This is a genomic window from Methanococcus mangrovi, from assembly GCF_054506835.1.
Map to the genome: position 1 here is coordinate 1433237 of NZ_CP197114.1, position 230686 is coordinate 1663922.

Below are 230686 nucleotides of genomic sequence, written 5' to 3' on the forward strand. Positions count from 1 at the left end.
GCAAATTCAGGTGCGATGTCCATTACAGAAGGAATTAAACTTGCAAACATTAGAATAATTCCAAATACAATCCCGCCTATCGAAATTATCTGGAAAACTCCCCCTACAAATATTTTTTTAGGGTCAGACCACGCGTACTGCAGTGGGTCTTTTATATACTTTTCAAAAAACATGGTTTTCAACACCCGCGATGTTATTATAATTTAATTTTGATATAATTGATTAAATTATTTTTCTTTTTGAATAACTATGTGTATTTACTAACTTATATTTTTGGAGGGGTAATTTGGTTGAAGAAGGGTATAGAAAAACCAAAATTTTAGTTACAGTAGGGCCGTCTCTTGATAACTACTTCAAAGATTGCCTTGATTTGGTCGATGGAATTCGTTTTAACATGTCCCACATGGATACGAGAAGTGTCAAAAAATACCTCGAAATATTAAACGAAAAAAATATTGCAAAACTCATGGATTTAAAAGGAAACAAAATCCGAATAATAAAGACGAATTTTTCAGAACTTGTTAAAAATCAGGTTGTATCGTTTGGAAAAGACATTTTAATTTCTTATATCCCAAAATGCATTGAAAAAGGACAGAACATCTTAATTAATGATGGAAAAATAAAATTAATTATCGAAAGCGTTGGAAAAGAAGTAACTGCCCGCGTCCTGATTGGCGGAACCGTAAAACCTGAAATGGGAGTAAACTTTCCTGACGGGTGTTTTCCCGATGATTTAACGGATGAAGATATAAAAAACGTGAAATTTGCAGTTGAAAACGAATTTGAGTATATTGCACTCTCTTTTGTTAGAAGCAAAAAAGATGTCCTGAATTTAAAAAATTTAATTAACAAAAATTCTGGAAATTGTTCAATTATTTCAAAAATCGAGACTAAAGAAGGATTGAAAAATATTGAAGAAATTTTAGACTATTCCGATGGAGTAATGATTGCGAGAGGGGACCTTGGAGTTGAAGTTGCCATTGAATATTTGCCGATAATTCAAAAAAACGTTATAAAACTTGCAAATGAAAAAGGAAAACTCGTAATTACTGCAACACAGATGCTCGACTCGATGGTAAATAATCCATATCCCACAAGAGCAGAAGTTACAGACGTTGCAAATGCAATATTTGATGGAACTGACTGTTTAATGCTTTCAAATGAAACCACAATAGGAAAATACCCTATTGATTCGATAAAAACTCTCGATAATATTGCAAGGGTTTCAGAAGGAGATATTTCAAAATATAAACAAGAAATAGAGTTTGAAGAGCATTCTATTTACTCAGGAATTGCTTATGCCGTTGAAGCACTCTGCAACAAACTAAATCCAAAAATAGTAATTACCCCAACAACTTCTGGAAAAACTCCGCTCAGAATTTCAAAATTCAGGTTCGACCCGCCGATTATTGCACTTGCCCCTGAAAATATAGTTTTTAGAAAATTAAGATTAGTTTGGGGAGTAATTCCGAAAAAAATTGATGAAATTGGCGATGTTGATGAAGTACTTGAAATTTCTAAAAAAATTGCAAAAAATATAATTGGTAGCGGGATTTACGTTGTAACGCTCGGACATCCGAAAGGCGAGAAAAAAACAAACGTTATAAAAGTTGAGAGCATATAATCAAATACAGCTTGAAAAAAGGAGATTTAAATGCACCCTACAAAAACACTTCACGGAGCAAAATCAAAATTACTGAATGGCAGAAAACTCGTTGTAGCAGTTACTTCATCGATTGCAGCAATTGAAGCACCAAAACTGATGAGAGAATTAATTAGGCACGGTGCTGAAGTTTACTGCATAATGACGGAAGAAACAAAAGATATTGTTGGAAAATATTCGCTTGAATTTGGATGCGGAAACGAAGTAATGGATAAAATTACTGGAAAAATTGAACACGTCGATTTGTACAATAAATGCGACGGAATGATAGTTTTTCCAGCAACTGCAAACATAATATCCAAAATTTCGCTAAATATTGCAGATAACATTGTAAACACGACTGCAATGATGTTTTTAGAAAAAAAACCAATTATAATTGCTCCATCAATGCACCAGAACATGCTCGATACAGTTAGGGACCATATAAAAAACCTTTCTGAAAAAAATAACGTCTTTGTAATGGGTTCAAAACTCGAAGAAGAAAAAGCAAAAGCAATTTCAATTGAAGAAGTTTCAAAGCTTGCAATTGAAGTGTTTTCTAACAGAACAAAAGAAGAAAAAAGAAAAGTGCTTATTTTGTCAGGAGGAACTGCTGAACCAATTGACAAAGTAAGGGTAATTACAAACCTTTCTTCTGGAAAAACTGGTGTTTCACTTGCAGAAGAATTTTGTAGGCAGAATTACAAGGTTAAAGTGATAAAAGGACTTGGAAAAGATGTTCCATACTACATAAAATCAGAAAATGTTATTACTTCAGAAGAAATGCTTGAAAAAGCGCTTGAACTTGGGGAATATGCAGATGTAATAATTTCGTGTGCTGCAATTTCAGATTATGCTCCTGAAACTAATTTTGAAGGAAAATTAAGTTCAGATATAGAAACACAAGTTATAAAATTAAAACAAACTCCAAAAGTTTTAGAAGAATTAAGAAAAAAATTCCCTAAAAAAATTATTGTAGGATATAAAGCCGAATATGGCATTAATACAAATGAATTAAAAGAAAAAGCGAAAATAAGACTTAAAAAATACGGATTAGATGTAATTATTGCAAACGACCTTTCAAAACATTATTTTGGCGATGATTCAAACGAAGTTTTGATTATCGATAAAGAAAAAATTTTAGAAGTTTCCGGAACTAAGGATGAAATATCTAAAAAAATTGTTGAAATTGTAAATAATCTCTAAAGGGATATTTTGGGATACAAAGATGAAATCGGGGTTATTGGAATTGATGACGCGCCATTTAACAGGTCTGACAAAGAAGCGCTGATTGTTGGAACTTACATGAGGGGAAATAAAATAGTCGATGAAATACTGTTTAAAAAAATAGAAAAGGACGGTTTTGATTCGACTGAAAAAATTTTGAAAATTGTAAAAGATAAGCATTTTACAAAAATAAATGCTATTTTTTTGGATGGCGTTACTTTTGGCGGTTTTAATATTGCAGATATTGTTAAAATTTACAATGAAACGAAAATTCCAGTAATTGCAATTATGGAAAAAGAACCAGATGTTTTAAAAATGAAATCTGCTTTAAAAAAATATTTTTTTGCGTTTCCAGAAAAAATTGAAATTTTGGAATCTTTTCCAAAACCAGAACCTTTTGAAAATATATTCATTCAGTACATTGGAATAAATTTTGAAGATGCTTGTAAATTAATTAAAAAAACAAGACTTCGAAGTAAAATTCCAGAATGCCTTAGGATTTCCCATATTGTTGGAAGGGGATTCTTGAATATGGAATAAAAGACTTTTTTATAATTGGGCAAAAAAGCACCTGAAGTATGTCCGGTATGTAAATATTCCCAAAGTTATTTTTAAGTAAAAAAAGAAAATTATTAAAATGTAAGAAAAGAAGGAGGCGTTTTTATGCCAGATTTTGGACATCCATTTGCAGGGGTTGCAAAAGACAGAAAATTAACTGATGAGGAATTAATTCGTTCTATACGTTTTATGATCGCAGCCGAATATGAAGCAATACAGCTCTATATGCAGTTAGCAGAATCAACTGATAACGAACTTGCTATTGAGGTCTTAAAGGATATAGCTGATGAGGAAAGAGTACATGCTGGAGAGTTCTTAAGACTTTTAAAAGAGCTTAGCCCGGATGAAGAAAAATTCTATGCCAAAGGTGCAGAAGAAGTTGAGGAAGAAATTGAAAAGATGAAAAGTAAATGAAGTAAATATTAATAGTAAATATCATTTAAAGAGCCCTTTTGGGCCCTTTAATATTGGTGTTTTATATGAAAAAATTTAAATTCTAAAATTAATTCCAAAATACATTAGAATTTCCCATATTGTTGGAAGGGGATTTTTGAATATTGACTAAAAGACTTTTTTATAAAAAATTGGGAATTATTAACGGTTATTTTCTTTTTAAAGGCCATTAATGCCCTTGGTTTCCAAAATCAAATAAAAAAATATTAATAATAGTTTTTTCATATTTTTTCTGTCTATATAAGAAGTACGGAGGAATAACATGGAACTAAACGGTGTAGTAATTGAAGATACATTCGCAGAAGGATTCCCTATCTGGGTTTCAAGAGTATTAATCACAGCAGCAACAGAAAGATTGGCAAAAGCTGCAGCAACTGAAGCAACAGGATTCGCATGCTCAGTTATCATGTGCCCAGCTGAAGCAGGTATCGAAAAATACGTATCCCCTGCAGAAACACCTGATGGAAGACCAGGATACATTATTGAAATCTGCCACCCTAAAAAAGCAGAAATCGAACACCAATTATTAGAAAGAATCGGACAGTGTGTATTAACGGCTCCAACAACAGCAGTATTCAACGCAATGGGCGAAGATGCTACAGAAGAATTAAAAGTTGGTTTCAAATTAAAATACTTCGGTGACGGATACGAGAAAAAAGTAACCTGCGAAGAATGCGGAAAAACACTTTACTCAGTTCCAATAATGGGGGGAGACTTCCTCATTGAAAGTAAACTTGGAATTAAAAAAGGAGTTGCAGGAGGTAACTTCTTCATTATGGCTGAAAACAACATGGCTGCATTAATGGCTGCAGAAGCTGCAGTTGATGCAATCAGCCAGGTTGAAAAAACAATTACTCCATTTACCGGCGGAATTGTGGCTTCAGGAAGTAAAGTAGGATACACAAACCCTAAATACAGCTTCATGGCTGCAACAACAAACGAAAAAATGTGCCCTACCTTAAAAGACACTGTTGAAGGAACTGAAATTCCCGCAGACGTTAACGGAGTTTACGAAATCGTTATCGACGGTATCGACGAAGCTTCAGTTGCTGCTGCTATGAAAGCAGGAATTAAAGCTGCTGTAACAATTCCAGGCGTTAAAAAAATCACTGCAGGAAACTACGGTGGAAAATTAGGTCCTTTCCAAATAAAATTACAAGGATTATTCTAATTCTTTTTAACTACTTTTATTTTTTATATACTTCCAATTTACACGACTATTTAATCAGGAGGTTTTATTTTGAAACCAAAAAAAGCTCTTTGTAAGGATACCCTTGCAGAATTTACGCTAAACAAATCATTTAATACGTACAGGGGAAAAATCGTAAAATGCGATTTTAACGGGTTAATTGAAGGGGTAGTGATGCTAAATAAAAAAAATCATCACTATTTTTATCCACTTAGTGCACTGCACATGATAAAACCACTAAAATGTGTTCCAACAAATATTTTACCAAAAACCTCGCTTCCAACGAATCCAAAGGAGATTCATTCCAAAGAAGCGCTTTCAAGAATTGTCGGCAGGACCTTAAAAGTATGTTATGATAACCCTAAAACTTCGTATTTAGGACGGCTTTTAGGATTTACAAGAGGAATTTTTTCATGGACTTTGGTTCTTGAAATATACGGGGAAGTATTTATTTTGATAAACCCAGATTATATCTCGTACTATGGAACAAAATGGAGATTACCTCGAAATAGCCCCCCATTTAAATCTCCCGCACTCATGAATCTTACAAAAACTACAATGTACCTTAAAAAATGTCTTTTAGAGGAAGTAACCCTCGAAATGGATTACCCGAGAATAAATATAGATAATAAGGCATTTGTATACCCTCAAGGTATAAAATCAGAAGATGAACACTTGAAAAGACAGGTTTCTGGATTTCTAAAAGAACAGGGTTTAAGATTTTAAAATAAAAAAATTAAAAAAATTATCCGATGTAACTTAAATCATCGTGATTTTGAGGAGCCTGCATTCCTTGCTCCTGCATCTGAACTTTTTCTATGAATTTTTCCATTTCTTTTGCTCTTTCGTCGAGTTTTTTCATGTCAATTTCAAACCCGATTGCTTTTGAAAGCATATTTAGCACATTTCCGGCAGATTTTGGGTCAACAAGGTAACCTGGAGTTTCACCCATTAAACATATGCCTTCGATTCCTTTTAATTTTGAAAATTTAAGCATTAAACCTGCTGCACCGATTATGCTTCCACCGTCAGTTCTAAATTCTGCACCAAGTTCCTTGTGCTGTTCTGAAATTTCTTTTGAAGTTGAAGCAACATACACTTTTAAATCGTCTGAAATTTTTCCAATTCCAAATCCGCCAAGTGTGTATGTTTTTGTAGCTCCGTATTTCATTGCAATATCTACAATTTTTTCTGAAAGGATATACTGGCCTTCAGGAGATAATGCTTGCGTGTTTCCAAGAACAATTACCATTGGAACCGGCTCTTTTACAAGATAAAATTCATTTTTCATGAATTCAATTGTTCCATCGTCATTTACAACGATTTGTGGTGGAAAATCATCGCAGTAAAGTTCGAGAACCTTTTCACCATTAAATTCTTCAACGATGTGTTCTGCAGCCACTCTTCCAACGTGCCCGATTCCGGGAAGTCCTTCTATCAAAACTGCATCTTTTAAAGGTTCTGCATCAATTAATTTATTTTCAATAATTTTTACCATTTTTATCGCCAGAAAATTATTAATCAGTTTAAATTAGTTTTAGTTTTTAAACAGCATTTTGTACTTTTTTGCATATTGTCTAAATAATACAATCTTTTCTTCTGAAAGGTTTAATAAATGCATTATTTTCTTTGATATATAGTTTTCCCCAAATAATAAAGACATTGCACTTGTAAAGTTTTTAGGGCTGTGTTCACGAGCTTTATCAAAATCTATAATATAAATTCCTTTTTCTGAAACTATAACGTGTTTTCCACCCTGAATTTCAGTGTGGTCGATTTTATGAATATCTAAACGCAAACACTGCCTTAATGTTTCTTCAATTACTAATAAAATCTCTTCAGGAGTCAGCTCATCGATACAGTCCTTTAGCATTTTTCCGTCAATATATTCCATTACCATGTGATTTTCAGAATACTCGTAAACTTTTGGGCCAACTCCAAATGAATTGGTTTTTTCAAGTATTTTCCCCTCGTTTGAAATCGTGATTTTTGGAGTATCGAGCCTTGGAATTTTTACTGCTAAAATAATATGATTTCCGTTTTCATCCACGTATTTATCGCTAAATGCTTTAAAAACTACCCCCCGGTGTCCTCGTCCAACATATTCTGTAAAAATGATATATTCTGAAAGTTTTTTCAAGAGTTTCCAGTCAAAAAGCGTTGAAGAAATAGCGTCAAGGCCCATAATATCCATTTCTAAATTTAAATTAGCCATATTTGCACCAAAACCGTTTTAAATGGTCTTTATATTTAGGTTCCTGCGATAAGGATTAATTAATAAATTATATATATCAAAATTAATATGTTAAATTTAAGGAGGGATACGATGGACAATACCGTGTACGTTGGAAACAAGGGCGTTATGAACTACGTCCTTGCAGTGATTACTCAATTTAACTCCGAAAATGCTCAAGAAGTTATTGTAAAAGCAAGAGGAAAAGCAATCAGCAGGGCAGTCGATGTCGAAGAAATGATTAGAAAAAGATTCATGCCCGAAATTAAGATTAAAGACATAAATTTAGGAACTGACCAAATACAAAGCGAAGATGGAAAATCCATAAACGTATCCACAATCGAAATAATACTTACGAAATAATTTTTTACTTTTTTAATAAAAATTAAATTAGATAGTTAAAATATCTTTTAATTCAATTAAAGACTGTTCTCCGGTTTCCATGTTTTTAAAAGCGACTTTTCCTTCCAAAATGTCATTTTCGCCGACAATCAGTACTTTTTTGATGCATTTTGTATTCGCATAGTTAAGTGCTTTATTTAATTTTCTGCCCATTAAATCTATTTCTACAGATTTTCCGGCTTCCCTTAATGTTTTTGCAATTTTCAAACATTCATTAAGAAGCATGTCGCTATTTTTAACCGGAACTACAAATATTGCTTCTTCTTCAACTTCGAAATCATCGATATTTAACATAATCCTGTCAAAGCCATATGCAAAACCAACAGCAGGGCTTGGTTCACCTTCGAAGAGCTCGATTAGATTATCGTACCTTCCACCACCACAAACCTGTCTTGCACCTTCTTTTTTACCGTAAACTTCAAAGACCATTCCTGTGTAGTAGTCAAGTCCCCTTGCAATTCCAAAGTTTATAATGTATTCGTGGGGTACAAATTCAAGGATACTGTCAAGATTTTCTAAAGCTTCCACTGAACTTTCAAATTCAGTTAATTTTTCCTTTAATTTAGAAATTACTTCTCTTCCGCCTTTTAAATCTAAAACTTCAAATACTTTTTCTGAAATTTCAATGTTTTTTTCGGATTCTATTCTGCTTAAAGCGGTTTTTAATCCTTCCATATCTTCTTTATCGATTAGACGTCTTATTTCAGTTCCTTCGTCGTCTGAAAGATTGTATTTTTCAAAAACACCTTTTAAAACACCGAGGTGTCCAATGTTTATTTCAAAATCCATATTAATTTCTTTTAAACCTTCTATTGCCATGTTTATAACTTCTGCATCGGCAATAGGCTTTTTACTTCCGATTAATTCAGAGCCCATCTGCCAGAATTCCCTGTACCTTCCAGCTTGCGGGTTTTCGTACCTGAAGCAGTTTGTAAAGTAGTAAAGTTTTGCGGGTTTTGGCGTGTTTTTAAATTCGTTTATGTAAAACCTTGCAACTGAAGACGTGAGTTCGGGCCGTAAACCCATTTCCCTATCTCCATGGTCTTTAAAAACAAAAAGCTGTGTTCTTATTTCGTCGCCTGTTTTTTTAGAAAGTAATTCAAAGCTTTCAAATGTAGGCGTGTTTATTTCAGAAAAATTATAACTGTCAAAAACTTTTCTAAGTTTTTTTTCGATTACTTTCCTTTTTTTCATTTCTTCGGGTAAAAAATCCCGTGTACCTTTGGGTTTTTGAAACATCAATCATCATCTCTAACAAATTTAAGTGCGTAAATTTTAAACTATATGTTTCTAAATGAAAAAAGTAAAAATTATTGTTTTTCGAGTGGTTCGTCGCTTAAGATTTTGTTTATGTCTTCTTCCATCATGTGTCCTTTAACTGTAACGTTAACTTTCTTAACGCCTTCGAGTTCTGCTACAACATGTTTTGCGCCGCCAGCCATGTGAATTACACTCATACATCCTGGGTTTGTAGGTGTTAGTGTAAATGAAACAGTTCCTTCGTCATCAGTTTCTAAGTCACTTATAAGTCCCATGTCAACGATGCTGATACCCATGTGCGGGTCTGCTATCTGTCTTAACGCGTTCAATACATCATCTTTAGAAACCATAATTTTCACCTTTTTTTAGAAAATAACATAAATTAAATTTCTTTTTATATAAATCTGTATTATTAGATTTAATAGAAAAAAAGCAAAGATTATGGTGTTAATCTCTGCCTGTCTCTTGGGAATAGCACACATTCTCTGATGTTGTCCTGTGCAGTTAAAACCATTGCAAACCTATCAGCACCAAGTCCCCATCCTGCGTGTGGAGGCATTCCGTATTTGAATGCTTCGAGGTACGTTTCGAATGAATCAGGATTCATGCCCATATTTGAAATATTTTGAACTAAAAGGTCGTATTTGTGAACCCTCTGAGCTCCAGAAGATATTTCGAGTTCTTTATACATTAAGTCAAATGCTTTACAGACCCTGTTATCGTGCCTGTGCGGGAGGGTGTAAAATGGTCTTGTCTGTGTTGGCCATTCTGTAATAAAGTAAAGGCCGCCCATTTCGTCACCAATAGCTCTTTCTGCTGCTCTTGATAAATCTTCTCCCCATTCAATTTCTACGCCTTTTGAAATTGCTACATCGATTGCTTCGCTGTAAGTTACTTTATCGAACGTTTTTTCAGGAACTTCCCAGTTTAATTCTAAAAGTTCAATTTCTTGTGGTCTGTTGTATTCAATATCCGCGTAGCAGTTGTAAACTACTTTTTCAAGCATTGCCATAGCATCTTTTTCATTTACAAATGACATTTCTGTATCGATTGAAACTGCTTCGTTTAAGTGTCTTCTCGTGTTGTGTTCTTCTGCCCTGAAAATCTGTGCAATTTCGAACACTTTATCAAATCCACCAGCCATCATCATCTGCTTGTAAAGCTGCGGGCTTTGACCTAAAAATGCCTCTTTTTCAAAGTAAGAAATTGGGAATAATTCAGTTCCACCTTCTGTTGCACTTGCAACTAATTTTGGAGTGTTTACTTCGATAAATCCTTCGTCTGCAAACGTTTTTCTAATTGACCTTAACATTTCAGACCTTATTTTAAATATTGCCTGAATTTTAGGTCTTCTAATGTCCAAAAATCTTCTGTCAAGTCTTGTATCGATTTCTGCAGGAACTTTTTCCGAAGGATCGAGTGGAAGTGGGGAATCGGCTTTGTTTAATACCCTTATTTCGATAGGGATTATTTCAAATCCTTTTGGAGCTTTTTCGTTTGCCACTACTTTTCCCCTGATTGCAACTATGTCTTCTTTTCCAAGTTTTTTTGCAATCTCAAATGTTTCTTCATCGACTTTCTGTTTTGGAACTACTGCTTGAATTGTTCCTTCCCTGTCTCTCAAGATTACAAATGCGAGTTTTCCTAAAGCCCTTATTGAGTGGACCCAGCCCATCAAAATAACTTCCTGACCGTCCATTTCAGGAATTACTTCTTCTGAGTAGTGTGTTCTTCTCCAATCTGCTATTAAATACACCATTTCACCTTACAATCTAGTTACTTCATCTGTGATTCATTCGTAAACATTAACAAAACTAATGATTATTATGATATTTATACTGTAATGTAGAGTAGAGCGCATATTATAAAATGTTTTTCAAGTTTTTCATTTGGATTAGAAGTTAAATCCAGAATTTTAAAAATATGCCAAATATCTAAAAAATATAAAAAAAGCTTGAAATTATTTGTTTGGATAAATTATCTCTTTTTCAGTAATTATTCCGGTAATTAATTCTGGAGGCGTGCAGTCAAACGCAAAATTGTACGCTGAAACTCCTTCTGCTACAATCCGTACATTGTCGATATGTGTTACTTCGGATTCGTCTCTTTCTTCAATAACAATATCTTCAACTTTACTTTCAAAATCAAAAGTCGAATACGGTGCTGCGACATAGAAAGGAATATTGTGGTATTTTGCAAGTATTGCAAGCGAATACGTTCCAATTTTATTAAATACGTGATAATCTGAAAGGATTCTATCAGCACCAACTATTATCTTGTCAACGAGTCCTTTACTCATCATAAATCCTGCAGTGTTGTCACATATCGCTTTTACAGGAATATTTTCATAATTAAGCTCGAAACATGTTAATTTTGCACCCTGTAATCTTGGCCTTGTTTCGTCTGAGATTACAGTAATTTTTTTTCCGTTGTAGTGTGCAAATCGAATTACACTTAATGCAGTCCCATAAGCAGATGTTGCGAGTGCTCCTGCATTGCAGTGCGTTAAAATGGTATCTCCATCTTCAAATAAAACTTCTCCAATCTCCCCGATTTTCCTGCAAAGTTCAATATCTTCTTCATGGATTAATTTAGCTTCTTCAAGAAGTGATTTTCCAGATTTTTTTGCATTCATAATTTTTTCAAGTGCCCAGAACAAATTTACCGCTGTTGGCCGTGTTTCTTTTAATTCAAGGTATGCTTTTTCAACATCATCGCCATTTAATTCAGCTAAAGCCATTCCATAAGCTGCAGCAACACCTATTGCTGGAGCACCTCTAACAACCATGTCTTTTATTGCAAAACATACATTTTTGTAATCTTTGCATTCAAAGTACACTAATTCATTTGGTAATTTTCTCTGATCGATTAATACAAGCTTTTTTTCCGAATCATTCCAAATTATAGGTCTTAAATCATTGTTCAAAATCTCACCATTATAAATAAGTCGAAGATAGTAAAAATAAGTAACCTCAAATGACTATTTAATTTATGCACTTTTGTTAAAACTTAAATTATTTAAGCATTATAGTTCAAAATTGGCCTGAATTGCTGGTGAACCCCATGAAATTTGTAAAAGAACTGATTAGTTACAGTACCGCTAAAAATAAGGTTTTTGAAAAATTTGAAGAAATATTGGACGATAAATTTGAAGAAATCGAAATAAATAAAGCATTTGGTAAAATCTGCTTTGAAGATATTTACGCCCCATGCAATATCCCGATGTTTAATCGCTCAGCAATGGATGGCTATGCAGTGATTGCAGAAGATACATTTGGAGCATCTCAAACAAACCCAATTATATTAAATTTAGTTGAAACTGATTCAATAAATGAAGAAGAAATTTACAGGCTTTCCACAGGCATGAAACTTCCGGAAAACTCGAATGCCGTTGTAATGAAGGAATATACCAAAGAATACGAGTCTTTTGTTGAGATATATACTGGGGTACACCCAAATGAAAATGTATCCCGAATTGGAGAAGACGTGAAAACTGGAGACCTTGTTATCAAAAAAGGGGAATTAATTACGCCTTACCACGTTGCTTTAATTTCATCGCTTGGAATAAAAAAAATAAAGTGTTATTCTTTAAAAATTGGAGTTATCGCAACAGGTGATGAATTACTCGATATTGAGGACCTTGAAAGTATCGAACAGCTTGAAAAAAGTGCGATGATTGTTAATTCAAACTCCATGATGGTTTCAGACCTCGTAAGGGAAACTGGATTAACCCCTAAAGCATACCGAAAAGTTCCAGATAATAGCGAAGAACTTGAAAAAGCAATTAAAAAAGCACTCGTGGAAAATGATGTCGTTATTACCACAGGGGGAACGTCTGTTGGAGACAGGGACTACACGATTGACATAATTAAAAAAATTGGAAATTTAATATTTCACGGAATTCAGATTCGGCCCGGTAGACCTGTTGGCTTTGCAGACGCGGAAATTGAAGGAAAAAAGAAATTATTATTCGTTCTTTCAGGATACCCTGTTGCATCAGCAGTACAGTTTGAACTTTTAATTGCAAATTATTTCAAACCTCGAAAATCAGTTAAACTCCAGATAAATCGAAATATCGCATCTTCCTTGGGTAGAACCGATATTGTAAGAGTAAAACTTGTAGAAAGTGATGGAAGTATCAAAATAGAACCTTTGAGAATAACTGGAAGCGGAGTTTTGTCATCAATGACAAAAGCTGATGGTTACATGATGATAAAAGAAAATATTGAAGGATATGAAAAAGATGAATTCGTTGAAGTTTATCTGTTCTAATAAAGATAAGATACCTGCTAATTTTTCCATTTTTTAAATTATGGCTTTAATAGCTTAACAATTGGTATGTTCTTAACTAAAAACCTGAAAAAAGTTAAAAAGTCATATGTAATTAAACTCCAAGAAGTGCCAAGAGTGCCCCAATAAGTCCAAGAACTGTTGCAAACAACGCAACAGGATATATTTGCCTGAATGTAAATACTGGTGTGTATGCGCTAACTACCGCGGAAATTATCGGGAATACCAGTGCTACTGCAAAGTTTATAACTATTGTAATCGGGTTTAAGATATCAGGTGCAATTCCAAGGTAAAGGGTTGCAAACAAGCTTCCAAGTGTTATCATCAAAAGCTCTTTTACGCTTAAGTAAATTGCCCGGTATTTTCCAGAGTATTCCATTGTAGGGCCTTCTATAACATCCGCTTTCGTGTGCATTATTGAAAATGGGTAGTCTTTTGTCATTATGATATACCCAATAATATATGCAAAAGCCCCAAATAACCCGCCTAAAGTGAATAAAAAATTACTTCCGATTAAATTGATTAAGAATATCGATTTATGAGGTATAAAAGGTAGTAATGTTGCCAAATAAAATGGGAATGATCCAACAGTAATCATTTTAAAGGCCCGTACTGCTGAAAGCTGTCCTAAGGTCATTTTTATAGTGTTTAAGTATCCACTACCTTTACATTCATCAATAAAAGGCATTCGAATTCCCATCACTGTTGAAGCAAGTGAACCCATTATTATGTAGCCCATTTCCTCGATTTTTAAAAGACCGATTATACCAATCTCGTTTGAAAGAATGTGAAAATGTACAACAGTAGTTAATGCTAAAACCATCCAGATAACGATGAAACTAAGTAAAGGCATGAATTTGTAAAGTTTTGGAAGTTCTGAAACTGGCTCTTTTGCTTCCTTGTATAAATATTTAAATATCGCCCAAAAACCTGGAGATGATATTGATGGGCCTTTTCTTTGCTGGATTCGTGCCTGGATTTTTCTTTGAATTCCCGGAATCCACGTAGAAATCACAAAAGCTATCAAAGGAATTCCAATCATTGAAAGGATAATCTCAAACGTTTCTAATGATAAAATATTTTCAAACATAGTTATCTCCTCATCCATTCAAGATTTTTGGCAGGGCTTTAACAATTCCTGTGATGACATCTTCAGGTCTTGGCGGGCATCCTGGAACCTTCATATCAACCGGAATAATATTTTCAACAGGACCGTCTACAAAGGTAGAAGTTCCCAAATCTGCACCAATGTTTTTATAAACTCCGCCCATCAATGCGCAGGCTCCTGCGGCAATCACTGCTTTTGGTTCAGGAATTTCATCGTATATTTTTTTAAGTGATGCAGAAACTGCTTTTGTAACACAGCCCGTTACCACTAAAATGTCCGCTTCTCTTGGATTCCACGTTAAAAATACGTTGTACTGTTCCGCATCATAAAATGGAGACAAAACACAGTTTACAACTTCAATATCGCAACCATTACATCCGCCAGTATAAACAAGCATGATGTGAATATTTTTCTTTCTTGAAAGCTCTTTTAACATGACTACACCTTACACTTTTGAGTTCGCTTTCTTTTCCCGCTTAACGATTCCTGAAATGTTAATCGAAAGGATTTTAGCAATCTTTGATAGCTGTTCTTCAGGAATTTCAATTGGTTTTTCAAGTAATTTTGAAAGGTCCACTAAAACGAGGTCTTCTCCAACATGTCTTGGGTGAATTGGAGATATTTCATTAAATAGGGCAAATACGGGACAGAAATCATGACAGTATAAACAGTATACACATTTATCATAGTCTATTTTTGGTATTGCTTCTTTAGAATAGGTTTCAGTAATTTTAACAGGTTCTACAGGTACCATTTCAATGGCCTTTGTAGGACATGCATTTTTACATCCTCCGCATCCGATACATATTTCAGAAAATACTGAACGTGGAAGTTCAATACCTTTTAAAATCTCTGCTGTCATCTCTTTTGAGGTGTATCTATCGCTTCCGAGAATTATTCTTTCTAAATTCTCGTAAAAACCAGAAATAAACACTTTTGTAAGTCCTTTTAACGTCATGATTATCCCTTTGCTTAAATTATTTAGTCTTTTCATTCCATGTTCTGTAGATTCTTATCGCTCTTGTAGGACAGATATTAACGCATGCTGAGCAGTATTCGCAACGTTCAGTGTTTATTTCGCCCTTATTTATCGCATCGTTTGGACAGATTATCGTACAAAGACCGCATTTTACGCAGTAGCTGTCATCCACCCTTATGTATGAATTTTCAGGGTCCACCACTTTTTTATATCCTGAGGTGTTTTCAATAACCTCTCTTGGACAGTGTATTGCACATTTTTCGCAGACTACACAGTTGTCATTAAAGATAACTTTTGAATGCACTTTGTTTCCGCTGAAATTCAAACTATCAATTACTACAGTGATTGCATCGTTTGGACAGACCATAGAACAGGTTCCACATGCAATACATTCTTCTTTATCAATTACCGTGAATTTTGACCTTTCTTTAATGGAGATTGCATCTTCTGGACATTTTTTAATACATACTTCACAAAGTACGCATCCGCCATCAACAAATTCTCCTTTATTTATTCTAACTCCTTGAGGACACTCTTTAACGCAGGTGTTACACAAAGTACAGGTTTTTGGGTCATAAAGTATTTTTCCGTTCTCAAATCTCAGAGCATTTGAAGGACATTTATCAACACAAAGACCGCAGTTTATACAGTGTTTTTCAGGTTTTGCTTTTACGTCTTCTTTTGTTTTTACAACTTTAAATTCAGAAATTTCGAGAACATCTTTAGGACATTTTGAAATACAGGTTCCGCAGAGTATGCAGTTTTCAGTAATTTCTCCGTATTCTATTGCATCAACAGGACATACTTCCTTACAGATATTACATCTTGTACATCCATCAACCGTTTCTGATTCGATAATCGTATTTTTAGGACATAAATAAATACATTTTCCGCATTCTACGCACTTTTCAGAATCTATTGAAATTGAATGCCTTACTTTCCTTTCAGCAGGTTTTACAATTTTTACGTGTTTTGGTTCAGGGAATTCGTAAGTTTTACCCATCATTTTAAAAATTGTGGAGTATCTTTCCATTAACATTTTATTTTTGGTATTTTTAAGGCTACTTGGATCAAAATAGAGTCTTGCGCCATACGGACATTCAGTAGTACAAAGTCCGCACATCACACAAATCCCCGTAGGATAAGATTTTCCAGTTGAATCTTCTTTTATATCAATTATATCAATTGGACACACGTTTTTACAGATTCCACATCCTGTACAGAGCTTCCTGTTAACGTAATATCCACCATATTCGTTTTTCTTGATTGCGCCAGTTGGACACTCTTTTGCACACGTTCCGCATGTGATACATGAAAATGCCTTGTCATTGAGCATTTTTATCGCATTTGTCGGGCAAACTTCCATGCATTTTGAAATTTCTTTATTTTTACACTTTTCACATTCTTCGTAAGCCCTGCATTTTTTGATATCTGTTACTATCATATTATCGCCTAAAAAGACCTTTAATTCCACTACCAATTAAAATTCCAACAATCCCTGAGAAAAATATGTGTGAAAAGGGTATTGCATTGTAATATGGAGTTGGGCCCATTAAATACGAAATAAATAACGCTCCAACCAACCATAATATTACATTATTTTTATTTTCTATTTTTAATCCCAAGAGAAGACCGACTAAAACGCCAATAATGGCCACAAAATTCAAATTTAAAGACATTATTTGATTGAGTGCAAAATTATACATTGTATCACCGACTATTCCTCAACAATATAGTCTTTAACCACTTTTTCACCAGTCAATAAGAAGGTAATTGTTGAAAGACCTGCTAAAACTTTTAAACCTACTGCAATATTTAAATAAGGAATAATTCCAGTATTTTCAAGCCCTGCAGGGGATAAAAATACAGGGTATCCAAATAAATCTCCAAAATTAAAGAGGTAGTATCCTGAAACAATTATTCCAAGAACACCTAAAAACATGAACAAAATCGCTCCAAAAGATTCTAACGACTCCAAAAAGTTGTGTTTGAATTTAATAGGAGTTTTTGAACCAAATGCAACGATGCTCAATATATACGCTGCTGCAATTAATGAACCGCCCTGGAATCCTCCACCGGGAGTTATGTGTCCGCCCAAAATTATGGAAATTCCTAAAGCCATTAATATAATACTGAAAGGCATCGCTAAAACTTTAATTATCGAAGTAAATCCAAGTCCCGTATCCTCTGTTTTAGAACCCGAATAAACTTCTTTTAAAAATTCTGTTTCGAATAATCCCCTTCCAAAAACCATTCCTGTAACTAAAACGGATGTTACAAGAATCATACATTCCCCGAGAGTATCAAAACCTCTCCAGTCAAACAGGACTGCGGTTATCAAGTTTGGAACGATGTAATTTTGAGTATAAATATAATTTACGCCTTCTACGACACTTATATTAAATAATGAATATAATATTGCCGATCCAAAGAATACAAATGACAGAAAAACTGCAATTTCTCTTTTTTGAGTCATTTTACCACCTTATCTGGCAAAGTAAATAACCATTGTCAGAATTCCTGAAAACATTGAAAGCCAGAAAAGCTGGTTATTTACATCGTTTGAATTTTCTTTTTGGAATTTGAATATTAAGGGCATCCAGGAGTACGCTAAACCGATGACCAAAAGACCGATAAGTACCAACAGGGGATTTCCATAAACTCTCAAAATTATATATAATGAAAGGATTAAAAATCCGTAAAGCGTAAATTCAGCCGTTAAAACTGCACCAACAGAAATTCCATCTCCGTGGTTTTGTTCGTCCATTTCTTTTTTGAAATCGCCGTAAGTCATTTTATCACCAAATCAGACTATAATGTCCATACCCGTCCAATTTCATTTGCAAATGGATAAATTATGTCTGTTGCAAGGTTTGGGAAGATACCTAAAAGTATGCACAAAAATGTCAAAACTGCAAGCGAAAATACCGCATATTTTGAAGGTTTTGCTTGTTTATATTCTTCAATCTGTTCCTGACTGCAAGGCTTTAAGTAAATTAAGTAAAATGCCTTCATCATGGATACAAACGTTCCAATGCTCACGATAATCATAATAATTGCAAGTTCAGGCATATTTACATTCATTGCAGCTTCTGCAAGCAGTAATTTACTTTGAAATCCGTTGAATGGTGGTACACCACTAATTGCAAGTTTTGCACATAAAACCATGAATGCAGTTGCCGGAATTACTGGAAGAAGGCCACCAAGTTTGTTTAAATTTCCTTCCTTTCTTCTTTCAACTAAATGAGCGCCCAAAAACAGGGCACTTTTATAAATAACGTGGTTTATCGCGTGAAATATTCCTGCAACAATTCCAAGAGGAGTTCCAAGTGCAATCCCCGCTGCAACATATCCACCTTGACTTATAGCGTGGTATGCAAGCAGTTTTTTATAATCAGTTTGTAATAATGCCATTACCACTCCGAAAACCATTCCTAAAACGGAAAGTGCAATCAGAACACCGTGTGCATTTGTAAAATACGAAAGTCCACCAAATAACTTGAGAATTACAAGTAACAACGCAACAAGCACGAATTTTGAGTAAGTTTGAAGCATTGCTGCAATAAACGGTTTTGCTCTTGCGTAAATATCTGCTTTTACCGTGTGGAATGGTGGAAGACCGCTACCATAACAAAGCCCGATAATAAGCATTACAAGTCCACCATAAATTGTTGGAGTTGCAGGATTGTTTAAAAGGAAATTGTGCATATCCGTGATGTTTAAAGTTCCAGTTGCTGCTAAAAGCATTGAAACTCCAAGAAGAAGAATTGAACCTGCAAAATTTCCGAGTATTAAATATCTAAAAGCAGACCTGTAAGCTTTTTCTGTACCTGACGCGATAACAAGCCCAGTTTGTGCAATCGCAGCTATCTCATAAAATACGTAGATGTTAAACAGGTCATCTGCTAAAATAACTGCTGAAACACTTGCTAAACCCATCAACATTAAAGCTACAGAAAGGCCGCTTGATTTTTTTTCATCGAGTCCTGTTATCAATACTAAAGAGCCGATTAACATTATAACGGTGATAATAAGCTGTTTCACGGGAGTATAAATGTAAGAGATTCCTGAAATAAGGCCGTTTTCTAAGCCATGGGCTCCAAAGTTGTAAATTCCGTAAGATCCAATAAATGGAAGTGTTAACAATACAATAGCCATTAAAAACGTCATTGGCCTGATTAATTTATCTTTCCCGTTAAGATAATTGAATATGATGGCCACGAACATAGGAAAAACTACAATCAGGGGAAGTAAGTTCATTGAGCTCACCGTTTGAAGTTAAATCGTTAGTCTTCTTTTAAGATTTCTGAAGATTTTAATGTTTTATATTTTTTGTAGAATACTATTGAAAGTCCGAGCATTATTGCGAGCATCGAAGCTTCGATAACGATATTTGTAAGAACCAGCGCTTGTGGAAGCGGATAACTTGCAAGAGTTGAAAACAGGGCAAATTCCATTTCCGGTGCCTTTATAGGAACTATTCCGCCAGTGTACCCTATCGCAATCAGTGTCAAATTTACGCCATTTCCAAGCGCAGAAAGTGCGATAATTTTTTTTAGAACGTTATCAACAAAGAAAGTCCCGTATAACCCGATAACAATTAAAATACCTGCAGTTATAAAGGAAGCAAGTTGTAAATCCATATTACCACCGTCAGGGACTGAAAAACTCGATTTAAAATGTTAAATTTAAAAATCCTCTTAATCTATCATTAATTATAATGATAAATACCTTTAAAAAACTAAATATATATAGGTTATGGTAAATGCAATCGACGCGATTTTAAATTCAAAATTGAATAAAATGGTTTAAAAAAGTCGGAATATAAACTATATTTTTTAAAACCTGTTAATTTCGAAAAAATAAAAAAATTAGTTATTTTTTGTGTTCTCCTTCTTTTTTCTTCATTTCTTCGCTTTTTCTCTGTTGGGATTGGCGTTCCTGCTTGGCCTGTTTCTGCCGTCCTTCTTGCTTTTTTTGTTCTGCCCGTCTTTTTTCATCAGGCATTACTATCACCCCGTTTTTTACGATTATAGATATTTTTGTAGATTTATTTATATATTATCAACTTAAAATCGGATTTTTTTAAATTAAACTTCTTAAACTGGATATTTATCAGAATTAATTTCAAAAAATGAGTTTAAAAAAGGGTATCTTTTGAAAAAATAATAACGACACTTTTATATTTTCGCAAGCAGTTAGTATTTATATTCAGATTCTTTAAAGATTATAAAAATACCCCTGCGTGATAATTATGGCCGTAAAAGTCGAGAATTTAACAAAAACATATGGAGAAAAGGTTGCTCTTGATAATATCAGTTTTGACGTTAAAAAAGGAGATATATTAGGCATTATCGGAAAATCCGGTGCTGGAAAAACGACTCTCATAAAGATACTTCGAGGAACTGAAAGTTTTGACGACGGAAAAATCGAAGTTTCTGGAAAAACGGAAAATTTAAGAGAAATTACTGCAATTCACCTTCAAAGAAATTTTGCTTTGTGGGCAGAACCTGCAATAAACAATATTATAAGAAAACTCTACGCAGTTAGAACCAATTCCGATGAAGGCCTTCCTGTAGAAGAAGAAATGGAAGAATATAGGAAAGATGCTACAGAAATTTTAAAATTAGTTGGATTGGAACATAAAAAGGACGCTTACTCAAACATTTTGAGTGGCGGAGAAAAACAAAGGCTCATTTTGGGAAGGCAGATTGCAAAAATTTACGCGAAAAACGGAGAGGGAGTACTTTTACTCGATGAACCTGCTACAATGGCCTGTCCTGCTTCAAAACAGATTTTATTAGATGTTTTAAAAAATATCAACGAAAAATTAGGAGTTACAATCATTGTAACTTCACACCTTCCAGAAATTCATAAATATTTATGTAAATCCTGCATTTTACTTGAAAACGGGAAAATAACAATGAGAGATACTCCGGAAAAAGTAATTGACGAATTTTTAAAAGATATGGTTGAAAAGTACGATAGAATATCTAAACCTACTGAAAAAACTATCGTAGAAGTTGAAAACGCATCTAAAAGATATTATGTTGTAAATGGTGGAGAAACACTAAATTTAAAAGATATTTCTTTTGAAGTTAAAGAAAAAGAAATTTTATCAATTCTTGGCCCAAGCGGAACAGGAAAATCCGTAATTTTAAGACTTCTTGCAGGACTTGAAGCGCCTGATAAGGGGGTAGTTAAACTTGAAGGAATCGATTTAAAAGATTTTGGATGGAACAGGATGAATTTAAGAAGAAAAATCGGGATTATGCATCAGGAATTTTCCCTTTCACATTATTTAACCGTAAACGAACTTTTAAAATATAGAATAGGGGTAAAAAGCATAGAAACAGTTGAAAGTGCAAAATTAAAAGCTGCTGAACTTGGAATTTCCCCGAAAATGGTTGATGGTCTCTACCAGCTGTTAGACCTTCCAGAAACTGAAATGAGAAACAAGCTTGACAAAATCGGAATTTCTGAAATGGTTGTAAGAAAGCTTTTCCCCGCAAAACCTGTTGAATACGATGCTAATGAACTTTTAGATGCGCTTGACTTGAATAGAGAAACTTTGAACAAAAAACCAACTGAATTGAGCGGTGGGGAAAAAGTAAGAGTTGCAATGGCGCTTCAACTTGCATTGGAACCCGAAATTTTACTTTTGGATGAACCTTTTGGAGACCTCGACCCTTTAACCTTACGAGAAGTTTCAAACTACCTCAAAAAGATAAATGATACCGTTGGAACCACGATTATACTAATAAGCCACCACGTTGAGTTAATAAAAGAGATAAGTGACCGTGCGATATTAATTGATGAAGGAAAACTCTTGATGGAAGGAAATCCAGAAGAAGTGTGTGAAAAATTCATTGAAAGAAGTAATTCAAAATTTATGAATCAATAAACTTATTTTATAATTTTTTCTGAAAATCTAATGAAAATGTATCCAAATACTATTCCAATAATCATTCCTCCAAGCACGTCGTGTGGGAAATGCACACCAACATAAACTCTGCTAAATGCAACCAAAAATGCCCATAAAAGTAACAGGATTATTTTAAATGACTTTTTTGAATCTAAATTGCTTGAATTTTTAATATTTCTCGTAAAAATTATCCAAAACCCAAATGCAAGTGTTGTGTGCCCGCTTGGAAAAGACGGCTGTGTTCCCATATATTTTAAAAGAATTACTCCTTCTAATATTTCGTAAGGACGTGGCTCACTTATTCCATATTTTATGGCAAATACAAGGAGGGATAAAAGAAACATTGCAAATAAAACTTGGATTAAAACTTTTTTATCATTTTTAAATAAAAAATAAGAAAGTAACAAAATCGAAATGTATACGGTGTCACTTATAAAAATGGTTAAAAAATCAAAAAAGGGGTTTTTAACCCCCGAATTTACTAAATAAAATAAATCAATATCCGTTTTTTGTAAGCTTTGTAGTAACATTAAAATTTCACCAAATTCTATAATGGTAAAATTACATTAAAAGGTTTCCAATCGCCATTACAATCAGCATTCCCATTAATGCGAGGTGGGACGAATATATCCCTGTAGTTTGGTACTGGGTCTTTATAATATTGCATATCGTTCCACAAACCGTTATCGGTGCTAAAATCTGGAATAAGATTGCTAAGTAGAATACTATCGTATTTGAAGTTACAAATGTTCCAATAGTAAGTATAAATGCCAAAATTAAAGCTATGAAGTGCGGCATTAACCTCATTCCACTCATTCTAAATGTTGCAAATCCGGAAAGCATTGAACCAAAAATTAAAGCTAATGATACAAGCATTGTTACGTCTGACATATTTTCACCTTAATTATAACCATACTGGCCTTGCATTTGGTTTTGAAAGAAATCTAAAGAATGTGGGTGCTCCGGCAATTTCGATTCCGTCTTCAAGTTTTTTATCAACGCCCCTGAATTCAGAGCTCATTTCACACACGTAGATTTTAACTCCTGCTTTTATTGCAGTTCTTAATTTATCGCCTAATTTTGGGAATGCAGGGTGTTTTACCTTGTCACATTCTCCTTTTAATGCTAAACTTGCTCCATCAAACATTAAAAAGATAGTTGGCTTCAATTTCATGTTCTGAGCTACGTCTGCCATCATGAAAGTTGCATATGCTTTTTCAGCATTTCCTGTTCCAGTCATGTTGATAATAAATACCTCATCGATATCAACTGAAACTCCGAGCTCTTTTTTCTTTTCTTCTTTTTTGATTAAAATCTTGTAATTTCCATCATCCGTCTTTTCTGCGGAAAGTATGTCATTTCCCATGCTTTTCAGTCCTTCTGTTAGATCAGTAAATGCATTTGGACCTGCAATTATTTCTAAAACTTCACCAACATTCATTCTTTCTAAAACTTCACCAACCATTAAAATCGGACCAGGACAGCTTGCTCCAACAACATTTATGGATTTTGAAGCTTCAATTTCTCCGATGCTTATCTTAACATTTGTTCCGTCAACTTCCATTTTGTATCCCATTTTTTTGATTAATTCGGAAATTTCATTGATTTGGGAATCTCCATCGGTTTCGATTATCAAAATTCCGCCGTCTGTTTTCTCGATTACTTTTTCTACAAGCATTGCAGGACTTCTGAGTGATTTTACGTTTATCTCTTTTATCATGATTACACCATAATTTGTAGATATGTCATTATTATGCACAACCATTCTTTATGTGTTTTCAACCTTTCCTGATTTTTAAAATTGAATTAAAATTAGATAAAATATATAAAATAGGTTATTTTTTAAGTTCTGCGATTAATGCATCTTTTGTTGGTGCGCCAACAAACTTAACTTCCCCATTTATTGCAACGGTTGGAACTGCCATGATTCCAAGTTCTGCTGCCTTTTCAGGATGTTCCATTACATTAATATGTACAACTTCAATTCCCCCAATTTCTTTTGCAACTTCATCAACCACTCTTTTAGCTGCTGGGCAGTGTGGACACATTGGTGATGTAAATACTTCAACTTTTACCATAAATTCACCCGATAGTTTTTTTTATTTGCTTAAATAAAGTATATGATTAGGACAATATATATTTGGCGATTCAAATGCGAAACGAAAAATCCATGGTGGCAGCAGTTGCCGCAATTTCATCATTTTTAACCCCTTTCATGGGCACTGCACTAAATCTTGCGCTTCCAAGTATTGGAACAGAATTTTCAGCCGATACTATTCTATTAGGGTGGCTTGTAACATCATTTCTGCTTGCAAGTTCTGCACTTCTGCTCCCAGTTGGAAGAATTGCAGATATTATAGGTAGAAAGCGAATTTTACTAAATGGATTGTTAATTTTTGGATTATCATCGTTAATGGGAATATTTTCAGGGTCGATTAATCATCTGATTATTGTGCGAGTGCTCCAGGGAATAGGTAGCGCCATGATATTTGGAACTGCTATTGCAATTTTAACTTCAGTTTATCCCCTAAACGAAAGAGGAAAAGCCCTCGGAATTAATATTGCCACAGTTTACATTGGCCTTAGTTTAGGGCCATTCCTTGGAGGAATTTTAACCCATTACTTTGGGTGGAGAAGTATATTTTTATTTTCAGGACTTATTGGAATTATAACGTACATTATTGCCAAAAAATACGTTTTAAACGAGTGGTGTGATGCAAAAGGCGAAACTTTTGATTATTTCGGCTCAATTACATACATGATTTCGCTCGTATTCTTGGTATATGGATTTATAACGTTCAGTTCAAATGGTTCAATCTTTATATTGGCATCCCTGCTTTTTGGTTCAATATTTGTCCATAGAGAATACACTACCAAAAATCCAATCTTAAATATCAAACTTATCACGGGAAACCTTGCATTTTCAATGTCAAATCTTGCTGCACTCTTAAATTACGGTGCAACTTATGCAGTGGGCTTTTTGATAAGTTTTTATCTTCAGAGTTTGAGAGGATTTTCTGCTCAAGATGCAGGATTAATTCTGCTATCACAGCCCCTTGTACAGGCGATATTTTCACCAGTTACCGGAAAATTATCCGATAAAATTGAACCAAGAATTTTAGCATCCCTTGGAATGGGAATTACCTGTGTTGGACTGGCATTATTTACATTTATCCGGTTAGATACAAGCATTTACCAGATAATTCTGAATTTAGTACTTCTTGGATTTGGATTTGCAGTATTTAGCTCCCCAAACACGAATGCAATAATGAGTTCGGTTGAAAGGAAATTTGCAGGAGTTGCTTCCGCAATGCTTGCAACTGTACGGATTTTAGGCCAGATGACCAGTATGGCAATAATAACTGTATTAATTGCACTTTATGTCGGAAATAATTCCATCTCTGGAGAATTCAGCCCGCTATTTCTTGAAGGAATAATTGCATCATTTAAAGTTTCTGCAATTCTTTGCGCAATTGGAATTTTTGCGTCACTTGCAAGAAAAAATATCAGAAATCAAAATTAATTAATTATTTTTTATTTAATTCCATTTTTCTTTGAAATATTCAAGTGCTGAAACTACATTTTCAAGGTCTGAAATAGGGAATGCAAATACGAGTTCGTCGTCTTTAATGTGCGCGTAAGCTCTTGAACCGTTGCATCCAAGTGTTGCGTTTGCTACACCCCTTGTTTTTACAGCGGCCACTGCATCAGCACATAAAGATTGAATTCCTGCAAAGTCGGCCTGGAACCTGCCGCCTGCTGCGTAATTAAGTGCTTGAGTAAGTCTTAAACCCTGTTTTGGAGTTACTAAAACTACAATGCTGTCAGGTTCAAAGTCTGTTTCATTTAATGGTGCGTAAACTCCTGCGTAAATTGCTTCCTTAACTCTTGGAATTGCCTGAACGGTTTTAATTGCTGCTTCTTCCGTTGGGAAGTTTCCTAAGTTGTGGTATAAAACACCTGTTTTTAATGGTTCAGGAGGGTTTTGTAAAATTCCAATTGCGTAAGCTCCCCCTTTGCATGCCTGTTTTTCAACTGTTGCGTAGAACTTCTTACCTTCGGTTCTTGCAGTTTGAATCATTTCACAGTGTCTTATTGGCTTTTCAATTTCAGAATAACCTTCTGGAATTTCTTCTTTTGATTTTGCAAGTTTAACTGCTGTTGCAGGTTTTTCAAGTGCTAAAATGTCTTGAAGTTTTTTTCCGAGTTCTTGAATTTTTTTAATTTCCATACTCTCACCATTCCGTTATATCTACTTGTGTATAATTTACACACAACTATAAACATCCGTAATATATAAATGTTTTCATTTGTGTTAAAACTATACACAACTACCATTTGTCTATATATCTTTATATTCAGTATAAATTTTAAGAATTGAAAAATAAATATCTTTCGAAATAATCTGGTGGTATTTTGAAAATAACGTTAAGAAATGAGATTTGTGACCGTTTGGAAAATATTGTAAGTGATTTAAAAGTTATAAGACACTGTATTGGTTGCGAAGGAATGGATCTAAAAAATGAAGACCCACACCACCACCCGACTATCGAAATAACACAAGAATGTAATCATAACTGTATATTCTGTTATTCCAATTTAACGAGTGTAAAATCCGGATTATACGGAGATTTAAGTAAATTTAAAGCAGTTACCATAAGCCAGTACGGCGAACCACTGATGTATCCTGAAAAAGTAAAAAATGCAATTAAATATGTAAAATCTAAAGGATTAAGATGCGATTTACAGACCAATGGGGCACTTTTAAATGAAGAACTTTTAAAAGACTTTAAAGAGCTCGGTTTAGACATGATAATGATCAGTTTAAGTGCATCGGACAAAAAAACGCATGAAAAACTTGTAAAAGAAGATACTTTTGAAAAAGTTTTTGAAAATATAAAACTCTCTTCAAAATATTTCCATACAATTGTAAGATCAGTTTATATCCCGGGTTTTAACGATGAAGAATTAGTAAAACTTGGTGAAATGTTAAATGAAATTGGAGTTTCTGAAATGATGGTTCACCAGCTTGTAATCCACCCAGAAAATTTAGATGAACTTGAAAAGGTGGGGAATCTTGAAAATGTTGGAAAAATAAAAGATTTATTACTTTTAGTTGAAAAAATCAAAAAAGTTGCTCCAAACGTAAATGTTACAATTAAAGGATGTTTACTTGTTTATTTAAAAACAATGGATGGATTTATACTAAATTCAATAAATAGCGACTGTGTTTCAGAAGTTCCAGTAATAAAAAGAGAATACACGCCAATTTTATTTTAGGTGGTTTTTATGAATATCTTGACAGTTGGAGGTTTTGACCCGACAGGCGGTGCAGGAATCGTTGCAGATGCAAAAACAATAAAAGAACTGAATAAAAATCCTCTTTCAATAATTACTTCGATTATCCCACAAAACAATAATAAAGTTTTTTTAAAAAGGGATTTACCAAAAGAAGAGATAAAAGCACAGTTTGATGCAATTTTTGAAGATTTTGATGTTGCTTGGGTTAAAACCGGAGTTTTGACTGATGATTCAATTGACATTCTTTTAGAATTTAAAAAAAAATATGGTTTTAACATAATTTGTGATCCTGTTTTAAAATCAACCACAAATTTCGAATTTTCGGATGATATGTTAATTAAAAAGTATTTGGAATTTTTTAAAGGGTGCTTTTTGATAACTCCAAATTTAAAAGAGTTTGAAATCATTGAAAAAATGTTTGAAACGTCTAAATTCAATTTAAATGATATTAATGTGCTTGTAACCGGAAAAACAGACATTTTAAAGATTAATAATAAAAAAATCAGCATAACTGGAAAATACGTAGAAAAAGAGGTCCATGGAACTGGCTGTACGTACGCATCTGCAATTACCTGTTTTTTATCCAATGGAATGACGATTGAAAATTCAATAAAATCGGCAAAAGAATTTGTACTCGGTTCTGTGGTTTACGCAGAAAAAACAAAATTTGGATACAATTCAAATCCAACATATATCAATAGAAACTCTGTTGAAAAAAATTTATCATACGCTTTAAATTTACTTAAAAACATGGAAAATTCAGGTTTTGAAAAATTAAATCTTGTTGAAAGTATTTTATTACCAAAAAACTATTCAGACATTGGTAAAATAACAAATGATGGAAAAATTAAATTTGGAATTTCAGATAACCTTTCAAAAATACTTTTAACTTTGAAAGAAGTTAATCCAAAAATAAGGGCTTGTGGAAAAATAAAATGCGGTGAATTATTAATTAATAAATTAAAAAATTCAGTGTTTTCAATGTGTTTAATCGATAATTTGGAAAAAAACAATATTATTTCAACTTTGACAAATTGTGCCAATTCTGATGAAAACTTTCCCGATATTTTGTATTTTGAAGGAAAAAAACCAGTATTGATAATTCTCGGGAATAATTCCGTGGAAATTGCTAAAAAGCTTCAAGAAATGGAAAAAATTGTTAAGAACCCATAAAATTAAAAAAATTCCATTTTTTATCGGAATTTTCATGTTATTTTACAAAAGGTAAGTTTAAATAATATTAATTCAATTATGGTTTTAGTATTTTTATCGAGAGTACCATAAATTTAAACGGTGATTTTATTGGCAAATATCGTTGTTAAAAGATTGGAAAGAACCCCAATTGATGAAACCCCTGTAGAAATCGTAGAAAGGAAGGGAATAGGCCACCCTGACAGTATTTGCGATGGTATTGCAGAAAGTGTAAGTGTTGCATTATGCAAAATGTACAAAGAAAAAATGGGCGTAGTTTTACACCACAACACAGACCAGGTTGAGCTTGTTGGAGGTTACGCATACCCCCAACTTGGCGGCGGATGCATGGTAAGCCCAATTTACATCTTGCTCTCAGGAAGAGCTACAATGGAAGTTTTAGACAAAGAAAGCGGAAAAATTATTAAATTACCGGTTAATACCACGGCAGTAAATGCTGCAAGAGACTACTTGAAAAAAGCTTTAAGAAACATAGACCTTGAAAAGGACGTTGTTGTTGACTGCAGAATCGGACAGGGTTCAGTAGACTTAGTTGAAGTATTCGACAGAAAAAGAAGCGAAATTCCACACGCAAACGACACTTCATTTGGTGTAGGCCACGCTCCATTAAGTACAACTGAAAAAATCGTTTTAGAAACTGAAAAATTATTAAACAGCGATGCTTTAAAAGCGGAAATCCCTGCAGTTGGGGAAGACATTAAAGTTATGGGACTTAGAGAAGGCAAAAAAATCACTTTAACAATTGCAATGGCTGCTGTCGATAAATACGTAAACTCATGCGCAGATTACGTGAAAGTTAAGGAACTTGCAAAGGCAAAAGTTGAAGAAAACGCTAAAAAATACTTAGATGGTCATGAATTAGAAGTATGCATCAACACTGCAGATGATGACGAAGAATGTATCTTCTTAACAGTTACTGGAACTTCCGCAGAAATGGGTGACGATGGTTCAGTAGGAAGAGGAAACAGGGCAAACGGACTTATCACGCCATTCAGACCAATGAGTATGGAAGCTACAAGCGGTAAAAACCCAATTAACCACATTGGAAAAATCTACAACATCTTATCAAACATTATTGCAGCAGATGTTGCTAAAATCGAAGGAGTAAAAGAATGCCAGATCAGGATTTTAAGCCAGATTGGAAAACCAATTACTGAACCAAAAATCCTTGACATTGAAATTATTCCTGAAAATGGATTTGAATTAGAAGAATTAAGCCCTAAAGCAAGCGAAATTGCACAAAAATGGCTCGATAACATTTCAGAAGTAACTGAAAGAATTGTAAGCGGAAACGTAACCACTTTCTAATTAAATTATTTTTTTTCATTTATGTAATTTTTAACGACATTAACTATTTCAGAAATATTTTCAATTTTTACTTGAGCAGCTTCGAGCGCTTTTTTCGATACATTTCCGTTTTGAAGGGTTATAACTGATAAATCACTTTCTTCCATTGCTAAAATATCGTTTGAAGCATCTCCAACCATTATAACATTATACCCATCCTGTTTTAAATTTAAAATAAGGTCTCTTTTCAATTTATGGTGGGCTTCAGGCATTAAACACTTATTTTCAACTCCGACAATATTTCCAAGCCGTTCTATGAATTTTCTACTGTCTCCTGAAGCGATAAAGACAGATGCGCCCATATTTTCAAGTGTTCGAATTGTTTTTGAAACTTCCGGGAATATACAACCTCCCGTTGCGACAGTATATTCTATTCTGCCGGTTATTGTATCTGCAATGATTGCTGAACCGTAGTCAGTTTCAATATCAAATCGTTTTAAAACTTTTAACGGGTCCTGAAGTTCTTTTAATTTTGTTTCACTATCCTTGAAAATTCCTGATTGGTCTATCGGCGGGTTACAGTACGAAATTCCCCAGTTTACACTATTTAAAAAACTTGAAATTAAAATATCAGGGTTTTCATTATCCAAAACTTCAAGAGGATTTTCTTTTAAAATTACGAGACTTCGTCCCTTTTTTTCATCAACAATATCCACGGTCTGGCAGTTACACAGAAACTTCTGAGTAACCACATTTTTGATAATTCTTCTTATGCTTACAAGAGTGCCCGATGCATCAAAAACTACTGCGAGTTTCATGTTATCCCTAAAAATTGTTATACATTAAATATTATGTATTATTATAATTTATAATTAACAAACTTTGGGATAAAACATGGAAGAACTTCAGTTTAAAATAGCACTTGTCGGCCCGGAAAATTCTGGAAAATCCTCTCTTGTAAACTCCATTTTTGGAAAGAACATTTCGGAAGTTTCGGAAGTTGGCGGAACCACCAAAATGCCTGTAAAAAAATTTTGGGGAAAAATCAAAATAGGAAAACAGAAAATTAATCCTGATTTTGCAAAAATTACCTTTGTAGACTTGGGTGGACTCTATGCAGGAGAAAATAGATCGGTTGTTATGGTCGGCAGCGTTCTTGAAAAAACTTATGAAGAAATTGATGACTCGGACTTAATAATACATATAATCGATGGAAGTACTGAATTATTCAAAAGTTTCGAAAAATTGCACCACTTATTGAAATTCCGATATCGAAAACCTATTATAGTAGTTATCAATAAATGTGATTTGATAGAAAATTCCAAACGAGAAGATCTGCGAAAGTATGTTGAGGGGAGATTAGAAAACAAGGTTTTTTTCACATCCTCAACCACATACGAAGGTATCGGGGAATTACTAAGTACAGTCATAGAAATATTAAGAAGGTGATATGTGTTGTTCAAAAAAATCAAAAAAATGATTTCAGGCGATTCATTAAAAACAAGCAGTCCAGTGCCTATTGAAGAATACGTGGAGCTCCCAGTAAAAGGCTACGAAGGACTTGAAACTGTAAAAATTAAAGTTTGCGATTTAGAAGACTTTAAAGATGCAACTGAAATAGCTGTTTTAACTGAAGCAGGCTATTTAGTTATTGCAAACACGATCAACCTTGAAAGAGACCTCGATGATGACTACGCAAAAATTTTATCCAGCTTAAAAGAAAAAGTTGGAAAAACTGGCGGAAAAATAGTAAGACTCTGTGAATCCAAAGTTTTAGCAGTTCCTTCAAACACCACAATCGAAAGAATGGTAAAAGAAGAATCCACTAAAGCTAAAGAATAATTAACTTAAGTTAAATGGTGACTCGATTGAATGAAGATATCCACATAATGGAAGTTCTCGGAAATGCGAAAGTTACCGTAAAAAATGGGAAAGTTGTCGATGTTAGCGATCCCATATTATCATTTTGTCCTCTTTTTGCAAAACATCGTGGAATTAAAGAAATTAACAAAGAATCAATCCAAAAAAACGTAGAATTTAGGATTGAAAGTTTTGGGCTATTTACAAAAAATAGGGTTGTTTTAGATGATGCTCCCTTTGTTGGTTTTGGAACTTCCGAAATTTTCATGAGTGCGTTAAATAAAGGATTTTTAGATGCAGTTGTTGTTGTAAGTGACTGTGCTGGAACTGTTGTTACAGATAATCCAAAACTCGTACAGGGTTTATGTGGAAGAATTTCTGGAATTGTCAAAACTACTCCGATAAAAGAAGTAATTGAAAAAATTGAAAAAGTTAAAGGAATAGTTTTATCAAAAGAAGATGCTTCAATTAATCAGATCAATGGCGTAAAACTTGCAATTGAACTCGGTTACAAAAAAATCGGAGTTTCTGTTTCCAATTTAAAAGATGCTTTTGAAATAAAAAAATTGGAAAAGAATGATGTAAAAATCATAACCTTTGGAGTTCATACTACGGGAATAAACCTTTCAGATTACGACGAATACTTACAGTATATCGATTTAATTTCAGCGTGTGCATCTAAAAATCTTTTAAAATCAAAATCACTCAATATAAAAGCTCAGGCTGGAAGCGGAGTTCCAATATTTGCACTTTCAAATTCTGGAAAAGAACTTTTATTTGAACGATTAAAAGAAATTGATAAGCCCATTTTGATAACTACAAATGAATCTTTACCTTACTTTACAGAACCTCCTCAATAATCTTTTTTATTGGTGTATATCCATGTTTGCAATCTTAAAACTAGGCGGGAGCATCCTCTGCGATAAAAATATCCCGTACTCGATAAACTGGGAAAATTTAGAAAATATCGCGATTGAAATAAAAGAAGCGATTGAATACTACAAATATAAAAATGAAGATTTTAAACTAATTATCGTTCACGGTGGGGGCTCTTTTGGCCACCCTGTTGCAAAAAAATATCTTAAAGACGGAAAATTTGAAGCCATGGGTAAAGGCTACTGGGAAATTCAAAAAGCAATGCGTAAATTCAATAACATTGTAATTGAAGAACTCCAAAACTTTGAAATTCCTGCAGTTTCAATTCAGGCTTCCTCGTTTATTACTTTTGATTGTGAATCAAATTTACATTTTGACACAAATGCAATTGAAAAAATGCTCGATAAGGGATTGATTCCAGTAATTCACGGCGATATTGTAATTGATGAAAAAACGGATAATTTCAAGATTTTTTCAGGAGATCACGCACTTCCATTCCTTTCAAAAAAATTGAATCCTGATTTAAGCCTTCACGCGTCAGATGTCGATGGAGTATGGGATTCAGAATTTAAAATAATCGAAAATATCAATTCAAAAAATATTGAAGATGTTTTAAAATCGTTGAAACCATCAAATAAAGAAGATGTAACCGGTGGAATGCATCTAAAAGTAATGGAATGTTATAACTTAGGCATTGAAACGATAATCTTCAATGGAAATAAAAAAAGAAATATATACAATGCCCTTTTAAAAAATGTAAAAGGAACATTGATAAATTAATTTTAAATTATTTTCTGTTTTTAACTTTAATGAAGTCTCCAAGTGTAAAATCACTTTCATTATTGCTTGCTTCGTAATTGTAGTCTCCTTCTTCGTAGAAAGAAATTCCGAGTTCTTTTTCGAGGATATTTACGTATTTTTCCTCTGGTTCGATTTCGTTTCTTTCTATTTTATGAATAAGAGATTCTTTAATTCCTACAGCTCTTGAAAGTTCCTCTAAAGTCATGTTTTTCTTTTCCCTTGCTTCTTTTACCAGAGAGCCGTAATCTTCGACCAGAGTTTTTAAATTATCAAACATGTCCTTTTTAGGTCTTTTAACTGGTTTTTCTTTTACTTCAGTTTTGAATACTGCCTTGGGTTTTCTTGAATATCCTTTAGGCGACATGCCAAACTTTGCACAAGCTTCGCAAACATTCATTTCTACGCCTTCTACTCTTGTTTTAATGATATTCTTAACCTCTTTTCCGCAGAGTTCGCATTGCATACCTACACCTTAATATATCAAATTTAGAGATAGTTTTAACCAATTTATCCTGATTACATAGCATTCAAATGGTAAATGCTTCATTAGAGAATATATTTTCAATTATTTAATAGTATCTATTTTTTGTATTTATATATTATATCCATAAATTTATATAGCTCAAATAAATTATAAACATATACCCTTATTGAAAAGTTATAAATGTTTTCGATTAGGTGTAAAAACTGTTTTGCGAGAAAGAAAATCAATGAGAAAGCGCTATATAGCACATTTTTATCATATTTATTATGGAGGTAAATCATGAGTTACCCAGATGATGATTATTCCACAGACATAGAAAAAAATAAACTGGATTTAAAAGAATTTAAAGAAAAAACTCAGATTGCAGAGTTAGAAAGCAAAGTTTTGAGATTGGAATTAAAAAATAAAGATATTAGTAGAGAGAATGTACAAATTAAAAAAGAAAATGAAATATTAAAGCGAGAACTTGATAAATTAAGAATTCCTCCATTAATACTTGGTACGATACTTGACAGGGTAAACGAAAGAAAAGCAGTTGTTAAAAGTTCTACAGGGCCAAATTTCCTTGTAAATCTTTCACAATTCGTAGACCCTGAAGATATTGTTCCAGGAGCAAGAGTTTGTCTAAACCAGCAGACACTTGCAATCGTTGAAGTACTTCCTAAAGAAAAAGACTACCGAGCTATGGCAATGGAAATAGAGGAGAAACCAGACATTTCCTTTGAAGATATCGGTGGTTTGAACAACCAGATAAGAGATATTAAAGAAGTAGTAGAACTCCCACTTAAAAACCCAGAATTATTCGAAAAAGTAGGTATTGTTCCACCAAAAGGAGTATTGCTCTACGGTCCGCCAGGAACTGGAAAAACACTCCTTGCAAAAGCTGTTGCATACGAAACCAACGCATCATTTGTTAGGGTTGTTGGTTCCGAACTTGTTAAAAAATTCATCGGTGAAGGTGCAAAACTTGTAAGGGATGTTTTCAAACTTGCAAAAGAAAAATCACCTTGTATCATATTTATTGATGAAATCGATGCAGTTGCAAGCAAAAGAACTGAATCACTAACTGGTGGAGACAGAGAAGTTCAGAGAACTTTAATGCAGCTTCTTGCAGAAATGGATGGTTTTGATTCAAGAGGCGATGTAAAAATCATCGCTGCAACGAACAGACCAGACATTTTAGACCCTGCAATACTCAGACCTGGAAGATTCGATAGAATCATTGAAATTTCAATGCCTGATGAAGATGGAAGACTCGAAATCTTGAAAATCCACACCGAAAAAATGAATCTTAAAGGCGTGGATTTAAGAGAAGTTGCAAAACTTGCAGAAAACATGGTTGGTGCTGACTTGAAAGCAGTATGTACCGAAGCAGGAATGTTTGCAATAAGAGAAGAAAGAGAATTCATCAAAATGGATGACTTCAAAGAAGCGATCTCAAAAGTTACTGGCAAAAAAGAAAAATGCAGCTACGACATGCCGCAATTAACCGTAATGTACGGATAATTACTACTATTTTTTCAAATTATTTTTATTTTAAATTTTTTAAGTGATTGTTATGAAAATTGGAATTATTGGAGCTGGCCTTGGGGGCCTATTAAGCGGTGCAATTTTATCAAAAGAACACTCAGTTACAATTTACGAAAAACTTCCATTTGTTGGAGGAAGATTTACAAATATTCCCTACAAAGGGTTTCAATTGACTACCGGAGCACTTCACATGATACCCCATGGAAATGACGGGTATTTAGCACAGACTCTTCGAAGAGCAGGAAGTTCTGTAAAAATAGTAAATTCCGTTCCTGACGGGTACTTCAGAATAAACGGAAAAAATCACGAATATAAAGACATTTTGGGACTTTTACCAACAAAGGAAAAATTAAAAGGAATAAAACTTGCAGCAAATTTAAAACTTGGAAAAATTGATAAAAATATGCCATTTGGTGAATTTTTAGAAGATATTCCCCTTGCTCTTGCTGTTGGAAATTCATTTAGCGGTTGGGCTTTAAGTTTAAATGCATATGACACCCCAATGTCAGAAATTATGGAAATAAGTAGATTATATCATAAGTTTGGGGGCCCCGGAATTCCTGTTGGCGGATGCAAAGGAGTTATTGATAGCCTCGTTGAAATAATCAATAAAAACGGCGGGAAAATCTATACAAATCATGCTGTAGAAAAAATCGAAGTTGAAGAAAGTAACGCATTTATCGATTTAGAGCATTTTGATATTGTAATAAGCAACGCCTCTCCAAAATTAACAGAAAATATGTCAAATATTAAATTCATTGAAAAAGAACCGGTTCCATCAAAAGGAATAAAAATAAACGTTGCAAGTAAATCAAGTCTCGTGGACGGTGCAAGCGTCATATTTACAACAGATTGCGAAAGAATTAACGGTTTAAACCAGCCTTCAAATGTTGACGGGAGTTTGGCAAAAGAAGACTACAATTTAATAATGCTTCACGCAACACAACTCAAAAACAACACTAAAGAAGAAATAAACCTTGCTTTAAATGACGTTGAATCATTATTTGGTGGAAAAGACTACGAAGTAATATCCATCCAAAGTTACGGTAATGGCTGGCCAGTAAACCATGCTTCAAATGGAACTGACCTAAATCCAATCGTTAGAGATAACTTACTTCTCGTTGGCGATGGTGTAAAAGGAATCGGTGGAATAGAAGTCGAAGGAGTCGCAATGAGTGTTATGACCGTTTTAGAGCATATTGAAAAATTGAAAAAATAAATTATTATCTTATTATTTTGACACCCGTTGCTTTAAACATTACACATAATGTTTTATTTTCTTCAATTTCCAAAGCTTCGAGAGAATTTGGTGTAACAAGCACTTTTAGATCAACACCACCAATATCCAAAGTTAACCAGACTAAATGGCCTCTTTTTTGAATTTCAGTAACTTTTCCATTAAATACGTTTTTTGCGGAGCTATCAAAACATTTTGAAGCAACGATTATATTTTCGGGCCTAATTGATAATTTTACATTCTCGCCGACTTCTGCAATATCTGAAGAATACATCTTTACTCCAAAAACATCCAAAACTGAAAGGCCCCCCTGTACTTCTTCCACTTTTGAATCGAGAATGTTTGTGCCCACGAAATCTGCAACAATTTCAGAAGCGGGACTTGAAAATACTTCTTCAGGGGTTCCGTACTGGTAAACTCTCCCGCCTTTCATGATCAAGACTTTATCTGCAAGACTCCAGATATCGTCAAAATCGTGAGTTACATGTAGTACCGTTGTTCCATATTTTTTTATTGCGGTTTTAACGAGTACCCTTATCTTTTCTTTTGTTTTAACATCTAATGCACTGAAGGGTTCATCCATAAAGAGTATTTTTGGCTTTATGATAAGTCCTCTTGCAATGGATGCTCTCTGCATTTCGCCGCCACTTAATGTTTCAGGTTTTCGGTTTAACAGATGATCGATTCCAAGTAATTTCGTTATTTGAAGAATTTCTTCTTTTATGACTTTTTTATCATTCAATTTCTTTTTAAGGCCGTATTCGATATTTTCATAAACTGTCATATGAGGAAACAGTGCATAATCTTGATAAATTATGCTTATATTCCTTTTTTCAGGGTCTAAACCTGTTATCTCTTTTTCTTCCAAAAATATCTTTCCAGTTTCGGGAGTATAAAATCCAAGCGCGGTTTCTAAAAGTATGGACTTTCCACTGCCTGTTGGTCCAATTATCGTTACGTAATCCCCTTTTTCAACGCTTAAATTAACGTTTTCTAATTTAAACTCGCCCAGATTGATATTTAAGTTTTCAATTTTAACGAAACTCAAAATTTCCCTCCTTCGTATTTCTCAAATATCAAAATCGCGATAAAGGATATCATTAGAAGTACAATTCCACTTGAAATCGCCATCCCAAGGTTCCCATATGACATGTTCAAGTACAACGTTATTGGAAGCGTTTCTGTGTACATGTACGTCCCGCCTGCAAGCATCAAAACTGTTCCAAACGTACCCATGCATCTTGCAAACGCGATTATCGATGAAGCAAAAATCCCGCTTCTTGCCATTGGAAGGGTAACATTTTTAAAAGTTTCAAACTCGCTGTATCCAAGGCTTCTTGAAACGAGTTCATATCTTGGGTTGATATCTTGAAAAGTAGAACATACAATCCTTATTGCATATGGAAGTGCTGTAAAAATCTGAGCTACAACTATTCCTAGTTTAGTAAATACTACTTTTATTCCAAAAAACTTTAAAATGTCTCCAATAAATGTCTGACCGAATAAAAGTAAAAGTGCAAGCCCCAACACGAGTTCTGGGAATGCTATTGGTAAATCAAGTATTGCTTTTACCATGCTTTTTCCGGGGAACGAATATCTTGATATTGCATACCCTGTAGGAATTGAAAACCCTAAAACAAATGCTGTCGAAATTAATGAAGAATATAGCGATACTTTAAGAGAATAGATCATTTCGGGATGAAATAACGCTGCAAAAACGTCTTCAAACTTGGGAACTAAAACAAGTGAACTTATCGATAAAAAAAGTAAAAATGTAAACAAAAATGTCAGAAAAATTGACATTTTTTTGAAATTAATTAGTTGCATGGATTAAAACCCCACTCCTGCCAGATTTCGAATGATTCATCAGAAACTACATAATCATTGAAAGCTTTTGCAAATTCAACGTCTTCTGCTAATGTAGTAACTGCAGTAGGGATTGTTTTTATGGTATTTTGTTCTTTTGGTATTTGAATAACTACAATTTTTCCTTCTGATTCTGCCCATGTAACCATGTCTTCCCATATAATGGTTGCATCTGCCTGTCCTGTTGCTTCATAGATTAAAAGCTGGTTTACAGTAGGCGTGAAAACTTCAACATTTGAATTTACGTCTTCCCATATTCCGTTCTTTTCACATATGCTTTTAGCAGTTTTTCCGATAGCACATGCTTGCGGGTCCCCTAAAACAACAGATAAATCTTCTCTTGTTAAATCTTCGAGACATGTTACATTTTTAGGATTTCCTTCAGGAACTGCAATAACTGGAACGTGGTAAACCACTTTTACAACAGTTTCATTTAATATATATCCGCCTTTCATTGCATCTTCAGTATATTTGTATGCGCCTGGAATAAATACGTCACATTCGCCGGTTGTAGTTAAAACACCGAATACTTCAGCACTTCCACCATAATGAACCTGAACTTTTGCTCCAGTTTCATTTTCAAAATTAGCGATTATTTCATTCATAGGTTTCATCAAACCTGCTCCACAGCATAATCTTAATGTTTTACCATCGTATATCTTTTCAGAACCTGCATCTGCCGAATTATCCGTACAGCCTGAAAAACACGTTAGAAGTAAAACTCCAACAATTCCTAGTACCAATATTCTTTTCAAAGTATCACCGGATTTATGGGGAATAATATTTTCGCACATATGCTCAAAAATAAAAAATGCGAAAAAAAATAAGGGATTTTAATTATCCCATTGTGACTAAGCCACTTAATTCTTCAGGAACAGTTCCAACAGCGATTGCTGGGCTGATTGCAGGTTGTCCTGAATTTTCGAACACTTCTGGGTGTTCTAAAACCATTTTCACGAAATTAACTCCTTCTTCGTAATCATCTGCATTTGAAGGTACAGTCATTCCGTAAACGATTGGTTTTGCAAGAATTGTGCTGTTTTGTCCTTCTAAGATTATGCTTGTTGTAGCGTAATCGTCTGCATTTGCATAGCTTCCAAGGTTAATTTCATTAGGAAGTTCGATATATGACAAGTTGTGCTGGTTTGCAACACTCTTGTAGATAAATAAGTAATCGTATGCACCAGTTTCTAAAGGACCTAAGAGGTCTACTTCTTTGCTCCTTAAGAATACTTTTTCTTCGTTAACTTCAATTGATGCAGGGCTTCTTACAAGGTAAGTTCCATCTGCATTTTCGTCAACTTCAAAGTTTGAATTTTTAAGCATTAAGTTGTCGTAGATAGTTGAATCGTTGTAAGCTGCTTCTGCAAGCTGAACAACCATCTGGGTTCTGTAACCACAGGGGTCGTCATTAGGGCTTGAGAAACCGTATTTTACACCGTCTCTTTGGAAAATTTCGTACCAGTTGTCTGAAGTAATTTCATCGTGATACTGGCTGTTATCAGTGTATGCAATAACAAGTTCGTTTTTTGAAACCATTACATACCAGTCTGCATAGTCTGGCATCATCATGTCAGGGATTAACGTGTAATCTGCAGAAGCAAGTATTTCTGCAGTTTTGTTTAACTCAGTAATTTTTCTAACACAAGCAACACTGCCTGCAGATTCTCTTTGAACATCCACATTAGGATATTCGTCTTCATATAATGTTTCATATTCCAAGAAAGGAACTGCAAGACTTCCTGCGTGGAATATTTTTAACACTTTTTCTTCTGGAGTTGCATCGTCTGAAGTTGAGTCAGAAGCACTCTGGTCTACGCATCCGCTGAACGCGAGCACGAGTAAAATCCCGAGTGTTGCAACGATATTTAATGATTTTTTCAAAATACCACCACCATTTATGGTTAACACCTATCTTATGTGCCTAAAAATTATATATACATTACTAAATAAATTAGGGCGTAATATACTATAATTAAAGATATTATATGATTAAAATGAGTTAACCAAAATTAATTACTCCATACATAAATAAAAAAACTTTTTTTAAAGATTTACAGATAGTACATGCTATTAACATGATTTTTTCAAAACAGAAAGCTAAACTCCAATTTATGGAAATATTGATATATGTAGGAAAATAGAAAAATACTAACGATAATTTCAACGCGGTATTTTTAATTTTATTCAGTCTTTTTTGGTGAGGCCCATGTATGCGGAAATTTCAGAAGAAGAATTATTAAAAAAGTTTGACGAATGTATTAACTCAGAAGATGTCAAAAAAAAGACAGAAGCACCTAAACTTTTAGGAAGACTTGGATTAAATGAAATTAAAAGCCGGATGGATGCCATTTTACAACTTGCTGCAGAAGAAAACATTTCAATAAGATTAAATTTAATAACTGCATTTTCAAATATCTTAAACAAATTTCCTGAAGTATTTAGCGAATTAATCAGTTATATATACTTTAATACGGAATTTTCGAATAATATTTTGTTAGAGCATGCCAAAAACGAAATAAAATCGTTTAAACCGGATGTAATAGAAAGACACGTTGAATATTTCAGGAACGGAATTTATTCAAAAAATACTGAAGAAAGGCTAAAATCAATCGTTGGACTTTCTTTAATTTCCAGATTCAGTCCTGAATATTTGGATAAAGCACTTTCTGAAATCGTAATGGTTTCAACATATGATAAATCCCAGTTAATACAGCTAATCGCACTTGGAACCCTCGATGATTTTTCAGAACTTGATAGAAACCTTTTAAGGTATTCATACATTGTTTTCAATGAAAAAACGGATATAAAACCATTGGATAATTCAAAAACCAATACTGAAATCTCTAAAGCACTGATAAACCTTGCAATTTCAAAAAAAATGAATGAAAACACGATAATTGAATTATTGCCTTATTTATCGAGTGAAAACGACTTTTATGCACTTCTTGCTGCAATAGCACTTCACAATAATATTTCTGAAGTTAAAACTACTTTTTCAAATTATACTCTGGTATTTTATACCCAAATTTCAAAATTTTACAAAAAACATATGAACAACCTACCGCAACTGGTTTCATACTATTTAATTCTTGATATAAGTCGTATTTTAAATTTAGAACTTAAAAGTGTGGATTTTGAAAAGGTATTTTACTATTTAAAAAAGAATATTTTTAGAAAAAACCACCTATCAAAATCATATTCTCTAAAAATTCTTTATACATTATACAAAACGGAAAAATTAGATTTAAACGGAAAAATCGATGAAATGTTTGATGATTACCCATTTAAAAATATTTTAAAGGAACATCCACTCTGTTACCATTTTGGAATGCCCCTTTTACTTGAAAAATATAATACTATCCCGGATGTTGAAGAAAGCCCATATTTAATTAATTCTCTTGAATTAAAACTGCAATACATGAGTGACGTGGAGATAAACAGACGTTTAAAATCTGCTGAAAAGAAATTTGAAAGCAGTTACTGGCTCGACCGCTACGAAAGTGCAAAAAAATTTGGAACCATTCTCCATTCTGATATTTCAAAGCATTTTATGAATTTTGACCTCGTAAGCCAGATTCACCACGATGAAGTATACCTCGTCAGAAACATTGGGATATGGATTCTTCGTATACTCGTAAAATATGATATAAAAATTCCTGAAAAAATTATTTTAGAGATAATTGACAGTTTAAACAGCCCATACTGGGAATTAAGATTCGAATATTATTTATTATTAACTGAATTATTCGAAAAAACAAAAATACTAAACAATAGCAATACTGCGTTAAATATCAAATCAGTACTCGAAAATCAGTTTGCAACTGAAAAACATAGCTCTTCAAAAATAGTTATAAAAAATCTTTTGGATAAAATATCTAAAAATTTAGAAAACAGTTCCCAGACGTTTTATGATGTCCCCGATAAGGACACGTATTTGGAATCATTCCTTGAAAGTTCAATTACGGATACGTTTTTAGAAAAATTAAAAATAAATTTAAACAGCTACATCCTGAAAAACGATGAAGAAAATATTTTAAAAATGTTAAAATTCCTTAAAATACGTGAATCAGAACTTGATTGCTCATATTTGCTTGAAGAGATTGTAAAATTAAAAAAATATGAAGATGCAAATTATCTCTTAAATAATATAAAACAAAGGTCCATATTAATTCCAAGTTCCATAGAAAACAAGATATTAAACAGCTTAAACAACCCGATTCCAGAATATAAAAAGGATGGATTGGAAGAAATTCTCGTGTATTTAAACGAAGGATTTGAGCTTGATAATGAAATTGGTATTAGTGTAAAAGAAACTTTAGTAATGTACAGGGATGAAAAATTAACCGATCTCTGCCTTAAGATATTAGAATTACAAAATGATATAGAAAGTGGCCGTCTTGTTCGTGAAAAAAAAGAATTTGATGCCTATTTAAACGATTTAAAAGAAATTAAAGAACAGTCTGATGAAACTATCAAATTGATGTCTCCAAAAGAACTATACGTGGTATTAAGCCACCAGTTGCATAAAAAATCAGGCTATAACTATAAATCAATTAATTTCAACGATATTTTATACTTTTTATTGGATTATTCAAAACGTCCATCAGTAATCCTGACTACAATGATATTAAAAATTCTAAAAAACGTTGTTAATGACCCAAATTCAAATATTTTAAACAGCAGCGATATCGATAATCCAAAAGTCATGGATAATTTATATTATTTAATTTTTTCAACGGATTACGAGATATTATCCAAGAACGCGCTTTTGTTAACCGCTGAAATCGTTAAAAATAAACCGGAGTGGCTTTTAAAAAATATAAGTGACAATTCTAAGAATAAAAACTGGTCTTTATTTTTAAATTTACTTTTAACTTATCCCGACGATAAAGTAATCAGCGAAACTCTAAGCGCAGTCGATTATTATTCCAAAAACTCAAAATTAGTAACTTTTTCTAAAGATTTTCCGGAAAAACTCGTTGCATTATTAAATACTTCAAACTGGACAAATTTTAAAAAAATCTTGAATATACTTGCAAACTACCCTATGAATGACGAAATGTTAAATTTTGCATCAAAACTAATGCTTGAAAAAATCGAAAATTCAAACGATGATTCCAAATTAATCTTGTTAAGATTCTTTAAAATTCAGGATATATCCAAATTAAACGAAGATTTAATAACAAGACTTTTAGGCCTTAAAAATTCCAAAAATTATGATATAAAAAGAGAAATTGAAGAAATCGAACTAAAAATTACACACTAACCCAGAAGGGATACATATGTACCAAAATCTACCGGAAAAAGACCTCGTAAAACTTTTTGATGAGTATATCGCATCTGAGGACTATAAAAAAAGAGTAGAAGCTGCAAAAATTCTTGGATTCCTCAGTGAAGATGAAATTGAAGAAAGAATACAGAAAATCGTTTTATTAAATTCAGACTTAAATATTGCAGTATTATTAAACTTACTCAGTTCAATAAAAAGTGTTATTTTAAAATACCCAAAAAAAACCGAAGAACTTTTAATACACGTATATATAAACACCGAATTTTCAAACCACCTCGTATCTGAGTTTTCAAGACAGATTATCGATTCAATAAACCCCAAAGTAATTGATAACATAGTAGTAAAGTACACCTCGAAATTATATTCAAAAAACAATTTTGAAGTTGCAAGGGCACTCCTCGTTTTAGGATTCGTTTCAATACATTCCCCAAAATACCTTAAAAATTCGCTTCCTGAACTCTCGATGATTTCGCTCCATTCAAACTCCGAACTCCTGAAAATTCTCGCTCAGGCGATACTTGATGGATTTGAAAACATCCCTAAATTGATTATAAAAGACCTTAAATTTTTAATAGAATCACCAGATATTGATGAAAACAGCTCTTTTGATGAAACAGACTTATTTAAAAAATTAGTAATCCTCAACCTAAAAAAAGAAATTAGTATCGATGAATTATTGTTTATTTCAAACTATGTAACTCACTCTGACCCTGAGATAGCACTTATTTCTTCGATAACTCTTAAAAAATATAAAAATTTGTTAAAATTAGATGAATCCAAAAAAGAAGATATTTCAAAAATTTATTCTTCAATTGGTATCGCTTTAGATAATATAAACGAGATTAATGCTTCAAATGCAATTCTAACTTCAATATACCTGGCCATTATTGTAAATCCAGACATGCCTGTTGAAACCTCGTTAAAACTCATTAAAAATTTGGTTACAAAATATGTAATACATGAAAATTATTTAATCAGTGCATGCGGGCTTGAAATGCTGAATTCGTTTGTTTTGTTACATGAAGATGAAATAAATTTAAATATTGAAAAAATTCTTGAAAACAATGATACTGGAAAGTTATTTAGAAAAAACAGCTTAAATTACTACGCCGGAATCAAATTACTGGTAAATTTAGGACGATATGATTTATTAATCCCTGAAAAAAACCCTCACTTTGACGAAAACCTTGTAGCTGAATACAATAATCTTTCAAAAAGCGCCATGTTTGAAAAAATAAAAACGCTTGAAAAAGATTTTGAAAATAAAGACTGGTTATACCGGTTTGAAATTGGAAAAAAAATCGGAAATTTGCTTTATGCATGTCCATACGAAATAAAGTACAGCGAAGATGTTATCAAATCGGCCCTTAACGACCCAGTCTACCTCGTAAGATCTGTTGGAATATGGGTTCTTCAAATTATTGCTGAAAAAGATTTTAAAATTAAAGAAAGCTTGGTAATAGAAGCTATTTCCGGCCTTGACGACCCAAATATGGAAATAAGACAGGATTGTGCAATTTTTTATAATAAATTGCTTAGAAAATATCCTGAAATCCTGAAAAATCAGGAAATAAAGTATGAATTACAAAGCGCCCTTATAACAAAGTATTTTACAGACCATTTTAAAATTGTTCAAACCATGTGTGAAGATACTTTAAAATTAATCCCTAACTCGGGAGAATTTATAGGTTATAAGTCTAAAAGTATGGATGAAAGGTTTGAAATACTTGAAAAAGTACTTGACACTCTTGAATTTAAAAAACCAGCAATAATCAGGATTAAAGTAAAATTAAGAAGTTATATCAGGTCCAAAGATGATAAAAATATATTAAAAATACTGAAATTCGTTGAAAAACAGGATTTAACCGAAGAATATTTTAATATAATCTATGAACTGTGTAAACTTAAAAACGACTTTGAAATTGCAAACAACCTGTTAAACCGTTTGAAAATAAAGTTTCCAGAAGTTCCAAAATCACGTGAAAACACTATTTATGAAAATTTAAGCGAACTAATTATTTCAAGAAGAATAGATTCCTTAAATGAAACTTTTGAATATATGTTGGAAGATTTTAAAATTAGTGAAAGAATCACGAATAAAATAAAAGAATTCGTGATATATCCGCAGGCAGACCTCGAAATTACAGAACTTTCCTTAAAAATACTCGAAAAAATGAATACTGCCGAATCTACTATAATAGTTAAAGAAAAACACGAACTTGAAAATTATTTATTGAATAATAAGCCGGTACCAGAAATGGTTAATATTAAAAACCAGAACTGGCAGGAGATATATCATTCGTTAACATTCCTGTTAACTAAAGATTATGAAACATTAAACTATGTACATCTTGAATATTCCGACCTCGTGAAATTTAGTATCTTGGAATCTGAAAAAAACTCTTTAATAATTTCGATAATACTTTTAGACACTTTGATAAATAATTTAAAATCAAATGACGTTAAATTATTAAACGAAATTGATGACTGCAAAAAATCAGTGCTTAAAAACCTCTCAAAAATCATCCTTAATGAAGAATACCCATTCCTATCCCACAAAGGCGTTTTATTATTAAAAACAATAATATCCAAAAAAACTTCGTGGTTTAAAGAAGCAGCACTGATGGCCGAAAATTTGGAAGAATATTTACCACTTGTTTCAAAACTTCTTGATGAAAATACGCCACAAATACAGGTTGAAAGCTTAGAAACACTTGCAAACATGGTAAAATTAAATGTTAAATGCACAGAGTACCCAGAAATTCATGAAAAAGTCCTCAAGTTAATAAGTAACGATAAAAAATGGATAATATTTAAAAAAGCTCTTGAAGTAATATACTCATGTAACTTTGAAGATGACGAAGAAATGCTTGAAAATGTTAGTAAACAAATCCTCAAATACCTTAAAACTTCAAATGATGACTCCAAACTATTCCTGATAAAATTCTTTAAAATAAAAGGAATAGATAAAATACCGGATTACTTGTTTGAAGAATTAAAAGAATTTAAAAACAGTCCAAATCCATATGTGAGCTCAGAAATAGCAGAATTAATTCAAAAAAGAAGAATGATTAAAATTCAATAATTAATCTTTTTCTACAAAATTTTTCAAAAAGTATTCGTATGCAATAATTCCATCGTCTGAGAGTTCCGGGTGGAAGGATATTGCCATTATATTTCCTTCTTTTACACCAACGATATTTCCGTCATCTTTTGAGATTATTTCTACATTATTTGAAAGAATTTCGCCAACTTGAGGGGCCCTGATAAATACCGCGTGTATATTTTTTCCACCCAAAATTATTTCTTTTTCAAAACTATCCTTTTGGCTACCGTATGCATTTCTTTTTATCGTTACATTCAACATTTCGAGTAATGGTTGCTCTTTTCCAGTTCCCTTTGATAAAAGAACCATTCCTGCACAGGTTCCAAGTATCGGGATTTTTAAATTTCTAATTTTATCGATAAATCCGTAACTTACCATCAATTTTCCAATAGTGGTACTCTCCCCACCAGGAATTATTAAAGCATCTATTCCGTCTAAATCGTCCAGAGTCCTTATCCTTTTAGGAATACAGTTTATTTTTCTAACTGCATCTTCATGTTCTTCGATATCTCCCTGAATACCGAGTATTCCCATTATTTTCATAAATTCACCGTTTTTTATAAATTGTACTTATTACGGAATAGTTTTGAATCATTATTTAAAAATTTGTATAATAAATTATATATCTAAATTAATAAATATATATTCCTAAAATAAAAAATGGGGCCGAGACCGGGAATCGAACCCGGGTCGAGGGATCCACAGTCCCTCAGGATAGCCACTACCCTACCACGGCCACAAAAATCATTCTTTTACGATTGATATAATGCAGGGGCAGGGATTTGAACCCTGGAACCACTACTGGACAGGATTCTAAGTCCTGCATCTTTGGCCAGGCTCGACAACCCCTGCACTTAAAAATAAAATGCTCCAGCCGGGATTTGAACCCGAGTCCCGGCCTCGAAAGGGCCGGATGATTGGCCGGACTACACCACTGGAGCTTGTTTCAGATTATATGGGCCCGATGGGATTTGAACCCATGACCACTCGGTTATGAGCCGAGCACTCTAACCAGCCTGAGCTACGGGCCCGTACCCGGTCTTGAGAGTGAATAATTTGTTAGAAAAAATGGCGCCTCCTGCAGGGCTCGAACCTGCGACCTACGGATTAACAGTCCGTCGCTGCTACCTACTGAGCTAAGGAGGCTCGCTGTCTTACTACTTGACCGCACAATAACAATCAACATTCTGCTATATAAACCTTATGTAGTAAGGTATTTATACTAAAAAAGATATGCTTAATTGTGGATTTAACTGGAAATTGCCAAGGTAGTTCAGCCTGGGAGAACGCTGGACTGAAGATCCAGTTGTCGGGTGTTCGAATCACCCCCTTGGCACGTTTTTATTTTGGGAGTATTAATTTATTAATTTAGATATACTGTTTTATGTGTTATTTTTTAATAATAAGATGCTATTATTTTATTGTAATATAAACTGGTGCAATAATGAAGATTATCGGAAGTATGGGTAAAAAAACGGAAAATTTAAAAATTGACGCTAAAAAATCATATTTAAAACGTATTGCAAAAAATGTAAAAGTTTCAGAAGGGGAACGGGCTGTTGAAGATATTTTAAGATGTATATATAGAAATCAGCCAATTTCAACAAAAAAAATAGGTCAGTATGTAAAACTGCCTCTTCCAATTGTATCTAAAGTTAGATCTATTCTTGAAAGAGAATCCCTCTTAAAAAGGGACGATAGAGGAGCAGTATTTTCCAAAGAAGGTGTCGACTTTGTTGAAAAAGAACTTGGACTTAAACTTAAATCTGATTTGAAATGTCCCGTGTGCAGTGGAAGAAATATCGTATTTGATGAAAAATTTGAAAAAATATTGAAAAAACACAAAAATTACGCTAAATTAAGACCCCAAGTAAACACGATGATTGACCAATCTTTTGCAACGCCTGAAACAGCCACTGCGAGAGCTGCAATGATGGCTGATCGGGGAGACTTGGAAGGAAAAAGAGTTTTATTTGTAGGGGACGATGATCTTACATCAATTCCAACTGCAATGACCGGACTATGCAGTGAAGTTGTTGTTTTGGATATCGATGATAGACTTTTAAAATTAATTTCAGAAGTATCTAAAAAAGAGAATTTAAACATTAGAACTGTAAAATGGGACTTTAAAAATGAACTTCCAAGTGAATTTGTAAACAAGTTTGACACAATATTTACCGACCCACCATATACACTAAACGGCGCAGTACTTTTCATGTCAAGAGGTATCGAAGCCCTTGGAAACGACGGAATATTGTATCTTGCATTCTCCCACAAGCCTGTAGAAGAATACATTGAACTTCAAAAATCAATCAACAATATGAACTTTTTAATTTACGAACTTATTCCAGGATTTAACTTCTATGAAGGAACAGAAATTATTGGAAACACCACATTTTTAGCAAGACTTGTTGGTAAAAACTTGAAAAAAATAGAAGTTAATTCTGAAAAAATATACACTGGAGAATTAAAACCAACCTTAAGATACTATCAGTGCATGAACTGTAAAAAAATCCATGAAGTTGGAAATGAAATAAAAAGAATCGAAGATTTAACCTGTGAATGTGGTGGAAAGAAATTTTCAATGGTTAAAAGAGCTAAAGTAAAAGAATAAAAACCAAATCATAACGATTATATATTATTCAATCGCCAATATTAAATACAAAGTATTAATCAGGGTGATTTATATTTTTGAAGGAGTGAATCCTATAGCAATATTTCCCTTAATTGGATTATATTATCGTCTTACGCATACCAATAATAATTTACTGCTTGAATTTATTTTTTACTGGCCCATATTTGTAATTAAGTTATTATATTGGGGGGCACTTACTTTTGCAATACTCATCAGCGGTGGATTGATATTGCTCATATGTTTTAATATATTCTTTGTAATAATTGGCACGATATTTGGGGGGCCGTTTTTAGAACTTGTAGATTGGGTTAATCAAGCACGGGGGGATAGCGTGGTTTATACAATATTTACAGTTTCTAAGATTCTTGGGGTAATTTTAGGTTCATACTCTGCTGCAATATACACAGATGACTAACAGACCCAAATAGAATAAAAAAAACTAAAAAAGAACTTTATTTTTTTAAAAAACTTTTTTAAATAAAAAAAGAGAATTATTCTGTTAATAAAACAGCGTTTACAACACCATCTTGACCAGGTCTTGAGGTAACTTTTGCTTTACCCATTTCTGTTTCGATGATTGCGCCTTTTGTCATAACGTTTCTTCTGATGTAGTGTTTGTTTGCTTTGTTGTCGAGAACTTTTGTTACAGCAACTTTTTTACAAACTTTGTTTGCTTGATCAAAGACGTTTGCGTAGTTTGTTTTTTCCAACTTAACTTTTAAGTTTGCGCCTCTGCATCTTACAATTTTTCTTTTGATTCTGTCTGAAACTTGTGTTTCTGCTGCAGGTCTTCCCATTTCTCTTTTATGTTTTTTTGAAGCTTTCCAGATTTTAGCTCCGGTTGAGAGTCTTCTGCTTGCTCCTTGCCAAATTGCCATGATTACACCTTGTTTGCGTTTATTTTTTAAAAAAATCGAAGTTTTTCCGTATATATAACAAATTTTTTGAGAGAGTATGCGAGTATAATATGTGATTGCCATGATAGTATAAAAAATTAACTGCATTTCAAAATAGGTTAAATAAGTATAATAGTTTGATTATTTTACCGAATCTTCAAATAAAAGCTTTAAAATCGCCATTCTGACAGGAACTCCATAAAATGACTGTTTAAAGTACCTTGCTTGTGGAAGAGTATCAACTTCAGAATCGATTTCATCAACTCTTGGAAGCGGGTGCATGATAACTACATTTTTGTTTCCAATGTGCTCTTTTGAAAGCCGATATATTCCTTTTACCTTGTAGTATTCATTAATATCAACAAATCTTTCCTTTTGAATCCTTGTCATGTAAACAACATCAACATCGTCAATTTCAACATTGCTCATTTCTAAAAGTTTTATTTTTCCACTAATGTCCTCAATTACTTCTCTTGGCATTTTAAGTTCTTCTGGAGAAATTAATTTTATTTCTACGCCCTTGAAGAGAGATAATGCCTGGCACAAAGAATGAACGGTTCTTCCGTACTTTAAATCACCAATAAATGCGATTTTTAAATTTTCAATGTGTCCAACTTCTCTTTTAATCGTGTATAAATCAAGAAGTGTCTGTGTAGGGTGCTGGTTTGACCCATCTCCAGCATTTATAACAGGAACTTTTGAATTTTCACTTGAAAGTCTTGCAGCCCCTTCTGAAGGGTGTCTTATTGCAATTAAATCACTGTAACCGCTGATTACTTTGATAGTATCTGTTAAAGATTCGCCCTTTGTTACAGAAGTGTTTGAAATATCCGTAAAACCGATAACGTTTCCACCAAGCCTTTTCATTGCAGTTTCAAAAGAAAGTCTTGTCCGAGTTGATGGTTCGTAAAAAAGTGTTGCAAGTATTCTCCCGTTTAAAAAATCACAGTGACCTTTTTCATTTAAAATAGCTTCCATTCTTTCGGATTCGTCCAAAATATTTAAAATTTCTTCCCGACCGATGTCCCTCATCGAAATTAAATGCCTCATCAAACCACCGACATTTTTCATTAGTTATAAATTAAATATATATAAAATTATGGTGCAACATATATATGCAGACGAGGTGTATTTATGGAACCTGTTCAGATTATCGGGATTATCGTTGGACTTATTGTTATTTTAAAAATTGCAGTACAGGCTAAAAAAAGCACAATTTCACCATTTACTGCATTGATGTGGATTTTAGGATGGATTTTTGTAATGATAATGGTAAGTTTTCCAGATTTCCTTGGAAAAATTGCACATATTCTTGGAATAGGTCGAGGTATTGACTTTTTGGTGTATTTTGGAATCATAATTCTGTTTTTCTTAGTTTATAAATCATATTTAAGGGCAGAACACCTTGAAAGAGAAATTACGACAATTGTTTCAGAAATTGCAATTAATGAAAGATACGATAAAAAAACAAAAGGTGAAAATGATGGAAAACAGTGAATTAGTTATGGAAACTGCGCCTTATGTTCAGAATATGGACTATTTAAGAGAATTAATTGAAGAATCCGAAAATATTGACGAATTAAAAATGAAATTAACAGAATTAATAGATAATGAACAAAACGTTGCAAAAAAGACCGATTTGAAAATTTTAATGGAAAAAATAGAAGAACTTGGGCTTTAATTTTTAGGTTTTCTAAATTCGTGTTCAAAATCTTTGTCGTAAAGTTTTGAATAATCATAACTATCAGGATTTGTCACATTCCCAACGATTATGAGTGCTGTTTTTGTAATTCCTTCGCCTTTTACTTTTTCAGAGATATCTTTTAGTGTTCCAGTGATTTTTTTCTCGTCAGGCCATGATGCATGGTAGACGACTGAAACTGCAGTATCTTCCGAGTATCCGCCTTCGATTAATTCACTGCATACTTTTTCAATCATTCCTGTTCCCAAATAAATTGCCATTGTAGCGTTGTGTTTTGCAAGCGCAATTAAGCTTTCTTTTGCAGGTTTTGGAGTTCTTCCTTCAGGTCTTGTAATTATTACTGTTTGTGAAACATCTGGAAGAGTTAATTCAGATTTCAAAGTTGCTGCTGCTGCAAAAAGGGAAGTTACTCCAGGAATTATTTCTACGTCGATATCGTATTTTTTCAATTCATCGATCTGTTCTTTTATCGCACCGTAAAGTGCAGGGTCTCCAGTATGAACCCTTACAACAGTTAATCCGTTTTTAATTCCGTTTACTGCAACGTCAATTACTTCATCAAGGGTCATCGTTGCACTGTTGTAGATTTTTGCATCCTTTTTATTGTAATCCAAAACTTCAGGATTTACTAACGAACCTGCATAAATTAAGATATCTGCACTTTCGATTGCATTTTTTCCTTTTATCGTGATTAATTCCTTGTCTCCAGGCCCTGCTCCAACAATAATCATTTTTTTCATTATTTCACCGATTTATTAAAATTATTCAGTTGCTTTTTTCAAAATTTCATAAGTTGTTCCATATATCACGTTGCTTTTGCAAAAACCCGGTAAATAGGTTGCAGCTTTTCCAGAATTCGTTGCAACGTTTTTGTATCCCATATCTTCGATTGGAGCTACGACCATGCATGTATCGACGACTACTTTTCCGCCAGCATCTTCAATAATTTTCGTGTATCCCATCCTGTCAGCAATCGATTTCATGTGAATTGAAGTACAAACCCAAACATCTGCATTGAATTTAGCGTTTTCAGCTTTTACAAATTCTGCAACTTCTTTGATTTCGTCAAGACTGCAGTGTGGACATCCGATACAGATTAAATCTGGTTTTTCTGAAGTTTTGAATGAATCATATTCTTTCTCAAAATCTTCTTTTCCAATAACGACTTTTTCAAGACCCTTGATTTCCAGTCCTTTTTTAGCTTCTGGAGTTATTCCTTCGACGTGGTATAATGCAACACCACCACTTGCTGCAAGTGCTGCTCCAAGTGCTTTTAAATAATCATTTTTAATTGATTCACAATTTTTAAATTTAAAGCATGGAATTCCGTTTTTTACAATTTTTCCAGTGATTCTTCCCAAAATTCCGTAAAATGAACTTGCATCTTCAAGGTCCATATCAACTTCAAATACTTGTGTTGGGAGCCGGTTTTCATCCAGATGGTAGCCGTAACATGGTGTTTTTCCAATTATTGCAGCTGCTAATGCAGAAGGCCCACCTTCCCTGTTTGTCCTTGCACCAATTACTGAATTTACATAAGCTACCGCAGAAGACTCTGCCCATGCAACGTGTGAACCAAAAACAGGTACGTTTCCAGTTAAATACGGCGTACATGTACAGCTTATTTCAATTTCCATTCTTTTAAAACAGTCAATTATTTCGAGCTGTTTTTTTGCAAAATCTTTTGGAAATTTAAGTTCATCGTATCTTATCAAATCCATTCCAGCAGGATTCAATGTAGTTGGAACAGATGCCTTTAAACCCTGATCTGCAAGGTCTTTTAAAAATTCTAAACCCTTTTCACCGATAGTTTTATACGAAACTCCAGACACTTGTGCAGAAGATATATCTACTAATTTTTCTGCTCCGTAAATATCGCCTAATGACACAAGTAAGTTCATGCAGGTTTCGAGGGCTTCCCCGTATTCGCCTGCATACAATTTTTCCTCTTCTCTCGTTAGATGCATAATTTTCACCTTTTACCTTACTAATTATAGAGTACCAAAATATAAAAATAATGGAGATAGTTTTAACTCGTGAAAAAATGGAAATAACTGCAACACCGATAAGAACCAGATATATTGATAGAAACGAAGACTTTGTATCAGAATCCATAAATTCTTTGAAAAAAGAAATAAAACAAGGATTTGAAATAAAAAACGGGGACTTTTTAGTAGTTAGCGAAAAATTCATAGCTACAAGCGAAGACAACTTTGTAGATGAAAGTTTGGCGGACCCTAAATTCTGGGCATATTTTACATATTATTTATCGAAATACGGTTGGGGATATGTTTTAGGCCCGCTTTTAGGAACTCGGGGCGACAGGGTTAAAAATTTAAGAAAAATGCCAAAAAAGGAAACACTAAAACACAAACAGATTGTAATCGAAAATGTAGGGTTAATATACGCACTAAAACCTGCATCAGAAGGTGGAATTGACTTAACAAACGTTCCAGGCACTTATGCTTCATTACTTCCAGAAAATCCTGAAAATTCTGCAAAAAAACTTCACAAAAAAATAAAAGAAGAACTAAATCTCGATTTAATCGTCATGGTAATCGACACAGATGCAACATACAGATTTTTTAACTGGTATGTTACAGCACTTCCGATCGCAATTGAGGGAATAACCTCAAAAATAGGTGTTTTTGGCTACATTTTAGGAAAATTTGGAAAAATATTAAATCAGGGCGGCCTTTGTGGCGCAACACCACTTGCAATTTATGGAAACGAAAATTACAAAAAATATCCCTTAAAAACGATTCTATACATTGCAAATCTGTCCGATACATCTCAGGTTCCATATACTAAATCAATTCATGATTTGATGAAAAAATACAACACTTTTGAGATAACCGTCGATGTTTTAAAAGAGATGGAACACAGCCCCTTAGTTATTGTAAAATGTGAATAATTTAAAAAAAATAAAAAAATTAAAAAAGTAAAAAATCCATGTTTGTAGCCTATTTAAACAGGGCACCGATTAAAAAAGCTATTAAAACTAAATTTGTTACTATTTTTATATTTCTTGAAGCATTTTTTGCCTCCATTTTTGATGGATTGATTACGAGCTTGTATATGCCAATCAAAAATAGCAGATCACAGAGAACTACAGAAATCATGTAGTAAATTCCAAAAAATCCAAATAAATACGGTAAAGGGCTCAAAAAAACTGCAAAAATTAGTAAAAATGCAGCAATGTATATCGACTTTTCACCACATTTTATAGGAATTGAAATTACCTTTTCTTTAATATCTCCTTCAATGTCCTCGTAATCTTTAATTATTTCACGGGACCACATCGCAAATAACGCACACAAAAAGAGCATTATTGTAACATCGATGTTTCCAACAGCAATTCCACCAAAAATAAATATTGAACCTGTTAAATAAGCTACAATCAAATTTCCAATGATTTTATTCTTTTTATACGTACTTGCATACTGTTGGAGTACTATCGAATTTAAAACTGCCATTATAAAACATATTATATTAAACATTGATACAAATAGGCCCATAAATACTAACAAATACGAAAATATCCTTGCTTCAGTTAATGAAATTCTTTTTGAAGGTATTGGTCGTTCTGGTTTGTTTATACGGTCTATTTTTAAATCATAAATATCATTTAAAGCATTTCCAAATCCGCAAACTAAAAAAACGACTATTGATGCAAGAATAAGGTTATCAACCATTGCAATGTTAAAATAAGATGCAATCATTCCCCCGATGAATGCTCCAAACGCTGCTGTCAAACAATTTTTTAACCTGATTAACTCGAAATATGCTTTTATATCCATGTCTTCACCTACATTAAAATATATAGCCATAAACTTAGATAAATAGGTTAATACTTCTAAATCATGTGATAAAATGTTGAAATTTGGAACCGCTGGAATCCCGATAAATGCTAAAAATACAGAAACTGCACTCGAATATCTAAAAAAAATCAATCTTGATGCAATGGAACTTGAATTTGTCCGCAGTGTGAATTTAAAAGCTGAAAAAGCAAATGAATTATCAAAAAATTTGAAAATTACCTTAAGCGCCCATGCCCCATATTATATCAATTTAAATGCAAAAGAACCGGAAAAAATTGAATCCAGCATTAGAAGAATCGTTGATTCTGCAAAAATCATTAGTATTTTTAATAAAAAAAATTCTGAAAATAAAAACGTGGTTTTTCATGTAGGTTTTTATTTAAAACAGGATGAAAATTTAGTTTATGAAAAAATTAAAACAAACCTTCAAAAAATACTTGAAATAATTGCTGAAAATAAAATAAATGCCATGTTAAGACCCGAAACTACTGGAAAAATCACCCAGTTTGGAAGCGTTGATGAATTAATCCAGTTATCAACTGAAATTGATATTATGCCCTGTATTGACTTTTCACATGTTTATGCGCGAAGCCTTGGAAAAATAAATGATTACAATTCATTTTCAAACATTTTATCAAAACTTGAAAATAACCTCGGAAAAAAGGGAATTAAAGATATGCACATCCACATTTCTGGAATTGATTTTGGAAAAGGTGGCGAAAAAAAGCATTTTCCAATTTTAAATTCCGAATTTAACTATATGGGCGTATTAAAAGCTTTGAAAGATTTTGAATGTTCTGGAACCGTTATTTGTGAGAGTCCAAGATTAGAGTATGATGCACTTATTTTAAAAAAGAATTATGAAGAATTGTAAAATTTACTGCTGAACTGGAACTATTGAAATTTTTTTAAGGGAAGTTCCTTTTTTACATTCTATTTTTTCAGGAAGTATGGATGCCACTTTATATTTTCCAGATACTCCTTCTGGATGGCATAATAAGTAATTTTCACAGCACACTCGATCGCACTGGACATCTGCATGAGTTAAAGTTACCCCTTCAAGAGCTTTTTTAGACTCTATTATTATTGTAAATTCCGCAGGAGTTACTTCTACCACCTTAACACCGTTTTCGTGGACTGTGCACGGGTGGTTTGCAGAACGAACACTTACAATTTTATATCTTGTTCCAACTTCCAAGTTGTTGTGGCATATCCGTTTAAATCTGCATGGTTCACACTCTTCAAGGGGTCCGAGATAAATAAACTCGTTTCCCGTTTTTGCAAGCTCGCTACCGATTAAAGTTATTTTTTTCATGAATAAATCACCGATAATAAGATTGAATAAATAGTACTAACTATAATAATCAAAATTATATTATATAAACAATGTCAAATAGCTTTCAGTCGAAAATTTAGGTGTTTTATATGTGCGGAATAATCGGGTATATCGGAAACGAAAGGGCTTCAAAGATACTGTTAAACGGTTTGAAAAGGTTAGAATACAGGGGATACGACAGTTGTGGAATTGCAACTATTGATGAATACATTATACTTAAGAAAAATACTGGAAAGGTTTTAGAAGTATCAAAAAAAGAAAATTTTGAAGATATGACTGGATTTATTGGAATAGGACACAGCAGGTGGGCAACACACGGCGGAATTACAAAAAATAATGCACACCCACACTACGACTGCAGCGAAAAAATTTGCATTGCTCACAATGGAATCATATCAAATTACAGAGAATTAAAAGAATTGTTAATTTCAAAAGGCCATTTTTTCAAATCTGAAACTGACACTGAAGTTATCCCGCACTTAATTGAAGAAGAACTGAAAAATTTTGAAGAATTGAATGAAAATAACTATATTGAAGCAATTAAAAATGCAATTGGAAAGCTTAAAGGAACTTATGCACTTTTAATTTTAAATCAGGCTTTTCCAAAAACTCTAATTGGTGTTAGGAATGAAAGTCCACTTATATTGGGAATAAAAAATGATGAATGTTTTATTGGAAGCGATATTTCAGCATTTTTAGAATACACCAAACTTGCAATGCCATTAAATGATAAAGATATCGTAATTTTAAAAAAAGAAAACGATAAAATAGATATTGAAGTATTAAACGATGGAAAAAAGGTTGAAAGAGATACTATCGAACTTCAGTGGGACATGGAAAGTGCTGAAAAAGAAGGATACGACCACTTCATGTTAAAGGAAATAATGGAAGAACCTGTAATTTTAAAAAATTCAATGAAAATTTCAAAACCTGAAATTGAAAATCTTGCAAAAGAAATTGAAAAATGTGATAAAATATACATCACCGCAATGGGCACATCGCTTCATGCCGCAATGGTTGCGGAATACTGGTTTTCAGGATTAAATAAATTGGTTATTCCAATCGATTCATCAGAATTTTTAACGAAAGGAATTGTTGATGAAAAAACATTAGTTATTGCAATAACCCAAAGCGGCGAAACATACGACACTATGAAAGCGCTCAAATACGCTAAAGAAAAAGGTGCAAAAACTGCAACTATCGTAAATGTACTTGGAAGTACTGCAACAAGGGAAGCAGACATCACAATAATGATGGGTTCAGGCCTTGAAATTGCAGTTTGTGCCACAAAAACATTCATGTCTCAGCTTGTTATTTTATACAGGTTGTTCATTGAATACGGCAAAATTATTGGAAAAAATATGGAAATTTTTGAAAAAGAGTTACTAAATATTCCATGTTACGTTTCAAAAGTTTTAGATGAAAAAGAAAATATCTCAAAAATTGCAAAAAGATTAACTGCTAAAAACTACCTCTTTATTTCAAAAGGAATTAATCTTGCAAACGCCCTTGAAGGAGCCTTAAAATTCAAAGAAATAACATATTTGCACGCTGAAGGGATGAGCAGCGGATTTTTAAAACACGGGACTATTTCATTAATTGATGAAAATATGGATACAGTTGCATTAATTCCTCCTTCAAAATCGAATCTTTTAAGTTCTGTTCTCTCAAACGTGGAAGAAATAAAAGCAAGAAACGGCAAAATTATTGGAATTTCACCAGTTAAAACTAATTTAAAATATTCGATAAATGTTCCAGACGTAATCGAAGAAGTAAGTCCTTTTGTTTACGCAACCGCTTGCCAGCTTTTAGCATATTACAAAGCCGTTGATTTAAAAAGAGATGTAGATAAGCCGCGAGGGCTTGCAAAAAGTGTTACAGTTGAGTAATTCTTTTTAATTTTTTCTTTTTTTCAATATCTACACCCATATTTTCTTCGAGCTCTACCATTTTTGGCGGAAGTTCATCCCATCTCCAAAAGCCCCTCAATACCTCGCTTTCAGGGAAATATTTTTTAAGATATTTAACCCATCTTTCGAAATAATCCGGATAAAGGTCTTTTACCCTTAAAAATTCACTGTTTAATGCTGAAGGGCATAAATAACAGCCGATTCTTTCAAATCCTTTATCATACATCGGGTTATACAAAATATCGTTTGAAAATATGTAACTCCAGATATCAAGCGAATTCCAGTCGAGAATTGGAAATACATTCGTCTGAAAGTCGATAAACCCGCTTCTTCTTTCGTAATCCAAATTTGCACGGGTGAAACTTTCGTATTTTCTTGAACCATCAATCGTGAGAACTTTTTTGTTTCCGTATTTCTTTTTTAAGTATCTTTTTAAAGGCATGAGTTTACACGCGCTGTTGCACCATCGATTGTCTTTTGTTGGAATGCCTTCTTTTTCAAGATTATCCCAGAAATTATCGCCATCTACGGTATCCAAATTTATATCGTATTTTTCTGCAAAATCTTTTACATAATTTAAAGTTTCAGGATATTCTAAGCCGGTATCAATAAATACAACGTCTAAATCAGGGATAACTTCTTTTGAAATTAAAGTGCACACTGCACTGTCCTTTCCACCGCTAAATGAAGCATTTATCGCGTATCCTTTTCTCTTGTATTTGTCAACAGCATCTTGAAGAATTTCTATTGAATTTTCAACCATTTCATCAAGATTTTCCTTGTTTTCTTTTAAATAATCTGCAATTTTTTGGAAATCAAGTTCTTTTCTTTTCGAAAGGTCTTTTAATTTTATCCTGTCATCCTTTCTAACGCCGACTCCTAAAAAATCCCCGATTTTAACCCCGATATACTCGAAATCATCTTTTAAAATTTCGTTTAATTCTTCAGGGTTTTCCAAAAGCTCTTCTTTAATGTATTTTCCCTTAAGCCTTTTTTTAGTATATTTTAATGAAATTTTTGGGTCTTCAATTACATAGTAAAGAGGAGATGGAATGAACTCCCATTTTAAATTCAAAAGGTCAAATTCAAGTGTTCCAATCTGGTCATTTGAAACATAAACCCGTTTTCTATAATCCATTCCAGAAAGCTTTTCTAAAAGGATTAAATCGTCTTCCTGAAAGTTTTTACCGGTTAATTCATTTAAAATTTTTATTTCATAAGGCGATGCAAATTTTGTGTCTTCATTGAACATAGATTTTACCTGCAAATCATTGATAATATTATATTTTTCATTGGTTTAAATTATAATTTTTCTTCGAGATATTTAACAAAATCCCCTATTTCTGGAATATACGCACCACATGCGAATTTGTGTCCTCCGCCACTTCCACCAACTTTTTTGGAAGCGTAGTTTATCGCAGTCGCAAGATTTATATCTTCTGCAAATGATAAAAGCTTTGGACATCTTGCTGAAACCTTGTAGCCGCCATCCGTTTCAGAAACTGCAAAAATTGGCTTTTTCCAGTCAACCTTTTCAAGGGAATAACTCATTCCAGCAACAATTCCGACAATATTTCCTTTTATCGCGTTTTTATCGACTTCAAAATACTGGAAATTTTCTTTCTGTACTATTTCAACATCATTTCTTAAAAAATCCATCGAACTTGCAAGATTTCTTTTATGCCTTTTAAGCATTTTAAGCATTTTCTGGTAATTTTTATCCCTATCTCCTTTTAAAACTTCGAGAGGAACATCGTATTCATCGTACCTTGAACACCCGTTTATACAGGTTGAAAATTCTTCAAGATTTTTCAGGTTTGATTTTTTTTCTTCAGTTGTTAACTCGTAGCTTTCCCCAAAAATAACTTTTGGAAGGTGTATCCGCCAGGCAGGAGGAATATATCTGCTGCATTTATGTAAAAACTCACTGCCCATGATTTTTTTCTGATCAAACGTGAGGTCGCACAGGTAATCTTTTGGAATTATATCGGTTCCGTGCTTTCTGTTTACATTGTTTATAAAGTTAATTATTCGAGAATCGTTATCGGTAAGATCGGTCCTTACATCTGTAAAATACTTAATCGAAGTAAAAAGCGGTCTTGTATGCTTTCCATAAAACTGTAAATCGGGGCTTACTGAAATATCTCCAGCATCAATCGCGTCTCTTAAAATAATATCCCTGTTCAATCCAATTAAATTTCCTTCAAGGCTTTGAACGTCTCCAACAGCACCTAAAACGGCATATTTTGCAAGGTCAGTAAATCGGGGGTCACATATTTTTGAAAAAAGGTAGCATACCCCTGCACCGCAGATTTCTCTTCCACCGTCAATTCCATCGTTGTGGGGGTTTACATTTATAATATTTTCCGGAATTTTTTCATTTGAAACTATGTGGTGGTCCAAAATAATTATTTTTGGCGTTTTTGATGTTTCTTTTAACTTCTCAGTTATTAAATCAATCTGACCGCTTCCAAGGTCTGCAAATATTATCAAATCATTATCAAACGGAATTGTATCAATTGTTCCGTAATCAATCTGTCTTAAAAATAGAAATTCCGCTTCAATATTTAATCTTTCGAGAACCTTTTCTAAAATAATTCTTGAGTTTATTCCATCTGTATCGATGTGAGTACAGACTAATATCTTTTTATCCCGATTTTTTCTAAGTAACTTAACTGCTTTCTTTAAATTAAATAAATATTCCATTATAGCACCGTTATCCAAAATACAATATAAATCATGGGATTAAACCCCAAAACTCATGAGAGTACTATTTATATATTATAAAATTAATATATTTGTACAATCGACCCTTAAAAACCATAGCAGGAATATTTATGGATTATCAGATATTACTCCTTGTACTAATTTCCGGTATAATAGGTTATGTATTCACGAAAATATCAAAGTCCATGACCGGATACTACTTGGTTCTTTTATTGATGTGCAGTATCAATGCTTATGTACTTTTAGAAATAGCGTTGAGAACGTTGAGTACAGACATTATTATCCCAGTTATAGGGTTTTCAATTGCTACAATGGTTGTATTTGAGATTTCAAGAGCATACTTTGATAACTCGCTAAGTATCGATGCTTCAAGTTTCCAAGGCCTTCAGGAATTTGGTCTTGAATATTATATCGCGATTGTTTTATTTTACTCTGCGCTGTTATTCGTATTTTTATTATATATCATACCATTAGGATACCTTAGCATGCTTTACGTGGCAGTGATTATGCTTATTACTTCATTTGAACTCATTGGAAGTAGCATTGTTCGTTACTGGGCATTTGAACTCTATATGGTACTATATTTAATTTTAATAGTTGGATTAATATTATTAAATTTAATAGAACTTGATTATTATACAACAATACTTGGCCCATACCTGTTTATTTTATTATATTATTCAGATATGAGGTCATTTATAAAAAAGAAGGCATCGGGAAGAATTTCCAGGAAAAGGAAATTTTAAGATAAGTTATAAATCATGTATCTCTAAATTTTTAGTTTTTGTATCATATATAAAAAATCCTGTTGAAGACGGATTTACAATCAAAGTATTTCCAATTTTATCGATACATCTGCTTTCATGAACATGACCGCAAACGCATAATATTGGCTTAAATTCTTCAACGATTTTTCTAACGGCAATACTTCCTACGTGACCAACATCGCACCTGTCTGCCATCGTATCTTTTGGCGGAACGTGCACCAATAATATAAAATTATTTTCGATATCTTTTTTTTCGTATTCATCTAAAATTTTGATAAACCTGTTGTAAAGTTCTTCCTCGGAATATTCGTTTGGACTACATATAGGTGTTTTATTCGAACCCCCAAGCCCGATAAAAATAGTATCGTTAAATTTAACGATTTTTTCATCGATATTCAAGCCAGAATTTTCCATTTTTTGTTTTACATCAGAATTTTCCCAGTTTCCAGGAACTAAAAAAACTTTCACGTGATTGTTTAAATTTTTTAAAAAATCAATAATCCTTGTATCCCCTTCACAAATTAAGTCTCCGGAAATCAAAAAAACATCAGGTTTGTATCTTAAAAGATTATCAAAATTAATTATGCGGTCATGTAGGTCAGTTAATCCAATAATTCTCATCAAATCACGAAAAAAGTGGTATTTAAAGTAACTATGACATATCTGACAATTTTGATGTAGCATTCGTTATCGCATCAGCAAGCGCCTGCGTGGTCTGGTTTGTTGAGTTTGTAATCTGTCTTCCCGTGTTGCTAACATTTGTTGCGTAGAAGTATGCTGCTACTGCTGCTACTGCTACTGCTGCTGCAACGAGGATACCGAGTTCCATTGATATTTGACCTTTTTTAGACGTTAATTTCCCTAAAAATTTCATGCTATCACGTTCAAATCCTTTTCTTTGAATAGTTATATAACTTCAACAATATATACGTTGTCTTTACCATACAATATTTTAAAATACGCTTTATCCTTAAAAAACTCACTGCAAAATTCACCAATTACTCCAGAAACGTAAATATACCGAATATTATTCATTTTACACACATTTGTGTAGTTATATGGATCGTTGCTGTCGATAAACTTTGCAAGTGCATATATCGTTGTATTTCCAATTGAAAAATCCCCACTTGAAAATTTTGAGTAATAAAAAACAGGTTTATTGCCTGTGTATATCGGTAAAAATTGTCCTGCATCTTCTCCAAAATTTAAAAACGTTTCATTTGAGATATTATTCAAATTAATCCATTCAAAAGCATTTAAATCAGCTTCTGAAACCACATACTGCTCTTTTAAATAATCTGGAATTATAGTATAGTTTGCATAGGCCGAAGAAAAAATAACAAGTGCAGTAAAAATAACAAATCCTGCCCGGTAAGTCCTTTTTTTAATACTTTTTACGATTGAATAAACTCCAAACCCGTAAAACATGGGCATAATTACCTGAATATTGTACATCATCCTGTTTGACGCGTACATCGTGTTAAAAAAAGGTATGTTGAGGTGGATAAATTCGCTATTTATCAAAATAAAAAGCAAAAATATCGGGTATACCAATAAATAGTAAACTTTATTTTTATAAAGTCCATAAATTCCAACTAAAAAAAGATATGTCAAACATAACGATATTAAAAATGTAAATCCATTGTCGAGTGCCACAGTATATACTGGGTGTTTCGTAAAGAGGTAAAATATTCCAAATCCTGCAAAAATGTTATGAATAATTATATTTAACGGTTCGGAAATGATATTTGAAGATTTACTGTATGAAACAATATCTTTTGACATATTTTTTGAAATTAACAGCAACGATGCTATTGCGGGAATACTTGAGAAAATAAAATAGTTTTTCAGAGTGTTATAGTTTTTATTTATCATTTCAAATATCGAAATTGATAAAATAAATAAAATCAGCATCAAAACGGGAATCGGGTGGGTATAAATCATAGAACTTAAAACAAAAGAAAAAACATATAGATATGTGCTGTCTCTTGAATTTAAATATTTAATTAATAAAAATACTGAAATTAAAAATAAAGAATAAGCAAGATAATTTGGATACAGTACATATATACTCCCGTAAAAAACACTTCCTGCGATAACAAAAGGTGCTGTAAAATACCCAAGTCCCGGTTTTAATGATTCCCCGACTAAATAAAACCCAATTACCATTAAAACTATCATAAAATATATTAAAAAATTAAATGCATCTGGAATGCCATTTACCTGATTTGAAATAAAATATACCAAAGAATGAAATCCTGATGGGTATTTAACGTAATTTACGTAAGGAATTTCAGTTGTTTTATAAAATAAACTCTTTTCTTCAATTATTGCTTTTAATTTATAGCTGTGGTACTGGGTATCACTTTTATTTAACGGATTTTCAGGAAATATCATGAAACCTTCAAAAACTGCCAGTATAGAAATTAAAATTATAAATAAAACTGAAATTTTATTTATTTTTATACTTTTAAAAGAAATTCTTTTTAAATTAAAAATTGTTAAGAAAATTAATGGAATAATGTAATAAATTTTAATTAATGGAATACTAAAAACAGACATTACATATGACAAAATAATAACATATGAAATTGATAAAAAAGGAGTTGTAAACAATTTTTCTTCATTTTTTAATGGATTTAGCAAGTGTATCAATATTAAAACTATTGATAAATAGAGTAAATCCAAAAAATCACCAAAAAAAGAATTAAAAAGAAATTATGTAAATGTAATGTCTCCTATTGCATCAGTTGCACTTGTTGCAATGCCTGTTAAGTTGCCTGTTGTTGATGCAGCTGCTGCTCCAGTATCAGCTTGAGCATTTTTAACGTTTGTTGCGTAGAAGTATGCTGCAATTGCTGCTACTGCTACTGCTGCTGCAACGAGGATACCAATTTCCATTGATACCTGACCTTTTTTTGATGTTAGTTTTTCTAAAAATTTCATTTAACCACCTGAACAGTGTTATAAGTTCAATTACTCATATATCTCATAGTATATATAAATTTATTTATTTAAGTCTGGGCATAATATAAAAATAAGAGTATATATGCACAAAAACAATGAATAATAGTATTAAAAAAAGTGGAAGTACTGGGATTTGAACCCAGGTCCAGGGATTTCTCCTGCATCGGGCTTTAGTCCACGCAACAAACATGTGTCTGTGCGCCTTAAAAATCCTTAGATTCCTAAGAAGGCCATATAGGCACTTGGAGTCCCCGATGATAGACCAGACTACACCATACTCCCAATGCACATTATAAGAATAAAAAAAGATATATATATAATTTACTGTTAAATTTGTATTTTTAAATAATGTCCTTTGTTTACGATTTTATTAATTAATACAACAGTTTGAAAATATGATCGATCTCGCTTTTGAAATAGTTCTCCCAATAGCATTTGGAATTATAATAGGTTATATACTTAAGAATGCATATAGTAACAACTGCTTTGTATTAATTGGATTTTTTACAGGAATTATTGTAACTGCATTCAGGCTCTACAAATTTATGAAAAAACACCAAAAACAATTGACCGAAAATAAAAAACGAAAATGAGCCCTAAGGTGAGACTTTGGAATTAATTGTAAAAGAAGAATCAAAAACGGATTATAATTATGGGTCAGACCCCTACAAGAGAGACATAAAAACACTCCTAAATACTGGGCTCGTTGTAATTGATAAACCATCCGGACCAACATCCCACGAAGTTGCCGCATGGGTTAGAAACATGCTAAATTTAGTTAAAGCTGGTCACGGTGGAACCCTTGACCCAAAAGTTACAGGAGCACTTCCAGTAGCTCTTGGAAACACGACAAAATGCGTTCCAATCTGGCACATCCCTCCAAAAGAATACGTGTGTTTGATGCATTTACACGATGATGCTAAGTTTTCAGATATTGAAAATATTTTTAAAGAATTTACTGGAAGAATTCATCAAAGGCCACCTTTAAAAGCCGCAGTTAAAAGAAGCCTAAGAATTAGAAAAATCTACGAAATTGAGATTTTAGAAATCGATGGACGAGACATTTTATTTAGAACAAAATGCCAGTCTGGAACGTATCTAAGAAAACTTGTAGATGATATGGGTGAAGCTCTTGGAACCTCTGCACACATGCAAGAACTTAGAAGAACCATTAGTGGACCATTTTATGAAAATGAAGCTGTTTATTTACAGGATTTACTTGATGCATATATATTCTGGAAGGAAGACGGAAACGAAGAAGAATTAAGAAAATTAGTAAAACCTCTTGAATATGGATTACAGCACCTTAAAAAAATAATTATAAAGGATAGCGCAGTTGATGCAGTATGCCACGGAGCTACACTTTATTCTTCAGGTGTTTCAAAAATTGAAAAGGGAATTGGAACTGATGAAGTTGTTTTAATTGAAACGCTAAAAGGAGAAGCTGTTGCAGTTGGAAAACCGCTCATGAATACAAAAGATATGTTAAAAACCGAAGAAGGCGAAGTTGTAGAAATAACGCGTGTTATAATGGAACCAGGAATTTATCCGAGAATCTGGAAAAAAAGAAATAAAAATGATAAAACTAAACCGGAATCAAAGAAGAACTAAATAACGGTGAATATTATGAAAATTATAATTGACGAAAATTACTGCAAAGGCTGCGATATCTGCATTGAAGTGTGCCCTAAAGACGTTTACAAAAAATCAGAAACACTTAATAAAAAAGGAATATATCCTCCAAACCCCATAAATCCAAAAGAATGCACAAACTGCCAGCTCTGCATATTACAGTGCCCGGACCAGGCAATTACGGTTGAAACTGAAGAATAAATGTGAAAAAATGCTTGCAATTGCAACAAAGCTGACTAAAATCAATTATGATTATGAAAAATTGCTTGAAATAAACAGAAATGTTTCAAAATCTTTTGATTATCACGTTATAGATGCTGAAACTACTTTGTTAGACGAAAGTATTCTTGAATATTTGAAAAAAGCAGTTTTAACTGTTCAAAGTAAACGAATGGATTCTTTTGAACTTTTAGAAAAATATGCTTCATATGATTTTGATATATGCGTTGTTCTTGGAAATCGCGCATATCTATCAGAAAAAGAAGCGAATTTCCAAAAAACAAGGATTATAGATATTTTAGAAAAGGCAGTAACTTATAAAAATAAAATTTGGGTTGGAACTGAAGGCGTTGAAAATATTGTGAAAAATTTTATCGAAAAAAACGATTTAATTTCTTACTATGTTTATGGCTGTGAAAATCCTGAAATTTCATCTAAAAAAGCAATTTATATACCATATGTTGAAAAAATGGATGAAAATATCTTAAATTCTATGAAAAACTATCTTGGAAGGCGTGAAAATTATCACGGAAACTGGCAAGATTTCATAGTTTCACTTGAAAATTTGAAAAATGAAGATTTGAATAAATTTAAAGACCGTATTATCGTTGGATATCCAATAAATCAGGACTATGAAAATATTTTAAACTTTAAAAATAAATTTTTGGGAAAATAACTTTTTTTATTTTTTTATCGCATTCATGAACCTGTGTTTTATTTCAGTTGGAACGAGATTTATGTTTGGAACGTTTTCGTTGTGAGGTCTTGCTTTTGCAACAATTACTTTTGTACCAGATTCATTTAATGCAAGTTTAACTGCATCCCTAAGCTGTTCTTCATTAAATACGCCAATTGAATCTATTCCACATGCTTTTGAAACTTGGTATAAATCGGTACAGGTTGAATGAGTTTCCTGATTTCCAGTTGATCCGTAAGCGCAGTTGTCAACAATTAACAGTAAAAAATCTTTTGGAGCGGTTTTTCCAATTGTTGCAAGAGAGCCCATGTTCATCAGTACTGAACCATCACCATCGATTGCAATTACCTTTTCATTCACCGAAAGTGCTAATCCATGTCCGATGGATGATGACAAACCCATCGATCCTAACATGTAGAAGTTTTTTTCCCTGTCGTTAATTTTAAAGAGTTCTTTACTTGGAATTCCGATGTTACAAACAACTATTTCATCGGTCACGTATTCCATTAAAATTTTAATAATTTCATATCTCGTAAGTTCCATACTATTCCCCGTACTTTTGAATTATTTTTTTTAAATCGAGTTTTCCATTGTGTATCGTAGTTCCAATCAAAACTCCAGAAATTCCAAGTTCCTTTGAAATTTTTAAATCATCCTCAGATTTAATTCCGCCGCCAATGTATATTGGATTATCGGTTCTTTCCAATATATTTTTTATTAATTCTACGTTAATTCCTTTTTGAGTTCCAACTGATGAAATATCTAATATTATTAAAGGCGTTTTTTTATCGATTTCACTTAAAATTTCATCTAAATCATAATTTAAAAGTTTTCCATTCTTAAAATCAAGACTTAAAATAATATTTTCTTCTTTTAAAATTGAAATATCGTTTAAAGTTTCAGTTCCCAATATGGCCATTTCAGAGTATTTTTTAGCGTTTTCTAAATCTTTTTTATCAGTAACTCCAAAATCAACAATTTTAAATATATTTAAACTTTTTACAATTTCAAAATTGTCCCCAGTACCCATTATCGAGTTTAAATCTGCAATATATACTTTTTTTGCCCCATTTTCTTTGTATTTTTTAATTACATCAATAGGATATGAAGACTCGCATAACACAGATTTTAGGGAGACGTATTCTTTTCTGTTTCCGCTTTTTCCAGAAACTGCTAAACCATTCATTAAATCAATAACCGGTATAATTTCCATAAAAACACCTGTAATATAAATAATAACTAAATCTAAAAATGAACTTTCAAACTTGTAAATTATATAATTTTTCTATGAGTTATAAATTAAAATAGATTTTTCAAAAACCGAACTAATTTTGAAATAAATAATTTAAAAAGAGATTTTTGTTGAAAGGTCCAAAAATGGTTTCCGTTCAACGAGTTATTTTCTTCAGTCGTAGGATACCGAAATTTAATTATTTCATTTCGTCGACCTTTTTGATCAACATTTTCATTATTTCTGCATCGGAAAGCATTCCTTCAGGAGCTTCGATGACTTTTCTTAGTTCGATTGGAACACCGTCCATTCTGTAAGCAGTTCCTGAAACTTCGAGTCCAGTTATTGCTGGAGGAAGTACAATATTAGAAATTACAGATGATGGAGTTTCGTGAGGATCGATACATACAAGCGGGATTTTTGCCATGTGCTGTACTGCTTTTTGAGGGAAGTGTGCACCTGCATCTGATGCAACATTGATCATCATGTCGGTGTCTCCTCTCTGCAATACATCGTTTGAAGCAGTTTCTCCAGGATTGTATCTTGGGTATCCTCTTGAGAAGTCTACACCGTATGGGTATCCTGTAACCCAGGTTGAAACCTGGTTGAATCCGTTAACGTTGTAGTGTCCTCTCATTGGAGTCAATACAAACTTAGTATATGCATTCATATCAATTACAAACTGAATAGCATTGTCAATAATTCTGTGTTTTCCCCTGCTCATCGTTACACCCATCGCAAAGAAGAGTGAACCGAACTGGGCATTTTTACAGATATCAACTGCTTCGTAGATGGTTTCCGTTGGAACACCAGCTACTTGTTCAGCTTCAATATTAAATCCTTTTGCTGCAGCTCTAAGAGCACTTACAAGCTCATAATCCTTATGAGGCTCCACTTGGAGGTGAATGTCAGCGAGTTTTGCAGTGTCCGTTTTTCTTGGATCTACTACAATCATCTGTCTGTCTTGTCTTCCCCTTTCCCTGAAGAATCCTCTTGGAAATACTGAGTACCTGCTCATGTGTCTTGGGTGAGCATGCATTGGGTTTGAACCCCAGAACAAGACAACGTCTGCTCTGTTTTTAGTTTCTCCTAATGTTGAAACAGGGTATCCTACATCCTGTACGGCTAAAAGCGAAGGCCCGTGTCAAACACTCGCGGTGTTATCCACAATAGCTTTCGTTTTTTCAGCCAATAATACACCTAATTGTTGTGCATGGCATTCTGCAGAACTCCACCCGTAAATGAGTGGTAACTTTGCTTCGACGAGTAACCTTGCGGTTTCTTCTGTCGCAGTCTCGTAGTCAACCTTTTTAAAGTCATCTTTCTTATTTTCCCTCATGAGAGGGGATTCATGTCTTACAGCGCCCTCGAAGTGCATAAATTTTGCATTTCCGATTCTGCATGCATTTCTGGTCCCAACTATATGGTTGTGTTCTACAAGAACTTCGATATCATCGCAAAGAGTTCCACAGAATGGACATACGACATTTTTAAACACTTCCACTTTTATCACCCAAAAAAATGGGAATGGTTATTTCAATGTTAATGCTTCTTTTTTGGTTTTGTTACATGCTTCGATACATTTCAAGCACATTACACAGTAACCTTTGAGAGGCATTTTGTCATCACCGGTAAGTTCCAGTGTTTTCTGTGGACATACGTCTACACATTCACCGCATTCATTACATAATGCAGGGCTGAATTCAACTCTCGTGTATTCCTTACCTTCGTGAACCACTTTGCCCATTTTTAAAGCGCCAGTTGGACACTTCATTGCACAAGCACCGCATCGAATGCACATTGCGAATTCGTTTGCTTTTTCGGTTTTTTTCTTTGAAGGTAATTCCAATCCTTTCGGATTAACTACTTTTATTGCACCTGTTGGACACTTCAATGCACAAGGTCCGCAGTATGCACATTTATCTTCCAACCAGACTAAACCTTCGTCAGTAACTGGTTTTGCGCTTGCATATTCAACTTCCAAGCTAATAACTTCAACTGGACAGCTTTCTACACAGAGTCCACATGCAGGACATGCAACTGGTAATTTAACACCTAAAGCTTCACCCTTGTACTCAATCATTGAACCAGGACATGCTTCAACACATTTTTCACAACCAATACATTCTTCCTCATTAACTGTGAAAGATTTGATTGTTTTTTGTCTTTTTTGAGGCAATTTTCCCGCTACAAAGATTGCGTTCCATGGACAGGTTTGTGAACATACAGTACAGTATATACACTTGTCTGTGTCAATTACTGCGATATCTTCAATGGATATTGCATCAACCGGACACTCTGGAACACATACGCCACAAGCTACACAGTCTTTTGTAACTGCGATTGGTTCTTGTGGAATGATTACTTCTTTTTTAGGCTTTTCAGCTTTTCCAGGAAGTGATATTATTTCAGCAGGGCAGATATCAACACATTTTTCACAGAGAACACAGTGTCCTTTGGAGTATGGGAATCTGTCATCTACTTTTTTGATTCCTTGAGGGCATGCTTTTGCACATGCTCCATCTAAATCACATTTACTTCCATTGAAAACTAATTTTCCATCTTTTACAACTAATGCCCCTGTAGGACATGCAGTAGCACAACTAAAGCACTGGATACACGTCTTGAAGGGGGCAATCTCTATTGCCTCTGTCGGGCATGCCTTTGCACAGGCATTACACACAAGGCAAGCATCCTCTTGAATAGATATTCCTGCCAAATGACAACCCCCGAAAAATTTTTAAAGGTATGGGGCCTTCTATTGAAGGTTTCTCTAGCCTCCCGTTTTGGGTTCGGTTAGAGAATTTTTATTCTTCTTTTTTGACTTCAAGGAGAACTTTTCCTTGTTCGTCTTTTACAATCATGTGCGCTGCACATGAATATCATGGATCGTATGCTCTTAGCACGATCTCGATCAAGTTTAATTTTGCCTCGTCTACCATCTTTACCACCGTTGCTTATTTGAAGACAACTTCTGCAGCTTGTTGGATAGCTTTTTCCATGGTAGGTACGTTATGTGTTGAAGCTACAATCATGTTTGCTTTAACAACGATTCCTTTATCATCTGTTTCATAATTGTGGAATAATGTACCTCTTGGAGCGTAAATCGCACCAACACCATTTCCTGCTTTTGGTTCAACTTCTGCTTTAATGTCTGTTGAAGTTATTTCTGAGTCTTCTAAAAGTTCTTTGACTCTTTCACATGAACCGAGTAATTCGATCAATCTTGCATGGTTGTATGCGAGTGATTGGTTTGCTGGTTTTCCGAAAGTGTCTGCGAAATCTTTTCTAGCTTCTTCGGCAAGAGGCGTAGGCATTGAGTCACATACGTTGAGCATTCCTAATGGGCCTACTCTGTATAATCCTTCGGGATATCCAACTTTTTTGTTGAATGGGTATTTAACGTAGTTGTGTTCTACAACGTGTTCACCGATGTTTTCAAGGTATTCTGAAGGTTTAAAGTCGGTTGTTTGTTTTCCATCAGGGGACATGAATCTTAAAGTGTCTCCGTAGAAGTTGTGTTTACCGTCTTTTACCATACCTAAATACCAGGTATCGATTACACCAAGAGATTTTACAACATCCATGTATTTTTCATTGAGTGATTTGATAAGAGCGATGCCTTCTTGGCCAAATTCAATCATTGCATCCATTTCTTTTAATAATTCATCTCTTTTTTCATCGCTCAATGCTTTAGCTACCCCACCAGGAACTCCCGTGACAGGGTGAATTGCTCTACCACCAATTGTTTCAACAATTGATTGGCCAACTCTTCTCATTGCAATTGCTTTTTTAGCTACTTCAGGAGCTGCGCCAATAACACCGATAATGTTTCTGGCTGCAGGATCTGAATCAGGACCGAGTACAAAGTCAGGAGCTGCCAAGTAATAGAAGTGTAGTGCGTGAGAATGCATCATATTTCCAAGGTGCATTAATTCTCTTAATTTTTCTGCAGTACTTGGTATTTTTGCATCCCATGCGGCATCTACTGCCTTAACACTTGCCAAGTGGTGTGGAGTCTGGCAAATTCCACAAATTCTTGGTACTATTCTTGGTACTTCCTCTGCAGGTCGTCCTACAACAAACTGTTCGAAACCTCTAAGGGCAGTAATATGTAATTTTACATCTGTTGGTTTTCCCGAATCGTCTAAGGTTATTGCAACCTTACCGTGCCCTTCTAAACGGGATAGAGGTTCGATTGTAACCTTACCCATAGAGTCACCATCCTAAATTATATTTTTTGAAATTGTTAGATTATTCTTTTTGGATTTTTTTGGATACCAGAGCAACAGGTAACGTGAATCTGTTTAGTGTTGCAACCTTATCTGGGATTTCAAGCGCTGCTGGACCTGCATTTGCATAAGTGTTTGCAGCTGCTGCCCCTTGATCCAAAGTTTCATCGGTTTTACCGTAGCATCCCCTGCAAGGCATGTTTGCTGATGGACACATTGCGCCACAGCCTGCTCTTGTAGCCATACCCATGCATGTGTATCCTTGTTCAAAGAGACATTTTTCAGGGTCAGGAGTTCCTTCAAAGGACCTCTTGAATTTTTCTGGGAATACATTCTCTTTTGTTCTTGGACAGTCATCACATACAATTTTTGTAGGTAATACTGGGTCTTTTCCATCTAATAATGCAACAATTGCTCCTGCGGTCAATGCTGGTTTTGGAGGACATCCTGGGATTACGTAATCTGCTTTAACTACTTCAGTTATAGGTTTTACTGTATCAAGTAACTCAGGAACCCCATCAGTTGGGATAACTCCCGGATTTTCTGTTGAAACAGTTGTATAAGCTGTTTTTTTGATTTGTTCTGGAGTATACAGATTACCAAGTCCTGGAATACCTCCGAAAGCTGCACAAGAACCCCATGCAATCACTACTTTTGATTTTTCCCTGATTTCATGAATTAAGTGTTCATCGTGTTCGCTTCTTACTCCGCCTTCGACTAAGAATACGTCCACATCAGGAATTTCCTTTACGTCGGCAATGATTGGAGCGTAAACAATTTCCAAAGCTGGAAGAACGTCCAAAAGGCCTTCGTGTAAATCAAGTAGTGATATATGGCATCCAGAGCATCCGCAGAGTTGTATAATGCCTACCTTAACTTTATCTGCCATTTAATCACCTTGTGATTGGTAAAAATTTCCCTAAACAGAGGGCAGTCCTTTTGTGAGTCCGTATGGTTCCCCACAAAATTCATTCTCTTTTTAATCGATCTTACGCTTTGATTGGGTTAGGTCCTAATTTTTTAACTCGTTCAGTCATTTCTTTAACTGCTTCGGTAAATTTACCTGCGTCAGCACCTGACATGAAGAACATTTCAAGTCTTTCGCCACCGATTCCGAGTTCTTCTAAGACCTGTTTTCCAAACTTAACCCTTTCTTCAGCTTTGAAGTTTCCAACATCGAATGCACATTCGTGTGGTTTACATCCTGCAACGAATACTGCGTCAGCACCTTTCTGGAATGCCCTTAATGCGTAGGTAATGTCAAATTTACCTGTACATGGCACTCTAATAAGTCTGACAGTTGCTGGATATTGCATTCTGCTTGTACCTGCCAAATCGGCTGCAGAATACCCTCACTGGTAGCATCCAAAGGCAATGATTACGGGTTCTGCCATAATGTATCCCTTTTTTAATTTTTTAATTAAATTTAACTCGTGACTCATCAGAACTCCCCTGGCATTTGCCTTCGGGTTGTTCATCATATGATATGAATTAACACCTTTCCTAACTTAATTTGCTGAGAATTTAATTTTGATAGATAATTAGTTTATTTAATAGTTCATTCCCTGTTCCTTGTGCTTAAATTATTTTTCTAATGCTTTTGCGGCTGCTAATATACCGTCAATTGCACTGATAACTTGTTCGTCCCTGTAGTACCTTAACTGCATTGCACCACTTGGACATGCTCCAGCACATGAACCACATCCTTTACATGCAACGTCATCAGTTATTGCTACGAGGTGACCGTCTTTTTCTTGGTAAGTAATTGCGTTATATGGGCACATTAAAGCACATACTTTACAGCCACCGCATACTTCTTCGTTAACTGTTGCCCTAATCATTTCGATCTTGAACTGACCTTGTGACATTGGAATTGCAACAGCACTTGCGGCACCTTTTGCCTGTGCTACTGTGTCTGGAATATCTTTTGGTCCCTGAGCGACCCCTGCGATTGCAACACCATCAACTTTCGTGTTAACTGGTGCCAATTTAGGGTGTAATTCTTTAAAGAATCCTTCTGGACCCCTATCGATACCGAGCATTTTAGCAAGTTCTCCGGCATCTTTTTTAGCTTCTAATCCTGCTGAAAGAACAACTAAATCAGCTTCGATCTCTAAAATTTCTCCCATGAGGGTGTCTTCTACTCTCACAGTCAAGTTTTTAGTTTCTGGATCTTCGAAAATGTTAGCTGGTCTTCCCCTAATGAATTTAACTCCGAACTGGTCCTGAGCTCTCTTGTAGTACTCTTCGTACCCTTTACCGAAAGCCCTGATATCCATGTAGCAGATGTAAACTTCTGCACTAGGGTCGTGCATTTTCATTAACTGTGCATTTTTCAATGCGAACATACAGCATACTCTTGAACAGTATGGGTTTCCAACTTTCTCGTCTCTTGAACCAACGCACTGTATAAATACAGATCTTTTTGGTGCTTTTCCGTCGCTTGGTCTGATTTCGTGCCCGTGGGTTGGACCAGCAGGGTTAATCATCCTTTCAACTTCGAGAGTTGTAATTACGTTGTCATAAACTCCGTATCCATACTCTTCTTTTCTGCTTGCATCGAACTCATCGTATCCTGTTGCGGTAATAATTGTACCAACATTGATTTTGAGTTCTTGAGGTTTCTGATCGTATCTTACTGCCTCTGCACAGCAAACTTTTGCACAAAGTCCACAATCAATACAGTGTTCTTTATCGATTGTGTAAAGTAATGGAACTGCTTGTGGGAATGGAACATAAATTGCTTTCCTTGTACCTAATCCTAAATCAAACTCATTAGGCACTTCTATTGGACATGCTGCTGCACATGCACCACATCCGGTACATATGTCTTCGTCAACATATCTTGGTTTTTTCTCGATTGTAACATCGAAGTTTCCGATGTAACCATCAATATTTTTAATCTCAGCAAATGTAATTAATTCAATGTTAGGGTGGTTAGCTGCTGACACCATTTTTGGTGCGAGAATTCACATTGCACAGTCATCTGTCGGGAAAGTCTTTGCAAGTTGCGCCATCCTTCCTCCGATTGACTCGTCTCTATCTACGAGGTAAACTTTGAAGCCTTGGTCACCAAGGTCAAGCGCAGATTGAATACCTGCAATACCTGCACCGATAACCATACAGCTTTTATCTACTTCTACGACTTTTTGAGGAACATCTTCTAATTTCTTAGCTCGTTCTACTCCACCAGCAATCATTTCACATGCTTTGTTTGTTGCTGCTTTTACATCGCCCATGTGGACAAATGCGTCATGTTCTCTAATATTTACAAACTCTAGGTAGTATGGGGATAAGCCCGCATCGTGTAGGCAACCTCTAAAGGTTGGCTCGTGGATCTTAGGCGTGCATGCTGCAACAACTATCCTGTCCAATCCGTGCTCTTTGATCGCGTCTTTAATAAGACCTTGACCGGGGTCAGCACACATGAACGGGTAGGTAGCTGCAACCACTACTCCGTCTAATTTAGAAGCAAAATCCTTAACAGCTTCACAATCCACTGCACCGTTGATGTTTGCACCACAGTAGCAGACGAATACACCCACTTTGGGGTCACTCATGGATTCACCTCCACATATAACAAGTAAGGTAATTGGTATACATTTATACTACACTCACCTGCTTATAAAAAGATACATTCTTGAAATTGCTAATGGGCCCCATTAATATTAGAAAAAATAATATGGGACTTTAAAAACAGTTAATTAATATGTAGCATAATGGCAGAATATATATTAGATTTTATAATATGGTACTTTTAAATTTTTAATCGCCCTAAAAAACGTCGGATTATTAAAAAATAATATCTAACATAAGCATTGGGTCAACGAGTATTACTATATGTTCAAATTTACTAACGAGACCGTTAGATTTATATATCTAAAGTTGAAATGTATAGATTGCACGGTGTGGGACAGTAGTGAGATTGTTATTTTAAACCCCCCTCATACCCCCACTTCACTACTGATAACACCGTGTAGGAGAGTTTATCTCCTAATCCCATTCCCACCCCTCACATAACTAAAAGACTCTTTTAACTACCCGTAATATACTCATAACAATTTACAAAACATAACCCCTCCCCGTTCTATTTTAATAACTATCGATACTTTACATAAACCACCCCCCTATTTCTTACCCCTCCAATTTTTTTATATTTTTGAAAAATAACTTGGCGACTTTTTTATAGAAGTAATCTTTAAATAGTGTACAAAAATAGTATGCTAAATGTCAATTTCATATATGCGAGGGATTTCATGGATTTACTTTTATTGTTATTTAGCGCCATATGGTATATTTTGCCTGCATATGTAGCTAATGCGGTTCCTTGTATTTTAGGCGGTGGAAGACCGGTTGATTTTGGAAAAACTTTTTTCGATGGAAATAGAATTATTGGAAATGGTGTAACGTACAGGGGCACTTTTTTTGGAATACTTTTTGGAATAATTACTGGAATTTTACAGCATTTTATTGTTATATTATATATGAATCCAGAGTCAGCTTTTAACTACGGGCTAACAGGCTACATTATTTTGAGCTTTTTACTTGCAACTGGCGCTCTCTTTGGAGATATGATTGGAAGCTTTATAAAAAGAAGATTTAAATTGAAACAAGGACAGTCTGCTCCAGTATTAGACCAGATAACGTTTATAATATTTGCATTGTTATTTGCATATTCACTTTATCCAGTGCCTACAAACATCGTGGTACTTTTACTTGTAATTTCCCCGATAATCCATTTTTCCTCGAATATAATCGCATATAAACTTCATTTAAAAAAAGTATGGTGGTAATTTCAACCAAATTTCTATTTTTTTAATCTAACAAATTCAATAATTTATATATACTAAAAATATTAAAGGGATTTTGTGGCAAAATTAAAGTTTAGTAAAGTCCGAAAGAGATCTTTATGAATCAGATATCCATTTTCAAAATAATCAAGTATGCTTTGTTTAAAAGTACAGAAAAACATTTTAGATTTGGGTATCTCGGTTTTGTTTTATTCCAGTATTGTTAACGTCAGTTTAACCAAAAATACTGCGTATATAGTTTATAAAAGTTTTATAACGTGTTTATATAGTCGATTACATCATATTGCACGACTATCCATTTTCAAGAGGTGTTTCATGTTAGGCATTTCAGACCCTTATGTATTAAGTGCATACGTGCTCTGCATTCTGAGTACGCTATTATGTGTGGTATACGGGGCATTAAATTGGAATAAAGGTTCAGAAACCGAAACTGATGAAATTGAAGAAGAAATAGAATGGGAAAAAGAAGAAGAAAAGATGGAAGATGAAATCGGGACGGTGGTCTAAATGGATATCATTCTTCTAAACGTGATTGTGTTAATCTATTTGTTAGTTGTTGGATACCTTGGATACAAAGGTTGGAAAGGAACATCCAGTGCTGAAGACTACATGGTTGGAGGTAGAAAAATCCACCCATTTGTAATGGCAATGAGCTACGGTGCTACATTTATCAGTACTGCTGCAATTGTAGGATTTGGTGGATTCGCAGGCCTATTTGGTATGAGTTTACTCTGGCTGACGTTTCTAAATATCTTCTTAGGTATCTTTATAGCATTTGTATTTTTCGGGAAAAGAACTAGGAAAATGGGTCATAACTTAAATGCGCTTACCTTTCCCGAACTTTTAGCAAAAAGATTTGAAAGTAAATTTATACAGTGGTTTTCCGGCCTTTTGATATTTTGTGCAATGCCAATTTATGCCGCAGCAGTTTTGATTGGTGCTGCAAGGTTTATAGAAACCACGCTTAATGTTTCATTTGACGTTGCACTGCTTGTATTTTCAGTAATTATTGCAGTATACGTTGTAATGGGCGGTTTAAAAGGTGTAATGTACACGGATGCATTTCAGGGAACAATCATGTTTTTTGGAATGTTGTTTTTGCTCTACATGACTTATGATATCCTTGGTGGAGTTACTACTGCTCACCAAGCAATTTCAAATATGTCAGGGTTAGTTCCGGCAAACCTTGCAAGTATCGGACATGCAGGGTGGACTTCGATGCCAACATTTGGTTCTCCAATGTGGTGGACGATTGTTTCGAGCATAATTTTAGGTGTTGGAATCGGAGTTTTAGCACAGCCTCAGCTTGTTGTCAGATTCATGACTGTAAAAAGCAACAGGGAATTAAATAGGGCTGTTTTAATTGGTGCAGTCTTCATTTTAATTGCGACAGGTACTGCATACGTTGTTGGAACCCTTTCAAATGTTTACTTCATGAATACCGAAGGAGTTCTCTCGATTGGTGCAACAGTTTCAGATGCATTCCCCACAGGAAACAGCGATAGTATAATGCCATTATATATCAACAAAGCGATGCCAGAATGGTTTATCTACATATTCTTGGTTTCATTACTTGCAGCTGCTATGTCCACTATCTCAAGCCAGTTCCACGCTCAAGGAACTTCAATTGGAAGGGACGTTTATGAAACACTCTGCGGTAAAAAAGGATTAGATTCTGTAATTATCACGAGATTTGGAATTATCGTAGCAATTATAATTGCAGTTATCCTTGGATACATACTTCCTGGTGGAATCGTTGCAAGAGGAACTGCATTATTCTTTGGACTTTGCAGTGCTGCGTTTTTACCGGCATATTCACTGGGACTTTTCTGGAAACGAACTACAAAAGAAGGTGCAATTGCAGGTATTTTAACGGGCACATTTGTAAGCCTTTTCTGTTTACTATTCATTCACGAAAAAGAATCAGCAGCGCTTGGAATCTCAAAACTGTTAATTGGAAGCGATGTTTTAATTTCTGCAATGCCCTGGCCTTATGTAGACCCGATGGTAATTTCCCTGCCGCTTGCATTTATTTTAACGGTAATAGTAAGTCTCCTAACAAAAGCACCTTCAGAAGAACACCTTAAAAAGTGCTTTAAAGGAATTTAACTTCGTTTATTTTTTTTATTTTTTATGTACGATGTTAACTAATCATTGAATCCATAATAGCGTTTTAAATTTAGTATTTTCATATTTCTACGGTATTTATGTAATGAATTAAAAAAAGCGAAAATAAAAAGTTGTTTTAATTCAATTTTGAAAAAAAATTATCTTTTTTGGAAGTTTCGTATATTATGGGTAGTATAATTATAATTGAATCGCTCATTTAAATTTTAAAAGTCAAAATACTCGAAATTAATGTTTAAAAATGGAAACCGGGTTTTTATTCTTTTTTATTTAAAAATATTTTTTAATAATTAACTTTTTTTAATCCTACGATTTGGTAGTATTCACTACAATTTTAATAAATACGTCGTAAAATATGGTAAACTATAAATTAAAAGCCATGCCGCAAAATCCAAATTTATCAACAGAATTTACAACTTTAAAATTAAAAGTTGAAGATGCATTCGCAGATGTAGTGGATAAAGAGAAGTACGAATTTCCAAAATACACCACCCAGATAATTAACATTGCAAATCAGAATTCACAGGGTACAAGACCTCCTGTTGTTGGCCAAATGTCAGAATTAATTAAAGAATGCCCTGAAAAATCATATACCTGTTGGGCAGAATGGTATTTGGCAGGGCACCCCGATGCAATAAAAAATGCATCTGATAAAATTGAAGACATGATTAAAAAAATGGAAAATGCGTTTTCAAAAATCGATAGAGAAATGATCGAAAGGTGGGTTGAAGATTTAGTAATTGTTAAAACCGCTGAAGGATTAATTATCCAAGAATCCGTATTTAATAAACTTTCAAAACAGTATAATAAAGAATATACTCCATCAAAGCCCGAAGATGAAAGTAAGGGTATTGATGGGTATATCGGAAATACCGCACTTCAGGTCAAATCAATTGAATATCTACATGAGAATCATTTGCCTGAAAAAATAACCGTTCCGATAATATATTACAAAAAAACAAATGATAATATTACGATATATATTCCAAATAATTTAGAAATAAAATAAATTATCTTTTAATGGAGTATATTCTACAGTATACTCCCCATTATCTATTTTTATGGATGTTGCAATCTCAAAAATAATGTCCATTTCCTGTTTTGTAATCACTTTGAAATCGTAGTTGTTGCATTTGTATTTTACTTCTTTTCCAGAGTTTTCTCGTTCAGATATAAACTTTACGTGGTCATTTATCCGTTTATATACCATTTCACGAGATACATCAGGCGTTTTTTTAAGATAGTCGTGAATGTATTCCTTAAAATTAGGTTCTATTTCATAACCAATACTGTTTCTCCCATTTATCATTGCAGAAAATGTTGTTGTACCGGTTCCTAAAAATGGGTCTAAAACCGTATCTCCCCTTAAAGAATACATGTTTATTAAACGGGATGCAAGTTCGAGAGGATAAGCTGCACTTCGGTTTCTCAGTTCTTTTTTGGATAAAATCTGTCGAGTACCTTTAAGATCAGTCCATACATCTGAAAACCAGTTGTTCCGTTCTTCCCAAAAGAACGCGCTGTTTCGACGATTTTCTGAATCGACTTTGGATTTAAAATCTCTTTTAGACCCTTTCCTGAATATCAGCACATGTTCGTGCTCCAACGTAACATATGCACCGGCTGGAAGCATTCCACTACCCATAAATTTATTGGGCGAATTGGTCTGTTTTCGCCAGATAATTCCCGGCAACATTTGAAAACCAATATCTCGGCAATGTTTTATAATTCTTGAATGATTCGGATAAATTTGAAAATCCTCGTTTATTTTTCTTGTTGCATCCCCGATATTTATACAGAGAAATCCACCGTCAGATAAAATACGGTATGATTCTTCCCACGTTTTATCTAATTCCTGATGCATTAATTCAAAAGCATCTTTACAGTTTCCCAAATCTATTAAACTTTTTATGCCGTGATTTAACATGCAAAAAAGTTCATCCCACATCTCTATCATTGGATAAGGAGGTGAAGTTACAACCAACTGTACCGAATTATCTTTAACCTCAGACATGCTCTTTGAATTTTTAAAATATATGTTATGCACTGTTTTCATTAATAATTACCTCAAATTTATCTTTCAATTCATTAACAATTCCGCAACCATTCTCAGAAAGACTTAAATAAACGTGTTTCCTATTTTCCACATATTTTATCTCATTTTCGACCATGCCCAACATTATAAGAAATTCAATATTTTTTAAAAGAGAATAATAATTGATACATCCCACCTTGTTATTTAACCTGTTATATGTAAGTTGGGTTGGGCTTTCATATAATACCAATAGAATCTTGATTTTTAGAATATCTGCTGATAATAAGTTCATCAGTACACCATAAATACTAAATTTTATACGACAGAATTCACGCGCTCCATTCACGTTTAATTGAACGCAAATTTTGGATAAAACAAGTTTTCCTCATTATCCATTGTTACATATAATTCATAATATATTATCATTTTGAGATATAAAAAAATACTTTTTGTGTTAATTCGTTTTTAATAAACTTTGAGATATACTCACCATATTTAAAAAATTAAAAAAAGATGATTAGAAATTTAATGTCAGCTGATATTTAATACGCGATATTTTAGTTTTTTTGCCCCCCGTATAACATAAATACTCATTAAAAATATAATTTAATGTGTCAACATTTGCGTTTATCTTGAATATTTTAGGTATATTAATTGTGGGGGCAGAACTTTGAGTAATACAGAAGAAAACTTTAAAAAATTACTTATAAATACTCTTTTCATTTTGAGTATCATTTTGGCAGTTCCAGTACTGCTCTGCATATTTGGAACGGGAAATCATGTAGAAGGAATCTTTTTTAGTGTGGTTATATCTTTTTTAATTTTAGTAGGGGTAATACGTAAAAGAAAGGATATGGTAGCATTTATTCGTAGAAATATTTATGAAAATGAACGCCATTTCCACATTAAAAAATTAAAAAAAGAAGGGGATGAAAAAGAAGATGAATAACCTAAAAATTAAGTTCTCTACTCTTTAATACCTATTTCGTAATTTTAAGGTATATATTCTTAGAAAATACAGAAATTCACTGAAACTATTGGCCCATAATTTCTTAGATTCTTTTTTGTAAATGTTATTTCTCCATCTTAAAAGTAAATTCTGCCCTGAGCAACCTTACCGCCGTCGCATAGTTTTAATATGCTTTGTTTATATATTATGGTAAACGTCAAAATCTACGATTTAACCCACAATAGTGATTATAATATACTTGTTTTGCATAACATGATTATGAATAGTATTTATGTTGTAGCCGAAATACTGACTGGTGAAAAAATGATATTTCTTGACCTGGAACTCAAGGATTCCCCAGGAGAGCTTTTAAAAGCTTTACAGCCGATTTCCTCTGCGGGAGCTAACATTTTTAGCGTTATCCATATGCGCGAAAATAAAACACGAGATGGAAGAGTCCCTGTAAAAGTCGTGATTGAAAAGTTAAACGATAATTTGTTAAATTCTATCGTAGAAAATCTTGAAAAATTAGATGTAATCGTTGCCAATATTAATGAAAAAAGGAAAAAAACGAACCTTGAAGTTGTAGTCGTTGGGCACATTGTTGACACGGATGTACTCGATACAATCGACAGGATTAATGAAATAGGCGTAGTTGTAGACTTAGATTTAACAATGCCTGACCCGATTGCGGAATCTTCTGCCAGAATGAGGATAACGATAGATAACGAAAAATTAAAAGAGCTTTACAACGAATTTGATAAAATAGCTAAAGAAAAAGGTTTGTTGTTTATTAAATCATGCTAAGGGGATAATTTATGAAGATAATACTTGTAGGATTTGGAATAATTGGTAAGGGTGTTTTAAAGGCCATTAATCTCAAATCAGAACATTTAAAGAAAAAATATGGAATGGAGTTAAAAGTTGCCGCAATTTGCGATAGTAGCGGTGCTGCAATTGATGAAGAAGGTCTCGATTTAGAATTAGCTTTAAAAGTTAAGGAAGAAACAAGAAAAATATCAAATTATCCTGAAAAAGGATGCAACATGGGTATTTTAGAAGTTATTGAATCTGTCAACGCGGATGTAGTTGTCGAAGTAAGCCCTACAAACATTGAAACTGGGGAACCTGCAAAATCATACATGTTAAAAGCATTTGAAACCAAAAAACACGTTGTTAGTGCAAATAAAGGACCTCTTGCAGTTTCGTTCAAAGAATTAGTAAAAGCTTCAAAAGAAAATAACGTATGTTTCAGGTATGAAGCCTCAGTCGGCGGCGCAATGCCAATAATCAATCTTGCAAAGGAAACACTCGCAGGAAACGACATAAAATTAATAAAAGGAATTTTAAACGGGACTACAAACTATATACTCACCAAAATGGAAAAAGAACAGCTTGATTTTGATACAGTATTAAAAGAAGCCCAAGAACTCGGAATTGCTGAAACAAACCCTCACCAGGATATCAGCGGACTCGATACTGCTGCAAAAATTGTAATTTTGGCAAATTCAATATTTGGAAGAGATGTTACTATTAAAGACGTAAATTTAGAAGGAATAACAAGAATTACTCCTGAAGCACTTGTAATGGCAAATAAAAGCGGCCACACGATAAAATTAATAGGCGAAGTTACTGACAAAAAACTCGAAGTATGTCCAAAACTCGTACCTATTGATAGCCCATTAAATGTTAAAGGAAGTTTAAACGTTGCGATGTTTGATACCGACCTTGCAAATGATATTGTTGTTGTTGGAACCGGTGCAGGAGACATTGAAACTGCTTCAGCAATATTAAGCGATTTAATAAATATTCACCAGACCCTTAAAAATTAATATATCTTTTTTTAAAACGTTTTTTAATAAACTTTAAAAGGAAAGTAAACAAAAAGGCTTATATATCTTTAAAATAGTTTATATCTTGGCTCGTGGCACGGGGTGCTTATCTTGGTAGATGAGGGCGGACTTCAGATCCGTCGAGTTCCGTCGGAATTCGGGGTTCGATTCCCCCCCTGCGCCGTTTTATATTTTTGGTGGGTTTTATGGAAAAAATGTACTCTAAAAAAGGAGGAATTCCTCAGTTAAAAGAGTTAATATCTATTTTGAACGATTTTACTGGAATTATCTCCCTTGATAATGCTAAACTCTATTATATAAACTCAAAACTTGTTTTTTCCTGCATTGACGATAAGGAAATGAATTTAAAAGATATTTTTGAAACTATCCCTGAAGAATTCCAGATAGATGCAGTCTGTACAAGTCCTACCCGTGTAAACAAATTAATCGACAAAATTTCTTTAAATTCTGATACTACTCTTTCAAAAGATATTTTTATCGATGTCTACGGGAATATCGAAAATCACGTGGGACACGGACTTTTTAAAGTTACATTAAACCCGAGAAAATACAAGGAAGAAACCGGAATTATTTTATACTCAAACATGGAAGAAATCGCCGCGATACATCAGAAGAAAGACAAAATTCTCGTTGGTTTAAAAGCGCTGAATAAAATAAAGACCATTTTTGCAGTGAGCGATGTAAAAATATGCCCTGAAAAAATATCAAAACAGGAATTAGATGAACTATTAAATGAAAATAGGGATGCATTGTTAAAAAACTTCGTGTCATTTGAAGAATTAATGGAAAAAATCAAAGAAAAAACTCCAAAAATCGTTGAAAATGATTCTTTGTATAATATACTTCCCAGAACCCCTTCAATGATAGAAGTTGTTGAAAAAAATGCAGTTATTGTTTCCAATGAAAAAACCCCGATTATGGCATTTTTAGATGATTACGATGGGGATAAATCCTTTAGAATGATTAAAAATTTCTGTATATTAAATAATACCGTCTTTAAAATCTATGAATTGACAGAAAATGAGTTTAAAAATATTAAAGAGTTCAGAAACGCGAAAATAAAAGATACTAATTAAATTTGTTTTTTTACAATTTCATATGCTTTTTTTAAGTCGCCTGTTTCCAAAATTGCTTTTTCTGCGTTTTCCCTTGAAATTCCCTTTTCTTCCAAAGCTTTAACGCCTTCTTCAAAGAATTTTGATTTCTTAATTATCTCTTCGGCGAGTTCTTTTTTAAGTTCCATGTATTCATCTTCGCCCATGTCTATTGCAAGCATTGCACTGTCCCTGAATGGGCAAGGTTTGGTAATCTTGCAGCACCAGACTAAACTTCCAAAACAGGTGTTTTTTCCAAGTCCAAGTCTTGTTCTACTTCCAAAATCCTGTTTCATTTTTGAAAATTCTTCTACCGGCATTTTAATGGATTCTAATGCTTTATGTAATGGACAGTATTTTACAGGCGGGCAACAGAATGCAAGTCCTCTTAAATCGCCGCCCCTGCAAATGTGTGAAGGGGAATTTTCCCACATATAAATCACCTAAATCATATCTCTAACAATTTCAACATAATTAGTAATTAAATCATTTAAAAGGGATTTTCCATGAGATTTATCTAAAAAAACACCATTTTTCTCTACAGATTTTGCTTCTAAATCGATAGCTTCGTTTTTTTCCCTTGCTTCTTTTAAGCCGACCATTCCAATTTCTTCGTAAATCTTAGGATTGTGATCTTTCATTTTATCTTCTGAAAGTATTCCAACTGCGTATCCTAAAGACACTTCTTCAGTTGATGCATGGGTTAAACAAACATTCTCCATTTTAATAAAACAGTCCTTAAAATTTAATTTTGAAAGTTCATCCTGTATTATGGTGTTTCCGCCGTGGCAATTTATAATCAGGAATTTAGTTATCCCGATTTTTCTGCCATTTTCGACCAGATATTTAATATATGTAATTACATCTTCAATGGAATCATGAATACCGTGTTTCACGTAAGAATATTCTGTTGAAGGGATAACTACGCCCAAAAATTTTGCTCCCGTAATAATTGAAACATTTAATGCGATATATGATGCAATTTTTGCATCCGTATCGATTGGAAGGGCAGAACCGTGATTTTCAAGAAATGACCCAAGAGCAATAATTCCTATCTCGTGGACCTTTTCATCAAGAATATTTCCGGAACCGTATCTCAAATCAACCATAAATTTCACATTTTGGCTTTTTTAAGTTCCCTTCTGTATTTTCCGTATTTATCAACTGGAGAAAATCTTGGAGGTTTTACCGTAACTGATTTTTCGTTGCATTCACTACAAAAATCTTTCAATGTGTATTTTCCACATTTAGGGCATTTTTTCATTCTCATAGTATCAATTACTCTTCAACTCTTACAAAGCTTCCAGTTCCGCCAGCGTGTTTTTTGATAAAATCGATTGCTTCTTCGGATACTTTTCTAAGAACGTCTTCTCCGCTTTTGTAATCCGGTGCAAGTACCTCTACACGGTATTTTGGAGCTCCAATGTACGTGATATTTACTTCCACATCTTCATACGGATTTGCTTTTAAAGCTTTTTTGATTCCGTTTTTAATAATTTTTACTCCTGCAGGGTCTGTTGTTGTAAGAGAAACCACTCCTGCCACCTTAACATTTGAAAGCTCGATGTTTTCACTTGCAACTTCGTAAATTACATCTACCCATTCTTGTGGAAGGGGTGTTTCAAGTTCATCTAAAACTTCTTTTCCTTCGATAACAATTGATTCAAAAGCATCGTATAATTCTCCGAATTCATCGATTAATGGGTAGCCAACAACATCCCATCCTTCTTCAATTGTTTTTCCAAGTTTTTCAGATGCAAACTGGAGTAATTTTTCAGCTCTCTGGAATCTCTTCCATTCCTGAACTTTTACTTTTTTCTGTTGGTCAGTTGCCCTTTTTAACGAAAGGTCAATCTGGTTTTTGTGAGGATTTACCCTCATTACCTTTGCAACGACTCTTTGACCCTTTTTAATGTGATCCCTTATGTTTTTAATCCATCCTGAGGACACTTCAGAAATGTGAACCATTCCTTCCTTTCCAGGATATTCTAAAAGTTCGATAAAGGCCCCGAAAGATTTAACGTCGATAACATTTCCGATTACAATGTCCCCTTCTTCAGGAAAATCCTTTCTCATGATTCCACCTTGATTAAATTATAATTAGTATGTATAGGACTGTTGTACCCAATAGTATTTAAACAATTATAAAATCGAACTGTTTTGGAAGACTTTTAAAAAAAGTAAAAAGAGTTATTGTAATACTTCTAAAATTTTTGCTTTGATTGCGCCTTTTGAAGCTTTTGGTTCAGCAATGATTTTACCGCATGCTGCACATTTAACTTCTGTTGAAGGGCATCCAAAGATAACCTGTTCGTTGTTGCAGTCTGTGCACTGAACTTTTAAGAATCTGCTTTTAGGTTTTGAGATTAATTGCATGTTTTCTCACCGTTTTTCTTAATTATTCTACTAATTCAAACATTCTTGCTCTAAAGCCGCCGTTGCTTCTTGTGTGCATTTTTCCGCATTCAGAACATTTGTATCTTAAATCCAATTTTTTAATTGGTTTAGCTCCTCCAGGTAAAGGTCTTGGGTAACCTCCGTATCCTGCGGTAACTCTTCTGAATTGTCTTTGACCCCATTTCAATTCGCTAGCTTTTCTTTTTTTAGCTCTTTCTACTGTGTGTGCAGTGTGCTTTTTACAGTATGGGCAATATCTGTTTATCTTTTTTTTCATCTTCATGGATGTTCACCCGTTTAATAATATTGTGTTTCTCTAAAATCTTTGAAAATTTCCTATCCAAAGAGATAACGTCATTTTTGTGTAAAACATACTGTAAATTCCCATCTGTAAAGCAGGGGAACTTAGTGATGACTCTTACAATATCAATATCACTTTCAGTATTTATATGTTTTGGTTTTTGGCACTCGACAGTTTTTTCTTCCGATTTATTTAAATCAACTGGAAATTTGTCTTTTTTTTTATCAGATTCGTCTATTTCTAAACCGTAATCTTCATTGCCTCTTCCATAGCATGTTTCTTCGATAAAAGATATAACTCGTTTTTCATCTTGAGTAAATTTATTCGGGCTTTCTTTTAAACAGTTTACCTTGTAAATTCTAAAACTTAAAAGATTACTTAAATAGAATTTTACCCGCTCGGATTTAATTTTATCATCGATTGTTTCGAGATAGTTTCGGGCATCTTTGTAAAAATTTTCTGGAAGGTCAGATAATCCTTCTTTAAAAAATTCATTGAAAAATGCATCCCTTATTTTTTTATACATGGTTTTTCACGTTGCTATAATAAAAAAATAAAATTTAGGACTCGATTCTTGGTGCAAGCAAGAACACGAGTTTTGAACCACTTACTTCGTACTCGATTTTGACAGGCATATCTGAACCGAGGTATATTTTTAAAAGGTCTTCTGCCGCAGTTGATTTTGTTAAGTCTTTTAAATAAGCTAAATTGAAAGTACTTCTTGAAGCTTCGCCTTTGTTGAATTCTGCAAGTGCACTATCGTCATCTTCAATACTATTATCAAATACAGTTTCACTCTGGTTTAAATCGCCTTTTGAATAAATTATGAATTTATCCTCATCGATTTTCAATGTTATGTGGTCATTTACAAGTTCAGCATCTTTTAAAGCTTCAACAAATGCTCCTGCTTTTATTGAAACGTTGTTTGGATATTCAATATCTGGAACTTTCAAATTGCTTGATGAAACATCGTATAACGCGATTGAAAACTTCCTTGTAACGTTGCTTTTAAAAGTAACATTTAATTTATTTTTATCTACGTCAAGTTCTAAAATTAATTTTTCGTCGCCCCTACCCCTTGCAATGATTTTTTTAAGCGCTTCTAAATCAATTCCAATATCGTGAATATCTCCAGTATATTCTTCAAAAACGTCTTTTGGCATTTCCATGCTCACTAAAGCCACGTGTGACGGGTCCATTGCACTTGCTTTAATCCCGTTTTCGTCCACTTCGAAACAAATTTCATCTACTAAATTGCTGGTTGCATTTATAACTTTTTTAAAATCTCTTGTATTACATGTAGCCCTGAACATTCACTCACCAGTGATTTTTAATTCATATGAATTATTGTACAAAAAATATATATGGTTTTTTAAGTGATTCAAAAATTACTTTCCTGAAACAAAGTCCCAGAATGACTTTATTGCACTTGGATTTCTTGGTTTTTTTCCTTTTACAAGATACATGTATCTTGTCAGGTCCAAATCTTCAATAGGGACTATTTTTAGCTGTCCTGCATCTGCCGCTTTTTTTGCAGGGATTTCTGAAATAATTGATATACCGTATCCTTCTGAAACTGCTGTAATTATCGAAGAATTACTTCCAAGGCTCATGATTGTATGTAAATCCATCATTGAATATCCTTTTTCCTGTAATGCATCTACAAATATTTCTCTGGTACCGGATCCTACTTCTCTATCGATATAATCTTCTTTTAATATATCTGAAAGTTTTGCAATTCCTTTTTTTGCAAGTTCGTGTTCTGGAGGAACCACAAGTACGAGTCTATCCTTTCCAATTACTTCGCTTTCGTATGATCCATCATAGATATTTCCAACCGCAATTATATCAACTGTCCTGTCTTCTAAAAGCTTGAAACATTTTTCAGAATCTGTAATTTGAATCTGAAATGATACATCTCGAAAAACTTTAGTATAATCTTTAATAATACTTGGGAGTAAATGTTCACCCGGCGTGGTACTTGCAGCAATTCGAATTAAACCTTCAGGATGCTCATGAAGAATTCTCATCTGTTGTTTTGCATTAGATATATTTTCGAGTAACTTTTCTGCATTTTCGTAGAGGATATTTCCTTCAGTAGTTAAATCAACCCCTTCTGGAGTTCTCAAAAAAAGCTGTGCATCAAAAAATTTCTCCAAAACAGATATATGGTTGCTTACAGTTCCCTGTGTAACGCCCAATTTTTTTGCAGCTTTAGAAAAGCTTTTAGTCTTTGCGGCAAATAAAAACGTTTGAAAATAACTAATTTTTGGGTCCATGGTATCACTATTATTATACATTTATCTTTATAGGTATATACTATTAGAAAAACTAATATATATAACATGTCATTATTCTCCTAAAAAGTAAATTACAGAAACTGAAACGAAAATATCTGGTGAACAGATGATTATCCCGCGCAGAAAACCTATTATTGAATCACAGATCAGGACTTCTGGAAATCTTGATGAATTAAAAATGATATTAAATGACCTTTTATTTTTTGAAAAAGAAATCCACACTCTTCCATCGGGAAATTCGGCAATCCATATCGCGTCAGAAATCGTATCAAAATTAAATCCAGATTCAAAAACATTAATTCCCGATATGGGTGGTTGGAAAGGTTTTGAAACATATTCCAAATTATCCGGATTAAACGTTGAAACCATACCTACAAACCTTGGTGTAGTAAACACTGAATCTCTCGAAGAGATAATTAAAAAAAGCGATGCAAAGTCCCTATTTTTAACCTCCCTTGCAGGATACCTTGCAGAACAGCCGCTAAAAGAAATTGCAAAAATATGCATCGAAAACGAAATTTTGTTCATTGAAGATGTTTCTGGAAAAATCGGTGGAAACTGCGGTTATGGAGATATTGTTGTCTGTTCGACAGGATCGCCAAAAATTATAAATTGTGAATATGGTGGTTTTTTAGGAATTTCTAAAGAAGTTAATGAAGATTTAAAAGACAAAAACTTAAAAGAAGATATTAAAAATCTTTTAAAAACATACAAAATGCCAGATATTTACGGGAAAATGATAGAAGAATCATTGATTTCAAAAAAATCTTATAATCTTTGCGTAAAATTCTCAAAAATTATTAAAGAAAATATGGAAAATGCATACTTTAAAGATTTTGAGGGGGTATCGGTATTTTTAGAATATGAAAATCCAAAAGAAATGGCCAAAAATATCGATAGATCAGTTAAACTTGATAATGGAAAATCTATTGTTACACTGTGCCCACTTTATGAAAGAATTTTAAGAAAAGGACTGGTTTTAGAGATAAAAAAAATGGATATTCATAAAATTAGCGATGATGAAATCTATGAAATACTGAATTTTTTTAAAAAATAAAAAAAGAGTGTGTATGAGTACAGTCGTGAGATTGAGTACCCCCACCACTGCTGAAAACATTTAAAATCCATATCCCCATAATAATAGGGATTTGAAAATATTTAAATGTTTTTATTACCTCATAATAGCAAATCTATATGGTACGTACAGAAAATTCATTTAAAATGCAGTTTTGATTTTTTCTGTCGCTTTTTTCATTGATATCCTGATTAAACCAAGGTTAACTTTTGAATCGGAGAGTACTACTAAAATACCTTCTCCTGCATCAGTCATTAACGTTTTACCAAATTCTGCTTCGACCATCATTTGTTCGAGCGTTCCTTGGCTGATTTCGGTTGCAGTCCTTTCTGCAGAACCAAATGCTGCAGAAGCCATTGCACCGATAAGCTCGCTATCAAGGTTTGATGGAATTTGGGATGCTATAACAAGCCCATCTTTTCCTACTACCATTGATCCTTTTATTCCTTCGGTTTTACCCAAATCTGCAAGAATTCTGTCAATCATAACTATTACCCCACTTAGATTATTTTCAGTATATCCATTATTTCTGACAGTCCTTCATTTCGATATAGTGATCCAGTAACAATTTCTGAATTTTTTGTCAATCCGTTCAAACTATTTATTATTTCATGTGCATTTGATTCATTGCACAGGTCCATTTTATTTATAAATATTGAAAATGGAATATTTTTATTAGATAATAACTTAATAATATCCAAATCAACAGTTCTCAATCCTACCGTAGCATCGAGAACCAATAGCGCATAATCTGCCCCCTCTATTGCAATTTCCCTCATGAATCCAAATCGCTCCTGACCCGGAGTTCCAAAGAAATGCAGTTTTTTATTATCTATTTCAATCCTACCGTAGTCTATTGCCACAGTAGTTCCGTTGTGTTCTACCTTACCAACATTTTTAATCAACGTTTCCATAAGTGTAGTTTTTCCAACGTCTTCTGATCCCATTACCACTACTTTAAGTTCTTTTACCATTATTACCCCACTATTGGAAGAGTTTTTTTGTACTTCTCTTAATAGCTCCCTTGGCTGCTGCACCACCGATTAAGGTTTCAAGTTCTTTTACCAAAGATTGTGCTGCTACAAGAGTTGTTGGTTTTATTTCTGCACCATTAGCTGCTTTCTGTAATTCGCCATCTAAATGAGTCAATATTTCAAGAGCTGCGTCTAAATCTTTTTGTTTATCAAGCAAATGCATTGAAGATGCTGTTTTGGTAAGCAATTCAGGATTTAGTGCTCTTAAAAGACCATCTACTCCGGATGATTCAACAAGCGATGCCATTGTCTGTAATGTCATTAAAATTTGCTGTTCTACCATCTTTTTTGGAGCTTTGATTATTTTTGTTCCAACTGAATAATAATCCAATACTCCTGCAAGGGTAACTGCAGTTAAAAGGGAACCCATATCTGATACCGTTGCAGAAACGTCTGCTGGAACAAGGTACGGGGTTTTTCCAATGCTTTCAGTAAGTTTAACACATTTTGCAATCTGTTCTTCTGAAGCGTATTGTGTTCCATTTGTTGCTTTTGAACTTATCACATAATGACCGTGCTGGGGAGTTCCAGGAACTGCTGCCGGGTGCATTGATGTAATTCCTATATCTTTTCTTTTAGTCCTTAATTCAACTTCCAACATTGTGTATAAAATAACAGGGGAAACAGTACACGTATTTGCAATGATTGCATTTTGTGGAAGATGCGGTAAAATATTTTTAGCAATTTCTACAGTTTTTTTACCAAATGGTGTAAAAAATATCGCAATTTCTGCCTCTTTTGCAGCTTCTGCGTCGTCTGTCAATACTTTAACTCCGGCTTCTTCAACGATTTTCCACTGATCGTCAGTTAAATTTGATTTATTAACTTCTGCTAAAATAACATCGTGACCAGCTTTGGCAAATTCAATAGCCATCCTGCTTCCGCCGTATGGGGGGACTCCACCGTAGGTTCCTGGCAAGTTCAACTGGTTAACGTACAGGCTTTGGTTTCCTGCACCGTATACCGTAACCTTCATTTAACCACCTTTTTTTAAAAAAATAAACGAGGAATAATAAGGTAGTTTAATTATTAAATCCTTTCGACTACGATTTCTTGTTTTTTTTAATTAATGTATATATGTAACTTTTTTGTTTTTCTAAAAAGCGCATGTTACAATAGAGTTATTTAACTTCGATTTAAGGCATATTTTAATTTTTTTGCGAATTTTTAAAATTTTAAATATAACACCTAATTAATATTAAATCAGCCATTTTATTAATGGTAAAAACCGATTTTAAAATAAATTTTTTAGAGTACTTGATTTTTTTATAAATTCAATTAGTGAAATTATATTAATGACTGCAGACATAATACGTAATTGTTATTAACAATACTGCGGTGATTTGATGAAGCTAAAATTTTTTGGCTTGATTATTGTGTCATTTATGTTATTGGGGGTCGTAAATGCAATACCCTACAAATGGGCTTCGACAGTACCAATCACTTATGTTGATATTTCAAACATACAAGATACAGAAAAGCTTGATTACTATTTGAATTCGGATTCTATTGTAGTAATATATACTGGAAAAGACTTTGCAATGACTCCGGAGACTGAATCGCTCTTAGAGTACATGGGACTTGTTAAATCAAGAAATATAGTCAGCACTATTCCAAATTTTGAAAATTCTACTTTTGTAAATTCTGATTCAGAGGTTGTTCCAACAAGCTATGTTTACAGGAACGAAAATGGTGCATACATTTATATTAATTCAGTTGATAGTGCCGAAAAAGATACAACTACAGTATATGAGGCAGCAATCAGTTCAAAAATAGTTGATGACGGTTACTATGAAATTAAACCTGGAAAATTATTTATTCCATACAATATAGACCTTGGAAATCAGGAAATTATTGATTTTGTTGGAAAATATGTTGCAAGCCAGGGTGAAACCTTTGGATACATTAATAAAGTTCCATCAAACTACGATTCTGTTGTAATTAACGGGGTTGTTGTACAAAATATCGTTCCTGACGAAACTGGGGAAAGTTCTATTTCTGTTGCAGATAGAAAAATAACCGTTGAAGTAAGAGATGAAAATACAATTAATAAAAGAATAGCAGGACTTAAAGCTGTTTCAGAACTTCTTGGAATTGGAACGACATATATTACAACAGGTTCTGAAAATATAGATATAATAAAAGATAGTTCACTATCAGAATATGAAAAAGACGACCTGTTAAACAGTTACTGGTTTAAAAAACATTATTCTGATTACTACACCCACATAAAATACAATGATAATGGAAACTATCCTGCAACTACAGATTTACTTGCAATGAGTTATTATCCTTTGATATATGTTGATAAAGCTCCAGAAACATTCCAAAATGACCCAACTGGCGGTTATTACCCTGAAACGATTTCATATTCTGGTTCGGAAGATACAGGCTACTGGAATGAGGGTGCAGGTTCTGAAAACAACTATTACCACTACGATGGAGAAGACTACTGGAACGATGATGAAACTGTTTCCAGGGATTACTGGTCTGTAGATGGTGAATTTGCAAGCATGAGCGAAGAAATAGACTTTAACGATAGATACGAATACTTTGAACACTGGTACGTTAAAAATTACGCTTATGCGATGACTAATGGTGCAAATGGACTTTTATTATTCTCAAGTGATGAAGATTTATTAGATGCTGTGTTTAATAACTACAACAAAAATATTTCATGGAAATTGAATATTGATGGAATCGATTATTTAGTAATTCCCGATTATATTGGATACGATAGAATAAACGGGGTTGCAGTAATTAAAATTCCTGGATTAAATAATAATGAAATAAATGGAATACATTTTATTGAAGAAATATATATCGAACCTCAAAACGAAGAATACGGGGTTTACGTTGCAGATGTTTACGAATACGATACAAATACAATATACGATTTAAATGATAACCACACATGGATTTGTTCATTTGATGAATATGCAAAATGGGCTGAAAACTACAAAACCAGCAGAATACTTATCAAAAATAATACCGTATATGTAAATGCAGATGATAATGCAAAAATAACCATTTATCAAGAAAATATAACTCGTGTAAAAGGTACCTCAACTGAATTATACGATGCAACAGGAAAACTGGTTATAGCAAAAGCACCAGATGTAATTTCACTCAATAACTAGGAAGTGGTAGTATGAGATTGGGATTTTACAATATACAAGGCGGAACTGGAAAAACGACAATTGCTGCAAATATTGGTTATTACCTAAGCGATAAAACAAAGACAGTCTATGTAGACTGTGACATTTATGCCGGTTGTGGTGCTCTGTTATTTGGATTTGAAGACAGTCCTCACACACTAAATTCCTATCTTTCAGGAACAAGTTCTTTAACAGATATTATCCACCAGTTTGATGACCTTTCGGTAATTGTAGCAGATTCAACACCTAATTCGTTTAATACAGAAATAAACCAGAAAAGAATGCTTGAATTAATCAGAGTTTTAAACGATAACTATGATATTGTTCTTTTAGACCTTCCCCCAAATATTACTGAAGGAAATTTATTATTTTCTTCATTGAATTTGGAAGAAAAAGTAGTAAATAAAATGATTGTTGTTGCAGAAGACAGCATTCCGGGAATTGCAAATACGATGAAAACAAAAGAACTTCTCTATGCCGTAGATATTGACTGTATTGGAGTTATCGTAAATAAATTCAAAGATACAGTAGACTTTGACGAAGCGCTTGATGATATTATTGCAATATTACCTTATGACAAAAAAGTGGAAAATCAGTGGATGGAAAACGTCCCAGCAGTTCAAATGAAGTCAAAATTCAGTAAAGAATTAAGTTATTTAGCAGAAGACCTTGCTGAAGTTTACATTAAAAAAGACCTTGCCGCAGTTAGGGCTTTAAAGGTAGCAAAAGAATTAAAAGACATGACTTCTAAAAAACAGAGTGATGCGGAAGAAGGCGAATTATAAAAATCAATTTATTACTTTTTTTGGTGAATTTTATGCTTACTAAAAGAATTATTCCTTGCCTCGATATTAAAGAGGGCAGAGTAGTTAAAGGAACAAATTTTGTAGAACTAAAAGATGCGGGAGACCCCGTTGAATTATCCAAAATTTACAATGCACAGGGCGCTGATGAGCTCGTATTTTTAGATATTACTGCCTCATTTGAAAAAAGGGATATTATTATTGATGTTGTGAAAAGAACCGCTGAACAGGTTTTTATACCATTAACTGTTGGCGGAGGAATAAAAACAGTTGAAGACTTTAGGAAGATATTAAGGGCTGGTGCTGATAAAATTTCCATAAATACTTCTGCGGTAAAAACTCCGGAATTGATAAAAGAAGCTTCTGAAATTTTTGGAACGCAGTGTGTTGTTGTTGCAATGGATGTTAAAAGAAAATATATAACAACTTCTCATGATGAAAATTTAAAAGATAAGAACGTCTTTGAAACAAAACTTGGTTCCTGCTGGTTTGAAGTCTATATCTATGGTGGAAGGGAAGGAACTGGAATTGATGCAATAGAATGGGCTAAAAAGGTTGAATATTTAGGTGCTGGAGAAATTCTTTTAACAAGTATGGATGCAGATGGTACAAAAGATGGTTACGATTTAATACTTACAAGAGCAATTTCTGAAAATGTAAAACTTCCAATTATTGCAAGTGGAGGTTGTGGTAATGCAAACCACGTTGTCGATGCATTTAAAGAAGGGAAAGCTGATGCTGCGTTGATGGCAAGTATTTTACACTACAGGGAATGCACCGTTGAAGATATTAAAAAAGAAGTTGAAAAACATGAGATTCCTGTGAGAATTTAATTTTTTATTTTTTTAAAAGTAAAATATATTATTTAATCCAAATATACAAATTAAAATGCCTAAAATAAAAAGTGACTAACGGCGTCACATTGTTCCCACCAGATGGCAGTACTTAATGAATCGCTGGAGGGCTTAATTTCCGAGATCGGGATGGGATCGGATGTAACACCTCCGCTGTGACCGTTATGTCAAAGTTAAATTAAAAGTGCATCTATTGCCCCCGTATCTTTAAGTGTCCAGATGCCTAATTTTATCTCTCGAACTGTTAGTACTAGCGGGCTGAACATCTCGGAAAACCTTGATGCGTACACCCCTAGCCTATCAAACCCGTCTTCTACGGGAGTTCTCGTTCCCGAAGGAAACGGCTGTCTATTTTCAGGATGAATTTCGAGCTTAGATGCTTTCAGCTCTTATCTCTTGGCGCGTGGCTGCTCGGCAATGCCTTGTCAGACAACCGATCGACTAGAGGCGCCGACGGCCCGTTCCTCTCGTACTAGAGCCACCTTTCCCTCAGACAGCCAACACATCCAGCAGATAGCAACCAACCTGTCTCACGACGGTCTAAACCCAGCTCATGATCCCCTTTAATGGGCGAACAGCCCCACCCTTGGGTCCTGCTGCAGACCCAGGATGGGAAAAACCGACATCGAGGTAGCAAGCCGCGGGGTCGATATGGGCTCTTGCCCGCGACAACTCTGTTATCCCCGGGGTAGCTTTTTTGTCATCCCTGGCCCCCATCAGTGAGGCACAGGGGTTCGTTAGGCCCGGCTTTCGCCTCTTCGTTGCGTTTTGTTGGCAACAAAGTCAGGCTGGCTTTTGCCCTTACACTCAACAGCGGAGTCCTGACCCGCTTGAGCCAACCTTTGGGCCCTCCTGATGCATTTTTAGGAGGGTACCGCCCCAGCCAAACTGCCCACCTACCGGTGTCCCCTAAAAGGGTAAGGAACATGGTCATGAGAGGGTGGTGTCCCAGGGTCGCCTCCACCTTTCCTGGCGAAAAGGTTTCGATGGCTCCCACCTACACTGTACACTCACAACCATGCCCCAACGACAGGCTGCAGTAAAGCTCCACGGGGTCTTCGCTTCCCACTGGAAGTCTCCGGCCTTTGCGCCGGAATGGTAGGTTCACCGGATTCTAGTCGGGGACAGTGGAGGTCTCGTTACGCCATTCATGCAGGTCGGAACTTGCCCGACAAGGAATTTCGCTACCTTAAGAGGGTTATAGTTACCCCCGCCGTTTACTGGCGCTTCGCCCGGTTGGAACCGGGGTTCACGTACCAGCACTGGGCAGGCGTCGGCCTTAGTACACACCTTTTCAGGCTCGCTAAGACCTATGTTTGTATTAAACAGTCGGACCTCCCTGGTCACTGCGACCAGCGATCCCATATATAAACAAGATCACTGGCACTCCTTCTCCCGAAGTTACGGAGCCAATTTGCCGACTTCCCTCGACTAGATTCATCCGCTACGCCTTAGGATACTCACCTAGGGGCACCAGTGTCGGTTCTGGGTACGGACATCTAAAATCCTTGTTAATTCCCTTTTCACGGGCTCCAGAGATCGGCCGAACCCTCCTAACGGAGAGCTCATCACTCTTTCATCCGGTTCTCGTTATTACAACTCTCCCCGGACTTATAAGCTTGAATGCCCAGACAAGAACACTCAGCCTACCCAGAAGCGTCGGAAACTAACCTTGTGTTGCCACGCGTATTTAGATGGCACAGGAATATTAACCTGTTTCCCTTTCCTCTCAAAGAAGTTAACTCGAGAGTTAGGACCGGCTTACCCACAGCTGACAAACATTGCTGTGGAACCCTTGCCCCTTCGGCGGTGGGGATTCTCACCCCACTTATGCTGTTACTACTACCGGGATCTTCATTTCTACGAGGTCCACTCGACTTCACAGCCGAACTTCTGCCCTCGCAGAACGCCCCCCTACAGGATCACCTTTCGGTGCCCTTGGGTCTCGGCGGCCGATTTAGCCCCGTCCATTTTCGGGGCCCTTGATCTCGACAGGTGAGCTGTTACGCACTCGTTAAAGGATGGCTGCTTCTAAGCCAACCTCCCTGCTGTCTTAGACCAAGGACGCCCTTCGTGTTCACACTTAATCGGCACTTAGGGGCCTTAACCCAAGTCTCGGCTATTCCCGTCTCGGACATACAGCTTACCCGTATGCCCTCACTCGGAGCATGCGACGACGACAAGTTCGGAGTTTGACAAAACAGCGAGGAATTTCTTCCCCTAACCACCTTATCAGTGCTCTACCTTGCCGACTATCTAAACTCCGGCTGACCTGAGAGTCACTTCGGAGGGAACCAGCTATCTCCGGGCTCGATTGGCCTTTCACCCCTAGACCGAGGTCAGAAGAGTGCTTCGAACGGCAACAACTCTGCAGGCCTCCATCCCTCAGTTGAGGGACTTCACCTTGCCCCGGCCTAGATCGCCCGGTTTCGGGTCATATTGCTGTGACTCCGGGCCCTTAAGACCCCGTCCCTCAAGATTTTGCGGACTTGTTGGTTTCCCTACGCCTACGATCGTGAAGATCTTAAGCTCGCCACAACAATATACTCCCCGGCCCGTTTTTCGAAACGGACGACACAACCCTGGCTCTATACTTCGTACAGCCGCCTTGCGACGGTTTCCTTCAGAACAGTTGCCTTTGGGGCCATGTCATACCATACCTATCTGGTTTCAGGCTCTTTTCACACCCGATTAAAGGTGCTTTTCAGCTTTCCCTCGCGGTACTAGTACACTATCGGTCTTGGAACGTATTTAGAGTTGGAAGTTGATGCCTCCCAAATTCCCGCGCGATATCCAACGCACGGTACTCAGGGACACTCCAAACCTGAATCGATTACGCTTACGGGACTTTCACCCTCTATAGTGTGACGTTCCAGTCAACTTCAGCTTTTCTCAACAGGCGAAAAGGAGGCCCTACAACACCACATCTCCCCGAAGGGATTCAGTTTGCTCTGATCCGCGTTCAATCGCCTCTAATAACGGAATCTCTATTGATTTCTCTTCCTGCGGGTACTAAGATGCTTCAATCCCCCGCGTTCCCAATCCTTAACGGATTACAAAGTAGGAAGTCCCATTCGGAAATCCCAGGTTCAATGACTGTATGCGTCTCGCCTGGGCTTATCGCAGCTTACCACGTCCTTCATCGGCGTTCCAAGCCAAGCCATTCCCCAGATAGGGTAATAGATAATATAGGCATCTGGATAACACCAGATACGGAGGCTTATGCACGACCTTCACTAAAAATCCGGTCCTCGGTCCATAATACCTGGTATTGTGGACTGAGCAACTAACAGCCTACAATCATTTAGTGCCTAGTAGCAACCATTGTTCTTTTTTTAGGAGGTGATCCAGCCGCAGGTTCCCCTACGGCTACCTTGTTACGACTTCACCCCCCTCGCTGAGCCCAAGTTCGACCCTAGCCAAAGGCCAAGGCCTCACTTCAACCCAACTCGGGTGGTGTGACGGGCGGTGTGTGCAAGGAGCAGGGACACATTCACCGCAGTATTATGAACTGCGATTACTACGGATTCCAGCTTCACGTGGGCGAGTTACAGCCCACGATCCGAACTACGACTAGGTTTAGGAGATTTGCGTCCCTTTTCAGGGTTGCGGCCCATTGTCCTAGCCATTGTAGCCCGCGTGTAGCCCAGGAGATTCGGGGCATGCGGACCTATCGTTGCCCGCTCCTTCCTCTGACTTAGCGCCAGCGGTCCCCTATGAGTGCCTTTCTCCCGGAGGAAAAAGTAGCAACATAGGGCACGGGTCTCGCTCGTTACCTGACTTAACAGGACGCCTCGCGGTACGAGCTGACGATGGCCATGCACCACCTCTCAGCGCTTCAGGCAAGGTCGTCAACCTGGCCGTCATCATGCTGTCGCTCCTGGTGAGATGCCCGGCGTTGAATCCAATTAAACCGCAGGCTCCACCCGTTGTGGTGCTCCCCCGCCAATTCCTTTAAGTTTCAGTCTTGCGACCGTACTCCCCAGGCGGCGAACTTAACGGCTTCCCTTCGGCACTAGATAGGCACGGGGCCTACCTAACACCTAGTTCGCAGAGTTTACGGCCAGGACTACCCGGGTATCTAATCCGGTTCGCGCCCCTGGCTTTCGTCCCTCACCGTCGGACCCGTTCCAGACAAGTGCCTTCGCCATAGGTGGTCCTTCAAGGATCAACACATTTCACCGCTACCCCTGAAGTACCCTTGTCCTCTCCCGGTCCCAAGTCCAGCAGTATCCCTGCCAGTCCTGCGGTTAAGCCGCAGGATTTAAACAGGGACTTACTGGACCGGCTACGGACGCTTTAGGCCCAATAAGAGTGGCCACCACTTGGGCCGTCGGTGTTACCGCGGCTGCTGGCACCGAACTTGCCCAGCCCTTATTCCTCAAGCTGTTTACACTTGATAAAAGCCCATGCTGTGCATGAGCACTTGGGATCCCCCCGTCGCACTTTCGTGCATTGCGGAGGTTTCGCGCCTGCTGCGCCCCGTAGGGCCTGGGGCCGTGTCTCAGTCCCCATCTCCGGGCTCCCTCTCTCAAGGCCCGTACCGATCGTAGGCTTGGTGGGCCATTACCCCACCAACTACCTAATCGAGCGCAGTCCCATCCTCAGGCGCATGTGCTTTCGAAAAAGAATCATTCCAGACTGCTTTTTCTATGGGGTATTATCCTCAGTTTCCCAAGGTTATGCCCCACCTGAGGGTAGGTTAACCACGTGTTAATGAGCCGTCCGCCATGGCCGAAACCATAGACTCGCATGGCTTAGTCGAATCCCAATAGCAGTGGCCTCCGGCGGGATCAACCGGAATTAGTAGCGTAAAAGTATTTTACGCCACCCTCTCGTGGAGTACGTCATTTTACATTAAAGGAAATGACATTTGGTTGCTATCTAGGTTTCACCTAGATTGTAGGCTTACATCGCACCTGAGTGTTTCAGTCAGGTGTTCACTTCAATTGCATAATATGCCAACAAGTTGGATAGTGCAATGTTTTTAGGTTTGAAACGATAGTATATATAAAAAAATAATTTGAAGAATAGTAATCATTATAAAATCGTTTAATCCAAATATACAAATTAAAATGCCTAAAATAAAAAGTGACTAACGGCGTCACATTGTTCCCACCAGATGGCAGTACTTAATGAATCGCTGGAGGGCTTAATTTCCGAGATCGGGATGGGATCGGATGTAACACCTCCGCTGTGACCGTTATGTCAAAGTTAAATTAAAAGTGCATCTATTGCCCCCGTATCTTTAAGTGTCCAGATGCCTAATTTTATCTCTCGAACTGTTAGTACTAGCGGGCTGAACATCTCGGAAAACCTTGATGCGTACACCCCTAGCCTATCAAACCCGTCTTCTACGGGAGTTCTCGTTCCCGAAGGAAACGGCTGTCTATTTTCAGGATGAATTTCGAGCTTAGATGCTTTCAGCTCTTATCTCTTGGCGCGTGGCTGCTCGGCAATGCCTTGTCAGACAACCGATCGACTAGAGGCGCCGACGGCCCGTTCCTCTCGTACTAGAGCCACCTTTCCCTCAGACAGCCAACACATCCAGCAGATAGCAACCAACCTGTCTCACGACGGTCTAAACCCAGCTCATGATCCCCTTTAATGGGCGAACAGCCCCACCCTTGGGTCCTGCTGCAGACCCAGGATGGGAAAAACCGACATCGAGGTAGCAAGCCGCGGGGTCGATATGGGCTCTTGCCCGCGACAACTCTGTTATCCCCGGGGTAGCTTTTTTGTCATCCCTGGCCCCCATCAGTGAGGCACAGGGGTTCGTTAGGCCCGGCTTTCGCCTCTTCGTTGCGTTTTGTTGGCAACAAAGTCAGGCTGGCTTTTGCCCTTACACTCAACAGCGGAGTCCTGACCCGCTTGAGCCAACCTTTGGGCCCTCCTGATGCATTTTTAGGAGGGTACCGCCCCAGCCAAACTGCCCACCTACCGGTGTCCCCTAAAAGGGTAAGGAACATGGTCATGAGAGGGTGGTGTCCCAGGGTCGCCTCCACCTTTCCTGGCGAAAAGGTTTCGATGGCTCCCACCTACACTGTACACTCACAACCATGCCCCAACGACAGGCTGCAGTAAAGCTCCACGGGGTCTTCGCTTCCCACTGGAAGTCTCCGGCCTTTGCGCCGGAATGGTAGGTTCACCGGATTCTAGTCGGGGACAGTGGAGGTCTCGTTACGCCATTCATGCAGGTCGGAACTTGCCCGACAAGGAATTTCGCTACCTTAAGAGGGTTATAGTTACCCCCGCCGTTTACTGGCGCTTCGCCCGGTTGGAACCGGGGTTCACGTACCAGCACTGGGCAGGCGTCGGCCTTAGTACACACCTTTTCAGGCTCGCTAAGACCTATGTTTGTATTAAACAGTCGGACCTCCCTGGTCACTGCGACCAGCGATCCCATATATAAACAAGATCACTGGCACTCCTTCTCCCGAAGTTACGGAGCCAATTTGCCGACTTCCCTCGACTAGATTCATCCGCTACGCCTTAGGATACTCACCTAGGGGCACCAGTGTCGGTTCTGGGTACGGACATCTAAAATCCTTGTTAATTCCCTTTTCACGGGCTCCAGAGATCGGCCGAACCCTCCTAACGGAGAGCTCATCACTCTTTCATCCGGTTCTCGTTATTACAACTCTCCCCGGACTTATAAGCTTGAATGCCCAGACAAGAACACTCAGCCTACCCAGAAGCGTCGGAAACTAACCTTGTGTTGCCACGCGTATTTAGATGGCACAGGAATATTAACCTGTTTCCCTTTCCTCTCAAAGAAGTTAACTCGAGAGTTAGGACCGGCTTACCCACAGCTGACAAACATTGCTGTGGAACCCTTGCCCCTTCGGCGGTGGGGATTCTCACCCCACTTATGCTGTTACTACTACCGGGATCTTCATTTCTACGAGGTCCACTCGACTTCACAGCCGAACTTCTGCCCTCGCAGAACGCCCCCCTACAGGATCACCTTTCGGTGCCCTTGGGTCTCGGCGGCCGATTTAGCCCCGTCCATTTTCGGGGCCCTTGATCTCGACAGGTGAGCTGTTACGCACTCGTTAAAGGATGGCTGCTTCTAAGCCAACCTCCCTGCTGTCTTAGACCAAGGACGCCCTTCGTGTTCACACTTAATCGGCACTTAGGGGCCTTAACCCAAGTCTCGGCTATTCCCGTCTCGGACATACAGCTTACCCGTATGCCCTCACTCGGAGCATGCGACGACGACAAGTTCGGAGTTTGACAAAACAGCGAGGAATTTCTTCCCCTAACCACCTTATCAGTGCTCTACCTTGCCGACTATCTAAACTCCGGCTGACCTGAGAGTCACTTCGGAGGGAACCAGCTATCTCCGGGCTCGATTGGCCTTTCACCCCTAGACCGAGGTCAGAAGAGTGCTTCGAACGGCAACAACTCTGCAGGCCTCCATCCCTCAGTTGAGGGACTTCACCTTGCCCCGGCCTAGATCGCCCGGTTTCGGGTCATATTGCTGTGACTCCGGGCCCTTAAGACCCCGTCCCTCAAGATTTTGCGGACTTGTTGGTTTCCCTACGCCTACGATCGTGAAGATCTTAAGCTCGCCACAACAATATACTCCCCGGCCCGTTTTTCGAAACGGACGACACAACCCTGGCTCTATACTTCGTACAGCCGCCTTGCGACGGTTTCCTTCAGAACAGTTGCCTTTGGGGCCATGTCATACCATACCTATCTGGTTTCAGGCTCTTTTCACACCCGATTAAAGGTGCTTTTCAGCTTTCCCTCGCGGTACTAGTACACTATCGGTCTTGGAACGTATTTAGAGTTGGAAGTTGATGCCTCCCAAATTCCCGCGCGATATCCAACGCACGGTACTCAGGGACACTCCAAACCTGAATCGATTACGCTTACGGGACTTTCACCCTCTATAGTGTGACGTTCCAGTCAACTTCAGCTTTTCTCAACAGGCGAAAAGGAGGCCCTACAACACCACATCTCCCCGAAGGGATTCAGTTTGCTCTGATCCGCGTTCAATCGCCTCTAATAACGGAATCTCTATTGATTTCTCTTCCTGCGGGTACTAAGATGCTTCAATCCCCCGCGTTCCCAATCCTTAACGGATTACAAAGTAGGAAGTCCCATTCGGAAATCCCAGGTTCAATGACTGTATGCGTCTCGCCTGGGCTTATCGCAGCTTACCACGTCCTTCATCGGCGTTCCAAGCCAAGCCATTCCCCAGATAGGGTAATAGATAATATAGGCATCTGGATAACACCAGATACGGAGGCTTATGCACGACCTTCACTAAAAATCCGGTCCTCGGTCCATAATACCTGGTATTGTGGACTGAGCAACTAACAGCCTACAATCATTTAGTGCCTAGTAGCAACCATTGTTCTTTTTTTAGGAGGTGATCCAGCCGCAGGTTCCCCTACGGCTACCTTGTTACGACTTCACCCCCCTCGCTGAGCCCAAGTTCGACCCTAGCCAAAGGCCAAGGCCTCACTTCAACCCAACTCGGGTGGTGTGACGGGCGGTGTGTGCAAGGAGCAGGGACACATTCACCGCAGTATTATGAACTGCGATTACTACGGATTCCAGCTTCACGTGGGCGAGTTACAGCCCACGATCCGAACTACGACTAGGTTTAGGAGATTTGCGTCCCTTTTCAGGGTTGCGGCCCATTGTCCTAGCCATTGTAGCCCGCGTGTAGCCCAGGAGATTCGGGGCATGCGGACCTATCGTTGCCCGCTCCTTCCTCTGACTTAGCGCCAGCGGTCCCCTATGAGTGCCTTTCTCCCGGAGGAAAAAGTAGCAACATAGGGCACGGGTCTCGCTCGTTACCTGACTTAACAGGACGCCTCGCGGTACGAGCTGACGATGGCCATGCACCACCTCTCAGCGCTTCAGGCAAGGTCGTCAACCTGGCCGTCATCATGCTGTCGCTCCTGGTGAGATGCCCGGCGTTGAATCCAATTAAACCGCAGGCTCCACCCGTTGTGGTGCTCCCCCGCCAATTCCTTTAAGTTTCAGTCTTGCGACCGTACTCCCCAGGCGGCGAACTTAACGGCTTCCCTTCGGCACTAGATAGGCACGGGGCCTACCTAACACCTAGTTCGCAGAGTTTACGGCCAGGACTACCCGGGTATCTAATCCGGTTCGCGCCCCTGGCTTTCGTCCCTCACCGTCGGACCCGTTCCAGACAAGTGCCTTCGCCATAGGTGGTCCTTCAAGGATCAACACATTTCACCGCTACCCCTGAAGTACCCTTGTCCTCTCCCGGTCCCAAGTCCAGCAGTATCCCTGCCAGTCCTGCGGTTAAGCCGCAGGATTTAAACAGGGACTTACTGGACCGGCTACGGACGCTTTAGGCCCAATAAGAGTGGCCACCACTTGGGCCGTCGGTGTTACCGCGGCTGCTGGCACCGAACTTGCCCAGCCCTTATTCCTCAAGCTGTTTACACTTGATAAAAGCCCATGCTGTGCATGAGCACTTGGGATCCCCCCGTCGCACTTTCGTGCATTGCGGAGGTTTCGCGCCTGCTGCGCCCCGTAGGGCCTGGGGCCGTGTCTCAGTCCCCATCTCCGGGCTCCCTCTCTCAAGGCCCGTACCGATCGTAGGCTTGGTGGGCCATTACCCCACCAACTACCTAATCGAGCGCAGTCCCATCCTCAGGCGCATGTGCTTTCGAAAAAGAATCATTCCAGACTGCTTTTTCTATGGGGTATTATCCTCAGTTTCCCAAGGTTATGCCCCACCTGAGGGTAGGTTAACCACGTGTTAATGAGCCGTCCGCCATGGCCGAAACCATAGACTCGCATGGCTTAGTCGAATCCCAATAGCAGTGGCCTCCGGCGGGATCAACCGGAATTAGTAGCGTAAAAGTATTTTACGCCACCCTCTCGTGGAGTACGTCATTTTACATTAAAGGAAATGACATTTGGTTGCTATCTAGGTTTCACCTAGATTGTAGGCTTACATCGCACCTGAGTGTTTCAGTCAGGTGTTCACTTCAATTGCATAGTATGCCAACGAGTTGGATAGTGCAATGTTTTTAGGTTTGAAACGATAGTATATATTTCACACGAATGAATATTAAAAATGAGGTGATTCTATGACTATCGACCGCAACGGCAAAATCATAGAAATCGGTTCCTATGTAAAATATATCAATACCGGAACGCACGGAACTGTCAAGTCAATTAAATCAGAAAACGGCGAAGAATGGGTTCTTTTAGAAAATGATATATTCTACAGGCCCGAACTTTTAGAAGTTACAGATCACAAAACAGTTGAAAAAAAAGAATCAGAAAAAGAATTAATCGAAAGAATAACCAATGAAAAAATAGACCTCGATGCTGCTGAAAACAGCTGTGGATGTTCTGGAGCAGGTTAATTACATAATTTCAATTATCAAGGTGCAGTTATGGACAGTCTTTTAGAATTAAACCGGGTAAATACAGCAAGAGAAATAATTAGAAGAAAAATACGAGATACTGGAAGAAACGGTATTTACGACTTAACTGGCCTTTGTGGCGGATTTGAAATCTGTGAAGAACACTTGAAATTAATTGAAACATATGTTGGGCCAGCAATATTTTCAGAAAAAATAAATAAAGCTGGATTAAGCCACTTATCGGGAAATTCTGAAATCCATAACGCAGTCTGTTTTAACAGAACTTCTTCAGCAATCTTGTCTACAATTATGACCCTATCAAAGTCTTTTGAAAAATTAGTTCATTATGTTCCAGAAAAACCTGCACATCCATCGATTCCGAGAAGTTGCGAAATATTTGGAATGAAATACTTTGAAAGTGATTCATTGGACGAAATCCTGTCAAAAATCGATGAAAATTCATTAACTGCAATAACTGGGGCTACGATGGATCACAAAATAGTTTCTGGGGAAATCGCAGGAAAAATAATATCTCATGCAAAATCTAAAAATTCCCCAGTATTTTTTGACGATGCATCGGGCGCTCGTCTTAGAAGGCTTTATAGAGAACTTCCTGCTCTTGAAATGGGTGCAGATTTAGTTGTAACCAGTATGGATAAATTAATGGAAGGCCCAAGAGCGGGACTTCTCGCAGGAAATAAAACTTTGGTTGACCAAATATATTCAGAAGGATTAAAATTCGGTCTCGAAGCACAGGCTCCAATAATGGCTGCAGTTGTAACTGCTCTTGAAAATTTCGATTTAAAAACGCTGAAAAATGCATTCGAACGTGCAGAAAAAGTTGATTTAACAGTATTTGAAGCTGAAAAACTTGATTATGAAAAAACACCTACCGGATTTATAGTAAAAAATTCATCAGAAGAAAAATTAATCAAAACTGCACTAAAATTACTTGAAAATTACGGAATAGTTACAATTACCGCAGCAGGAATGCCTGGTGCAAGTAAAAACATAAGAATAGATTTCTGTTCGAAAGATGCAGAAAGAATTTCTGATGAATATGTAATAAACGCGATTTTAAATTCCTTAAAATAAAATACTAAAAAATAAAATAACTTTTTTAAATTAATTCTTTTAATTCTTCAGGTCTATGGAGTTCTCCACCGATTTTTCCACAACCAACTACTTCACATTTTGCGTATTTCATAACTTCTCCTGAAATCTGCCCCAAATTCATTTCTGGAACGATAATTTTTGAGGCTTTCAATCCGCCTATCAATTTATCAGGGAATGGAAATACGGTTTTTAACCTGATGTATCCAACATCCTGTCCTTCTGCCCTCAAAGATTCAACGGTGTGTTTTACAGTTCTTGAAGGGGTCCCATAGCAGATAAACATTGTTTCGCTGTCCATGTACTTTCCTTCGTATAATACAATGTCTTCCTTATTTTCCAAAATTTTATTGCAGATTCTTCTAACCAATTTATCGTGTGTTTCTGCTGAAACGTCAGGGTATCCATTTTCACCGTGCGTTAAACCAGTTATGTGAACATTGTATCCTTCACCAAATGTTGGCATTGGAGGAACTTGCTTATCAAATGGATATGGTTTAGCACAAGGTTTTTCTTCTGGTTTTTCACGGTTTATTACTTCAATATCATCGTGTAAAATTACTTTTTCTCTCATGTGCCCTAAAATTTCATCTGCCATTACAAAAACAGGTATTCTGTATTTTTCTGCATAATTAAAAGCAATTATTGTAAAATCATACATTTCCTGAACGGATGATGGACATAGCGCAATAGGTTCATAATCCCCATGACTTCCCCATCTCACTTGCATCATGTCTCCCTGAGCTGCTGCGGTTGGCTGTCCTGTTGAAGGGCCACCTCTCTGGACATTTACCAAAACGCAAGGTGTTTCAGTCATATATGCATAGCCGATATTTTCAAGCATTAAGCTCATTCCTGGCCCACTTGTTGCAGTCATTGACTTTGCACCAGCCCAGCTTGCACCGATTATTGACGCAATACTTGCAATCTCATCTTCCATTTGTGAATAAAATCCGCCAATCTTTGGAAGTCTTTTTGCCATTCCTTCTGCAATCTCGGTTGAAGGGGTAATTGGATATCCTCCAAAAAACCTGCATCCTGCCTTTATCGCACCTTCAACGCATGCCATGTTTCCCTGCATGAAGTTAACTTTTGTCATGAAATCACCGAAATATCCGTAAATTATTGAAAAATCCATTAAACATTTTCGCTACTAATATCTCCAAGAACATAATTATATAATTTATCCACGTCTTTGTCGATTCCGTACTTTTTAAAGTACCTGAGCAGATTTTCAATATCTCTTTTTAAATAGTATTCTTCATCGTATTCCATTTCTTCAAACGGTAATTTGTCCAATTTTCCTTTTTTTCCAACTTCAATTGCCTGAGGCCAGTCAATAAGTACAAAATCGCCTTCTGAATCAATCAATATATTAAATTCACTTAAATCCCCGTGAATAATTCCAAGATTGTATGTTTTTTTAACTTCTGCCATTATTTTCCAGAAAAATTCTTCGGGGTTCACGTTTATTTCAAGGAGATTAACGCGCTTTAATTCTTCCCCGTGAAGTTTTCCCATTATTATTGCGTGCCTGTTCTGCTCGATTGGCTCAGGAACTTTTACAACTGGAAAGAGCATGCTTAAAACTTCAAATTCTCTTGCAGCAGTGAGCCTTGAAGCATAAAGCCAGCTGATATGCCTTTTATTTGCAAGGTATTCCCTGTATCGTTTTCCCATTGAAAAACAGGTTCTTCCAAGCTGGTGGAATTTTAAAACAGCTTCACGGTGATTCGTGAGCATTACATGATAAACGTCGCCTTCCTTTCCAACGCCGACTTTTCCACCAATTCCTGCAATTAATTCTTTTTTTATAAATGCATTCATTGCTAAAGCGTCATATCCCCAGTGAGAAAGTCTGTATCCATAATCAGACTTGTTAGTAAACTTAAATTTATTCAATCTTCCGAGCCTAAAAACTACTTCTTTTTCATGAAATCCAGTTTTTCGTCTTAAGTCCTGAATAGGTACCCATTCGTGATTTTTCATTGAAATTTCAATTATTTTTAAAAGTTTCCAGTCGTTATCTTCCATTTCCCTTATTGAACTTAGTACTTTTTCGATTTTTTCACACTTTTACTTTTTAATACTACTTTTCCATGGTGCTATAAAATTTTAATTATTATCTTATTTTAAAATTTTTTCTAACAATTGTTCCCTTAACTCATCTGCACATTTTATTTTTTCAGTATTATCAATATTTTCAATAATATCGTCCATTCCAAATATCTGTTTAAAATTATCCTTTGAAATATCCCATACTTCTGAAATATCTGATAATATCTTATCTATTGCTTTTTCATTTGTTTTTTCATACGTTGAATCCAAAATTATTCCGTAAATTTTCACAATTTCTTTTAGATATTCGTTTAAATTTTCATTTTCACCATTTATTTCAGAGATTAATTTTACGAAATTTTTCAGTGTTTCTGAAGTTTTAATTGTGATTTCTGATACAAATTCTGAATTTTCATTTGTTTTTATAAATTCGATTGCGGGCTTTGAAAAGCTGTTTATTGAATCCAAAATTAAAGTTCCAGCTACCTCATTTTGTAAGATTCCCCTCGAATTTAGTTTATTTACGATACGTTCAAAAATACTTAAAATTTCAGAAAACATCATAATTTTAAATGTTATCTGCTCTGGAATTACCTTTTCATTATTTTTAGGTTTTGATAACACGAATTTTACAATGTTTCCAAGTTTTTCAAATACTATATGGATTAATTCTTTTTCATCTGCTTTATCTATCTTTAATTCATATTCCTGTGCATACAAAAGTCCTATTTTGCTAATACCTTTTAAAGCCCTTAACGATAAATCATAGTGTCTGTTAAGTTCATATTTTGAAATTTTTTCAAGCGAGATTATTGCCTCTCTTGAAATAGAAAACGAAGTTCCGTAAGCGTTCAGTCCTAAATTTTTGAGATTATCGATATAACTTTCAAAGAATTTTTTATTTTTAAACTTGCCTTTTTTTGCTAAACCAGGGTAATTTGCTCCAAGAAGAATTATGCCGTTTCTTGCGGTCATGTAGTGGTCAGACTTTAAACTTTTTTCAATTATATAGTAGATTGTTCTCAGTGTGTTTTTTGGTATCTTTCTTGCAGACTTGTAGTCGCGGTTTTCCGAATCGAGTGAACGGTAATTTTTTATTTCCTCTTTTGAAATGGAATTTATTAAATCATTTATGACATTTTCCGGTTTTAATCCTTCAATCGTGTTTTTCATGTACGGCAAAAGTATCAAAAAGTCGTAATAGACGAAAAAGAACAGGATACCGATTAAAATATAATATGGTATCTCGTATCCGCCAATAATAACCGGAATTCTTGCTGTCGGAATGAAGCCGAGTATTAAAATTTCGTAACTCATTGAAACGATGTACGCTATTATAAAGCCCCAAAACGTCTTGTTTAATAAAAGATGCGTAATTCTCGTTGAATACTGCTGGCTTACCATCTGGATTGCGACAATTGAAATCGATGCGACAATTCCTACAATTGCGCCTTGCGTTTGCGGTAGAGTACTTAAAATATATCTTAAATTTTCATCAAAACCTGGCCCCCACGCAAAATAAAATAAGGAATAATATGCAAGCACTGCTGAAATTGTTGCAATTATCAGTATTTGAAACCATTCTCTTGATAATAAATAGTTCATAAGATACGAGCAGTTTTTACAAATTTTCGAGAGCATCTTGACCACGTAGCATTTTGTTTAATTAAATATGTTAATTTATTATAAATAAAAATATATAGATTAAATACATATCAATTAAAGAATCAATTCGGCATATTTGGTTCAAAATACAGGCATGGTGAATATATGAAATTTGGATGGATAAAAACAGCTGGAACTGATTCAGAAGAGAGACTGGACTCGGTAAAAGACGCTCTTGAAAGTTCAATTCCGGGAATCTTGATCGAAAAGGAAGAAATAAGCTCTGTAAGAGAACTTGGAAACATAAAAATTGTTTCAAACAGTCTCGATGCAGACGTTGTATTAATCAATAAAGGAGAAGATTTGGAGATTTTAAAATCTGCAAAACTCTCTGGAAAAGAAACTGGTGTTTACGTTGTAATAAACACTAAGGAAGATGAAGTATACGCTACAGAAGTAAGTAAACTTGATTTTGTCGATTACGTTGTTTTGGAAGGAAGCGACTGGACAATTATTCCTCTTGAAAACATTATCGCAGATTTATTCGGTGAAGAAATAAAAATCGTTTCAATTGTAACTAACGTGAAAGATGCGGAAGCTGCATACGAAATTTTAGAAAAAGGAGTTGATGGAGTAGTTTTACTTCCAAAAGACATTAACGAAGTAAAAGATTTCTCAAAATTAATCGAAAGAATGAATTCTGAAAGCGTAAAACTCGACTACGCGACAGTTACAAAAATTGAGCCCGTTGGAAGTGGTGACAGGGTCTGTATTGACACCTGTTCCATGATGGAAATGGGAGAAGGAATGTTAATTGGATCGTACTCAAGAGGAATGTTTTTAGTTCATTCAGAAACCGTTGAAAACCCGTATGTCGCTACACGACCGTTTAGGGTAAATGCTGGACCTGTTCATGCCTATATCTTGTGCCCGGAAAATAAAACAAAATATTTAAGCGATTTAAAAGCAGGAGATAAAGTTTTAGTCGTTAATAAAAATGGCGAAACGAGAGAAGCGATTATCGGACGCGTAAAAATCGAAAAAAGGCCTTTATTCCTTGTTGAAGCAGAATATAACGGGGAAAATTTAAGAACAATCCTCCAAAATGCAGAAACAATCCGTCTAATTGGAGAAGATGGAAAACCTGTTTCAGTTGTTGATTTAAAAGTTGGAACCAAAGTTTTAATAAAACCTGATGAAAACGCGCGACACTTTGGAATGGCAATCAAAGAAACGATTATAGAAAAATAAGTTTAATTTTTTACTTTTTTAATTTAAAAAATAATAAACAAGAAAATGATTGTTATCGATTTTTAGCTTTGTTTTAAAGTTTATTTAGTTTTTCATAAATCTTTTGAAGTAGATTTTGTAAGCTACATGCGACATCATAGCCAAAAATGCCGCGTAAGCTCCCAAAGTTACCATTATTATTTGTTCCATATTTTCACCGTATCTAACTATCCATTTCGTGGACTAATATGGTAATTCTTTTCGGGATATAAAGTTATTTGTGATAACTGCAATTGTTTATCATATTTAACTTACAAAATTTGCGTTATTCAAAAATATTTCCGATAATAATCCTTTTTTAAATAAAATCTCGAAAAATACCTGTCAAAAATATACCTAAATTAATAAATAACTGGAAAACCATAACGTCATAAAATCTCGTAAGAATTATTAGAGGGTCAATATGCAGATAAAAATTGGAAAAACTGAAACAAAAATAAATAAAATTATAGAAAAAGAGGGTGCAGCTTACTTCGTGCTTATCGACCCTGATGAAAAAAACTACCGGGAAATCGCAAATCACGTCAAAGATTACGCTGACGCGATAATTATCGGTGGAAGTATCGGAATAATTAACCTTGATGAAGTTACAAAGGAAATTAAAGAAATTACGGGACTTCCTGTAATTTTATTCCCTGGAAACGTTGACGGTGTCACAAAAGAAGCCGATGCGGTATTATTCATGAGTTTGATGAACTCGAAAAACACGTACTGGAACATGACTGCACCAACCCTTGGGGCCCTCACAATTAAAAAATACGGGCTTGAAACACTTCCAATGGCATACCTTGGAATTGAACCGATAAGCAAAACTGCAGTTGGATTTGTCGGTGAAGTAAATGAAATTCCGCAGAGAAAACCCGAAATTGCAGGCATTTACAGCCTCTCAGCGTCCTACTTTGGAATGAGATGGGTATACCTTGAAGCTGGAAGCGGTGCAGAATACCCCGTAAACAACGAAATGATTGGAATTTCCAAAAAATTGAGCGGAATAAATATTATCGTTGGTGGAGGAATCAGAACTCCAGAAGTAGCTTACGAAAAGGTCATGAGCGGTGCAGACGTAATTGTAACCGGAACTTTAACTGAAAAAGACCCAAAAGCAGTTGAAGAAATGAAAAAAGCCATTAAACAGGCAGGACTTGATAAATTAAAAATGCTGTCTAAAAAATAAAAGGATATATAATAATAAATAAAAGCTAAAAACTTAATTTATTTCAATTTTTCCCTGATTCCATTCAATCATGTGTTTTTCTGCTTTTGATAAATCCTGTATCGGTATAATTCCCGGTGTAGGCCTAATACCCATTCTTTTCTGGAAATCAGTTTGTTCCTGAAACGTACCGCTGTTTATCATCCTGACCCCGTGGTAATTATCGTAACCGTTGATGTGGATGTGCCCAGTGTGGAAAATATCTGGTTCTTTATGTATTGCAAGATAATCAACGTGTTCTGGAGCTATCGGGCACCTTCCACCGTATGTTGGACATAAATGTCTTCTTTTTAAAAGTTCTACCATGATTGATGGAGGATTTGTATACTGTGCTGATGAAATCTGTCCGATAATATCATCAAAGCTTCTACCGTGATATAATAATAAATCGAGGCCGTGCATATTTACAAAACCAGGATTTCCGACAAATGTAACATTTTCTTTTGGAAACAGGCTTGTTATCGATTCATCAAATGTAGGCTGCGGTTCCGCAGGTCTTAACGCGTCGTGGTTTCCCGGAGAAATTATGAATTTTATGTGCTCTGGAACCTGCTCTAAATAAGCTGCAACTTCTGCATACTGCGAAATTATGTCCACGTCATAGAGATCGTACTCCTGACCCGGATAAATTCCAACTCCATCCACCAAATCCCCTGCAATTGAAATATACTTCAATCTGCTTACTATTTTTTCTTCTAAACCGTTATTTACTTCCCCATTTAAAAATCGGATAAATTTTGCAAAAACCTTGTTTAAAAATTCGTGGCTTCCAACGTGAACATCTGATAAAAATGCAGTGTATATTTTTTCATCTGCTGTTTTCACCGGTTTATTAACTATATCTGGCCTAAATGCTTTGTCTACAAACATCAAGTCCCCTTTCTCGTTTACGGTTCCTTCAAAACCGATAACTTCGTCTAAAAGAATGTCTGATGGAAGTTCTCCTTTTTCCATTTTATCTTTCATCAAAAGAAGCCTGAAAGTTCCGTTTTCGTCCTCTAATTCAACCATTTTATGTCCATTTTTAGTCGAATTCACATCTGAAACTATTCCTGCAATAAACACATCATTTTCTTTTTTCCGCCTGAAAAGCTGGTTTAACGGGTACGCTTTCTTTTGAGTTTTTAATTCGATTATTTTTCTTAAAGTACTGCACCTATCTCTAAAATATTTTACAAAGTCGTCAAGCGTTCCCTCACATGTTGACTTTCCGGTAACGTCGTATTCATCGTAAACGTGAATTTCTGCTTCAATATCCTTTGCATAGTAGTTTATTTTATTGTTAACACTTTCTTTGATAGAACGTACTTCTGAAAACCTTATTTTTCGCTCTTCTTCTAATTTTTTATGTATCTCATCAATTTCCGGTTTTTCTTCAATATCCTCAAACTCTAAATCGTAAACTTTAGTTTCTCGTTTAATTTCTTTATTTTCAGCATTTCCTTCAGTTTCATTTATTTTTTTATTTTCATCGATTTCTTTAATTATCTCAAAATCATCAACATGTTCTGAAATTTCCGGTTTTTCAGATGCCACTTCATTTGACGTGTAGTACGCTAAAAAATCAAATTTTCCGTATTCTTCAAAAATATTCTTTAAATTATTTCCAAAAAATATGTCTAAAAAATGCGAATCAAGGAGTATAAAATCGTCCTTTTTACTTTTAAATTCTTTTATTTTATTAAATAAATCTGAAAAATCATCGCTGTCAAGTTTTTGAAGTCTTGAATAGCTTTCAGGGGCTAAAAGAACTTGAATGTTTAAAAAGTCGTTTATCATAATTTCACGGTTATTCTGATTTTTTTAGGTGTCTGTTAATGTTTTGGCACAGGTAATCGAGAGGATGAATTATATCTTTCCTTGAACAGGTGGAATCAGGCCTGCAATAGTATCCAAGACCTTTTCCGCCATCGTCCCGCCAGTTTTTGCAGTACTCGCAGTGCGTTATATGGTTTGCAACTTTGTACCCAATATTATGACTTATATAGTATTTAGTTTTTTCAACATCGAAATCTCCAACAGATTTAAAAATATTTATTATTTCATCTAAAAAGCGTTCAATCTGCTCTTCTGTTGCAATATCCCGTGCACTTTTATTTGTAAGGGTTCCATCCTCAATTGGCCTTAAATTAGGGTCAAATTGAGATACAAATCGATATACTACAAAACTACGCCTTGCATAGTGCGATGGAGAACCGCCTGACAAAATATCGTTTAGAATTTCCCTCATGCATGGAGGATGCCAGTCTTCAGGGATTTCTCCAAAATATTCTTTAGTACTTACCCGAATTCCGCTTTCGATATTGTAATCTATTTTAATTTTTGAAAAGGCTTCTTCTGATTTTTTTAAAAGTAAATCCTTTATTTCCGTTGGCATCTGTGCATTTCGAACTTTATCAACATAATCCTTGATTTTCAACCTTATTTTTTCAAAATTATATATTGACTGCCTTTTTTTATTTAGTAAAACAGTGTTCCCTTCGAGAAGCATTCTTTCGAGGTGTAAATCGTTATTCCTCGAATTTGCTGCAACGTCAATGAACTCCCATATATTTACCCGTGAATCGTCTTCTTCAAGAGGTATTTTTTCTGCATATTCTTCTGCAAGCTTTTTGATGTAAATGTTGTGATTTTTAGAATTTGCTGCAAGAATTAGTGTTAAATAATCTATTTTATCCGGAAATAACTCTGTATCCCCGACACCATATACCCTCAGCCTTTCCTGATAATTTCTTAAAGATTCTGTATACTCTTTTTCATCGTCTTCTTCTGAACTTTCAGGGTTTTTAGACCAGAATAAAAGTTCCAACCTATTTTTAATCAAAGTAAGGTTTGAACTACTGTTTATTTCATCAATCACATTCAAATCCCGGATACATTCCATGTTGTCCAAAAACACTAAAATCACAAATTAATAAATTATAATTTATTCGTTCATTTTGTAGAGGAAAATTGCAACTTCGCCGATTGCCCCGATATTATTCTCTAAAATATGCATTCCCTTTCCTTTTTCAAGTTCTTTTTTTGAAAAGCCTGATGAATTTCCTGAAAAAATGATTAAATCTCTTTTTCCAATTGAGTTGAAATCGATTTTTTCACTTGCAATTGCACTATCTGCTATTAATATTACCCGTTCAGGATTTAAAATCTCTACTGCATCGTCGATATCTTCGAGAAACATTAAATTTTTATTCAGTTTTATCGCCAGTTTCTGTGCGATTGGAATACCATTTTGAGCTGCTGAACCAGTTGCTCTTGTAAATATTACTGAATCGATTCCCATTCCAAAAACTGTCTTTGTAAATTCTTCTATCTGTTTTGAACTAAAAGTGTTGTGAAGTGCGATAAACATGAAAATCCCCTTTGTTATTTTTTTATTTCAGTTTTATTTTGTTTTTATCTGTTAAAATATTTTTTAACTTCTTTTGCAATTGCTAAAGATAGTGATGGAGGAACGCTTTCCCCGACCTGATTGTACTGAGCAGTAATTCCCCCTGCAAAAATATGAGTATCAGGATAACTCATGAGTCTTGCCTGTTCTCGAACTGTTAAAAGCCTATCTTCTTTCGGATGGATAAACCGCCTTTTTCCCATCACTGTTTCAGAGTTTCCTTCCAATGAAAGCCTTATGTAGTTATCCAAAACTCCACTGCAAGCTTTGAACTTAACTGCTGAATCACCGACATTTATTTTATGAATATCTTTCGCAATTTTTTCAGGAAGCGGATATTTTTCATTGTTCAGTGCATTTCTATCGATATTTGATAAAGCAGTTTTTACATCCATATTGTCGGTTTTTTCAAGATTTAGCGGAATATTTGAGATGATTACCCGTTTTCTAAGTGAGGGGTTCCCGTAATTTTCAGAATCGAATACATGAAAGTATAATTCATCGTATCCGACTCTTGAAAACTCTTTTTCGATATTTTCCCTTGTTTCGTAGTTTAAAATCCCTGGAACATTTTCCATTACAAAAACTTCTGGAGAAATATCTCCAACAATTCTAATATATTCTAAAACCAGTCTTCCAACTTCATCCCGATAAAGCCTGTTGAATGGGCTCTTTTCACGATTTGGATTTGCACCGGTGTACCCCTCACATGGCGGTCCACCTATAACCAAATCTATTTTTGAATCAAAATTATTTTTAATTATATTCGTTATGTATTTTGAATTTATTTCTCTTATATCCTCATTTATTACGACAGGATTTAAATTTTCATAATTATTTGATTTTTTAAAATCTTCGATATCACTTTGAATCAGAAAATCTTCAAGTTTAAAATAGACTTCTTTTTTCAGAATTTTATTTAATTTTTTTTCAAAAACCGTTCCATTGTAATTTAAAGCATAGGAATTTGCCGCGTTTTCATCTAATTCGATTGCCAAAAGAGGTTTAAATCCCATTTCAACAAATCCTCTCGAAAACCCGCCGCATCCACAGAATAAATCTATAAAATTCATTTTCCCACGTAAAAATAAGTGCTGATAACCATATAATTATGATTACCTATAAAAATACATGGTGCTTAAATGACTCGTTCAGATCGCTTGAAAAATTCAAATCATGGAAAAATTTTGAAAGATTTGGAGATTAAAGAACTCCTTAATTCTTCAAAAAATATTGCAGTAATTGGAATTTCAAAAAATACCGAAAAACCAAGTTATTTTGTTTCTAAATATCTGATAGATTTGGGATTTAATGTTTATTTTGTAAATCCAAACTATTTTAGAGAAAAAATACTGGATCACATGGTTTATTCAAATATTTCTGAAATAAAAGAAAAAATAGATATTGTATCGATATTTGTAAACCCGTCAAGGACATTGGAAATTGCTAAAGATGTTGTTAAAGTAGGATTTAAAGCGTTCTGGTTCCAGCTTGAAACTTCGAATGAAGAAACAGTTGATTATGTTCTGAAAAACGGTTTTGATGTTGTTTTGGAAAAGTGCATTATGGTGGAACATCAAAAATTTTTATAGTTTAAGGAAATAGTTAGTTTGATTTAAAAAAGGTGACTTTGATGAACATTTTAAGAAGGGGAAGACTTGGAAGCAACGTCAAGGAAGACGTGATGAAATTCACTACAAGCCTTGAATTCGATAAAGAAATCTTTGAAAGCGACATTTTGTGCGATATTGCGCATACCACAATGCTTGTCGAACAGAACGTGATTTCAGAAGAAAACGGTAAAAAAATAATTGCAGAACTTAAAAAAATAGCAGAAAGGGGCATGGAATCTCTTAATTTGGACCCATCTCTTGATGACATTCACATGGTTATTGAAAGTGAATTGATAAAAGAACTCGGGGAAGATGTTGCTGGAAGAATGCATACTGGAAGGAGCCGAAATGACGAAGTTGCAACTGATTTAAGGCTTTCTTTGAGGAAAAAAGTACTTGAAATAATTACTCATTTAATTACAATGGAAAAAAACATGCTCGCAGTTTCAAATGAACATAAAGAAACGTTAACTGTTGGATACACACATTTACAGCAAGCGCAGCCTGTAACTTTCGGACACCACATATTAAGCCACGTTTCAGCAATTGAAAGAGATATTTCAAGGTTTTTTGATACTTACAACAGGATTAATATCTCCCCCTTAGGATGCGGTGCGATGGCTACAACAGGATTTAACTTGAATAGAAAAAGAACTCAAGAACTTCTTGGATTTTACGGAATAATTGAAAATTCAATGGATGGTGTGTCTTCAAGAGATTTCATCGTTGAAACAATGGCAAATATCTCGATGCTTGGAACAAACCTCTCAAAAATATGTGAGGAACTCGTTGTGTTCTCAAGTGCGGAATTTAACACTATTGAAATTGCAAACGAATACACTTCAACATCTTCGATTATGCCTCAGAAAAAAAATCCTGATGTTGCAGAAATTACAAGGGCAAAACTTTCAAGCCTGAATGGTGAACTCATAACAGTTTTAACGATTATGAAAGCGCTTCCGAATACATACAACAGAGATTTACAGGAAATCAGCCCGCATCTTTGGAAAAGTGTCTACACCTTAATTGATAGTATCCAAATGGTTGACGGAATGATATCAACTGTTAAAGTAAATAAAGAAAGAATGAAAGAAAATGCAGAGAAAAACTACTCAACTGCGACAGAAGTTGCAGATACCCTTGTTAGAGAATGCGGAATTGCATTTAGAATGGCACACGGTATTGTTGGGGAACTCGTTAAAAGGTCTATCGAAGAAAAAGTTGAAATTAAAGAAATAATTTTTGAAGTTCTTGAAAAAAATAACCTTTCCTTAAGCCAGGAAAAAATTGATACTGCCCTCGATCCTTTCGAAAACGTGAAATTAAGAAATGTAATCGGTGGACCTGCACCAGAAGAAGTGGAAAGAGCAATATCCTCCTTTAATGAAAAAATTTCAGTGCATAAAGAAAAATTAGATGAAAAAATTGCTGAAATTAAAACAGCTGAAAAAAATCTCTTAGAATAAAAATTAAAAAAATTATAAAATACTAAAAACCCTTTTTAAAAGTATAGTTGCGTAGCTTCCTTTCTTTAAACTAAATTCTAAAGCTATTTTATATTTTTTTGGATTTAATTCGTCGGATTTGAACGTTCCAGTATTAAAGTCTTCAGGAATTGAAATAATCGGTCTTTTCGTGTATTTTAATTTTCCGAAGTCCAATTTCTCAAAATCTGAAAATTTAATCCTTTCTTTCTTTAAAATTGCATTTATTATCTTTTTTTCTGAATCTGTATATTCAACATCTGAAACTATCGTTGGAAAGTCCATTTCTTTTAATTTATCAAATAATTCCGCGTCAATGGTTTCATAAAACAAAAATGTTCCACATGAATAGTCAACGTATTTTCTACTGTCTTTTGGGATAAATTCTTTTAAAAACTCTTTTAAACATTCGTTCCAGAGGTAACTTTGGTATGCGGAGATAAAAAGTTCTTTCAATCGATTATCAACATATTTAAACGCTTTTTTGAAATCATTTTCGTATTTTAAGGAATTTACCATGTTTCTAAACATTTTACTTTTTATCTGTTTTTTATCGATATATTCTAAGCATTCGTCCCAGTTGCCCCAATTTTTAGAGATAAACCTTTTCAAATCCTTTAACTGCTTATTTTCACTTTTTGTATAGCTTGTTAAAAGTATTTTAACGACTTCTTCGTAATTACCTTTCAAAATTTCCTTTGCTATAAATTTACCGTTAAATACACTTCCAAATCTCTGGTCGTCGTAGTAATTCGGTGCACCAAAACTTAAAGCTCGTATATTGTCTGCAATCTTTAAAAATTCGTTTTTATCAATAGCCCTTGCTATGATTTCAAACCTGTTTCCATACAATCTTCCGATTTTTAAGGATTTTTCGATGTTTCCAATATATTCAAGCTTTAAATTATCTTCGTTGAGGGATAATTTACCATATTCTTCTGGAATAGAAACGTACTGCGTTGTAATTGCGTGCCTATCCTTTAAACCACAGTAACCAATTTCTTTTGTGGGAACTTCAAGATTTTTTGAAAGATAAGATATCGCTTTTAAATTCTCTATTCCGTTTTTTTGAAGTTTATATAAAAAATAATTTCCAGAATCACTCAATTCATAATTTAAAATCTCATTTACGATGAAATCTTCGTGTTTTTGTCTAAATTTCATGATACACCCATTAAATCGTGTTCATCTGATCTATTTCTTTCAAAATATCAGAATCGTTTCTTTTTACCGCGATTTCTCGAATTTTTTCGATTATTTTTAAATTTTTACCGCACAATTCCCGGTACTCCTTGCAGTATTCTAAAATATCCCTGTAACGGTCTTCGATTAGACTTTTATTGTACTTTGATAATTCGTATGCCGCGAGTCCTTTTAAAGTGGATTCTTTTGAAAATAAAAATACCGGGTGAAGCCAGAGCACTAATTTTTCGTCTTCGTGCTCCATTACATTTTCTATTTTTTCCAAATCCATGAATACGTCGATATATACCAAAACTTCGGACAGGTTTGAATTTTCCGAGATTTTCTGAACTATTGATTCCAATTTTACATCAAATTCTGAAATTTTAATATCTAATTCTTCGTCAGTTAATTCATTCCACAGTAATATTCTTTCCCTGTGTTCGTACGAAGCCGTTGAAAACGTCTTTAAAATAACTTCAAAAGTATTGTCTAATGAAAAACCGTATTCGTCCGATTTTCTCGAAGAAAGGTGTATTATCATAATTCCGTCATCCATGTACTTCAAATTCACTTTTCTGAGAATATACTTTCTTTTTGTTGCATCAAAACTCGGTAATTCATCGCAATCCATTAAATTTTTTATAGAATATCTTTTACCATTCTCATCCCAGAGATTAAATCCTTTGAATTCAACGTCAAGATTTTCCGCCGTTAAAAGGTCTCTTGAATAATCATCGATATTTCTTAAAATATCCTTTAAAATCATAGTTATAAGTTGTTTAGACTCCATTTTCAGTCACCAAAATTTATCCGCCGTATCTTAAATACCATCCGCGATCCATTATATTTTTGATTAATTTTCCGTCGTATTTTCCAATCCCAAGTAACTCTTTATTTTCGTTAAATACTGCGACTTTTCCGTCTCCGACTAATTCTACAATTGATGAATCAAAAACATCTCTTGAATAAAGAAACAACCCTTCTCCTTTTTCATTTATAACCGCATAATTTTTTTCAATATCTTTTGAAACCATATTTATACCTTCTAATGATGGCAAAAACTTTTCTTTTCCGGAGATTTCTTCAAGTTCACCGATATTTATTCCTACACTGTAAATATCCTTGTGATTTTTTAGAGATTTAAGAACCCGAGAACTTACGTAAACTACGTTTTTTGATTTTCCCCTTAAAACTAAAAAATTCTCAAAATCAAGTTCTTCGGCTTTTTTACCAATATATCTTGAAATCGCCGCTTTTAAGGCGCTAATTTCACTTTCTTCGAGTTTCCTGTGTTTCATGATATCCCTTAAACTAAATCTTTTATAAAACTATTTTTTGATGTATACATATATATAACGATTATAAGTGATGGCTGCAGTTCAAATCGAGTAAAAAATAACGTAAAATAACCAATAACTTAAAAAAGTCCTGTAATTTGGTTTGATAAAATCAGACCTTTTAAATTATTTTCTGGATTTTTTAATCGTTGTTTTAACGTAGCTTTCTATTTTTTTATCTATCTTATTTGAAATCCCGTTTACAAGTTCAAGATTTTTTTCAGAGATGTCTATTTTTTCGGAAACGTATTTTGTTTTTTCCAGAGTTCTTACTCCTTGTAATATATCTAAATCAGAAAATGTACCATATAATTCCCGTCCTGTTGATTTTATCTCATTTTCAACAGTTTTTCCTTCTTTCCTACCATAAATTGAAAACAGCGGGAATTTTGTAATAACATTTGACCCTGCCATTATGAGTGGACCAATATTTGTAAGTTTATCAACCCAAGTTCCCGTTATTATCTTTATTTTCGGGAAATTAAGTCTTACACTTGAAACCCAGTTCATGTATTCAAGGGTAGTTATGGATGTTTTTCCCTGAAAAATGGTTTCGTCCTGGGGATTCAATGAATAAAATGTAATTCTATCAAGATTTAACTCCTCAATTAAATTTAAGAGCAATTCTATATCGTTTTCGGTTTCCCCCATTCCTAAAATTATCGTAATTCCTGTTTTAAGCCCCACATCTTTGGCTTTTTTTAACATTTCTTTTGTATTATTTAGCGGCTTTCCAGGACACATCTCTCGGTGTAGTTTCGGATTTACGGTTTCTACTGCACCGACAACTCCTTCGACATTATTTAAATTTAAATTTTCAAAATCAATTATTCCAACGTTTAAATACTGTTTTGCCTGCTGAATATAGGAAACCATCTCGATAGTATCGTTTAATTCTTCGGTGTTGTATCCATATCCTCCAGAAATAAATTCAAGCTTCCAACCTATCCGTTTCATCAACGTGCTCTCTGCTAAAATAGATTCGGGTGTTCTTCTTGCTTTTACCGGGTCTTTTATTTTTTCTTTCTGTGTTGACATGAAACAGAACTTGCAAGGGTCATCTAAATTACAGTACCAGCCTAAAAAAAGGGCCCTTTCCAATGTAGTAATATTTCCATGGTGTTTTTCTGTTAATTTAAATGCTTTAATTGAATTTTCCAAAATCTCCGCGGAATTCATAATCTCTCCTGATAAATTTAAAATACATGAGTAAAAAGATAATATAGTACCACAAATTTAGGGGTTGTCCGTGAACAAATTATCTGAATCTGATTTAAGTGTGACCTTGAATATAAACTATAAAGGTAAACAGATTACAAAAACTCAAGTCGAAATACTAAAATTAGTTTCTGAAACAAAATCGCAGAACAAAGTTGCCGAAATTTTAGGAATTCCGCCATCAACAGTAAATATTCAGATAAAAAGACTTGAAAATAAGTTAAACCTAAAATTAATCCATTCTTCTCCAGGCGGAACTATGTTATCCTCAGATGCGGAACGTATTGTATCATTTTACAGTGCATACCTTGAAAGAACTTCAAAAGAAAAATTTATTGCATGCGGATTTATAAGTGGGGAAGTTGGGAGGCTTCTTTTTGACGATGTACTTGTTTCGTCATTTTCTAATGTGTTAAAACTTTACAAATCAAATTTAACGAGCATTGTTGGAATTGACGATCCCTACTGGAGCTACAGGCTTGGAGACCCAGTTCCAGTTGCATACGATCACTTTGTAATGGTTTCGAAAGGCGAATTTGACTTTAAAAATCTTCTTGGAGTTAACTACTCTGCACACAGGATAATCTGGAAAACCCTTAAACATGAAAAAATTGATTTTAAAGTATCAAAAGTTGTAAAAAACCCGTTTTATGCAATTGACCTTCTTGAAGAAGGATACAGCATGTTTTTAAATACCTGTCTTTTGAGGTACGTCAAAAAAGACTATTTAATCGAAACCCCGGATTATTACGATAAAACAAGACATACGGTAAACTTTATTTTAAATAATTCTATTCCTGATGACGAATTTGAAGAATTACTGTCCAAAAAAGAAAAAGAAATAAAATCTGCAGGATTTGAACCTATTATGTAATTACGTAAAATTATTTAATAATCATTTTTGAATTTATTTTTCCGACAATCGGCGAAACGAAGTATGCTGTCGGAAACGCTATTATATACGCGATTAAAAATACTTTTGGCCAAAATACTAAAACTTCTAAACTAAAACCGCGGTTTACCAGCGTCATTACAAAAGACATCACTAACGCCATCATACCGGACATCAGCAATGCAAACGTTACTCTTTCGTATTTTTTGGGGATTAACATGTATTCACCTGTTTTAAATTGCACTAAAACTTATAAAAAATGATAAAAATAATAAATGTTCAAAGTATAAAAAAAGTTAAAATAAAATCTGGTTTATTGGGGTATGTTTCCGCCAGGAACCATCACAGTTAGTTTTACCTGTTTTACGCCTTTTTGTGACGTAAGTTTGTCAGTTAACTCTTTAATGTCTGTTGCATCTCCTTTAACAAGAACTACTTCCATGCAGTGGTCGTGGTCAAGGTGCATGTGAATTGTTGCAACGATTAAATTCTCGTAATCGTGTTGTATTGTTGTTAATTTCTCCATCACATCAGTAGAATGGTGGTCATAAATAATACTGATTGTTCCAGCCCTCACTCCTTCGAGACTGTGAATCCATTTATGTTTTATCAAGTAATCCCTAATTGAATCTCGTATAGCCTCACTTCTGCTTGCATAACCTCTTTCTTCGATTATCTCGTCGAATTCCGAGAGCAAATTTGTCGGCAACGAGATACTTATCCTATCCATATCTACCATATTATGCCTCCACTTGGGTTCTCAACTGAAATCTACATGTACTTGGTAGTAACTTTGTAATAATTGATAATATCTTAAGAGTCCTATTTAAATATTATGTAATAATACGAATAACAAGGTGAAAAACTTTGAGTGTCATTATCGGATACTACGGAAAAAATGGAGCCGTTATTGCAGGTGACAAAAGAAATTTACTGATTAATGGAATTGAAAGTGATAGAGAAAAGCTTGAAGAGCTTTTATATTCTGGAAAAATTAAAACTGATGACGAACTACTCAAAAAAGCATCTGAATTCGGTGTTAACGTCCACATTAACGATTCACAAGAAAAAGTAAGAAAAATTGGAAATTTACTGTGCGGGGAAGTCAGGTCTATTGGTAAAGACTCTAAAAGAAGACGAATGTACCTTTCAAAAGAAAAATGTACGATAATAGACCTTGAAAATAACAACATAATCAATAAATCTACAAGAACTGGGTCGGGAATTGTCGTATTTGGAAATAAATACATAAAACATCTTGTTGAATCTGAAATTAAAAAACACGTTCAAAAACTTTTGAAAATGAATGCAGGAGAAATTAAAAGTTTATTTGAAAAAATCTTGAAAAATATCAAAAACGCAACATTAAGTGATAATTTCGAATATTATTTTATTGAAAATGATGAATCCAACTTTGAAAATACAATTAATGATGATTTGGAAAATCTCTTCAATTACAGAAATGAATTATCTGTAAAAATGGTTGAAATGCAGAGAGTAATGGCGATTGCTGAAAAAATAGCAAAAATTGGGGATGTCGGGGTAATTAAAAATGAAAATTTAGTTTTATACGATGAATTCCTTGCAATTGATAAGATATGCCCTGAACCTGTAATTTATTCGGAAATTATAATTACTGGCGAATTCATTGAAGGTGATATCGTAACAATCGACAATGAATCGTTAAAAGTAAAAAGAACTGGGAAGCCAGTAGTAGTTGAAAAAATAATCTGTAAAAGAGAATAAATTAATTAAATTTAACTTTTTTTCCAATTAATTCTTTATTTATTCCTGAAGTTTTCACTTCAAACATCCTGTTCGATTTTACTTTTGAATTAAAGGTTTTCCAAGGTATCAGGTTGCTTGCAACGTCTACAACGGTGTCATCTTTTAAAAAAATCACGTCTATTGGGTACTTCATAAAAAATGTGTGAATATGGAGTTTCCTGTTTCCATATTTGAAAAATAATCCTTCATTTTCTGAAATATCCCTAAACATGAGTCCAAATGCACGTTTTATAAAATTATCTGCAATTTTTACAGAATAAATTTTACCGTTTATTTCAATCGTTTTCTGGTTCATTTTTTTCCGCTCTTGTATGGTACTGGAACGTACTGTACAGATGGCCTCTGGTTTACAGGCTGCCGGTATAAATCAAATAACTCGTAAACAACTGCAGGTAAGTCGGTATTTACCTCAATTCCGAGTTCTTTTAATTTATTAATCGTTAAAGGATAGTCGTGAGTCCATTTTCCAGTTGAAAGGGTTTCTGAAAGATATTCTGCTTTTTCTTCACCCATCTTATCTTTCAAAAGTTCGTAAACAAACTCTTTAACCTGAGATATTGCTTTTCTCGAAATATCGCCCAATATTAATGTTTCGTCATCTAATTCATCAGTATATTTTGTATTTATCGCATTTATGATTGATGCTGCAGGATACTGTCCAATCTGCGGGTCTACGGGCCCCATTACAGCATTTTTATCAATTATGATTTCATCTGCTGCAAGAGCCACCAAGCTTCCACCGCTCATTGCATAGTGGGGTATTATAACTGTCGTTTTTGCCTTGTGTTCTTTTAGAGCTATTGCAATCTGCTCACTTGCAAGTACAAGTCCCCCGGGAGTATGGAGTATTAAATCTATCGGCATATCATCAGGCGTCATCCTGATTGCCCTTAAAATTTCTTCACTGTCTTCTATTGTAATATATTTATAAAGGGGAATTCCAAAAAGAGCTAATTGCTCTTGCCTGTGTATCATAACAATTGCACGGGTTTTTCTAACAGCTTCGAACTGTTTTATAAATTTATACCTTTGTAAAAGCCTGTACCTGAAAAGTACCTGCGGATAGAAGAATAATAATATAAAAAATATCCACATAAGCGATGTAGGATCCATTTTGACAGCCCCCGTGAAAATTGTCTTTTTGCTTCCTTAATGTCCTTAAATAACCTAAATATCTTATCGTATATATTCTTTTTATATTATGGTAACGTACTTACTTAACCTTATATAATATCTTACTATAATCAAATTATTCATCTAATCAAGAGGTGCACTGATGAGCAATATCAGTAACCTGAAACTCAAAAAAACTCTTCAAAAACCACCCGTAATTCCAGAAGAAGCCATGTGTTTAAAATACGTGATTTTGGAACCTGTTGGTTTTCCGATAAATGTTAATGGCGAGAATTTAAGGGTTAGTGTAGAAGACCATGCATTATTCAATTCATACGCTCGAGAACAGTGGGAAAACGAGATTGTAAAAGAAGGCGCATACTTATTTGACAGCACGATTATTCCAGAATACGCATTTAAAGTTGTTTCTCTCTATCCAAAAGATGGAGGAATTATTACAAAAGATACATTATTTAAATTAGAAAATAACCATAAAACGCAGAATTCTCCAAAATTCCAAGAAACTAGTTTTGAAGAAGTTATCGGGCAGACTGACGCGAAGAAAAAATGTAAAATTGTAATAAAATACCTTGAAAATCCCGAACTTTTCGGGGAATGGGCCCCAAAAAACATTTTATTCTACGGGCCGCCCGGAACTGGAAAAACAATGCTTGCAAGAGCACTTGCAACTGAAACCGATGTTCCACTTTATTTAATAAAAGCTACTGAACTTATTGGCGACCATGTCGGAGATGGCTCAAAACAGATTGAAAGCCTGTATGAAAGTGCATCAGAAAGTACGCCCTCGATAATTTTCATTGATGAACTCGATGCAATTGCATTAAGCAGGCAGTTTCAGTCATTAAGGGGAGATGTATCCGAAGTAGTAAATGCACTCCTTACAGAACTTGACGGTATAAAAAATAATTTGGGAGTTGTGACAATTGCTGCGACAAACAACCCGGAAATGCTTGATAATGCAGTTAGAAGCAGGTTTGAAGAAGAAATTGAATTTAAAATGCCTGATGATAGCGAAAGATTGAAAATTATCGAACTTTATGTAAAAAAAATGCCAATAACAGTAAATGCAAATCTCAAAAAATACGTTGAAAAAACCAAAGGAATGAATGGAAGAACCATTAAAGAAAAATTCTTAAAGCCTGCACTCCACAAAGCAATTTTAGAAGATAAAACTTCGATTGAAGAAAAAGACCTCGATGAAATAATCAAAAAACTCGTTAAAAACAGCACCCCGCTAAATTTATACGGTTAATCTCTTTTTTAAATTTTAAAAAAAATAAAAAATAAATTTAATTTTTGAATTTAACTGATGTTCCATAGTAGGTATATTCCACCATTTCTTCGCCAGTTTCTTCTGATTTATATGAAACTGAATCTAATTTTACGCTTATTATGGCATCTGCACCGTCTTCTTTTCCTTTTCTAAATAATCCATATAACGCTTTCTTTTTAGCTTCCACTTGTTCTTTTGTACCTGCTTTTGCAGCTAAAGAACCCATGACAAATCCAGAGTAACTTTCAATTTCTTTTCCTTCAATCCTGTCACTTGTTGTTACAATCATAAAATCACCTTTTTTTTCAAAATTAATATAGGGCGCAAATATATAATAATTTCTAAATAATTTCATTATTTAAAGAAATCTTCAATTTTAACCTGCTTTCTCTTGTCGTTTACAAACAAGCTGTCAATTCCCGACCTTATAATTTCAAGTCTTTGTTTTATGTAGTCGCTTGCATCGTATTTTTCAGCCATGGTTTGTGAAACATCCATGTACTTTTCAACAGCCCCCTTTGAAACCGTTAAAATCAGCCTGCTTCCGCATTTTCGACAGACTCCTTTTAAAGGCATCCTTCGGTATTTTGCACCGCATTTACACCTTACACCTTGTCTTGAAAAGGCCCTCAAATTTCCAATTAAATCCGGTACAAAGTGCGATTGGATAACTTTTTCTGCTACATCCCTTTCATCAGTTGCTCGAATCTTTTTTGCAACCGCAAGTTGAGCTGATGTCTTTTCCATCATCGAGCCTAATGTTTTATATGCGCAAACAAGCGGCCCTTCATCGATTTTCGAGGTTTCGTGAGTGTAACCAATCCCTTCATACTGGCTGTTTTTATTAAGGCGGTCTTCAACAGTTTCCATTATTTTTTTAATTTCTTTTGGAGGAACGCCTTCTAATGATTTTTCATAAAATTCAAGCGGGTATTCCCACATTGAATCCAGGTTGTGAACTTCACCATCTACTTCTTTAGGATCCAAAATGGTTGTAAGAACTAATGGCGCATCCATCTGGCCTCCTCTTTTATCTGGCAAAAATCTCTTTGAAAAATTCATAAACGCATCTAAAAGCAGGAAAAATGCATCTTCATCCCCATCACAGTTTCTTCTTTTTGAAGCGTGGAAATAAGGATGCGCATAGCCTACATTTGCATTGCTATATCCAATAATCCTTCCGACCATTCCTGCAGAGGTGTGGGGTGCCATACCAATTATTAAATGTCCTACAAGGTCTTCTCTTTTATTTACTTTGTAAAATCTATCTTTTTTATAATATTTTTCGAGTAGGTCGTCTATAAATTTTGAAACATTGAAGAAATAATCCATACAGGATTCAGGAACGATAACATCCTGAACTTTTAATTCAAGAACCTGATTTTCATTTTCAAGCGGATTTCCGTGAATATCTTTTAAATATCCAAGATATTTCAATTTTTCAATACCTACATGTATTTCTACGGGCTTAAAATGGGTTACCGGAACATCTGTACAGTCAAACCGGGTAGTTCCATCTTTAAATACATATACATCGTTTTTTGCTCGCAATATTGCTTTTTCGAGGGGTTCAATTATCTTATCTTTTGAAGTCATCCCCTTAATACATTTTACATCGCCGGGTTTGTTTATCTTTAAATTTTCAAGTGCTTTGTACCAGTATTCTTTTATTGGAAGTTTTATTCGTGAAGGTCCAGTTGGCTCAACGGAAGTTCCGCAAAACGGACACGTTCTATACAAACTTACATTTCCACACTTGCTGCATTTTACATTTGAAATTTCAATTTCATCAGTTTTTCCTTCTTCCACTGCCTTATTTATAAGCCTTACAAGAGCCCCTGCATTTCCAATTGGAAAAAGCCCGTTTACAGGGGGTTTCATTTTTCGAGAAGCTGCTTTTTCTGGCCTTCCCATTCTCGCTCCAATATAGATATACGTGTTTCTTCGAACTTCAAATGGTGCGATTGTATTTATAAAGTGCATACTGTTTTTCGTGTTTTGAAGCTTTTCGTCAATATTATCAACAGTATCTATGTTTTTATCAAAGTCATAACCGAGTGAATAGAGCAACGGATAATACTCAGAAACCTCTATTTTTTCCCCATTTACAGTATGTGGGCACCCGATAAGTTCAAGATACCTCTTTGCATTTGAAATTTCGTTGTCTTCTGGATTGTACGTTAATTCCCAAGAATCATTGTTTTCATTGTAGTTTCCATTAATAATCCACGTCCTAAGTGTATTTACATTTTCTTTTGAAATATCGTGCCAAAAATACGTGTATTTAGGATGTAGGGGTGTTTTTGTAAGTTTAGCATAATTTACTGCTTCTTTTTGGTCGGGATTTTCGATAAATTCTTTTGTGTATTCTAAATTTTCGGATTTTAAGATTTTTTCATACCATTCAGTGCACCAGCTACTTGGAAGTACAACGTGATTGTTTTCTAAGAAATCCCCATAATTTACTAAAATATCCCCTAAAAATAGAATTTCTTCAACTTCGTCCCTGTACTGTTTAGCTTTTTCAACAGTATCTATTTTAAGTACACTTTTATCTTTTAATTTAACTATCGGACACTCGATACTGTCAACTGGAACAACACATGTTGCTTTTCCGGGCCTTTCGGTTTTTAGCTGGGTTCCTACTGCCATGAAGTCATCAACTAAATACATTGTTGCAGGATGGAAGCCATCCGTTGCAAAACCGGTATTTCTACTTCTGCCATATCTAAGTCTAAATCCGCCTTTTTTAGAGGGGTGGGAAAATACAGGCCTTCCTGCAATAACTTCCCCAATAAACTTAGTTACAGCTTCTATTTCATAGTCTTCATATTGGGACAGGTCTTCTTCCTCTTCGTAGTTAAAATCATCTTTTTCTTCTTCGATTTCTTCAACTATTTCTTCTTTTTTACTTTTTAATTCTTTTAACCATTCCCATCCTTCAATACCTAATTTGTCAACGTGTCTTAAAATTTTAGGTGCTTTTAAAAGAACTCCTTCTACAAGTGCCAAAAGAGCACCGCCCCTAATCTGGTTTGTTTCTACTCTTGGTAAATCCCGGTGTCCACTAACTTCAACATCATCAGTTGCTTCCCCAGTAATTTCTACGGAAATATTTCTAACCGCAACCCTTATTTCTTCAGCTTTTGGCTGGTACTGAAAAGTGGTAACTTCAGACTGGTATAAATCAACTTCTTCACCGTAACGTTCAACTTCGTCTTCTGTTGGCTTAAATTTATCTAATCCCATGTTTTTCCTAACGTAATCCCCAACAAGTACTGCTAGTGCCTGAGCAGTTCCACCCGCACTTCTAATTGGGCCTGCAAAGTATATTGCAAGATATTCACTACTATCATTATTTTTCTTAATTTTAACATGTGCAATTCCTTCAAGAGGTGCAGCAACAATTCCTTCAGTAATAACTGCCAAAGCCGTTCTTACGGCTTGTTCTGCCCCTTCTTCTCGTCCAAACTCACCAAATTTTCCTTCGACAATCTCTTTTGCAATTTCAAGTGCTGCCGGTTCTTTTCCAAGTTCAGATACAAGTTCCCTGATACGTTCTGCAACATTTTTTGGACCAACAATTCCTTCTACCCTATCTGCCATATCTTTTGCCAGAGGTATCTCAACGTGGTCTGTTACATCGTATCCATTCTTTCTACAATCTTCTGCAAGATTATAGAGGTTAGATACATCGTCTAAAATATTTTTGAAATATTCAGTCATCTCTTTTGAAGCTGAAACATGGAGCATGATTATCACGATTAACGTTAGTAAAAGTAGCTATATGAGTTATGTCTTGAAAGCATATATAGTTTTAACACACTGTTTAGGCCAACATAAACACAAAATAACAGTTGACATTGCGAATATCTGAAATTTTAGTATGTAGGGTTAGATTAAATTATAGTTTAAATTGAGCTGTTTATGCATAACTTTGAATTTAGAATAAGAAACAAAAAAGTATGAAAAAATTTTGTAAATTTTTTTAAATGGCATCGGGGCTATAGCCTGCCTTCTGTAATTTCGGTGACATTCAGCTTAGCGCGTAATGCTTGCACCCGTGTAAAATAAGGTCGTTTCATCGATTTTCTAAGAATCCTCAATTTTGAAATATCATAGTCATATTTCTTAGAACCGTGTCGTTTCTATACCTTATTCATTCCTTCTCAGGACATCTACACAATTGGGTGGGCAGAGCTTCCTCCCAGATGGATAGTCACCAGCCCCCTTGCCATGAGTTTGGGCATATATCACCCGAAAACTCGAAAATGAAATGAATAAAAAAAGTGACTAACGGCGTCACATTGTTCCCACCAGATGGCAGTACTTAATGAATCGCTGGAGGGCTTAATTTCCGAGATCGGGATGGGATCGGATGTAACACCTCCGCTGTGACCGTTATGTCAAAGTTAAATTAAAAGTGCATCTATTGCCCCCGTATCTTTAAGTGTCCAGATGCCTAATTTTATCTCTCGAACTGTTAGTACTAGCGGGCTGAACATCTCGGAAAACCTTGATGCGTACACCCCTAGCCTATCAAACCCGTCTTCTACGGGAGTTCTCGTTCCCGAAGGAAACGGCTGTCTATTTTCAGGATGAATTTCGAGCTTAGATGCTTTCAGCTCTTATCTCTTGGCGCGTGGCTGCTCGGCAATGCCTTGTCAGACAACCGATCGACTAGAGGCGCCGACGGCCCGTTCCTCTCGTACTAGAGCCACCTTTCCCTCAGACAGCCAACACATCCAGCAGATAGCAACCAACCTGTCTCACGACGGTCTAAACCCAGCTCATGATCCCCTTTAATGGGCGAACAGCCCCACCCTTGGGTCCTGCTGCAGACCCAGGATGGGAAAAACCGACATCGAGGTAGCAAGCCGCGGGGTCGATATGGGCTCTTGCCCGCGACAACTCTGTTATCCCCGGGGTAGCTTTTTTGTCATCCCTGGCCCCCATCAGTGAGGCACAGGGGTTCGTTAGGCCCGGCTTTCGCCTCTTCGTTGCGTTTTGTTGGCAACAAAGTCAGGCTGGCTTTTGCCCTTACACTCAACAGCGGAGTCCTGACCCGCTTGAGCCAACCTTTGGGCCCTCCTGATGCATTTTTAGGAGGGTACCGCCCCAGCCAAACTGCCCACCTACCGGTGTCCCCTAAAAGGGTAAGGAACATGGTCATGAGAGGGTGGTGTCCCAGGGTCGCCTCCACCTTTCCTGGCGAAAAGGTTTCGATGGCTCCCACCTACACTGTACACTCACAACCATGCCCCAACGACAGGCTGCAGTAAAGCTCCACGGGGTCTTCGCTTCCCACTGGAAGTCTCCGGCCTTTGCGCCGGAATGGTAGGTTCACCGGATTCTAGTCGGGGACAGTGGAGGTCTCGTTACGCCATTCATGCAGGTCGGAACTTGCCCGACAAGGAATTTCGCTACCTTAAGAGGGTTATAGTTACCCCCGCCGTTTACTGGCGCTTCGCCCGGTTGGAACCGGGGTTCACGTACCAGCACTGGGCAGGCGTCGGCCTTAGTACACACCTTTTCAGGCTCGCTAAGACCTATGTTTGTATTAAACAGTCGGACCTCCCTGGTCACTGCGACCAGCGATCCCATATATAAACAAGATCACTGGCACTCCTTCTCCCGAAGTTACGGAGCCAATTTGCCGACTTCCCTCGACTAGATTCATCCGCTACGCCTTAGGATACTCACCTAGGGGCACCAGTGTCGGTTCTGGGTACGGACATCTAAAATCCTTGTTAATTCCCTTTTCACGGGCTCCAGAGATCGGCCGAACCCTCCTAACGGAGAGCTCATCACTCTTTCATCCGGTTCTCGTTATTACAACTCTCCCCGGACTTATAAGCTTGAATGCCCAGACAAGAACACTCAGCCTACCCAGAAGCGTCGGAAACTAACCTTGTGTTGCCACGCGTATTTAGATGGCACAGGAATATTAACCTGTTTCCCTTTCCTCTCAAAGAAGTTAACTCGAGAGTTAGGACCGGCTTACCCACAGCTGACAAACATTGCTGTGGAACCCTTGCCCCTTCGGCGGTGGGGATTCTCACCCCACTTATGCTGTTACTACTACCGGGATCTTCATTTCTACGAGGTCCACTCGACTTCACAGCCGAACTTCTGCCCTCGCAGAACGCCCCCCTACAGGATCACCTTTCGGTGCCCTTGGGTCTCGGCGGCCGATTTAGCCCCGTCCATTTTCGGGGCCCTTGATCTCGACAGGTGAGCTGTTACGCACTCGTTAAAGGATGGCTGCTTCTAAGCCAACCTCCCTGCTGTCTTAGACCAAGGACGCCCTTCGTGTTCACACTTAATCGGCACTTAGGGGCCTTAACCCAAGTCTCGGCTATTCCCGTCTCGGACATACAGCTTACCCGTATGCCCTCACTCGGAGCATGCGACGACGACAAGTTCGGAGTTTGACAAAACAGCGAGGAATTTCTTCCCCTAACCACCTTATCAGTGCTCTACCTTGCCGACTATCTAAACTCCGGCTGACCTGAGAGTCACTTCGGAGGGAACCAGCTATCTCCGGGCTCGATTGGCCTTTCACCCCTAGACCGAGGTCAGAAGAGTGCTTCGAACGGCAACAACTCTGCAGGCCTCCATCCCTCAGTTGAGGGACTTCACCTTGCCCCGGCCTAGATCGCCCGGTTTCGGGTCATATTGCTGTGACTCCGGGCCCTTAAGACCCCGTCCCTCAAGATTTTGCGGACTTGTTGGTTTCCCTACGCCTACGATCGTGAAGATCTTAAGCTCGCCACAACAATATACTCCCCGGCCCGTTTTTCGAAACGGACGACACAACCCTGGCTCTATACTTCGTACAGCCGCCTTGCGACGGTTTCCTTCAGAACAGTTGCCTTTGGGGCCATGTCATACCATACCTATCTGGTTTCAGGCTCTTTTCACACCCGATTAAAGGTGCTTTTCAGCTTTCCCTCGCGGTACTAGTACACTATCGGTCTTGGAACGTATTTAGAGTTGGAAGTTGATGCCTCCCAAATTCCCGCGCGATATCCAACGCACGGTACTCAGGGACACTCCAAACCTGAATCGATTACGCTTACGGGACTTTCACCCTCTATAGTGTGACGTTCCAGTCAACTTCAGCTTTTCTCAACAGGCGAAAAGGAGGCCCTACAACACCACATCTCCCCGAAGGGATTCAGTTTGCTCTGATCCGCGTTCAATCGCCTCTAATAACGGAATCTCTATTGATTTCTCTTCCTGCGGGTACTAAGATGCTTCAATCCCCCGCGTTCCCAATCCTTAACGGATTACAAAGTAGGAAGTCCCATTCGGAAATCCCAGGTTCAATGACTGTATGCGTCTCGCCTGGGCTTATCGCAGCTTACCACGTCCTTCATCGGCGTTCCAAGCCAAGCCATTCCCCAGATAGGGTAATAGATAATATAGGCATCTGGATAACACCAGATACGGAGGCTTATGCACGACCTTCACTAAAAATCCGGTCCTCGGTCCATAATACCTGGTATTGTGGACTGCTAATAAAGTGGACCCGGCGGGATTTGAACCCACGGCCTCCGCCTTGCAAGGGCGGCGCTCTCCCAACTGAGCTACGGGCCCATTCATTAAGCCTACAATCATTTAGTGCCTAGTAGCAACCATTGTTCTTTTTTTAGGAGGTGATCCAGCCGCAGGTTCCCCTACGGCTACCTTGTTACGACTTCACCCCCCTCGCTGAGCCCAAGTTCGACCCTAGCCAAAGGCCAAGGCCTCACTTCAACCCAACTCGGGTGGTGTGACGGGCGGTGTGTGCAAGGAGCAGGGACACATTCACCGCAGTATTATGAACTGCGATTACTACGGATTCCAGCTTCACGTGGGCGAGTTACAGCCCACGATCCGAACTACGACTAGGTTTAGGAGATTTGCGTCCCTTTTCAGGGTTGCGGCCCATTGTCCTAGCCATTGTAGCCCGCGTGTAGCCCAGGAGATTCGGGGCATGCGGACCTATCGTTGCCCGCTCCTTCCTCTGACTTAGCGCCAGCGGTCCCCTATGAGTGCCTTTCTCCCGGAGGAAAAAGTAGCAACATAGGGCACGGGTCTCGCTCGTTACCTGACTTAACAGGACGCCTCGCGGTACGAGCTGACGATGGCCATGCACCACCTCTCAGCGCTTCAGGCAAGGTCGTCAACCTGGCCGTCATCATGCTGTCGCTCCTGGTGAGATGCCCGGCGTTGAATCCAATTAAACCGCAGGCTCCACCCGTTGTGGTGCTCCCCCGCCAATTCCTTTAAGTTTCAGTCTTGCGACCGTACTCCCCAGGCGGCGAACTTAACGGCTTCCCTTCGGCACTAGATAGGCACGGGGCCTACCTAACACCTAGTTCGCAGAGTTTACGGCCAGGACTACCCGGGTATCTAATCCGGTTCGCGCCCCTGGCTTTCGTCCCTCACCGTCGGACCCGTTCCAGACAAGTGCCTTCGCCATAGGTGGTCCTTCAAGGATCAACACATTTCACCGCTACCCCTGAAGTACCCTTGTCCTCTCCCGGTCCCAAGTCCAGCAGTATCCCTGCCAGTCCTGCGGTTAAGCCGCAGGATTTAAACAGGGACTTACTGGACCGGCTACGGACGCTTTAGGCCCAATAAGAGTGGCCACCACTTGGGCCGTCGGTGTTACCGCGGCTGCTGGCACCGAACTTGCCCAGCCCTTATTCCTCAAGCTGTTTACACTTGATAAAAGCCCATGCTGTGCATGAGCACTTGGGATCCCCCCGTCGCACTTTCGTGCATTGCGGAGGTTTCGCGCCTGCTGCGCCCCGTAGGGCCTGGGGCCGTGTCTCAGTCCCCATCTCCGGGCTCCCTCTCTCAAGGCCCGTACCGATCGTAGGCTTGGTGGGCCATTACCCCACCAACTACCTAATCGAGCGCAGTCCCATCCTCAGGCGCATGTGCTTTCGAAAAAGAATCATTCCAGACTGCTTTTTCTATGGGGTATTATCCTCAGTTTCCCAAGGTTATGCCCCACCTGAGGGTAGGTTAACCACGTGTTAATGAGCCGTCCGCCATGGCCGAAACCATAGACTCGCATGGCTTAGTCGAATCCCAATAGCAGTGGCCTCCGGCGGGATCAACCGGAATTAGTAGCGTAAAAGTATTTTACGCCACCCTCTCGTGGAGTACGTCATTTTACATTAAAGGAAATGACATTTGGTTGCTATCTAGGTTTCACCTAGATTGTAGGCTTACATCGCACCTGAGTGTTTCAGTCAGGTGTTCACTTCAATTGCATAATATGCCAACAAGTTGGATAGTGCAATGTTTTTAGGTTTGAAACGATAGTATATATAAAAAAATAATTTGAAGGATTTTAAACCATGTTTTCAAGAGTATCTAACTGATTGCTGGTTCCAAAGGCATATATCTGATCATTATGTTCCAAAATAATGTCAGGTCCAGGATTTACAATTAAATCGTTTTCTTTCTTAATTCCGATTATGGTTGCTCCACTATTATATCGTATTTGAGATTCGGTCAAGGTTTTACCTGTGATTTTTGAATGTTTGCCCACCAATATTTTCCTAATTTCCAAATCTTCATCATATTCATATTTTGCAATAGACATGAATGTTGAAACGAAGTCCAAAATCCCCGGTTTCATTGCAAGTTCTGCAACCCTGAGACCTCCAATCATGTAAGGTGAAACAACCTTATCAGCACCTGCAATTAATAATTTATCCATTGCTACTTGCTCGTCTGCTTTTGAAACCACATATAAATTTGGATTGAGCCTTTTTGAAGATAGTGTAATGTATACATTGTCAGAATCGGTTGAAACCGTTGAAATAAGCGCTTTTGCACGGTCGATATGTGCTTGTGTTAAATACTCGTCATGAGTAGCATCACCAATAATATAATTAAAGTCAGGGTCTTTTTCAAATTCTGCTTTTAAAATCTCGGAATTGCTATCAATTGTAACATAATCAAGACCACTTTCCCTCAATCTATCAACTACAACTCTTCCAATTCTACCATAACCGCAGACAATATAATGGTTTTCTAACATGTCTATTCTTTTTTTCATTTTAACCATCCTGTTGTATCTTTTAAAATAACCGCCAATAAATGACTCTGCAAAAGCTCCTAAAGTATAGAGTCCTGTACTTACTCCAAAAATAATGAATAAAATTGTAAAAAACTGCCCCAACTCTGTTTTGGGGGAAAAATCTCCATAACCGACAGTTGAAATTGTAGCTACTGAAAAATAAATTGCCTGTAAAAGAGTCCAGCCTTCAATATACATGAATATCATGGAAAACGAGACTATCAATATAAGTAATACAAAAATTCCGATTTTGATTTTTTCAATTGCTTCCATAAAATACCCGAAACTAATTATAATTTCCCATATATCTTATAAAATATATATTTCATTCTAAAAGGGGAAAACTATGGAAATCGGATTAATTGATATTAAGGGAACACTACCTTGTTTCGAGGATTTTGGAAACCTCCCGACAAAAATTATTCAGGAAAATAATGTATCTGAAATAAAAGACCTTGAAATGCTGATAATACCTGGGGGAAGTATTGTTGAAAGCGGATCTTTTACTAATGATTTAAAAAAACAGCTTTTAAATTTTGATAATTATATTGTTGGAATATGTAGCGGATTTCAAATTCTCTCTGAAAAAATAGATATTGGAAGAAAAAGCACTATCCCAATTATAAAAGAAGGACTTGGTCTTTTAAATGTCGAATTTTCACCATTAATCTGTACTGATTTAGTAAAATTTAATTTTGAAAATGATAATTTATTTGGTAAAAAAAATAATTCTGGAAACGGTTTTCACTGCCACACTTATGGAAATATTGAAATTACAGATAATTCAACTGAAAAATTAACTGTTTCAGAAATTGAAAAATTAAACTACAAAATGGTTGGAAAACAGAACATTTTATCAGGCGTTTTTAAAAATAAAGTTTATGGAACGATGGTTCATGATTTACTCGATAACGGTTTTGTTGTTGAAAACTTTTTTAAAAACATGAAAATTAAAGATGATGAAAGGGAAGAAATATTTAAGAAAAACTTGATTTTAAAAGAAACACTAAAAAATAAGTCAAAAATTTCGAAAAATTTCGAAAAAATTGAATCTAATGATAAAAAAGGAATAATATTACTTGCAACAGGTTCTGAAAGTGGAAAAACTTTTCTATCAACAGGTATTGTTTCTAAATTACGTGGAAAAACATTTGTATCTAAAATCGGGCCTGATGTACGCGATATTGTACCTTCACTATATCTTTTAAGAGAACCCATGACCAAATTCAGCAGCATTAAAATTTCAGACCGGGGATGGTCTGAGCCGTCCGAATTTTTATATTTTGTTAAAAATTCAGATTATAATAACTATATTATCGAAGGTGTCATGGGGGCGTTTACCGGAGCTTTAAATAAGAAAAATTATAGTGGATCTGAAGTTTCTAAAATTTTAGGATTTCCAGTATATATTATATCATCCTGCAGCAAAACAGGAATTGAAGGCTCTTTTGTTGAATGTATGGCATATTACTCATTATTAAAAGAAATGGGTGTTAATGTCGCTGGAATTATATTAAACAGGGTTTATAATATAGAATTACTTGAAAAGGTTAAAAAGATTGCAAATAATTTAAATATTAATTTAATTGGTGTGAGTAAACTAAATATAGACGTTGATAATAAAAGAGGCCTAATTCCAGAAGTTGAAATCGATTACGAGGAATTCTGTAATGCCACGATGAAACTTGATTTTGAAATAGATATTCCAAAAATAGAAATTGGAGAAGTTAATGAAGATCCTAAAACTTTTGAAGAATATTTAAAAATCTGGTCTGAAAAACTTAAAAGTCTGAATTAAAATTTATTTTTGAAATTTTAAAAAAAGAAAATATTTATTTTTTTAATTAAACTGTTTCTCTAAGTTATTGGGTATAGATTTTACCTAAAATATAAGCATATGCCAAATAAAGGTAAAAACTCAAGAATAATGCAATTATTAATCCCAAAATTGGAATTATGGATGCTACAAATCCAACAATTGCGCTTGTAACAATTACAATTAAGTATAATATAATATAGTCTGAAAAATTAGCCTTTATTTTTTCAAATATTTCAGAAAACCTAAATGCTGCTCCAAATTCGCCATATGCAACATAATTTGCATAAGCCATTGGAATAATAAATCCAATTATAAGCATTATTAATAATACTACAAGCATTGTAATACCAAAACCAACAAGGCCGCCTGCAACTGCTGCATCGCTTCCATTAGCCATTGTCATGACTGATGAAAAACCAAATATAGCCATTATAATCATTGGAACTAACATATATATGAAACTAATAATGGCTGCAATTAGCCCTTTTATAAATTTACCGCCAAATCCAGACCATTCTGGAAGTTCCTCTTTTGAATCAATTATGTTTTTAAGAAGTTCCATAACATAACCAATTGAAATAAAACTGACTATCGGAATTATAGAGAATATCGCACCGATAATAACTTTTTTGATCCAATCTGGATCGTCCATTGGGAACTTTAGTGCCCTTTCAAAATCCATTATATCGCCTCCCACATTATCATATTAGATTTTCGAATATATAATCCTTACATATTACTAAAAAAGCTGAAATAAAGTTTTTTAAGGTTTTAAACTACGGTTTAGGGTTTTTTAATTTTAACCTGATAAATTTGACTTTTAAAAATTTTTCTTTAATTATATATAGATATGAAAACATAAACGAAAGGTACCAGAAAATTTGTGGAAAATTATGGATGATAAACGAATTCAAAATATTCGACCAAGACTTACAGAATGTTTAAAAACGCTGAATTTTCAAGATATTATCTCTGAAAAAAAGAAAGTAGCTGTTGATTTAGATAATATCTATAAACATGGTGTAATTGACTTTATAGAGTTCTTAGAAGAATTTCCAAAAGAAGGAATCGAACTTCTTGAAGATTGCTACAAGGACGCATATTACGCGATAAAAACGGAAAAACCAGAAATTGTAATTACTGTAAAAAATATACCTGAAGAATTTAATAAATCGGAAAAAAAGCAAGTTTACACCATTGAAGATGTTAAAAGCAGTACTATTGGAAAATTAATTGAATTTGAAGGAATAATTGTTATTGCAACGAAAATAAAATCGGCACTTAAAAAAGCTGTTTATATATGTACACAATGTGGTGAGAAAAAAATTCAAGAAGTTGAAAATCCTTTTGAAGCTTATTTCGAACCAGTGTGTCCAAAATGTGCACAAAATATGGCCTTAATTGAAGATGAATCAGAATATATCGATTTTCAAGAAATCAAAGTTCAACAGCCTCTTGATTCAATGGATGACCCTGAAGAACCTCCAAAATATATCACAGTATTTTTAGAACACAGCCCTGGAATTTACTGTGGGCGCGTGAAAGTTACGGGAATTCCAATAAAAAACCAGAAAAATAAAAATATCCCGATTTACGACATTTATGTTAAAGGAATTAATTGTGAAGTTTTGGAAGATAAAATTGAAGCAGATTTAACTGATGAAGATATTAAAAATATCGAAAAAGTTGGAAAAAATCCAAGAGTAATAGATATATTATCTGAAAGGCTTATCCCTGAAATTAAAGGTTATGAAATTATTAAAAAAGCTATATTTTTACAGCAAATTAAAGGGGTTAAAAAGGGAAACAAAAGGGCTGATAGCCATATTCTTTTAATTACTGATCCGGGGATTGGAAAATCAGTTATGCTTAGAAAAATTGCTGAAATTCCAGGAAATCTATACGGATCAGTTACTACTGCATCAGGTGTTGGTTTAACTGCCGCTGTTATTCGTGAAAAAACGGAAATAGGGGACGATACATGGGTTATTAAACCTGGGCTTTTAGTTAAAGCAAATAAAGGAACTGCGTGTATTGATGAGCTTACAGTTAATCGGGACCTTCAGACGTTCGTTTTAGAAGCAATGGAATCCCAAACAATACACATCAGTAAAGGTGGAATTAACGCAAAATTACCATCAGAATGTGCAATTATTGCAGCTTGTAACCCAAGGTGGGGTAGATTTGACCCAAATGTTTCAATTCCTGAACAGATTAATATTCCTGCACCGATGCTCAGCAGATTTGATTTAATATTTCCAATAAAAGATGAAGCAGACCGGTTAAAAGATAAAGAAATTGCAAAACATATTATTAACGTCCATAGGGCATATTTAAACAAAGAAATTTCAAATGATATGAAACTTGACCATATTATAGTCGATGACGTCCTGATCGATAGAGATTTTGTAATAAAATATATAGAATATGCAAAAACTAAATCGCCGATAATCTCAGAAAGTGCTGAAAACCTGCTTACTGAATTTTATCTAAACATGCGAAAAGGCTCAGTTCAAATTACTGCAAGACAGCTTGAAGCAGCAATTCGTATCGCAGAAGCACATGCGAAAGCAGAATTAAAAGATGTTGTTGATGAAGAAGATGCAAACGAAGCTATTTCAATAATTACTGAATCTTTAAAGGAAACTGCGTACGACCCTGAAACCGGACAGTTTGATGTTGATAAAATATCAGGAGTTGGAAGAAAAGATAGAAGTAAGATGATGGGCGTATATGATTTAATAAAAGCACTTGCTGAAAAGAACGATAACGACCTTGTAATAATTGATGATATTGTAGAAGCTGGGAAATCAAAAGGACTTGATGAAGAACATATCCTCCTTTCTATTAAAAAGCTTAAAAGTAACGGCGACATTGACGAACCTAAAACTGGAAAATTCAGGATAATTTAAAAATTTGTGAAAATTATGGAAATTATATACAATAAACCTGAAATTTATGCAACAAATGATATCTGGATTCAGCCTGTTAGCAGGAGCTCTGTTTTAGAGAGCAATGTTGTTGGAAATTGTAAGTTAATCCATAATATTCCTGTTTTAAGGGTTCTTGGAAGCCCTTCATTAAAAAAAACTGTTTTAAATATTTTGCATGTTTTAAAAGATAAAATGACACTATTTAACCCAAAAAATAGCGAAAACGATGGAAAAAGTAATGAAAAAATTGAAGGTATGAATAACATTTTCAAATATCTAAATGATACATACTTTGATAAGTCGGTTAACAATTATTACAGGGCAAAAAAAGCATGGTATAGAGTAATTGGGGATTTATTTGAGGATATTAACACCTGGAACTTTAATAAAGTAATGGGAAAATTGATAACTATTTTGAAAGTTTTAAACCCGATTTTAGTAATCGACCTTCACGATATCTCAAAATGGAATCATTTAAAAACGTTTCAGAGATTCGTACAATTTTTAAAAAATGAGGGAATAAATCTTGTTTTAAGGTGTCCTTTTGAAGCTTATTCATATTTAAAAAATAATTTTAAAGAATATAAAACAAACAGCGTTGCTGCAGTAATATATTATGCAAAAAAGAAAGGCTATTTAATTTCTGAAAAAGTCTCAGAAGAGCTTTTAAAATTAAGTTCTGGCAATTTAAAAGTAATCGATTTGATACTTGCTAATTCAAAAAGGGACCTTAAAAACATGAGAGATTTAAAAATAAACTGGAAAAAAATAATTCCTGATGTTTTGCCTAAAAAATATAAAAATATCGTCCAAAAAATATTTCTTTTAAAAAAATTCAACATTAAAGAAATATCTGATGTTTTAGAATACAGCTCGTCAACAGTTTATAATTACTTAAACGAGCTTGTCGAATTGAATATTATTAAAAAAAGAAAACTCAATAAAAATATCCTGTTTAAATTAGATATTGATAAAAAAACAGCTTTTGATATAGTTGCTTCAAATGTTGATTTTAAAAATATATTTTTTGAAATGAATAAATTAAATAATTTAGATGGGTTTATGAAAAACCGTACGGAAATCTTTAATGGATTTTTGATTTTTGGATAATTGTTATTTTTCATTTTATTAATCTATTAAAAAATCCATTGTTTAGAAAAACAGTCATTTTGATAACAATGTTAATTCTGAAATTCTACAGTATTTTTTAAAAAACTTATTATTGTTTTTTTAATTTTGTGATTTATTTTTAGTCTTTTTTGTTTAATGTTTTTCGGAGTTTCGAGTGTGATGTATATATGGAATTAGTTGTTTTGGTTTTTTACTTTTTAAAAATTTAATTTTATTTTTATTACTTTTTTATTTTACTTTTTTAATCTATATATGTATAATAATATAATAAATAAAATAAAATAATATATAATAAATAAAATAAAGTTATTTTTACAAAATAAAGTTAAAAAAATGTTTAATAATTAATAAAAACATTTAAAAATGTTATATTATTATAAAAACTGATATATTATAAAATAAATCCATAAAAACTATAAAAACCGGGTTAAATATATCAAAAAGCTGAAAATTTCAAAAATCAATTCATAAACTAAACTCTACCATATACATCACAATCGAAAACCCGAAATAAAAATGAACAACTAAAACATAAAAATGTAAAATTTAATTACACCAAAATAAACCAAAAGTCTACAAATCTAAAACTAAAAAACAAAAACTAAAAGATAGATACCAAAAAAATTTATTATCGATTAAATACGTTTTTTAGAAAATGCTTTTTTTAAATACAAAACATGCTCACATCCCCCACTCTGGCAGGCTACACACCAATAATTTTCTTCATTTGTTTTAAATATTTCAAAAGAAGAATCTTTATCGGTTAAAATAAACGTGGACCCCCCAAATCCATTGTCTATTTTTTTAACATCATAATTTTTTATGGTATTTTCAACGGAAAGGGTTGTTTGAAACTCATCTTTTTTTATATTCTGTTTTAAATTCTTCTTTTCTTCAGTTTTTCTATTTTCTGTGGCTACTACATTGTATATTTTCAAATAATTTTCAGGATTTATTGAATAGTATACTTTATGGCCTATTCTTTCCCTTCTGACAATATTTAATGAAGTACACAATTTTAAAAATCGTGGTGGAAGTCCTTTTGATATGTTTAAATCATGCGAAAGGTCTTCACAGCAGCAAGGTCCTTTTAAAAGTTTATCTAATATGGATTTTCTCTCAATGGTATTTACTAATTTTTTTAAAATAGCTTCCATAAAATCCCCTGTACTAACTAAATTATAATTTTATCTGTGTTTTATCTATTTATCATTTATAAATACTTTAAACGCGATTATTGTTTTATATTCACGATATATTATAGTACTAATTTAATTCGAGAAATATATTAATTATAAACCTACTTTTATTACATTATTTTATTTATTTGCATGTATTTTAAGCACTTTTTAACGATAATATTTATTTTTTACATTTAATTTGTAATTCAATTAATAATTATTGATTTTAATATATATTATTAATTATATTCACAATATTTTTTATTTTTAAAATTATATTCACGATTAATTATCTTAAAAATATGCTATTTTCCATAATTAAAATTTATTTTATAGCTATTGTGATATGTATATATAAAAAACTAATTTTATTAAATTAATTTTTAATTAATAATAACAATGAATTATACCTATATTAATAATATTGTACTATATTCACAATATTTTTTATTTTTAAAATTATATTCACGATTTACATATTTTCAATAATTTAAACTTTCGGTTTTTCGAAACATATAAAAAAGATAATTTATTATATCTTTTAGGACACTTTTTCGGACTGTTTTCATACTGGAGGATATTATCATGTTAGACCCAATCGAATTTATTCACAATGCATCATCAATATCAAAAAAATCAATGAATCGACTGAAATTAAAAACAAATCCGTTTTCAGAAAAACCCATAAGAGGAAACACCAAGTTCTTTGTTGGAAGAACTTCAGAACTTTCTGAAATTGCGGACATTTTAGGTGCAGCACAATATGGTAGTGTTGCAAATGCTGCAATAGTGGGCACGAAAGGGATTGGGAAAAGTTCGATACTAAATATATTGTATTATGCTTCAAAAAGGCACAATCACTGGGTTGTTGAGCTCGAAGCTTCACAAATCACCGCAAGACAGTTTTTAATACAACTGATGTATGGAATCATCAAAGATAACTTGTTTTCAGTTGATGGAACACTTTCTTCAGATTACATGAAACACTCCCAAAAAATAATCGAGATTTATAAAAGGCTCAGTAACTACAGCGATAAAACACCAGTCCATTACCCACGTGAAAAAATTGAACGGGACTTAAAATATCTATTAAATGAGGTAAAAGAGGAAAACAAACTCTGTGTTATATTAATTGACGAAGCAGATCAATTTGCAAAACGGAGCTGTCTTGGACTTTTACAGTTTTTCCACTCATTTTTGTATGAAGATGATATTTTAACTTTTTTAGCCGGACCTCCAACTATGGTTGAAGATTTGACAAAAATATCACCTGCAATTAGAGACAGGATTCCAAAAAGTATAAACATGCCTCCACTTTCAAAAGAAGAAGCTTACGACCTTATAAAAAGAAGGCTTGAAGATTCTCAAACAGCCGGTGCAAAAGGGTATGAACCATTTACAGATCAAAGTATCGAGAGAATAATTGAAGAGTGTGATGGAATTCCAAGAAGAATAATCATGACATGTTCTGAAGCAGTTTCACTTGCTCTTAAAAATGGTGTAGATGAAATAGATAATGATATTGTAAAAAATGCAATGAAAAATCTCGGAATAAGTGTGGGACACCAGATTTTAAACCACCTAACACCTGCTCAATCTAAGATAATAAAAGCAATGGCTGAACTTGGTGGAAGTTCTACAGTAACTGAACTTTCGGGAATTCTAAACAATTCAACTGGAACAATTGGAACACACCTATCAGATATTTATGAAATGGGGTATATTTATAAAGAAAGAGATGGATATAATGTATACTACACTTTATCAAAGGAATTAAAGGATGTTTTAATAACAAAAGAAAACATTTTGTAAATAGTTCAGGTGTTTTTTGATGCAATGCAATGACGTTCAGGCAACAGAACCTGATATTAAGGTTTCATTAACGAGAGTAGGAGTAACAAACCTAAAAAAACTCGTAAAATTAAAAAGAAACAATAAAAGAGACATCGTTCTCCTTCCAACTTTTGAAGTTTTTGTGGACCTTCCAAGTTCGCAAAAAGGGATTCACATGTCAAGAAGCCCTGAAGTAATCGAAGAGGTCGTCGAAAACATACTCCTTGAAAAGGAAATTTATGGTGTTGAAGATTTATCTGTTGAAATCGTCATGAAACTCTTTGAAAAACACGAATACGCAACAAGAGCAGAAGTAATGCTTTACAGCGATTACATGATGGAAGAAAAATCCCCTGTAACACAAAAAGATTCCCAGGAGATTGGAAAGATAATTGCAAGAGCTTATGCTGAAAAAGACGATTCTGGAAAAATACACATAAAAAAAATGGTTGGTGCAGAAGTCGTTGGAATTACAGCATGTCCATGCGCGCAAAATCTTTTAAAAGAAAATGCAGTAGCTAATTTAACTGAAAAGGGATTTTCAAGTGAAGACATTGAAAAAATCCTCGATTCAGTTACTATTGCAACACACAATCAAAGGGGAATTGGAACTATCATGATAGAAGTTCCAACCGGATATACTGTTGGAATTTCAAAAATAATTAAAATAATTAAAGATTCAATGAGTGGAGAAGTTTACGAGCTTTTAAAAAGAAGTGATGAAGCATTTGTTGTAGAGGCAGCTCATAAAAACCCTAAATTCGTTGAAGACTGTGCAAGGGAAATGATAAAAAGAGTAGTTGATGTTTTTGATTACCTTCCTGAAGATACACAAGTTCTTGTAAGGCAGGTAAATAAAGAGAGTATCCACAGACACGATGCTTTTGCAGAGAGAAATTCCACAATAAGAGAATTAAGAGACGAACTTAAAACTTTAACAAATTAATTTTGATTTATTTTTTTAGTGGTTTTATGAAAGCTCTCGTTGTTGGGGCAAATACCCGCCCTGTTGTAAATTCGTTAAAAAATCTAAAATTTGAAGTTTATTCAGTTTCCCACTACAATCAAGTGGATTTAAATGCAGATCATAAAAAATATACGGTAAATGACGACTTTCACGGACATTTTATTGAAAAATATTCTGAAAAAGAGTTATTGAATCTTTCAAAAGAATACGTGGATTTGGTGGACTATATCTTTGTATGTTCGGGAGTATTTGAGAGTAAAAACTCTAAAACGCCAAATTGGGACGTTGTTGGAAACTCACCCAAAAAGATTAAAAATATAAGTGACAAATATAAAACCGTAAAGAGATTGGAAAATTTAGGCTTTAACGTACCTACCACTTATTTGGTAAATAATAAATACCAGTTTGAAAAATGCTTAACAGAGTTAAAGTCTGTAGTTGTAAAACCTATTTCAGGTAGCGGCGGAATTGGTGTAACTAATATTGATTTTCAAAATATGGATAATTTGGATATAAACTATCCTGTACTGGTTCAGGAATGTATTAAATCTGAATCATATAGTGCCTCATTTATCGGTTCGAATTTTTTATGTTTTAACAAGCAATTGATAAATAACAACATCTATGTAGGAAACATATCCCCATATGTTCCAGAAGTGAAAAACGAAACAATTCAGAGTTTTAAAGAGATAATGGATTCGTTAGACCTTTTAGGCATGAATGGAATTGACTTCATGTTAAAGGATGGAATTCCTTATATTATCGAAGTAAATCCGAGAATTTTAGGAACTTATGAAACAATAGAATTATCTTCAAAATATAATCTTTCAAAAGCAATTCTCGAAAATAAATCTGTAAAACCAAAAGACTGTTTTTTCAAAAAAATAGTTTTTTCAAACAAAGGTTCGCCATACTTCATCGACAAAAATCCATTTATAAAGGATATTCCAAAGAATGGGGCTTATATCGAAGCTGGAGAACCAGTAGCTACTATAATCGGAAGAAACATGGCTGATGTAAGAGAAATGGAGAGCGGTATTTTAAGAGGTGTATGAAACATGAATTTATCAAAAGACGAGATATTTACAATGCTCGAAAACCCCCTGATACAACAAGTACTTTTCGAAATAATGGATGAAGATGTTGTCGGTTTTGATGTGTTATCTGTACTTATCAATACCAATGAGGTAACTGATGACGAAATTTCAAGACAGTTGGATGTTAAATTAAACAATATCAGAAGAATACTTTACAAATTATACGAAGCAAGGCTTGTAGACTACAACCGAGAAAAAGACGAAGAAACAAACTGGTATACATACACCTGGAAACCATCTCTTGAAAAAGTGCCTGCATTAGTCGCTAAAAAAATGAAAGCTGTATTAATTGATTTAAAAGAACAGCTTGAATTGGAAGAAACAAGTATGTTCTTTTTCTGTTCGGGCTGCGAAATTAAATTTACATTTGAAGACGCAATGGATAGTGGGTTTAGATGTCCACAATGTGGTGGAATACTTCGCGAATATGATAACAAAAAAGATATTGCGTTGTTAAAAGACCAGATTAAATATTTAGAGGACGAATTCAATAAAAATCCTCTTTTTTCCACATATTAAGGTGCGTTCATGAAAGCTGTTTTAAACGAGTTATTAGACGACACCATATTCTATGAAAAATTTTCTAATTTTAAAAAAATCCAAGAAATACCTTTTTTTAATGAATATTTAACTTTTTTAGCGGAAAAATGTGAAAAAAACGTAGTTTTACATAGCATTGCAGTGGCAGATTATGTTTACGAGTTTGGAATTAAGTTAATCGATAAAGGATATAATTTTGACATAAAAACAGCAGTTTTGGGTGCTATTTTACACGATATTGGGAGAAGTAAAAGTCATGGTATTGACCATGGAATAATTGGCTCTGAAATATTGTTAAAAAATAATTTTGATGAAAAATATGCTAAAATTGCTGAAAGACATATTGGCGCAGGAATTTCTAAAACAGAAGCAAAAGAGTTAAATTTACCCGAAAAGGATTACATTCCAAAAACTTTGGAAGAAAAAGTAATAGCAAATGCAGATAACTTAATTTCTGGAGATTTACGGGTTGATATTGATTTTGTAATTGATAAATTTAAAAAAAGAACTAATTTAAAAGTTGCAGACAGTGTTTATTCTCTTTATTTGGAAATAAATAAATTAATTAAATAATTAAAATTTATGCGAATAACAGTCCTGTGAGCTGTAATACCGCGTAAAATGTTCCAATTGCAAATGTCATACATACAGAACATGTAATTATCATTCTATTAATTTTTAAACCAAACAATGGGACTGCAAAAAACAGCCCAAATAATCCAGAACCCACCTGTATCGTTTCAATTGCTTTTGAAATTTGTGACGCATCAACTGAAGGCATTGTTGGAGCTAACTGGGATATTACCATTAAGTATCCCCCTATCAAACCAGCAGTTGCAGGAATTACACCACAAAGAATGATAAGACCAACTGCAAGACCGTTTGCAGTAACGCTTAAAAGTTGGGCTTTTAAATTTTGCAGTTCTTCAAGTGTTTTAGCAAGTTTTTTCAAAGTATCGGCAAGTTCCCCACCGTATTTTCTATTTTCGATAATTAATCTTCCAACCTGCCTGAATATCTTTGAATCGATAGAGTTTGAGACAATTATCATTGCGTCTTCAAAACTTAATTTCCTTTCAGTCATCAGGGTAACAACTTTTGAAAATATAACATCTACTTCAGGAATTCCACTTCTTATAACTTCATTTATCGCTTCAACAACAGAACGTCCAGAATCAAGAGATAGAACCATAACATAAAGGGCTTTGGGTATATTTTTCTCAAATTTATCCATTTTGGATTCATACATTATCGTGGGCAGTGAAAGAACGGATCCTAAATACACTAAAGTTAAAATCAACGTGGTTTTTAGGGTGAAACCTAAGAATATTTTTAACAATATTGGTAAAATGGTTATAATTACTAAAATACCAATAAAAACCCTTTCATCGAGTTTTTTACCTGTTTTTTTTAATATTCTAATATTTCGTATAATCAAAACGTGATATATATGATTCAGGTATTTTTTGACATCCATAATTTCACTCGATCTTCATTTTAATAAAGATGGTAAATATAACTGTTGACATTAACCCTATTTTACCCATTACAAGGTCGATAGCATTTATAATACCATCAAATCCTTGTTGAGCACCCAATGCTGATTGTATCATTCCAGAAAATGGAATAATTAAACCGATACCAAATATCAGGTTTCCTAAATTTGAAATCTGGAACTTTGAACTATCTATTTTCGATAAAGATTCCCTAACTATCTCATTATACAAATTTTCAAGTAAAAGTTGTGTTCCACCTTTATTTGCCGCGAGAATCAATTGATCGTAGAGCTGTCTCATTAAATATATTTTAGTTCTTATTCTGGCCCTTTCAAGAGCTTCTACGAAGTTATAACCGCCTTGATTAATATCTTTGATGATACTTCTAAATTCAAAAGACGTAATTCCGTATTCGGGATTATTTGCAATGTTTTTCAAAGCTTCCTGAACTGAAGCACCGGAATTTAACATTGAAATAAGGTGTAAAATACTCATCAACACCTGAATTTTAATTTCTCCCCTGAATAGTGTTAGTTTTAATTTTGGGTAGAATACCCCACCAACAATTATAATAACTGCTAAAATTACTCCATTAGACAGGCCAGAAACGATATCGCCCACCAAAACACCATAGATTATAAACAATACAACCGTAGTAATCGCGGTAATCATCATCTTTAAGAAATAAACTCTCTCATCTGCAATACCCGCATACTGGTAATCCCTTTTGGACGGTAAAAATGATGTGTTTGTAACCCAGTATGAAAATGATCTGGAATATCCCCCAAGTGCCCCGAAATTACCTTTTTCAAAAAGCAAGTCATCTAAATCAATACTTATATCTGGAGTTTCATCAATATATGGTTCGTAAAACTCTAAGATTTCATCTTCAGGACTTAAATCTTTCTTTTTTTCAAAGATTTTTTTTAAGTATTCTGATCTTCCAACTCTGGATATTTTATTTTTTTTAGGTGATTTATCTTTTTTAAATGCACTGGCGAGCTTGTCAAGAATACCTTGTTGTTTTTTTTCAGTTTCTACTTTCATTTAAACCACAATCATTCCAGTATATGTTTTAAGACATTTTCTGGATTTTCCTGATATTGTTTAATTACGTCGCCTACTTTTCTAATATCACTAATATTATTGTTCACCATATATTTTAGTACTTTCTTTCTATTAATTCTATCATCCATTAATTCATCTCGCGTGATACCGGCAATCTGACACACGTCCTCTTCCCACATACAAATACCTGTTTTTACAACGCTGTCGCTTATTCCATCGTATTTAAAGAGTTCAGTCTTGGTAATGTTTTCTCCACTTCCCCCGATTTCGACAACACCAAGTATCCTTCTGACTGTTTTTTTATTACGTTTAATACGCTGTTGGTTTATGATAAAATCAATTGAAGACATCATAACTTTTGGAACGTTCATAGGTGGGTTTATTAATCGGATAATTGCCTCATCTGCGCTGTTTGCGTGCAGGGTTCCAGAACATCCATCGTGCCCGGTGTTCATTGCAACAAGCAAAGAATGCGCTTCACTACCCCTAACTTCCCCTACAAAAATCCTGTCAGGCCTCATCCTTAAAGAGTTCTTAATTAAATCATCCATCGTAATTTCATAACCTTGAACTCCAGGTCTTCCAGGTCTTGTAATCATCTTTATAAGGTGTGTCAGTGGAACCTGTAACTCCGGAGTATCTTCAATAGTTACAATCCTATCTGTATACATTGAAAACATTGAAACTACGTTTAAAGTCGTAGTTTTACCCGAACCAGTTCCCCCTACGATAAGTGTGTTTGCAGGTTTTGAACCAAAGTATCCTTCGACAGCCTGCCAGAGAAATGCAGCAAGTTCTAAATCAAAAGTTCCAAAATTAATCAAATCGACAATGGTTAAAGGGTCTTCACTAAACTTACGGATTGTAATCGTGTTACCTAACAATGTAACATCGCCCATCGTAGCGTTAACCCTGCTTCCATCCGGTAAAAATGCATCAAGCATTGGAGTTCGTGAATCAATAGTTCTACCTGCAAGATAAGCAATACTTTCAACAACCCTTGTTGCTTCGTGCTTATCGAGTCGGATGTTTGATTCACACATCTGGTATTTTCTGTGAAATACGAAAGTAGGGGATTCAACTCCATTTACCATTACTTCTTCCAATCTGCTGTCATTTAATGGAATTTCTAAAAGTCCCAATTTTCCAATTATCAAGTAAAAATAATGGGACAGGTGAAGTATTTCAATATCTCGCAATTGTATTTTGTTTTTTTCAGAATAATTTTTAAGGTAACCTTGAATCTGCCCTAATTTTTGAATGGTGGACTCTGAAAGTTCGGATTTTATTGTTTTAATATCCATTTCTGAAAGTTTTGCAAGGGCGGCATACATCGGAGCAATTTCTGGAACTTTGTATATTGTAACCCCGTTTTCCTTTTCAATTATAACATCAAAATCAATTTCGTCAACTTTTACAAAATATTTATCAAGCACTGAGCCTGTTGAATCTACTTCAAAAGTCTCCACAGGCTGTTTCATTCGTTCACTTACTGCAAAACCAGCTTTTTCAGATTTTTCAGGCGTACCAAATAAGTTTGGGGGTTCAGATATACTTTCAGATGTGTTATTTTTTTTAACAGTAGGTTTGGAATCTTTAGTCTGTATTCTGTCAAAAAGCCCCATACAATCACCTTATAGTGTTACATCGATATCTAAATGTTCTGTTAGCTCTTTGTACCTGTTTCGTATCGTAACTTCAGTAACGCCTGCAACATCAGCAACTTCTCTCTGGGTTCTTCTCGTCCCCTGCAAAACACTTGCAATATAAATTGCAGCAGCAGCAACTCCTGTAGGGCCCCTACCGCTTGTAAGTCCTCTTTCCCCTGCTTTTTGCAATATTGAGATTGCTTTTGATTCAACTTCTCCTGGAAGTTTTAATTCCGAAGCAAATCTTGGAACGTAATCTATCGGGTTTGTTGGAGCAAGCCTGATATTTAATTCTCTTGAAATAAATCTGTAAGTTCTTCCAATTTCTTTTCTATCGACTCTTGAAACTTCTGCAATTTCATCAAGAGTTCTTGGAACTTTACATCTTCTACAAGCAGCGTAAAGTGCAGCAGCAGCAACTCCTTCGATACTTCTTCCCCTAATAAGTCCTTTTTCTACAGCACCCCTGTAAAGAACTGCAGCATTTTCCCTAACGTTTCTTGGAAGACCCAATTTTGATGCAATTCTATCAAGTTCAGAAAGAGCAAACGCTAAATTTCTTTCAGATGCGTCAGAAACCCTGATTCTTCTCTGCCATTTTCTCAATCTATATAATTGAGCTCTTTTATCTGCAGAAATATCTTTTCCGTAGCTATCCTTATTTCTCCAGTCGATAACTGTTGATAAACCTTTATCGTGGATTGTATATGTCATTGGAGCTCCAACCCTACTTCTTTTCACACGCTGTTCGTGATCGAAAGCTCTCCATTCAGGACCCACATCGAATAAATTTTGCTGTAAAACACATCCGCACATTTCACAGACGATTTCAGCCCTTTCATAATCTTTAATAATATTTTTGCTCCCACATACCGGGCAAATTAATTCTTCTTCCTGTTCTAAAATTACATTCTTATTTGAATAGTCTTCAGGCTTTGCAATGGCAAGTTTAATCTTTCTTTCAGACTTTTTTGAGTCTTCTTTTGTAACAGCTTCGACTTTCATGATAACACCGTCTTAAAGTTATTTTCTTCCTTTTTTACGGTTTTTGGATTGTTTTTTAGGTTCTTCATTCATAACAAAAACGTAACCGGATTCTAAAGTGTTTTCTGCGTCCTCTTCACTATATGGAATTATTTTTACATAGGGCTCTTCAACAGGTCCAAATATATCGTAAATTTTACCGATTTTCTTAATTCTATCTTTAATTTTTATTCCAACAGGCGAATTAAAACGGGGCTGTTTTTTAGTACGCCCGATTATTTTTCCTTTTGGAGTTCTGTGCAGTATTTCTATTTTTTCCAACGAGATTCCTCCAAATCGCGATTATAAAATCTATTTAAAATCATGAATATTTAACAATAAAATCGATTCATATATAGTTTTCATGCAATACTATTTATATATTTCGAAAAGTATATATATGATTTACGAAATAGAATCGCGATTCTAAGAACAAAATGGGACTGAAAAAGGGATAAATGAAGAAATAACCGATAGTTTTATATACTGTGTACAAAAACCTTAGCGTTTTGGCAATGGAATTCGCAAACTATCCAAAAGTATTTAAGAAATAAGATAAATTAAGTGCGCTACAAAATATGTTTTTTTATTCTATTACGCCACTTAAATTTAAAAACAGATTTAAATCTATTAATAATCTGAAAATTAAACTTAAAATTAAATCACAATTTTTTTGTTTTTTATCTGGAAAACCTTTTTATTATTTACCTGCCCTTGTTTTAATAACTGTAATTTTTCGGACTTTAGATAATAATATATAGGTGGTTATTCGTGAATAATAATAGCATTGAATATAGAAAGTTGGAACACCTTATTGTGTGCGACCACTGTGACGTGGAGTATCAAAAAGGGACCCTTCTTGAGGACGTTGAATTAATTCACAGCGGTATATCAAACTGCGATTTAGACGATATCGATACATCTATCGAAATTTTTGGAAAAAAATTAAATGCTCCGTTAATTGTAGCAGCAATAACTGGTGGGCATCCTAAAGCAAAGGAAGTCAATAAAAATATTGCTATTGCTGTTGAAGAACTGAATTTAGGTATGGGTGTTGGTTCACAGAGAGCCGCCATATCAAAAAGCTACCTCGAAGAAACTTATTCCGTCGTAAGGGATCACACTTCCTCACTAATTATCGGAAATCTCGGGGCAGTTAACTTTGTGGAAGATTCATGGGATGAAGAAATTATTTCAAAGTCCGTGGAAATGATTGATGCAGATGCAATGGCAATTCATTTCAATCCACTACAAGAAGCAATACAGCCAGAAGGCGATGTAAACTTCAAAGGACTTAATATTTTAAAAGAAATAATTTCAAATTACAATAAAATTCACGGAAAAATCCCATTTATCGCAAAGCAAGTTGGCGAAGGATTTTCAAAAAAAGATGCCATTTTTTTAAAAGAAATGGGCTTTGATGCGATAGATGTTGGCGGAAGCGGCGGAACTTCTTGGGCTGCTGTAGAGCTTTACAGAATAAAAGATGAAGAGCAGAAGAATTTTTCAAACCAGTATTTTAACTGGGGAATTCCAACTGCCGCATCTATTTTAGAAGTAAATTCAGTCTTTTCAGGACCGATAATTGCAACAGGCGGAATCAGGACTGGAATCGATATCGCAAAATCAATTTCAATCGGTGCAAACTGCTGTGGAACTGCTTTACCAATTTTAAAAGCAGCCTTAAAGTCTTCAGAAGCTGTTACAGCTGTGCTTGAAAGAATGATTAAAGAATTAAAGACTACAATGTTTTTAACAGGTAGTAATAATATAAACGAGCTAAAATCTGCCAGATATATTTTAAAAGGCGATTTAAAGAATTGGAAGGATCAGATTTAATAATTTAAATATTATCTATCGGAATTTTTTCAATCTTATTTATTCAGTTATTTAAAAAAGGAAGTGATAATTTGCAGTTAGAAGTAGTCGCAATAGGTGGATACGAAGAAGTCGGAAGAAACATGACTGCCGTAAATATCGACGGCGAGATCATAATTTTCGATATGGGTGTAAGACTCGACAGGATAATGATTCACGAGGATACAGACATCTCAAAAATGCACAGTTTAAACTTAATCGAGATGGGTGTAATTCCGGATGATACGGTAATGAAAAATATCGAAGGAGAGGTTAAGGCGATTGTTTTAACGCACGGACACCTCGACCACATTGGAGCAATTACAAAACTTGCGCACAGGTACAACGCTCCAATTATCGGAACTCCATACACTTTAGAACTCGTAAAAAGGGAAATTTTAAGCGAAAAGAAATTTGACGTTAGAAACCCTTTAATCACATTAGAAAACGGAAATAAATTAGATTTAACAGCAAATATTACTTTAGAATTCGTAAAAATCACGCACAGTATTCCAGATTCTGCAATGGCAGTTCTTCACACACCTTACGGTGCTGTAGTTTACGGAAACGACTTTAAATTTGATAATTTCCCGGTAGTTGGTGAAAAACCCGACTACAAAGCATTAAAAAGAATTGGAAAACAGGGCGTAATTGCAATGGTTTCAGAAAGTACAAGAGTTGACTACGAAGGAAAAACAGCATCAGAAGGAGTTGCTGCAAACCTTTTGAAAAACGACCTTCTTGGAACTGACAATGAAGACAATGCAGTAGTAATTACCACGTTTTCATCACACATTGCAAGAATCAAGTCAATTACAGATATTGCATCAAAAATGGGTAGAATTCCAGTACTTGTTGGAAGATCAATGGCAAAATACTGCGGAATTGCGGAAGATATTGGTTTAGTTAAATTCCCAAAAGAAACAAAAATTTGCTGGGACCCTTCATCAATCGACAAAACTTTCCACCAGATAATGAAAGATGGAAAAGAAAACTACCTCATGGTTGTTACAGGACATCAGGGTGAAGAAGGTGCGGTTTTATCAAGAATGGCAACTAATAAAACACCATTTAGATTTGAAAAATACGATCAGGTTGTATTTTCAGCAGACGTTATTCCAAACCCAATGAATGCGGCACAAAGGTATTTATTAGAGGCAAGGTTAAAATTGGCAGGAGTTAGGATATTTAAAGGGGCTCACGTATCTGGACACGCGGCAAAAGAAGACCACAGGGACATATTAAGGTGGTTACAACCAGAACACCTGATACCTTCCCACGGTGACTTTAATTTAACTTCTGCATATGCTAAATTAGCAGAGGAAGAAGGATTCAGACTCGGTGAAGATGTACACTTGCTCAGAAACGGTCAAAGTTTGAAATTCGAAAGAGTAATTTAATAGAGGTGCTATAATGGTGTTTGATAGGGAAATATTGTCAAAAATCGATTCTGAACTCAAAAAATACATGGAAAAAGACACTAAACTTTACAGTGCTTCAAAACACCTTTTACTTGCAGGCGGTAAAAGAGTAAGGCCTTATCTTTCAATTATAACATATCTCTTGAAAAAAGATGATATTACTGAAATACTGGCACCAGCACTTTCTGTTGAATTAATTCATAACTATACGTTAGTCCATGACGATATAATGGACAACGACGACCAGAGAAGAGGAATGCCAACAGTTCACACGATTTATGGTGAACCAATCGCAATTTTAGCTGGAGATTTATTGTATGCAAAAGCTTTCGAAGCTCTTTCAAATATTGAAGACAGCAAAAAGGCTCACGAAGTTTTAAAAGTATTATCTAAGGCATGCGTTGAAGTCTGCGAAGGACAGACTGAAGACATGGAATTTGAAGAAAGATTCCCTACTTTAGATGAGTATTTTGACATGATTTCCAAAAAAACAGGTGCTTTAATTGTGGCTCCCGTAGAAATCGGGGCAGTTATGGCAGACTGTACTCCTGAAGAAAGAGAAGCACTTTACAATTATGCAAAAAGAATTGGAATGACTTTCCAGATTCAAGATGATGTTTTAGATCTAATTGGGGATCAAAAAACAATTGGAAAACCTGTTGGAAGTGACATTGTCGAAGGTAAAAAGACAATGATGGTAATTCACGCGATAGAAAACCTTTCCAAAGATAAAAAAGAAAGATTATTACAGATTTTAGGAAACAAAGACGCAACTTCTGAGGAAGTTTCCGAAGCAATTGCAATTTTAGCAGATTCTATAGAATACGCGAAAAACACGATGAAAATAGCAACAGAAGAAGCAAAAGACTACTTAAAAATATTTGACGCGGAAAAAAGAAAGAATCTCGAAAGCATTGCTGATTTTATCATTGAAAGAATTCACTAATCATATTTAAATATCTATTTTAACTTTTTTTAAAATTTAAAGGTGTTTTAATGAAAATTCCTAAAATTTACGTTGAAGGAGAATTAAACGACGGCGACCGTGTTGCAATCGAAAAAGATGGAAATGCAATAATTTTTTTAGAAAAAGATGAAGAATATTCTGGAAACGGCAAACTTCTTTATCAGGTAGTTTATGATGATTTAGCCAAATATTTGAGTTTAGACAAACTAAAAAAAGATGTTTTAATCCAATATCCTGATAAACACACATTTACTTATCTTAAAGTAGGAACTGAGCTTGTTTCTGTGGTTGCAGAAGGTTACGAAGTTTATCCAATAATGGATTTTGGTTTCAGGGTTTTAAAAGGGTACAGACTCGCAACACTTAAAAGTAAAAAGGGGGACTTAAGATACGTTAATTCTCCTGTAAGCGGAACTGTAATATTCATGAACGAAATCCCTTCAGAAAGAGCAAATTATGTATTTTACATGCTTGAGGAATAATTTTCATTCAAAATTTTTCGAATACTGGTAGCCCCAAGAACCAGTAATCTGTCCTTTTTTTGCCATTTTTCCTAAAATATCAAGAGTTTCCTTTTCAAGAGGTTCTGGAGTACTATTTTCAAAGTAAGTTCCACAAAGCGGCATAAAATAGTGTGCATGGACTTTTCCATTCTTTTTTATAATGTATTTCATCAAATCAATACTTTCTTTTCTTTGAGTTTCTGTTTCCCTGGGAAAACCAAATATAAAATCAACTTTTGGAATCAAATCGTACTCTTTAGAAATTTCTACTGCATTTATAACATCTGAAACTGTGTGACCACGTCTTATATGTTTTAAAACTTCATCACTACCACTCTGCGCCCCAAAATGGATGTATCTATTATCACAGTATTTATTTACTAAATCAAGGGTTTCTAAATTTACAAATTCAGGCCTTACTTCTGAAGGGAATGTTCCAAAAAAGAGTCTTTTTTTAATTTCAAAGAGGCTTTTCATCAGTTTTTCAAGCTTTTCGATATCTGGTTTTGTTCCGGTTTTAGAGCCATATGAAAATGCATTCGGAGTTACAAACCGGATATCACCCATAGTCTTTACAATTTTTACGATACTTTCAATACTTCTGTGCCGTATATTTTTTCCAAATATCTGCGGAGTTTGGCAGAATCTACAGTTGTAGGGGCATCCCCTTGTAATTTCTATTGGTGCGAGGGGCCAGATTTTTTCATAATCATTAAAATTCTCAATTGGTATTCCTTTTATTATTTTTTCAGGGGTTTTTCCAGATTTTATGGAATTTATAAGACTCGGCAGTGAAATTTCTCCTTCACCAATTATAACATGATCAAACCCCATGTTTAACGTATCTTCTGGACAACCTGATGGGTGAGGGCCACCTGCAATCAGAATAATATCTTTTTTAAATTTTTTTAGTTCGTTTATTTCGTTTAAAACTTCCTTTTCTTGCATGCTCATAAATGAATATATCAAAATATCTAAAGAATTTAAATTCTCAATTATTTCACTAAATTCTTTGAATAAACTTCCGCCTACCAAAGGATATAATTTTGAGATGCTGTACTTGTTTTTCGAAGTCATTCTAAATCCAATCATAACTTTAAATAATTATGATTGGTATATAAAATTGACAGTAGTTTTAGAAGATACATTCTTTAAAAGACTAATTTTTATATTCTATATTTTTTAAATGCTTGGTGATTAAATGGCAAAAATTGCGAAGAACGCAGTTGTTATCGGGGATGTTAAACTCGGTGAAAACGTAAATATCTGGTACGGGGCAGTATTAAGGGCAGATATTAATAAAATAACTGTTGATAATGATTCAAATATACAGGATAACTGCACGGTTCACTGTTCAAAAGATTATCCTGTTTTTATCGGAAAAGGAGTTTCTGTGGGGCACGGTGCAGTAATTCATGGGTGCACGATTGAAGACAACGTTCTCGTGGGGATGAATTCAACCGTATTAAACGGCGCAAAAATCGGTAAAAACTCAATGATTGGAGCAAATGCTCTTGTATCACAAAATAAAGAAATTCCACCAAACAGCCTGGTTTTAGGGGTTCCCGGAAAAGTTGTGAGAACTTTAACGGAAGAAGAAATAAATTCAATAATGGAAAATGCAAAAAGGTATCTTGAATTATCAAAAAACTTATAATGTTTAAAAATCAATGTGACTATTATTGTAAATTAATCGGGTGAAAAAATGGTCAACTTAGGATTTGTTATCGCAGAATTCAACAGAGATTTAACATTTATGATGGAAAAATTGGCAGAAGAACATGCTGCATTCTTGGGCGCAAATGTTTCATGCAAAGTAATGGTTCCAGGATCATTTGACATGCCTCTTGCAATCAAAACACTCCTCCAAAAAGACGACATCGATGCGGTTGTTACAATCGGCTGCGTTATTGAAGGAGACACTGAACACGATGAAATTGTGGTTCAAAACGCGGCAAGAAAAATTGCAGATTTATCTCTTGAATTTGGAAAACCTGTTGCTCTTGGAATTGCGGGTCCAGGAATGACAAGAATGCAAGCTGAAGATAGAATTGATTACGGTAAAAGCGCAGTTGAAGCTGCTGTTAAAATGGTAAAAAGACTTAAAGAAATCCAATAATTTAAAATTAAATTTATAAATCTTTTTTTAGTGATTTTATGAATGTTTTAAAAGAAGTTTACTCGACAATCGAAAAAAGAATTGAAGAAAAACCTGAAGGTTCCTACGTTGCTAAATTAACAACCGATGATAAAAAAACAGCAGTAAACAAAATCTGTGAAAAAGTCGGTGAAGAAGCTGCAGAAGTTATTCTCGCAGCAAAAGACGGCGATAAATCGGAAATAATTTATGAAAGCGCGGATTTAATATTCCACACAATGGTTCTGCTCGCAAAATCAGGAATCACGTACGAAGAACTGAGTGAAGAATTTAAACGAAGAATGAGGTAACTTATTTCAAATAATTCCTGAGGATTTTTGGAAAAATTGTTCCTTCAATTAAATTCAGGATATCCGTTCTTGTAAGAATTCCAATCACATTTTCTTCATTATCTACTACAATTAACCTTCCAACGTTATTTTTTTCCATTAAAATCAATGCATCATATATTTTTTCATTTTTTGATACAGTATATATTTTTTCAGCCATCATTTTTGTTACAATTTCGTTTTCAAGGCCTTTTGATACTGCTTCTGCAACATCGTGGAGGCTCACAATTCCGAGAAGTTTTTTTCCATCCATAATCGGAATTCCGCTGATATTTGCATCTGAAAGTAGTTTTGCAGCATCTCGAATAGTTTTTTCAGGGGTAATGTAAATCAATTCCTCTTTTGTTCCAACATCCCCTACAAAAATGCCTGGAACGCTTGCAACACTTATTACATCCATTAAAAGGATATGATTGATGTCATCTCTTCCAACGACTCTTCCTAAAATTACGATTTTGTTGTGGTGTGTCGGTCCAACTTTTACGACGTCCCCTTCAGAAAATTTCCTTGTATCTCCATTAACGTAGATTTTTGAAGAACATGATTTTTCTCTTGTTACGGTATCAAACACGATTTTTGTGACGCTGACACCCTCAACGAGGTCTTCCCTTTTATAAATTGGAACAGTAATTTCTTCTTCGGTTTCAAGTCCAAGTGAGCGGTAAGTCAAGCTCGTTGGAATGTAACCACCTTTTGGTCCAGGAACCCCATCAACAAGATTCAACGCTCTTAACGCCTGCATCTGGTTTCTAATGGTTCCAGGGTTCCTGCTAAGTCGAACAGCAATTTCCGTTCCTTTAACCGCTTTATTTTTTTCCCGGTAGATTGAAATCAATTCCTGAAGTATTTCTTTTTGAACAATTGTTAATTCCATAATTTCACCATTAAAAATGATTATAAATAGTGATTATAAATAGTGATATATAACAATGGTTTTTATTTGTATAATAATTTAATGATTTAATTTAAGAGTGCAAAAATTCAAAAAAAAGGTTAAATTATAATTATTTAGTATTTAAAAGTCTAAAGATACGAGTTTACAGTGAGTATTCTTCTCTAAATATTTTAAAAATGATTTTAAACCATAAACTTCGGTTCCGTAGTGTGTTCCATCGATAACCGTTAGGTCTAATTCTTCCGCGATTATTTTTGAGTGGTGGGTTAAATCTCCTGAAATGTAAACATCTGCAATATTTGATACATATTTGACAGAATCCTGTGAAAGCCCGTATCCTGAAAGAACTGCTACTTTCAACTGTTTTTTATTATATATACTTTTAGAAACAACTGTTTTTGGAACAGTAAATATATTTTCCTTCGTAATTTTTAAAATATCTTCAAAATTCCCGTTAAAATTTCCAACTCGCCCAAGTCCATTTTCATATAAATTTTTAACATCTTTTAAGTTATATAGTTCTGTTAGACAGTCATTAAGTCCGTTTTTACAAATATCAAGGTTTGTATGGGCACTGTATAAGGGAATTTCATTATTAGTCAGTATTTTAAGTTTTTTATAAATTGGACCTGTAAAATTTTTTATTCCATCTTTTAAAATCGGGTGATGGGTAAATAAAAAGTCAACATCCTCATGTTCTGCTTTTTTTATAACTTCTAAGGAAGGATCGAGTGCAATTCCTATTTTTCCAACTTTCTTTTCGAGGTCCAGTCCAACCTGAAGCCCGATATTATCTCCCGGTATTGCAAGTTCTTTTGGAGCGAATTTTTCAATTATTTCTATAATTTCAAAAGCTTTCATTTTTTCCAACCTGTAATTACCTGTAATTCTTCAAATAAAAATTTTAAAGACCCTGTCTGTTGGGCAACAAATCCTAAATTTTCCATTTTTGCAATGGTTTTGTCCCCGCCTGTAAGGGATGATTGAAGTATTTGAACGATTCCCTTTTCATTTAAATAGTTAGATACTTCGTCTAAAAATTTATCCAAAACTTCTCTTCCGTCTTTTCCACCATCGAATGCGTAATTTAGGTATTTTTCTAATTTTTCTTCATCTGATGTTGGAAGGTATGGTGCATTGAATAAAATTACGTCAAATTTTCCTTCAATGTTCCTAAAAAGGTCGCTTGTTTTAAAAAATAGTTTTTTGGAATCGATTTTGTTTAATTCTGAGTTGATTTTCGCACATTCCACCGCGTAAGGGTTAATGTCGATCCCGATGACCTTTGAGGCACCCTGTTTTACTGCATTTATTGCCTGAATTCCGCTTCCAGTTCCAACATCAAGGACTGTTTTATTTTTTACATCAACTAAATTTTCGATTAAAAGTTCACTGTCTTCTGCAGGAACATATACTTTAGGGTGCGTTTTTATCTTTATTCCACTTATTTCAATGATTTCTATCATAACAATCTATTTTTTACATTTTCCAGATTTCATCGCCAATAAAATGAATGGTTTTAATTGCTTTTCCTTTTTTTTCTTCAACCATTGTTTTTCCATCCATCAAAGCTTCCCCAACAGATAGCGGCTTTTTGTGAGTTACATCAACTACAAAAACAATGTCTCCTTCTTTGATATTTTCGTCAGCTTCGACTATTCCTGGGGCCATGATGTCTGCACCGTTCGCGATGAATTTTACGGCACCCATGTCGACAGTAACTCTATTGTTTTCTATATCCATATTTAGAAGGAATTTGAGTGTTGGAAATATCCTCTCATTATCTACCATTGCAAGAGGAGTTCCATCTAAAAGGATTATTTCGCCTTCTTCTGTTACAGCTTTTTCAACGACTGCTTTTTTTGGAATTATTTTTTCAACGTCAAAAATATTTCCAAGTTCGTCTTTTAATTCTTTTAATTCCTTCTTTTTTAGCATGTATCTTCTTTTTATTTCCATAGTTTCACAAGTAACATTTTTTAAGATTTAAAAACAGTTTAAAATAATATTTTAAAGAATAAGTAAGTTTAGGTTAAAAAAATTAAATTAAAAAATATTTTATATTTATTCTATAATTTCGTAAGCAGTGTTTCGCTGTTTTGGAATTCTTCCAACTGCTAAAATCATGTCTTTTAATTTTTCCTCGCTCATGTAAGTTCCGTAACTTCCACCCGCTGCTTTTGAGATGTTTTCTTCCATCAATGTTCCGCCGATATCGTTTGCACCGCAATTCAGCGAAACTTGGCTTAATTTTGTTCCCAATTTTACCCACGATGTTTGTATATTTTTAATGTAGTCTTTAAAGAAAATTCTTGAAATTGCGTAAACTTTTAAATCGAGCATTCCAGAAGCTCCGCTTTTTACTTTTTCCATGTGGTAGAGTGGCGCATTTTCGTGTAAAAACGTTAATGGCACAAATTCTGTAAAACCGCCAGTTTCTTTTTGAATTTTTCTTAAAATTGATATATGTTCTGCAAGATGTTTATTTTCTTCGATATGGCCGTACATCATTGTACAAGTTGTTTTAATGCCAGTTTTGTGTGCATTTGTTACAACGTCAATCCATTCGGAAGTTTTTAATTTTGTAGGGCAGATTTCAGACCTTATTTCATCATTTAATATCTCAGCAGCGGTTCCGGGCATGCTGTTTAATCCATTTTCTTTTAAAATTTTCAAAGCTTCCTTTACACTTAATCCTGCATTTTCTGCGGCAGATTTAACTTCCATCGGGGAAAATGCATGCACATCTATTTTTCCGTATGGTTCAGTGATTTCTTTGACTTTTTTTAGGATTTCAGCCTGAAAATAGGTATCTATTTCTTTTAAAAGGCCACCTTGAATGCATACTTCGGTAGCACCAATTTTTCTTGCTTCAAGTGCTTTTTTAGCAACTTCATCAGGATTTAAAAAAAACGCATTTGGATCGCCATGTTCTGCTTTAAATGCACAGAATTTACAGGTTCCGCTGCATACATTTGTAAAGTTAATATTTGCATTAACGACGTAAGTAACTGCATCCCCGACAATATCTTTTCTAAGAGAATCTGCGGTTTTTAATATATCAAAAAAGTTTTCAGTATCTTCAAATAATTCAAGGCAGTCTTTTTCTGAGATTTCCTTTTCCTTAAAAGACATCAAATCCATTAAATCACCAATCGATCTATAAATATTCTCAAGAATATTTTTTAATATTTATATATTTCGATTATATTAACCGCTAATTCGGGACTAAATCATTAAAAAATCGAAAAATAGGGGGATTTTATTCAATTATTTCGTAAAGTGTAGTTCTTTCTTTTGGAATTCTTCCAATGCTTGTAATGGCGTTTCTCATTACATCTACGCTCGCATCTTCATAGATACTTCCCGCAGCTTTTGAAACTTTATCTTCAACCAAAGTTCCACCAAGGTCGTTTGCACCGGATTTTAGAATTAACTGACTCAATTTAGTTCCAATTTTTACTCTTGGCGCTTGAATGTTTTTTATAACGTCTTTAAATAAAATTCTCGAAACCGCGTAGAGTTTTAACTCGTAAAGTCCGGTCGCTCCATCTTTAACTCTTCCAGCTTTATGGAGGGGAGTATTTTCATGCAAATATGAAAGTGGAATGAATTCAGTAAATCCGCCAGTTTCTTCCTGGATTTCTTTTAAAATTGACAGGTGGTCTACAACATGTTTATATTCTTCAACATGGCCGTAAATTATTGTAGACGTTGTTTTAATTCCTGTTTTATGTGCGGTTTTTATAATATCTACCCATTTTTTAACAGGCATTTTTAGCGGGCAAATATCTGATCTCACTTCGTCATCCAATATCTCAGCAGCGGTTCCAGGAACTGTTCTTAAACCAGCTTCGCTCAACATTTTTATGGCTTCTTTTACATCAATTCCAGCGTTTTCAGCACCATTTAATATTTCCTGTGGGGAATATGCGTGGATATATATTCCACCGAGTTTTGAAGTTTCGCTATTTACTTTATTTAATGTTTCAACCTGAAAGTGCGTGTCGACGTCAGGGTGGATTCCACCGTGGATTGTAACTTCAGTAAGTCCAGCTTTTTTAGCAATAACTGCTTTTTTAGCAATTTCGTCGGAATTCAACCTAAAAGCTTCGGGACTGTTTTTTGAAACACTGAATGCACAGAACTTGCATCCCATCGTGCACACGTTCGTAGTTTCAATATTGGTGTTATTTACAAAAGTGACGGTATCTCCGACAATATCATTCCTAAGAGAATCTGCGGTTTTTAATATTTCGAAAAAGTTTTCAGTATCTTCAAACAACTCAAGACAGTCTTTTTTTGAGATTTCTTTTTCCTTAAAAGACGTTAAATCCATTAAATCACCGGATAATTTCTAAGTTCCACTTGGGCTTTTTCGTATATAAAATTGAGCATGGCTAATTACTACTTTAATTGGGATAATCCCTTTATTAATTGGTCGAAAATTCGCTGGAAATCCTTTAATATATATAATTTTCTATTTATTGAGAATAGAAAGTACATTATATTGCTGATTAGTAATTATACTTGTTATATTAAAACTCTAGAAATAGGAAGGTGGCAGAATGAAATTTGGTATCGAATTTGTTCCAAACGAACCAATAACCAAACTAGCATACTACGTTAAAATGGCAGAAGACAATGGATTTGAATTCTGCTGGATTACAGACCACTACAACAACAGAAACGTATACATGACCTTAGGAAACCTTGCAGCAGCAACAAACAAGATTAAATTAGGTCCTGGTGTTACTAACCCCTACGTAAGAAGCCCTGCAATCGCAGCATCCGCAATGGCTACATTAGACGAATTATCTGGTGGTAGAGCTACATTCGGTATCGGCCCTGGAGACAAAGCAACATTCGACGCATTAGGTATTGAATGGACAAAACCAGTTGGAACAATCATCAAAGCAATCGATGACATGAAAGCTTTAATGTCCGGAAAAAGATTAGCAGAAGGTGCACAACTTGCAGTTAAACCTTCAGGAAAAGTTCCAATTTACATGGGAGCACAAGGCCCAAAAATGTTAGAAACCGCAGGATCAATTGCTGACGGTGTTTTAATTAACGCTTCAAACCCAAAAGACTTCGAAGCAGCAGTTCCTTTAATTAAAAAAGGAGCAGAAGCAGCAGGAAGAAGTATGTCAGAAATTGACGTTGCAGCATACGCATGCATGTCAGTAGACAAAAAAGCAGACAAAGCTAAACAAGCAGCTATCCCAGTTGTAGCATTCATCGCTGCTGGTTCACCTCCTATGATCTTAGAAAGACACGGAATTGACCCTGCTAAAGTTGATGCAATCAGAGCAGGATTAAAAGAAGGAAACTTCGGTGCAGCATTCGGAAACGTTGACGAAGCAATGTTAGAAGGATTTGCATTATACGGTACACCTGAAGAAGTTGTAGAAAAAGTTAAAGGCTTAGAAGCAATGGGTGTAACCCAAGTTGTTGCTGGATCCCCAATCGGACCAAACAAAGAAACCAGCATCAAATTAATTGGAAAAATCATTAAAGAATTCCAATAATTAAATAACTTTTTTAAATTTTTTTTAAATTTCGAAAAAAAGAGTTTTATTTTAGTTTTAAAGGTTTATTTAGCCTTTGATTTTTCAATATATTTTTCAATCATTTTAGCTTCAATTTTTGAAGTTATTCCAAGTCTTTCTAAAACAATCTCTGTAAGAAGTCTTTTTAAAATTTCTTTTCCTTCTTTTGTTTCATCAATTGTTCCTAATTTTTTTGTAATTCCTGGAGATTTTAATTTTGCTAAAGCGCCCGAAATATCTTCTTCGCTAACTCTTCCTTTTTTCTTTTCGTATATTGCATCTGCAATTTTTTCAAGTTTTTCCATATCAAACGGCAAAAAATCTTTTATTTTTGTAGAAAGTGTTTCTTCAATCGAAGCTAAAACTCTGGCAATTTCTTCGTTGGATGTGTTTTCATCAATTTTGATTTTTTTAGAGACGTACCATTTTCCTTTTTTAGCGTTAAACTGTATTTGTTCTTCAGACATAAAATCACCTGAAAAAAGTTATAATCGTAAAACAATATCCTGTTTAAATTATATAAAATACTTTCAATTGAAATTAAAACAATATATAAAAAAAGTAAAGTAATTAGTACATTTCAAGGGTTTTTTTCAAAATAGGACTTTGAACGTCTTCTTCTGAGATTTCAGAAACTTCTAAAACATTGATGTATGCTCTTTTTACAGCATGTTTACTACCCATTTCTGAGTACATGGTTTCTAAAGCGTCATCTTCTTTTAAAACATTGTATTCTTTTGTGAATACCATTGGTTCGTCTTTTCCAAGGATTTCTCCTTTTATTCTTATGATTTTTGCCATATTATCACCAAAAATTATTAATCTATTAAATCTAGAGCTTCTTCAATTTTCAAGATTTCAGGACCTGACGTGTCGCCTCCGACAACAGCCCCCTTAGAGTTTGCTAGAATGCACGCGCCAACTGAAGTTACACCCCTATTTGCAGTGCCCCTTTCAACGTAGTCCACTCTTAAAATGTTTTGAATCCATTCTAATTCTAATTCATCAGTTAGTGGGTGAACCAGGCATCCTTTATCGGTTGCAACTCCATTTGAACCAACTGTCGGGAGTTCAGCATAGTTTCCTACTCCGGATTCTACGTCTAAAACATCTTCGATAGTTTTTCTAAATCTGGATAATTCTTCCGAAATTATGCATCCTTTATTGTTAGTTAATATTAAGTTACCAAATGCCGTGTTTTTAGCTTTAAGTCTTTCTAAATTAACATCCAGACTGTTTTCTTTTAAAAACATTTTAATTAATTCAACTTCTTTTTCAGTCGTTATGTCAGGTACTAAAAGTCCGTTGGAGTTTCCAACACATAAGGAGCCTATTAAAGAGCTGTTTGAAATGTTTAATTGAGTTGCAGGAATGTCGAGTACTTCTTTCATACGTTCCATCGTTTTTTGATCAACTGAAAGAGGAAAAAACCCATAATCTTCAGTTGCGAGTGAATGTACTCCTAGTGTGGACACTCCAGAAAAGTATGTTTTCATTATCATAGTACCACAGTGTTTCTAAAGAAAGAAGCAGGTAGATTATTCTACTAATGTTGCTTTAACAACATCTCCTTCTTTTACTACTTTAACTCTAACTTTAGCAGGGATTTTGTTTAAGCTTCTTTCCCAGACTTTTTCGTTTATTGAATTGTCAAGTTTTACAACGTCTGACTTCATGTGTTTCTTTAAGAACTCCCTAATAGCCCTTATAGCTCTTGGAGCTCTTTTTGTTGTAGGGCTTTTGTTTGTTACGTCTCTCAAAGGAATTGTATATATTCTTTCTTCTTCCATAATCTGCACCTCCGCATGGATTAAAAAATGTATAAATATTAAATCATATAGAATATGAAAAAACAATATTTAAATATTTTGGTGAGCGGGTACACATGGAAGAATACACTAAAGCTGAAATTTTAATTGAAGCCCTGCCTTACATCTGTAAATTCCACGAACAGAAGATTTTAATTAAGTACGGCGGCCATGCGATGGTAAACGAGCAGGCGAAGAACTGGATCGCAAAAGACCTCGTGCTTTTGAAATATGTTGGCATAAACCCGATAGTAGTACACGGAGGGGGCCCTGAAATCAACCGTGCAATGGAAAAAATGGGAAAAACTCCAGAATTTATACACGGACTTCGTGTAACTGATGAAGAAACACTTGAAATAGTAAAAATGGTTCTCATTGGTAAAATAAATGGAGATATCGTTTCAAAATTGGAAAGATACGGTGGAAAAGCTGTTGGTCTTTCTGGAAAATCTGGCCAATTAATTAAAGCAAAGAAAAAAATTCAATATTTGATGAAAGACAGTCAAAAAATTGAAATTGATCTTGGGATGGTCGGTGAAGTCGAACACGTGGATACTAAATTAATAGATATATTGGTTGAGAAAAGATACATTCCAGTAATTTCTCCGATTGGTGTTGATAATCAGGGAAACGACCTTAATTTAAACGCAGACATTGCAGCAGGGGATATTGCAGGTGCAATGAACGCAGAAAAACTTATAATGGTTACGGATGTCGATGGTATTATGGATGACATAAATGACCCTACAACGCTCCACAGGAAACTAACTATTTCACAAATAGAAGACATGATTGAAAAAGGGCTGATTACTGGCGGAATGATTCCAAAAATTGAAGCTTGTATGAATGCACTAAATAAAGGGGTTCAAAGCGTGCACATTGTAAATGGAAAAACCCCTCACGCAGTTCTTTTGGAAATTTTCACCGAAGATGGCGTTGGTACAATGGTTGTAAAAGAATAACTTTCTTTTTTTAATTTTTTAAACTTCATAAATTCTTCTTTTATTCGCAAAATATATCCCTTTATCGGACTATTTGGATTAAAAAAGATTTAAATTTTTAGATTTAAATTATCTTTATATATTAGGATAACTCATGTATTATCATCGGAAAAGGAATTCCGGTTCCTTCCGAAACGCACCAACCAAATCACTATATCGCACCATTAACTTTAAAATAGCCAAAAAACCATTAAAAACCAAATAACCGACATTACCTTATTGAAAAATAAGGTAATATACCCCTATTTACAAAATATTAAATGTCCTATAAAAATCGAAATTTCACATACGTAAATCATGATTATCACTTTACCAATTTTAAAAAATATCGAAGACACGAAGGGGTGTTTAAATGAAAAAAATCGAAGCTATAATCAGAATAGAAAGATTGGATATCGTAAAAGGCATTCTTTCTGAAAATGGCTTTTTAAGCCTAACGATTTCTGAAGTAAAAGGAAGAGGAGTTCAGGGAGGAATCACTGAACGATACAGGGGAACTGAATACGTGGTAGACCTACTTCCAAAAGTTAAAATTGAAATGGTCGTTGATGACAAGGACATCGAAGAAATAATAACAATCATCCGTGAAAACGCAGAAACTGGAAAACCGGGAGATGGAAAAATCTTTATAATTCCTGTTGAAGATGCGATAAGAATCAGAACCGGAGAATCAGGATTAAAAGCTATTTAAATTAAAAATAAAATCAGGTGAAAATTATGGCAACAGCAGATTTATTTGCTGACCCAACAAACATCGTAACAGGGCTCAGTACATTGGCAACTTCTGGAGATGTAATGTTTTTAGTATTGATGGGAGTACTTGTGTTTGCAATGCAACTTGGATTTGCACTTCTTGAAGGCGGTCAGGTCAGAAAGAAAAACGTTAACAACGTAATGATGAAAAACATGGCAGACTGGTTAATTGGAGCAGTTTCATGGCTCTTTATAGGGGGAGTTCTTGCAGTGTCACTTGTTCCAGCAGACTTCTTCAGCTGGTGGGGACAAATCTTCACAACAAACTTTGCAGATAATGGAATAGAATTAGCAAACTGGTTCTTTGGACTGGTATTCGCAGCAACTGCAGCTACAATCGTATCTGGTGGTGTTGCAGAAAGGATTAAATTCAAATCATATTTATTAATGTCAATAGTAATAACCGCAGTGCTTTACCCATTGTTTGTTTACCTCGGACCTTGGGGTTCAGGAATGATTCCATTCAATGATTACGCTGGAAGTTTCATTGTACACGGCCTTGGTGGTTTCTTAGCACTCGGGGCAATTATCGCTCTCGGACCAAGGATTGGAAAATTCATTAACAAAAAACCAATTTCAATTCCAGGACACAACATTCCAATGTCAGTATTCGGGGCATTCGTTTTAGCAATCGGATGGTACGGATTTAACGTAGGAAGTTCACTTGCACTTGGAGATATCTCAGGATTAGTATGTGCAACAACAACACTTGCAATGGCAGGTGGAGGTATTGGAGCACTCCTCGCTTCAAAAGATGATGTATTATTCACAGCAAATGGTCTTGTTGCAGGTTTAGTTGCAATCTGTTCAGGAACTGATGTTGTAAGCCCTGTAGGAGCATTAGTAATCGGTCTTCTTGCAGGAATTCAGGTACCAATCGTCTACAAAGTCGTTGAAAAATTAGGACTTGATGATGTATGTGGTGTAGTTCCAGTACACGGTACGGCAGGTCTTTTGGGAGGTATCATGACAGGTATCTTTGGAATGGCAGCTCTCGGTGGTGCTGGTGGAGTAAGCTTGATAAACCAGCTTATTGCAGCAGGATTAACAGTAGTATACGGTACAGGATTAGGATTCGGATTAGGAAAATTAGTTGGTGGATTCACTGGTGGACTCAGAGTTACTGAAGAAGAAGAAAAAATGGGTCTCGACCTTGCAGAACACAAATTACCAGCTTACCCTGACGAAAACTAACTTTTTACTTTTTTTTCTACGAAAAATAGATAACATTATATATTTTTCAAAATATATTTTTCAAAGCGTTAGAATTATTTACTATTTTGGCGGTGTTATCATGAGAAAAATTGAAGCAATATTCAGACCCGAAAGACTCTTGGCGGTTAAGAATGCTCTTTCAGAAGAAGGATTCATCAGTTTAACGCTAACGGAAGTAAAAGGAAGAGGGGTTCAGGGCGGAATCATCGAAAGGTACCGTGGAAACGAGTATCTTGTAGATTTACTTCCTAAAGTTAAAATTGAGATTGTTTCTAACGATGGCGATGTTGAAAAAATAATTAAAATTATTACTGAAAACGCGATAACCGGAAAACCTGGAGACGGAAAAATCTTCGTAATTCCTGTTGAAGATGCAATCAGAATCAGAACAAACGAGTCAGGAAAAGACGCCATTTAATTCCAGTAATCTTTTTTTATTCTTTTTTTTAAATATTCAAATTTATCTATATTATTAGGACTATTTATATTAGTTTTTGTAATTTATTTTTCGGAAAAGGCATTCCGATTCCTTAAAATTTTGAGAATACCGGAATCTATTGTAAATATTTTTAACATATCTATTTTGTTAGCTATCTTAAATTTTGGTTGGTGTCACTATGAAAAAAATAGAAGCAATTGTTCGGGTAGAAAGGGCCGATATTGTAAAAAAAGCCCTTTCAGAAGATGGATTTATCAGTTTAACGTTAACAGGGGTTAAAGGAAGGGGTGTTCAGGGCGGAATTATTGAAAAATACCGTGGAAACGAGTATCTTGTAGATTTACTTCCTAAAATTAAATTAGAGCTTGTAATTAACGATGAAGATTTAGATGCAGTTGTAAAAATTATTTCTGAAAATGCATACACTGGAAAGCCAGGGGATGGAAAAATCTTCGTAATTCCTGTTGAAGAAACAATTAGAATCAGAACAAATGAAAACGGAAAAAAAGCTATTTAATTAAAGGGGTGCGATAAAAATGGCAACAGTAGATTTGTTTAGTGATCCATCAAACATTATGGCGGGATTGAACGCGCTTGCAAACTCAAGCGATGTAATGTTTCTTGTAATCATGGGTGCATTTGTATTTTTAATGCAGTGGGGATTTGCGATGCTTGAAGGCGGCCAGGTTCGAGAAAAGAACGTGAACAACGCAATGATGAAGAACATGGGCGACTGGATCATCGGATGTATTTCCTGGCTTTTAGTCGGGTCATTAATTGCAACAACACTTAATCCTGCAGATTTTCTTGTTTGGTGGGGAAAAATTTTCAGTGCATCACCATTTACATTTGATAGTGGAATAGAACTTGCAAACTGGTTTTACGGGCTTGTATTCGCAGCAACCGCAGCAACCATCGTTGCAGGGGGAATTGCAGAAAGGATGAAATTCAGCGCATATATCTTGATTTCAATCATGATAACAGCGTTATTATATCCGTTCTTTTTGTACCTTGGACCATGGGGTGCAGGAATAATCCCATTCCACGATTATGCAGGAAGTTTGATGGTTCACGGGGTCGGTGGATTTTTAGCACTTGGTTTAATTGCAGCAATCGGCCCAAGGGTTGGAAGATTTGTTGATGGAAAACCAATTTCAATTCCAGGACACAACATCCCCATGGCTGTTTTTGGAGCATTTGCGCTTGCAGTTGGGTGGTACGGATTTAACGTAGGAAGTTCACTTGCACTTGCAGATATTTCTGGATTAGTATGTGCAACAACAACGCTTGCAATGGCGGGCGGTGGACTTTCTGGATTTTTATTCTCTAAAAACGATGTGTTATATACTGCAAACGGCCTTTTAGCCGGAATTGTTGCAATCTGTGCGGGAACTGACGTTGTAAGCCCAATGGCAGCACTATTTATCGGATTAATTGCCGGTGCACAGGTACCTTTTACATTCAAACTCGTTGAAAAATTAGGATTTGATGATGTATGTGGTGTAGTTCCAGTTCACGCTGTAGCAGGGTCAATTGGAGCAATATTAACAGGTATCTTTGGAATGACTGCATTTGGGGGTCTTGGTGGAGTAAGTTTAGTTCAGCAGATAATTGCAGTTGCAATCTGTGCAGTTTACGGAACTTCGCTTGGATATATACTTGGAAAAGTAACTGGAATAGTTACAAAAGGACTTAGGGTTACTCCTGAAGAAGAAAAAACAGGTCTTGACCTTGCAGAACATAAACTTCCGGCATATCCTGGAGAAAATTAAAATATAACATTAATAAATTCTTAATCTCTTTTTTTAAATATTCAAATTTATCTATTTTGATAGGACTATTTATATCAGTTTTATTTTTAATAAGAATAAGAATTCCGGTTCCTATATCATACATTTTTTAAGGTAGTGGTTTTCCTTAAATTATACATTTTTAATCCTAAATTTCATTTTATTGGTTTGGTTATCAATTGGTGCAATAATGAAGAAGTTAGAAGTAATAATAAGAATGGAAAGGTTAGGTCTTGTTAAAAACGCCCTTTACAAAAGCGGTTATGTTAGTTTAACAATAACTGAGGTAAAAGGAAGGGGCATTCAAGGAGGAGTGGTTGAAAAATACCGCGGAACCGAACACGTGGTCGAACTGCTCCAAAAAGTCAAGTTAGAGCTTGTAGTCAATGAAAAAGACGTAGATTCTGTAATAAAAATAATTGCAGAAAATGCATACACTGGAAAGCCAGGGGATGGAAAAATCTTTTTAATCCCTGTTGAAGACGTTTACCGGGTAAGAACGGGTGAAAGGGGACCACAAGCAATATAAATTTATTAAATTTTAATGGTGCGTAATATGGTGACAGCAGAGTTATTTAATGACCCTACAAATATTATGGATGCGTTAAATGCGCTTGCAAACTCAAGCGATGTAATGTTTTTAATTTTTACCGGTGCTTTTATATTTATAATGCACCTCGGATTTGCGATGCTCGAAGGCGGTCAGGTTCGAGAAAAGAACGTGAACAACGCGATGATGAAGAACATGGGCGACTGGATCATCGGATGTATTTCCTGGCTTTTAGTCGGTTCAGTAATTGCAAGAACGATAAATCCTGCGGAATTTATTTCATGGTGGGGAAAAATTGCAAGTGCAACTCCTTTTCTTTCAAATAATGGTTTAGAACTTGCAAACTGGTTTTTAGGGCTTGTATTTGCAGCAACCGCAGCAACCATCGTTGCAGGCGGAATTGCAGAAAGAATTAAATTTAAATCATATATAATGATTTCAATCGTGATAACAGCGTTATTGTATCCATTTTTCGTGTATTTGGGCCCATGGGGTGCAGGAATAATCCCATTCCACGATTATGCAGGAAGTTTGATGGTTCACGGAGTCGGTGGATTTTTAGCACTTGGTTTAATTGCAGCAATCGGCCCAAGGGTCGGAAGATTTGTAGACAAAAAAGCGATAACAATTCCTGGACACAACATTCCAATGTCAATTCTTGGTGCATACATTCTTGCATTTGGCTGGTATGGATTTAACGTTGGAAGTTCGCTTGCATTGAGTGATATTTCAGGATTAGTATGTGCAACAACAACGCTTGCAATGGCAGGCGGAGGTCTTGGAGGATGTTTATTCTCTAAAAACGATGTGTTATATACAGCAAACGGACTTCTCGCAGGAACTGTTGCAATCTGTGCAGGAACGGATATTGTAAGCCCACTTGGAGCTTTGATAATTGGATTTATTGCAGGTTCCCAGGTTCCATTAATCTTCAAATTTGTTGAAAAATTAGGACTCGACGATGTATGTGGTGTAATTCCAGTTCACGCGACTTCTGGAGCTCTCGGTGCAATTTTAGCAGGAATATTTGGAATGACTGCATTTGGCGGTGTTGGTGGAATCAGCCTCGTGAACCAGATAATTGCAGTAGTGATATGTGCAGTTTACGGTACAAGTGCAGGATTTGTTTTGGGAAAACTCGTTGGAGTAGTTACTGGTGGTTTAAGAGTTAGAGAAGACGAAGAAAGAGCAGGACTTGATATTTCAATCCACAAGCTTCCAGCATATCCAAAAGAAAACTAAAATACTTTTTTTATAGTTTTTACATTTACATTTGTTATTTTCTTTTTAGAAATTATTTTTATAGATTAAAATCAAAGTATATCTATGAAAACATTTAACGAACAGTGCTACGAACTTTTAAAGCAGATTCCACGTGGAAAGGTCACAACTTATAAATTAATCGCCCAAGCCCTAAATACAAACGCTTACAGGGCCGTTGGAAACGCAATGAAAAACAATCCAAACGTTTTAACGGTTCCATGCCACAGGGTCGTAAATTCCAACGGTGCAGTTGGAGGCTATGTAACCGGAACTGAAAAAAAGATTAAAATTTTGGAAAACGAGGGGATAAAAATATACAATGGTAAAATAGTCAATTTAGAAGAATATTTATTTAGATTTTAGTTCTGTTAAACATACATTTAAAATCATGTTTTTTGGATTAATACCGATTTTAAAGTTTTCAATAGGATTATATGGGGGGAATTATATGCATTGTGGGACATTACCCACACAATTACTCTGTTATCATACTATATAAAGTTGTTCAATCAAAAATTTAATTAAATGTTTGGGATTAAATGTCAAAAAACTATTTTAATATTTTAAACGGGAATTTATATTATTGATGTTTTTTGGGAGGTGCTTTTATGGTCTTTGGGATATTTAAAAAGAAGAAAAAAACAATTAGGGATTATTTTACGGATAAAAATGTTTTGAAAATTACTTTAACAGAGTCTAAAGATTGTGTTCTTGATTTTACGTATAATTTTATATGGCAGAGTAATTTTGATATTAAAAGCGAGGTACAGAATGGAATATCTTATGAAAATCTTGTGAAGCATATAAAAAATCCTGAAAATGTAGTTTATATCAAAGGAGATGTAGGACACAGGTTTTGTAGTTCAATGGGTGCTGATTTAAAGTATTTTGGTGGAACTGGCGGTAAAATTCAAACTGGAACCGTTATTGTCGATGGAAACATCGATACCAGGTTTGGAATAAGTATGGTTTCTGGAACGGTTTATTTAAATGAAAAATTCAGTGCAAAAGAGCCTATTGGAAATATTATCGAAGTTGAAAGTGATATTTCAGGGTATAAAAAATATATTTCAATTACGGAATTATTAGAATCAAAACAGGATGAAAAAGTTTTAAAACCAAACGTTTTTAAAAATAACGAGTTAATTTTAAATGATGGCATAATTCGGGATACTATTGGTGCCAGACTTGAAAATGGGTCAAAAATTACAGTAAATGGAAATGTGGATTTGAGTACAGGAATATTGATGAAAAATGGAACTGTTATCGTTAATGGAAAAGCTGGAAAAAATACTGGATCAGTATTACGGGGCGGAACTGTAATTATAAATGGAAATACGGGAGATTTTACTGCATCTGACATGATATCTGGAACAATAATTATTGATGGAGACGCAGGAAAATTTTTGGGTTCGAAAAAGAAAAAAGGGGCAATTTATGCGAAAAGTGCTTCAGCAATTCCTCCTTTAAAAAAACAGTCGTTAAACTCTAAAGATAAAGAAATACTTTCTAAAAATGGATTCTTTGGAGAATTTGTGAAATTTTAATAAAAATATTTAGATATATAAATATATTTTTCCAAAATAAAAAACGAGCTTCAGGCGGGGTTTGAACCCGCGGCCTCCTGCTTACCAAGCAGGCGCTCTACCAGGCTGAGCCACTGAAGCACAGATGTCCATACAATTTGCATATCAACTAACTCGAAAACACTATATAAACTTTTTGGTATCTTTCATATTTTTTAATTAATTTTTTATAAAAAGAAGTCTAACTTTCTAAAGATTATTTAATCGAAAGATAAAACTTGTTTTTAAAAATAAAGATAATAACATGGTTAGATTAATTTTTTAAACGCTTTTTAAAAAAATAGATTTCACCGAAAACTTTATATACCTTAATTCCAATCTAATTAGTGCAACTGTTAAAGAAGCCCAGTAGTGTAGTGGCCAATCATCTAGGTCTTTGGAACCTGGGACCGCGGTTCGAATCCGCGCTGGGCTACCATTTTTTATTTTAGGTAAATTAATTTGTAAATTTAAATTTACTGTTTTAACTTTTTAAAAAAATAAAAGTTATTCTAAAATTTCAAAGTCGATTCCGTGTCCAAATAAAAATAAAAGATAGCTTGCAGGAATTTCTGTAGACTTATGGTCAAAAGTATCTCCTTTAAGGGTTAATGGGTCAATTTCTTGTTTTATATTCACATTGTACATTATTTTATGGAATTTAGAAAATACGCCCTGATTTAACGGGTCAAACTGCCCACTTTTTAGAGAATGATATGTTATTTCTTTTACCATCAGCCCAGTATACCCGTGAAGCGACCCGATAGTCCTAAGAAGCCTGATATCGTCATCCATAACTTTTTCATCGAGTTCGAGCCGGCTTTTTAATTTACCGATTGTTTCATAGATTTCACGTCTAACATTATCTTTCCTATTATCGATTTCGCTTTTCCAGTCTGACGTTTTTTCAAACTTTTTTGTCGCAATTTTATTTTTTTTAAATTCCCTTATCAAAATATCTTTCCAGCGGCTTCCCATATTCCTTAAATTCAGGTTTTTTCCTAAAATGTATTCAATAAAGTATCTTCTTTCGTTTTTTCCCCAGTGTTCTATTTTTTCGAGGATTTCCGTATCTTCGGGTTTTAAATATACGTGGTACCCCCTGTTTCCCGTAAATACTATTCTTAAATCTTTTTCTGAGAGTCCAAAATCGGGAAATAAAAAGTCTTCAATTAAAATTAAAACCTGATTTTTAGCTTCGCTTAGACACTCTTCGCAAATCCAAGAATCATCATGGGTACACTTTTCAGTTTTATGAGTATCAATATCGAATGCAACTTCTCGTTTAAACAATCCTTTTTTTGCGGCGCCTCCAACCAAATCTGGGTGTTCCACGTATGAAAGTGATTTATAAAGGTGAAATGGGGATTCTTTTAAAACCCAAGATAAATATTCGCCTTCAGTATTGAAAGACATGTTTCTATTGTCTACTTTTTTCATCATCCCGTAACCAATCTCTCGATGCGGCAAATCATCTGGAATTTCAAGCCATTTTCTTACCTTTATGGCATATTCAAAATATTGTTTGTAAATGCCTGAAACTTCGTTAAAAATTTTATTCGAGGCAGGATTGTCATTCATACTTTCACATAACGTTTATTTAATCAAATTAACTTTAAATAATATTGTGATTATCTATAATTAAACTTATCTTTTAAAAAATGATTTTTTATTTAAATATGGTGTGAAAATGATTTTAGGAATAGATATTGGCGGAGCAAATACAAAAATAACAGAACTCCACGAAAACGGCGAATTTAAAGTTCACCACCTTTATTTTCCAATGTGGAAGAACAACGATAAATTAGCAGAAGTTTTAAAGACATATTCAAAAGATATATCTCACGTAGCACTCGTTACAACCGCAGAACTTGCAGATTCTTATGAAACAAAAAAAGAAGGCGTAGATAATATACTAACTGCTGCAGAATATGCTTTCGGTAAAAATATATCTGTTTTTGATAGCGATGGAAATTTCATTTCTCTAAACGAGGCAAAAACAAATTACATGAAAGTTTCTGCATCAAACTGGTGTGGAACTGCAAAATGGGTTTCAAAAAATATTGAAAAAAACTGTATTTTAGTAGATATGGGCTCAACAACCACAGATATTATTCCTATTGTGAATGGAGAAGTAGTTGCGGAAAAAACAGACCTTGAAAGGCTCATGAATCAGGAATTATTATATGTTGGAACACTTAGAACTCCAATTTCACACCTTGGAAATACAATATCGTTTAAAGGAGTCACTACAAACGTTTCTTCAGAATATTTTGCAATAACTGCGGATATTTCGGTAGTTTTAGAAAAAGTAACTCCTGAAGAATACACTTGCGACACACCAGACGGCAAAGGAACAGATAAAAGAAGCAGTTTGGTCAGGATTTCAAAAGTTTTATGTTCTGATCTTAATCAGATTTCAGAAATTGACGCAGAAAACATCGCAAAAACCTATTATGGATTGTGGAACGAATTAATTTTAAAAAATGTAAAAACAGTTGCAGAAAAACACGGCCTTAAAAAAGTTGTAATAACCGGACTTGGAGAAAAAGTTTTAAAAGATGCATTGACAGATTTTGAAGTAATATCTGTCGCAAAGAAATATGGAAAAGACGTATCTCTTGCAACTCCAAGTTTTGCAGTTGCAGACCTTCTTAAAAGTGAACTCCAATAATCTAAATTTATTTTCACATTAATTTTTACAATAAAGTTTATAACTATTTAGATAATATATTGAATAAATTTTAGATTACAATTTTTTACAGTTAATTTTACAGTTAAACTAAAAAACGGAAAAATAAAACACAGGTGATTCCAATGCAAGAAAAAATTGCAGTTTTGGCATATTCTGGAGGGCTTGACACGAGCTGCTGTTTAAAATTACTCGAAGACAAATACGATTACAAGGTAATTTCAGTAGCAGTTGACGTAGGCCAGCCTGAAGAAGATTTAATAGAACCAGAAGAAAAAGCAAAAAAATTCGGTGTATTAAAACACTACACAATCGATGCAAAAGAAGAGTTTGCAAAAGACTACATTTTCAGAGCTATTAAGGCAAATGCACTCTATGAAGGATACCCATTATCAACAGCTCTTGCAAGACCTTTAATTGCTATAAAAATTGCAGAACTTGCAGAAGAAGTTGGAGCAAGCGCAATTTCACACGGATGTACTGGAAAAGGAAACGACCAGTTCAGATTTGAATCAGTAATGAGAGCAAAAACACCAGAAATTGAAATTGTAGCACCAATCAGGGATTTAAACCTTACAAGAACTGAAGAAATAGAATATGCAAAAGAAAAAGGAATTCCAGTTCCAGTAAACTTGGAAAAACCATTCAGTATTGATGAAAACTTATGGGGAAGAAGCATTGAAGGCGGACTTTTAGAAAACCCTATGAATGAAACCCCAAAAGAATGTTTTGCATGGACTGTTGACCCAACAGATGCACAAGACAAAGAAGAATACGTAGAAATTGAATTTGCAGAAGGAGTTCCTGTAGCAATTAATGGGGATTCATTAGCACCAGTTTCATTAATAAGAAAAGCAAACGAAATTGCTGGAAGAAACGGTGTTGGTAGAGTAGATATCGTTGAAGACAGAGTTTTAGGATTGAAATCAAGAGAAAACTACGAATGCCCCGGTGCAATGCTTTTGATAACTGCGCACAAAGCACTCGAACAGCTCGTTTTAACAAGAGAAGAAATCGTGTTCAAAGAAATGGTTGATTCAAAATACGCAGATTTAATCTACAAAGGACTCTGGCACGAACCATTAAGACACGATTTAGATGCGTTTGTTGATAAAACACAAACAAGAATGAACGGAAAAGTAATTGCAAAACTCTACAAAGGTTCAATGAGAATCGTTGGAAGAGAAAGCAAAGACGCAATCTATAACGAAGACATGGTTTCATTCGAAAACAAAGAAATGGACCAGAGAGAAATTGTAGGAATGGTTAAATTCCACGGTCTTCAAGCAGCAATCTACGAAGGATTAAAAAGAAAATAATTACTTTTTTAATTATTTTTTAATACATTCATTTTAAAATCATTTTTAAATTTTCACGTGATATTATGAATATTTTTACATCAAAAGGTACTATAAAGTACGAAAAAGAAAAAATAATAAAATTAAGTTCGGAAATGTTTCCTGACGACATCTGTGAGCAGTGTGGAAGGTGCTGTATAATCCACGTTTTTAATTCAACTGAATGCGGTGAACCTGAAGTTGTATACTGCAACCACCTCGATACAGAAACAAAACGCTGTAAAATTTATAAAAACCGGTTTAAAAAAGAGAAAAAGTGTCTTTCAATGCTCGAAGCGATAATGGTTTCTGCACTTCCAAAAGACTGCCCTTATGTAAAAAATTATGAATCTTACGAAGAACCGTGGTTTTACAACTGTTTAAGGTCAAAATCAAAAGATTAAAGACACGATATCGTATAAAATATGGATTAGAATTGTAGTGGATGTTGATTTCCTCTCTTTTATCATTCCAAGGATGTAGCTTATAATAAATACATCCAAAAGTACCATGGACGATAAATATTGGGCGTGAAGGCTTGCAAAAAGGAAACTTGTATAAATATTTCCAAATCGCGGTTGTAGTGCTCCTCTAAACATCAATTCTTCACTTATTCCAACTATTATCGACAGAAATACTATTTTTAGCGGTGTAGACGCAGAAGTTTTTATTGTACTTACAACTTCGTTAACGTTTGAACTTTCAACAACTGCCTGTTCTGCAATCTGTTCTGAAATTACTGGGTCCATCGACTGGAAAATATATGTAAAAAAGTCAAAAAGTCCCCAGATAAAGTTATCAACCATGAAAAGAAGGATTACTCCAAAAATTGCGTATTTTAAGGAGGGAATTTTTATATCAAGCCGGTTGATAGACTGTTTTAAGTTTTTCCTCGTTCCAAATCCAATTCCAACAAATGCATAAACTAAAATTATGAGCTGAAATGCGGCAAGATCGAGTATTTCTAAAAAGTCAGAAAGAGTGATTATAAGACCTGTTCCCGATGCAAAAGCAATCACTGGATTTAACAAAATGTATGTTGAAAGAGAAAGTGAAATTTTATGAATCGGATTAGCAAACGAAAGGTCCATTCTTAGAAGTTTTGTAAATTTTTCAAAAAAGCCCTGATTTTTAATCAGTAAAACGCTCAAAAAAGAAGCTGTGTAGACAGAAAGTCCAAAAACATAATTTATATCCGCCATGAAATATATCGAAAAGAAAAGCACTGATAAGTTGAAAACAAAAATAAGGTCAAGGGTACGTTTTTCAATAAGTTCTAAATTGAATGCACGAATTAAGTTAATCCAGTATATTACTAGACTTATAAAAAAATAAAAGAATCGAATTAGTGATTCGATCATCTTTATCACTGCTTAATTACTGGGGTTTCCGATAAAGGCCCACAGGTATTAAGGGAAGACGAGAAACACTTATACTCTTTCTGCAAAAGCGAATTTTTCTTTTACAGCGGTAACTTTAACTTTGATAACGCTACCTTTTTCTGCGTTAGGTACGAAAACAACGAATCCATCGATTCTAGCGATTCCGTCTCCACCTTTACCCATGTCTTCAATTGATACTTCGTATTCTTTTCCTGCTTCTACAGGAACATTTTTCATTGCGGGTTTACCGAAAGCCATATTTATTCACCTAGTATTATATACATCTCTTATTGATGCAATATTACACTGCTTTTGATAGTATATATAAGTATCTGAGTTCATTATTTGAGAACTTAACAATAGCTACGTTTTAAATTTTAAAAACGGTTTATCGGTGGTTAAATGATTAGAGAAGTATTTTCCTCAATTATGGGTGAAGGGAAGTTTATTGGCAAAAGATTCATCTTTGTGAGATTTAAAGAGTGCCCTCTTGACTGCATATATTGTGATGAGCCAAACGCTCCGGGGGGAACTGCAAGGGTTGAAGAAGTTTCAGGATCAGGCGATTTTACGGAATATTTGGAACTTGAAAATGAACTTATTGAAATTATCGAAAAATTGAGAACACCTGATCTTTTTGCAGTTTCGTTTACCGGTGGAGAGCCCCTGTTGTATTCAAATAAAATAAAGCAGTATTCAGAAATTTTAAAGCATAAAGGCTACAAAACATTTTTAGAGAGTAATGGAATGTTTCCAGAAAGATTGGATAGTTACGATTACGCTTCAATCGATATAAAGTTGCCAGAACACTTTGAAAATAAAGATGACGACTTTTGGTATGATTTATATAAAAAGGAACTTGAAACAATCGAAAGACTATATTTAGCAGGAACTGATGTTTACGCAAAAATTGTCGTGTTCGAAGAAACTTCCGAAGAATTAATTGAAAGAATTGCAAGGGATTTATCAAAAATTGGAAATATAACGCTCTGCATTCAGCCGGTTTCTCCAACTGAACGGATAAAAGCAACAACGTCAAAGAAGAAGATATTTGAATTGATGGCAATTTGCGGAAGATACGTAGATGTAATGTGCACTCCGCAAATTCACAAATGGATGGGAATGTTATAATATTCTTTTGGCAATTAAATTAAATAATCTTTTAATTTTTCTTTTAACGAACTAATTCCAATTCTATCGATGGTATCACCAAATCTTTCATGAGAATCTGCATTTTCCTTGAAATAATCTATAATTTCACAGATTATTTTTTCAAGATTTGTAGCATCGTATATTCCGATGTTTTCGCCGATTTTATATTTTTTACCGAATTTCCCACCAACAGAAATTAATACTCCATCTTTTAATGAAATGCATTTTCTTTTACAGGATTCTCCGCATTTTCCGCAGTTAATACACTTTTCATAATCGATAACTGCTTTTTTATCAACGATTGTAATTGCATCGACACTGCAAGATTTTAAGCACAGGGTGCAGCCATTACAGCTTTCTTCATTTATTTTTGGAATTCTCTGTCCCATAATTCCTACGTCGTTTAACTGAGCCTTTGCACAGTTATTTGGGCATCCGGATATTCCAATTTTAAATTTATGTGGCAATTTTTTTCCAAAGAATAACGAATCAAGTTCGTTACAAATTTTCTGGCTGTCTATAAGCCCATACGAGCACACTGTTCCCTTACACGCAACAAGCGGCCTTACGGTGTTTCCAGTTCCGCCTGAAATCAGTCCCGATGTTTCTAATTCCTCTTTTATTTTTGGAATATCATCGTAGTTTATCCAGGGTATTTCTATACAAAGTCGGACTGTAAAACTAACGTAGTTTCTCCCGTATTTTTTTGATATTTCAGACAATTTGTCAATTTTTTCTGAATCCATGCATCCTGCATCGGTTTTTATTCGCAGTGCAAAATGTTTTCCATCGTTTTGAAGTATAAAACCTTGCATTTTTAAATTAGATATCTCATTTTTGTTCATAGTACCATCTAAATTCATATTAGGTTTAAACTGAATAGTGTGTTATATTCTAAAACGGCATTTTATAAATTTATCTCTAAAAAAATGCTTTCTTAAACTGAAAAAAGTATATTATTTATCAATATCTATCGAAATATAAAAATAATATAAAAGATTATTATCTGGTAATATGGTGATATCATGAAAAAAGAACTCATACTTAAGGCTTTAAAATTGAGAGATATGGGTTTTCCAAGCGGAGATATTGCAGAAGAACTAAATATCTCTGTTAAAACGGCATTATATCTTACACTGAATGGTGAAGAACTTTTAAAGGCCGAAGAAAGTCCAAAAGAAGATTCTGAGAAGTTGGATATATTTTTAGAATGGGACAACGTTAGAGCTTCATCAAGAAGGCTTAGGAATATTTCAAAAATAATCTGTGATATGCTTTCAGATGTTGAATTCGATGGTGTTGTTGGAATTTCTTCGGGAGGAGTTCCACTTGCAACATTGATTTCAGATGAGCTTGACAAAAATTTCTCGATATACGTTCCAAAAAAACACGTACACACAGAAAAAGAGAAAACAACCGGATTTATCGGACAAAACATGTCGAGCATTGTTGGAAAGGACGTTGTAATTGTTGATGATGTAATGACGTCAGGAAATGCCGTAAAAGAAACAATAAAATATCTAAAAGGGATAGCTAACCCTAAAAAAGTAGTCGTAGTCATGGATAAAAGCGGACTTGATGAAATAGATGGCGTTAGTATAGAACATTTATTCAGAACTGGTGTTGTAGATATTAAAAAATAATTTCTTATATTTTTTAAAAAAATCGAATAATTATTCAGGTTATTCTATAAAAAATAATTATTCAAGGTATTTTAACGCCGTTATATTCAATAATGTATATAAATGACTTTTTTCATAATAGGATAACCTAAACTTGGAGGCTTATCATGTGCGGAATTATCGGATTTATGAGTAGAACCGGAAGACTTATCAGTGGAGACAGGATTGCTACAGCCTTGAATTGTTTAAAGGAACGAGGAAATGGTGAGGGTTCCGGATACGTAGGATATGGAATCTACCCTGATTATAAGGATGACTATGCAATACATGTTTTTTTAGACGCGACCAAAGATTACGACAAAATTAGACACGAAGTCGAAGAAGTTCTTGTAAAATACGGATACATCTTAAAAGACGAACCTATACCTGTTGAAGAAGGAATTATCAAAAAAGAACAGGTTTCGTGGAGATTTTTCTACAGGTTTGATGAAAAATACAGTGCAGTTGAAGAAGACACGATGGTGGATATCGTAATGGATATCAACGATAAAATAGACGGAGCATTTGTATTTTCAAGTGGTAAAAATATGGGTGTATTTAAAGCTGCTGCATGGCCATTAGAGGTTGCAGAATACTTTAAAATTGACCAGTACAGAGGTTTCCAGTGGCTTTCACATGCAAGATACCCTACAAACACGAAAGGATGGTGGGGAGGCGCGCACCCATTCAACCTGTTAGGATGGTCTGTAGTTCACAACGGAGAAATTACAAGCTACGGTGCAAACAAAAGATATGTTGAAAGTTTCGGATACAAATGTAAACTTTTAACTGACACAGAAGTTGTTGCATATCTCTTCGATTTACTCATTCGAAAACACAAAATCCCTGTAGAATATGCAATGAGTGCATTAGCTCCAAGATTCTGGGATGAAATCGAGAGTATGTCAAAAGAAGATAAAAAAATACACGAAGCAATCCGTATGACTTATGGCGGTGCGACAATGAACGGTCCTTTCGGAATTGTTGTCGGAACACAAGAAGGAATGGTGTTCATGAACGGCGAAGTCGAAGAAGGAAATACAATGGTTGGTTTGACAGACAGAATTAAATTAAGACCATTAGTTGCAGCTGAAAAAGATGACTTGTTATTTGTATCAAGTGAAGAATCAGCAATTAGGAAAATATGCCCTGAATTGGATCGAGTATGGATGCCAGACGCAGGAAGAATGGTTATTGCAAAATTGGAGAAAAAAATTTAATTTAAGTTAATAATTAGGTGAGAAAAGATGATACCTTCAACAGTTCCGCCAAAATACAAAGTTTTCGTGGATCCAGAAAGATGTATGCTTTGTGAACGATGTACTACTGAATGTTCATGGGGCGTTTACAGAAGACAGGGAAATAAAATTTTAACTTACCCTAACAGATGTGGGGCATGTTTAAGATGTGTTTCAATGTGTCCAAGAGATGCTATTACAGTTACATTAAATCAATCATGCGGTAGGAATCACCCAGTATGGACACCTGAAGTAAAACAGGATGTTGTAACACAGGCGAAATCAGGATGTATTCTATTAAGCGGTATGGGTAATGCAAAAGAGTACCCCATATACTTCGATAAAATAGTTCTTGATGCATGTCAGGTAACGAACCCTTCAATAGACCCATTAAGAGAACCAATGGAACTTAGAACCTACGTTGGTAAAAAGCCAGAAAAATTAGAATTTGACTATGTTGAAGAAGAAATCGACGGTAAAAAAGTCAAAAAAGCAAAATTAAAGACGAAAATTGCTCCAAATCTTAAGTTAGATACTCCAATAATGATAGGACACATGTCATATGGTGCACTTTCATTAAACTCCCACAAAGCAATGGCAAAAGCGGTAAAAGAATGTGGAACGTTCATGGGAACCGGTGAAGGTGGACTTCACAGGGATTTGTATGGATATTCAGACAACATCATCACGCAAGTTGCAAGTGGTAGATTTGGTGTAAACAGTGAATATTTAAACAAAGGAGCTGCAATTGAGATTAAAATCGGCCAAGGTGCAAAACCTGGAATCGGAGGGCACTTACCTGGAGAAAAAGTGTCAGCAGAAGTTTCAATGACAAGAATGATTCCTCAAGGGTCTGATGCAATTTCACCAGCGCCTCACCACGACATTTACTCAATTGAAGACCTTGCACAGCTTATTAGAAGTTTGAAAGAAGCTACAAGATGGAAAATGCCAGTATTTGTTAAAATTTCAGCAGTACACAATGTAGCAGCAATTGCAAACGGTATTGCAACATCAGATGCAGATGCAGTAGTTATCGATGGATTCAAAGGTGGAACAGGTGCTGCACCTAAAGTATTCAGAGATAACGTTGGTATTCCAATTGAAGTTGCAATTTCAGCAGTCGATGACAGGCTTAGAGAACAAGGAAACAGGCACAAAATAAGTATCATTGCAAGTGGAGGTATTAGAAACTCCGCAGATGTATTCAAGTCAATTGCACTTGGTGCTGATGCAGTATACATTGGAACTGCTGCAATGGTTGCAATGGGCTGTACTGTATGTGGTAGGTGCTACTCAGGGCAGTGTGCTTGGGGTATCGCAACGCAAAAACCTGAACTCGTAAAAAGATTGGAAATAGATGACGCTGCAAAAAGAGTCGCTAATTTAATACACGCATGGACTCACGAAATTCAAGAATTACTCGGAGCTGCAGGAATTAACTCCATAGAAAGTCTCAGAGGAAACAGAGACAGGTTAAGGGGCGTAGGGCTCAGTGAGATCGAATTAAATACATTAGGAATAAAACAGGCAGGAATGTAATGGCCAGTCTAGGTGAAAGAATGAAAGAACTTAAAATTGACGCCAGGGACATGGACTACAGGGAATTAAACGAGAAAATCCACGAAGTCTTGGACGAAAACAAAGACTTGGAAAAATTAGTGCTTGAAAATGTTTTAGGCCAGAGATTTATCGGAAATGGGATTTCGAGAAATAATTTAATAATAATTGTAAATGGAATTCCTGGTGGGGACCTTGGAATGTTTATGAAAGGCCCTAAAGTAGTTGTAAATGGAAATGCTGACCACGCTCCCGGAAATACAATGGATGAAGGATTTGTCGTAATTCACGGAAGCAGTGGGGATGTAACCGGCCACTCGATGAGGGGCGGAAAAGTTTACGTTCAGGGAAATGTTGGATACAGAAGCGGAATCCACATGAAAGAATACAAATACAAATTCCCTGTTTTAGTTATCGGTGGAGCTGCAAAAGACTTCCTTGGGGAATACATGGCTGGAGGAATTATTTTAAATTTCAACATGGACCAAGAAGATACCGAAAATATCGAAGGAAGGATGATTGCAACAGGAATTCACGGTGGTGTAATTTACATTCGGGGAATTGTTGAAAGTTCCCAACTTGGAATTGCAGCAGACATCAAGGAATTCACAGAAGAAGATGTTGAAAAAATTAAACCCTACATCGAAGAATTTTGTGCAGAATTTGGATATTCTGACAAAATCAAAGAAAAACTTATCAATTCAAAATATACTAAAATCGCTCCAATTTCAAGCAGGCCATTCCAGAAATTGTACACACCTGATTTGAGATAATTAAAATACTTTAAGAGATTTAGGTGGAAATTATGAAGTCATACTTGAACTTAAAAGAAGAAGTATGGGATAAAGAAACGTGCTCTGGTTGCGGTGCGTGCGTTTCTGTATGCCCTACTGAAAACATATACTTTAAACAGCAAAGCCCTGTGCAATTCGACTGTGACGAATGCGCATGTATAATTGTGCCAACTGAAGATGGAGAAACCCCAATTTCAGCAGAATTCTGTAAGGTAACCCTTTATGATGTAAATTGCGGTGCTTGCTACAGCGTATGTCCAAGAACAAAAGAAAGACACGTATTCAACTTAGAAAAAGTGCCTGGAAGAGTTATTGAAAATTATAAAGCAAAATCAACACTCGAAACCAAAAATATTCAAAGTGGTGGTGTTGTAACTGCAATTTTAGCAAATGCTTTCGATGAAGGCTTAATTGATGGCGCAATTGTGATGATGGAAGATAAATGGACCATGAATCCAAAATCATACCTTGCAACATCAAAAGAAGACGTTTTAAAAACTGCAGGAAGCAGGTACAACTGGAACGTGCCAATACTCGAAGTTTTAAAAGAAGCGGTAATGGTAAAAAAATTAAACAAAATTGCAGTGGTTGGAACTCCATGTGTTATCAATGCAGTTTACCACATGATGGCAACAAACAACGATTTAGTTGAACCTTTCAAAGAAGCAATAAGGTTGAAAGTATCCTTATTCTGTTTTGAAACGTTTGACTATGACAAAATGCTTAACAAAATAAAAGAATTGGAAATAAACCCTTGGGACGTTAAAAAGATGGAAATTGACAAGGGAAAACTCATAGTTTCAACCATACACGGTAATGTCATTAGTTTAAAAATCGACGAACTCGATGAAATGGTAAGAAAAGGCTGTAAAGTTTGTAGAGACTTTACGGGAATTTCTTCAGATATTTCAGTTGGAAACGTCGGAACTCCTGATGGATACTCCACAGTGTTGGTAAGAAACAAATGGGGTAAAGGATTCTTCGATAGAACTGTAATCAACGGATACGTTTCAGTTGAAGGCGAATCATCATTAGACTCTGTAAAATCACTTTCAATCAAGAAAATGGAAAGAAAAGACGTTGAATTCTAATTCTTTTTGATTTTTTTATTTTAATAGATTAATAACTTAATTAGTCCTATTTTACGATTATTTCTGATGTCAGATCGAAAGGATTTGACCGCATTGCAAGGGAAAATAAATACGGATAGTTATTTTTTAGATACATCATGTAATCCAACCATTCTGATACAAGTTTTTCATAAACTCTTACAATATCTCCTGAAAGATGCTCGATATCTGACTGCGGCAGGTTATCAATATCCTTTCTTTTCATGAGTTCTTCAGAAAGGTGCGAAATTGCCCTTAAGAGTCCTGTAAATTTTTCATGCTCTAATAATGCAGGATTTTCCATTAATCTAAGTATAAACTGTGACTGACTGTTTAAAAACTCTTTTAATTCCTTAATATTATCAGGTGTTATTTTTACACCGTATTTATAGTTTTTAAGAATTTTATGGGCGTTTTTAAATTCACTGTCGTCCCAGTTGTTAGTTACTATTAAATTTTTTCGAATTTCTTCTAAATTTGGGTCATTATCAGAAAAATAAGTTAAAAGTTCTTCTCCAACACTCGAAAAGAACGAGCCTATAACCATATTTAATTTTTCAAGAGTTTGTTTTTTGTCTCTGTGTTCAAGCAACCTGTGAAGAATCAACGTTACAATGAGAACTTCAATCGGGGTAAATGCGATATCTCCCAAGAGATATATCGAGATATGGTGTAAATCATGGAATATTAAAAAGTGGATATAATATAGAAGAGTAGATAGTGCAACCAAGGCCACCGCAATTCCTATTTCCCATTTAGTATCGCTCAAAATATCACCTATTCTATTGGAAACCTTAATAATGCTGAAATTCCACCAAGTGCTTTCAACTGTTTTCCTGCATCGTGCTCTGTTGAAATTATAAGTATATTTCCATTGATATTTTCAACACTGTTTATTAATTCTTCGATATTTCGTCTGTTTCTTCTTAAATATTCATCAGTTAATAAAAGAGTTTCAATTGCAGAGTAGTTCATTGCATTGTTCACACTTTCGATTCCGTATGCAGCAAGACCTTTTTTAGAAATTTCTTCAAGTAATTTTTCTATAATTTGTGTTTCTTTGCTGATTCTTGCTTCGCCGTAAATTTTATCAATAATTCCAGATTTTAAAATTTCAGAAAGCCCTGATTTTCCAGTATGGTTTGCAGATTCCACGACCACGTTTGGAGCCAGACTTTTATGTTTTTCAGATATGTAATTTTGGATATTGTTTTTTCCAAATCCGGGGCCCGCAAATAGTATTTTTCCTTCATATTCTGAAATTGAATTGATAATATCAGAATAGTAGCTAAATTTTGCCTGTTCATTCTGTTTGTAGTCTAATTTTTTAGAAACACCTGATTTAATACTTGCAAGTTCTTTAATTCCAAATTCACGGATTAAATAAATATCTGCTTCGCTATCATCCATAATAACGACAACTACTTTTGGCTTTTTAGAAGAGTCTTCCGCATCTTTTAGCCTGTCAATATCCCATTTTTTCCAGTTTTTTTGAATGGAAACTTGCAAAAGCGGTTCAATGTCAATTGTATGGTATGAACCAAGTGGGATGTCATCTGGAGCGTGAATAATTTGTCCACTGATCCTAAGCCTGTTAAAATCTTCGTGAAAATTAATTTTTTCAGCTTTTATCCCCAAAAAAACTTTTCTCTTCGTGCCCCTATCAGCACGTAACTTGTCCCCTTTATCTTCGGTTCTTCGTTCAGTTACTGCGTAAACTGCATTAAATGGCTGTATTATGTTTGACAAGTGCCATAAATCATCTAAATTTTCAGGAATTAGTTTTATTATATTTTTTTCAGGTATCTCTTGGATGATCTTCATTATATCTCTTTTTCAGGTATTTGCTCGTTTTTTTCGCTTTCTTCGTAATCATGAACGAATATGTCCCCGTTTTGAAGTATTGTTACAACAAATGGCTCTACTACCATCCTGTTTCTGATGTATCTTTGAGCGTTTTGATTTATAAATTCCATAATTTGAAGGGAAGAGTATTTTACATGTATTTCTTCCTGGTCAGACTTAGAAAAAATAATTTTTGGAATATCAAATACATCGATACCCTTATCTATCTTAATCTTGGACGGTGCGATTATATCGTTATAGATACTCAGCGTATTTCGCGCCTTTTCAATATTTTCGCGAGCTCTTTTCTCAATCATACTGATGTTTGCCCTGCTTGTCCCCATAATACTGGCAATCTCATCTTGTGTATGGCCTCTTTTCCGGAGGTTTAGTACGTTTATCTGAATTTCTGTCAAAAACGATTCCATAGTTCCACTTTTCACATGTAATTAACATATATTATCGTAAAATTGGTATATAAAATAAATGATTTAAATGTTTTTTAATTCGCGAAAAGATTTATTCTTTAAAAATTTAAAAAAAGTTTTTAAAACTGAAAAATTATCTTCCAAGTTCAGAATGCGCTTTTGCAAGATGTCCTGCAGCAAGAGCACCAATAAGTGATAATTCGCCCGCTAAAACAACAGCTCCTGCAATTTCTGCAAATTTGACTGCTTTTTCAGCACCTGCGCATCCAATTATTTCGAGGCATTCTTTCTGTGTTTCAACTCTCGTTCCACCGCCGATTGTTGCAACAGGTAAATCTGGAAGTGTAACTGAGAAATAAAGTCCATCTCCAGTACATTCTGCAGTCGTAATTCCCATGCTGCCTTCAACAATGTGTGCTTCGTCCTGTCCAGTTGCTAAGAACAGTGCACCGACAATATTTGCATACTGCGCGTTAAAACCTAAGGACCCACTTATTGCCGAACCAATCAAATTTTTGTAAGTGTTTACCTGTTCAATTGCTTTTGAAGTGGTTTTTAAATATTTTTCAACGTATTCTTCTTTTAAAAATACTTCTGCAACAACACTTTTTCCCCTTCCTTCAATCAAGTTTATTGCAGCAGGTTTTTTATCAGTACACACGTTACCGCTCAGTGCAACAGTATCTACAATTATTCCTTCTTTTTTAAGTTCAGATTCGATAAATGAACATGCTTTTTCGGTTGCGATTGTCACCATGTTCATTCCCATCGCATCCCCAGTTTTAAATGTAAATCTTGGGTACACGTTTCTTCCAACTATCAAAATTGGACTTATCTGAATTAACTTACCGTGTCTTGTTGTAGATTCTGCAACTTCTTTTATCTTTGCGAAGTTATCTAATATCCACTCTTTTAATTTCAAAGCATCAACTATAGAGTTCGTTTTGATTATTGGTGCACGGGTCATCTTGTCGTCGATCACGCGTACAGTTGCACCACCACATTTTGTGATAATACTGCAACCCCTGTTAATAGACGCAACGAGGGCACCTTCTGTAGTTGCAAAAGGCACGTTAAACTCACCTTGTGCATACTTTCCATTAATTGAAATTGGGCCAGCAAATCCGAGTGGAATTTGGATTGCACCAATCATGTTTTCAATGTTTTTCTGCATCGCAAGTTTTTCATCAAGTGTATATTGCTGAATATGCCTTGTTTCAACGTTTGATAGTTTTTCAAGGTATTTTCGTCTTGCAGTAACTGCATTTCTTTCTCCAAATTCTGAATCAAGCTGGTAAACTTTTATTTCTTTTCTAATCAGTTTTTCAACGATTTCTTCAATATTAACGTTATTTTCCATTTTTCCACCACGCCGAGTTCATCAGGTCTTCTTTTGAAGTATTCAATGAGTAGGATACAAAGTCATGAGTTATTTTTTTTGCAAAAGCTTTTGAGAAATTTTCCATGATTTCTTCAGGATTTTTGGATTTAGAAAGTTTGATTGCTTTTTCAAGCTCTTTTATTCGTATTTCTTCGATATATTTGTTAAAATCCTTTAAAACTTCTTCAATATTAAGTTTTTCAACTTGCTTTACCAAAACATCGTATTCTTCTTTAATAATTTTTTCAACAGCGGGAACTTCTTCAACTCTTCTCTGCAGATTTTTATCAGATATATTTCTTAAATCATCAATGGTGTATAGGGTTATGTTTTCAAAATCCCTTACCGCATCGTCAACATCTCTCGGGTTTGCTATATCTATTATAATTTTGTTTCCAACGTCAGCAAGGTCTTCTTTTTCCAAGATGTAGTGTGGTGAAGAAGTAGCGCAGATTATAACGTCGCTGAAGTTAATTGCTTCTTTTAATTTGTCAAAATGAACTGCCATTCCGTTTAATTCTTCAGCAAGTGTTTCTGCTCGTTCATAAGTTCTGTTTGCAACAATAACAGCTTTTATATGTTTTTCTGCAAGTGCTTTTGCAACCAATGTTCCAATTTCCCCTGCACCTATCAGCAAAACATTTTTGTTTGTAAGCCCGAAGTTTTTTTCTGCAAGTTCGACCGCTGCACTTCCAACTGAAACTCCACCTTCGTTAATTTTGGTTTCAGTTCTTGCACGCTGTCCAACATGTATTGCTTTTAAAAAAAGACTGTCTAAATACCGACTCGTTTTTTTAAGTTCGCGCGCTTTTTGAAAACTTGTTTTTATCTGGCCCAAAATCTGGTTTTCCCCAAGTATCATCGAATCCATTCCACAGGATACTTTTAAGAAATGAAGCGTTGCATTTTTCCCTTTTAAAACGTCAAAGCCAGAAAAATCGTTTAAAATACAATCTATATCAGAATTTATTTCCGTGTCAAAATATGCTTCAATCCTGTTGCAAGTCTGGACTACAACACAAGCGTCGTATTTATTATAAAATTCATCCTCGTCAATTCGCATCTTTTCAAGGACTGGTACAGGGTATTTTTTGTAATCTGCTTTAATTAATAACATAGATTCACCTATGTTTTTCAATAAGTTTTAAAAGTTCATTTTGGAAGTTTTCATCGTCAAATACTTTTTCAAGAACTTTTTTTCTCTCGTTTTGGCTGTCAATTTTATTTTTCAAAAAATCACGGAGTTTATTTTGAAAACAAATTTCAAATTCAGAATTTTTTAAATATTCTTCAACGTTTTTTCGAATTTCTCTTGCAACAATCGGACTTTTTCCTCCAGTATATACTGCAAATGAAACACCATCAACGCTGCAACATGCAGGAACTATTAAATTAGATTCTTTTTCAAAAGTTGAAGAGTTTATAAGTTTTGTTAAACTTTTTGCAATCGAAACAATCCTTTTATTGTTTTCGTCGTCGATCGCGGTTATTATAATATCGTGATTTTTTATTATTGAATATAGTTCTTCATCACTTAAATTAGTTACATCGGATTCAAAAAATTTCACGTTTTCATATTTTGAAATATCCTTTTTATCAATACTTTTAGAATAAACGGTAATTTTTGCATTACCATCAAGGAATTTTTCGAATCTTCTTTTCCCAACACTTCCAAATCCAAAAATTAATACATTAAATCCGCTCAAGTCTAAAAAAACCGGAATCATATTTTCACGAGCAATTATCCATTCAATAATGAATTGTATATTTCATAAGTTTTTTTTGAAGAGAATCCCCACGAAAAGTTTTTTGAAGTATTCAAACCTTCTTCTCCAAGAGATTTTCTTAAATTTTTATCCTTAACAAGTATGTTTATTTTATCTTCGAGAACTTTTGTATCTTTTGGATTAACAATATATCCATTTATTCCATCCTTAATTAGTTCAGGAATTCCGCCGACATCAGTTCCGATAACTGCTTTTTTACATGCAAACGCTTCTATAATCGTCATACCGAGGCCTTCTGAAATTGAAGGGAGTACTAAAAAGCTGCAGTTTTTTAAATACTCTGAAACTTCAGATTGTGATTTTTGTCCGAGTAATTCAACGTTTTTAATATCGTTTAATTTTATAAAATCCAATATTTTATTATATAACGGACCATTACCAATAATTTTAAATTTAAAGTTGATATTTTTAATGCTTTCTAAAAAATAAAAGATTCCTTTCTGTTCAACAAGTGAGCCGACGAATAACCCGTAATTGAAATCGTTATCAGAGGAATTAAACAATTCTTCGTCAAACCCGTTATACATTACGTTCGAATCAATTTTAAAATTTGATTTTAAATTGTTTTTTAAAAATTCGCTAACGCATATTATTTTTTCGGAATTGTTAACTGCGTAGTCAAAAAAGTATTTTCCAAAGGTACTTTTTGAGAGATTCAATACATCACTCCCGTGAAGGGTTAAAACTGTTGGAATATTGCATTTTTTTCCTAAACGCGCCCCTAAAAAACCCTGTGGTGCTGCATAGTGGCTGTGGATTAAATCTATTTTTTCGTCTTTAATTATTTTTTTCCCAATTTTATATCCATTTAAAATATAGCTTGGGCCCCTTAATCTTGAAAAATACGGAACTTTGTGGACTGTAACGTTTTCAAAAGAATTTTCAAGATTTTCTTCAAAATTATAGTTTAAAATATGAAATTCAAAATCGTCAATTTTGTTTAAATTTTTTATTAAATTTTCAACATGGATTGAAATTCCGCCAATAAATGGGTAATATATTGAAGGAAGTAATATTTTCAAAATAACACCAAAAAAAGAAATTAATGGGTAGTTTTCCACTTTACAAAGATATAGTGTTTTTGAGGCTCTTTTAATTCCTCTTCTATTCTTTTTGCAAGCGGGTCAACTATGTTTTTCCTGACTCTATCTTCAAAATCCTTAAAGCTTTCAAATTTCTTTATTTCCCTTTCTTCGATTACTTTCCACATGGAAGTTTTTCCAATTCCCGGAAGTAATTGCAAGGTATGCATCCGGTTTGTAATTGGTCCGCAATTGTTTAAAAAGTCAACGAACCGTTCTTCCTGAGCCTGTACAGCTTCTTTTATCACGTGAAGAAGTTCTGTTTTTGCAGTAGGCGTTAATTGGTCGTATTTTAACATTTTTGATACGAATTCTACTTTTTCCCGTTTTCCTTTGCCAATATAGAGTTTTTCTGCAAGGTCTGCAAACTGATTATCTTTAAAGGTTAATTCCATCATTACAAACTGTTTTTCACCAAAAGCTTGCGCAACTGGTTTTTTTTGATGAAGAGGTTTAGTATCTTCAGGGTACCCGTATTCTAAGAAGTCCAAAACGTATGCGTAATCTTCAAACTCTCGTTTATTCTGTTCATGCCCCTCTCTCATACTTACACCTGTTGATGTTGAAAATTAAAATAACATTATTTAATATCGTGTTGGTTCAATAAAAAACTAATTGGTTTAGTAGTAAAATAGTAGAAAAGCGTTATTTGTACTTACTAACTACTTCTAAAATTTCGTCCTTGTTTTCAGGGACATCGACTCTGTAAAATATGATTTTCAGGTCTTCTTCTGTTTCTGGAAGTAAGTCTATAATTTTAACTGCCATTTTTTCAGTTAGCCCTAAATTTACGAGCTGTTCAAGCATGGAATCAGCATCTTCTTTACTTATTGTTGAAAATTTTCTTAAATAGTCAAGCGAACAACCGTGTTCGTAAGATAATTCGTCAAAATCTGCTCTTTCATCCATAATTTCGGTTGCATGAGCAATTGTTGTGTATTTCTCGGAAATAATTTCCTTTCCAATCATAATCTCCCTCAAAACAGATTAGTCTCAAAAAAAAAGATATCTAAAAATAAATTATAATTTAGATTCTCTTAAGTGTTGCGGTCTAGCAATAATATCTTTGTATTTTCCGCCGTCTTTTACTCTAACTAAGAACGATCTTCCTCTTTGAGCAACAACAACTCCGGTTTTACCGTGGAATTTTGGGTGTGGCATTCCTTTTTGTACTGAAGGGTCGAGTACTACGTGAACTCTGTCTCCTTCGGTGTAGCATTTTAAAGCTCTTGTTAATGGAGCCATTCCTTTCTGTCTTGGGTGTTTTGAAAGTTTATATCTTGTTTTGCTTCTAAATCCTTCACTTTTTTGCATAAGTATTCCTCCTAATGTGTTTCACAAAAATAATTGGCATAGTGTCTATCCTTTTTTTCACTACCAATATATAACCATTTCTATTTTAGATATATTCTACATCATCGTAGTCGTGAACATCCAAAACATCTAAAAATTTACAGATGCATTTTTTGTTTAGCAATTCCGAAACAGAAGGCGTAGTTCTTCCTTCATCGCTGTTAATAAGCTCTTTGATGTATAATCCGCCATCGCAGAATATCTTAAGTTCAAAGTTATAATCATCAATCATATGCGGCCAAGCTTTATATACCTTACGCACACGCACGAGGTCAGCCCTTCGATGCGAGACTCTATCTGGCGTTCTTTGGTCAATCGTTAGATTTTCAAGTTTTTTTGCTAATTCTGTCACTTCTTCTTTTGATACTTTTCCTTCGCACTCCACTTGAGCAAGATATGTTTTTTTGTGGGGTTCATTTTTGAAAAAGTGAACGTCCTTTTTAACCCCGTATTCAACATTTATTATTTCAACGTTTCCGGATTCATTGACTTTTGAAGTAAGTTCTTCTAAATTAACGGTTCTAACTTTAGGCTCTTTTATTTCAATTACAAAAGGCCTTCCGTTTCCAAGCATCCTAACGTCAATATCTTCTCGTCCTGCACCGTGAAGTGCTTCTGAGCTTCCTTTCATTCTTTCCATAAACGGTTCTGCAATGATTTCTTCAACTGAAGTCATGTACTGTTTTCCAGTAAAGTTACATTTTTCACAGCCTTTTCCTCTGCAAGACCTGCAGTCCCAGTGGCTTTGAGGAATTCCCCTAACAAGCTTTTTATATCGTCCTTTGATAAATACGGGGTTTACTTGAAGTGTAACTTTTTGGTTGTACGGGTTTACCATTACAACAATGTCTGGATTTTCCTTGTCAACTCGCTTTTTGACTAATGGAACTACAACTTTTCCAAGTTCTCTTCCAAATTCCTGCCGTATACTTTCCATAAATGGAGTTTCAATCTCGTTTTCAAGTTCTTTAAATCTTTTTGGAAGTTTTGTACCGACTAAAAAGCTTTCAAACTCGTATTCCGAAAGTGCATCAACTACATTTTCAGCAACTTTTTCAATATTTTCAGGTTCAAAAATTCCTTTACACCAAGGGCAGAGTTCGTCGCATTCTTCAGTTTTTTCATATTCGGCTTCATTTTTAAATTTTGTTTCGTATTTTTCAATATCCTCAATTAAATCAAGTTTTATTCCGGAAATTCCTGATTTATAAAGACAATACATCAATTCTTTAATTTCTTCCAATTTTTCAGGTTCTACTGATTTTAGTTCTGGATTTTCAGAAGTTTCTTTCATCTCTTCAAGGGCAGTTCTTAAATCTTCTTCAAGTTCGATTGCTTTAGCAAGTTTTAAGGCGTGTCCTCTCTCAAAATTACTAGACCTAATAAGTTTTCCATAAAGTCTTCCAAAACATCTGTCGCACAATGGGTATTTTTTTAAAACAGAATAATCTATATTCATATAATCTCACCAGGTGATTTCATGATAATAAATGCGGATCTACATATTCACTCAAAATATTCTATGGGAACTTCTAAGTATATGGATATTGAGCATATATTAAAATATGGTCCAGTAAAAGGTCTCGATTTAATCGCGACTGGAGACTGTTTACACTCAAAATGGCTCGAAGAAATCGAAAAATACGCAGATAAACCGCTTCTTCTTTCAACAGAGGTTGAAGACAGAAATCGGGTCCATCACCTGATATATTTGCCACACACATCTCAGGCTCACGATTTAAGAGATAAATTTTCAAAATATTCAAAAAATATCGATGCTGATGGTAGACCAAGAGTTTCAATGAATGGAATGGAAATTATCGATGCAGTAAGGGACATTGGTGGACTTATCGGGCCCGCGCATGCATTTACGCCGTGGACAAGTATTTATAAATCATTTACATCAATTTACAACTGTTATGCGAGAAAACCAGATTTTATCGAGCTTGGACTTTCTGCGGATACTGATATGGCAGATATGGTCGAAGAACTTCGGGATTTACCTTTTTTAAGTAATTCTGATGCTCACTCCTTTTATTCTCACAGGCTTGGACGGGAATTTAATCAGATGGACGTAGATGAGCTCGGGGGGCTCGAAACAAACTTTGAAGAGATAAAAAAGGTTTTAAAACACAATAAAATAACTGCAAACTATGGACTCGATCCAAATCTTGGAAAATACCATTTAACCGCATGCACGAGATGTTTTACCCGGTTTAAATTAGAAGACGCGGAAGAAAATAACTTTAAGTGTCCTGACTGCAAAGGAACGATTAAAAAAGGAGTTCATGATAAAACCTTGGAACTTTCAAAGGATAAAAAAGTAATTCATCCAGATTTCAGGCCAAAATACCACAAAATAATTCCTCTCGCAGAAATAATCGCGCTTGCGGTAGGAAAGAATATCGGAACAAAATCAGTAGATACGATTTGGGAGCAGTATATCACAAAATACGGAAATGAAATCGATGTTTTAATAAATGAAGATATAAATGAAGTTAAAAAGATAAATGAGCATGTTGGAAAAATGATTGAACTCTTCAGAACCGGCAAAATATACATTTATCCTGGAGGGGGCGGGGAATACGGGCATATTTCAAAAGTTCCTGTAACAGTTAAGTGGTATAAACCAAAATTGACCCTTGATTCATGGGTAAAAAAATAAAAAAGTGAAAAATTAAATCTTAATTTAAATATTCTTTTAAAACTTTTGAAAGCCTTTTAATTCCTTCAATTATTTTTGTATCCGGCATATTTGAATAATTCAACCTGAATGAGTTTTCATGTCCTCCGTTTGGGAAGAACGAACCTCCCGGAACGATTGCAACGTTATTTTTCAGACATTCATCTAAAAATTCGCGTGCATTGTACCCTTCTGGAAGTTCGACCCAGGTAAAAAGCCCGCCTTCAGGGTTCGTGTATTTAATACCTTCTGGAAACTCTTCTGCAATTGTTTTAATCATCAAATCTCTTCTGCCTTTATATAATTCTTTTAATTTGGATACTCTTTCGTCAAAATCATAATTTTCAAGCATTTTTGAAATAAGTCTTTGAGAAAATGACGATGTGTGCAAATCCCCGCTCTGTTTTACGAGAATATATTTTTCAAGGATGTTTTCCGATGCAGCAATCCATCCTACTCTTAAACCCGGACAGAAGGTTTTTGAAAACGTTCCCAAATGAATTACAAGCCCTTTTGAATCCATTGATTTTAATGAAGGCAGCATTTCTCCATCAAATCTTAATTCTCCGTAAGGGTTATCTTCAATTACCGGAATTTCATATTTTTCAATTATTTTCATGAATTTTTCCCTTCTTTCAGGAGTCCACGTCTTTCCAGTTGGATTTTGAAAATCAGGGATGGTATAAATGAATTTTACATTTTTGGTAGTTTTTAAAATTTTTTCAAGTTCTTCTGGAATCATTCCAAAGTCATCAGTAGGAACTTCCTTAAATTGTGGTTCGTATGATTTGAATGCGTTAATCGCTCCAAGGTATGTTGGACTTTCACATAAAACTACATCATTTTCATCTAAAAACACTTTTCCAGAGAAATCTAAGCCCTGCTGAGACCCACAGACGATTAAAATATTATCTTTTGTAACATCTGTTTTCAATACTTTATTCATCCTTTCTGAAATCTGCTGCCTGAGTGGGGGGTATCCTTCCGTTACGTCATATTGGAGGGACTCTGGACCCATTTCATCAAGAACAAGTACTGAAATTTCTTTCATTTCTTTTACTGGAAAGAGTTCCGGCGCAGGAAGGCCTCCTGCAAAAGATATAATTTCAGGATTCTGGGTAACTTTCAATATTTCTCTTATTTCAGATGATTTAATATTATTCATTCTTTTTGAGTAGCTTAATGCCATATTCATCCCCAAATTTTCGATAATGATTTAATCGATAATTTATAACATGCTAATATACAAGTATTGATTATATGGTAGTTTATCTTAATCTATATATACATTATAGTGCACGAGGAAAAGTATGAAAGACTTAAATGAGGCAATTTCTAAAAACCTGAAAACAGTCCGAAAAAGAAAAGATTTAAGTTTAGATGCGTTATCAAACCTTACGGGCGTTAGTAAAAGTATGCTTGGTCAAATCGAGCGTGGAGAAGTAAATCCGACAATTTCAACGATTCTAAAAATTTCCAATGGTTTAAAAGTTTCATTCACGTCACTTTTAAAGAACGAAAAACCAGAAATCGAAATAATGCCATTTGAGGATTTAAACCCTGTGTTTGAAGGAGAAGGCCACAAACTCTATCCTGTAATTTCATTTGAAGACGACAAACGATTTGAAACGTATATTGTTGAAATAAAACCTGGACACAAGTATTATTCGGAAGGCCACGTGAAAGGAACTGAAGAAATTATAACAGTTTTTGACGGGGAATTGGTACTTTCAATTGGTGAAATCGATTATTTTCTTAAAAAAAATGATACAATCAGGTTTTACGCAGATAAACCCCACGGTTATGAAAATAAATGTTCAAAAGTTACAAAATTAAATCTTATCCTTCATTACGAGTAATTTAAAAATAGATTAAAAGATTAAAATAATTATTGGCAGCATCCGCAGGTTTTTTCCTGTTTAATGCATTCTACAGGGCAAACATCGGAACAGTCGCCACAGTCGTTACATTTTGCGCAGTCGATGTGTGCTTTACCGTCATCTTTTTCTGAGATAGCTTCTACAGGACATACTGGAACACATGCTCCACATGCGATGCATTCATCTTCGTTTACTTTGTATACCATAATTACACCTCAATTGTAATTTTTTTGGTTTATTTCCATTAAGCATTACCTATTTTTATATGTTTGTAAACTTTTCTGATTGCCCCATAGTATTTATCTATTAAAAGCGAGTTTATCATAAAATAAAAAATGTGAAAAGTCATGCAGGAAAAAATGAACGGAATTTACGTTCTATGGATTACAATTTTTGTAACGATGCTCGGTATCGGGTTGATTTCGCCGCTTCTTGCGATATTTGCAAAATCGTACGGCCTGTCAAATTTCCAGATCGGTCTGATTTTTGGTTCGTTTTCGCTTGTTAGAACAATTTTTCAACTTCCTGCAGGAACACTCTCCGATACCTACGGAAAAAAAGTATTTTTAGTTGCTGGAACACTTCTTTACGGGGTAACAACGTTATTTTACAGTTTAGCATCTGGATTTGCAACTATACTTGCAGTCAGGACGCTTACAGGGGTATTTTCTGCATTTGTAAATCCTGTTGCAGGTTCTTATATTGCACAGGTGTCCCCTAAATCAAAACTTGGAGAATACATGGGAGTATTTAATTCTGCAGTATCTCTTGGATTTGGGGTTGGACCATTACTTGGGGGCTTACTTGCAGATATGTATGGAATTATGGTTCCTTTCTATGTTTGCGGGATTTTAGGAATTATTGCATCCATAATCGCATATTTTAAATTAGACGATGTAAAAGCAAAGGAAAAAACAAAAATATCTGGGAAAAACTTATTTTCGCTTGAATTTTTAAAAATGAGAAATTTCAGCGCAGCTTTTATTATAAACATTGCAATAACAATTTCGAGGGGTGCACTTCTCGCATATTTGGCAATTTATGCTTATGATTATGGAATTTCTGCATTTAAAATTGGAATAATGCTTGCAGCAATGAATTTAGTTCTTGCAATAACTCAGAAAAAATTCGGAAAAATTTTTGACGAGAAAGGAAGCAGCATAATTTTAAAAGGAATATTTATTGGAAATATTGGAATGTATATTCTTGCAATGTCTACTAACTTTATAGAAATGTTTATTTCGCTAATTATTGCATCAATTGGAGCTTCAATGAGTACGCCAGGAATAAATTCGATTGCAATTCGGGATATTCCTCATGAACGAAAGGGAGAAGCGATGGGGCTTTACACCGCGAGCATAAATGTAGGAATATTTTCTGGAGCAGTTCTGCTTGGATATATCTCAGATATTGTTGGAATTTCAAACATGTATAAAATAGGGGCAGTATTTTCATTTTTAATAAGTTATATCGCGTATATCGCAATAAAAAAATAAAAATAGAATTAAATTTCAGTTTCTTTTGCGTAGGCCCATTTTAATAGCGGCGGTGTTGAAATAATTGATATTGTAATGAATATCATCGTTGCAGCAATAAATTTTCCAACATTTGAATCAGAAATTACTCCTGCATGTATTGCGACCATGAGGTTTATTAATGCAATTTCAGCCCTTGGAATTGACCCAATTCCCATTTGAAGTGATTTTTTGAAGTTCCATCCCATGATTCTGGCACCAAATCCCCTTCCAATGACCTTACTTACAATTGCAATTACTGTTAGTACAAGAGCAAGGTATAATGCATCAAAATTTCCAAAAATTGTTAAATTAAGGGATGCTCCGGTATAGACGAAAAATAATGGGATTAATATACTGTATCCAATTGTTTTGACATCTTCAATTAAGTTTTTACCTTCAGCAGTTCTGGAAAGTACGAGTCCTGCCATAAAAGAGCCTTCAATAGCTGCTTCAAACCAGTTTTCCGCTAAAAACGAGAATAAAAACATGACGGCTATTGCAAGAGAGAGAATTCCCTTTTCTACCTGGAGTTTTTCAGAAAATGAAATGAATTTATGTACAAATTTCATGGCAAGAAAACCCGTAATTACAAAGAAAATTGCGAATTTTCCCAAAAGTCCAAGAATACTTCCAGTACCAACTGCAAATATAATCAGCATTATACCTAAAAAGTCGTCCATGATGCTCGCACTAAGGGATGCTGCACCAACTTCGCTTTTTAAAACGCCCATGTCCATCATTACCCTAACAGTTATCCCGATACTCGTTGCAGTTAAAACTACTCCTCCTGCAAACGATTCAGCGGTGCTGTATCCCATATACTGCAGTGCAAGATAGCCCATCAATAGGGGAACTAAAACACCAAAAACTGTTGAAACTGTTGCAATTTTTCCGGTTTTTTTCAAAACTGATAAATCTGTATCAAGTCCACCTAAAAATAACAAAAATATAATTCCAAGTCTCGATAAAAAATCAAAAACTTCATTATTTTGAATTGTAAGATGCTCAGGACTCACTAATCCAAAATATACAAGATTTCCAAGGATCATTCCCATAATCATTTCGCCAAGAACTCCAGGAAAACCCAATCGGTTCATCAGGTGGTCACCAAGTTTACCAAAAATTATCGCAATTCCGATGGTAAACAACACCCAGCTAGTTTCCATTAAAAATCCCTCTATTCGTCATTGAGCCAAACAAAGACTTAAAAATTTGTCAATTAATATTTTTAAACTTATTTCGCCGATTAATCTTTCATTATCATCGAGTACTGCCAAAATCTGGACATTGTATCGTTTCATTTTTAGCAATGCATCGAGTACAGTTGAATTGTGATTAATTGCAAGCGCATTTTTTTCCATAACTTCTTTTGCAGTTTTTGCGCCACCAATAACTGACTTTAATGCCGATCTGGTACTTCCTATGTATAAATTATGTTTGTCAGGAGGCAATAAAAAATCTATGACACTTAAATATTTAATAACTCCGAGTAAACTGCCTTCTTCTTCACAATTTATGACCCAGACGTGGTGTCTTGATCTTAAATTTTCCATGACTTTTAGAATTGAATCATTACAGCAAACAACAGGCATAGTATTTACTGGCGGTATCACGTGTTTTACTTTAATATCATGGTATTTTTCAAGCGCATTTTCGATATTTTCGATATTTTCCATATAGTCACCTAAGAGTTTAAAGCCGATTTATATATCTTTTTGAAGATATAAATATTAATCAATTTTTTTAGGGGGAAGCCATGCCTTTAAACGAAATTGTTCCAGTGGTCGAAAATTTAATTTCAAGAGGGCATATCAAAAAACAAAGTGTAATAGATGCACTTTTAAGTGTTCCAAGGCATAAATTTATTCCTAAGGCAATGGAAGAATATGCATACACCGATAGTCCGTTGGGAATAGGGTACGGTCAGACTATTTCTGCAATCCACATGGTCGGGATAATGTGTGAAGAACTTGACTTAGATATTGGGCAAAACGTGCTTGAGATTGGAACGGGTTCGGGGTATCATGCAGCAGTGGTTTCTGAAATAATTGGAAATTTTGGAAAAGTCACGACAGTAGAACGGATACCTGAACTTTTTGAAAAATCAAAGCAAACACTGTCAGAACTCGGATATGAAAATGTTGAAGTAATTTTGGGGGATGGTACAAAAGGATATTTGAAAAATGCGCCGTATGATAGGATATATGTTACTGCGTCAGGTCCAGACGTTCCAAAAGCACTTTTTGAACAGTTAAACGATGGCGGAATTATACTATCTCCTGTTGGAAGCCATTTTCAGACATTAATGCGTTACAGGAAAATAAATGGTGAAATATCCGAAGAAAAACTTTTAGAAGTTGCTTTTGTTCCATTAATTGGTGAAAATGGCTTTTAAGATTAATTATCTTTTTTAAATTAAATATATTAAAAAATCGACATACTTTTTTATATTTGAAAATAAAATTAATTTTGAAACGCTTATTAAATTAGGATATACCAGAAATGGAGAGATATGATGAAAAAATTAGGAACAGACCTTTTAAAAAGAGGATTTGCGAAAATGGTAAAACACGGGGTTGTAATGGATGTTACAAACGTGGAACAGGCACAGATTGCAGAAGATGCAGGTGCTGCTGCGGTAATGGCTTTAGAAAGAGTTCCTGCAGATATTAGGGTACAAGGCGGCGTTGCAAGAATGTCTGACCCTGAAATGATTTTAGAAATTAAAGATGCAGTATCAATTCCAGTAATGGCAAAAGCAAGAATTGGACACTTTGTTGAAGCTCAGGTGTTAGAATCAATCGGCGTAGATATGATTGACGAGAGTGAAGTTTTAACTCCTGCTGATGAAGTAAACCACATCGACAAACGAGCATTTACAGCACCATTCGTTTGCGGTGCAAGAAATTTGGGCGAAGCTTTGAGAAGAATTGATGAAGGAGCAGCAATGATTAGGACCAAAGGAGAAGCAGGAACTGGAAACGTTGTTGAAGCTGTAAAACACATGAGAGCAGTTAATGAAGGAATTGCAAGAGTTGTGGGATACAAAGAAATGGGTCTTGAAGCAGAATTAATTCAAATGGCAAGAAACGAATTGAAAGTTCCAGTTGATTTAATTTCAGAAGTTGCAGAACTCAAAAGACTTCCTGTTGTAAATTTCGCAGCTGGTGGGATTGCAACACCTGCAGACGCAGCTTTAATGATGCAGATGGGATGCGATGGGGTTTTTGTGGGCTCTGGAATCTTTAAATCTGGAAACCCTGCAATAAGGGCAAAAGCAATTGTTGAAGCAACCTACAACTTCGATAAACCAGATATCATTGGAGAAGTAAGCAAAAACTTAGGGGAAGCAATGGTTGGAATAAATATTGACGAAATCCCTGAAGAAATGCTTCTTGCAAAAAGAGGAATTTAATCCTGCTTATTTACTTCAATCTTTATTTTAAAACAAATTCTATAATATCTTTTTAAACATGAAACACGAAAATTATTTGAAAATAATTTGCCAAGAAGAACTACCGAAAGCTTTATATATAATGATACTATTATTGAGTATGCGAACAAATTGCCTCGGTGGCTCAGCCTGGTAGAGCGCCTGACTTGTAATCAGGTGGTCGGGGGTTCGAATCCCCCCCGGGGCTTGAGTTACCTTTATAAATAGGTACGTTCAAATATAAGTCGTCTTATGGGCCTGTGGGGTAGCCTGGTCATCCTTTGGGATTTGGGATCCTGAAACCCCAGTTCGAATCTGGGCAGGCCCACCACTTATATTCCCGCGATAGTTCAGACTGGTAGAACGGCGGACTGTAGATCCGCATGTCGCTGGTTCAAATCCGGCTCGCGGGACTCAAATATTTATCATGGGCCCGTAGCTTAGTCTGGTAGAGCGCCTGACTTTTAATCAGGCGGTCGAGGGTTCGAATCCCTTCGGGCCCGCTCAAAAACGTAGAAGAGTTAAAAACTCGTTATTGTTTTGATACGGCGGTCAAAGCGGGGGTGTCCATCCGATCCCATCCCGATCTCGGAAATTAAGCCCTCCAGCGATTCATTAAGTACTGCCATCTGGTGGGAACAATGTGACGCTGCCGGTCACTTCTCATTTCACATGCCTTGGTGGTGTAGCTCGGCCTATCATACAGGACTGTCACTCCTGTGACTCGGGTTCAAATCCCGGCCAAGGCGCCTTACTTCTATTTTTGATATAACAAGCAATCTGGGCCCGTAGCTTAGTCTGGTAGAGCGCCTGACTTTTAATCAGGCGGTCGAGGGTTCGAATCCCTTCGGGCCCGCTCAAAATTTACTTTAAAATGCCTTGGTGGTGTAGCTCGGCCTATCATACAGGACTGTCACTCCTGTGACTCGGGTTCAAATCCCGGCCAAGGCGCTTTTTTGATATTGACTGTTATAATTGATATATTTGGATGTATTGTGAAAACATGTCTCACGAAGGCGAAGAATTTAACAAGATTTTTACAAAAGGAAAATTTTTAAAAGATATTTTTTTTAATTTATTCAAACCCTACAAAAATCCAACTTTTATCGGAGAAACCAAAAATCCAGAACTTGACGACTGCATCTGTTGCGGTTTATGTGTCGATGTATGTCCAACAAACGCAATATCTGTTTTTAAATTCCGAGACATAATATGCGAACACTGCGGTGCGTGTTTAAACGTATGTCCTGTCGATGCAATAGAAAAAAACCGATTTTTGGTGGACCATGAAAAATGTATAAAATGCGGTTTTTGTTCAATTTTCTGTACAATTCCTATTTTAAAAAACGAAATACCTGTTTCAAATGTTCCAGAAATTACTAATGAATGTAATAACTGCAAACTATGTATTAAAAAATGCCCTGAAAAAGCAATTTCTTTTGAGAATGGCAAAATTTTAATAAATCCAGAAAAATGTAATTTATGTTTAAAATGCGTTGAATTCTGCCCACTTAATGCGGTATTGTCTCCAGAAGATTCACTAAAATCTAAAATTATTAAAGTAGATTTAAATTCCTGTATTTTTTGTAAAGACTGCGAGGAAATATGCCCTGCTAAAAAATGAGTTAAATAAATCAGCCGAGTTTAGTGCTACCTATATTTATATATCACTTTTTCGGATAAGATTAATATTCATGGTAGGGGGGAATATTTTGAAGTACGGAATTTTATTTTCTGGAATTTTACTGTTTAGTATCGGGGTAAATGTTGCTGGTTCGTATATCGAGGGTATATACTTATTTCCACTTTATCTTGACAGTATTGGAACAATAATAAGTGCAATAATATTGGGCCCACACATCGGGGCTCTTGTCGGGCTTGTTACAAATTTGATAACCGGCAGCCTGTTATCCGAGGAAAACTTTCTTTTTGCAGTTGTAAATGTTTTAATCGGGCTTACTACTGGTATTATACTTTATAAAAATCAAATTAACTTAAAAACGATAGGTTTTGCCGCAGTAGCGGTTTCAATAGTTTCTTCAATCATGGGAAACTTAGTTTCAATCTATTTCTTTGGCGGGATAACTGCAGGGGGAGTAGGGCACATCACACAAACAATAATCACGTTTGGACAGGGAATTACAACAGCGGCGTTTGCAGCAGGGTTATATACCAATTTTGCAGATAAAATAATCTCTTTCATGGCCGCATTTTTTATAATTTACATATTCCAGGACAAACTTGCTGTTTACAACTTAAAACTTGGGGATTAATTTTTTATTTTTTTCAGATGATGTATTAAGTATTAATAATTTTAATGACACTATTATATACTTTACAGTTCAAATACTGCCATTAATCTTTGATGGTGGTAGTATGGATAAAAAAGTGCTTTACATGACAACGATTCCTGTTGGAATCGCAATAAACGCTATCGGTGGCCAGATTGCAACGTTTTTAAAATTGCCTATCTTTTTGGACAGTATTGGAACAGTTTTAAGCGGATTTTTGTTGGGTCCCGTTGGAGGAGCTTTGGTTGGACTTTTTACAAACATACTGCTTGGATTTTTGCTCGATCCAACGTACATTCCATTTTCAATAGTAAATATCGTAATTGGGCTTGTATCCGGGTATGCAGCACTTAAATATGGAATAACTCTTAAAAATTCGATAATTGTTGGGTTAATACTTGCAGTACTCGCGCCAATGGTTGGAACGCCTATTGCGGTATATCTCTTTGGAGGACTTGTCGGTGGAGGAGTTGACGTTTTAACAGCAGTATTTTTACAGTCTGGACAGGATATATTCTCATCAGCATTTTTAGCAAGAATTCCTGCAAATTTGGTGGATAAACTGCTTTCCTGTATCCTTGTTTACTACATAATAAAACCATTCCCAAAAGATATACTTTCAGAATTGGGCGTAAAAGTGAATTAATGCGTAAATTAGGGTTAAACTATGCAGTATGCTAAAGTAAAGATATATTCACTTTTTACCTTTTTTTTGCTTGCTTTGGTATTTTATAGTCCATTTTATGGATTTTTGGTATCTATCGCGGTAGTTTTACTTACCAAAAGATTTGAAGTATTTTCAAAAAAATGGATTTTATTTTCTGCATATCTTGTCATATTTTACTATTTTGTAATGGGCGAAAACGGCTTAACTAATGCTTACAGGCTGTTAGCATACGTTTTTACATTGCAATGGTTTATAAATTCCGTTTCAATTGAAAAATTAGTTGAGTTTATTTCAAGTTATAATCGAGACCTTGGAATTGGAACATGGATGACATTTTCAACGCTTGAAGTAGCTAAAAGGGAGTTTGAGATAACAAAAAATGCCCAACTTTCAAGAGGCCTGAATAAAAAAGGTTTAATTAATAAATACCGGTCATATTATGCAATAATCTCTCCGTTAATTGTAAAATTATATATTTCTGCAATTAACCGGTCAAGGTCCCTTCTTTCAAAGTGCTATGATTGAATTATTTTTTTATGCCCTTTGTATGTCTTTTAGATATCAGAGTTCATAATTACTACATATCCTATTTTATAATTTAATGATTATTATTAAATAATATGATAAACACTAACTAATGTATTTTCGGAGGTGTAATTTTGAAAAAGTTAAATGGAATACTCGCTATTTTCTGTATTATGGCAGTACTCGTATTTGCCGGATGTACTGAACAGCAAGCTTCAGAAGTATCTGAAGAAGAACCAATTGTGACAGTATACGTTGCATACGGAGGACTTGATTTAATTGCAGAAGAATTTGAAAAAGATACTGGCATAAAGATGGAATACGTGTCATTATCCTCTGGTGAAGCGCTTTCAAGGCTAAAAGCTGAGCAAAGCAATCCTTCAGCAGATGTATGGCTTGGTGGCGGAATTGATGCATTTATAAGTGCACAGCAGGACGGACTGCTCGAACCATACAAATCCCCAAATGCAAAAGATATTGATCCATTATTTGTTGAAGAAGACGGTTACTGGACGGGCGTTTCTCTTGTTACAATCGGAATTTTAGAAAATACTGATTTAATGTCCGAAAAAGGATTACCTGAGCCAGAAACATGGGATGATTTAATAACTGAAGATTACAGTGGCGAATTAATCGCATCAAACCCAACTGTTTCAGGTACTGCCTACTTTACTATATGTGGAATTCTCCAGATGTACGGTGAAGAAGAAGGCTGGAATTACCTTGATAAATTTTACCAAAACACTCCGTTCCTAACAAAAAGAGGAAGCGGACCTGGAAATTTAGTAACGGCTGGTGAATACGCATACGGTGTAGCACCTGACCCACACACGACGTTAATTGCAGATCCAAATTTACCTGTAAAATCTGTATTTTTAAATAAAGTTATCTGGTGGCCATCCCCAGTTTCAATAGTAAGCGGTGCAAAACACCCAGAAAATGCAAAAGTATTTGTTGACTGGTGTCTTTCAAAAGAAGGTCAGGAAGTATTAATGCAGGCAAGTCCTCGTGTACCTGTAAGGGGGGACATTGACGTTATTGACGGTGTTCCAAACCCTGAAGACCTTGATTTCCTCGACATGGATTTCATGTACTGGGGAGAAAATAGGGACAGGATTTTAGACGAATGGGAATCTCGATACAGAGAAATTTCAACTACTGAATAATTTTTTTATCTATTTTTTTACAGGTGCGCTAAATGAAAGAATTATTTAAAAAAGAAACGCTACCAAAAGTTTATCCAAAAGTTCTTGAAAATGGTTTTTATATACTTGCAAACGCTTTTTTATTGATATTTATAATGTATCCCGTGCTCACTGTATTTTTACAATCATTTTACGGCTCAAACGGTTTTACAATTGACGCTTATTCTAAATTTATTTCAGATTCGTACTATTTTAGTATTTTAAAAAACAGTATTGTTGTAGCGTGTTTTTCAACAGTAATTTCTTTAATATTGGGTTTTATTTTTTCAATAATCATTTTTAAAACCGATTTTAAATTTAAAAATTTTTTTAAAATCGCAGTTTTCCTACCAATAATTACTCCGGGTTTTATTTCATCACTTGCATATGTTTTTCTTTTTGGAAGACACGGGGCGGTTACTTACGGGTTGTTTGGACTTGAACCAAATATATACGGATGGAAAAGTGTCGTAATAATGCAGTCTATTGACTACACGACAACTGCATTTTTTATAATTTCTGCGGTACTTCTTGGAATTTCTGGGGAATTTGAGGATGCTGCAAGAAATTTGGGTTCAAACGAATTCCAAGTTTTCAAAAAAGTAACGCTACCGTTATTGATTCCCGGAATATTGAGTGCAGGGCTTTTGATATTCATGCAGTCAATGGCAGATTTTGGAACCCCGATAATTGTTGGCGGTAATTTCAACACGCTTGCAACGGCGTCGTATTTTGAAATAATCGGAAGATATAATATTCAAATGGCATCAACTCTTAGTGTAATACTTCTTTTTCCATCATTAGCCCTTTTTTATTTGTATTCTAAATACCACAAAGGTTACGGTCTTAAAAAATCTAAATTAACAAAATATTCACTCAGTAATATACAAAAAGTAATTCTCGGAATTCCTGCAGTGTTTTTCTCAATAATCGCGTATCTTTTGTTTTTTGCGGTTTTTGTAGCATCATTTACAAAGAGTTTTGGCCACAACTACACTTTAACTTTAGATTATTTTTTCGAAGCAATCAATGCAGGACAGTTAGCGATAAAAAACACGCTTATATATTCACTATCTTCAAGCATTCTGGTGGCTTTTTTAGGGGTAGCTTATTCTTATATCGTGTACAGGGGAAAATTTTTCGGTCGAAAACTAATGGATTTAGTAATAACACTTCCGTTTGCAATACCAGGAACATTTATGGGTTTAGGCTACCTTTTAGCATTTAATAATTATCCATTACTGCTAACCGGAACGTCTTCAATTATAATTTTAAACTGCATGGTTAGAAAGCTTCCTTTTTCATTTAAAACAGGAAATTCGGTACTTTCCCAGATAGAAGAGTCTGTCGAAGAAGCATCTCTTAATCTTGGTGCAAATCGATTAAAAACGTTTTATAAAGTAGTTCTTCCATTATTAAAGCCAGCAATAATATTCAGCATGATATATACTTTTATCGCAACAATAAAGTCGTTAGGTTCGATAATCTTTTTAATGACCGCAAATACAAAAGTGCTATCTGCAATGGTATTTGAATCAACTATAAACCGGCAGCTTGGTGTAGGGGCGTGCTATTCGATGTTTATGGTTATTTTATCGATAATCGGGATAGTGGGAATATTGAAAATGAAAGGGGATAAAAAATGGATTTAAGGCTTGAAAATATCTCAAAAAACTTTGAAGAACACAGTGTTTTACGAGACATCAATTTTGAATGCGGTGAAGAGCTTGTATCACTTGTTGGTTCCAGCGGGTGTGGAAAAACAACGTGTTTGAGGATTATTGCAGGGTTTGAAAGGCCTGACACCGGAAAAATTTTTTTAAATGGGAAAGACATAACAAATGTTCCTCCAAATAAGCGGAATATCGGGCTTGTATTTCAAAATTACGCGCTTTTTCCACATTTAAATGTTTTTGAAAATATCGCGTATGGTTTAAGGTTGAAAAAATTTAGTAAATCGGATATCGCTGAAAAGGTAAAAAATTCAATAGATATTGTAAATTTGGGAGGATATGAAAAATACTCTATTGAAGAATTGAGCGGCGGGATGCAGCAGAGGGTTGCAATTGCAAGAGCAATAGTGATAGAACCAAAAGCAATGCTTTTAGATGAACCATTAAGTAATTTGGATGCAAAATTAAGGATAAAAATGAGAAAAGAGCTTAAAGAACTACAAAGAAATTTTGAAATCCCGACAATTTATGTAACACACGACCAGGAAGAAGCACTCGCCCTTTCAGATAATGTTGCAGTAATGAATAACGGGGAAATAGAACAATTTGGAGAGCCTTATTCTATATATTCTTCCCCGAAAACCGAGTTTGTTGCAAAATTCATCGGAATTATCAATGAAATTCCTTCTTCAATACTTAATGAATTAGATATTGAAGTCAATGATAAAAAGTACTTTTTAAGGCCCGAATCGATAAAACTTGGAAAAGGTCACTTTAAAGGCGAAATTTTAGATTATGAATTTTTGGGAAGCATTACAAGATATGTCGTAAAATACGGTAATTATTTATTTACTGTTCAGACAAATAAGCCAACAGATTTTAAAATAGGGGATGAAGTTTCGTTTGATTTTGATAAAAACCGCATAATTTCAATTTAATGTTTTTTAAATAATTTTTAAAATTTTTAGGTAATTTTCAATTATTTTTTGATATTTTTCATCAAATTTGAACTCAGAAATTGTATAAAACGCAGTTTTTTTCCAGTTTTCACAGGTATTTTTATCAATATTTAACTTTTTCAGGAAATCACAGTTTCCCCTAAAAACGTGGTTTTTAAAAGAAGAATTTTCGATATTATATCTATTTTTCAAAAAGCTGTCAAAATATGCATAAATAATTGCGTTTTCTTCAATTGAAATATTATTTTTAAGTCTTATTTCATATTTCCAGATATTATCTAAATGCAGGTGAAGTTTATACCCGTTTAAAAAAGATATTTCAGAAGGAATATTCCTTTCAAAGAAACATTCTGGATCGGAATCGTAAAAATGGGTAATTTTTCGCTCGATATCTGAAAAATATCCAATATCAGGTACACAAGCTCCAAAGTAAAAGTTATCCGCATCAAAATCTTTTTTTACATCTATCCGGTTTTTTTCAAGAAAGATTTTTGATAAAACAAGGTGCGCGTATAAATTTGGCATAAATTTACCTATTTTAAGTGTTCGATTGAACTATCATCTGGAATATAATTTAAAAGTTTGTTTCCAATTTTTGCGCCATACAGTCCTGCTTTATTGGTGTAAAGTAGTATTAACTTCATTAATTCGTTTGAATAAATTTTTAAATGTCCTTTTGAGCAATCTTTTTCGTTAAAATGTATAACCGGGTCGTTTAAAATACCATTTTTAAACACTGCAATTGGAACATCTTCTCCCGAATGAATCAATGTTCCAACAGAGGGCGTGGAATGATCTGCAGTAACAATAACTATTTCATCGTTTAATTCATTTATTTTTTGAAGGCATCTATCTATTTTTTCGATAACTTCGACTTTGTTGACTGGATTTTTTGTATGGCCTGCTTCATCGGGCTCCTTAGTGTGGATATGTACAAAATCATAATTTTCTAATTCAATTCCTTTTAAAAATGCTTTTTGAAAATCTCCTTCAGGATAGTAGTCCATTTTCAGCAACTTTGCTAAACCTTTAAAAACACTGCTTTTTGCAATTACTGCGGCATTCATGCCCCAACGGTCTTTAAATGAATCTATTTCCCTATATTGGCCTGCCCACTTTGTAAGCAAGAAATTTGCAAGCTGGGACTTGTTTTCTTTTCTTTTAACATTTATCGGATGATTTTCAAGGATTTCACTGCATTTTAAAAGATATTTATTTAATATTTCAGCAGTTTTTTCTGCATTTTCAAGCTCTAAATTTTCTAAACTGTTTTTAAGGGGTTTTACTTTTAAAACATGTCTTTCTCGATAAAACGGGTCGCTATCTGATATTTTATCAGATAATTTATGATTTAATGAAGTTATTTCTAAAATACAGTGAGTATCAAAAGAGTAGTGTAAGTTAAATTCGTAATCTTCAATTTTTCTTGGAAGAGAATTTATAAGTTCGTTTATTTCTTCAATCGAGACGTTTTTAGTACGCCTGTCTTTTACAAAAAATCCGTTTTTTCTTTCCACGTATCCGAAAGTAGCCCTTAGGTAGATAGAATTATCTTTAAGTTCAATATCTTCGCCTAAAGCTTCAATAACGCCTCTTCCCGGGAATTCGGATAAACTGTACCCCCAGAGCAGAAAATGGGCAACTTCAGTTCCAAGTGGGACTCCTTTTTTATAAGGCGTCATCAATCCAGTAATACTTTTTTTTGCGAAGGTATCTAAATTCGGTGTTTTTGCATATTCAAGTGGAGTTTTGTCGTTTAAAATATCCGAAGGTCTATCTCCAAGCCCGTCTAACAGTACAAGTAGCGTTCTCATGGTATTCATTTAAAGAAACTTTTTCACTGTTTCAATATAGTTGAAATTATTATTATACCCGTTTTTTAAAATTTCAATTGACGAAGGATATATAAATTCATTTAAAATTTTTACAATTTTTTCCCTTTCAAATATTACCTTGCCGTCCAAATCCCGGTAATTTCCACTAAACATACAGGAATACTGATTTTTACCCTGTTCCCACGGTTCTCCAATAATTTCTTTTATTTCCGACCCTTCTTTAATATCTTTTACTGGGAGGACGAGCTCTACATCAAATTCATCGCATATTTTGTAGTATGTTTCGAGGGTTTCTTTAAACTGGTCGATTTTAAAATCATTGTCGTGAAGTATCCTCTCTCCGCTGATTATTTTTTTTCCAAGATGTTTCGCAAGCGGGATTCTTATCATTCGTAAATACGCATGGCATCCAATACACGGCGTGTAATACCCGTATTTTTGGACAGTATATGCAACGAATCTTCCATTAAGTGCGTTCCAGAGTTTTGGCTCGAAAATAAAGTGAAGGGGTAATAAAAACTTATTTTCATAAGTTTCTTTAATTTTTTTATTGATTACATTCCAGTTTCGATAGAAAATTTCCTTTTCACCGTAATCTGTGCCAGTGAACGCTAAAACTGGTAAAACAGCATCAATATCGTTATCTTCAAAAGCTTTTATGATTGCTGCAGCGCTATCTCGCCCTGAAAATTCTCCAACAGCGATTTTTTTTAAATCAATCCCGTTTTCTTCGATAATTTTTAACGTGTCTGCGGATAAGGCTAACTCTTTAAATGATTTTTTAAACTCGATATCCAAAATAACACCCGAATAAAGTAGAAATAGTTATTATTTGTAGTATTCAAGATATTTATGTAGCATGGTTTTTGTACGGACAATGTCTTCAACATTCATCAGTTCAATGAGCCAGAAATCACAGCCGATATTCAAAAGACCATCTAAAACAGGTTTTAAATTTGTCAAATCTTTTGGAGCAACGTGCCCTATTTTATCGCATTCCCTTTCGTAAGTGTGCACATTGTAAATTTTATCTGAAAAGAGGTCAACACAAGGGATTCTGTTTTCATATGGTACGTGCCCCATATCAAAAGTTATTCTGCACCCGGTTTCTTCTGCAACGTTCATTATATTTTCGGGTTTTGAAGAAAACCCATTTCTTAAGTTTTCGATACACAAAGTAATGTTTTTTTCTTTAGAATATTCGTTTAATTCCGAAACATTGTCCAAAAGAGTATTGTATTCTGGTTCTTTTCCATTATGAAGATGAATAGTTAGATAATCTGCATTTTCAAGACCATCAATTATATTTTTAAGTGTTTCAAGTCCTTTTTTATTGTTTGGAGTTCCAATATCTATGATAGGTGCGTGAAATCCATTAAGCCCTTTTTTAAAGTGTTCATCAATATGCGGGCAGAAATGAAGTCCCCAATCTGTAAATTCCAGTCCTTTTTCAGGTTTTGAAAATCGCATACAAGTTCCTATCATATAAGCACCGATACACAATATGGCAATCAAAATATATAAAAGTGTCATTAATAAATCTAATGGGTAGCAGGGTAAAATATATCTTTTTGAAAGATTGATATTTTATACGGGGAAACCTATTTTTCCGGAGTTAAATGACATTTAAACGAAAAAGAGGGGTATAATATGAATGCAATATTTGAAAGAAGAAGTATTCGACACTACACTTCTGAAGACGTTTCGGAAGAAATAGTCGATGACCTTTTAAAAGCTGCAATGTCTGCACCGAGTGCATGTGACCAGAGACCTTGGGATTTTGTAGTAATCCGGGATAAAAATACACTTTTGGGAATTTCTAAAATAAATAAACACGCAGAAATGCTAAAAGAAGCACCTGTTTCAATAGTTGTATGTGGAAACATGGGCAGGGTAAATGGGTCTTGCAAGCAGTTCTGGGCTCAGGATTGTGCAGCAGCAACGGAAAATATATTAATAGAAGCTCAGGATAGGGAAATTGGGGCAGTATGGCTTGGATTTTACCCTGTAGAAGAACGGGTTGAAAAAATAAGAAAAGTTTTGCATGCACCAGAAAATGTGGTTCCATTTTCAGTCGTGGCTCTTGGACATCCTGCAGAAAAGCCAATTCCGGTAGAAAAATTTGATAAAGAGCGAGTACACTATGAAAAATGGCAGATTGGGTATTTTTAAAAATCTAAATCATCAATCCTTTTAAATTTTTGAAAATATGAAATGTTTTTAATAAATTGATAATCATTACTTTTTTATTTTATCAAGGTTTATTTTATACAGCAAAAATTTTCGTATTATTTTAAAAGGTGGTTTTAATGAAAACAGTTTCGATAATAGGTGGAACAGGGTATACTGGCTCAGAACTTTTAAGATTACTTTCAAACCACGAAAAAGTCGAAGTTTTGAACGTAACTTCAAGAAAAGAGGAAGGAAAAAAGTTAACTGATTTTCATCCCCAAGTAAGAAATTTAAGTAACTACAACGATTTAAAATTCCAAAATATCGCTCCAGAAGATATAGATACGGATATTGTCTTTTGTGCAACACCTCACGGGGCATCAATGGCAATTGTTCCGATATTACATGAAAAAGGAATAAATGTAATTGATTTGAGTGGAGATTACAGGTTTGAAGATATTGATATGTACGAATCCTGGTATGGTTTGAAACACACTGGAAAAATAGATTCTGCAGTTTACGGCCTTCCAGAACTTCACCGGGAAAAAATAAAAAAGTCAAAAACAATTGCAAATCCGGGATGCTACCCAACAGGGGCAATTCTTTCAATGGCGCCGTTAGTTGCAAACGATCTTGTCGATGACAGGATAATTTTTGATTCAAAATCTGGAGTAAGTGGTGCAGGTGTCGAAGCAAGTCAGACCACCCATTTTCCAAACGTGAATGAAAATATCGGACCTTATAAAATAACAAAACACAGGCACAGCCCTGAAATTGGAAAAGAACTCGAATATCTTGCAAATAAAAGATTAAAAGTTTCCTTTACCCCGCATCTCCTCCCTGTCACAAGGGGAATTTTGACAACCGCACATTCGTTCCTTAAAGAAGACGTGAGCAGGGTAGACGTTATCGAAATCTACGAAGAATTTTACAGGGATGAATTTTTTATAAGAATTTTTGAAGAAGGAATGGTTTCCTTAACTGGAGTTCGCGGAACCAACTTCTGCGATATTGGCGGGTTTGAAATTGACCAGCACGGAAGAATTGTTGTAGTTTCAGCAATCGATAATCTTGTGAAAGGTGCAAGTGGCCAGGCAATTCAAAATATGAATATTATAATGGGATTCGATGAAAAAGAGGGTTTAAGCGTTGGCGGACTCAGGCCTTAAATTATTTTTAAAAAATATTTTATTTATTTTTTTATTACGTTGAATCTTCCAGCAGAAGAGTGTTTTGGAAGCACGTCTACACCGAGGCTTTTTAGGTACTTGTATGACTTAGTGTCAGTTCCATGAATGTAAATTTCTCCCAAATCTTCTACCGTGTTTACATCTATCGAAGTGTAGAATGAATGGCATTTTATTACTTTTAAATCGTTTTTTTCAGCTTCTTTTATATGTTTTAAAAAACTAAATCCTTCAAACTGTGTTTCCATGCAATTTTTTGGATTTAATAAAAGTAAATTCGTACCTCCGCCCCTTGAAGGGCAGATTACTATTGAATTTTTAACAGATTTACTTGTAATTGCTTTTAAATTCTCTTCTTTTAAAAGTGGGACGTCTGCTGGAGTTATCAAAATAGAATCTTCTTTTATAAACTTTAAAGAATAGTTTATCGCTTCATTTAATCCTTTAACAGTGCTGTCTTCTCGAATGGGTATTATCCCAAGATTTTTTGAAAATTCTAAAATTTCTTCGTCCTTGCTTACCACGTAGCAGGCATCGGCACAATCTTTTACTGTTTCGTAAGTATCGAGAAGAATGTTTTTTATAAGTTCTATTCTTTCACCAGAACTTAAAAATTCTTTTAACCTTGATTTGACACTTGATAATGGGGATACGGGTATTAGTGCAGCCAACATCTTTTACCACAACGTTTTAAATACTGATTATTTAGGGGTTTTAAATTATATAAATAACATTGCATTTGAAAACGCGCTCAAATCGCCAGCTTCTCCGTGCCCAGGATATATTTTCAAAACTCCATTTTTATGAGCTATTTTTTCAAGCACGTTTATCGATTTTCGTAAATCTGTAATGTTTCCTGTCGGTAAGTCCCACCTTCCAACACCGTATGCAAATATGGTATCTCCCGTAATCAGTGAATCTTTGTACAGGATACTTATCCCACCAGCAGTATGTCCTGGGGTATGTATAACCTCAATTCCGATTTCTTTTAATTCAGAATCGAATTTATTTATTCCAAAAAGTTCTTTTGGGGATTTTAACATCATTCCAAATAGACTACTTACTGTAACATTACTATTTTCTGCAAGATGGGGTAAATCTATTTCATGAATTAAAACTGGCGCATTAAATTCTTCCTGAAATAGATAATCACTTCCAGTATGGTCAAAATGGCAGTGGGTGTTAATAATGTAATCTATTTTATTAGTATGTGTTAAAACATCGTTTTTTAAAGATTCAAATTTTCCGGGAGTTCCAGGGTCTATTAAAATGACTTTTTTATCTATTATAAGGTATGAGTTTGAGTCGTAGCCTCTTCCATTCAATTTATAAATCAATCTACCACCTTTTTACCTTAAATGAATACAATCCCCAACACTGAATACGTCAACAACTTTTCCAGTATCAATATGAATCCCGTCATACGAAATATCGACAACTTTTCCGGTAATGGTTTTTTCAGGCATTATTAAATTCACGTTCTTGAACAAGGTTTTTGAATATTTCTTGTACTTTTCAAGAAGTGATCCATCATCAATTTTTAAATTTTGGGTGAATATTTCTATAAATTTATTTAAAATTAAATCAACGTCAAATTCAATTCGTTCTATTTCTTTTAATGAAGTAGCAATGTTTTTAAGTTCAGAATCAATAGTATTGTTGATATTTATTCCAATTCCAAGCACTATATATCCCTTTTCCACGTTTAATTCGGTTAATATCCCGCATATCTTTTTATTTTCAAATAAAATATCGTTTGGCCATTTTATCTCAAATTTTGCACCGGAAAAAGTTGTCAGTGTTTCTAAAACTGAAATGGAGCCCAAAAAATTTATTTTTTCAAGTTTTTTAACATCCTTAATATCCATTAAAATTGAAAAATAAAGTCCGCCGATTCCAGAAAACCATTTTCTATCAAGTCTTCCTTTCCCACGGGTTTGAAGTTCTGAAACCACGATTTTATTTCTTTTTCCAAGTTTTCCGAGGTTATATGTATAACTGTTTGTAGATTCAATATTTTTGTGTTTAATTATTTCAAAATCCAATACAATCACTCTAATAATTTTCAAAAACATTCAAAAAAAATTCGTCAGCTTCAATTTTTCTAACGATTTCTGGAAATACGTATATATTCTCTTTTAAATCTTTTCTAAGCCTTCCAACAACGAGCACAACGTCCCCTTTCCTGAAATTTTCAAGTTTTTTAGCCATTCCCTTAAATCCAGAAACCCGTATGTCGTCAGTTAAATCTTCTACAGTAACAGAACAGAATTCTTTTGCAATATTTGAATATTTTGAAACAATAACTCCGTATATTGCAACTCTTGAAACATTTTCTGAATTTTTAGTTAGGATATAATTTGATTCCCACTGGCCTTCTGTTTCGACGAATTTTCCAGAAGTTATCTCTCTTATCGGCATCCTTTTTGCAGGTATTCTCATGATAATACACCGTTAAATATTGTAATTTTGTATTTTTTCCATAAATTTTCCAAGAAGTTTTGGGGAACATTCGCTAACATCCACGATGGATTCTGAAAAGATGATGAGACCTTTTGGGGTGATTTTTAAGGTTCCAAAAACTAAAATTCGTGAACCAATCTGCATTTGAACAGATTTATCTTTAGAAATAATTATTTTTCCAGAAACATCTTCAATTTCTAATTTATCGTAATTTTCATCATTTTCAAGTCCAACAACTGTTCCAATTATTGCAAATGTACCATCAATTGCTGACTTGTCAATATCTCCAATTTTTTGAAGCGTATACATAATTATCCCTTTAATATATTGTTAAATTCTTCCATTACATCTAATTTATCCCAGGAATTACACCTAAATGTGGTATCTTTTAGATATTCATCATATGTGGTAAAACCGGAAGTTAAAATGTCGAGTCCAAGCAGTTCATCGTTTAAAATGTCCAATATATTCTCATCATCGATAATAATTTTTTTAAGTTCGTTAAAGTCTAAATATTTTGTATTATCGTTTAAAGTAAGTCGAATAGTTTTAGAACCATCATCAAGAGTGCACGTGCATAAAAACAGCCATTTTAGATTTTCATCTTCTTCATCGACTTTATTTCCACACTTGCATACAGCATAACCTTTTTTTAAGACCATTTTTTTGTTGCATTTATCGCAAACTGGAAAATATGGTTCTTTTGAATGAATTGCAACGATTAAACCTCTTAATTCTGCGCCCATTCCTTCATTTAATTCAGAAATAAATTTTCTTGAAAAGTCGTTCCTTTTAGCGTTGGATTTTTTTAAAAGCTCATCAATTGAAGGTAAATCTGATTCAATTTTTGATATTTTACCAGATTTTGAGAGTGCGAGATGTATTCTATCTTTATATTTCTTTGGGGCATGAGCATTTTCAATTAATATCGCATCTCCTTCATGTAAACCTTCTAAAAAACCTATCTGTTCTGACCATAATGATAAAAGTCCCCTTCCCGAGCCATCATTTACAACAACGTTCACAACAGGGTTATTTGACACGATTTTTTCTTCAAAAATCTTTTCAATTCTAACAATCGACTTTATTTCAATCATTTTTTCGATTATGTCGTTCAATAGTATCGTATCAATATCTTTACTTTGGAGCGTATTTTCTAATTTTTTAGAATTTTTCAGTACATCATCAAGACAGGAGTCTTTTTGGAGCATTTAATTCACCGGTTAGTTTCAAAGTTATATTTCGAGTTTTAATTTTATTTCAAAACAATTAATAAAAGTCAAAATTTAAAATAAGCTACAATTAAACTTATTATATAGTATAACAAAATTTATTTATATTTTTTATCTATAAATTTTAAAATACTGGTATAGATTAACACGCTTGGTGAAACAATGGTTGGTACTCCTCTTTTTTCAAATGCTAAGAAAATATTACTTCTTGGAAGCGGGGAACTTGGAAAAGAAGTTATTATCGAGGCTCAAAGGTTTGGTGTAGAATGTATCGCAGTTGATTCTTATGAAAATGCGCCTGCAATGCAGGTAGCGCATAGATTCCACGTAATTGACATGAAAGATGCGGGAGCTTTAAGGGCGGTAATCGAGAAGGAAAAACCAGATTTAATAGTTCCAGAAATCGAAGCAATAAATACTGATACTTTAAAGGAAATGGAAAGCGAAGGATATCACGTAATTCCAACTGCAAATGCTACAAAACTTACAATGGATAGAGAAGGAATCAGAAGGCTTGCATTTGAAAAATTGGGATTAAGAACCGCAAAATATGAATTTGCAGAAAATTTAGAAGAATTAAAAGGAGCAGTAAACAGAATCGGGATTCCATGTATTATAAAACCAATCATGTCTTCGTCTGGAAAAGGGCAGAGCACGATTAAATCTGAAAGCGATATTGAAAAATCCTGGGATTATGCAAAAAGCGCTGCGAGAGGGATTGGAACAAAGGTAATCGTCGAAGAATTTATCAAGTTTGACTATGAAATTACTCTTTTAACTGCAAGAACCGCGGAAGGAACCCGGTTTTGTGAACCAATTGGCCATATTCAGATCGACGGGGATTACCACGAAAGCTGGCAGCCTCATCCAATTTGTGCACCAACAAAGGCAAAAGCGCAAGCAATGGCAAAAAAGATAACTGATGAACTTGGTGGATATGGTATATTTGGCGTAGAACTCTTTGTTTTGGATGATGAAGTCATATTTAGTGAAGTATCCCCAAGACCCCACGATACAGGGATGGTTACAATGGTAACTCAAAAAATGAGCGAATTTGAAATTCACGCAAGAGCGATTCTCGGACTTCCGGTAAATGTTGATATTGTGTATCCAGGTGCAAGTCACGTTATAAAGTCAGAAATTCACAAATGGGCCCCAGAATATGAAATTTACGAAGCTTCAAAAGTAAAAGATACAAAAATAAGATTATTTGGAAAACCGGTTGCAAAAGTTGGACGTAGGATGGGTGTAGCACTTGCAGTGGCTGATGACGTTACAAAAGCAAGAGAAGCGGCAGAAAAAGCAGCACACCTTGTAAAAATTAAATAATTTATATTATTTTTTAGTTTAACTGAATTTTTATTTTATTTTATTTTATTTTATTTTTCAAAGATTCAAGCGAGCTTTATAACATAAAATACTAACAGTATCCAAATTCCGATTGCAAAAAAACCTTCTTTTTTTCTAAATGTATAATTTGATGGGTAGAGTGCTTTACATCCCATTGGTGTTATGCAGTCACCAACGAGATGTGATAAATATCCGATAGCGATTGGAATTATGTAAAATTCCAAACCCTGAAATGACGTAAAAGACGTTGAAATCATATTGTACAAAACCCAGGCAAAAACGGAAATTGCAACACTTT

General features: G+C 34.9%; 235 protein-coding genes, 18 tRNA genes, 10 rRNA genes and 1 other RNA gene (2 of these 264 cut by a window edge). 116 read left to right on the forward strand and 148 right to left on the reverse strand.

Annotation, left to right across the window (positions count from 1 at the left end; all coding sequences use genetic code 11):
* Positions 1-173 carry the 5' portion of a DUF4013 domain-containing protein gene (locus tag ACS5L2_RS07755; protein ID WP_459201439.1) on the reverse strand. It extends 697 nt beyond the left edge of the window, so the window shows 173 of its 870 coding nt (coding positions 1-173); its start codon is at positions 171-173; the stop codon falls past the left edge of the window.
* Positions 174-286: 113 nt separating this feature from the next.
* On the opposite strand from ACS5L2_RS07755, the gene pyk reads away from it, so the two are divergent.
* The 7 genes from pyk (at position 287) to ACS5L2_RS07790 (ending at position 5795) form a co-directional block, all read left to right on the forward strand.
* Positions 287-1624: a pyruvate kinase gene (pyk, locus tag ACS5L2_RS07760; RefSeq protein ID WP_459201440.1), complete on the forward strand. Its 1338-nt coding sequence runs from the start codon at positions 287-289 to the stop codon at positions 1622-1624.
* Positions 1625-1654: 30 nt separating this feature from the next.
* Positions 1655-2848: a bifunctional phosphopantothenoylcysteine decarboxylase/phosphopantothenate--cysteine ligase CoaBC gene (gene coaBC, locus ACS5L2_RS07765; protein WP_459201441.1), complete on the forward strand. Its 1194-nt coding sequence runs from the start codon at positions 1655-1657 to the stop codon at positions 2846-2848.
* Between the two features lie 9 nt (positions 2849-2857).
* The gene (locus ACS5L2_RS07770; protein ID WP_459201442.1) at positions 2858-3409 is read left to right on the forward strand and encodes an endonuclease dU; all 552 of its coding nucleotides are present in this window, start codon (positions 2858-2860) and stop codon (positions 3407-3409) included.
* 15 nt (positions 3410-3424) lie between these two features.
* Entirely contained in the window at positions 3425-3484 is a 60-nt protein-coding gene (locus ACS5L2_RS07775) for a rubredoxin-like domain-containing protein (RefSeq protein ID WP_459202633.1), read from the forward strand.
* A gap of 48 nt (positions 3485-3532) precedes the next feature.
* A complete protein-coding gene (locus tag ACS5L2_RS07780) occupies positions 3533-3841 on the forward strand; it encodes a ferritin family protein (protein ID WP_459201443.1) in 309 nt (102 codons plus the stop codon).
* A 301-nt stretch (positions 3842-4142) separates the two neighbouring features.
* A complete protein-coding gene (fhcD, locus tag ACS5L2_RS07785) occupies positions 4143-5051 on the forward strand; it encodes a formylmethanofuran--tetrahydromethanopterin N-formyltransferase (RefSeq protein ID WP_459201444.1) in 909 nt (302 codons plus the stop codon).
* Positions 5052-5120: 69 nt separating this feature from the next.
* A complete protein-coding gene (locus ACS5L2_RS07790; protein ID WP_459201445.1) occupies positions 5121-5795 on the forward strand; it encodes a hypothetical protein in 675 nt (224 codons plus the stop codon).
* Positions 5796-5814: 19 nt separating this feature from the next.
* On the opposite strand, the gene ACS5L2_RS07795 is transcribed toward ACS5L2_RS07790, so the two are convergent.
* The gene (locus ACS5L2_RS07795) at positions 5815-6567 is read right to left on the reverse strand and encodes a proteasome assembly chaperone family protein (RefSeq protein WP_459201446.1); all 753 of its coding nucleotides are present in this window, start codon (positions 6565-6567) and stop codon (positions 5815-5817) included.
* Positions 6568-6606: 39 nt separating this feature from the next.
* The gene (locus ACS5L2_RS07800; RefSeq protein WP_459201447.1) at positions 6607-7284 is read right to left on the reverse strand and encodes an RIO1 family regulatory kinase/ATPase domain-containing protein; all 678 of its coding nucleotides are present in this window, start codon (positions 7282-7284) and stop codon (positions 6607-6609) included.
* Between the two features lie 111 nt (positions 7285-7395).
* Here ACS5L2_RS07800 and albA point away from each other — a divergent pair, with 111 nt between their 5' ends.
* Positions 7396-7665 (forward strand): DNA-binding protein Alba, encoded by a 270-nt coding sequence (albA, locus tag ACS5L2_RS07805; RefSeq protein ID WP_459201448.1) that lies wholly within the window; start codon positions 7396-7398, stop codon positions 7663-7665.
* A 27-nt stretch (positions 7666-7692) separates the two neighbouring features.
* On the opposite strand, the gene hisS is transcribed toward albA, so the two are convergent.
* From hisS to mtnA, 4 genes are all read right to left on the reverse strand, one after another.
* The gene (gene hisS, locus ACS5L2_RS07810; RefSeq protein WP_459201449.1) at positions 7693-8943 is read right to left on the reverse strand and encodes a histidine--tRNA ligase; all 1251 of its coding nucleotides are present in this window, start codon (positions 8941-8943) and stop codon (positions 7693-7695) included.
* A gap of 71 nt (positions 8944-9014) precedes the next feature.
* Complete coding sequence (locus ACS5L2_RS07815; protein WP_459201450.1) at positions 9015-9314, reverse strand: metal-sulfur cluster assembly factor; 300 nt, start codon at positions 9312-9314, stop codon at positions 9015-9017.
* A gap of 89 nt (positions 9315-9403) precedes the next feature.
* On the reverse strand, positions 9404-10720 hold the full coding sequence (aspS, locus tag ACS5L2_RS07820) for an aspartate--tRNA(Asn) ligase (RefSeq protein ID WP_459201451.1): 1317 nt from the start codon (positions 10718-10720) through the stop codon (positions 9404-9406).
* A 204-nt stretch (positions 10721-10924) separates the two neighbouring features.
* The gene (gene mtnA / locus ACS5L2_RS07825) at positions 10925-11890 is read right to left on the reverse strand and encodes an S-methyl-5-thioribose-1-phosphate isomerase (protein WP_459201452.1); all 966 of its coding nucleotides are present in this window, start codon (positions 11888-11890) and stop codon (positions 10925-10927) included.
* 137 nt (positions 11891-12027) lie between these two features.
* On the opposite strand from mtnA, the gene ACS5L2_RS07830 reads away from it, so the two are divergent.
* Positions 12028-13236 carry a molybdopterin molybdotransferase MoeA gene (locus tag ACS5L2_RS07830; protein ID WP_459201453.1) on the forward strand — a complete coding sequence of 403 codons (1209 nt, stop codon included), beginning with the start codon at positions 12028-12030 and terminating at the stop codon, positions 13234-13236.
* A 112-nt stretch (positions 13237-13348) separates the two neighbouring features.
* On the opposite strand, the gene ACS5L2_RS07835 is transcribed toward ACS5L2_RS07830, so the two are convergent.
* The 10 genes from ACS5L2_RS07835 to ACS5L2_RS07880 form a co-directional block, all read right to left on the reverse strand.
* Positions 13349-14344, reverse strand: coding sequence for a respiratory chain complex I subunit 1 family protein (locus ACS5L2_RS07835; protein ID WP_459201454.1), 996 nt, complete (start codon positions 14342-14344; stop codon positions 13349-13351).
* 10 nt (positions 14345-14354) lie between these two features.
* A complete protein-coding gene (locus tag ACS5L2_RS07840) occupies positions 14355-14798 on the reverse strand; it encodes an NADH-quinone oxidoreductase subunit B family protein (protein ID WP_459201455.1) in 444 nt (147 codons plus the stop codon).
* Between the two features lie 9 nt (positions 14799-14807).
* Complete coding sequence (locus ACS5L2_RS07845; RefSeq protein WP_459201456.1) at positions 14808-15320, reverse strand: 4Fe-4S binding protein; 513 nt, start codon at positions 15318-15320, stop codon at positions 14808-14810.
* A 19-nt stretch (positions 15321-15339) separates the two neighbouring features.
* Positions 15340-16785 carry a 4Fe-4S binding protein gene (locus ACS5L2_RS07850; RefSeq protein WP_459201457.1) on the reverse strand — a complete coding sequence of 482 codons (1446 nt, stop codon included), beginning with the start codon at positions 16783-16785 and terminating at the stop codon, positions 15340-15342.
* Position 16786: 1 nt separating this feature from the next.
* A complete protein-coding gene (locus ACS5L2_RS07855) occupies positions 16787-17047 on the reverse strand; it encodes a hypothetical protein (RefSeq protein ID WP_459201458.1) in 261 nt (86 codons plus the stop codon).
* Positions 17048-17058: 11 nt separating this feature from the next.
* Positions 17059-17817 (reverse strand): Na(+)/H(+) antiporter subunit B, encoded by a 759-nt coding sequence (locus tag ACS5L2_RS07860; RefSeq protein ID WP_459201459.1) that lies wholly within the window; start codon positions 17815-17817, stop codon positions 17059-17061.
* 9 nt (positions 17818-17826) lie between these two features.
* Positions 17827-18135, reverse strand: coding sequence for a hypothetical protein (locus tag ACS5L2_RS07865; RefSeq protein ID WP_459201460.1), 309 nt, complete (start codon positions 18133-18135; stop codon positions 17827-17829).
* 17 nt (positions 18136-18152) lie between these two features.
* The gene (ehbF, locus tag ACS5L2_RS07870; RefSeq protein ID WP_459201461.1) at positions 18153-19601 is read right to left on the reverse strand and encodes an energy conserving hydrogenase EhbF; all 1449 of its coding nucleotides are present in this window, start codon (positions 19599-19601) and stop codon (positions 18153-18155) included.
* Between the two features lie 26 nt (positions 19602-19627).
* The gene (locus ACS5L2_RS07875; protein WP_011171573.1) at positions 19628-19984 is read right to left on the reverse strand and encodes a cation:proton antiporter subunit C; all 357 of its coding nucleotides are present in this window, start codon (positions 19982-19984) and stop codon (positions 19628-19630) included.
* A gap of 232 nt (positions 19985-20216) precedes the next feature.
* Entirely contained in the window at positions 20217-20348 is a 132-nt protein-coding gene (locus ACS5L2_RS07880) for a hypothetical protein (protein ID WP_459201462.1), read from the reverse strand.
* Positions 20349-20595: 247 nt separating this feature from the next.
* Between ACS5L2_RS07880 and ACS5L2_RS07885 the strand changes: the two genes are divergently transcribed.
* Entirely contained in the window at positions 20596-22245 is a 1650-nt protein-coding gene (locus tag ACS5L2_RS07885) for an ATP-binding cassette domain-containing protein (protein ID WP_459201463.1), read from the forward strand.
* A gap of 2 nt (positions 22246-22247) precedes the next feature.
* Here ACS5L2_RS07885 and ACS5L2_RS07890 read toward each other — a convergent pair whose 3' ends face one another.
* The 4 genes from ACS5L2_RS07890 to ACS5L2_RS07905 all read right to left on the reverse strand — a co-directional run bounded on the left by ACS5L2_RS07890 (position 22248) and on the right by ACS5L2_RS07905 (position 24344).
* Positions 22248-22796, reverse strand: a complete 549-nt coding sequence (locus tag ACS5L2_RS07890) for a phosphatase PAP2 family protein (RefSeq protein ID WP_459201464.1) — start codon at positions 22794-22796, stop codon at positions 22248-22250.
* Positions 22797-22827: 31 nt separating this feature from the next.
* The gene (locus tag ACS5L2_RS07895) at positions 22828-23157 is read right to left on the reverse strand and encodes a DUF5400 domain-containing protein (protein WP_459201465.1); all 330 of its coding nucleotides are present in this window, start codon (positions 23155-23157) and stop codon (positions 22828-22830) included.
* Between the two features lie 13 nt (positions 23158-23170).
* The gene (locus ACS5L2_RS07900) at positions 23171-23986 is read right to left on the reverse strand and encodes a sulfurtransferase TusA family protein (protein ID WP_459201466.1); all 816 of its coding nucleotides are present in this window, start codon (positions 23984-23986) and stop codon (positions 23171-23173) included.
* Between the two features lie 115 nt (positions 23987-24101).
* Positions 24102-24344: an MJ0307 family thioredoxin gene (locus tag ACS5L2_RS07905; protein WP_459201467.1), complete on the reverse strand. Its 243-nt coding sequence runs from the start codon at positions 24342-24344 to the stop codon at positions 24102-24104.
* Between the two features lie 74 nt (positions 24345-24418).
* Between ACS5L2_RS07905 and ACS5L2_RS07910 the strand changes: the two genes are divergently transcribed.
* Positions 24419-25789 (forward strand): MFS transporter, encoded by a 1371-nt coding sequence (locus ACS5L2_RS07910; protein WP_459201468.1) that lies wholly within the window; start codon positions 24419-24421, stop codon positions 25787-25789.
* Between the two features lie 15 nt (positions 25790-25804).
* On the opposite strand, the gene ACS5L2_RS07915 is transcribed toward ACS5L2_RS07910, so the two are convergent.
* Positions 25805-26497: a DUF169 domain-containing protein gene (locus ACS5L2_RS07915; protein WP_459201469.1), complete on the reverse strand. Its 693-nt coding sequence runs from the start codon at positions 26495-26497 to the stop codon at positions 25805-25807.
* A 185-nt stretch (positions 26498-26682) separates the two neighbouring features.
* On the opposite strand from ACS5L2_RS07915, the gene ACS5L2_RS07920 reads away from it, so the two are divergent.
* From ACS5L2_RS07920 to ACS5L2_RS07930, 3 genes are all read left to right on the forward strand, one after another.
* Complete coding sequence (locus ACS5L2_RS07920) at positions 26683-27546, forward strand: radical SAM protein (protein WP_459201470.1); 864 nt, start codon at positions 26683-26685, stop codon at positions 27544-27546.
* A gap of 9 nt (positions 27547-27555) precedes the next feature.
* Positions 27556-28740, forward strand: a complete 1185-nt coding sequence (locus ACS5L2_RS07925) for a bifunctional hydroxymethylpyrimidine kinase/phosphomethylpyrimidine kinase (RefSeq protein ID WP_459201471.1) — start codon at positions 27556-27558, stop codon at positions 28738-28740.
* Between the two features lie 129 nt (positions 28741-28869).
* A complete protein-coding gene (locus ACS5L2_RS07930) occupies positions 28870-30087 on the forward strand; it encodes a methionine adenosyltransferase (protein ID WP_459201472.1) in 1218 nt (405 codons plus the stop codon).
* 5 nt (positions 30088-30092) lie between these two features.
* On the opposite strand, the gene ACS5L2_RS07935 is transcribed toward ACS5L2_RS07930, so the two are convergent.
* On the reverse strand, positions 30093-30884 hold the full coding sequence (locus ACS5L2_RS07935; protein ID WP_459201473.1) for an HAD family hydrolase: 792 nt from the start codon (positions 30882-30884) through the stop codon (positions 30093-30095).
* 76 nt (positions 30885-30960) lie between these two features.
* Between ACS5L2_RS07935 and ACS5L2_RS07940 the strand changes: the two genes are divergently transcribed.
* Genes ACS5L2_RS07940 through ACS5L2_RS07955 form a run of 4 tightly spaced genes read left to right on the forward strand, consistent with a single transcriptional unit; the run spans position 30961 to position 33582 of the window.
* Positions 30961-31515: an Era-like GTP-binding protein gene (locus tag ACS5L2_RS07940; protein WP_459201474.1), complete on the forward strand. Its 555-nt coding sequence runs from the start codon at positions 30961-30963 to the stop codon at positions 31513-31515.
* A 6-nt stretch (positions 31516-31521) separates the two neighbouring features.
* The gene (locus ACS5L2_RS07945; RefSeq protein ID WP_459201475.1) at positions 31522-31908 is read left to right on the forward strand and encodes a cell division protein SepF; all 387 of its coding nucleotides are present in this window, start codon (positions 31522-31524) and stop codon (positions 31906-31908) included.
* 26 nt (positions 31909-31934) lie between these two features.
* Positions 31935-32786 carry a methanogenesis marker 8 protein gene (locus ACS5L2_RS07950; protein WP_459201476.1) on the forward strand — a complete coding sequence of 284 codons (852 nt, stop codon included), beginning with the start codon at positions 31935-31937 and terminating at the stop codon, positions 32784-32786.
* A 22-nt stretch (positions 32787-32808) separates the two neighbouring features.
* A complete protein-coding gene (locus ACS5L2_RS07955) occupies positions 32809-33582 on the forward strand; it encodes an isopentenyl phosphate kinase (protein WP_459201477.1) in 774 nt (257 codons plus the stop codon).
* 7 nt (positions 33583-33589) lie between these two features.
* Here ACS5L2_RS07955 and ACS5L2_RS07960 read toward each other — a convergent pair whose 3' ends face one another.
* Complete coding sequence (locus tag ACS5L2_RS07960; protein WP_459201478.1) at positions 33590-34066, reverse strand: multiprotein bridging factor aMBF1; 477 nt, start codon at positions 34064-34066, stop codon at positions 33590-33592.
* 300 nt (positions 34067-34366) lie between these two features.
* Here ACS5L2_RS07960 and ACS5L2_RS07965 point away from each other — a divergent pair, with 300 nt between their 5' ends.
* Both ACS5L2_RS07965 and ACS5L2_RS07970 read left to right on the forward strand, forming a co-directional pair.
* Entirely contained in the window at positions 34367-35593 is a 1227-nt protein-coding gene (locus tag ACS5L2_RS07965; protein WP_459201479.1) for a proteasome-activating nucleotidase, read from the forward strand.
* Positions 35594-35645: 52 nt separating this feature from the next.
* Positions 35646-36836 carry an NAD(P)-binding protein gene (locus ACS5L2_RS07970; protein WP_459201480.1) on the forward strand — a complete coding sequence of 397 codons (1191 nt, stop codon included), beginning with the start codon at positions 35646-35648 and terminating at the stop codon, positions 36834-36836.
* Between the two features lie 4 nt (positions 36837-36840).
* On the opposite strand, the gene ACS5L2_RS07975 is transcribed toward ACS5L2_RS07970, so the two are convergent.
* The 4 genes from ACS5L2_RS07975 to wtpA form a co-directional block, all read right to left on the reverse strand.
* The gene (locus ACS5L2_RS07975) at positions 36841-37902 is read right to left on the reverse strand and encodes an ATP-binding cassette domain-containing protein (protein WP_459201481.1); all 1062 of its coding nucleotides are present in this window, start codon (positions 37900-37902) and stop codon (positions 36841-36843) included.
* Positions 37899-38681, reverse strand: coding sequence for an ABC transporter permease (locus tag ACS5L2_RS07980; protein WP_459201482.1), 783 nt, complete (start codon positions 38679-38681; stop codon positions 37899-37901). The genes ACS5L2_RS07975 and ACS5L2_RS07980 overlap by 4 nt, the downstream gene beginning before the upstream one ends.
* On the reverse strand, positions 38672-39475 hold the full coding sequence (gene modA, locus ACS5L2_RS07985) for a molybdate ABC transporter substrate-binding protein (protein ID WP_459201483.1): 804 nt from the start codon (positions 39473-39475) through the stop codon (positions 38672-38674). Before modA ends, ACS5L2_RS07980 begins: the two co-directional genes overlap by 10 nt.
* A gap of 82 nt (positions 39476-39557) precedes the next feature.
* On the reverse strand, positions 39558-40607 hold the full coding sequence (wtpA, locus tag ACS5L2_RS07990) for a tungstate ABC transporter substrate-binding protein WtpA (protein ID WP_459202634.1): 1050 nt from the start codon (positions 40605-40607) through the stop codon (positions 39558-39560).
* A 322-nt stretch (positions 40608-40929) separates the two neighbouring features.
* Here wtpA and ACS5L2_RS07995 point away from each other — a divergent pair, with 322 nt between their 5' ends.
* Together ACS5L2_RS07995 and ACS5L2_RS08000 are read left to right on the forward strand one after the other, a co-directional pair.
* Positions 40930-43989 (forward strand): hypothetical protein, encoded by a 3060-nt coding sequence (locus ACS5L2_RS07995; protein WP_459201484.1) that lies wholly within the window; start codon positions 40930-40932, stop codon positions 43987-43989.
* A gap of 16 nt (positions 43990-44005) precedes the next feature.
* A complete protein-coding gene (locus tag ACS5L2_RS08000; RefSeq protein WP_459201485.1) occupies positions 44006-47098 on the forward strand; it encodes a hypothetical protein in 3093 nt (1030 codons plus the stop codon).
* Here the strand turns inward: ACS5L2_RS08000 and pdxT are convergent, their stop codons facing one another.
* The 6 genes from pdxT to ACS5L2_RS08030 all read right to left on the reverse strand — a co-directional run bounded on the left by pdxT (position 47099) and on the right by ACS5L2_RS08030 (position 48265).
* The gene (gene pdxT, locus ACS5L2_RS08005; protein ID WP_459201486.1) at positions 47099-47662 is read right to left on the reverse strand and encodes a pyridoxal 5'-phosphate synthase glutaminase subunit PdxT; all 564 of its coding nucleotides are present in this window, start codon (positions 47660-47662) and stop codon (positions 47099-47101) included.
* A 118-nt stretch (positions 47663-47780) separates the two neighbouring features.
* A tRNA-His gene (locus ACS5L2_RS08010) sits at positions 47781-47855 on the reverse strand.
* 31 nt (positions 47856-47886) lie between these two features.
* A tRNA-Leu gene (locus ACS5L2_RS08015) sits at positions 47887-47971 on the reverse strand.
* Positions 47972-47985: 14 nt separating this feature from the next.
* Positions 47986-48060: transfer RNA gene (locus ACS5L2_RS08020), tRNA-Glu, on the reverse strand.
* A gap of 15 nt (positions 48061-48075) precedes the next feature.
* Positions 48076-48150: transfer RNA gene (locus ACS5L2_RS08025), tRNA-Ile, on the reverse strand.
* Positions 48151-48188: 38 nt separating this feature from the next.
* A tRNA-Asn gene (locus tag ACS5L2_RS08030) sits at positions 48189-48265 on the reverse strand.
* Between the two features lie 116 nt (positions 48266-48381).
* Between ACS5L2_RS08030 and ACS5L2_RS08035 the strand changes: the two genes are divergently transcribed.
* The 3 genes from ACS5L2_RS08035 (at position 48382) to ACS5L2_RS08045 (ending at position 50169) form a co-directional block, all read left to right on the forward strand.
* A tRNA-Phe gene (locus ACS5L2_RS08035) sits at positions 48382-48455 on the forward strand.
* 108 nt (positions 48456-48563) lie between these two features.
* Positions 48564-49733, forward strand: a complete 1170-nt coding sequence (locus tag ACS5L2_RS08040; RefSeq protein WP_459201487.1) for a bis-aminopropyl spermidine synthase family protein — start codon at positions 48564-48566, stop codon at positions 49731-49733.
* Positions 49734-49983: 250 nt separating this feature from the next.
* On the forward strand, positions 49984-50169 hold the full coding sequence (locus tag ACS5L2_RS08045; RefSeq protein WP_459201488.1) for a hypothetical protein: 186 nt from the start codon (positions 49984-49986) through the stop codon (positions 50167-50169).
* 76 nt (positions 50170-50245) lie between these two features.
* Here the strand turns inward: ACS5L2_RS08045 and ACS5L2_RS08050 are convergent, their stop codons facing one another.
* Both ACS5L2_RS08050 and pyrB read right to left on the reverse strand, forming a co-directional pair.
* Positions 50246-50632, reverse strand: a complete 387-nt coding sequence (locus ACS5L2_RS08050) for a 30S ribosomal protein S8e (RefSeq protein ID WP_459201489.1) — start codon at positions 50630-50632, stop codon at positions 50246-50248.
* Between the two features lie 159 nt (positions 50633-50791).
* On the reverse strand, positions 50792-51700 hold the full coding sequence (pyrB, locus tag ACS5L2_RS08055; protein WP_459201490.1) for an aspartate carbamoyltransferase: 909 nt from the start codon (positions 51698-51700) through the stop codon (positions 50792-50794).
* Between the two features lie 84 nt (positions 51701-51784).
* Between pyrB and ACS5L2_RS08060 the strand changes: the two genes are divergently transcribed.
* A complete protein-coding gene (locus ACS5L2_RS08060) occupies positions 51785-52147 on the forward strand; it encodes a DUF2304 family protein (protein ID WP_459201491.1) in 363 nt (120 codons plus the stop codon).
* Positions 52134-52331 (forward strand): hypothetical protein, encoded by a 198-nt coding sequence (locus tag ACS5L2_RS08065; protein WP_459201492.1) that lies wholly within the window; start codon positions 52134-52136, stop codon positions 52329-52331. The genes ACS5L2_RS08060 and ACS5L2_RS08065 overlap by 14 nt, the downstream gene beginning before the upstream one ends.
* Here ACS5L2_RS08065 and cobM read toward each other — a convergent pair.
* Together cobM and ACS5L2_RS08075 are read right to left on the reverse strand one after the other, a co-directional pair.
* A complete protein-coding gene (gene cobM / locus ACS5L2_RS08070; RefSeq protein ID WP_459201493.1) occupies positions 52328-53092 on the reverse strand; it encodes a precorrin-4 C(11)-methyltransferase in 765 nt (254 codons plus the stop codon). The genes ACS5L2_RS08065 and cobM overlap by 4 nt on opposite strands.
* Before the next feature lie 21 nt (positions 53093-53113).
* Entirely contained in the window at positions 53114-54319 is a 1206-nt protein-coding gene (locus tag ACS5L2_RS08075; protein ID WP_459201494.1) for an aconitase X, read from the reverse strand.
* Between the two features lie 50 nt (positions 54320-54369).
* Between ACS5L2_RS08075 and ACS5L2_RS08080 the strand changes: the two genes are divergently transcribed.
* Positions 54370-55266 (forward strand): coenzyme F420-0:L-glutamate ligase, encoded by an 897-nt coding sequence (locus ACS5L2_RS08080; protein ID WP_459201495.1) that lies wholly within the window; start codon positions 54370-54372, stop codon positions 55264-55266.
* A 49-nt stretch (positions 55267-55315) separates the two neighbouring features.
* On the opposite strand, the gene ACS5L2_RS08085 is transcribed toward ACS5L2_RS08080, so the two are convergent.
* The gene (locus tag ACS5L2_RS08085; RefSeq protein ID WP_459201496.1) at positions 55316-56152 is read right to left on the reverse strand and encodes a UbiA family prenyltransferase; all 837 of its coding nucleotides are present in this window, start codon (positions 56150-56152) and stop codon (positions 55316-55318) included.
* Between the two features lie 73 nt (positions 56153-56225).
* Here ACS5L2_RS08085 and ACS5L2_RS08090 point away from each other — a divergent pair, with 73 nt between their 5' ends.
* Positions 56226-57047 carry a TIM barrel protein gene (locus tag ACS5L2_RS08090; RefSeq protein WP_459201497.1) on the forward strand — a complete coding sequence of 274 codons (822 nt, stop codon included), beginning with the start codon at positions 56226-56228 and terminating at the stop codon, positions 57045-57047.
* Between the two features lie 3 nt (positions 57048-57050).
* Here ACS5L2_RS08090 and ACS5L2_RS08095 read toward each other — a convergent pair whose 3' ends face one another.
* Positions 57051-57488, reverse strand: coding sequence for a UPF0179 family protein (locus tag ACS5L2_RS08095; RefSeq protein ID WP_459201498.1), 438 nt, complete (start codon positions 57486-57488; stop codon positions 57051-57053).
* A gap of 110 nt (positions 57489-57598) precedes the next feature.
* Here ACS5L2_RS08095 and glmS point away from each other — a divergent pair, with 110 nt between their 5' ends.
* A complete protein-coding gene (glmS, locus tag ACS5L2_RS08100; RefSeq protein ID WP_459201499.1) occupies positions 57599-59398 on the forward strand; it encodes a glutamine--fructose-6-phosphate transaminase (isomerizing) in 1800 nt (599 codons plus the stop codon).
* On the opposite strand, the gene ACS5L2_RS08105 is transcribed toward glmS, so the two are convergent.
* Both ACS5L2_RS08105 and recJ read right to left on the reverse strand, forming a co-directional pair.
* Positions 59385-60671: a phosphoadenosine phosphosulfate reductase domain-containing protein gene (locus tag ACS5L2_RS08105; RefSeq protein WP_459201500.1), complete on the reverse strand. Its 1287-nt coding sequence runs from the start codon at positions 60669-60671 to the stop codon at positions 59385-59387. The genes glmS and ACS5L2_RS08105 overlap by 14 nt on opposite strands.
* A 50-nt stretch (positions 60672-60721) precedes the next feature.
* Positions 60722-62125, reverse strand: a complete 1404-nt coding sequence (gene recJ, locus ACS5L2_RS08110; RefSeq protein ID WP_459201501.1) for a single-stranded-DNA-specific exonuclease RecJ — start codon at positions 62123-62125, stop codon at positions 60722-60724.
* A 131-nt stretch (positions 62126-62256) separates the two neighbouring features.
* Between recJ and ACS5L2_RS08115 the strand changes: the two genes are divergently transcribed.
* Complete coding sequence (locus tag ACS5L2_RS08115; RefSeq protein WP_459201502.1) at positions 62257-62892, forward strand: hypothetical protein; 636 nt, start codon at positions 62257-62259, stop codon at positions 62890-62892.
* A 6-nt stretch (positions 62893-62898) separates the two neighbouring features.
* On the opposite strand, the gene ACS5L2_RS08120 is transcribed toward ACS5L2_RS08115, so the two are convergent.
* The 5 genes from ACS5L2_RS08120 to ACS5L2_RS08140 form a co-directional block, all read right to left on the reverse strand.
* Positions 62899-63534, reverse strand: coding sequence for a metallophosphoesterase family protein (locus ACS5L2_RS08120; protein WP_459201503.1), 636 nt, complete (start codon positions 63532-63534; stop codon positions 62899-62901).
* Positions 63535-63565: 31 nt separating this feature from the next.
* Entirely contained in the window at positions 63566-63787 is a 222-nt protein-coding gene (locus tag ACS5L2_RS08125) for a class III signal peptide-containing protein (RefSeq protein WP_459201504.1), read from the reverse strand.
* 32 nt (positions 63788-63819) lie between these two features.
* Positions 63820-65601, reverse strand: a complete 1782-nt coding sequence (locus ACS5L2_RS08130; protein WP_459201505.1) for a DUF6541 family protein — start codon at positions 65599-65601, stop codon at positions 63820-63822.
* A 30-nt stretch (positions 65602-65631) separates the two neighbouring features.
* Positions 65632-65859 carry a class III signal peptide-containing protein gene (locus ACS5L2_RS08135; RefSeq protein WP_459201506.1) on the reverse strand — a complete coding sequence of 76 codons (228 nt, stop codon included), beginning with the start codon at positions 65857-65859 and terminating at the stop codon, positions 65632-65634.
* Positions 65860-65998: 139 nt separating this feature from the next.
* Positions 65999-66162, reverse strand: a tRNA-Trp gene (locus tag ACS5L2_RS08140).
* 113 nt (positions 66163-66275) lie between these two features.
* Here ACS5L2_RS08140 and ACS5L2_RS08145 point away from each other — a divergent pair.
* The 4 genes from ACS5L2_RS08145 to ACS5L2_RS08160 are packed head-to-tail and all read left to right on the forward strand — an operon-like array spanning position 66276 to position 68407.
* Positions 66276-66473, forward strand: a complete 198-nt coding sequence (locus tag ACS5L2_RS08145; protein WP_459201507.1) for an AtpZ/AtpI family protein — start codon at positions 66276-66278, stop codon at positions 66471-66473.
* A gap of 16 nt (positions 66474-66489) precedes the next feature.
* Positions 66490-67491, forward strand: coding sequence for an RNA-guided pseudouridylation complex pseudouridine synthase subunit Cbf5 (locus ACS5L2_RS08150; RefSeq protein ID WP_459201508.1), 1002 nt, complete (start codon positions 66490-66492; stop codon positions 67489-67491).
* A 15-nt stretch (positions 67492-67506) separates the two neighbouring features.
* The gene (locus ACS5L2_RS08155) at positions 67507-67713 is read left to right on the forward strand and encodes a 4Fe-4S dicluster domain-containing protein (RefSeq protein WP_459201509.1); all 207 of its coding nucleotides are present in this window, start codon (positions 67507-67509) and stop codon (positions 67711-67713) included.
* A 10-nt stretch (positions 67714-67723) separates the two neighbouring features.
* Positions 67724-68407, forward strand: a complete 684-nt coding sequence (locus ACS5L2_RS08160) for a DUF7388 family protein (RefSeq protein WP_459201510.1) — start codon at positions 67724-67726, stop codon at positions 68405-68407.
* 6 nt (positions 68408-68413) lie between these two features.
* Here the strand turns inward: ACS5L2_RS08160 and comE are convergent, their stop codons facing one another.
* From comE to ACS5L2_RS08205, 9 genes are all read right to left on the reverse strand, one after another.
* Positions 68414-68971 carry a sulfopyruvate decarboxylase subunit beta gene (gene comE, locus ACS5L2_RS08165; protein ID WP_459201511.1) on the reverse strand — a complete coding sequence of 186 codons (558 nt, stop codon included), beginning with the start codon at positions 68969-68971 and terminating at the stop codon, positions 68414-68416.
* Between the two features lies 1 nt (position 68972).
* Positions 68973-69641: a HisA/HisF family protein gene (locus ACS5L2_RS08170; RefSeq protein ID WP_459201512.1), complete on the reverse strand. Its 669-nt coding sequence runs from the start codon at positions 69639-69641 to the stop codon at positions 68973-68975.
* A gap of 217 nt (positions 69642-69858) precedes the next feature.
* Positions 69859-71163 (reverse strand): formylmethanofuran dehydrogenase subunit B, encoded by a 1305-nt coding sequence (locus ACS5L2_RS08175; RefSeq protein ID WP_459201513.1) that lies wholly within the window; start codon positions 71161-71163, stop codon positions 69859-69861.
* 27 nt (positions 71164-71190) lie between these two features.
* The gene (vhuB, locus tag ACS5L2_RS08180; RefSeq protein WP_459201514.1) at positions 71191-72378 is read right to left on the reverse strand and encodes a F420-non-reducing hydrogenase associated-polyferredoxin VhuB; all 1188 of its coding nucleotides are present in this window, start codon (positions 72376-72378) and stop codon (positions 71191-71193) included.
* Positions 72379-72466: 88 nt separating this feature from the next.
* On the reverse strand, positions 72467-72601 hold the full coding sequence (gene vhuU / locus ACS5L2_RS08185) for a F420-non-reducing hydrogenase selenoprotein subunit VhuU (protein WP_011171637.1): 135 nt from the start codon (positions 72599-72601) through the stop codon (positions 72467-72469).
* 15 nt (positions 72602-72616) lie between these two features.
* Positions 72617-73873, reverse strand: coding sequence for a F420-non-reducing hydrogenase Vhu subunit A (gene vhuA / locus ACS5L2_RS08190; protein WP_459201515.1), 1257 nt, complete (start codon positions 73871-73873; stop codon positions 72617-72619).
* A gap of 40 nt (positions 73874-73913) precedes the next feature.
* A complete protein-coding gene (gene vhuG, locus ACS5L2_RS08195) occupies positions 73914-74780 on the reverse strand; it encodes a F420-non-reducing hydrogenase subunit VhuG (RefSeq protein WP_459201516.1) in 867 nt (288 codons plus the stop codon).
* A 100-nt stretch (positions 74781-74880) separates the two neighbouring features.
* Positions 74881-75270, reverse strand: a complete 390-nt coding sequence (gene vhuD / locus ACS5L2_RS08200) for a F420-non-reducing hydrogenase iron-sulfur subunit VhuD (RefSeq protein ID WP_459202635.1) — start codon at positions 75268-75270, stop codon at positions 74881-74883.
* A 204-nt stretch (positions 75271-75474) separates the two neighbouring features.
* A complete protein-coding gene (locus ACS5L2_RS08205) occupies positions 75475-77451 on the reverse strand; it encodes a 4Fe-4S binding protein (protein ID WP_459201517.1) in 1977 nt (658 codons plus the stop codon).
* 696 nt (positions 77452-78147) lie between these two features.
* Between ACS5L2_RS08205 and ACS5L2_RS08210 the strand changes: the two genes are divergently transcribed.
* From ACS5L2_RS08210 to ACS5L2_RS08225, 4 genes are all read left to right on the forward strand, one after another.
* Positions 78148-78684 carry a CDP-2,3-bis-(O-geranylgeranyl)-sn-glycerol synthase gene (locus ACS5L2_RS08210; RefSeq protein WP_459201518.1) on the forward strand — a complete coding sequence of 179 codons (537 nt, stop codon included), beginning with the start codon at positions 78148-78150 and terminating at the stop codon, positions 78682-78684.
* A gap of 333 nt (positions 78685-79017) precedes the next feature.
* Positions 79018-79209 carry a symporter small accessory protein gene (locus ACS5L2_RS08215; protein ID WP_459201519.1) on the forward strand — a complete coding sequence of 64 codons (192 nt, stop codon included), beginning with the start codon at positions 79018-79020 and terminating at the stop codon, positions 79207-79209.
* Positions 79210-80811, forward strand: coding sequence for a sodium:solute symporter family protein (locus tag ACS5L2_RS08220; RefSeq protein WP_459201520.1), 1602 nt, complete (start codon positions 79210-79212; stop codon positions 80809-80811).
* Between the two features lie 373 nt (positions 80812-81184).
* Positions 81185-81838: an MjaI family restriction endonuclease gene (locus ACS5L2_RS08225; RefSeq protein WP_459201521.1), complete on the forward strand. Its 654-nt coding sequence runs from the start codon at positions 81185-81187 to the stop codon at positions 81836-81838.
* Here the strand turns inward: ACS5L2_RS08225 and ACS5L2_RS08230 are convergent.
* Both ACS5L2_RS08230 and ACS5L2_RS08235 read right to left on the reverse strand, forming a co-directional pair.
* Positions 81824-82885, reverse strand: a complete 1062-nt coding sequence (locus ACS5L2_RS08230; RefSeq protein ID WP_459201522.1) for a DNA-methyltransferase — start codon at positions 82883-82885, stop codon at positions 81824-81826. The genes ACS5L2_RS08225 and ACS5L2_RS08230 overlap by 15 nt on opposite strands.
* Positions 82869-83156 carry a hypothetical protein gene (locus ACS5L2_RS08235; RefSeq protein ID WP_459201523.1) on the reverse strand — a complete coding sequence of 96 codons (288 nt, stop codon included), beginning with the start codon at positions 83154-83156 and terminating at the stop codon, positions 82869-82871. The genes ACS5L2_RS08230 and ACS5L2_RS08235 overlap by 17 nt, the downstream gene beginning before the upstream one ends.
* A gap of 378 nt (positions 83157-83534) precedes the next feature.
* Here ACS5L2_RS08235 and ACS5L2_RS08240 point away from each other — a divergent pair, with 378 nt between their 5' ends.
* From ACS5L2_RS08240 to ACS5L2_RS08260, 5 genes are all read left to right on the forward strand, one after another.
* The gene (locus ACS5L2_RS08240; RefSeq protein WP_459201524.1) at positions 83535-83813 is read left to right on the forward strand and encodes a hypothetical protein; all 279 of its coding nucleotides are present in this window, start codon (positions 83535-83537) and stop codon (positions 83811-83813) included.
* Between the two features lie 324 nt (positions 83814-84137).
* Complete coding sequence (locus tag ACS5L2_RS08245) at positions 84138-84620, forward strand: hypothetical protein (RefSeq protein WP_459201525.1); 483 nt, start codon at positions 84138-84140, stop codon at positions 84618-84620.
* A gap of 11 nt (positions 84621-84631) precedes the next feature.
* Positions 84632-85645, forward strand: coding sequence for a homoserine dehydrogenase (locus ACS5L2_RS08250; RefSeq protein WP_459201526.1), 1014 nt, complete (start codon positions 84632-84634; stop codon positions 85643-85645).
* 94 nt (positions 85646-85739) lie between these two features.
* Positions 85740-85829, forward strand: a tRNA-Sec gene (locus ACS5L2_RS08255).
* Between the two features lie 22 nt (positions 85830-85851).
* Positions 85852-86742, forward strand: a complete 891-nt coding sequence (locus tag ACS5L2_RS08260; protein ID WP_459201527.1) for a hypothetical protein — start codon at positions 85852-85854, stop codon at positions 86740-86742.
* Here the strand turns inward: ACS5L2_RS08260 and ACS5L2_RS08265 are convergent.
* The 9 genes from ACS5L2_RS08265 to ACS5L2_RS08305 form a co-directional block, all read right to left on the reverse strand.
* Positions 86739-87194: a methanogenesis marker 9 domain-containing protein gene (locus ACS5L2_RS08265; protein WP_459201528.1), complete on the reverse strand. Its 456-nt coding sequence runs from the start codon at positions 87192-87194 to the stop codon at positions 86739-86741. The genes ACS5L2_RS08260 and ACS5L2_RS08265 overlap by 4 nt on opposite strands.
* Positions 87195-87203: 9 nt before the next feature.
* A complete protein-coding gene (arfB, locus tag ACS5L2_RS08270) occupies positions 87204-87869 on the reverse strand; it encodes a 2-amino-5-formylamino-6-ribosylaminopyrimidin-4(3H)-one 5'-monophosphate deformylase (protein WP_459201529.1) in 666 nt (221 codons plus the stop codon).
* Between the two features lie 5 nt (positions 87870-87874).
* On the reverse strand, positions 87875-88030 hold the full coding sequence (locus ACS5L2_RS08275; RefSeq protein ID WP_459201530.1) for an RNA-protein complex protein Nop10: 156 nt from the start codon (positions 88028-88030) through the stop codon (positions 87875-87877).
* Positions 88031-88038: 8 nt separating this feature from the next.
* The gene (locus tag ACS5L2_RS08280) at positions 88039-88836 is read right to left on the reverse strand and encodes a translation initiation factor IF-2 subunit alpha (RefSeq protein WP_459201531.1); all 798 of its coding nucleotides are present in this window, start codon (positions 88834-88836) and stop codon (positions 88039-88041) included.
* Positions 88837-88950: 114 nt separating this feature from the next.
* Positions 88951-89136 (reverse strand): 30S ribosomal protein S27e, encoded by a 186-nt coding sequence (locus ACS5L2_RS08285; RefSeq protein ID WP_011171652.1) that lies wholly within the window; start codon positions 89134-89136, stop codon positions 88951-88953.
* Positions 89137-89158: 22 nt separating this feature from the next.
* Positions 89159-89440, reverse strand: a complete 282-nt coding sequence (locus ACS5L2_RS08290) for a 50S ribosomal protein L44e (protein WP_181487120.1) — start codon at positions 89438-89440, stop codon at positions 89159-89161.
* Positions 89397-89984: a hypothetical protein gene (locus ACS5L2_RS08295; RefSeq protein ID WP_459201532.1), complete on the reverse strand. Its 588-nt coding sequence runs from the start codon at positions 89982-89984 to the stop codon at positions 89397-89399. Before ACS5L2_RS08295 ends, ACS5L2_RS08290 begins: the two co-directional genes overlap by 44 nt.
* Before the next feature lie 34 nt (positions 89985-90018).
* Positions 90019-90771, reverse strand: coding sequence for a DNA polymerase sliding clamp (locus tag ACS5L2_RS08300; RefSeq protein ID WP_459201533.1), 753 nt, complete (start codon positions 90769-90771; stop codon positions 90019-90021).
* 75 nt (positions 90772-90846) lie between these two features.
* Positions 90847-91737 (reverse strand): selenium metabolism-associated LysR family transcriptional regulator, encoded by an 891-nt coding sequence (locus ACS5L2_RS08305; RefSeq protein ID WP_459201534.1) that lies wholly within the window; start codon positions 91735-91737, stop codon positions 90847-90849.
* A gap of 127 nt (positions 91738-91864) precedes the next feature.
* On the opposite strand from ACS5L2_RS08305, the gene ACS5L2_RS08310 reads away from it, so the two are divergent.
* A complete protein-coding gene (locus ACS5L2_RS08310; RefSeq protein WP_459201535.1) occupies positions 91865-92815 on the forward strand; it encodes a PLP-dependent aminotransferase family protein in 951 nt (316 codons plus the stop codon).
* 159 nt (positions 92816-92974) lie between these two features.
* Here ACS5L2_RS08310 and ACS5L2_RS08315 read toward each other — a convergent pair whose 3' ends face one another.
* From ACS5L2_RS08315 to ACS5L2_RS08325, 3 genes are read right to left on the reverse strand one after another with little or no spacing between them, the layout of a single operon-like run.
* Positions 92975-93319, reverse strand: coding sequence for a roadblock/LC7 domain-containing protein (locus tag ACS5L2_RS08315; RefSeq protein ID WP_459201536.1), 345 nt, complete (start codon positions 93317-93319; stop codon positions 92975-92977).
* Between the two features lie 14 nt (positions 93320-93333).
* Positions 93334-93807, reverse strand: coding sequence for a GTP-binding protein (locus tag ACS5L2_RS08320; RefSeq protein WP_459201537.1), 474 nt, complete (start codon positions 93805-93807; stop codon positions 93334-93336).
* 10 nt (positions 93808-93817) lie between these two features.
* Positions 93818-94843: a H(2)-dependent methylenetetrahydromethanopterin dehydrogenase-related protein gene (locus tag ACS5L2_RS08325; protein WP_459201538.1), complete on the reverse strand. Its 1026-nt coding sequence runs from the start codon at positions 94841-94843 to the stop codon at positions 93818-93820.
* Positions 94844-95213: 370 nt separating this feature from the next.
* On the opposite strand from ACS5L2_RS08325, the gene ACS5L2_RS08330 reads away from it, so the two are divergent.
* The 3 genes from ACS5L2_RS08330 to hisF are packed head-to-tail and all read left to right on the forward strand — an operon-like array spanning position 95214 to position 98661.
* Positions 95214-97007, forward strand: a complete 1794-nt coding sequence (locus ACS5L2_RS08330) for a hypothetical protein (protein ID WP_459201539.1) — start codon at positions 95214-95216, stop codon at positions 97005-97007.
* Positions 97008-97018: 11 nt separating this feature from the next.
* The gene (locus tag ACS5L2_RS08335; RefSeq protein WP_459201540.1) at positions 97019-97810 is read left to right on the forward strand and encodes a MinD/ParA family ATP-binding protein; all 792 of its coding nucleotides are present in this window, start codon (positions 97019-97021) and stop codon (positions 97808-97810) included.
* A 32-nt stretch (positions 97811-97842) separates the two neighbouring features.
* Complete coding sequence (gene hisF, locus ACS5L2_RS08340) at positions 97843-98661, forward strand: imidazole glycerol phosphate synthase subunit HisF (protein WP_459201541.1); 819 nt, start codon at positions 97843-97845, stop codon at positions 98659-98661.
* Positions 98662-98734: 73 nt separating this feature from the next.
* On the opposite strand, the gene rrf (ACS5L2_RS08345) is transcribed toward hisF, so the two are convergent.
* The 6 genes from rrf (ACS5L2_RS08345) to ACS5L2_RS08370 all read right to left on the reverse strand — a co-directional run bounded on the left by rrf (ACS5L2_RS08345) (position 98735) and on the right by ACS5L2_RS08370 (position 108527).
* Positions 98735-98849, reverse strand: a 5S ribosomal RNA gene (rrf, locus tag ACS5L2_RS08345).
* Positions 98850-98906: 57 nt separating this feature from the next.
* A 23S ribosomal RNA gene (locus ACS5L2_RS08350) occupies positions 98907-101874 on the reverse strand.
* Between the two features lie 145 nt (positions 101875-102019).
* Positions 102020-103486: ribosomal RNA gene (locus ACS5L2_RS08355) — 16S ribosomal RNA — on the reverse strand.
* 289 nt (positions 103487-103775) lie between these two features.
* Positions 103776-103890: ribosomal RNA gene (rrf, locus tag ACS5L2_RS08360) — 5S ribosomal RNA — on the reverse strand.
* Between the two features lie 57 nt (positions 103891-103947).
* Positions 103948-106915 (reverse strand): 23S ribosomal RNA (locus ACS5L2_RS08365).
* Between the two features lie 145 nt (positions 106916-107060).
* Positions 107061-108527, reverse strand: a 16S ribosomal RNA gene (locus tag ACS5L2_RS08370).
* A 243-nt stretch (positions 108528-108770) separates the two neighbouring features.
* On the opposite strand from ACS5L2_RS08370, the gene ACS5L2_RS08375 reads away from it, so the two are divergent.
* Both ACS5L2_RS08375 and ACS5L2_RS08380 read left to right on the forward strand, forming a co-directional pair.
* Positions 108771-109052: a DUF2098 domain-containing protein gene (locus ACS5L2_RS08375; RefSeq protein ID WP_459201542.1), complete on the forward strand. Its 282-nt coding sequence runs from the start codon at positions 108771-108773 to the stop codon at positions 109050-109052.
* 30 nt (positions 109053-109082) lie between these two features.
* Entirely contained in the window at positions 109083-110147 is a 1065-nt protein-coding gene (locus ACS5L2_RS08380) for a TIGR03576 family pyridoxal phosphate-dependent enzyme (RefSeq protein WP_459201543.1), read from the forward strand.
* A gap of 25 nt (positions 110148-110172) precedes the next feature.
* On the opposite strand, the gene ACS5L2_RS08385 is transcribed toward ACS5L2_RS08380, so the two are convergent.
* From ACS5L2_RS08385 to ACS5L2_RS08395, 3 genes are all read right to left on the reverse strand, one after another.
* Positions 110173-111264, reverse strand: coding sequence for a 2-oxoacid:acceptor oxidoreductase subunit alpha (locus ACS5L2_RS08385; RefSeq protein WP_459201544.1), 1092 nt, complete (start codon positions 111262-111264; stop codon positions 110173-110175).
* A 38-nt stretch (positions 111265-111302) separates the two neighbouring features.
* Positions 111303-112199, reverse strand: coding sequence for an RIO1 family regulatory kinase/ATPase domain-containing protein (locus tag ACS5L2_RS08390; RefSeq protein WP_459201545.1), 897 nt, complete (start codon positions 112197-112199; stop codon positions 111303-111305).
* A 93-nt stretch (positions 112200-112292) separates the two neighbouring features.
* Positions 112293-113864 carry a DUF2254 family protein gene (locus ACS5L2_RS08395; RefSeq protein WP_459201546.1) on the reverse strand — a complete coding sequence of 524 codons (1572 nt, stop codon included), beginning with the start codon at positions 113862-113864 and terminating at the stop codon, positions 112293-112295.
* A gap of 129 nt (positions 113865-113993) precedes the next feature.
* Between ACS5L2_RS08395 and ACS5L2_RS08400 the strand changes: the two genes are divergently transcribed.
* Together ACS5L2_RS08400 and ACS5L2_RS08405 are read left to right on the forward strand one after the other, a co-directional pair.
* Entirely contained in the window at positions 113994-115079 is a 1086-nt protein-coding gene (locus tag ACS5L2_RS08400) for a 3-dehydroquinate synthase II (RefSeq protein ID WP_459201547.1), read from the forward strand.
* 442 nt (positions 115080-115521) lie between these two features.
* Positions 115522-116292, forward strand: coding sequence for a phosphoglycerol geranylgeranyltransferase (locus ACS5L2_RS08405; RefSeq protein WP_459201548.1), 771 nt, complete (start codon positions 115522-115524; stop codon positions 116290-116292).
* A gap of 33 nt (positions 116293-116325) precedes the next feature.
* Here the strand turns inward: ACS5L2_RS08405 and ACS5L2_RS08410 are convergent, their stop codons facing one another.
* Genes ACS5L2_RS08410 through ACS5L2_RS08425 form a run of 4 tightly spaced genes read right to left on the reverse strand, consistent with a single transcriptional unit; the run spans position 116326 to position 120795 of the window.
* A complete protein-coding gene (locus ACS5L2_RS08410) occupies positions 116326-118110 on the reverse strand; it encodes a DNA-directed DNA polymerase II small subunit (RefSeq protein WP_459201549.1) in 1785 nt (594 codons plus the stop codon).
* 10 nt (positions 118111-118120) lie between these two features.
* Positions 118121-119230 (reverse strand): hypothetical protein, encoded by a 1110-nt coding sequence (locus ACS5L2_RS08415; protein WP_459201550.1) that lies wholly within the window; start codon positions 119228-119230, stop codon positions 118121-118123.
* A gap of 27 nt (positions 119231-119257) precedes the next feature.
* Positions 119258-119683: a RecB-family nuclease gene (locus tag ACS5L2_RS08420; protein WP_459201551.1), complete on the reverse strand. Its 426-nt coding sequence runs from the start codon at positions 119681-119683 to the stop codon at positions 119258-119260.
* Between the two features lie 44 nt (positions 119684-119727).
* Positions 119728-120795, reverse strand: coding sequence for a DNA cytosine methyltransferase (locus tag ACS5L2_RS08425; RefSeq protein WP_459201552.1), 1068 nt, complete (start codon positions 120793-120795; stop codon positions 119728-119730).
* Between the two features lie 69 nt (positions 120796-120864).
* Between ACS5L2_RS08425 and ACS5L2_RS08430 the strand changes: the two genes are divergently transcribed.
* Together ACS5L2_RS08430 and argH are read left to right on the forward strand one after the other, a co-directional pair.
* Complete coding sequence (locus tag ACS5L2_RS08430; protein ID WP_459201553.1) at positions 120865-121314, forward strand: CoA-binding protein; 450 nt, start codon at positions 120865-120867, stop codon at positions 121312-121314.
* A 41-nt stretch (positions 121315-121355) separates the two neighbouring features.
* Positions 121356-122801, forward strand: coding sequence for an argininosuccinate lyase (argH, locus tag ACS5L2_RS08435; protein WP_459201554.1), 1446 nt, complete (start codon positions 121356-121358; stop codon positions 122799-122801).
* Positions 122802-122813: 12 nt separating this feature from the next.
* On the opposite strand, the gene truD is transcribed toward argH, so the two are convergent.
* The 4 genes from truD to ACS5L2_RS08455 all read right to left on the reverse strand — a co-directional run bounded on the left by truD (position 122814) and on the right by ACS5L2_RS08455 (position 126520).
* Positions 122814-123983: a tRNA pseudouridine(13) synthase TruD gene (gene truD / locus ACS5L2_RS08440; protein ID WP_459201555.1), complete on the reverse strand. Its 1170-nt coding sequence runs from the start codon at positions 123981-123983 to the stop codon at positions 122814-122816.
* 10 nt (positions 123984-123993) lie between these two features.
* Entirely contained in the window at positions 123994-124794 is an 801-nt protein-coding gene (locus ACS5L2_RS08445) for a hypothetical protein (RefSeq protein WP_459201556.1), read from the reverse strand.
* 16 nt (positions 124795-124810) lie between these two features.
* Positions 124811-125302, reverse strand: a complete 492-nt coding sequence (locus ACS5L2_RS08450) for a PUA domain-containing protein (RefSeq protein WP_459201557.1) — start codon at positions 125300-125302, stop codon at positions 124811-124813.
* A gap of 165 nt (positions 125303-125467) precedes the next feature.
* Positions 125468-126520, reverse strand: coding sequence for a radical SAM protein (locus ACS5L2_RS08455; RefSeq protein ID WP_459201558.1), 1053 nt, complete (start codon positions 126518-126520; stop codon positions 125468-125470).
* Between the two features lie 70 nt (positions 126521-126590).
* On the opposite strand from ACS5L2_RS08455, the gene ACS5L2_RS08460 reads away from it, so the two are divergent.
* Positions 126591-127433 carry a helix-turn-helix domain-containing protein gene (locus tag ACS5L2_RS08460; protein ID WP_459201559.1) on the forward strand — a complete coding sequence of 281 codons (843 nt, stop codon included), beginning with the start codon at positions 126591-126593 and terminating at the stop codon, positions 127431-127433.
* 10 nt (positions 127434-127443) lie between these two features.
* Here the strand turns inward: ACS5L2_RS08460 and ACS5L2_RS08465 are convergent, their stop codons facing one another.
* Together ACS5L2_RS08465 and nikR are read right to left on the reverse strand one after the other, a co-directional pair.
* Positions 127444-127671 carry a DUF2798 domain-containing protein gene (locus ACS5L2_RS08465; RefSeq protein WP_459201560.1) on the reverse strand — a complete coding sequence of 76 codons (228 nt, stop codon included), beginning with the start codon at positions 127669-127671 and terminating at the stop codon, positions 127444-127446.
* A gap of 93 nt (positions 127672-127764) precedes the next feature.
* Positions 127765-128190 (reverse strand): nickel-responsive transcriptional regulator NikR, encoded by a 426-nt coding sequence (gene nikR / locus ACS5L2_RS08470; RefSeq protein WP_459201561.1) that lies wholly within the window; start codon positions 128188-128190, stop codon positions 127765-127767.
* A gap of 128 nt (positions 128191-128318) precedes the next feature.
* On the opposite strand from nikR, the gene ACS5L2_RS08475 reads away from it, so the two are divergent.
* Entirely contained in the window at positions 128319-129197 is an 879-nt protein-coding gene (locus ACS5L2_RS08475; protein WP_459201562.1) for an MJ0548 connectase family domain-containing protein, read from the forward strand.
* A gap of 1 nt (position 129198) precedes the next feature.
* Here the strand turns inward: ACS5L2_RS08475 and ACS5L2_RS08480 are convergent, their stop codons facing one another.
* Together ACS5L2_RS08480 and ACS5L2_RS08485 are read right to left on the reverse strand one after the other, a co-directional pair.
* On the reverse strand, positions 129199-129534 hold the full coding sequence (locus ACS5L2_RS08480; protein WP_459201563.1) for a DUF192 domain-containing protein: 336 nt from the start codon (positions 129532-129534) through the stop codon (positions 129199-129201).
* Positions 129531-130352, reverse strand: coding sequence for an SDH family Clp fold serine proteinase (locus tag ACS5L2_RS08485; RefSeq protein ID WP_459201564.1), 822 nt, complete (start codon positions 130350-130352; stop codon positions 129531-129533). The genes ACS5L2_RS08480 and ACS5L2_RS08485 overlap by 4 nt, the downstream gene beginning before the upstream one ends.
* 163 nt (positions 130353-130515) lie before the next feature.
* Between ACS5L2_RS08485 and ACS5L2_RS08490 the strand changes: the two genes are divergently transcribed.
* Positions 130516-131625: an AAA family ATPase gene (locus ACS5L2_RS08490; protein ID WP_459201565.1), complete on the forward strand. Its 1110-nt coding sequence runs from the start codon at positions 130516-130518 to the stop codon at positions 131623-131625.
* 37 nt (positions 131626-131662) lie between these two features.
* Here ACS5L2_RS08490 and ACS5L2_RS08495 read toward each other — a convergent pair whose 3' ends face one another.
* The 8 genes from ACS5L2_RS08495 to ACS5L2_RS08530 form a co-directional block, all read right to left on the reverse strand.
* Positions 131663-131935 carry a heavy metal-binding domain-containing protein gene (locus ACS5L2_RS08495; protein WP_459201566.1) on the reverse strand — a complete coding sequence of 91 codons (273 nt, stop codon included), beginning with the start codon at positions 131933-131935 and terminating at the stop codon, positions 131663-131665.
* Positions 131936-132000: 65 nt separating this feature from the next.
* The gene (polC, locus tag ACS5L2_RS08500) at positions 132001-135399 is read right to left on the reverse strand and encodes a DNA polymerase II large subunit (RefSeq protein ID WP_459201567.1); all 3399 of its coding nucleotides are present in this window, start codon (positions 135397-135399) and stop codon (positions 132001-132003) included.
* Between the two features lie 242 nt (positions 135400-135641).
* Positions 135642-135881, reverse strand: an RNA gene (gene rnpB / locus ACS5L2_RS08505) — RNase P RNA component.
* A 56-nt stretch (positions 135882-135937) separates the two neighbouring features.
* Positions 135938-136052 (reverse strand): 5S ribosomal RNA (gene rrf, locus ACS5L2_RS08510).
* A gap of 57 nt (positions 136053-136109) precedes the next feature.
* Positions 136110-139077: ribosomal RNA gene (locus tag ACS5L2_RS08515) — 23S ribosomal RNA — on the reverse strand.
* Positions 139078-139175: 98 nt separating this feature from the next.
* Positions 139176-139248: transfer RNA gene (locus ACS5L2_RS08520), tRNA-Ala, on the reverse strand.
* 54 nt (positions 139249-139302) lie between these two features.
* Positions 139303-140769 (reverse strand): 16S ribosomal RNA (locus ACS5L2_RS08525).
* A gap of 229 nt (positions 140770-140998) precedes the next feature.
* Positions 140999-142006 (reverse strand): potassium channel family protein, encoded by a 1008-nt coding sequence (locus ACS5L2_RS08530; protein ID WP_459201568.1) that lies wholly within the window; start codon positions 142004-142006, stop codon positions 140999-141001.
* 73 nt (positions 142007-142079) lie between these two features.
* Between ACS5L2_RS08530 and ACS5L2_RS08535 the strand changes: the two genes are divergently transcribed.
* Positions 142080-143531 (forward strand): cobyrinic acid a,c-diamide synthase, encoded by a 1452-nt coding sequence (locus tag ACS5L2_RS08535; RefSeq protein WP_459201569.1) that lies wholly within the window; start codon positions 142080-142082, stop codon positions 143529-143531.
* Positions 143532-143595: 64 nt separating this feature from the next.
* On the opposite strand, the gene ACS5L2_RS08540 is transcribed toward ACS5L2_RS08535, so the two are convergent.
* A complete protein-coding gene (locus ACS5L2_RS08540) occupies positions 143596-144234 on the reverse strand; it encodes a DUF4013 domain-containing protein (protein WP_459201570.1) in 639 nt (212 codons plus the stop codon).
* A gap of 211 nt (positions 144235-144445) precedes the next feature.
* Here ACS5L2_RS08540 and ACS5L2_RS08545 point away from each other — a divergent pair, with 211 nt between their 5' ends.
* Complete coding sequence (locus tag ACS5L2_RS08545; RefSeq protein WP_459201571.1) at positions 144446-146464, forward strand: ATP-binding protein; 2019 nt, start codon at positions 144446-144448, stop codon at positions 146462-146464.
* 15 nt (positions 146465-146479) lie between these two features.
* Positions 146480-147595 carry a transcriptional regulator gene (locus ACS5L2_RS08550; protein ID WP_459201572.1) on the forward strand — a complete coding sequence of 372 codons (1116 nt, stop codon included), beginning with the start codon at positions 146480-146482 and terminating at the stop codon, positions 147593-147595.
* A gap of 656 nt (positions 147596-148251) precedes the next feature.
* Here the strand turns inward: ACS5L2_RS08550 and ACS5L2_RS08555 are convergent.
* The gene (locus ACS5L2_RS08555) at positions 148252-148773 is read right to left on the reverse strand and encodes a helix-turn-helix domain-containing protein (RefSeq protein ID WP_459201573.1); all 522 of its coding nucleotides are present in this window, start codon (positions 148771-148773) and stop codon (positions 148252-148254) included.
* 609 nt (positions 148774-149382) lie between these two features.
* Between ACS5L2_RS08555 and ACS5L2_RS08560 the strand changes: the two genes are divergently transcribed.
* Genes ACS5L2_RS08560 through ACS5L2_RS08580 form a run of 5 tightly spaced genes read left to right on the forward strand, consistent with a single transcriptional unit; the run spans position 149383 to position 153807 of the window.
* Positions 149383-150609 (forward strand): AAA family ATPase, encoded by a 1227-nt coding sequence (locus ACS5L2_RS08560; RefSeq protein ID WP_459201574.1) that lies wholly within the window; start codon positions 149383-149385, stop codon positions 150607-150609.
* A gap of 19 nt (positions 150610-150628) precedes the next feature.
* The gene (gene mptA / locus ACS5L2_RS08565) at positions 150629-151576 is read left to right on the forward strand and encodes a GTP cyclohydrolase MptA (RefSeq protein ID WP_459201575.1); all 948 of its coding nucleotides are present in this window, start codon (positions 150629-150631) and stop codon (positions 151574-151576) included.
* A gap of 26 nt (positions 151577-151602) precedes the next feature.
* Positions 151603-152652 (forward strand): ATP-grasp domain-containing protein, encoded by a 1050-nt coding sequence (locus ACS5L2_RS08570; RefSeq protein WP_459201576.1) that lies wholly within the window; start codon positions 151603-151605, stop codon positions 152650-152652.
* A gap of 3 nt (positions 152653-152655) precedes the next feature.
* Positions 152656-153213, forward strand: coding sequence for a transcription factor E (tfe, locus tag ACS5L2_RS08575; RefSeq protein ID WP_459201577.1), 558 nt, complete (start codon positions 152656-152658; stop codon positions 153211-153213).
* Between the two features lie 9 nt (positions 153214-153222).
* Positions 153223-153807 (forward strand): HDIG domain-containing metalloprotein, encoded by a 585-nt coding sequence (locus ACS5L2_RS08580; protein WP_459201578.1) that lies wholly within the window; start codon positions 153223-153225, stop codon positions 153805-153807.
* A 7-nt stretch (positions 153808-153814) separates the two neighbouring features.
* Here the strand turns inward: ACS5L2_RS08580 and ACS5L2_RS08585 are convergent, their stop codons facing one another.
* The 5 genes from ACS5L2_RS08585 to ACS5L2_RS08605 are packed head-to-tail and all read right to left on the reverse strand — an operon-like array spanning position 153815 to position 158752.
* The gene (locus tag ACS5L2_RS08585; protein ID WP_459201579.1) at positions 153815-154711 is read right to left on the reverse strand and encodes a type II secretion system F family protein; all 897 of its coding nucleotides are present in this window, start codon (positions 154709-154711) and stop codon (positions 153815-153817) included.
* Positions 154712-154715: 4 nt separating this feature from the next.
* Positions 154716-155777, reverse strand: coding sequence for a type II secretion system F family protein (locus tag ACS5L2_RS08590; protein ID WP_459201580.1), 1062 nt, complete (start codon positions 155775-155777; stop codon positions 154716-154718).
* An 11-nt stretch (positions 155778-155788) separates the two neighbouring features.
* Positions 155789-157423 (reverse strand): type II/IV secretion system ATPase subunit, encoded by a 1635-nt coding sequence (locus ACS5L2_RS08595; protein ID WP_459201581.1) that lies wholly within the window; start codon positions 157421-157423, stop codon positions 155789-155791.
* Between the two features lie 9 nt (positions 157424-157432).
* On the reverse strand, positions 157433-158452 hold the full coding sequence (locus tag ACS5L2_RS08600) for a transcription initiation factor IIB (protein WP_459201582.1): 1020 nt from the start codon (positions 158450-158452) through the stop codon (positions 157433-157435).
* An 18-nt stretch (positions 158453-158470) separates the two neighbouring features.
* A complete protein-coding gene (locus tag ACS5L2_RS08605) occupies positions 158471-158752 on the reverse strand; it encodes a Gar1/Naf1 family protein (protein WP_459201583.1) in 282 nt (93 codons plus the stop codon).
* 489 nt (positions 158753-159241) lie between these two features.
* On the opposite strand from ACS5L2_RS08605, the gene fni reads away from it, so the two are divergent.
* The 4 genes from fni to ACS5L2_RS08625 all read left to right on the forward strand — a co-directional run bounded on the left by fni (position 159242) and on the right by ACS5L2_RS08625 (position 163197).
* Positions 159242-160309, forward strand: coding sequence for a type 2 isopentenyl-diphosphate Delta-isomerase (gene fni / locus ACS5L2_RS08610; protein WP_459201584.1), 1068 nt, complete (start codon positions 159242-159244; stop codon positions 160307-160309).
* 71 nt (positions 160310-160380) lie between these two features.
* The gene (locus ACS5L2_RS08615; RefSeq protein ID WP_459201585.1) at positions 160381-161727 is read left to right on the forward strand and encodes an RNase J family beta-CASP ribonuclease; all 1347 of its coding nucleotides are present in this window, start codon (positions 160381-160383) and stop codon (positions 161725-161727) included.
* Between the two features lie 13 nt (positions 161728-161740).
* Positions 161741-162694, forward strand: coding sequence for a polyprenyl synthetase family protein (locus tag ACS5L2_RS08620; protein ID WP_459201586.1), 954 nt, complete (start codon positions 161741-161743; stop codon positions 162692-162694).
* A gap of 50 nt (positions 162695-162744) precedes the next feature.
* Complete coding sequence (locus ACS5L2_RS08625) at positions 162745-163197, forward strand: DUF2118 family protein (RefSeq protein ID WP_459201587.1); 453 nt, start codon at positions 162745-162747, stop codon at positions 163195-163197.
* Between the two features lie 3 nt (positions 163198-163200).
* Here the strand turns inward: ACS5L2_RS08625 and ACS5L2_RS08630 are convergent, their stop codons facing one another.
* Positions 163201-164310 (reverse strand): TIGR04013 family B12-binding domain/radical SAM domain-containing protein, encoded by a 1110-nt coding sequence (locus ACS5L2_RS08630; protein WP_459201588.1) that lies wholly within the window; start codon positions 164308-164310, stop codon positions 163201-163203.
* 109 nt (positions 164311-164419) lie between these two features.
* Here ACS5L2_RS08630 and ACS5L2_RS08635 point away from each other — a divergent pair, with 109 nt between their 5' ends.
* From ACS5L2_RS08635 to ACS5L2_RS08645, 3 genes are read left to right on the forward strand one after another with little or no spacing between them, the layout of a single operon-like run.
* Entirely contained in the window at positions 164420-164875 is a 456-nt protein-coding gene (locus tag ACS5L2_RS08635) for a gamma carbonic anhydrase family protein (RefSeq protein WP_459201589.1), read from the forward strand.
* Positions 164876-164923: 48 nt separating this feature from the next.
* On the forward strand, positions 164924-165337 hold the full coding sequence (gene ribH / locus ACS5L2_RS08640) for a 6,7-dimethyl-8-ribityllumazine synthase (RefSeq protein WP_459201590.1): 414 nt from the start codon (positions 164924-164926) through the stop codon (positions 165335-165337).
* A gap of 38 nt (positions 165338-165375) precedes the next feature.
* Positions 165376-165666: a phosphoribosyl-ATP diphosphatase gene (locus tag ACS5L2_RS08645; RefSeq protein ID WP_459201591.1), complete on the forward strand. Its 291-nt coding sequence runs from the start codon at positions 165376-165378 to the stop codon at positions 165664-165666.
* Position 165667: 1 nt separating this feature from the next.
* Here the strand turns inward: ACS5L2_RS08645 and ACS5L2_RS08650 are convergent, their stop codons facing one another.
* The 6 genes from ACS5L2_RS08650 to cofH (ACS5L2_RS08675) all read right to left on the reverse strand — a co-directional run bounded on the left by ACS5L2_RS08650 (position 165668) and on the right by cofH (ACS5L2_RS08675) (position 170939).
* Positions 165668-166579 (reverse strand): CBS domain-containing protein, encoded by a 912-nt coding sequence (locus tag ACS5L2_RS08650; RefSeq protein ID WP_459201592.1) that lies wholly within the window; start codon positions 166577-166579, stop codon positions 165668-165670.
* Positions 166580-166720: 141 nt separating this feature from the next.
* Complete coding sequence (locus tag ACS5L2_RS08655) at positions 166721-167461, reverse strand: Nif3-like dinuclear metal center hexameric protein (RefSeq protein ID WP_459201593.1); 741 nt, start codon at positions 167459-167461, stop codon at positions 166721-166723.
* Positions 167458-168066 (reverse strand): HemK2/MTQ2 family protein methyltransferase, encoded by a 609-nt coding sequence (locus ACS5L2_RS08660; protein WP_459201594.1) that lies wholly within the window; start codon positions 168064-168066, stop codon positions 167458-167460. The genes ACS5L2_RS08655 and ACS5L2_RS08660 overlap by 4 nt, the downstream gene beginning before the upstream one ends.
* Before the next feature lie 13 nt (positions 168067-168079).
* A complete protein-coding gene (locus ACS5L2_RS08665) occupies positions 168080-168559 on the reverse strand; it encodes an RNA-binding protein (protein ID WP_459201595.1) in 480 nt (159 codons plus the stop codon).
* A gap of 105 nt (positions 168560-168664) precedes the next feature.
* The gene (gene cofH / locus ACS5L2_RS08670) at positions 168665-169744 is read right to left on the reverse strand and encodes a 5-amino-6-(D-ribitylamino)uracil--L-tyrosine 4-hydroxyphenyl transferase CofH (protein WP_459201596.1); all 1080 of its coding nucleotides are present in this window, start codon (positions 169742-169744) and stop codon (positions 168665-168667) included.
* A gap of 118 nt (positions 169745-169862) precedes the next feature.
* Positions 169863-170939, reverse strand: a complete 1077-nt coding sequence (gene cofH / locus ACS5L2_RS08675; RefSeq protein WP_459201597.1) for a 5-amino-6-(D-ribitylamino)uracil--L-tyrosine 4-hydroxyphenyl transferase CofH — start codon at positions 170937-170939, stop codon at positions 169863-169865.
* A gap of 229 nt (positions 170940-171168) precedes the next feature.
* On the opposite strand from cofH (ACS5L2_RS08675), the gene mer reads away from it, so the two are divergent.
* Positions 171169-172131, forward strand: coding sequence for a 5,10-methylenetetrahydromethanopterin reductase (gene mer / locus ACS5L2_RS08680; RefSeq protein ID WP_459201598.1), 963 nt, complete (start codon positions 171169-171171; stop codon positions 172129-172131).
* Between the two features lie 65 nt (positions 172132-172196).
* On the opposite strand, the gene ACS5L2_RS08685 is transcribed toward mer, so the two are convergent.
* From ACS5L2_RS08685 to ACS5L2_RS08700, 4 genes are all read right to left on the reverse strand, one after another.
* Entirely contained in the window at positions 172197-172619 is a 423-nt protein-coding gene (locus tag ACS5L2_RS08685) for a DUF2666 domain-containing protein (RefSeq protein ID WP_459201599.1), read from the reverse strand.
* 103 nt (positions 172620-172722) lie between these two features.
* Complete coding sequence (rpl18a, locus tag ACS5L2_RS08690) at positions 172723-172953, reverse strand: 50S ribosomal protein L18Ae (protein WP_459201600.1); 231 nt, start codon at positions 172951-172953, stop codon at positions 172723-172725.
* A gap of 17 nt (positions 172954-172970) precedes the next feature.
* Positions 172971-173654: a translation initiation factor IF-6 gene (locus ACS5L2_RS08695; RefSeq protein ID WP_459201601.1), complete on the reverse strand. Its 684-nt coding sequence runs from the start codon at positions 173652-173654 to the stop codon at positions 172971-172973.
* A 36-nt stretch (positions 173655-173690) separates the two neighbouring features.
* Positions 173691-173942: a 50S ribosomal protein L31e gene (locus ACS5L2_RS08700; RefSeq protein WP_012193657.1), complete on the reverse strand. Its 252-nt coding sequence runs from the start codon at positions 173940-173942 to the stop codon at positions 173691-173693.
* 95 nt (positions 173943-174037) lie between these two features.
* Here ACS5L2_RS08700 and argB point away from each other — a divergent pair, with 95 nt between their 5' ends.
* The 10 genes from argB to ACS5L2_RS08750 all read left to right on the forward strand — a co-directional run bounded on the left by argB (position 174038) and on the right by ACS5L2_RS08750 (position 182518).
* Entirely contained in the window at positions 174038-174922 is an 885-nt protein-coding gene (gene argB, locus ACS5L2_RS08705; protein ID WP_459201602.1) for an acetylglutamate kinase, read from the forward strand.
* Between the two features lie 391 nt (positions 174923-175313).
* On the forward strand, positions 175314-175652 hold the full coding sequence (locus tag ACS5L2_RS08710) for a P-II family nitrogen regulator (protein ID WP_459201603.1): 339 nt from the start codon (positions 175314-175316) through the stop codon (positions 175650-175652).
* A gap of 26 nt (positions 175653-175678) precedes the next feature.
* The gene (locus ACS5L2_RS08715) at positions 175679-176908 is read left to right on the forward strand and encodes an ammonium transporter (protein ID WP_459201604.1); all 1230 of its coding nucleotides are present in this window, start codon (positions 175679-175681) and stop codon (positions 176906-176908) included.
* Positions 176909-177008: 100 nt separating this feature from the next.
* A complete protein-coding gene (locus tag ACS5L2_RS08720; RefSeq protein ID WP_459201605.1) occupies positions 177009-177347 on the forward strand; it encodes a P-II family nitrogen regulator in 339 nt (112 codons plus the stop codon).
* A 199-nt stretch (positions 177348-177546) separates the two neighbouring features.
* Positions 177547-177885, forward strand: coding sequence for a P-II family nitrogen regulator (locus tag ACS5L2_RS08725; RefSeq protein ID WP_459201606.1), 339 nt, complete (start codon positions 177547-177549; stop codon positions 177883-177885).
* Positions 177886-177904: 19 nt separating this feature from the next.
* Positions 177905-179140 carry an ammonium transporter gene (locus ACS5L2_RS08730; protein ID WP_459201607.1) on the forward strand — a complete coding sequence of 412 codons (1236 nt, stop codon included), beginning with the start codon at positions 177905-177907 and terminating at the stop codon, positions 179138-179140.
* Between the two features lie 208 nt (positions 179141-179348).
* A complete protein-coding gene (locus ACS5L2_RS08735) occupies positions 179349-179687 on the forward strand; it encodes a P-II family nitrogen regulator (protein WP_459201608.1) in 339 nt (112 codons plus the stop codon).
* A 27-nt stretch (positions 179688-179714) separates the two neighbouring features.
* Positions 179715-180950, forward strand: a complete 1236-nt coding sequence (locus ACS5L2_RS08740; RefSeq protein ID WP_459201609.1) for an ammonium transporter — start codon at positions 179715-179717, stop codon at positions 180948-180950.
* 84 nt (positions 180951-181034) lie between these two features.
* Positions 181035-181334 carry an MGMT family protein gene (locus ACS5L2_RS08745; RefSeq protein WP_459201610.1) on the forward strand — a complete coding sequence of 100 codons (300 nt, stop codon included), beginning with the start codon at positions 181035-181037 and terminating at the stop codon, positions 181332-181334.
* Between the two features lie 245 nt (positions 181335-181579).
* The gene (locus ACS5L2_RS08750; protein ID WP_459201611.1) at positions 181580-182518 is read left to right on the forward strand and encodes a hypothetical protein; all 939 of its coding nucleotides are present in this window, start codon (positions 181580-181582) and stop codon (positions 182516-182518) included.
* A 46-nt stretch (positions 182519-182564) separates the two neighbouring features.
* Here the strand turns inward: ACS5L2_RS08750 and ACS5L2_RS08755 are convergent.
* Positions 182565-182638, reverse strand: a tRNA-Thr gene (locus ACS5L2_RS08755).
* A gap of 261 nt (positions 182639-182899) precedes the next feature.
* On the opposite strand from ACS5L2_RS08755, the gene ACS5L2_RS08760 reads away from it, so the two are divergent.
* Positions 182900-182975, forward strand: a tRNA-Gln gene (locus tag ACS5L2_RS08760).
* Between the two features lie 68 nt (positions 182976-183043).
* Here the strand turns inward: ACS5L2_RS08760 and priS are convergent.
* Positions 183044-184117 (reverse strand): DNA primase catalytic subunit PriS, encoded by a 1074-nt coding sequence (gene priS / locus ACS5L2_RS08765; RefSeq protein ID WP_459201612.1) that lies wholly within the window; start codon positions 184115-184117, stop codon positions 183044-183046.
* 109 nt (positions 184118-184226) lie between these two features.
* On the opposite strand from priS, the gene mfnF reads away from it, so the two are divergent.
* The 3 genes from mfnF to ACS5L2_RS08780 all read left to right on the forward strand — a co-directional run bounded on the left by mfnF (position 184227) and on the right by ACS5L2_RS08780 (position 186969).
* Positions 184227-185210, forward strand: a complete 984-nt coding sequence (mfnF, locus tag ACS5L2_RS08770; protein ID WP_459201613.1) for a (4-{4-[2-(gamma-L-glutamylamino)ethyl]phenoxymethyl}furan-2-yl)methanamine synthase — start codon at positions 184227-184229, stop codon at positions 185208-185210.
* A gap of 143 nt (positions 185211-185353) precedes the next feature.
* On the forward strand, positions 185354-186547 hold the full coding sequence (locus ACS5L2_RS08775) for an argininosuccinate synthase (protein ID WP_459201614.1): 1194 nt from the start codon (positions 185354-185356) through the stop codon (positions 186545-186547).
* A 65-nt stretch (positions 186548-186612) separates the two neighbouring features.
* A complete protein-coding gene (locus ACS5L2_RS08780) occupies positions 186613-186969 on the forward strand; it encodes a CxxCxxCC domain-containing protein (protein ID WP_459201615.1) in 357 nt (118 codons plus the stop codon).
* Here the strand turns inward: ACS5L2_RS08780 and ACS5L2_RS08785 are convergent.
* Both ACS5L2_RS08785 and ACS5L2_RS08790 read right to left on the reverse strand, forming a co-directional pair.
* Entirely contained in the window at positions 186958-187926 is a 969-nt protein-coding gene (locus ACS5L2_RS08785) for a CPBP family intramembrane glutamic endopeptidase (RefSeq protein ID WP_459201616.1), read from the reverse strand. The two genes, ACS5L2_RS08780 and ACS5L2_RS08785, sit on opposite strands and share 12 nt — an antisense overlap.
* 69 nt (positions 187927-187995) lie before the next feature.
* Complete coding sequence (locus ACS5L2_RS08790) at positions 187996-188205, reverse strand: TRAM domain-containing protein (RefSeq protein WP_011869345.1); 210 nt, start codon at positions 188203-188205, stop codon at positions 187996-187998.
* A gap of 144 nt (positions 188206-188349) precedes the next feature.
* On the opposite strand from ACS5L2_RS08790, the gene ACS5L2_RS08795 reads away from it, so the two are divergent.
* Positions 188350-189078: a 7-carboxy-7-deazaguanine synthase QueE gene (locus ACS5L2_RS08795; protein WP_459201617.1), complete on the forward strand. Its 729-nt coding sequence runs from the start codon at positions 188350-188352 to the stop codon at positions 189076-189078.
* A 14-nt stretch (positions 189079-189092) separates the two neighbouring features.
* Here the strand turns inward: ACS5L2_RS08795 and ACS5L2_RS08800 are convergent, their stop codons facing one another.
* A complete protein-coding gene (locus ACS5L2_RS08800) occupies positions 189093-189944 on the reverse strand; it encodes a 4Fe-4S binding protein (protein ID WP_459201618.1) in 852 nt (283 codons plus the stop codon).
* A 180-nt stretch (positions 189945-190124) separates the two neighbouring features.
* Between ACS5L2_RS08800 and ACS5L2_RS08805 the strand changes: the two genes are divergently transcribed.
* The 5 genes from ACS5L2_RS08805 to ACS5L2_RS08825 all read left to right on the forward strand — a co-directional run bounded on the left by ACS5L2_RS08805 (position 190125) and on the right by ACS5L2_RS08825 (position 195443).
* The gene (locus ACS5L2_RS08805) at positions 190125-190742 is read left to right on the forward strand and encodes an orotate phosphoribosyltransferase-like protein (protein ID WP_459201619.1); all 618 of its coding nucleotides are present in this window, start codon (positions 190125-190127) and stop codon (positions 190740-190742) included.
* Positions 190743-190888: 146 nt separating this feature from the next.
* Entirely contained in the window at positions 190889-191980 is a 1092-nt protein-coding gene (locus tag ACS5L2_RS08810; RefSeq protein ID WP_459201620.1) for a class II glutamine amidotransferase, read from the forward strand.
* Positions 191981-192007: 27 nt separating this feature from the next.
* Positions 192008-193540, forward strand: coding sequence for a glutamate synthase-related protein (locus tag ACS5L2_RS08815; protein WP_459201621.1), 1533 nt, complete (start codon positions 192008-192010; stop codon positions 193538-193540).
* Positions 193541-193560: 20 nt separating this feature from the next.
* Positions 193561-194331, forward strand: coding sequence for a GltB/FmdC/FwdC-like GXGXG domain-containing protein (locus ACS5L2_RS08820; protein WP_459201622.1), 771 nt, complete (start codon positions 193561-193563; stop codon positions 194329-194331).
* 32 nt (positions 194332-194363) lie between these two features.
* On the forward strand, positions 194364-195443 hold the full coding sequence (locus ACS5L2_RS08825) for a Coenzyme F420 hydrogenase/dehydrogenase, beta subunit C-terminal domain (protein WP_459201623.1): 1080 nt from the start codon (positions 194364-194366) through the stop codon (positions 195441-195443).
* A gap of 46 nt (positions 195444-195489) precedes the next feature.
* Here the strand turns inward: ACS5L2_RS08825 and ACS5L2_RS08830 are convergent, their stop codons facing one another.
* The 11 genes from ACS5L2_RS08830 to ACS5L2_RS08880 all read right to left on the reverse strand — a co-directional run bounded on the left by ACS5L2_RS08830 (position 195490) and on the right by ACS5L2_RS08880 (position 204796).
* Positions 195490-196230 carry a hypothetical protein gene (locus tag ACS5L2_RS08830; protein WP_459201624.1) on the reverse strand — a complete coding sequence of 247 codons (741 nt, stop codon included), beginning with the start codon at positions 196228-196230 and terminating at the stop codon, positions 195490-195492.
* 8 nt (positions 196231-196238) lie between these two features.
* A complete protein-coding gene (locus tag ACS5L2_RS08835) occupies positions 196239-197285 on the reverse strand; it encodes an mRNA surveillance protein pelota (protein ID WP_459201625.1) in 1047 nt (348 codons plus the stop codon).
* A complete protein-coding gene (locus ACS5L2_RS08840) occupies positions 197285-197734 on the reverse strand; it encodes a Tfx family DNA-binding protein (protein ID WP_459201626.1) in 450 nt (149 codons plus the stop codon). Before ACS5L2_RS08840 ends, ACS5L2_RS08835 begins: the two co-directional genes overlap by 1 nt.
* Positions 197735-197867: 133 nt before the next feature.
* Positions 197868-199094, reverse strand: a complete 1227-nt coding sequence (hmgA, locus tag ACS5L2_RS08845; protein WP_459201627.1) for a hydroxymethylglutaryl-CoA reductase (NADPH) — start codon at positions 199092-199094, stop codon at positions 197868-197870.
* Positions 199084-200232: a glutamyl-tRNA reductase gene (hemA, locus tag ACS5L2_RS08850; RefSeq protein ID WP_459201628.1), complete on the reverse strand. Its 1149-nt coding sequence runs from the start codon at positions 200230-200232 to the stop codon at positions 199084-199086. The genes hmgA and hemA overlap by 11 nt, the downstream gene beginning before the upstream one ends.
* A 4-nt stretch (positions 200233-200236) precedes the next feature.
* Complete coding sequence (locus ACS5L2_RS08855; RefSeq protein WP_459201629.1) at positions 200237-200842, reverse strand: precorrin-2 dehydrogenase/sirohydrochlorin ferrochelatase family protein; 606 nt, start codon at positions 200840-200842, stop codon at positions 200237-200239.
* A 14-nt stretch (positions 200843-200856) separates the two neighbouring features.
* Entirely contained in the window at positions 200857-201924 is a 1068-nt protein-coding gene (locus ACS5L2_RS08860; protein WP_459201630.1) for a glycosyltransferase family 4 protein, read from the reverse strand.
* 20 nt (positions 201925-201944) lie between these two features.
* Complete coding sequence (locus tag ACS5L2_RS08865) at positions 201945-202529, reverse strand: DUF655 domain-containing protein (RefSeq protein WP_459201631.1); 585 nt, start codon at positions 202527-202529, stop codon at positions 201945-201947.
* Positions 202530-202629: 100 nt separating this feature from the next.
* Entirely contained in the window at positions 202630-202953 is a 324-nt protein-coding gene (locus ACS5L2_RS08870) for an RNA polymerase Rpb4 family protein (protein ID WP_459201632.1), read from the reverse strand.
* A gap of 51 nt (positions 202954-203004) precedes the next feature.
* A complete protein-coding gene (locus ACS5L2_RS08875; protein WP_459201633.1) occupies positions 203005-203298 on the reverse strand; it encodes a 50S ribosomal protein L21e in 294 nt (97 codons plus the stop codon).
* An 85-nt stretch (positions 203299-203383) separates the two neighbouring features.
* Positions 203384-204796 carry a tRNA pseudouridine(54/55) synthase Pus10 gene (locus tag ACS5L2_RS08880; protein ID WP_459201634.1) on the reverse strand — a complete coding sequence of 471 codons (1413 nt, stop codon included), beginning with the start codon at positions 204794-204796 and terminating at the stop codon, positions 203384-203386.
* A 21-nt stretch (positions 204797-204817) separates the two neighbouring features.
* On the opposite strand from ACS5L2_RS08880, the gene ACS5L2_RS08885 reads away from it, so the two are divergent.
* Positions 204818-206002: a TIGR00375 family protein gene (locus ACS5L2_RS08885; protein ID WP_459201635.1), complete on the forward strand. Its 1185-nt coding sequence runs from the start codon at positions 204818-204820 to the stop codon at positions 206000-206002.
* A 19-nt stretch (positions 206003-206021) separates the two neighbouring features.
* Here ACS5L2_RS08885 and ACS5L2_RS08890 read toward each other — a convergent pair whose 3' ends face one another.
* Positions 206022-207209, reverse strand: a complete 1188-nt coding sequence (locus tag ACS5L2_RS08890) for an aminotransferase-like domain-containing protein (RefSeq protein WP_459201636.1) — start codon at positions 207207-207209, stop codon at positions 206022-206024.
* A 121-nt stretch (positions 207210-207330) separates the two neighbouring features.
* Between ACS5L2_RS08890 and ACS5L2_RS08895 the strand changes: the two genes are divergently transcribed.
* On the forward strand, positions 207331-207879 hold the full coding sequence (locus tag ACS5L2_RS08895; protein ID WP_459201637.1) for a helix-turn-helix domain-containing protein: 549 nt from the start codon (positions 207331-207333) through the stop codon (positions 207877-207879).
* Between the two features lie 29 nt (positions 207880-207908).
* Here the strand turns inward: ACS5L2_RS08895 and ACS5L2_RS08900 are convergent, their stop codons facing one another.
* Positions 207909-208106, reverse strand: a complete 198-nt coding sequence (locus tag ACS5L2_RS08900; protein ID WP_459201638.1) for a 4Fe-4S dicluster domain-containing protein — start codon at positions 208104-208106, stop codon at positions 207909-207911.
* A gap of 141 nt (positions 208107-208247) precedes the next feature.
* On the opposite strand from ACS5L2_RS08900, the gene ACS5L2_RS08905 reads away from it, so the two are divergent.
* The gene (locus ACS5L2_RS08905; protein ID WP_459201639.1) at positions 208248-209396 is read left to right on the forward strand and encodes an MFS transporter; all 1149 of its coding nucleotides are present in this window, start codon (positions 208248-208250) and stop codon (positions 209394-209396) included.
* An 8-nt stretch (positions 209397-209404) separates the two neighbouring features.
* On the opposite strand, the gene ACS5L2_RS08910 is transcribed toward ACS5L2_RS08905, so the two are convergent.
* Both ACS5L2_RS08910 and ACS5L2_RS08915 read right to left on the reverse strand, forming a co-directional pair.
* A complete protein-coding gene (locus tag ACS5L2_RS08910; protein WP_459201640.1) occupies positions 209405-210583 on the reverse strand; it encodes a cation:proton antiporter in 1179 nt (392 codons plus the stop codon).
* Positions 210584-210601: 18 nt separating this feature from the next.
* Positions 210602-211084, reverse strand: a complete 483-nt coding sequence (locus ACS5L2_RS08915; protein ID WP_459202636.1) for a CBS domain-containing protein — start codon at positions 211082-211084, stop codon at positions 210602-210604.
* An 89-nt stretch (positions 211085-211173) separates the two neighbouring features.
* Between ACS5L2_RS08915 and ACS5L2_RS08920 the strand changes: the two genes are divergently transcribed.
* The 17 genes from ACS5L2_RS08920 to ACS5L2_RS09000 all read left to right on the forward strand — a co-directional run bounded on the left by ACS5L2_RS08920 (position 211174) and on the right by ACS5L2_RS09000 (position 220128).
* Complete coding sequence (locus ACS5L2_RS08920; protein ID WP_459201641.1) at positions 211174-211812, forward strand: protein-L-isoaspartate O-methyltransferase; 639 nt, start codon at positions 211174-211176, stop codon at positions 211810-211812.
* A gap of 120 nt (positions 211813-211932) precedes the next feature.
* Positions 211933-212832, forward strand: coding sequence for a pyridoxal 5'-phosphate synthase lyase subunit PdxS (gene pdxS / locus ACS5L2_RS08925; RefSeq protein WP_459201642.1), 900 nt, complete (start codon positions 211933-211935; stop codon positions 212830-212832).
* A gap of 152 nt (positions 212833-212984) precedes the next feature.
* A tRNA-Thr gene (locus ACS5L2_RS08930) sits at positions 212985-213058 on the forward strand.
* Positions 213059-213104: 46 nt separating this feature from the next.
* Positions 213105-213181, forward strand: a tRNA-Pro gene (locus tag ACS5L2_RS08935).
* Between the two features lie 8 nt (positions 213182-213189).
* Positions 213190-213263 (forward strand) — tRNA-Tyr (locus ACS5L2_RS08940).
* Positions 213264-213279: 16 nt separating this feature from the next.
* A tRNA-Lys gene (locus ACS5L2_RS08945) sits at positions 213280-213353 on the forward strand.
* Positions 213354-213394: 41 nt separating this feature from the next.
* Positions 213395-213508, forward strand: a 5S ribosomal RNA gene (rrf, locus tag ACS5L2_RS08950).
* Between the two features lie 16 nt (positions 213509-213524).
* A tRNA-Asp gene (locus tag ACS5L2_RS08955) sits at positions 213525-213599 on the forward strand.
* A gap of 33 nt (positions 213600-213632) precedes the next feature.
* Positions 213633-213706 (forward strand) — tRNA-Lys (locus tag ACS5L2_RS08960).
* A 20-nt stretch (positions 213707-213726) separates the two neighbouring features.
* Positions 213727-213801: transfer RNA gene (locus ACS5L2_RS08965), tRNA-Asp, on the forward strand.
* 52 nt (positions 213802-213853) lie between these two features.
* The gene (locus ACS5L2_RS08970; RefSeq protein WP_459201643.1) at positions 213854-214474 is read left to right on the forward strand and encodes a 4Fe-4S binding protein; all 621 of its coding nucleotides are present in this window, start codon (positions 213854-213856) and stop codon (positions 214472-214474) included.
* An 88-nt stretch (positions 214475-214562) separates the two neighbouring features.
* Positions 214563-215123 carry a hypothetical protein gene (locus ACS5L2_RS08975; RefSeq protein WP_459201644.1) on the forward strand — a complete coding sequence of 187 codons (561 nt, stop codon included), beginning with the start codon at positions 214563-214565 and terminating at the stop codon, positions 215121-215123.
* 103 nt (positions 215124-215226) lie between these two features.
* Positions 215227-215787, forward strand: a complete 561-nt coding sequence (locus tag ACS5L2_RS08980; RefSeq protein WP_459201645.1) for a CD3073 family putative ECF transporter S component — start codon at positions 215227-215229, stop codon at positions 215785-215787.
* Positions 215788-215808: 21 nt separating this feature from the next.
* Positions 215809-216333, forward strand: a complete 525-nt coding sequence (locus ACS5L2_RS08985; RefSeq protein WP_459201646.1) for an energy-coupling factor transporter transmembrane component T family protein — start codon at positions 215809-215811, stop codon at positions 216331-216333.
* Positions 216334-216467: 134 nt separating this feature from the next.
* The gene (locus ACS5L2_RS08990) at positions 216468-217499 is read left to right on the forward strand and encodes an ABC transporter substrate-binding protein (protein ID WP_459201647.1); all 1032 of its coding nucleotides are present in this window, start codon (positions 216468-216470) and stop codon (positions 217497-217499) included.
* A 32-nt stretch (positions 217500-217531) separates the two neighbouring features.
* Positions 217532-219169 carry an ABC transporter permease gene (locus ACS5L2_RS08995; protein ID WP_459201648.1) on the forward strand — a complete coding sequence of 546 codons (1638 nt, stop codon included), beginning with the start codon at positions 217532-217534 and terminating at the stop codon, positions 219167-219169.
* Positions 219160-220128: an ABC transporter ATP-binding protein gene (locus ACS5L2_RS09000; protein WP_459201649.1), complete on the forward strand. Its 969-nt coding sequence runs from the start codon at positions 219160-219162 to the stop codon at positions 220126-220128. Before ACS5L2_RS08995 ends, ACS5L2_RS09000 begins: the two co-directional genes overlap by 10 nt.
* Positions 220129-220134: 6 nt before the next feature.
* Here ACS5L2_RS09000 and ACS5L2_RS09005 read toward each other — a convergent pair whose 3' ends face one another.
* Genes ACS5L2_RS09005 through ACS5L2_RS09020 form a run of 4 tightly spaced genes read right to left on the reverse strand, consistent with a single transcriptional unit; the run spans position 220135 to position 223469 of the window.
* Positions 220135-220674: a hypothetical protein gene (locus tag ACS5L2_RS09005; protein ID WP_459201650.1), complete on the reverse strand. Its 540-nt coding sequence runs from the start codon at positions 220672-220674 to the stop codon at positions 220135-220137.
* An 8-nt stretch (positions 220675-220682) separates the two neighbouring features.
* Positions 220683-221963: an alkaline phosphatase family protein gene (locus ACS5L2_RS09010; RefSeq protein ID WP_459201651.1), complete on the reverse strand. Its 1281-nt coding sequence runs from the start codon at positions 221961-221963 to the stop codon at positions 220683-220685.
* A 9-nt stretch (positions 221964-221972) separates the two neighbouring features.
* Positions 221973-222782 carry a hypothetical protein gene (locus ACS5L2_RS09015; protein WP_459201652.1) on the reverse strand — a complete coding sequence of 270 codons (810 nt, stop codon included), beginning with the start codon at positions 222780-222782 and terminating at the stop codon, positions 221973-221975.
* 30 nt (positions 222783-222812) lie between these two features.
* On the reverse strand, positions 222813-223469 hold the full coding sequence (locus tag ACS5L2_RS09020) for a sugar phosphate isomerase/epimerase family protein (protein WP_459201653.1): 657 nt from the start codon (positions 223467-223469) through the stop codon (positions 222813-222815).
* A 165-nt stretch (positions 223470-223634) separates the two neighbouring features.
* On the opposite strand from ACS5L2_RS09020, the gene ACS5L2_RS09025 reads away from it, so the two are divergent.
* On the forward strand, positions 223635-224156 hold the full coding sequence (locus ACS5L2_RS09025) for a nitroreductase family protein (RefSeq protein WP_459201654.1): 522 nt from the start codon (positions 223635-223637) through the stop codon (positions 224154-224156).
* 137 nt (positions 224157-224293) lie between these two features.
* Complete coding sequence (gene argC / locus ACS5L2_RS09030; RefSeq protein ID WP_459201655.1) at positions 224294-225325, forward strand: N-acetyl-gamma-glutamyl-phosphate reductase; 1032 nt, start codon at positions 224294-224296, stop codon at positions 225323-225325.
* Between the two features lie 23 nt (positions 225326-225348).
* Here the strand turns inward: argC and cofC are convergent, their stop codons facing one another.
* The 6 genes from cofC to ACS5L2_RS09060 are packed head-to-tail and all read right to left on the reverse strand — an operon-like array spanning position 225349 to position 229017.
* Entirely contained in the window at positions 225349-226017 is a 669-nt protein-coding gene (cofC, locus tag ACS5L2_RS09035) for a 2-phospho-L-lactate guanylyltransferase (protein WP_459201656.1), read from the reverse strand.
* A 45-nt stretch (positions 226018-226062) separates the two neighbouring features.
* Complete coding sequence (locus tag ACS5L2_RS09040) at positions 226063-226680, reverse strand: MBL fold metallo-hydrolase (RefSeq protein WP_459201657.1); 618 nt, start codon at positions 226678-226680, stop codon at positions 226063-226065.
* A gap of 12 nt (positions 226681-226692) precedes the next feature.
* The gene (locus ACS5L2_RS09045; RefSeq protein ID WP_459201658.1) at positions 226693-227418 is read right to left on the reverse strand and encodes a biotin--[acetyl-CoA-carboxylase] ligase; all 726 of its coding nucleotides are present in this window, start codon (positions 227416-227418) and stop codon (positions 226693-226695) included.
* Positions 227399-227785, reverse strand: a complete 387-nt coding sequence (locus ACS5L2_RS09050; protein ID WP_459201659.1) for an OB-fold nucleic acid binding domain-containing protein — start codon at positions 227783-227785, stop codon at positions 227399-227401. The genes ACS5L2_RS09045 and ACS5L2_RS09050 overlap by 20 nt, the downstream gene beginning before the upstream one ends.
* A 12-nt stretch (positions 227786-227797) precedes the next feature.
* Positions 227798-228115: a nucleic acid-binding protein gene (locus ACS5L2_RS09055; protein WP_459201660.1), complete on the reverse strand. Its 318-nt coding sequence runs from the start codon at positions 228113-228115 to the stop codon at positions 227798-227800.
* Between the two features lie 2 nt (positions 228116-228117).
* A complete protein-coding gene (locus ACS5L2_RS09060; protein ID WP_459201661.1) occupies positions 228118-229017 on the reverse strand; it encodes a DNA-binding protein in 900 nt (299 codons plus the stop codon).
* Positions 229018-229200: 183 nt separating this feature from the next.
* Between ACS5L2_RS09060 and purT the strand changes: the two genes are divergently transcribed.
* Positions 229201-230367, forward strand: a complete 1167-nt coding sequence (gene purT, locus ACS5L2_RS09065) for a formate-dependent phosphoribosylglycinamide formyltransferase (protein ID WP_459201662.1) — start codon at positions 229201-229203, stop codon at positions 230365-230367.
* A gap of 65 nt (positions 230368-230432) precedes the next feature.
* Here the strand turns inward: purT and ACS5L2_RS09070 are convergent, their stop codons facing one another.
* Positions 230433-230686, reverse strand: partial view of a metal-dependent hydrolase gene (locus ACS5L2_RS09070; RefSeq protein ID WP_459201663.1) — the end only. It continues 421 nt past the right edge of the window; the window shows 254 of its 675 coding nt (coding positions 422-675); its start codon lies off the right edge, out of view; it ends in the stop codon at positions 230433-230435.

What these genes read in the sequence shown, in the direction of transcription:
- ACS5L2_RS09060 (WP_459201661.1), bottom strand. Translation starts at nt 229,017, where the DNA reads ATGCTCCAAAAAGACTCCTGTCTTGATGATGTACTGAAAAATTCTAAA.
- ACS5L2_RS08735 (WP_459201608.1), top strand. Translation starts at nt 179,349, where the DNA reads ATGAAGAAGTTAGAAGTAATAATAAGAATGGAAAGGTTAGGTCTTGTT.
- ACS5L2_RS07875 (WP_011171573.1), bottom strand. Translation starts at nt 19,984, where the DNA reads ATGGATTTACAACTTGCTTCCTTTATAACTGCAGGTATTTTAATTGTT.
- hmgA (WP_459201627.1), bottom strand. Translation starts at nt 199,094, where the DNA reads ATGGAAAATAACGTTAATATTGAAGAAATCGTTGAAAAACTGATTAGA.
- ACS5L2_RS09055 (WP_459201660.1), bottom strand. Translation starts at nt 228,115, where the DNA reads ATGTATACGCTTCAAAAAATTGGAGATATTGACAAGTCAGCAATTGAT.
- comE (WP_459201511.1), bottom strand. Translation starts at nt 68,971, where the DNA reads ATGGAACTTACGAGATATGAAATTATTAAAATTTTAATGGAATACGTG.
- hisF (WP_459201541.1), top strand. Translation starts at nt 97,843, where the DNA reads ATGCTTACTAAAAGAATTATTCCTTGCCTCGATATTAAAGAGGGCAGA.
- ACS5L2_RS08305 (WP_459201534.1), bottom strand. Translation starts at nt 91,737, where the DNA reads ATGGACCCAAAAATTAGTTATTTTCAAACGTTTTTATTTGCCGCAAAG.
- ACS5L2_RS08740 (WP_459201609.1), top strand. Translation starts at nt 179,715, where the DNA reads ATGGTGACAGCAGAGTTATTTAATGACCCTACAAATATTATGGATGCG.
- ACS5L2_RS07915 (WP_459201469.1), bottom strand. Translation starts at nt 26,497, where the DNA reads ATGGAAATTAAAAAAATTCAAGAACTCGGAAAAAAACTTCAAGACATT.
- mfnF (WP_459201613.1), top strand. Translation starts at nt 184,227, where the DNA reads ATGATTTTAGGAATAGATATTGGCGGAGCAAATACAAAAATAACAGAA.
- ACS5L2_RS08085 (WP_459201496.1), bottom strand. Translation starts at nt 56,152, where the DNA reads ATGGATATAAAAGCATATTTCGAGTTAATCAGGTTAAAAAATTGTTTG.
- ehbF (WP_459201461.1), bottom strand. Translation starts at nt 19,601, where the DNA reads ATGAACTTACTTCCCCTGATTGTAGTTTTTCCTATGTTCGTGGCCATC.
- ACS5L2_RS08995 (WP_459201648.1), top strand. Translation starts at nt 217,532, where the DNA reads ATGAAAGAATTATTTAAAAAAGAAACGCTACCAAAAGTTTATCCAAAA.
- ACS5L2_RS07880 (WP_459201462.1), bottom strand. Translation starts at nt 20,348, where the DNA reads ATGCCTGATGAAAAAAGACGGGCAGAACAAAAAAAGCAAGAAGGACGG.
- vhuA (WP_459201515.1), bottom strand. Translation starts at nt 73,873, where the DNA reads ATGGGTAAGGTTACAATCGAACCTCTATCCCGTTTAGAAGGGCACGGT.
- ACS5L2_RS08160 (WP_459201510.1), top strand. Translation starts at nt 67,724, where the DNA reads ATGCTTGCAATTGCAACAAAGCTGACTAAAATCAATTATGATTATGAA.
- ACS5L2_RS08485 (WP_459201564.1), bottom strand. Translation starts at nt 130,352, where the DNA reads ATGGATCCTACATCGCTTATGTGGATATTTTTTATATTATTATTCTTC.
- ACS5L2_RS08155 (WP_459201509.1), top strand. Translation starts at nt 67,507, where the DNA reads ATGAAAATTATAATTGACGAAAATTACTGCAAAGGCTGCGATATCTGC.
- cobM (WP_459201493.1), bottom strand. Translation starts at nt 53,092, where the DNA reads ATGAAAAAAATGATTATTGTTGGAGCAGGGCCTGGAGACAAGGAATTA.
- ACS5L2_RS08875 (WP_459201633.1), bottom strand. Translation starts at nt 203,298, where the DNA reads ATGCAAAAAAGTGAAGGATTTAGAAGCAAAACAAGATATAAACTTTCA.
- ACS5L2_RS08970 (WP_459201643.1), top strand. Translation starts at nt 213,854, where the DNA reads ATGTCTCACGAAGGCGAAGAATTTAACAAGATTTTTACAAAAGGAAAA.
- ACS5L2_RS08715 (WP_459201604.1), top strand. Translation starts at nt 175,679, where the DNA reads ATGGCAACAGCAGATTTATTTGCTGACCCAACAAACATCGTAACAGGG.
- ACS5L2_RS07965 (WP_459201479.1), top strand. Translation starts at nt 34,367, where the DNA reads ATGAGTTACCCAGATGATGATTATTCCACAGACATAGAAAAAAATAAA.
- ACS5L2_RS08420 (WP_459201551.1), bottom strand. Translation starts at nt 119,683, where the DNA reads ATGTTTATCGCACTTCACAACACTTTTAGTTCAAAACAGATAGAAGAA.
- polC (WP_459201567.1), bottom strand. Translation starts at nt 135,399, where the DNA reads ATGCTCCATGTTTCAGCTTCAAAAGAGATGACTGAATATTTCAAAAAT.
- ACS5L2_RS08480 (WP_459201563.1), bottom strand. Translation starts at nt 129,534, where the DNA reads ATGAACCAGAAAACGATTGAAATAAACGGTAAAATTTATTCTGTAAAA.
- ACS5L2_RS07890 (WP_459201464.1), bottom strand. Translation starts at nt 22,796, where the DNA reads ATGTTACTACAAAGCTTACAAAAAACGGATATTGATTTATTTTATTTA.
- ACS5L2_RS07995 (WP_459201484.1), top strand. Translation starts at nt 40,930, where the DNA reads ATGTATGCGGAAATTTCAGAAGAAGAATTATTAAAAAAGTTTGACGAA.
- ACS5L2_RS08700 (WP_012193657.1), bottom strand. Translation starts at nt 173,942, where the DNA reads ATGGAAGAAGAAAGAATATATACAATTCCTTTGAGAGACGTAACAAAC.
- ACS5L2_RS08095 (WP_459201498.1), bottom strand. Translation starts at nt 57,488, where the DNA reads ATGAAAAAAATAACTTTAATCGGTAGCGAGCTTGCAAAAACGGGAAAC.
- ACS5L2_RS08275 (WP_459201530.1), bottom strand. Translation starts at nt 88,030, where the DNA reads ATGAGAATGAAAAAATGCCCTAAATGTGGAAAATACACATTGAAAGAT.
- ACS5L2_RS07895 (WP_459201465.1), bottom strand. Translation starts at nt 23,157, where the DNA reads ATGTCAGACGTAACAATGCTTGTATCATTAGCTTTAATTTTTGGTTCA.
- ACS5L2_RS08665 (WP_459201595.1), bottom strand. Translation starts at nt 168,559, where the DNA reads ATGGAAATAAAAAGAAGATACATGCTAAAAAAGAAGGAATTAAAAGAA.
- ACS5L2_RS07850 (WP_459201457.1), bottom strand. Translation starts at nt 16,785, where the DNA reads ATGATAGTAACAGATATCAAAAAATGCAGGGCTTACGAAGAATGTGAA.
- ACS5L2_RS08905 (WP_459201639.1), top strand. Translation starts at nt 208,248, where the DNA reads ATGCAGGAAAAAATGAACGGAATTTACGTTCTATGGATTACAATTTTT.
- ACS5L2_RS08125 (WP_459201504.1), bottom strand. Translation starts at nt 63,787, where the DNA reads ATGAAATTTTTAGGGAAATTAACGTCTAAAAAAGGTCAAATATCAATG.
- ACS5L2_RS07925 (WP_459201471.1), top strand. Translation starts at nt 27,556, where the DNA reads ATGAATATCTTGACAGTTGGAGGTTTTGACCCGACAGGCGGTGCAGGA.
- argH (WP_459201554.1), top strand. Translation starts at nt 121,356, where the DNA reads ATGAACATTTTAAGAAGGGGAAGACTTGGAAGCAACGTCAAGGAAGAC.
- ACS5L2_RS08080 (WP_459201495.1), top strand. Translation starts at nt 54,370, where the DNA reads ATGGAGATAGTTTTAACTCGTGAAAAAATGGAAATAACTGCAACACCG.
- ACS5L2_RS08075 (WP_459201494.1), bottom strand. Translation starts at nt 54,319, where the DNA reads ATGCATCTAACGAGAGAAGAGGAAAAATTGTATGCAGGCGAATACGGG.
- ACS5L2_RS09010 (WP_459201651.1), bottom strand. Translation starts at nt 221,963, where the DNA reads ATGAGAACGCTACTTGTACTGTTAGACGGGCTTGGAGATAGACCTTCG.
- arfB (WP_459201529.1), bottom strand. Translation starts at nt 87,869, where the DNA reads ATGGTTGATTTGAGATACGGTTCCGGAAATATTCTTGATGAAAAGGTC.
- ACS5L2_RS08815 (WP_459201621.1), top strand. Translation starts at nt 192,008, where the DNA reads ATGATACCTTCAACAGTTCCGCCAAAATACAAAGTTTTCGTGGATCCA.
- ACS5L2_RS08490 (WP_459201565.1), top strand. Translation starts at nt 130,516, where the DNA reads ATGAGCAATATCAGTAACCTGAAACTCAAAAAAACTCTTCAAAAACCA.
- coaBC (WP_459201441.1), top strand. Translation starts at nt 1,655, where the DNA reads ATGCACCCTACAAAAACACTTCACGGAGCAAAATCAAAATTACTGAAT.
- ACS5L2_RS08790 (WP_011869345.1), bottom strand. Translation starts at nt 188,205, where the DNA reads ATGGCTTTCGGTAAACCCGCAATGAAAAATGTTCCTGTAGAAGCAGGA.
- ACS5L2_RS08315 (WP_459201536.1), bottom strand. Translation starts at nt 93,319, where the DNA reads ATGATTGACAGAATTCTTGCAGATTTGGGTAAAACCGAAGGAATAAAA.
- ACS5L2_RS09025 (WP_459201654.1), top strand. Translation starts at nt 223,635, where the DNA reads ATGAATGCAATATTTGAAAGAAGAAGTATTCGACACTACACTTCTGAA.
- ribH (WP_459201590.1), top strand. Translation starts at nt 164,924, where the DNA reads ATGGTCAACTTAGGATTTGTTATCGCAGAATTCAACAGAGATTTAACA.
- ACS5L2_RS08445 (WP_459201556.1), bottom strand. Translation starts at nt 124,794, where the DNA reads ATGGAGTCTAAACAACTTATAACTATGATTTTAAAGGATATTTTAAGA.
- ACS5L2_RS07935 (WP_459201473.1), bottom strand. Translation starts at nt 30,884, where the DNA reads ATGAAACTCGCAGTAGTTTTTGATGCATCGGGCACTCTTGTAAGCATA.
- ACS5L2_RS08335 (WP_459201540.1), top strand. Translation starts at nt 97,019, where the DNA reads ATGAGATTGGGATTTTACAATATACAAGGCGGAACTGGAAAAACGACA.
- ACS5L2_RS08880 (WP_459201634.1), bottom strand. Translation starts at nt 204,796, where the DNA reads ATGAATATAGATTATTCTGTTTTAAAAAAATACCCATTGTGCGACAGA.
- ACS5L2_RS08885 (WP_459201635.1), top strand. Translation starts at nt 204,818, where the DNA reads ATGATAATAAATGCGGATCTACATATTCACTCAAAATATTCTATGGGA.
- ACS5L2_RS08985 (WP_459201646.1), top strand. Translation starts at nt 215,809, where the DNA reads ATGCAGTATGCTAAAGTAAAGATATATTCACTTTTTACCTTTTTTTTG.
- ACS5L2_RS08660 (WP_459201594.1), bottom strand. Translation starts at nt 168,066, where the DNA reads ATGATAGAAATCATTGAAATAAGTGGAATAAAGATAAAAACGCACCCT.
- ACS5L2_RS08835 (WP_459201625.1), bottom strand. Translation starts at nt 197,285, where the DNA reads ATGAAGATCATCCAAGAGATACCTGAAAAAAATATAATAAAACTAATT.
- fhcD (WP_459201444.1), top strand. Translation starts at nt 4,143, where the DNA reads ATGGAACTAAACGGTGTAGTAATTGAAGATACATTCGCAGAAGGATTC.
- ACS5L2_RS07980 (WP_459201482.1), bottom strand. Translation starts at nt 38,681, where the DNA reads ATGCAACTAATTAATTTCAAAAAAATGTCAATTTTTCTGACATTTTTG.
- ACS5L2_RS08425 (WP_459201552.1), bottom strand. Translation starts at nt 120,795, where the DNA reads ATGAATTTTATAGATTTATTCTGTGGATGCGGCGGGTTTTCGAGAGGA.
- ACS5L2_RS08225 (WP_459201521.1), top strand. Translation starts at nt 81,185, where the DNA reads ATGGTAAACTATAAATTAAAAGCCATGCCGCAAAATCCAAATTTATCA.
- truD (WP_459201555.1), bottom strand. Translation starts at nt 123,983, where the DNA reads ATGAAATTTAGACAAAAACACGAAGATTTCATCGTAAATGAGATTTTA.
- ACS5L2_RS08720 (WP_459201605.1), top strand. Translation starts at nt 177,009, where the DNA reads ATGAGAAAAATTGAAGCAATATTCAGACCCGAAAGACTCTTGGCGGTT.
- ACS5L2_RS08650 (WP_459201592.1), bottom strand. Translation starts at nt 166,579, where the DNA reads ATGGAATTAACAATTGTTCAAAAAGAAATACTTCAGGAATTGATTTCA.
- ACS5L2_RS08465 (WP_459201560.1), bottom strand. Translation starts at nt 127,671, where the DNA reads ATGTTAATCCCCAAAAAATACGAAAGAGTAACGTTTGCATTGCTGATG.
- ACS5L2_RS08625 (WP_459201587.1), top strand. Translation starts at nt 162,745, where the DNA reads ATGAAAATTCCTAAAATTTACGTTGAAGGAGAATTAAACGACGGCGAC.
- ACS5L2_RS09050 (WP_459201659.1), bottom strand. Translation starts at nt 227,785, where the DNA reads ATGAGAATACCTGCAAAAAGGATGCCGATAAGAGAGATAACTTCTGGA.
- ACS5L2_RS07910 (WP_459201468.1), top strand. Translation starts at nt 24,419, where the DNA reads ATGCGAAACGAAAAATCCATGGTGGCAGCAGTTGCCGCAATTTCATCA.
- ACS5L2_RS08455 (WP_459201558.1), bottom strand. Translation starts at nt 126,520, where the DNA reads ATGAATTCCGCGGAGATTTTGGAAAATTCAATTAAAGCATTTAAATTA.
- ACS5L2_RS07845 (WP_459201456.1), bottom strand. Translation starts at nt 15,320, where the DNA reads ATGACGTTAAAAGGACTTACAAAAGTGTTTATTTCTGGTTTTTACGAG.
- ACS5L2_RS08855 (WP_459201629.1), bottom strand. Translation starts at nt 200,842, where the DNA reads ATGATTCCGGTTTTTTTAGACTTGAGCGGATTTAATGTATTAATTTTT.
- cofC (WP_459201656.1), bottom strand. Translation starts at nt 226,017, where the DNA reads ATGTTGGCTGCACTAATACCCGTATCCCCATTATCAAGTGTCAAATCA.
- ACS5L2_RS08695 (WP_459201601.1), bottom strand. Translation starts at nt 173,654, where the DNA reads ATGATAATGAAAACATACTTTTCTGGAGTGTCCACACTAGGAGTACAT.
- ACS5L2_RS08250 (WP_459201526.1), top strand. Translation starts at nt 84,632, where the DNA reads ATGAAGATAATACTTGTAGGATTTGGAATAATTGGTAAGGGTGTTTTA.
- ACS5L2_RS08795 (WP_459201617.1), top strand. Translation starts at nt 188,350, where the DNA reads ATGATTAGAGAAGTATTTTCCTCAATTATGGGTGAAGGGAAGTTTATT.
- ACS5L2_RS08245 (WP_459201525.1), top strand. Translation starts at nt 84,138, where the DNA reads ATGATATTTCTTGACCTGGAACTCAAGGATTCCCCAGGAGAGCTTTTA.
- argB (WP_459201602.1), top strand. Translation starts at nt 174,038, where the DNA reads ATGGAAGAATACACTAAAGCTGAAATTTTAATTGAAGCCCTGCCTTAC.
- ACS5L2_RS08060 (WP_459201491.1), top strand. Translation starts at nt 51,785, where the DNA reads ATGGAACCTGTTCAGATTATCGGGATTATCGTTGGACTTATTGTTATT.
- cofH (WP_459201596.1), bottom strand. Translation starts at nt 169,744, where the DNA reads ATGGATTTGATGTCTTTTAAGGAAAAGGAAATCTCAGAAAAAGACTGC.
- mptA (WP_459201575.1), top strand. Translation starts at nt 150,629, where the DNA reads ATGCAATGCAATGACGTTCAGGCAACAGAACCTGATATTAAGGTTTCA.
- ACS5L2_RS08725 (WP_459201606.1), top strand. Translation starts at nt 177,547, where the DNA reads ATGAAAAAAATAGAAGCAATTGTTCGGGTAGAAAGGGCCGATATTGTA.
- ACS5L2_RS08620 (WP_459201586.1), top strand. Translation starts at nt 161,741, where the DNA reads ATGGTGTTTGATAGGGAAATATTGTCAAAAATCGATTCTGAACTCAAA.
- ACS5L2_RS08145 (WP_459201507.1), top strand. Translation starts at nt 66,276, where the DNA reads ATGATCGATCTCGCTTTTGAAATAGTTCTCCCAATAGCATTTGGAATT.
- ACS5L2_RS08710 (WP_459201603.1), top strand. Translation starts at nt 175,314, where the DNA reads ATGAAAAAAATCGAAGCTATAATCAGAATAGAAAGATTGGATATCGTA.
- ACS5L2_RS09000 (WP_459201649.1), top strand. Translation starts at nt 219,160, where the DNA reads ATGGATTTAAGGCTTGAAAATATCTCAAAAAACTTTGAAGAACACAGT.
- ACS5L2_RS08300 (WP_459201533.1), bottom strand. Translation starts at nt 90,771, where the DNA reads ATGTTCAGGGCTACATGTAATACAAGAGATTTTAAAAAAGTTATAAAT.
- ACS5L2_RS08810 (WP_459201620.1), top strand. Translation starts at nt 190,889, where the DNA reads ATGTGCGGAATTATCGGATTTATGAGTAGAACCGGAAGACTTATCAGT.
- ACS5L2_RS08450 (WP_459201557.1), bottom strand. Translation starts at nt 125,302, where the DNA reads ATGAAACACAGGAAACTCGAAGAAAGTGAAATTAGCGCCTTAAAAGCG.
- ACS5L2_RS08375 (WP_459201542.1), top strand. Translation starts at nt 108,771, where the DNA reads ATGACTATCGACCGCAACGGCAAAATCATAGAAATCGGTTCCTATGTA.
- ACS5L2_RS09005 (WP_459201650.1), bottom strand. Translation starts at nt 220,674, where the DNA reads ATGCCAAATTTATACGCGCACCTTGTTTTATCAAAAATCTTTCTTGAA.
- ACS5L2_RS08400 (WP_459201547.1), top strand. Translation starts at nt 113,994, where the DNA reads ATGAAATTTGGATGGATAAAAACAGCTGGAACTGATTCAGAAGAGAGA.
- ACS5L2_RS08750 (WP_459201611.1), top strand. Translation starts at nt 181,580, where the DNA reads ATGGTCTTTGGGATATTTAAAAAGAAGAAAAAAACAATTAGGGATTAT.
- ACS5L2_RS08115 (WP_459201502.1), top strand. Translation starts at nt 62,257, where the DNA reads ATGGATTATCAGATATTACTCCTTGTACTAATTTCCGGTATAATAGGT.
- pyrB (WP_459201490.1), bottom strand. Translation starts at nt 51,700, where the DNA reads ATGAGGCATTTAATTTCGATGAGGGACATCGGTCGGGAAGAAATTTTA.
- tfe (WP_459201577.1), top strand. Translation starts at nt 152,656, where the DNA reads ATGAATTTATCAAAAGACGAGATATTTACAATGCTCGAAAACCCCCTG.
- ACS5L2_RS07855 (WP_459201458.1), bottom strand. Translation starts at nt 17,047, where the DNA reads ATGTATAATTTTGCACTCAATCAAATAATGTCTTTAAATTTGAATTTT.
- ACS5L2_RS07835 (WP_459201454.1), bottom strand. Translation starts at nt 14,344, where the DNA reads ATGTTTGAAAATATTTTATCATTAGAAACGTTTGAGATTATCCTTTCA.
- ACS5L2_RS08065 (WP_459201492.1), top strand. Translation starts at nt 52,134, where the DNA reads ATGGAAAACAGTGAATTAGTTATGGAAACTGCGCCTTATGTTCAGAAT.
- ACS5L2_RS09020 (WP_459201653.1), bottom strand. Translation starts at nt 223,469, where the DNA reads ATGATAGGAACTTGTATGCGATTTTCAAAACCTGAAAAAGGACTGGAA.
- ACS5L2_RS08410 (WP_459201549.1), bottom strand. Translation starts at nt 118,110, where the DNA reads ATGATAAACGACTTTTTAAACATTCAAGTTCTTTTAGCCCCTGAAAGC.
- ACS5L2_RS07905 (WP_459201467.1), bottom strand. Translation starts at nt 24,344, where the DNA reads ATGGTAAAAGTTGAAGTATTTACATCACCAATGTGTCCACACTGCCCA.
- ACS5L2_RS07795 (WP_459201446.1), bottom strand. Translation starts at nt 6,567, where the DNA reads ATGGTAAAAATTATTGAAAATAAATTAATTGATGCAGAACCTTTAAAA.
- ACS5L2_RS08980 (WP_459201645.1), top strand. Translation starts at nt 215,227, where the DNA reads ATGGATAAAAAAGTGCTTTACATGACAACGATTCCTGTTGGAATCGCA.
- ACS5L2_RS08585 (WP_459201579.1), bottom strand. Translation starts at nt 154,711, where the DNA reads ATGGATGTCAAAAAATACCTGAATCATATATATCACGTTTTGATTATA.
- ACS5L2_RS08580 (WP_459201578.1), top strand. Translation starts at nt 153,223, where the DNA reads ATGAAAGCTGTTTTAAACGAGTTATTAGACGACACCATATTCTATGAA.
- ACS5L2_RS08550 (WP_459201572.1), top strand. Translation starts at nt 146,480, where the DNA reads ATGGAAATTATATACAATAAACCTGAAATTTATGCAACAAATGATATC.
- ACS5L2_RS07860 (WP_459201459.1), bottom strand. Translation starts at nt 17,817, where the DNA reads ATGACTCAAAAAAGAGAAATTGCAGTTTTTCTGTCATTTGTATTCTTT.
- vhuG (WP_459201516.1), bottom strand. Translation starts at nt 74,780, where the DNA reads ATGGCAGATAAAGTTAAGGTAGGCATTATACAACTCTGCGGATGCTCT.
- ACS5L2_RS08895 (WP_459201637.1), top strand. Translation starts at nt 207,331, where the DNA reads ATGAAAGACTTAAATGAGGCAATTTCTAAAAACCTGAAAACAGTCCGA.
- ACS5L2_RS08775 (WP_459201614.1), top strand. Translation starts at nt 185,354, where the DNA reads ATGCAAGAAAAAATTGCAGTTTTGGCATATTCTGGAGGGCTTGACACG.
- ACS5L2_RS08040 (WP_459201487.1), top strand. Translation starts at nt 48,564, where the DNA reads ATGAAGATTATCGGAAGTATGGGTAAAAAAACGGAAAATTTAAAAATT.
- ACS5L2_RS07970 (WP_459201480.1), top strand. Translation starts at nt 35,646, where the DNA reads ATGAAAATTGGAATTATTGGAGCTGGCCTTGGGGGCCTATTAAGCGGT.
- cofH (WP_459201597.1), bottom strand. Translation starts at nt 170,939, where the DNA reads ATGGATTTAACGTCTTTTAAGGAAAAAGAAATCTCAAAAAAAGACTGT.
- ACS5L2_RS08560 (WP_459201574.1), top strand. Translation starts at nt 149,383, where the DNA reads ATGTTAGACCCAATCGAATTTATTCACAATGCATCATCAATATCAAAA.
- ACS5L2_RS08590 (WP_459201580.1), bottom strand. Translation starts at nt 155,777, where the DNA reads ATGAAAGTAGAAACTGAAAAAAAACAACAAGGTATTCTTGACAAGCTC.
- purT (WP_459201662.1), top strand. Translation starts at nt 229,201, where the DNA reads ATGGTTGGTACTCCTCTTTTTTCAAATGCTAAGAAAATATTACTTCTT.
- ACS5L2_RS07840 (WP_459201455.1), bottom strand. Translation starts at nt 14,798, where the DNA reads ATGTTAAAAGAGCTTTCAAGAAAGAAAAATATTCACATCATGCTTGTT.
- ACS5L2_RS08655 (WP_459201593.1), bottom strand. Translation starts at nt 167,461, where the DNA reads ATGAAAGCTTTTGAAATTATAGAAATAATTGAAAAATTCGCTCCAAAA.
- ACS5L2_RS08380 (WP_459201543.1), top strand. Translation starts at nt 109,083, where the DNA reads ATGGACAGTCTTTTAGAATTAAACCGGGTAAATACAGCAAGAGAAATA.
- ACS5L2_RS08235 (WP_459201523.1), bottom strand. Translation starts at nt 83,156, where the DNA reads ATGAACTTATTATCAGCAGATATTCTAAAAATCAAGATTCTATTGGTA.
- ACS5L2_RS08050 (WP_459201489.1), bottom strand. Translation starts at nt 50,632, where the DNA reads ATGGCAATTTGGCAAGGAGCAAGCAGAAGACTCTCAACCGGAGCTAAA.
- ACS5L2_RS07865 (WP_459201460.1), bottom strand. Translation starts at nt 18,135, where the DNA reads ATGACTTACGGCGATTTCAAAAAAGAAATGGACGAACAAAACCACGGA.
- ACS5L2_RS07830 (WP_459201453.1), top strand. Translation starts at nt 12,028, where the DNA reads ATGAAATTTGTAAAAGAACTGATTAGTTACAGTACCGCTAAAAATAAG.
- nikR (WP_459201561.1), bottom strand. Translation starts at nt 128,190, where the DNA reads ATGGTAGATATGGATAGGATAAGTATCTCGTTGCCGACAAATTTGCTC.
- ACS5L2_RS08330 (WP_459201539.1), top strand. Translation starts at nt 95,214, where the DNA reads ATGAAGCTAAAATTTTTTGGCTTGATTATTGTGTCATTTATGTTATTG.
- ACS5L2_RS08900 (WP_459201638.1), bottom strand. Translation starts at nt 208,106, where the DNA reads ATGGTATACAAAGTAAACGAAGATGAATGCATCGCATGTGGAGCATGT.
- ACS5L2_RS08170 (WP_459201512.1), bottom strand. Translation starts at nt 69,641, where the DNA reads ATGGAAATTATACCGGTTATTGATTTAATGAATGGTTTAGCAGTTTCT.
- ACS5L2_RS08805 (WP_459201619.1), top strand. Translation starts at nt 190,125, where the DNA reads ATGAAAAAAGAACTCATACTTAAGGCTTTAAAATTGAGAGATATGGGT.
- ACS5L2_RS08265 (WP_459201528.1), bottom strand. Translation starts at nt 87,194, where the DNA reads ATGTGGGAAAATTCCCCTTCACACATTTGCAGGGGCGGCGATTTAAGA.
- ACS5L2_RS08135 (WP_459201506.1), bottom strand. Translation starts at nt 65,859, where the DNA reads ATGAAATTTTTAGAAAAACTAACATCAAAAAAAGGTCAGGTATCAATG.
- ACS5L2_RS08840 (WP_459201626.1), bottom strand. Translation starts at nt 197,734, where the DNA reads ATGGAATCGTTTTTGACAGAAATTCAGATAAACGTACTAAACCTCCGG.
- ACS5L2_RS08120 (WP_459201503.1), bottom strand. Translation starts at nt 63,534, where the DNA reads ATGAGAATTATTGGATTAACTGACCTACATGACCGCATAATTAATTTT.
- ACS5L2_RS08910 (WP_459201640.1), bottom strand. Translation starts at nt 210,583, where the DNA reads ATGGAAACTAGCTGGGTGTTGTTTACCATCGGAATTGCGATAATTTTT.
- ACS5L2_RS08260 (WP_459201527.1), top strand. Translation starts at nt 85,852, where the DNA reads ATGGAAAAAATGTACTCTAAAAAAGGAGGAATTCCTCAGTTAAAAGAG.
- ACS5L2_RS08530 (WP_459201568.1), bottom strand. Translation starts at nt 142,006, where the DNA reads ATGGAAGCAATTGAAAAAATCAAAATCGGAATTTTTGTATTACTTATA.
- ACS5L2_RS08495 (WP_459201566.1), bottom strand. Translation starts at nt 131,935, where the DNA reads ATGATTGTAACAACAAGTGACAGGATTGAAGGAAAAGAAATTGAAAGT.
- ACS5L2_RS09045 (WP_459201658.1), bottom strand. Translation starts at nt 227,418, where the DNA reads ATGTTTTTGAAAATTATTAGAGTGATTGTATTGGATTTTGAAATAATT.
- ACS5L2_RS08000 (WP_459201485.1), top strand. Translation starts at nt 44,006, where the DNA reads ATGTACCAAAATCTACCGGAAAAAGACCTCGTAAAACTTTTTGATGAG.
- ACS5L2_RS08920 (WP_459201641.1), top strand. Translation starts at nt 211,174, where the DNA reads ATGCCTTTAAACGAAATTGTTCCAGTGGTCGAAAATTTAATTTCAAGA.
- ACS5L2_RS08105 (WP_459201500.1), bottom strand. Translation starts at nt 60,671, where the DNA reads ATGTTCAATGAAGACACAAAATTTGCATCGCCTTATGAAATAAAAATT.
- ACS5L2_RS07900 (WP_459201466.1), bottom strand. Translation starts at nt 23,986, where the DNA reads ATGATAAAAGAGATAAACGTAAAATCACTCAGAAGTCCTGCAATGCTT.
- ACS5L2_RS07940 (WP_459201474.1), top strand. Translation starts at nt 30,961, where the DNA reads ATGGAAGAACTTCAGTTTAAAATAGCACTTGTCGGCCCGGAAAATTCT.
- ACS5L2_RS08390 (WP_459201545.1), bottom strand. Translation starts at nt 112,199, where the DNA reads ATGGAAGATAACGACTGGAAACTTTTAAAAATAATTGAAATTTCAATG.
- ACS5L2_RS08570 (WP_459201576.1), top strand. Translation starts at nt 151,603, where the DNA reads ATGAAAGCTCTCGTTGTTGGGGCAAATACCCGCCCTGTTGTAAATTCG.
- priS (WP_459201612.1), bottom strand. Translation starts at nt 184,117, where the DNA reads ATGAATGACAATCCTGCCTCGAATAAAATTTTTAACGAAGTTTCAGGC.
- ACS5L2_RS08685 (WP_459201599.1), bottom strand. Translation starts at nt 172,619, where the DNA reads ATGTCTGAAGAACAAATACAGTTTAACGCTAAAAAAGGAAAATGGTAC.
- ACS5L2_RS08600 (WP_459201582.1), bottom strand. Translation starts at nt 158,452, where the DNA reads ATGAAAGTCGAAGCTGTTACAAAAGAAGACTCAAAAAAGTCTGAAAGA.
- hisS (WP_459201449.1), bottom strand. Translation starts at nt 8,943, where the DNA reads ATGTTTCAAAAACCCAAAGGTACACGGGATTTTTTACCCGAAGAAATG.
- ACS5L2_RS07960 (WP_459201478.1), bottom strand. Translation starts at nt 34,066, where the DNA reads ATGCAATGCGAACTCTGCGGAAAAGAGGTTAAGAATATCATTAAAACA.
- ACS5L2_RS08405 (WP_459201548.1), top strand. Translation starts at nt 115,522, where the DNA reads ATGCAGATAAAAATTGGAAAAACTGAAACAAAAATAAATAAAATTATA.
- ACS5L2_RS08545 (WP_459201571.1), top strand. Translation starts at nt 144,446, where the DNA reads ATGGATGATAAACGAATTCAAAATATTCGACCAAGACTTACAGAATGT.
- ACS5L2_RS08890 (WP_459201636.1), bottom strand. Translation starts at nt 207,209, where the DNA reads ATGGCATTAAGCTACTCAAAAAGAATGAATAATATTAAATCATCTGAA.
- ACS5L2_RS07780 (WP_459201443.1), top strand. Translation starts at nt 3,533, where the DNA reads ATGCCAGATTTTGGACATCCATTTGCAGGGGTTGCAAAAGACAGAAAA.
- ACS5L2_RS08210 (WP_459201518.1), top strand. Translation starts at nt 78,148, where the DNA reads ATGGATTTACTTTTATTGTTATTTAGCGCCATATGGTATATTTTGCCT.
- ACS5L2_RS08290 (WP_181487120.1), bottom strand. Translation starts at nt 89,440, where the DNA reads ATGAAGATGAAAAAAAAGATAAACAGATATTGCCCATACTGTAAAAAG.
- ACS5L2_RS08730 (WP_459201607.1), top strand. Translation starts at nt 177,905, where the DNA reads ATGGCAACAGTAGATTTGTTTAGTGATCCATCAAACATTATGGCGGGA.
- ACS5L2_RS08745 (WP_459201610.1), top strand. Translation starts at nt 181,035, where the DNA reads ATGAAAACATTTAACGAACAGTGCTACGAACTTTTAAAGCAGATTCCA.
- ACS5L2_RS08630 (WP_459201588.1), bottom strand. Translation starts at nt 164,310, where the DNA reads ATGATTGGATTTAGAATGACTTCGAAAAACAAGTACAGCATCTCAAAA.
- ACS5L2_RS08645 (WP_459201591.1), top strand. Translation starts at nt 165,376, where the DNA reads ATGAATGTTTTAAAAGAAGTTTACTCGACAATCGAAAAAAGAATTGAA.
- ACS5L2_RS08540 (WP_459201570.1), bottom strand. Translation starts at nt 144,234, where the DNA reads ATGGATTTTGAAAGGGCACTAAAGTTCCCAATGGACGATCCAGATTGG.
- glmS (WP_459201499.1), top strand. Translation starts at nt 57,599, where the DNA reads ATGTGCGGAATAATCGGGTATATCGGAAACGAAAGGGCTTCAAAGATA.
- ACS5L2_RS08825 (WP_459201623.1), top strand. Translation starts at nt 194,364, where the DNA reads ATGAAGTCATACTTGAACTTAAAAGAAGAAGTATGGGATAAAGAAACG.
- ACS5L2_RS08295 (WP_459201532.1), bottom strand. Translation starts at nt 89,984, where the DNA reads ATGTATAAAAAAATAAGGGATGCATTTTTCAATGAATTTTTTAAAGAA.
- ACS5L2_RS08220 (WP_459201520.1), top strand. Translation starts at nt 79,210, where the DNA reads ATGGATATCATTCTTCTAAACGTGATTGTGTTAATCTATTTGTTAGTT.
- ACS5L2_RS08780 (WP_459201615.1), top strand. Translation starts at nt 186,613, where the DNA reads ATGAATATTTTTACATCAAAAGGTACTATAAAGTACGAAAAAGAAAAA.
- ACS5L2_RS08310 (WP_459201535.1), top strand. Translation starts at nt 91,865, where the DNA reads ATGATTATCCCGCGCAGAAAACCTATTATTGAATCACAGATCAGGACT.
- ACS5L2_RS08395 (WP_459201546.1), bottom strand. Translation starts at nt 113,864, where the DNA reads ATGCTCTCGAAAATTTGTAAAAACTGCTCGTATCTTATGAACTATTTA.
- ACS5L2_RS08820 (WP_459201622.1), top strand. Translation starts at nt 193,561, where the DNA reads ATGAAAGAACTTAAAATTGACGCCAGGGACATGGACTACAGGGAATTA.
- ACS5L2_RS08385 (WP_459201544.1), bottom strand. Translation starts at nt 111,264, where the DNA reads ATGACAAAAGTTAACTTCATGCAGGGAAACATGGCATGCGTTGAAGGT.
- ACS5L2_RS08230 (WP_459201522.1), bottom strand. Translation starts at nt 82,885, where the DNA reads ATGAAAACAGTGCATAACATATATTTTAAAAATTCAAAGAGCATGTCT.
- ACS5L2_RS07885 (WP_459201463.1), top strand. Translation starts at nt 20,596, where the DNA reads ATGGCCGTAAAAGTCGAGAATTTAACAAAAACATATGGAGAAAAGGTT.
- ACS5L2_RS08870 (WP_459201632.1), bottom strand. Translation starts at nt 202,953, where the DNA reads ATGATTGGAAAGGAAATTATTTCCGAGAAATACACAACAATTGCTCAT.
- pdxT (WP_459201486.1), bottom strand. Translation starts at nt 47,662, where the DNA reads ATGAAAATAATGGGAATACTCGGTATTCAGGGAGATATCGAAGAACAT.
- ACS5L2_RS07955 (WP_459201477.1), top strand. Translation starts at nt 32,809, where the DNA reads ATGTTTGCAATCTTAAAACTAGGCGGGAGCATCCTCTGCGATAAAAAT.
- ACS5L2_RS08865 (WP_459201631.1), bottom strand. Translation starts at nt 202,529, where the DNA reads ATGAGAGAGGGGCATGAACAGAATAAACGAGAGTTTGAAGATTACGCA.
- albA (WP_459201448.1), top strand. Translation starts at nt 7,396, where the DNA reads ATGGACAATACCGTGTACGTTGGAAACAAGGGCGTTATGAACTACGTC.
- argC (WP_459201655.1), top strand. Translation starts at nt 224,294, where the DNA reads ATGAAAACAGTTTCGATAATAGGTGGAACAGGGTATACTGGCTCAGAA.
- mer (WP_459201598.1), top strand. Translation starts at nt 171,169, where the DNA reads ATGAAATTTGGTATCGAATTTGTTCCAAACGAACCAATAACCAAACTA.
- ACS5L2_RS08285 (WP_011171652.1), bottom strand. Translation starts at nt 89,136, where the DNA reads ATGCAATTAATCTCAAAACCTAAAAGCAGATTCTTAAAAGTTCAGTGC.
- ACS5L2_RS08280 (WP_459201531.1), bottom strand. Translation starts at nt 88,836, where the DNA reads ATGAGAAAGGATTTTCCTGAAGAAGGGGACATTGTAATCGGAAATGTT.
- ACS5L2_RS08320 (WP_459201537.1), bottom strand. Translation starts at nt 93,807, where the DNA reads ATGGTAAAAGAACTTAAAGTAGTGGTAATGGGATCAGAAGACGTTGGA.
- ACS5L2_RS08595 (WP_459201581.1), bottom strand. Translation starts at nt 157,423, where the DNA reads ATGGGGCTTTTTGACAGAATACAGACTAAAGATTCCAAACCTACTGTT.
- ACS5L2_RS08090 (WP_459201497.1), top strand. Translation starts at nt 56,226, where the DNA reads ATGTTGAAATTTGGAACCGCTGGAATCCCGATAAATGCTAAAAATACA.
- ACS5L2_RS08635 (WP_459201589.1), top strand. Translation starts at nt 164,420, where the DNA reads ATGGCAAAAATTGCGAAGAACGCAGTTGTTATCGGGGATGTTAAACTC.
- pdxS (WP_459201642.1), top strand. Translation starts at nt 211,933, where the DNA reads ATGAAAAAATTAGGAACAGACCTTTTAAAAAGAGGATTTGCGAAAATG.
- ACS5L2_RS08325 (WP_459201538.1), bottom strand. Translation starts at nt 94,843, where the DNA reads ATGAAGGTTACGGTATACGGTGCAGGAAACCAAAGCCTGTACGTTAAC.
- ACS5L2_RS08800 (WP_459201618.1), bottom strand. Translation starts at nt 189,944, where the DNA reads ATGAACAAAAATGAGATATCTAATTTAAAAATGCAAGGTTTTATACTT.
- ACS5L2_RS08430 (WP_459201553.1), top strand. Translation starts at nt 120,865, where the DNA reads ATGACTCGTTCAGATCGCTTGAAAAATTCAAATCATGGAAAAATTTTG.
- ACS5L2_RS08555 (WP_459201573.1), bottom strand. Translation starts at nt 148,773, where the DNA reads ATGGAAGCTATTTTAAAAAAATTAGTAAATACCATTGAGAGAAAATCC.
- ACS5L2_RS08215 (WP_459201519.1), top strand. Translation starts at nt 79,018, where the DNA reads ATGTTAGGCATTTCAGACCCTTATGTATTAAGTGCATACGTGCTCTGC.
- hemA (WP_459201628.1), bottom strand. Translation starts at nt 200,232, where the DNA reads ATGTTATTAATTAAAGCAGATTACAAAAAATACCCTGTACCAGTCCTT.
- ACS5L2_RS08535 (WP_459201569.1), top strand. Translation starts at nt 142,080, where the DNA reads ATGGAAATCGGATTAATTGATATTAAGGGAACACTACCTTGTTTCGAG.
- ACS5L2_RS08785 (WP_459201616.1), bottom strand. Translation starts at nt 187,926, where the DNA reads ATGATCGAATCACTAATTCGATTCTTTTATTTTTTTATAAGTCTAGTA.
- ACS5L2_RS07800 (WP_459201447.1), bottom strand. Translation starts at nt 7,284, where the DNA reads ATGGCTAATTTAAATTTAGAAATGGATATTATGGGCCTTGACGCTATT.
- ACS5L2_RS07815 (WP_459201450.1), bottom strand. Translation starts at nt 9,314, where the DNA reads ATGGTTTCTAAAGATGATGTATTGAACGCGTTAAGACAGATAGCAGAC.
- rpl18a (WP_459201600.1), bottom strand. Translation starts at nt 172,953, where the DNA reads ATGGCAAAAATCATAAGAATAAAAGGAGAAATCCTTGGAAAAGACGAA.
- recJ (WP_459201501.1), bottom strand. Translation starts at nt 62,125, where the DNA reads ATGGAATATTTATTTAATTTAAAGAAAGCAGTTAAGTTACTTAGAAAA.